The organism is Labrys neptuniae, from assembly GCF_040797145.1.
Classification (GTDB): Bacteria; Pseudomonadota; Alphaproteobacteria; order Rhizobiales; family Labraceae; genus Labrys; species Labrys neptuniae.
Map to the genome: position 1 here is coordinate 377,404 of NZ_JBFNQD010000001.1, position 229,437 is coordinate 606,840.

The following is a 229,437-nucleotide window of genomic DNA, read 5'->3' on the forward strand; positions in this document are numbered from 1 at the left end:
AGGCCCTCAAGAATGTCTCGATCACCGTCAAGCCCGGCGAGGTCGTCGGCCTGGTCGGCGAGAACGGGGCCGGCAAGTCGACGCTGATGAAGGTGCTCAACGGCATCAATCAACCCGATGCGGGCGAGATCCGCATTCACGGCAAGGCGGCCTCGATCTCCGGCCCGAAGGATGCGGCGGCGCGCGGCATCGGCATGGTGTTCCAGGAGCAGTCCCTGATCACCAATCTGTCGGTGGCGGAGAACATTTTCCTGGGCCACGAAAGCCCGTTCATCCGCCTCGGTCGCATCGATTGGCGGCGCATGGCCACCGCCGCCAGGCATCAGCTCGCCAAGGTTGGCCTCGACATCGATCCCCTGGCCGCCACCTCAGAGCTCAGCTTCGCGCAACGCCAGATGGTCGAGCTCGCCAAGGTGCTGACCCTGGAGGAGGCGGTGGAAGGAAGCCTGTGCATCCTGCTCGACGAGCCGACTTCCGTGCTGGAGCAGGCGGAGATCGATATTCTCTTCGACGTGATCCGTAAGCTGAAGCAGCGGGCCGGCATCATCTTCGTCTCGCATCGGCTCGACGAGGTCATCGACATTTCCGACCGGATCTATGTCCTCAAGGATGGTGTCGTCGTCAGCCGGATGGCCAAGCAGGAGGCGAGCCCAGAGCGCATCCATCACCTGATGGTCGGGCGCGCCGCCACGGGTTCCTACTACAAGGAGGAAGGACGGGCGCCGTTCGGGGCGGACATAGCCCTGCAGGCCAGGGGGCTGGCGCGGGCACGGGCCTATGCCGATATCGATCTCGATCTTCACGTCGGCGAAGTCCTCGCCCTCGTCGGCACCGAGGGGGCCGGCAGCGAGGCCCTGATCCGCAGCCTGTTCGGCCTGGAGAAGATTCACCTCGGCAGCGCCCACTATCGCGGCCGCAATCTGCGTTTCGTCTCCCCGAGCCAGGCCGTCTCCCTGGGCCTCGGCTATGTCCCGCGCGAGCGCAAATTCGAGGGTATCGTCGAGGAAATGTCGGTCGAGGAGAATATCAGCCTCGCTCATCTCAGGGGCATGAGCCGCTTCGGCATCCTGAAATTCGGCGAGATCGGCCGCGCGACGCGCAACCTCATCGACCGCATGCGGATCAAGACGCCCAGCGCCGACACGCTTTGCGCCAACCTGTCGGGCGGTAACCAGCAAAAGGTGGTGCTGGCGAAATGGTACAATGCCGGAGCCCGCATCTTCCTGCTCGATCATCCCACCCGTGGCCTCGATGTCGGCGCCAAGGAGGATGTCTACGGCCTGATCCGCGAGCTTTGTGCCAATGGCTGTTCCGTCATCCTGATCGGCGACACTTTGGAAGAGGCGCTCGGATTGGCTCACACGATCATCGTGATGAAGGACGGGCGCCAGACGGCGCGCTTCGACACGATGGCGGTGCCGCCGCCTGAGCCGCTCGACCTCATCCGGCACATGGTGTGAGCATGGTTCGCCTGCGTTTCCTCAATCCCTATCTGCCCTGGATCGCACTGGTCCTCGCCATCCTCGTCGTGGGCCTGTTCGACGCCCGCTTTCTCGATCCCATGACGCTGATCGGCCTCATGGCCGACAATGCCACGCTGTTCGTGATGGCACTCGGCATGACCTTCGTGATCTATGTCGGCTCGGTCGATCTGTCGATGCAATCGGTAGCGGCCGTCGCCTCCATCGTGCTCGCCCTTCTGCTGCCGGGATACGGCCTGGCCGCCATTCCGGCCGCCATCGTCATCGGCGGACTGCTCGGCCTGCTTTCGGGCTTCGTGCATGGCAAGCTGCGCATCCCCAGCTTCGTCGCCACCCTTGCCACGGGCGGCATTGCGGCGACGGCAGCGCTGTGGATTTCGGGCCAGAGAGCTATCGGCATCGCCGGCGACGTCCGCAACGACACCCTGGGCTGGATCATCGGCTCCACGCTCGGCCTCCCCAACGAAATCTGGGTCAGTCTCGTCGTCTTCATCCTGGCCTTCGTGCTGGAGCAGGCAACGCCCTTCGGCAAGATGATGAAGGCCGTGGGCTGCAGCGAACCGGCCGCGACCGTGTCCGGCATCCGCGTTACCAGGATCAAGCTTGCCGTCTTCGCCCTGGCCAGCGCCTTTGCCGCCCTGTCCGGGATCATGCTGGCAGGGCGTCTGTCGAGCGGAACGCCAACCATCGCCAATGAATTCCTGCTCCCGGCCATTGCCGCGGTGGTGCTGGGCGGCACCTCGCTCACCGGCGGCAATGGCGGCGTCCTGCGGACCCTTGCCGGCACCATGCTGATTGCCGTGTTTCGTACCGGCATGACCTTCGTCGGGGTCAATGCCCTGGCACAACAGATCGTCTTCGGCACGATCTTGATCCTGGCCGTCTGCCTGAACAGCGGCCATGCGCCCAAGGGCGTGATGAAATAACCACCGCCACATAGGAAAAACGAATGCTCGAGAAATTTCGTCTGGACGGCAAGACCGCCCTCATCACCGGGGGCAATCGTGGCATTGGGCTCGCCGTCGCGCACGCCCTCGGCGAGGCCGGAGCCAAGCTCCTGATCTCAGGCCGGAGCAAAGTCGAGGAGGCCAAAAAGAGCCTGGCCGATGCCGGCTATGACGTTGCTTTCGTCCAGGCCGACATTCGCGATCCGGCCGCGCCGCAGCAGCTGGTCGATGCCGCCCTCGCACGCTGGGGGCGGCTCGACATTCTCGTCAACAATGCCGGCATTGCCAGCCATGGCGACACCCCCGATTTCGACGAGGAACGCTGGCGCCAGGTGATGGACACCAATGTCGATGCCGTCTTCCGTGGCTGCCGCGCCGCGCTCGTGCCGATGCGCAAGCAAGGCAGCGGCGCGATCGTGAATGTCGGCTCGATTTCCGGCTTCATTTCCAACGTACCGCAGAACCAGGTCGCCTATAACGCTTCCAAGGCCGCGGTTCACATGATGACCAAGAGCCTGGCCAGCGAATTCGCGGCCGAGAACATCCGCGTCAATGCGGTGGCGCCTGGCTATATCGACACCAACATGTCGCGCGGCGGCATCGAGAACCCCGAATGGTTTCCGATCTGGCGCGACATGACACCGATGGCCAGGGTTGGAACGCCCGACGAAGTCGCCGCCTGCGTGCTGTTCCTGTGCGCTCCGGCTTCGAGCTATGTCACCGGCGAGGTCCTGGTCGTGGATGGCGGCTATCTGACCCGCTGACACCACTCGTCCCGCCTCTGGTCGAGACCAGGCCACCGAGGTCGTCGCAGCTGGAGCAAAATGCGCATGAACACCAACGCCTTTTTGCTCCAGCCCGTTATTTCCAGGCCGATTCAAAGGATCGGCGAGAGGAACTTTGCGATTCTTGGTGATTCCGCCTAATCGCAAAGCGCTTTAGGGTGTGAACAATCTGTGTTTCTCAAGGCAGGGCCGAAAGCCCTGCTGGTTTTGGTCGCGTCATGAATGAGTCCAACCGGGAAAGACCGGTCCCATCGTCCGCCGGACGGCGCAGGCAGCGAGGCTATAATGCCTCGCGGGTCGGTGACCTCAATCGTGGCCTGGTCATCGAGGGCATCCGGCAATCGCCCGGGATCGGACGTACGCATCTCGCCGCCGAGACGGGCCTGACCCCTTCCGCCATAACCCAGATCGTCGCCGCCCTGATGGAAGAGGGGCTGGTGGCGGAAGTCGCAGCCGCGCCTGAGGCGGATCGCACCGGGCGCCCCCGCCTGGGACAGCCCATCCGTGGTTTACGCCTCATCTCCGGCTACGCCGCGACGATCGGCCTGCATTTCGATCACGAATTTGCCCGGGCGGTGCTCGTCGACGTCGCCGGCAACATCATTGCACATGAAAAGGAGCAGTTGCGGATCGAGGAGCCCGAACCGTCCACGCATCTGCTCGCCACCTTGTTCTCCCGTCTCGATGCCCACCCACTGCGGCCGAAACGGCTGCTGGGCGTCGGCGTCTCGGTCATGGGGCCGGTCGATCACGACAGGGGGGCCGTCGGGCAATCGAGCCAATACCCGGCCTGGCGCAACTATCCCTTCGAAAAGGCCTTGTCAGACCTGATCGGCCACGATGTCTTCATCGCGATCAACGGGGCGGCAGCCGGCCTGGGCGAATACTGGTTCGGCGGCGGCCATCATTTGCCGAGCTACATCTACGCCTTTGTCGGCTATGGCCTCGGCGGCGCCCTGATCTTCAACCGCCGCGCCGTACGCGGCTCCTATGGCAATGCCGGGGAGATCGGCCATATCCATACCTATCCCGACGGCGAGATCTGCTATTGCGGCGCTCGCGGCTGCCTGGAAACGGTGGTCTCGCTGCGCGGGCTGGCGCGTTTCCTCGGCAAGCCCACTGTCGAGGCCCTCGATTTCACCGCGCCTGGCTTTTGCGATGATCCCGATCTCGGCCGCTGGGTCGAGCAGGCGGGTACCGATCTCGGCCGCGCCCTGACCAGCGTCTCCAATATCGTCGACATCTCCAGCATCCTGATGAGCGGCCTGCTGCCCGAACCCGTGCTCGGACGCCTCGTCGAGCGCACCCGACGGACCGTTGCCGCCTATCAGATGAATGCACGGCCCAAGCCGATCGTGCTGGAGCGGGCGCAGGCACCGAGCGACCTCGTCGCAGCCCTCGGTGCCGCAGCCATGCCGCTCTACGGCAATCTGTTCTGATCGGATTTTCGGGAGCCACTCGGCCATGTTTCAAGCCGAATGCCAGTGAACAACGCTTCCCGGCATTCGGGCATCGTCCCCCAGAGCAAACGCGTTCAAGTGTGAACGCTTATTTTCTCTAACTCTTTGTTTAGACGCGTCTTTGCGATTCTTGGCGATTCCAAGAAATCGCAAACCGCTATGGGATCCATGCGTCAATAGACGAATCGAATTGGCTCGACCTTTGTCATTGCCGGGCTTGACCCCAATCCAGCCCCTCCTTCCAGACGTCGAAGGCGCCCCCTGGATGCCCGGGTCAAGCCCGAACATGACAAAAGTGGCGCCCAGCTATTTGCAGACGGTACCTCAGTTCTGCATGGCCTCCTGCTGGGCCTGGATCACGGTCGTCTTGGCCAGGGTTCGCTCTTCGGTACGGGCCAGGGCCTCCTCGCTGAAGATGCGGAAGCCGAGATCGGGGCGATAGCCGTGGATCTCGTGCACGTCGAGCGCCGACATGAACTGCAGGATCTCCATGCTGATGACCTGGCCGGGCACCAGGATGGGGAAACCCGGCGGGTAGGGGATCACGAACAGGGCGGAGACCAGCTCGCGCCCGGCCTGGATCGCCCGTGACGCCTCCATCATGTTCACATACTCGCAATTGCTGTCGTCATAGGACAGGAAGAAGGCACTGCGGATGTCGCCATTGCGGGTCTGGGTGTTGCTGGTGAGATTGTCGCCCCTGAAGGCGCGATGGAAGCTGGAGAAGTCGGGCAGGGGCGGATGCTCCAGCGTCAGCGACCGCACCTTCTTGGCATGGATGCGGCGCTCGATGCTGCTCATGTCGGCGGCACGGCGGTCGAGGTCCCGGGCGATCTTAACCAGCACCTCGATCAGATAGGCCACCGCCGAGCGCGTCGAGCCGATATTGGTCATGAACAGGACGGTGTTGCGCGAGGTCTTGTTGATCTGGATGCCGTATTTGTCCATCAGCTCCTTGTTCTTGAAGGTGTCGCCGTCGAGCCCGGTGGCCCCGATCGCCAGCGTCGCCCGGGTTGGGTCCAGCGCGAACTCGTCGGTGCGCCAGGCGAGCTCGAAATTGTTCCAGCCCGTCTCCTCGTTGAAATAGCTTTCGACGCCGGATTCCCGGTGCTGCAGCGGCACGAGGTCCCCGACCGCCAGGAAGCGGAAATAGCGCTTGAGCAGGGGATGCGCCTGCACCTGGTCGCGCAAATTCATCGCCAGTTCGAGCTGGCGCTGTACCAGTTCGTAACCCTCGAGCTCCACCTGCCGCCGCCCGACATCGAGCGAGGCGAGGATCTGGTAGTTCGGCGAGGTCGACGTATGGGTCATATAGGCTTCGTGGAAGGCTTCCTCCGCCTTGTCCCTGAAATCCTGGTCCCAGACATGGATCATCGAGCCCTGGCGCAAGGCCGTCAGGGTCTTGTGCGTGGAGTGCGTGGCATAGGCACGTATGCGTACCTTGTCGGGATCAGGGATCAGCTGCCGTTCGAGCAAAGCCTCTTCGTCGTCCCAATCGACGCTGGCCGCGAACTCCTCATAGCGCTTGGCGTAGCCGGGATCCTTGAACATCTCGGCAAGGCGCGCCGCCGTGGCCATGGCCGTGCGCGGCCGATAGACGGGGTGGCAGCGCGCGAAGGCGAACCAGGCCTCGTCCCACAGGAAGACCAGATCCGGCTTGATCGCCAGGCATTCCAGCATCACGCGCTCGACATCATAGACGATGCCGTCGAAGGTACAGTTGGTCAGCAGCACCATGCGGACGCGATCGAGCGTGCCGGCGCGCTTGAAGGTCAGCAACTGCTCCTTGATGTGGCGGATCGGCACCGCGCCATACATCGAATATTGGTCGAGCGGATAGGAATCGAGATAGGCGACCTGCGCGCCCGCCAGCACCAGGCCGTAATGATGCGATTTGTGGCAGTTGCGGTCGACCAGCACGATGTCGTCGGGCCGCACCAGGGCCTGCACCACGATCTTGTTGCAGGTCGAGGTGCCGTTGGTGGCGAAATAGGTACGGCGGGCGCCGAAGGCGCGGGCAGCATGTTCCTGGGCGATCTTCAAGGGCCCGACCGGATCGAGCAGAGAGTCCAGGCCGCCCGACGTTGCCGACGTCTCGGCCATGAACAGGTTCATGCCGTAGAATTGCGAGAGATCCCCGATCCAGCTCGAATTGAGGATGGCCTTGCCGCGGGCGAGAGGCAAAGCGTGAAACACCCCTGTCGGCTGCTTGGCATAGTCGCGCAGCGCGTCGAAGAACGGCGTGTGGTAGCGCTCGCCGACGCCCTGCATGATGGCGCCGTAGAGCTCGACGTGGTCCTCTTCGCCGAAGAAGATGCGCTTGAATACCTCCCCGGCAGTCGCCGCGATGTCCTCCACCTTCATGTCGGTGACCAGATAGAGATCGAGTTCCGGACGCAAGCGGGCGATCTGGCGGCCGAGCAGGGGGCCGCGCTCGAATTCGGGGATGGTCTCGATGCCGTCCTGAACACCGTCGAGAAAGCGGCGCAGCATGTCGTCGCTGTAGATCGAGCGGAACGGAAAGCCGTGGCGGATCACCACCGCCTGCAGATTGAAGTTCACCAAAGTGGCGATCAGGGCGTCTTCGAAGCTGGGCACGATGACGATGTCGAAGACGAACTCATCCTCGGCATGGCGCTTGCGCTGGACGCGCCGGCGTAGCGCCGCCTCTTCGCTCGCCGACATCTCGTCGACGATGAGCACCTCGAAATAGGGACGCGACAATTGCGCCTGGCGTTCGCTTTCGGTCTCGATCTGCGAGGGCAGTTCGCCCTCTCCTTCGAGCGAGCTTGCCTCGTGCCGATAGGTCCGGGCCACCAGCACACGATGGATGCGGCGCGCGGTCTGGTGGGCGCGCGCCAGTTCTCCCCGTTCGATCCAGCTGCAGAGATCCGCGAAAACCCTGCCGCCCGGAAAGGCCCAGTAGCTCTCGATCGGCACCAAAGCGGCAATCAGCTCGTTGATATGGGCAAGCCGGGACTGGCGTTCGGGATGGTCGGGCGGGAGGGCTACCAATCGGCTCAGATCGTCGACAAGGCCGATCCAGCTTTCGGAGCGCATTTCCCATACGCTGCGATGACGGCTCAGCGAGTTCTTGCTTTTGTCGAACGAGACCCCGGCACTCATATGTTCCTCCAACGCATTATCGTTATACTTTGTGATTTCTTCCGTGAGAGGTGGTAGCGGACATCATAGGTTGAGCTCTCAGGACTGTGCTTTCGCTTTCGGCCCAGGCACATTCCCTCATGCAACCATCACGCCCGTCACGCATCGTCGAAGATACTGATCGGCTCAATGTCGAATCTGTCGGCCAATCCTCCCTGCATCTCTTGATATTGGCAGTCAGATTACAGTCACCGGGATGTCGCACAAGCGGATTTCAGCGCCCATCCGAGCTATTTCAAAAGGGGTGGCCGGTTATTCATTCATCTTCCGAATAGGCAGGTACCATAGGACGACGAGGGGCTAGTCGGCACTCGGACACACCAGAACAGGGCAGACGGGTAACGCCATGGCATCGACGATCGCGCGAACCGCTGGCAGGGTGCTCTTCGGGGAGAATGCCCGCGCCTATGCCGCGTTCCGCCCTGGCTATCCCGAGCGTGTCTTCGATATCCTCAGGGCCCGCTGCGGGGCGGGCGAGGGCAGGACCGTTTTCGAGGTCGGCGCCGGGACCGGCCTGGCGACCGCTCCCTTGCTTGCCATGGGCTGCCGGGTGACGGCTGTCGAACCGGACGCGAAGCTGGCAGCCCTTCTCGTCGACAGCCAGGCCGCCTATGCGGAGCGGCTGGCCGTGCAGGTCGGTCCGTTCGAAGAAGCGGCCCTGTCGCCCGGCTCCTTCGATCTTGGCATTGCCGCGACATCCCTGCACTGGGTCGACCCCGACCTCGCCCTGACCAAGGCATTTCATCTCCTCCACCCTGGCGGCCATTGGGCGATGTGGTGGAACATCTTCGGAGACCCTGACGAGCCCGACGCATTCCAGCAACGCACGCATGCGCTGTTCGAGCGATTGTCGAAAAGCCCTTCGCATGGCGATGGACCGAAGGGGCATTTCGGCCTCGATAGGAAGCGCCGCATCGCCGAGCTTGAGCAGGCGGGTTTTCGATCCATCGTCGCCGAGGAACTGCGCTGGCGCCCTGTTTTGAACAGGCAACAAATCCTGGGGCTGACGGCGACCTTTTCCCCCGTCGCCCGCCTGCCGGAAATTGAGCGCCAGGCGTTCCTCGGTCGTCTCGGAGCCATTGTCGACGAGGAATTCGGGGGCAGGGTTCAGCGGCATTTCATGACGGCGATCTATGTGGCAAGGCGGCCTTGAGAGGCACTCCACATATTGTCGCCATCTGGCGATCTTCGCACCACTTCTGGCAATCAGCTTGCCGCGACGCCGACCAGATGCTTGAAAGGCTTCTGGAAACAGTCCGGCGGAAGGCATCATCGGCAGTCCGCCCCATCGTTCACCCATTGTCATGACAGATTGCTGCAGGGTTCATCGATGAGTATGTCTGTTCCTTTTTCGGCCGTTTTGTTCGATGCTTACGGCACATTGCTCGACCTTGGCTTCATCACAGAAAAGGCGGAGCAGGCTTTTCCGGGGCACGGCGCCCAGCTCGCCACGCTCTGGCGCGACAAGCAGCTCAACTATACCTGGCTGCGTACGATCAGCGAAAACTACGCCGATTTCGCCTCGGTCACGGCCGATGCCCTGGATTATTCGATCGAGCGGCTCGGCCTCACAGCTTCTCGGCAAAAGCGGGAGGAGTTGCTGGCCGCCTACTGGTTCTTGCCGAGCTTTCCTGAAGCGCCTGCAACCCTGGTACATCTCAGGCAGAAGGGGGTGCGGCTCGGCATCCTCTCGAACGGCACGCCAGCCATGCTGGAAGCAGCCTTGCGGTCGTCCGGCCTCGATGGCCTCTTCGACGATATCCTCAGTGTCGATGCGGCCGGCTGCTACAAGACGGCGAGGGCTGCCTATCAGTTGGGAACCACTCGATTGGCCCTGCCGCCCGAGCGTATCCTTTTCGTCTCCTCCAATGGCTGGGATATCTGCGGCGCAACCTGGTTCGGCTATCGCACCTATTGGGTAAACCGCGCCGAGCAACCAGCGGAAAGATTAGGCGTTTCTGCCTATGCCACCGGCGAAAGCCTGAAGGACCTCGCGGCCCTGTTCGCTTAGGGCCACGGTTGCAGTTTTCATGCGAAGGAATTTGGAGTGTCAGTCTCCTGGCTGACATCCTGAAAACGAAGCGCTTTCCGGCGAGTCGGATGTCGGCCAGGAGACTGACACTCCGCATAGAACGCCTTCATGCAGGCGTAGGTGTCGTGCTAACCGGAATTTGATGCCTGCACCGTCGTTCCTGGCGGTTTCTGAGGCTTGACGCTCCAGCGCCGGTGGAGGCGCGACAGCATGAGATAGATCACCGGGGTGGTATAGAGCGTGAGGATCTGGCTGACGATCAGCCCCCCGACGATGGTGACGCCGAGCGGACGGCGCAGTTCCGTACCGGGACCGGTCGCCAGGATCAGGGGCAGGGCGCCCAGAATGGCGGCAAGCGTGGTCATCAGGATCGGACGGAATCGCACCAGGCAGGCCTCGAAGATTGCGTCCCTGGCGCTGAGATTGCGCTCGCGTTCGGCCTCCAGCGCGAAATCTACCAGCATGATGCCATTCTTCTTGACGATGCCGATCAGCAGGATGATGCCGATGAAGGCAACGATGGTCAGTTCCATATTGGCGAAATGCAGGGCGAGCAACCCACCCAATCCAGCCGATGGCAGGGTCGAAAGAATGGTGAGCGGATGCGCCAGGCTCTCATAGAGAACACCGAGGACGATGTAGACCGCCAGCAGGGCCGCCAGGATCAGCAGGGGCTGGCTTGATCCGGATTGGGCCGCCTGTTTGGCATCGCCGGCAAATTCCCCCCGGATATCGGCAGGCAGGTGCATGCCGGCGACTGCCGCCTCGATGGCCTCCGATGCATCCTGGATCTTGGTACCCGGCGTCAGATTGTAGGAGAGGGTGATAGCCGGATATTGGCCCTGATGATTGACCTGCTGCGGCGCGAGCCCGCGCTCCACCGAGGCAACCGCCGAAAGCGGCACCAGGCCCGACCGGCCGGGGACGTAGAGGCCCGTCATGTCGCCGGGATCGCGGCTTTGCTCGGGGGAGGCGGCGAGCACCACGCGATATTGGTTGCGCTGGGTATAGATCGTCGAGATCTGCCGTTGCGAAAACGCGTTGTTGAGGGCGCTGTCGATGGAGGTAATAGCCACACCGAGGCGTGCGGCAGCCTCGCGATCGATGACAAGCTTTGCTTGCAACCCGTTGCGTTGCCTGTCGGAATTGACATCGGTCAGGCCCGGCACGCTTTTCAGCCTCTCCATCACCTTCGGCGCCCATTCGACCAGCAGGTCGGCATCACCCGACCACAGCGTATACTGGTATTGCGACTGGGATTGGCGCCCTCCCGCGGATACGTCCTGCGGCGAGAACATGAAGACGTTGAGCCCGGCGACGGCCCGCACGCCCTTGCGCAATTGAGCAATGACCTCCTCGGTGGGCGGGCGCTGGTCCGGCGGCAGCAGCGAAATGCTGAGCTGGCCGGAATTGGTGCCGCCGAAGGGGCTCGAACCGATGGAGGAACCGACCCCGGTGACATAGGGGTTGCGTTGAATGATGGCCGCGACCTCGCGCTGCCAGACCACCACCGCGTCGTAGGACGCATCCGAGGAAGCTTGAGAAAAACCTTGAATGAAGCCGCCATCATCCTGAGGGACCAACGATTTCGGCAAGGCATAATAGAGCCAACCGGTGCCGAAGACCGTGGCGAAGATGACAAGCAGCGTCAGAAATCCGTGATTGAGCACGCCGCGCAGGCTGGCGCCATAGAAGCTCACGACCCGCTGCAATATCCCCTCGACCAGGCGATCGAACATCCCCCGCCCGGCGCCGATGCTGTCATGGCCGCGATGGGCCAGGATCATCGGCGTCAGAGTGAGCGAGATCACGGTCGAGGCGATCACCGCAAAAGCCAGTGTCATCGCGAATTCGAACAAGAACTTGCCGGTAATTCCTCCGGCAAAGAGCAAGGGAATGAAGACGGCCAGGAGCGAGAGGCTGATCGACACCACGGTGAAGCCGATCTGCCGGGCGCCCTCGATCGCAGCCTGCAGCGGCGGCAGGCCGGCTTCGCGCTTGGCATGCACGTTCTCAACCATGACGATGGCATCGTCGACCACGAAACCGACCGAGACGACCAGCGCCATCAAGGAGAGATTGTCGATGGAAAAGTCGGACAGCCACATCGCCCCGAAGGTGGCGGCAAGCGAGAGGGGCACGGTGACACCGGCTGCCAGGACCGGCGTGGAGCGGCGGAGAAAGACGAAGACCACCAGCACGACCAGGAGGACGGAGGCCATCAGCGTCCATTGCATGTCGTCGACACTGGCGCGGATCGTCGTGGTGCGATCGGTCAGGATGTCGATGTCGATGCCGGCCGGAATTCTTGCCTTCAGAACAGGCAGTAACGCCTTGATGGCGTTCACGGTATCGATGACGTTGCCATTGGCCTCCTTGGTGATGTTGAGGAGGATGGCCGGCTTGCCATTATAGCTCGCGCTGGAATTGAGGTTGCGCACGCCGCGCTCCACGGTGGCGATATCGCCAAGCCGCACGGCGGTGCCATTCCCGGCGCGGATGATGATGGAGGCATAGTCTTCGGGCGCCGACATCTGGCCGCCGGCATCGAGCGCCATGACGATGTCGGGGCCATCCAGGGAACCGAGAGGGCTGATGGCATTGGCGGCCACGATCGCCTGGCGCACCGATTCCATCGACAGGCCCATGGCCGAGATGCGGTCTGGGTTGAGCGTAACCCGGATCGCCGGTTGATCGGCACCGCTGACGGCGACTTCGCCGACCCCCTCGACCTGGGAGATACGCTGCACGATCACGCTGTCGGCGGCATCGAACATGTCGCTGGCACCGACCGTGTCCGAGGTCATCGCCAGGATCAGGATCGGACGGGCGTTCGGGTTGAACTTGCGGAAGGAAGGCGCCGTGGACAGGTCCGATGGCAGGTCGGAAGCTGCGGCATTGATGGCCGCCTGCACGTCCTGGGCCGCACTGTCGACATTCCGCGAAATATCGAACTGGATGATGATGAGGGTGGAGCCGAGCGACGAGCGCGAGGTGATCTCGGTCACGCCGGCGATCGAGCCGAGCTTGCGCTCCAGCGGCGCCGCGACGCTGGCAGCCATGGTCGACGGATCGGCGCCGGGCCGGCTCGCCGTCACCACGATGGTCGGCAGGTCGATGGCAGGCAGGCTCGAGACCGGCAATTGGCGATAGGCGGCGAGCCCCACCAGCAACAGGCCCATCGCCAGCAGGATGGTGCCGATCGGCCTGCGGATGAAGGGCTCGGAGATGCTCATGCCTGCGGCACCGCCTGTGGCTTGCGGGCAAGGCGTTCACGCAGCCGTTCGAAGCCGAGATAGATCACCGGCGTGGTGTAGAGCGTCAGCAACTGGCTGAGCAGCAAGCCGCCGATGATGGTGATGCCGAGCGGTATGCGCAGTTCCGATCCCATGCCGTGGCCCAGCGCCAGGGGCAGGGCACCGAACAGGGCGGCCAGGGTGGTCATCATGATGGGACGGAAGCGCAGGGCGGACGCGGTGACGATCGCCTCATGCGGATCCATGCCCTGCTCGCGCTGCGCCTCGATGGCGAAGTCGATCATCATGATGGCGTTCTTCTTGACGATGCCCATCAAGAGCACGATGCCGATCAGCGCGATGAGCGAAAGCTCGTGTCCGGTATATTCCAGCGCGAGCAGGGCGCCGACGCCGGCCGACGGCAGCGTCGAGAGGATCGTCACCGGATGGATGGCGCTCTCATAGAGGACGCCCAGCACGATATAGATGGTGATCACCGCCGCCAGGATCAGCCAGGGCTGGTTGGCGAGCGAGGAGGAAAACTCAGCCGCATCGCCGGTGAAACGGGTGGAGATCGACGCCGGCATGCCGATCGCGGCCTGTGCCTTGCGGATCGCGGCAACGGCATCGCTGAGCGAGGCGCCGTGGGCGACGTCGAAACTGATGGTCGCCGAGGGGAATTGATCGTCGTGCTCGACCACCAATGGCGCCGTCTCGTGGCGAATGCTGGTGAAGGCGCTGAGGGGGACCTGATTGTCGGCAGCGCCCGATGCCGTCGGTATGTTGGTTGCCGTGCCACTGGCGCCGACCGTTCCCGCCGTAGGATTGGTGGTGGTGGCAAGCCCGGAGGAGCTGGCGGAACTGGCGACATAGATGCGGCTGAGCACGCTCGGTCCCACCTGGTCGTCCGGCTCGGCCTCCAGGATGACGCGATACTGGTTGGCCTGCGCATAGATCGTGGCGATCTGGCGCTGGCCGAAAGCGTTGTTCAGGGCGTTGGAGATGTCCTGCATGGAGACGCCGAGGCGGGAGGCGGTGTCGCGGTCGACATCCACGAAGAGCCTGGCGCCGCCATTCTGCACCTCCGAGGTGACGTCTCGCATCACACCGGAGCGCTCGAGCTCGGCGGCCAGCTGATCGGCCCAACGGTCGACGTCACCGGCATCGGTTCCGGTCAGCGTATACTGGTAGGGCGCGCGTCCGGCTCGGGCCGTGATGCGGATATCCTGCACGCTCTGATAGGTCACGCGCAGGCCCGGCAGCCGGCTGGTCTCGGCCTGCAGGCGCTGGATGATATCGGTGGCGTCCGCCCTGCGCTCGTTGCGCGGCTTGAGCACCAGGGAGAGCGAGCCGGTATTGGAGGTCAGATTGCTTCCCGAAACGCCGATGCTGGCAATGGCGGAAAGGACATCGGGATCCTTGCGGGCGATGTCGGCAATGGTCGCCTGAGCCTTCTTCATGGCATCGAAGGAGGCCGTCGGCTCCGCCTGGATCACGGCCGTGATCAGCCCGGTATCCTGCTGGGGCAGGAAGCCCTTGGGCATGGCGATATAGAGCCAGACCGTGGTCGCCAGGGTGCCCAATGTCAGGAGCAGCATCAGAAAGCCATGGCGCAATGTCCACACCAGGCTGGCCCGATAGCCGCGGATGACGGTGTCGAAGCCACGGTCGATCCAATCCAGCACCCCCTTGCGCTCGCCATGGCCCGACTTGAGCAGGCGTGCGCACATCATCGGCGTCAGGGTCAGCGAGATCACGGCCGAGACCACCACGGCGATGGTCAGGGTCAGGGCGAATTCGCGGAACATGCGCCCGACGATGCCGGTCATGAACAGGAGGGGAATGAAGACGGCGATCAGCGACACCGTCAGCGAAATGATGGTGAAGCCGATCTCCTTGGCGCCCTTGAGCGCGGCATCAAAGGGATTCTCTCCTTCCTCGATGTGCCGCACGATGTTCTCGATCATCACGATGGCATCGTCGACCACGAAGCCGGCGCCGATGGTGAGCGCCATCAGCGAGAGATTGTCGAGGCTGAAGCCGCAGAACCACATGACGCCGAAGGAAGCGATCAGCGACAGCGGCAGGGCCACGCCCGCGATGATGGTCGCGCGCAGGGTTCTGAGAAAGACGAAGACGACGAGAATCACCAGGCCGACGCTGAGGGCCAGGGTCATTTCCACCTCGTCGATCGAGGCCTGGATGGTTTGCGTGCGGTCGTTGACGACTTCGAGCGAGATGTCGGCAGGCAGGCTGCGGCGCAGTTCCGGCAGTGCCGCCAGCACGCTCTTGACCGTGGCGATAACATTGGCGCCCGGCTGGCGCATGATGTCGATCACCACGGCCGGCTGGCCGTTGTAATAGGCACCCACGCGCGCGTTCTCCAGGCCCTCGACCACATTGGCGATGTCCTTGAGACGCACGGGAGCGCTGTTGCGGTAGGCGATCACCACGTCGGCGAAAGCATCGGCCGCGCTGATCTGGTCATTGGCCGCGATCGTGTAGGACTGGGCCGCGCCATTGAGGGAGCCCTTGGCGCCAGCGACCGTCGAGGTGGTGATCGCGAGCCTGATATCCTCCAGGCCCAGACCATAGGCCGCGGCCCGGGCAAGATTGACCTGCACCCGCAGGGCCGGGCGCACGCCGCCCTGGACGTCGACATGCCCGACGCCGCTGACCTCCGCGAAACGCTGGGCCAGCAGGGTATCGGCCATGTCGGACAGGTTCCGGATGGTCTGCGTCTTCGAGCGCAGCGCCAGGGTCAGGATCGGCGTGTCGGCCGGGTTCACCTTGGCATAGCTCGGCGGATAGGGCAGCCCCGAGGGCAGGGTGGACGCCGAGGCATTGATGGCCGCCTGCACGTCCTGGGCCGCCCCATCGATGTCGCGGTCCAGATTGAACTGCAGCGTGATCTGGCTGATGCCGAAGGCCGACGACGACACCATGGTCGCGATCGACGGGATCTGGCCGAGATTGCGCTCCAAGGGGGCGGTCACCAGCTTGGCCATGGTTTCCGGTTCGGCTCCCGGCAACTGAGTGGTGATCTGGATGGTCGGGAAATCGACCTGGGGCAGGGGAGCGATCGGCAGCGCAAAGTAGCCGAGCAAGCCTCCCAGCAGCACGGCGATACCGAGCAGCGAGGTGGCGATCGGCCGAAGGATGAAGGGGGCGGAGACCCCGTTCATGGCGCCGGCGCAGCGCCGCCGCCCTGCTGGCGACGATGCCCTTTGCGTTGAGGCTGGCCTTCCCCTCCCTCCGTCTTGCTACCGGTTTCCGGCTGGGCAGCCGGCGCGCCCAGCCCTTCTTCATCTTCCTCGGCCGGTACGGCGCCCGATTTGGAAACCTCGACCTTGGCGCCGTCGCTCAACCTGGCGAAGCCGGTGGTGATGATCTTTTCGCCATTTTTCAGGCCGCTATCGACGACAACCTGCTGATCGCCCTGTTGGCTGACGGTGACCGGACGCATCTTGGCGGTGCCGTCATCGCCGAGCACATAGACGAAGGTGCCGTTGGGGCCACGCTGAATCGCTGCCGTCGGCGCAACCACGACCCCCGCCAGCGTTCTCACCTTGAGCTTGGCATTCACGAAGGCCCCCGGCCACAGGCCCAGGGCCTCGTTGGGAAAGATCGCCTTGAGCTGAATCGTGCCGGTGCTGGCATCGACCTCGTTGTTGACGACTTCGAGCTTGCCGGTATCGATCAGCACCTTGTTGTCGCCGCGGAGGGCCTCGACCTGCAAAGGCTCCTTGCCGCCGGCCGGCGCGATCTCGGCCAGGGCCTGCTGCGGCACCGAGAACAGCACGGCGATGGGCTTGAGCTGGGTCAGTGTCACCAGTCCCGTGCTGCCCGACGCCTGGACGACATTGCCCACATCGACGCTGCGGATGCCGGCGCGGCCGTCGATCGGTGCGGTAATGGTGGTATAGGCCAGGGTCGCCTGCGCGCTGGCGATGGCCGCATCGTCCGATTTGAGCTGGGCCTCGTACTGCGCCACGGTGGAGCGCTGCGTATCGGCCGTCTGCCGGGTCACCGAATTGCTGGCGGCCAGACCGATATAGCGCTGGAGGTCGCGCTTGGCATTGTCGAGCAGGGCCTGGTCCTGAGCTCTTTTGGCAATCGCCTGGTCCAGTGCTGCCTTGTAGGTCGAATCGTCGATGCGAGCGATCACCTCGCCCTTCTTGACGTCCTGCCCCTCCCGAAACGGCATGTCGACGATCTGTCCGCTGACCTGGGGCGTGATGGTCACGGTATTGTACGCCTTCACGGTGCCGACACCGTAGAGGTAGACCGGCACATCGGCTGTCTTGGCCTCAGCGATCAGCACTGGCAGGGGCCCGCCATCGAAGCTGCCGCGTCGGCCGCGCCGTCCGCCGCCAGCCCTTGGTGCGGCGGGCTTGCCCTGGTCCGCGCTCTCGGCCGGCGGCAGATAGGCCTGCAGCCATGGTGGGGCCGAGGCGCGCCAGCGATCACGCGTCAGATAGGCCGCCCCGGCTGCGGCAGCCAGCAGAATGGCCAATGTCGCGAGGCTGCGCGAAAGTTTGGGCATTTCAACTCACTCGAAACGAGAACGGGCGCGAGCAGGATTTCGCATCACTACGACACGCCCTAATTTTGCGGCGTTTGCGCGGCGGACATGGTCCAGCCGCCGCCCAAGGCCTGATGCAGGTTGATCAGCGCCTGCAGACGCAGCAGCTTCACCTGCACCAGCGTGTCCTGGGCGTTGAAGAGAGTTTGCTCGGTCTGCAGCACCGTCACCAGATCGACGGTGCCTTCGCGCAACTGCTGCTCCGAGATGGCATAGGCCTTGCGCGAACTCACCACCACGGCCTGCTGCAGCGCTTCCTGGCGGGCATATAGGCGCACGGCCGCCAAGGCGTTCTCGACATCGACGAAGGCCTGCACCACCGTCTTGCGGTAGGCGGCAACCTGGGCGCTCTGCACGCCATTGGCGCGCTCGACATTGCCGCGCAGGGTTCCGCCATCGAAGATGGGTTGGGTCAGGCCTGCCGCGATCGAATAGAAACCCGATGCCGGATCGAACAGGCTCTTGAGCGCAGCGCTCTGGACGCCGCCTTGCCCGGTCAGCGAGATCGAGGGGAATTGGGCGGCTCTTGCCGACAACGCATCCTGATGGGACGCCATCAGGCTGGCTTCCGCCGCAGCGATGTCGGGCCGGCGCGTCAGCAATTGCGAGGGCAGCCCTGCCGCGACGACCGGCACGCGCAAACGGCCGAGACCGCCACCCTTGATGTCGACCAGGGCCGGGGGCTTGCCGACCAGCAAGGCGACAGCCGCCTTGTTCTGCGCTACCGACAATTCGAGCGGCGGGATGCTGGCGCGCTGCTGGTCGAGCAGGCTCTGCTGCTGGGCGACCTGCAGCGACGTCGCCGTTCCCGCTTTGAGCTGGTTGTTGATCAGCGTCATGATCCGGCTGGCACTGGCGACGTTCTCGCGCGCAATGCGCAGCCTGTCCTGGGCGCCGAGGATGGCAAAATAGGCATCCGCCACATTGGCGATCGCCGTCAGTTCCACCGTGTCGCGATCGAAGCGGCTTGCAGCCTCGCTCGACCTGGCACTGGCCAGGGCCTGGCTGTTCTTGCCCCAGAAATCGATCTCGTAGCTGGCGCTCGCCGACAGGCCATAGGTGGCGCGCCCGCGTCCGACTCGCCCTGTCGACGAGGCTGCGCGGGCCCGCTGGGCCGAGACGTCGCCATCGATCTGGGGAAACAAGGGGGCCCTTGCAATGGTAATGCCGGCCTGGGCCTGCTCGATATTGGCGATGGCGGTGGCGATGTCGAGATTGCCCATCTGCGCCTGCGCGACCAGCGCCGTCAGTTCGGGAGAACCGAAACTGCGCCACCAATCCGTACGCAGCGGCTCGGTCGGCTTGGCTTTCGCAGCCTGGTCATAGGCGCTCGGCACGGCAATTGCGAGGTTGAGCGGGCGAACATCGGCGCAACCGGCCAGGATCGCCGCAAGCCCGGGCAACATACCGACTGCCGTTGCTGAAGTACGCATCTGACGAAGAGAAAACTTCACGATGGGGCCTTCGAAAAGGAGCGTTCCAGTGACCCTAGGGCAGGAATCACCAACATGCCAAGCACATAGCCAAGTCGACGGCATCGCGCGAGCGTTGCGGGAGCACCTGTTTGCTGGCAAGCGCCATGCCTCGATTCCTTTCCGTCATGCCGTGTGCCTCAACCTGGCCCGGCGACTATGGCAGGACCGTGTTTGCGGGGGTCGTTCTGCTCTGTAAAGTTGTGTGAAGTGAACTTTTTTGCCGGCAATCGAACAATGCTCGACTGCACTGGTTAACCGCCCTTTTCCTACTGATTTTGTTCAGAAAATATTGACCCCACCATGGCCGCCACGACGAGTGGGCCGGTGTCCTGGTGCCGCATGGGCCCATTCGGGGGCTTTCAATTTGTCGGATCTTGCGCTATCGGCTGTTTACGGTTTGGAAACCTTGCCGCAATTCAGACGCAATGTCAGGGCGTCTTTATGGCGGAAATCGGGGAAATCCACCACCGGACACGAAGTGCAGAACGGCTTCGTGCTTCGAAATGAAACAGCAGGATGCGCTCGTACTGCGCCCCGCCATGTCGTGTTCGACACGCCATGGCCGCACGCAGACCACGACGCCTCTTCGCTCCATAAGAAGGATTCTGAGATGGCGGAAAACCTCTCGGCTGTTCCAAATCGCGTCGAGTTGCGTATTTCCGACACTTCATCTCCTTCCCGGGTATCCGGAGCGGTCGTCAAGACGACCGTCGCTCTCATGGGCTGTGCCGCATTGGCCAGTTGTGCTGCACCCAACCAGGCCTATGCCCCCAAGCCTGCCACCACGCAGGTCGCGGCCGCCACCAGCACCGCCATCGTGCCTCCGCCGTCAGGCACGCGCGTGGCCATGCCGCCCGTCCGCAGCAAGAACGGCACGGACAAGCCCTATGCCATCGGCGGCAAGCGCTATGTGCCGGCAAGCCATGATTCCAAATACACCGCCGTCGGTCTGGCGTCCTGGTACGGCCCGGGCTTCAACGGTCGCAAGACGGCTGTTGGCGAACGCTTCGACATGACGGGGCTTTCAGCCGCGCACAAGACCATGCCGCTGCCGAGCTATGCCCGCGTCACCAATCTGACCAACGGCACCTCGATTGTCGTTCGCGTGAACGATCGCGGCCCCTATGTACATGGCCGCCTGATCGACCTGTCGAGCCGGGCCGCTGACCTGCTGCAATTCAAGGGTTCCGGTGTCGGGCGGGTAAAGGTCGAGTATGTCGGTCGCGCTCCAGAATCCGGCTCCGACAACAAGATGCTGTTGGCGACCTTGCGGACCGACGGTACGCCGGCTCCCTTGCCGGCCGGCCTCCCGAACACCATGGTCGCCGATGCGGCTCCGCCGACGCGTCCGACTGCGACACCGATCCTGCCTGTCAAGGCCGTGACGCAGGTCGCTTCGGCAACCGAAGCCAAGCCCTCCAGGCTTGCAGCCCCCGAGATCAAGCCGGTGATGGTGCCGCCGGTCATTGCCCAGGCCGATCCGATGGATCCGCCCGTCGCCACGACCGAAGTGGCCGGCCTGACCAATATGGCGTTCACGCCGCTGCCGCCCTCGCGCCCGCGCAGTTCGGATGGTGTCCTGGGCAAGGTGCCGACCGGCTCGGTCGGCCAGGTCAATCTGGCGAAGGCCAAGGCGCCCGACGCTTCGATGGAACCGTCTATGGCCGTACAGCCAACGGCTCAGGCCTTTGCTGCGACACCGGCTCACGGGCCTGCGGTTCTGGTGCCGACTCCGCCCGTCACCGCTTCGATGGCTGGACAATAGGCCGGATCGCCAATCAACCAAAGAATCAAAAAGCTCGCACATCCCTTTGTGCGAGCTTTATTTTTGCGCGGATGAGGTTGTTTCCGCTCGCGTTTAACCGCCCGTTGCCAAAGGCAGATCCGGCCGGGCACCCCATTCGGCCCAGGATCCGTCATAGATACCTTCGACAGGCTTGCCGACCGTATCGAAGGCCAGAGCCAGAATGGCAGCCGACACGCCTGAGCCGCAACTCGTCACCAGCGGTTTTTGGGTATCGATGCCAGCCGCCGCCATCGCCTCCTTGATTGTCTCTGGAGAGGCCAGGCGGCCGTTTTCGACAAGAGCGGCATAGGGAAGGTTGCGGGCGCCCGGCATGTGACCCGGGCGCACGCCCGGCCGCGGTTCAGCTGCCTCGCCGCGGAAGCGCTCTGCCGGCCGGGCATCGACGATTTCCGCGCTGCCTTCCGCCAAGGCGGCCTGGACCTCGCCGACGCTCTTGACCTGGCTGCCGTCGAAACGCGCAGTGAAGCGAACCGACACCGGATGCGGCTCACCGCTCTCGACCGGACGGTTCTCGGCCTGCCAAAGCGGAAAGCCGCCGTCGAGGATGGAAACCCTGGAGGCGCCGAAGATCCGGAAGGTCCACCACACTCGCGGCGCCGAGAACAGACCGGCACCATCATAAATGACGATATGCTTGCTCTCGGTGATGCCGAGCGCACCGACGGCTGCAGAGAAAACCTCGGGACTGGGCAGCATATGGGGCAGACCGCTGCTCGCATCGACCACCTTGTCGATATCGAAGAACACGGCACCGGGAATATGAGCGGCCAGAAATTCGGCCTGACCGTTGCGATTGGCGGCCGGCAGGTGCCAAGAGGCGTCGACCACAGCCAAGTTCTCGTCGCGGAGATGTGCAGCCAGCCAGGTCGTGGAAACCAGATGGGGAGAGGAGGTCATGGTGTATCCCTATGCCTTCTTGCGGGTTTTCTTGCCGGTGAGCCGGTCGAGAGCCAACCTGGCTTTCTCATGTCCCTGGGCAGCTGCCTTGCGATACCAGGCTATGGCGTCCTTCTTGCTGGCACGGATCCCGCGTCCGTCCTCATAGAAAACACCGAGATTAAACTGGGCGACCGGCTCGTCCTGCTCCGCCGCCAGCTTGAACCACTTCAACGCTTCGACTTCGTCCTTTGGTGCACCGGTACCATCGGCAAGTTGCACGGCAAGATTGGTCTGGGAAGGACTGTAACCATCCTCGGCTGCTTGCCGATACAGTGAAACTGCCTTGGCTGGATCCTTCGGCACGCCTTTGCCTTCGGCATAGAACAACGCCAGATTGTGCCGGGCTGCGTTATATCCCTTGTCCGCGGCCTTGGCATACCATTTGGCCGCCTCGGCCGGCTCGGGGGACAGGCCCAGCCCCTCGTCATAGGCATAGCCGAGATCCATCTGCGCCGAGCCCAGGCCCTGTTGCGCTGCCTTGGTGTACCAGACCACGGCAAGAGCCGCGCTCTTCTCGACTCCATCCCCCTTGGCATGACGTTGGGCGAGTTCATATTGAGCATTGGCGCTGCCGGCGGCAGCTGCCTTGCGATAGTAGTCTACGGCAGTGGCAGGATCGGCTGCGACGCCATTCGCCTGTTCGTACATGCCCCCTAGATTATAGGCGGCTTCGCCGTCGCCATGCTCGAAGGCTTGGCGATAAAGAGCCAGGGCCTGCTCGACGCTCTGTTCGACGCCGTCGCCTCTGAGATAGAGGCCGGCAAGATTGTTCTGGCAACCGCTTTCGCCCGCATCGGCCCCCTTCTTGTACCACGCCACAGCCGCTGCGAAATCCGCTTCCACGCCACGGCCTTCCTCGGAAAGGATGCCCAGATTGAGGAAAGCCCGTTTCTCGCCGAGGTCGACGGCCTGAAGGTAGGATTGGCGCGCCTTCTCATACTGCCCGGCCGCGTCCAGGGACCGCCCGAGCATATAGGCAAACCGCCCTTCCTTCGGCCGCTCGGCCAGAGCCTGCTCACAAGCCGAGATCGCCTTGGCATGATCGATATCCGCCATGGCGAACCCCGGGGCGAGGGAAAGCGGGTCGCTTCCGTTGCGCGAAGCCAGGCGATCACAATCGGTGACCGGCATGCCAGTGCCGGGGCGGGACCGATCGGCGATCTCACGCTGTGTACAAGCCAGATGCCTGGCGTAGGAGCCAGCTCCCGTTTCGACCTTGGTCCGGCCTTCCGCATAGCAGGCACCCTGGATGTCATCCGGTACCTTGGCCCAGATGTCGTTCAATTCGACATAGGCCGTCGATTCCCGGTTGAAACAGGCGACCATTTCCGGGCTGTCCAGCATCACCTTCGGCGGCCGGCCGACCGTGTCCAGGCAATAATCGTCCGACCGATAAATCGGAAACATCTCCGCTGAGGCCTGCCCGGCGAGCACCGTCACCAGCGTCGCTGCCAGCGCGGCCCCGCCTATTCTTCCTGCCATCACGCCCCCAAAAGCCAAGCCGTCTACCGCGCTAGCCAAATCGCCAGGCGGTTATCCCGGTACAGCCGCCTTGTCCAGGAACCAGTGGATCGGACCGGCAGCCTCCACATGGGCCGATGGCAGATCGGCACCGGCAAAGACCTTTGAGAGCGTCTCGCGCTTGTCGGCCCCGGCCGCGAGAAAGGCGACGGCCCGGCTCGAGGCGATGGCCGGGAAGGTCAGGGTTACCCGCGGCACGAAGGGGTCCAGGCCGGGATCGGAATGAACGACCCAGCGATCTCGCACCGCCAGAGCCGGCTTGCCTGGAAAGAGGGAGGCCGTATGCCCGTCCGACCCGACACCGAGCAGCATGATATCGAAGAGTGGCCGATCCGGATCGAGCGTCTGGGCGCCATAGTAAGCCTTGAGCGCCTGCTCATAAGCTTGCGCCGCAGCCTCGGGCGAGGTCGGCGCGGCCGCAATCTCGTGAATGTTCTGCGCGGGCACCGGGACATGGTCGAGCAGAGCCGCCTTGGCCATCAGCGTGTTGCGCCTGGCATCGTCGGCCGGAACGATGCGTTCATCGCCCCAGAACCAATGAATGCGCTCGAAGGGCAGGGCGGAACGCCAGGGATCGCGCGCCAGGCGCTCATAGAGGCGCTTGGGCGTCGAACCACCGGACAGAGCCACGGCAATGGGCCCCGGCCGTCCCTTGAGTTCGGCGACGAACCAGTCGGCCGCACGGTCGGCCAAGGCGTCGGCGTTCTCGGAGACATCGATGATGCGTTCGCTGCTCATGCGATTGGCCGCCAGCTGCGCCCGTCGCGGGCAAGCATGACCTCGGCTGCCGCCGGGCCTTCGGAACCGGCAGCATAGGTGGCAAGCCCCCGATCGCCGGCATTGGCCCAGGCATCGAGGAAGGGCTGCACCGCGGCCCAGCCGGCCTCGACCCCGTCGGCGCGCTGGAACAGCATGGCATCGCCGATCATGCAGTCATAGATCAGCGTTTCGTAACCCGTGCTCGCGGCCGCTTCGAAATAATCCTTGTACTTGAAGTCCATGCCGACACCGGCCAGGTCGATCTTGGGACCCGGCACCTTGGCGTTGAAATGCAGCGTAATGCCTTCTTCCGGCTGGATGTCGAGCACCAGCGTGTTGGGACCCATGCCGGACAGGGCGGTGTCGCGGAACATGGCGATCGGCGCGTCCTTGAAGCGGATCGCCACTTCCGTCTTGCGCTTGGCGAGGGCCTTGCCGGTGCGCAGATAGAAGGGCACCCCTGCCCAGCGCCAATTGTCGATGGCGAATTTGATCGCGGTAAAGGTTGGCGTCACGCTCTTGGGATTGACGTCCTGCGAGGCACGATAGGCCGTGATCGGCGTGTCCTTGATGATGCCGGGACCATATTGGGCCCGCACCGAGTTCAGGATCGCCTGTTCGGGCGTGTATTGGGTGATTGCCGCTAGGGCCTCCGCCTTCTCCGAACGCACCGAATTGGCCGAGTAGCGGGCCGGCGGCTCCATGGCGACCAGCGACAGCAGCTGGCACAGATGGTTGGGCACCATGTCGCGCAGGGCGCCGGTGGCATCGTAGAAGGCGCCGCGACGCTCGACCGTGACGGTCTCGGCCACACTGATCTGGACGTGGTCGATATGATCGCGGTTCCAGATCGGCTCGAACAGGCCGTTGGCAAAGCGCAGGATCATGATGTTCTGGACCGTCTCCTTGCCCAGATAGTGATCCATCCGATAGATCTGGTCTTCGCTCAGCACGCTCAAGAGCTGCCGGTTGAGGGCCTGGGCCGAGGCAAGGTCGGTGCCGAACGGCTTTTCGACGATGACGCGTCGCCAGGGGCCGCCTTCCACTTCCTGGCTGAGGCCGACCTCCTGGAGGAGCCGGGTGATCGGAGCGAAGCCCGAGGGCGGCGTCGCCAGGTAGAAGAGGCGGTTGCCGCCGGTGTTGCGTGCGCTCTCGACCTTTTCCAGATGCCGGGCGAGATCCCGGAAACTATCGGGGTTCTCGACTTCGGCAACCACGCTGGTGACGCAGGCGAACAATTTGTCGGCGACGGCCTGGTCGACCGGACGGGTAGCAAACTGCTTGAGGCCGTCCACCAGGGACTGGCGGAAGACATCGTCCGCCATGGGGCGGCGCACCACGCCGACGATGGCGAAGTTTTCCGGCAGCAGGCCGGTGGCCGCAAGATTATAGAGGGCGGGGACGAGCAGGCGCTTGGTCAGGTCGCCATTGGCGCCGAAGACGACGAAGCAGCAAGGGCCGGCAGCGCCGCCCTTGTTGATGTGGTGGGCATTCATAACTCAAGCCTTGGGCGTGGAATTCTTCGGTTCGACGTGACCGCCAAACCCCTTACGCATGGCGGAGAGGATCTTCTCCGCATAGGTGTGCTCCTGGCGGGAGCGGAAGCGGGTGTAGAGAGCGGCGGTGAGGACTTCGGCCGGTACGGCCTGGTCGATGGCCGCCTCGATCGTCCAGCGTCCTTCGCCGGAATCCTCCACGAAGCCGGAATATTCGCTCAGTTCCTCGTCGGCGGCGAGAGCGCTCGCCGTCAGGTCCAGCAGCCAGGACGTGACGACACTGCCGCGACGCCAGACTTCGGCGATATCGGCCATGTTGAAATCGAATTTCTCGCCTTCGGCCCGGCCTTCATTGGCAGCCGAGCGCAGGATGTCGAAACCTTCCGCATAGGCCTGCATCAGGCCGTATTCGATGCCGTTGTGAATCATCTTGACGAAATGTCCGGCGCCGCACGGGCCGGCATGGATATAGCCTTGCTCGGCGCGCGGATCGTGCTTGTCACGCCCCGGCGTGCGCGGAACATTGCCGATGCCCGGCGCCAGCGTGGCGAAGATCGGATCGAGGCGGGTGACCGTTTCGGTCTTGCCGCCGATCATCATGCAATAGCCACGGTCCAGGCCCCAGACACCGCCGGAGGTGCCGACATCGATATAATCGAGCCCCTTGGCGGCCAGTTCCTTGCCGCGGCGAACGTCGTCCTTCCAATTGGTGTTGCCGCCATCGATGATCACATCGCCCGGAGACATCAGGCGCGAAAGCTGGTCAATGGTGCCCTGGGTGACGGCTCCCGCCGGCAGCATGACCCAGACGGCACGCGGCGGCGTCAGCTTCGAGACGAGATCGGCAAGATCGCTTGCACCAACCGAGCCTTCGGCCACCAGAGCCTGAACCGCCTGAGGAGCGCGGTCATAGACGACGGTGGTGTGGCCGTTCTTCATCAGGCGGCGAGCAATGTTGCCGCCCATGCGGCCCAGGCCGATGATTCCCAATTGCATTGGCTGATCTCCTTTTGCCGCCCCCGGCAGCTTATCGTCCGTTACGTGCTTAGCACCGTTTTCAGCTGTCGCAAGCGCATGTATTCATCACTTCATGAGCATGACGAGGGGATGACGCGCCATTTTTGCATGGCACGCCGCAATGGCAGCTTGACCCATCCGCTCATGACGCTTAGAGACACCGCAATTGCAGGGCAAGGTCCTGCCTGGTGAGAGCTCGTAGCTCAGTCGGTAGAGCACGTGACTTTTAATCATGGGGTCGTGGGTTCGAATCCCACCGAGCTCACCACTGATTTTCCTAACATTGTCGATGAAACGGCTGGTTGTCCCGATCCGGGATCCCGCTCGCACTATCTGCACAAAGAATGTTAGATTTTGCAACGGGATCAGAGCAGGTAGGGACATCATGGCCAGCGAGAAAGCCGCGCTGGAGCAGGCACGTCGCGATTTTGCCAGGTCGATGTTGAAGGAAAGCGGATCGGGTGATCCGCGCATCGAGAGGGCATTCGAACTCGTGCCGCGCGAAGCCTTCCTGCCGCCCGGCCCCTGGCTGACCACTCATCATGGCGGTTATGTCGAAACGCCGAATGCCGACCCGATCCACCTCTACAGGAACCGTCTGATTGCCATAAAGGCGGACAAGCAGATCAACACGGGCGAACCCGCCCTGCATGCGGCATGGCTTGGGGCGGTGGCTCCCAGGGCAGGGGAGAGGGTCAGCCATATCGGGGCCGGCCTGGGATATTATACTGCGATGTTATCCGTGCTGACATTGCCCGGCGGGCACGTAACGGCATTCGAGATCGAAGAGGATCTCGCCGAGCAGGCCCGGCACAACCTCAAGCCGTTCGATGGCGTCAACGTGATTCGAGCCGATGCAACGCGCACCGCCTTGCCGCCCTCGGATCTCATCTATGTCAATGCAGGCGTGGTTGCCCCGCCGCTGGCCTGGCTTGCCGCGCTGCAGCCTGGGGGGCGCCTGATCTTTCCCTGGCGGCCGCGTGAGGAAATCGGCCTCGCCCTGCGGGTGGAGGCCACGGCCGCTGGTTTCGCCGTCAAGGCACTGATGCCATCCTGGTTCATTCCGTGCACGGGCGCGTCGCGGGAGATCCGCACGATTCGCCAGCCGCGCTCCTCGCGTGAGGCCTCGGCCGTCCGCTCGCTTTGGCCCCTTGCGCAGAAGGCGCCGGATGAGAGCGCGATCGCCATCTATCCCGATCTTTGGTTCTCCTCGGCTGCATTGAACGCCTGATCGCCTAGACCAATGATAGCGTCCAAAAAGGCGCTTGACCTTACAATGATGGGAAGCCCTACAAGGTCTTCATCGATTGGAGACCTCGCATGATCACGTTGAAAGTACCGGAAATGAGCTGCGGCCACTGCGTCAAGACGATCACGGGGGCGTTGCAGGCGATCGACCCCGGCGCAGCGGTCGAAATCGACCTCGGCACGCAAACCGTCAAGGTGGCAAGTGCCGCCGACGAGGCGAAATTGCGCGCTGCAATCGCCGAGGCCGGTTACGAGAGCGAGAAGTTGCCGGCCTGATTGCCCGGCCGACGGAGAAGGGGCCGGCCATCGCCGGCCGGCCCCTTGGCTCGTCTGGGCACATTGCCATGCAACGGCGCCGCGATCCGTTTCGGCCTAGCCGTGCGCGCCGAACTCGAGGGCAATGGCGGCGCCGATGGCGAGAATCGTCCGATAGGTTCTTTCGATCGGATCGATGAGATTGCGCGTCAATGCCGCATAGTTTGACGGTGCATCGCCCGGATAGGTGAAAGGCTCGGCGAGACTGTAGCCTTCCATGGTCAGTCCATTCACCGGATAGGCATCGCGCAGCAGCGCGACGGCTTCGGGAATGCGCAGGCTGAAGATCAACTCCATGATGTCCTCGCGCGAGACATCGTTGCGCGTGGAGAATTTCGGCACCCGGGCGGCCATCAGCAATATGTGCTGCAGCAAGGCAAGTCGAACCGCCTGCAGCATGTCGAGCCTTTCGCGGTTTTCGGAGATCGACTTGCCCAGATCCTGCCCGGCAAGGTCGAGCAGGCGATGCAGCGAGATGGCATCGAGCCTGAGCCTTACCGCCAATTCGTTGATCGAGACGGCCCGGTCGTCATCCTCCAGCAATTGGGTGATGAACAAGCAGGGCTCCGCCAGATGCGGTTCAGCGCCGGCATAGGGACGCGTCGACCAGAAGGAACGATCGAACAGAGTCGAGAAGGCGGCCAGCGCCTTGATGCTGGAGCGCCGTTTCATGTGCACGACGTGCGAGGTCAGGCGACGCAGCCGGTCCGATTTGGCGAAGGTGTCGATGAACCGATCCTCGTCGCCCCACAGCGCCGTGCCGAAACCGGCGATCACCGTGGCGGGATGGCCGAGCTGCTGCAGAATGGCATTGTGCGGAATGGCCCTGATACGCCGGACCTGATGCACCTCGCCGCCGGACACGTCGAACTGCCGGCGCGACTTGCGCGAGCCGGTTTCGTTCAGGAGGCCCTGGGCAAAGGAGCCGAGCGCCCGATGATAAGCATGATCATCGAGCAGTTTGCTATGAAAAGAGGCAAGCCTGCGGAAGAAATCGAAGGAGAAGGTGGTGTTGGAATAGAAGGGATCGTCGCTGGCCGGCATTTCCCGCCAAGCCACTTCGGCTTCCAGCATGCGTGTCAGCGAGGCGAGGGCGAGTTCGGGCGTTTCGAAATAGATGAAGCCATCGCCCCCCTGAAAGCTGACCTCATGCTTGAGGGCAATGCCCCGGCTTTCGAATTCACGGCGGGCCCAGGGGCTCATCACATAGAAGGCTCGGTCCTCGAAATTGCCCTGGTGAGCGCCGCGCCCCGCCGATTCACCATGGGTGTCGAAGATCAGGACTTCGACATCCGTCAGCCGATGCCGCTCGCAGGCCCTGGCCAATTGGCCGTGCAGACGCTCGATTGCCAGCGCCGCGGTAATCTGGCCCATGAATCGGCCCGAATCGGAAAACCCGGTCTGGATCGCCAGCCGGCCACGCCGGCGCACCGCCTGGCGGTATTCCTCGATACCGAACAGCACATCGAAGAACCGCGAGGCGCCTTCCAGCGCCGTCGGCGTCTCGAACAGGGGCGAAACATCGAGCTTGTCCTCGACACCGAACAGGCGGGCAAAATAGACCGCGGCCATCACGGTCGCCGGCGCCTCGCATTCGGCAATGAGCAGACGGATGCTCGAATCCCGGTCGACATGTTTGAGGATCTGCGCCGCCAGCACGAATTGGCGCAGCGCCGTCTTCTGCTCGATGTCGAGCGAACCGAAATTGACGGAGACCGGCTGGGCCTCGCGAATGAATGTCGCCAGCCGTTCCAGCATCGAGCGGGAGGTGATGTTTTCCTCCGAATCGATATCGAGATGCTGGCGCATTGCATTGTGCAATTGCGTGGCATTGATGCGCATATGCACTTCGCCGACCCCGAAGCCGAGGGTCAGCATTTCGCTGCGCAGGGCAACGAGGTCGAGCGCGATCTCGGGCGGCGCATCAGCGATCGCGATGTCGATCAGGGCAATATAGGGCCGCACGCTGGTGGCCGCATCCGGATGGCGGGCCGTGAGAAGATCGGCCGCCTGCCGAAGCGCGGGACGATCGAGCGGCGACTGGCTGAAGGCCGCCAGAATGCCGCCATTCCAGGCACGCGTGCGCTCGATGCGAGCGCTCAGCTCTTCGAGACGCTGGGCGGTCTGGGAGTCTGGCCCGACCTGAGCGGCGATGCGCAGAACCTCGCCGAGATAGCGATCTATCTGGTGCTGCTTTTCAGCGAGGCGGAAACGGAAGGAATCGATCCAACGAATATCGGTGCGGCCATCGAGATCATAGCCGATCCACGTACCCAAGCCGGCATAGCCGACTGTAACGGCCCGCCATTCCGCCGATCGCCGTTCACGCAGGACTTCGGCGACGATACGAGCGAATTCACCGATTGCCGTCTTGGCGGCATCGAGGGCGACCATGGCGGCCGCATGCTCGACCTGCAGGGTAATGGGATTGTCCGGTGCCATCAACGCATCCGGCAGCGTGGCCTCGCTACCGCAGGCCATCCGTGCCAGGCATGCCCGATTGGCGCTGGAAAGCAGGAAGGTCGGATGTCCGGTGAAGACGATGCCAAGCTGGGTGCGCGCCAGCGGGGAAGCGCTCGAAACGCCGCGGCGACCGGTTGCGAGCAAATGTTCGGCCACACGGCGCAGGCTCTTGCGGTTGCTTGCCATGTCGAGCGGGCCGACATAGTCCCGCAGGGCCTCCGCGCGCGCCGCGAAGGTCTCCTGGCTGAGCCGCAGGGCAAGGGCCTCGAAATCCTCCCGCGTCAGGCGCCCGGCTTCAAGCTCGCGCGACAATTCGAAGGCCAGTTGGGCCACTGGATTGTAGCGCGGCTCGTCAACCAGCTTGGCGCGGGCGCTATCGAGCTTGTCGCGGCAGAAACGTTCGAGCTCGACGATACGGTCGTCAGGTCCAGGATCCGGCAAAGGTGCATCCATCTGGGTTCTCGGTCGACAGGTTCTTTTCAGGCGGTCCCATAAACCACCTCGGCATCGGAAACGAGCAAAAATCGTGCCGGAGACACAGCCAAAACGAAAGAATCGATCAACGCGGCCGGCCAGTTCGTTTCGATTGCGCTGAGTCTCCTTCATGCAGGACAGGGCTCAAGCGCGCGCGGGCTGGCAGTTCCCGCTTGGGTGTGCCCTATGGCGAGCGGCATTCGGCACCGATCCACACGCGCTAGCCGACACCACTTGTGCCGGCTGAAATCGCCGAGGAACGGAAGTTCCACCCGGGTAAAATATGGGTGTCGGCTGACGACCGTCCCTAGCCCTTGGCTTTGACGAAACGCGAAAAGGCGTCGAGGGTGGCCTTGCTGACATGGTGTTCGATACCCTCGGCATCCCGCCGGGCGGTATCGGCGTCGATTCCCAGGGCCAGCAGGAAAGCCTCGACGATATGATGGCGCTCACGGCTGGCCTCGGCGAGCGCCTGGCCCGCTTCGGTGAGGAAGACGCCGCGATAGGGGCGTTGGGCCACGAAACCCTCGTCCGCCAATCGTTTCAGCATTTTAGCAACGGTCGGCTGGGCCACGCCGAGACGGGCAGCGATATCGACCTGCCTGGCTTCGCCGCCGTCGCTGATCAGGTCGGCGATCAACTCGACATAGTCCTCGATCAGTTCGAGGCGGCGGGCTTCGCGCGCTTGGCGGAAACTCTCGACGTGGACGACGGCGTCGACCAGGCCCGGTTCGGGGGGTGAAAGCGCAGCGGAACGTTTCATGCCGGCTCTCCTAAGCTGATTCCGGTGTGCATCCCAAGGCGGCGAGCAATCGCTGGCAGCCGGGTTTGCGGCATTGCAATTGCGGGTATGCCCGATCCGCGTAGCCTTATCAATGGCGGCGATGAAATACAGCCTTGGCGTTTATCCATTGACCAATCTTTAGAGTATAGCATATGCTATATTCATCGACATGGAATGATGCGGATCGTTGTGGTGGAGAAGGGTATGAGTGCGGATGGTGCGGGAGCGGCCTCGGCCGAGCAGGGGGGCTGGCGTGCGGCTCCCGAAGAGGAACGGCGGCCAAGTCTGGGGACGATGAATGCCAGCATTCCCGTGCCGAAGACGGGTTTGTGGGTGCGCCGATTCCTGGCCTTTCTCGGCCCGGGTTACATGGTGTCCGTCGGCTATATGGATCCCGGCAATTGGGCGACCGACATCGCCGGAGGCTCGAAATTCGGCTACACGCTGTTGAGCGTGATCCTGCTGTCGAACCTGATGGCCATCGTGCTGCAGGCCCTGGCGGCGCGGCTAGGCATCGTAACGGGGCGCGACCTCGCCCAGGCCTGCCGCGACCATTATTCCCGCCCGGTGAACCTCATGCTCTGGTTCGCCTGCGAATTGGCGATCATCGCCTGCGACCTCGCCGAGGTCATCGGCACGGCCATCGCCCTCAATCTCCTGTTCGGCATCCCCCTGGTCTACGGCGCCATCATCACGGCGGTCGATGTCTTCCTGGTGCTGATGCTGATGCAGCGCGGCTTCAGGACGCTGGAAGCCTTCGTGATCGCGCTTTTGATCGTGATCTTCGGCTGCTTCATCATCCAGATCGTTCTGGCTGCGCCCGCAATCCACGATATCGTCGGCGGGTTCCTGCCGCAGGCCAAGATCGTCACCAATCCCGAGGCTCTCTACATCGCCATCGGCATCATCGGCGCCACCGTGATGCCGCATAACCTCTATCTGCATTCCTCGATCGTGCAGACCCGCGCCTATGAGCGCACGGAGGAGGGCAAGCGCTCGGCCATCCGCTGGGCCGTGACCGACAGCACCATAGCGCTGATGCTGGCCCTGTTCGTGAACGCGGCCATCCTGATCACGGCAGCAACCGTGTTCCATCAGAATGGCCGAACCGATGTCGAGGAGATCGAGCAGGCCTATCAATTGCTGTCGCCGATGCTCGGTGTGGGCATCGCCTCCACGCTGCTGGCGGTTGCCCTGCTGGCCTCGGGCGTCAACTCGACGGTAACGGCCACGCTCGCCGGCCAGATCGTGATGGAGGGCTTCCTCCACCTGCGCATCCCGGACTGGGCCCGCCGCCTGATCACGCGCGGTATCGCCATCGTGCCGGTGGTCGCCGTCACCGCCCTCTACGGCGATCAGGGCACCAACAAGCTGCTGGTGCTCAGCCAGGTGATCCTGTCGATGCAACTGCCCTTCGCGATCATCCCGCTGGTCCGCTTCGTCTCGGACAAGCGCAAGATGGGAGCCTTCGTCACGCCGGCCTGGCTGACGATCCTGTCCTGGATGATCGCCGGCGTCATCCTGGTTCTGGATATCAAGCTGCTGGTGGACACCTTCACGGGGGCCTGAACCCAGCGAAAGGCATGATGAGTGCCGCAGCCGTTGTGACAGCGTCGGGTCCGATCTCGAAATCGGGTCCGGCGCTCTAGTCATACCAGGGCGCGTAAGGGCCGACCCGTCATTGCGAGCGAAGCAATAACGGAGTTGGGTGAGCCAAACTTTATGCAGGCTCGTCCTATATGCGCCAAAGCGGATTGTGCTGTTGGCAGCGTCAGGTCAGTTCGCGTGAACCAGAGCGAGGCGGGCCAGGCGCTCGGCCGTATCCTGGGAGCCTGCCTTGGCAGCAGCTTCGTAGAAAGCCTTTGCCTGTGCCGCATTCGCCTGGGAGGCGTCCTTGACGATGGCAGGATCATAGGTCTCGGCCAAAGCGAACAAGGCGCGAGGATCGGTACCGCTTCGATAAGATTCGAGAGCCTCCCTCGCGCCGACCACGTCACCGCCGGCCAACAATTCACGCGACGACTGCACGGCCTGGTCGATCTCGTCCAGGGTAATGGCAATGGTGCTGACATTGCGCGTCGCGCTCTGCGGAGCAGGCACCGAAGCCGGTGCGGGAGACGTGACGTTCGGGGCCGGCGTGGCAGCCGGGGGCGGTGCGGCGGCAACCTTCGTCTCCTGTGGAGCCGAGGCAGGCGGCGCGACCATACTGCCCAAAGATTGCAGCTTCTCCGGATTGGCCCAGAAATAGGCTCCGACTGCGGCGATGCCGGCCGCGAGCAATACGGAGGCGATCAGGGCCGGTGGAATTTTGATCTTTGCCCAATTGCGCCTGGAAACATGCGTATCATTGGCATTGGCCGCCGGATTGACACCGAAGCGCGTGGTTTTCCGCGCCGGTGCTGGCTGAGGCATGACCGGTTTTTCTTCCTTGACCGCAGGAGCAACGGGCGTCGCTCCAGCATCAGCATATGCTGCCAATGAACTGCCGCCATTTCTCAGGTCCAGATCCTGCGGCGGTTCGGCCGTCGCGCTTACCGTCGACATGCGCGGCCGTTCGCGCGAAGGCGGGCCACGGAATTCGAAGGCTTGCCCGGCCTCGGGGCCTGGCTGCTCGGGAGCGGGAGCAGGCGTATCCAGCGACGCCGCACGCGGCATCTTCGGCGGTTCGACCTGCGCCTTCTTCTCCGTCTCTGGCGCGATCTCGATGAAGAGTGCTTCGCCGAAATCGAAGCCGTTGTCGTCCGCACTGTCCTCGACTGCCGGCGCCGGATCTGCCCGCACGGCGGCAGGTGGAGACGGAGGCTCGGGTGTCGGTACGGGCTTCGATTCGGCTTCCGGGACTGGCGCCTCGGTGGGGCGGGTCCCAAGTTCCTTCGGCGGCGACGCCAGAGCCACCAGATGATCGAGGGAGGGGGAAGAAGGTTTGACCTCAACCGGCCCCGATTCGTTCGACTTTGCTTGCGTCGACTCGGCTTGCGCCGGCTTGGCTTCCTTGGCTTCGGCCGTCTCGACGACCGCCCTTGTCTCGGCAGCGCCGGCCTCATTGGCCGGCTTGGGCACGATCAGGCGCGGATCACGAGCGGACGGGGAAACAGCACGCTGCGCCGTGGCCGCGGCCTGCTTTTCCTTCAAAGCCTCCGCAGCCAAGCGCGCATTTTCCATATGGCGCTGAAATGCTTCGCGAACAGCCGCCGCGAGAGCCTCGTCTTTCTTCAGGGGTTCAGCCATATCGTTCCCACCCAAACGCTACACGGGCACCCACTGTGACGTGAAAAAAGGCCATCCAGCCGCGAGAGCGGAAAAGATAGCGTCCGGAGGAGTGCCTGCGCAAACAAATTCTTTAACCATTTGTTAACGAAGATGCAGCCTGGGTCGACGCACTGCCCTGAAAAGTTCACGAATATGGTTAAGGCGCTCCACTAGAGCCGAGCAAAGCCCGTTTGGGGATGCTACGATGCTGCAGTGCGACAACAAGATACGGTAGGGGCAGGGAATATTCGGGCTTGATGCTTTACGCCACGACGCTTTTCGAGGATTGCTGTGTCGCCTTCCGGCTAGGCGGCGTCGGGCCAAGGCTTTTTCACGTGACCGCCTGCGTTCTTGCGTGTTTCCTGGAGCCGAACGCGTTCATGCGTGAGCGCGTTTTGCTCTAACTCTTTGGTTCGATGCGTCTTTGCGATTCCAGGCGATGCCGCCAAATCGCAAAACGCTCTAGGAAGGATTCGTCACATCCTTCCGACCCGTGATTGGGGCATCGCAGCCGGGCTGTAACACCAGCATCGGCGCCTGACGCCCAGGAGGAATTCGTGTCCGTTCAAAATCAGTCCCAGCGAGTCACCGCGCCGCAGATCCGCCTGCGCAAGGGAGGAGAGCCGATCGTGGTTCTCACCTCCTATCACACCCACACCACGCGCATCATCGATCCCTTCGTCGACTGCATCCTGGTCGGCGACAGCCTGGGTATGGTCATGCACGGCATGGAAACCACGCTGCCGGTGACGCTGGAGATGATGATCCTGCAGGGCAGGGCAGTGATGCGCGGCTCCTCACATGCCTTGGTCGTCGTCGACATGCCGTTCGGTTCCTATGAGGAATCGCCGCAGCAGGCCTTCCGCAACGCGGCACGGATCCTGAAGGAAACCCGCTGCGGGGCGGTCAAGCTCGAAGGCGGCGAACGCATGGCCGAGACCATCCGCTTCCTCACCGAACGCGGTGTGCCGGTGATGGCCCATGTCGGGCTCACACCACAATCGATCATGGCGCTCGGTTCCTTCCGGGCCCAGGGACGTGAAGAAGTCGATTGGGCCCCGATCGAGCGCGATGCCCAGCTGGTTGCCGAAGCCGGTGCCTTTGCCGTGGTGCTCGAAGCGATCGCCGAGCCGCTCGCCGCCAAGATTTCCGCCAATATCCCGATCCCGACCATCGGCATCGGCGCCTCGCCGACCTGTGACGGACAGGTGCTGGTGCTGGAGGACATGCTGGGGCTGTCCGACCGGGTACCGAAATTCGTCAAGCGCTTCGGTTCGCTCGGCGACCAGATCCGCGAAGCTGTGCAGGGCTATGCCGAGGCGGTGCGCGACCGCAGCTTCCCGGCGGCCGAGCATACCTATGGCATGAAGAAGAAATAACCCCGGCAGGACACTCGTCTGCGCCCTCCCGTCGGAAGGGCGCAGACGCAAGCCATCATTGGAAGGCGACCTCATTGAAGCTGCGCAGCTTGCGGGAGTGCAGCTGACGCTTGTCCGTCTCGCGCAGCAGCGCCATGGTCTCCAGGCCGACGGCGAGATGTTGGGAGACCCGTTCGCGATAGAAGGAATCCGCCATGCCCGGCAATTTCAGCTGGCCGTGCAGCGGCTTGTCGGAAACGCACAGAAGCGTGCCATAGGGCACGCGGAAGCGGAAGCCATTGGCCGCGATGGTGCTCGATTCCATGTCGAGGGCGATAGCACGGCTCTGGATGAAGGGCAGGTTCTGCACCGTCGAGGGGCGCAGTTCCCAGTTGCGGTCGTCCACGGTGGCGACCGTTCCCGTCCGCATCACCCGCTTGAGGTCATAACCGGTCAATCCGGTGACCCTTCCGACAGCGCGTTCGATCGCGATCTGGATCTCGGCGAGAGCAGGCACAGGCACCTCGCGCGGCAGATCGGCATCCAGCACCTGGTCCTGGCGCAGATAGGCATGGGCGAGCACATAGTCACCCAGCATCTGCGAATTGCGCAGGCCCGCGCAATGGCCGAGCATCAGCCAGGCATGCGGCCTGAGCACCGCGACATGGTCGGAGATATTCTTGGCGTTGGACGGACCGACCCCGATATTGATCATGGTGATGCCGGAATCATCGGCGCGCTTGAGATGATAGGCCGGCATTTGCGGCAGGCGTGGTGGATGGTGGCCGGTCACGTCGAGCTGCTGGGTTTCCCCCCCAAGCTCTGTGACGACGTTGCCCGGCTCGACAAAGGCCGTGTAGCCGGACCCTAGCGAGCCCCCTTCACCCTTGGCCAGGATGGTCTGTGCCAGCCGCACGAATTCATCGATGTAGAACTGGTAGTTGGTGAAGATCACGAAATTCTGGAAATGCCGCGCCGAGGTACCCGTATAGTGCTTCAGGCGCATCAGCGAGAGATCGATACGCGGCGCGGTGAACAGCGCCAGCGGCTTGGCGCCGTCGGCTGAGCGCACATCGATGCCATTGGCGATGCGATCGTCCATGATGGTGAGATCGGGCACGTCGAAGATCTGCGGCAGCAGGGCGAGACGCCCATAATCAAGGCCGCTTTCGGCATGGAAGTCTTCGCCGAGCGCGAAATGGATCGGAATCGGCGTGGAGCTCTCGCCCACTTCGACATCCACACCAGTATTGCGCAGCAGCAGCGCGATCTGCTCCTCCAGATAGCGGCTGAAGATGTCCGGCCGCGTCAGCGTCGTCGCATAGGTGCCGGTATCGGCTACGAATCCGAACGGCGTACGCGCATCGAGCGTGGGCAGGCTGTCGGTGTTGACACTGACATAGGGGTAATAGGCGCGAATGCGGTGATCGAAATCCTTGCCACGGGTGAACGCCGTGAAGGCCTCCCGCAGGCGCGCGGTGTTCGCGTCATAGAGCTGCGTGATCGCCGCTACGGCCGCTCTCGCATTGTCGAAGCGGCGGGGCTTAGTAGTCATTCCAATTTCGAAGCCGCGCTGCGGCTCTCCCTTTTCAATCTTCTAGTTCAGCCCAGGTGACATCGCAACGACATCCCATCGCGGCGCCGATGAAATTTCCAACCGTGACATGGACTGCAAAGGATTTGGCGGTATAGGGCGTCATCATCGAATGGAGACCGCTCATGTTCGCCAGGTATCTGCTTGCCATCGCGGCTATGGCCTTCCTGCTGCTGCCCAGCCACGGGCTGGCGCAGGAAGCCGAAGGCATCCGCAAGGCACAGGTCCTGCAACAGGCCGTCGAGGCGATGCAGAAGGTGCTGCTGTCAGGCCCTTCCGTGGTGACCCTGGACAATCGGGCAACGCTGAAGCTCCCGCAAGGCACTGGTTTCGTGCGCCAGCCGGAAGCAGGCGCTTGGGCTTCCGCCTCGGACTATCCGAGCGACCCCGGTGTTCTCGGCATGCTGGTGCCGACCAGCGAGCAGAACTGGGTGGTCTTCATCCATTATCGCTCCGGTGTGCGCATCGACGATGCCGAAGCCACCGGCTGGAATGCAGACGATCTGCTGGCGCGCCTCAAGGCGAACACGGAGGAAGGCAATGCCGCGCGTGAAAAACGCGGCGAGCCTCAGCTCGAGGTTCGCGATTGGCTGGTCAGGCCCCATTACGACGAGGCGCAGAATACGCTGATCTGGGGCGCGATCAGCCCCGAAAAGGGTGGGGAAGCCGATGAGGGCACGGCCAATATCCACGGCTATGCGCTGGGCAATGAGGGCTATTTCGAGCTTACCCTGGTCTCGCCGGCCGCCGAGGCGCCGTCCTATGTGCCGATCGCCCGGTCCTTCCTCGCAGGCCTGCAATTCACTGCCGGCAATCGCTACCAGGATGCGGCGAAGGAAAAGCTGGAAGTACGACCGGTCACGAGCCTGATAGCCCCCACCTCGCCCGACCTTCGCGCTACGGCGCTGGCCTATCTCAAGGCGAACTGGCTTTGGCTAGTGGCAGTGCTGCTGGTACTGGCCATTCTCGCCGTCAGCGCGCTGCGTGCCCTGCGGCGGTGAAAACCGCTGGAATACCGAGATTTAATCTCGGTTTGGGCGGCTAGGAGCGCTGTTCGCTTGACGGCAAGGGGCCGCTCCTCTACGCCGAAAACACATCTCGCGCCAGCGCGAACCAAGGCGTCCTGCGATTGGGTGGAAAAACCTCGAATCGCAAGGACGCATCCAACCAAAGAGTCAGGGCAAAGGGCGTTCTTGCTACAGCGCGCCATGCTCTAGAGGATACGAGCCGGGTCTATGACCGATATCTTCCAGGAAGTCAGCGAGGACATGCGCCGTGAAAAGGCGCAGAAGCTCTGGGCGAAATATGGCAATTACGTTCTCGGCGCCGCTCTCGCCGTGGTCATCGGCGTGTCGGGTTACGTCGCCTACCAGCATTACCTGAAGCAGCAGGCCGAAGCCACCGGCGCGCGTTTCCAGGAAGCGATTTCCCTGGCCCAGAGCGGCAAGACCAAGGAGGCTGCGGCTGCCCTCGGCGCGCTGATGAAGGACGGCAGCGCCGGCTATCAGACCCTTGCCCGTTTCCGCCTGGCGGCGGAGACCGCCAACGACAAGGTCGAGGATGGCATCAAGGCCTATGAGGCGCTGGCCGCCGATTCCTCGCTCGGTCCGGTGCTGCAGAGCCTCGCCAAGGTGCGCGGCGGCTATCTCATGGTCGACACCGCCTCCTATGCGGATCTCGCCGGCAAGATCGAGCCCCTGACCGCAGCGGGCGAGCCCTGGCGGCATTCGGCGCGCGAGGTCCTCGGCCTTGCGGCGTGGAAAGCCAAGGATCTCGCCAATGCCTCCAAATGGTACCAGGCCGTGATCACCGACAAGGACGTGCCGCCGGCACTGCGTCAGCGGGCCGAACTGATGCTGCAGCTCATCGCCTCCGACCAGCCTGCCAAGGCCTGACCATGGCTGTCTCCATCGCCATCGTCGGCCGGCCCAATGTCGGCAAGTCGACCTTGTTCAACCGTCTGGTCGGCCGCAAGCTTGCCATCGTCGACGACCGTCCGGGCGTGACGCGCGACCGGCGTGAGGGCGACGCCAGGCTCGGCAGCCTCCATTTCAAGGTGATCGACACGGCAGGCCTCGAAGTTGCCGATGACGCCTCGCTCGCCGGGCGCATGCGCGCCCAGACGGAAGCGGCCATCGCCGAATGCGACCTGATCCTGTTCATGTTCGATGCGCGCGTCGGCGTGACCCCGGCAGACGAACATTTCGCGGAAGTCGCGCGACGCTCCGGCAAGCCCGTCATAGCGGTCGCCAACAAGACCGAGAGCCGCACCGGCTTCCAGGGCGCCTATGAAGCCTATGCGCTCGGGCTCGGCGATCCCGTGCCGATCTCGGCCGAGCATGGCGAGGGCATGGCGGATCTTGCCGAGGCGATCGTCGCGGTCGCGCCGGCCACCGGCTATGAGCCCGAGGAAGAAGTCGCGGAAACCGACGCGGTCGTCAGTGGCGAGGAAGGCGAGGAAGAGGCGATCGATCTCGGTGCCGGCGTGGTCCGGCCGCTGCGTATCGCCATCATCGGTCGGCCGAACGCCGGCAAGTCGACCCTGGTCAATGCCCTGATCGGCCAGGATCGCATGCTGACCGGCCCCGAGGCCGGCATCACCCGCGACACCATCTCGGTGGACTGGACCTGGCGCGACAAGCGTATCAAGCTGTTCGACACCGCCGGCATGCGCAAGAAGGCCCGCATCGAGGACAAGCTCGAAAAGCTCTCCGTTTCGGATGGGCTGCGGGCGGTCCGTTTCGCGGAAGTGGTCGTGCTGCTGCTCGATAGCGCCACGCCCTTCGAAAAACAGGACCTGCAGATCGCCGACCTCGTGGAACGCGAGGGCAGGGCAATCGTCATCGGCCTCAACAAATGGGATCTGGTCGAGGATCGCCACAAGGCGCTGGCCAGCGCCCGGGAAATGTTCGAGCGCCTGCTGCCGCAATTGCGCGGTGCGCCCGTGGTGACCTTGTCCGGTCTGTCGGAGCAGGGCCTCGACCGCTTGATGGAGGCCGCTTTCCGTGCCTTCACGACCTGGAACCGCCGCGTGCCGACGGCTCGCCTCAACCGCTGGCTCGGGGGCGTGCTCGAACATCATCCGCCGCCGGCCGTGTCGGGTCGCCGCATCAAGATCCGCTATATGACGCAGGTGAAGACCCGCCCGCCGCACTTCGCCATCTTCGGCAACCAGCTCGACGCACTGCCCGACAGCTTCCAGCGCTATCTGGTCAATGGCCTGCGCGAGACTTTCGACATGCCCGGCGTGCCGATCCGGCTCAGCCTGCGCTCGCCGAAGAATCCCTTCGATCGGAAAAAATAGGCAGGATGATTCACTGCAGGCGAACGGGATGGTCCGAATAGAGCAATTGATGTCTTTCGCTCGCCTCGGCCCAGCTTTGGGGCATCGACCCTCGTCCGCCCATAACGTCATCATAGGCGGCCCGCATCTGCCGCGCGCAGATTTCGGCAGGTATTCGGCCGACACCGGTCCCCATGCCAGGAAAAGCAATCGTTTTGAGGTGCGCTGACAGCGGCGTACCCATGGCTGGACCACTTGGAAACTGGCCATATCTGGCCAGCAGGAGAACGGCGCGAGTCGCCAAGTACGGGTTGATGGAATTCTCGTCGAGAGCCATAGGCACTCGCATGGTCGGAGCAGCAATCAGAAAGGCAGGTGCTGGAACGCCCGTCTCGACAATCTCTGCCTGTCCAACGAGCAACTCCCCGTGATGTCGTTGGAAAATCGCTCTTCGTAGATGTTCCTGCACCTGCCACCCGAAATGGCGGGAGTAAAGCAGATCGATACCACCATCCATGAAGCCGAAGCTATTGGCGGGACTGACCATGGCCTCGCATTCAACGTCGAAGATCGATCCTCGATAGATCTCCGTATCGCTCAAACCCGCAAATGCAGCAGACCAAGCCTTGGCAAGTTCATCTTCTCGGGCGACCAAGGCAATGCGCATGTAGATCTAACCTGCCTTATTCCGGCGCCTTGAAGCTCAGGAAGCGCTCCTGCCGCATCTCGTAGACCTGCCCGGTCTCGATAAGATCCGGGCTCGCGAGCTTGAGGATCGAGGGCGCGATGCTGGAGGGATGCGGCAGGGTATCGGCGTCTTCGCCCGGCATGGCGGCCGCGCGCATATGGGTGCGGACGGGGCCGGGCGAAAAGAGGTTGGCACGGATCGGCGAATTCACCGTCTCGGCAGCATAGGTCGCCACCACGGAGTTGAGGGCCGCCTTGGTGGACGCATAGAGCCCCCAATAGGCCGTCGACTTCCAGGCCGCGCCCGAAGTGATGAAGATGGCGCGTCCGGCATCGGATTTACGCAGCAGGGGATCGAAGGAGCGGATCAGGCGCCAATTGGCCGTGACGTTCACCGCAAACACATTGTCCCAATCCTTGGGCTCGATATGGCCAAGGGGGGAGATCGCGCCGAGCGCCCCGGCATTGCCGATCAGGATGTCGAGCTTGCCATAGCGCTCGAACAGGGTGTAGCCGAGCCGATCGATGCCGTCCCCGTCCTTGATGTCGAGGGGAACCAGGGTCGCGGCGCCGCCCTTCTGGCGGATTTCATCGTCGAGATCCTCGAGCGCTCCAACGGTGCGGGCCACGGCGATGACATGCGCACCGGCCTCGGCCAGGGCCACGGCCGTGGCACGACCGATGCCGCGCGATGCGCCGGTGACGAGCGCCAGGCGGCCTTTGAGAAGATCGGACATCGGAAAACTCACAGGATGGAAAAGTCTGCCATGTCCCACCCCCGAACCGGGGTGGGGACGCGTCAGCTTGCTTCGGCGAGCAGGGAGAACTGCTGCTTGGCACCTTCTCCCACCACATCGGTCAGGAAGGTCGGATAGTCGCCGGTGAAGCAATGATCGGTGAACTGCGGGCGGACAGAGTCGCGCTGGTCGTAGCCGCATGCCTTGTAGACGCCATCGACCGACAGGAAGGCCAGTGAGTCCGCGCCCATATAGGCACGCATGGCTTCCAGATCCATCCGCGCCGCCAGCAGGTTTTCCCTGTCGGGCGTATCGATGCCGTAATAGTCGGGATGGGTGATGGGCGGGCTGGAAATGCGGAAATGCACTTCCTTGGCGCCGGCATCGCGCATCATGCGCACGATCTTCACCGAAGTGGTGCCACGCACGATGGAATCGTCGATCAGCACGACACGCTTGCCTTCGATGACCGAACGGTTGGCGCTGTGCTTCATACGCACGCCCATTTCACGAATGGCCTGGGTCGGCTGGATGAAAGTGCGCCCGACATAATGGTTGCGAATGATGCCGAGTTCATAGGGCAGGCCCGCCGCCTGGGCATAGCCGATCGCCGCGGGCACGCCGGAATCCGGCACCGGTACCACCACATCGGCTTCGACGCTGGCTTCGGCGGCAAGCTGTGCACCGAAACTCTTGCGCACGGCATAGACACTACGGCCGTGAACGATGGAGTCCGGACGGGCGAAATAGATATACTCGAAAATGCAGGGGCGGGCAGGCACGCGCGGGAAGGGCTTCAACGATTCCACGCCGTCCTTGGTGATGACGACGACCTCGCCATTCTCGATGTCGCGCACGAAGCGGGCACCGATGATGTCAAGGGCGCAGGTCTCGGAGGCAAGGATGTAGCAGCCATCGAGTTCGCCCAGCACCAGGGGGCGAATGCCGAGCGGATCGCGGGCGCCAACCAGCATATGGTTGGTCAGTCCGACAAAGGCATAGGCTCCCTCGATCTGGAACAGGGCGTCGATGAAGCGATCGATGAACTTTTCACGCGTCGAGCGTGCGACCAGATGCAGGATCACCTCGCTGTCCGAGGTGGCCTGGAAGATCGAACCGCGGGCGATCAGTTCGCGCCGCAGCGTCAGCCCATTGGTGAGATTGCCGTTATGGGCCACGGCGAAGCCACCACCCTCGAGTTCCGCAAACAGGGGCTGCACGTTGCGCAGGATAGTGCCGCCCGTCGTCGAATAGCGGGTGTGGCCGATGGCCTGGGAGCCGGGCAGGCGCTCGATGACCTCCCGTTTGGAGAATGTGTCGCCGACCAGCCCGAGCCGCCGTTCCGAATTGTAGCGCGCACCGTCGAAGGTGACGATACCGCAGGCTTCCTGGCCGCGATGCTGCAGGGCATGGAGGCCGAGGGTCGTGATCGCCGCGGCCTCGCTGTGTCCGAAGATGCCGAACACACCGCATTCCTCACGCAGGCGGTCGGCGTCGAGATCCAGATCGTCGTTGTCACGGGCCATGGCGCTCACTTGGATTTCTTCTCCAAAAAGGGGTGAGCGGCCCGAAACCAGGTTTCGCCGCTCCGTTCGACATTGAGATAGTACCACCGATCGACTTTTCCAGCATGCCTGCTGGGAAGTTTGCTGTGGCAATGCAATCGCATCATTGCGCTGGCGCCGCCGGAGCCGGGGTTGCCGGCTGGGTCTGCGGAGCGGCGGGAGCGCCGGCGGCGTCCGGATCCGGCTCCTGCGTGTTGGTGTTGGTATCGGCACCAGGCCCGATCACTTCGTTGGCCCGCAACTGCTTGAGGATCACGTTTTCGGGATCGCTCGGCAGCAGGGTGAGGATCCAGTCACGCCCGGACACCAAAAGCTGACGGGATTTGGCATCCTGCACCCAGGTCGGTTCCGACTTGGGCGGTACCAGATAGCTGAAGAAGATGAAGGCGACGATGGCGAGCAGGAGGCCACGAGCCGCGCCGAACAGGAAGCCGAACGTACGATCGATCGCTCCGATCCGGCTGTCGAGGATCATGTCGGAGATGCGGATGGTAATGAAGGAGGCGATCAGGAGAACGAGCAGGAAGATGCCGGCGCCTGTCGCGATACGGGCCAACGTATCGTTCTTGATATAGGGCGTGACCAGCGGCAGCACCCGCGAGAACAGCAACAAGGTGGCTATTGCGGCAGCGGCCCAGGCGGCAATGGCCAGAACTTCGCGGGTGAAGCCTCGTACCATTGCGAGAAGGGCCGAAATCAGCATGACGCCGATGACGATCAGATCCAGCAGCGTTACGGGCATTGGCGGTCTATCCTGATTTGGAAGCAGTGTTTCCCGGTAAAGCCCACGAATGGGTTTTACCGGGAAACACTGCAAATACCTGCATAGGCGACGCGACAGACAGGGCCGCGCGCCTTTCTATAACGACGGTTCGACACGGCGTCACCCATTTGCTGCAGCGCAATCGGCGGAAATGCCCGCTTCATGGCGAAACTTTAGTGGATTTCCGCCTTTGGCTTTCACCAGAGGCGGCAATATCCGCAACAAGTGTCGCAAGTGAGGCAACGCCATTCACGCGTATGCCGCTATCCGAGCCCGACTCGTTTCCCGGCACAGGACAGACGGCGCGATGGAAACCAAGCTTGGCCGCTTCCTTCAAACGGGGGCCGGTGTGAGCCACCGGCCGCACCGATCCGGACAGTGAGACTTCGCCGAAATACACGGCATCCGCCGGCAGGGGGGCGCCTGTGAGGGAGGAGATCAAAGCAGCCGCCACGGCGAGATCGGCCGCAGGCTCCTGGATGCGCAAGCCGCCGGCCACGTTGAGATAGACGTCGTGCCCCCCGAGCTTGACGCCGCAATGGGCTTCGAGCACGGCGAGCACCATGGACAGGCGGCTGGTATCCCACCCCACCACGGCGCGCCGCGGCGTGCCCAGGCTCGTCGGCGCCACCAAAGCCTGCATCTCGACGAGAAGCGGCCTCGTGCCCTCCATACCGCCGAATACGGCCGTGCCCGGTGACCCGAGATCGCGCTCCGACAGGAACAAGGCGGAGGGATTGGTCACTTCACGCAGGCCGAGCCCGGTCATCTCGAACACGCCGATCTCGTCGGTGGGGCCGAAACGGTTCTTCACGCCGCGCAGGATGCGAAAATCACGCCCGCCATCGCCCTCGAACGACAGCACGGCATCGACCATATGCTCGACGACACGCGGGCCTGCGATCTGCCCGTCCTTGGTGACATGGCCCACGAGGATGACGGTACTGCCCGAACGCTTGGCGTAGCGGATCAGCGCCTGCGCCGAGCCGCGCACCTGCGTAACCGTGCCGGGAGCCGATTCGACCGTATCCGTCCACATGGTCTGGATCGAATCGATAACCACCAGGCGGGGCGGCGGGCCGTGCTCGAAGGTCGCCAGGATGTCCTCGACCGAAGTCTCGGAAGCCAGCTCCACCGGAGCGCTGGCAAGCCCCAGCCGCTCGGCTCGCAGGCGCACCTGTGCCGCGGCCTCTTCGCCCGATATATAGATGACCCGGGCGTTGCGGTTGGCAAGCGCGGCGCAGGCCTGGATCAGAAGGGTGGATTTGCCGATGCCTGGGTCGCCTCCCAGCAGGAGGACGGAGCCCCGCACGAAGCCTCCGCCGGTGACCCTGTCGAGTTCCCCGATACCAGAGACCAGGCGCGGTGCTTCGTCGGTCGATCCCGTCAGGCTTTCGAGTGCAAAGACGCGCCCCCGGCCTCTTGGACGCTGCGAGGCGGGAACGGCCGCGATGGCGCTGGTTTCCTCGGCGATCGAGTTCCACTCGCCGCAGGCATCGCATTTGCCTTGCCAGCGATTATAGGCGGCACCGCAATTCTGACAGACATAGGAGGGGCTTCGTTTGGCCATGACGCCCTTCTAGCGGGCGGGTCGAGTCTGATCAAATCCGACAGACCGGCCCGGGCCACAATCACGAGGCTTGACGCGTGCCACGAAATTCTCGGCGATGAATTGCCCGCCGAGCGAGCGAGTTCAACCCACAGACCAGGAACCACCGCCCCTTGCAGGCACGCCGAGCCACAACCTATATCTGGGCAATCATGCCCCCCTGGAACAGTCCATGTCGCGCCCGCTGACCGTCACCATTCCCCACAGCCTTGGCCGTGCCGCCGCCCGCAAGCGCATCGAGGATGGCATTGCGCAATTGCGCGACAGCTATGCCGGGCAATTCACGGCGCTCGAGGAGAATTGGAACGGCGATAGGTTCGAATGCCGCCTGAGCGTGTTCAAGCAGACCATTTCGGGTAGCGTCGACGTCGGCGACGACACGGTGACGGTGAGCATCCTGCTGCCGATCTTCCTGACCATGCTGGCTGACAAGGTCACTACGCTGATACAACAGCGCGGCCAGGTGTTGCTGGATCACAAGACTTAACCCGCAGAGCGATGCCCGAACGCATTCCGGGGCGGCGGCATCATTCGCCGCCGGCTCGCTCCGGATGCAGAATCATACGCTTCGTGCGTGCGACGGTGCGCCGTAGGGCGACAGTGCATTTCACGATCGGGCCGAGGAAACACCACCAGATCCTCTGATAGTCGCCGCGCTCGTCCTCCACCGTGCCGATGCCGTATTTGTGCACTTCATCCCGCGTCGCCAGATAGGCCGTGCCGGCGATCCAGTCCCAGATCGACAATCTCGAACCCATATTCTTGTCCCAGTGCTTGCGGGCCACGCTGTGATGGACCTGATGCATGCGGGGACTGATGAAGATGCGGTCCAGGATCCCGAAGCTGATGGAAAAATGCGTGTGCTGGAGCGTGCCCAATGTCAGCAGCGAGAAGACCAGCGATGCGCTCGCCTGCATCGCCAGGAGCTCGACGATGGAAAAACCGTAGAAGAATACGATCAAGGTGACCGGGATGACACGGCATACGCCGATGAATACGGCATCGAGAAGTACGCCTACCGGATGCACCCGCGAGGCGGTAAGTGGCGTCAGGAAGGTCGCCGAATGATGAACCTTATGGAATTCCCAAAGATAACGATTCTTGTGCTGGGTATAATGACTTATGAACTCTCCAAGATCGGAAAACATGAACATAATTATACATAATATGACAATCGTCACCGGCCCAGCTTGCAACTTCTGATCGAACTGGAACCAGGCACTCAACGCCACCCCGGCTTTTTCCGCCAGGAACGTGGTCAGGATCGCTGCGAAAAGAGCCACCCATCGAAAAGAGAATTTGATAACGAAGTAGAGGAGAACGTCGATTTTCGTCGAGTGGCTAAGCCATCCCGAAGCAGGCATAAAAAAGCGAAGAAACCCTCGAATATTTCGACTGGCGCTCGCATCTGTCAGCAAGAACAAGAAAGCAAACACACCACCCGATACGAATGTTGCCATCATCAACAATATATTGATGCGTGCCATCGCAAAATCAGTAACAGCAGCGATGACATCCGAAACGATCGGCATGAGATTACTTTCCGTAAGCTCTCAAATGAGAAATCAAGAGCAGCAAACCGCAAAATCTCGATTGTCAAAGACGGCGATGAAAGTCAACATCGTCGGCGAAATCGAGCCCCCCGGGAACAATCTCGTAGAGAAATAAGCTCAGTCAACACGATGCATGGGTGAAACGAAGGTCAAGGGCAGCGACCTTCCCCGGACCGCCGAGGAAGAGCTCCCGTCAGCCCGGCAGGTGGCAGACCGCCTCGATATTATGGCCATCCGGATCGAGCACGAAGGCTGCATAGTAGTTGGGATGGTAGTGGGCCCGAATTCCTGGTGCGCCGTTGTCGCGCGCACCGGCGGCCAATGCGGCGGCATAAAAGGCATCCACCGCCTTCCTGTCTTTCGCAGCGAAGGCAATGTGGAAGCTGCCTTCCCGGGTGTCGCCATCCCCAATCCAGAACTGGGGCCGCCCATCCGCACCATAGCCGCAATGGGCGCTGCTGCCGGTCATCTCCCGCGTGACTTCCTTTTGCACCGAATAGCCGAGCGGTGCGAGAACCCGGTCGTAGAAGGCACGGGAATGTCGATAATCACGAACCGGAAAGCCGAAATGGTCGATCATTGCATTCTTCCCGAGCAGCGCCTGTGGTGACCAGCGGCAAGGGCAGGCGCTATCGCCTAGACCGCCAAGTGCCGATCATAACGCGTACCCAGGCTGGTGAGTATCTCATAGCCGATGGTACCGGCACGGCGCGCTACCTCGTCGACCGGCAGATGCGGCCCGATCAGTTCGACCCAATCGCCCCGTTTCACAGTGCCCGCCGGCAGATCCGTCACGTCGATCGCCGTCATGTCCATCGAGATGCGTCCGGCGATCAGGCAGTATTTGCCGGCGACATAAGCCAGCGCCGAGTCGAAATCGTCGGAGGAGGAGCCCGAACGCATGTAGCCGTCGGCATAGCCGATGGCCACCATGGCGATGCGGGCGGGCTGCCGGCTCGTCCAGGTCGCACCATAGCCGACATATTCGCCCGGCAGCACGCTGCGAACCTGCAGGACCTGGGCTGAAAGGGTGATGACCGACTGCATCGGATTGGGTTGACCCGGCAGGGGGTTGGAACCGTACAACGCCACGCCTGGGCGCAGCAGATCGTAGCCGATCTCTGCCGGCAGGAAGGTGCCGTAGGAATTGCAGAGGGAGGCGGGCACATCCGGATAGAGCGACCTGACGCTGGTAAAAGCCTCGAACTGCCGGGCATTGAGTGGGTGTTCGGGCGTGTCGGCGCAAGCGAGGTGGCTCATCAGCAAGGAAGGCTTGAAGAGCTCTCCCTCTGCGACCAAGGCACGGGCTTCATCCACGCGCAGCCCGAGCCGGGACATGCCGGTATCCACATGCAAGGCAGCGCCTCCCTGCCAGCCGGTGGCGGCAACGAAGGCGGACCATTCTTGCAGCTCCTCGCGTGAGCCCAGGGCCGGCCGCAGGGCATTCGCGGCAAACCTGTCGCCATGGCCGGGCGCGAGGCCGCTGAGGACATAGATCGTCGCATCCGGGGCAAGCTTGCGCACGCGAATGCCCTCGTCGATCTGGGCGACGAAGAAGGTACGGCATCCGGCCTGGCTGAGGGCGGGTACGACATTGTCGATGCCCAGCCCATAGCCATCGGCCTTCACCACGGCCGCGCATTCGGCCTTGGGCCGCTGCTGCCCGCAGCGCCGCCAATTTGCGGCGAGGGCGTCGGTGTCGATGGTCAGGCGGGCATAAACGGGGGGCAGGGAATCGGTCATGCGCAGACCATAGAGCGGGTTGGAATCGGGCGGAAGGCGAGACCGCAAAGATCGCGCCATCAAGATGGTCGGCGCCTACTCGCCGGTCTGGATCGGCAAGTGATCGGTGCGGGCAAGATTGCCGAAACGGGTGACGTCGGCATCGAACTGAACCTTCACTGTGCCGGTTGGACCGTGGCGCTGCTTGCCGATGATCACTTCGGCGACACCGGCCAGGCTTTCCATCTCGGCCTGCCACTTGAAGAACTCCTCGGTGCCTTCCTTGGGCATCTTGTTCTTCACGTAATATTCCTCGCGGAAGACGAACATCACCACGTCGGCGTCCTGCTCGATCGAGCCGGATTCACGCAGGTCCGACAGTTGCGGGCGCTTGTCGTCACGCGATTCCACCTGGCGCGAAAGCTGGGACAGGCCGATGAGCGGCACGTTCAGCTCCTTGGCCAGTGCCTTGAGGCCCGTGGTGATCTCGGTGATTTCCTGCACGCGGTTCTCGCTGCCCTTCTTGCCCGAGCCGGTGAGGAGCTGGATGTAGTCGACGATCAGGAGATCGAGGCCGCGCTGGCGCTTCAGGCGACGCGAACGCGCCACGAGCTGGGCGATGGAGATGCCGCCGCTGTCATCGATATAGAGCGGCGTCGTCTGCATGTCCTGGCTGGCGGTGACGAGACGGCTGAACTCGTCCTCGGATAGGTCGCCGCGTCGGATCTTGTAGGAGGGTACGTTGGCCTGCTCGGCCACCACGCGGGTTGCAAGCTGCTCTGCCGACATTTCCAGCGAGAAGAAGCCGACCGCACCACCATCGATGGTCTTGCGAGAACCGTCGGGCTGGATCTCGAACTTGTAGTTCTTGGCGATGTTGTAGGCGATATTGGTGGCGAGCGACGTCTTGCCCATGCCCGGGCGCCCGGCGAGGACGATAAGGTCGGACGGCTGCAGGCCGCCCATCATGCGGTCCAGATCGTCGAGACCGGTGGCAAGGCCCGACAACTGCCCATCGCGCTGATAGGCGGCGGAAGCCATGTCGATGGCATCCTTCAGCGCGTCCGAGAAGGTCGCGAACCCGCCTTCGTTACGCCCGGTTTCGGCCAGTGCGAACAGCCGGCGCTCGGCCTCCTCGATCTGATCGCCGGGCGTCATGTCGACGGGAGCGTCATAGGCGACGTTGACAAGTTCTTCCCCGACCTGGATCAGGGAGCGCCGGAGCGCGAGATCATAGATGATCTGGCCATAGTCGGCCGCGTTGATCACCGTGGTGGCCTCGGTGGCGAGGCGAATGAGATATTGCTGGGTGGTGAGCCCGCCAATGTCCTGGTCCGGCCCGAGAAAGGTCTTCAGCGTGATGGGCGTCGCCATCTTGCCGGCCCGCACCAGGCTCGAGGCGATTTCGTAGATCCTGCGATGGAAGGGATCGAAGAAATGCTCGGGCAGCAGGAAGTCGGAAACCCGGTAGAATGCCTCGTTGTTGACGAGAATAGCGCCGAGCAGGGCCTGCTCGGCCTCGACATTGCTGGGGGCCTGCCGAAAGGTCACGGCTTGGCCGGTCTCGAGCTTGTGTACGGTGGCTTCGACAGGTGTGGACATCAGGCTCTTGGCATCGTGATTCGTCGGGCGGCAAGCTTAGCACGCTCGCGGGGGCCCTTGGCCTTCGATCGGCAATTCACAGTGATTCACAACCGGGCAAAATAAAAGCCGGGCGACAAGCGCCCGGCTCTTGATCGTGTCAAAGGACCGAGAATCAGACCTCGGGCTGCTCGCCGGTGCCGGGAACGCCGGGGATCTCGATGTCCTCGGGGTTCTCGAAGGTGTCCTCGTCGTCCTGCGGGGCCAGCACGTCCTCGCCACGGATCTGGCGCTCGGCTTCTTCGGGCGAGCGGGCGATGTTGGCGGTGACGGTGACTTCCACTTCCGGATGCAGGTGGACGAGCACCTTGTGCAGGCCGATGGTCTTGATCGGGGTGTTCAGCACGAACTGCGAACGAGCCACGGTGAAGCCGCCGGTGGTCGAGGTCTCGGCAAGATCGCGGGCCGTGACCGAACCATAGAGCTGGCCGGTCTCGCCGGCCTGGCGGATCAGCGTGAAGGTCTGGCCTTCCAGCTTGGCGGCGACGGCTTCGGCTTCCTTCTTGAGCTCGAGGTTGCGGGCTTCGAGCTGCACGCGCTCCTTCTCGAAGCGCTCCTTGTTGGCCTTGGTGGCGCGCAGGGCCTTGTTGTTGGGCAGCAGGAAGTTACGGGCATAGCCGTCCTTCACCTTCACCGTCTCGCCCATCTGGCCAAGCTTGGAAACGCGCTCCAGCAGAATGACTTCCATGTTTGTCTCCTTCGTTCGTCTATCGGGGGGTACTGGGGGTATTGGAACGGTCGCCAAAGCGGCCGCGCAGATTGAAGAAAGTCTCGACCAGGCCGAACACGATCATCAGCGGCATCGCGATCCAGGACAGGAACACGCACAGCAGATAGGTCACGGCCAGGATCAGAGGACGCATGGCGCCGCCACGCGTAAGGACATGCACCGCCGCAAATCCCTGGATCAGGAAGGCACCGAGCAGCGCTGCCAGCAGCAACTGCCCGGCAAAGCCGACCGTGCCGGGAAGCAGCGAGACGGCACAGGCAATCGCCAACAGGCCCAGCGACCAGGTCGGCAGGCGGAGTTCCGCCGCGACGTCGGGCCAGGGGCGGGGCAGGCGGCCCGAGATCAGGGCAATGCGCGCCGACAGCCACAGGCCGCCGAGATTGGACACCGTGGTGAACAAGGCGGCGAGCGGCAGCAGGATCACGCTGAAGACCTGCAGGAACGCCTCCGGATCAACGCCGTCCTTGGCGGGAATCGGTTGATCCTTCGATCCGCCCATCATGATGCGATAGGCCTGCATGAGTTCGGTGCGCAGATTGGCCAGCGCCTGTTCAGGCGTCGAGCCGAGTGCGAGAATGCCGAAAAGGGTCCCTGCCATTCCCAGCACCGCAGCGACGACCGCCAAGGTGCCAAGCGAGAGGGGCGCACGATCGATCGCACTGTCGCCATAGCCGGCAACGGCGAGATAAGCCAGCCCCCAGGCCGGCAAGGCTCGGGAAACACCGAACTGCAGGGCGAGGCGGAGTGGGGAGGAATCGGGGGATTGGGCGGCAACGCCCGATGCGACCAGAGCCAGCACTGCCATGGCAGAGACGGCGGCGGCAAGGCCGGCGCGGTATCCCCAGCACAGCGTGGCCAGGGTAATCGGCAACGCGGACAGGACCGAGAGCAAGATGCCAAAACCCGAGCCGCTCAGGGGAGCGAGCGCCAGGATGGCTGCAGCAAGGCCGGCACCAAGGCCGATGGGAATATCGCGTTGCATCGTCGAGCTGTCCCGCTGTCGCGGTTAGAGGCCTTGCGGTGAAGACCCCAGCCATGGCCGGATTGTCCGGCTGACTGTCGTTGGAGATAGGCGACGAGGCACGAAAGCGCCTCGCCGCAAAATCATCAGCCGATCACGTAGGGCAGCAGGCCCAGGAAGCGGGCGCGCTTGATGGCCTGAGCCAGCTCGCGCTGCTTCTTGGCCGAAACCGCAGTGATACGGGAAGGAACGATCTTGCCGCGCTCGGAAATGTAGCGCTGCAGGAGCTTGACGTCCTTGTAGTCGATCTTCGGCGCATTCGGGCCCGAGAACGGGCAGGTCTTGCGGCGACGGAAGAAGGGGCGGCGTCCAGGTGCGGTAGCCATGATTACTCTTCTCCCTGCTGCTCTTCAGAAGCGCCTTCGAAGCGCTCACGGCGCGGGGGGCGATCATTGCCGCCGGAGCGGGGGCCGCCACGGCCGCCACCGAAGCCGAAGCCACGGTCGTCATCGCGACGCTCGTCGCGGTCGGACTTGCGCAGCATCGCCGACTGGCCTTCCTCGAGCTCGTCGACGGAAAGGGTGAGGAAGCGCAGGATGTCTTCGGAGATCGACATCTGGCGCTCGACTTCAGCCACGGCCGCATGCGGCGCGGTGATGTTCAGCAGCGTGAAGTGAGCCTTGCGGTTCTTCTTGATGCGATACTGCAGGGACTTTACGCCCCAATATTCGGTCTTGCCGACGGTGCCGCCATGCGCTTCGATGACGCCCTTGAACTGGGCGGTCAGCGCTTCGACCTGCTGGGAGGTCACGTCTTGGCGAGCCAGGAAGACATGCTCGTAATTCGGCATGAGATGGCCTGTCCTTTGGTTACAACGCGTCGTGGTTGTCACGTTCGCCTGGCGCGAAGCCCCTCGTGACCCGGCAGGCCGTCGAGGAATGTCTTAAGAGGGCGAAGACACGGGATGCCGGAACCCTGGGGTTCCACTGCGCAAGCGCAGCCATCCGTTCAGCCTCCGGCCAAAGCGAAGCCGGGTCCATACAGAGTTTGCCGCATCAGCGCAAGGACTAAGTTGTCTATACTAGATGCAGGCCGCCGTCGCATGCGATCACGGTGCCGGTGACATAGCCGTTCTCGACCAGGAATTGAACGGCATGGGCGACCTCGTCGGCGTGTCCGACCCGGCCGACCGGCAGGATCTCCCGCTGTTCGCGGAAGAGATCGTCCCTGAAGCTCGCGGGAAACCGATCCCACCAGGGGGTATCGACCACGCCGGGGGAGACGGCGTTGACACGACTCGGCTTCAACTCACGCGCGAGGCTGCCGATCATGGCTTCTATGGCCCCATTGATGGCGCCGAGGCCGGCGGTCCCCGGTCGGGCGATGCGGGCAGAGATCGCCGTGATGAAGGTGATGCTGCCTCCCGCCCGTAGATGGGCAGCTCCTGCCTGCGCCGCCTGGATCTGCGGCCAGAACTTCTCCTCGAAACCGGCTCTCAGGCTTTGAAGGTCGAGCTCGGCCAGGAGACCGGCCCCCTGGCCACCACTCAGAGCCAGGATCAGGTGGTCGATGGGTCCCATCCGATCGAAAAACTGCTCAAGTGCGCTGCGCTCTCGAGCATCGAAGGCCGCAATCTCGATGGCATGACCGGCCGTGGCCGCCCGCAACTTGGCAAGGTCGCGCCCGGTGGCGACAACCTCGGCCCCGGCAAGGCTCAGGCGAAGTGCGGTGGCGAGCCCGATGCCCGACGAACCACCGATGACGATGACCTTTTGCCTGCTGCGTTCCATGGCTTGCTCTCCAGTGCTGCGAGGCCCGGTTCGCCTTGCCTCGTTTCGTGCACAAGCCTAGGAATTGCTCGATTATCATTCAAATCGTTTGGATTTATGATGTCTATCATCGACAGTGATTTGAGGAGGCTGGATCTCAATCTTCTCCTGGCCTTCCATGCTCTTATGGCGGAGCGCAACGTCACCCGCGCCGCCGAACGGCTGTTCATCGGCCAGCCGGCGCTCAGCGGCGCACTCAAAAGATTGCGGTCGGCCTTCGGCGATGAATTGTTCGTTCGCACGCGACAGGGCATGGCGCCCACGCCGCGCGCCGTCGAACTCGCCGGCGCGATCGATCCCTTGCTGCTCTCCCTCCAGCAGGCTCTTCGCCGCAAACCCAGTTTCGATCCGGGCACGGCCGAACGGGTCTTTCACATCGGGCTCAGCGACGCCCTCGAAGTGGCCTTGATGCCCAAGCTGGTCCAGCAATTCGCGCGCACGGCGCCCGGCATCAGACTGATATCCTCCTTCACGGATCGAACGCGCGCTTCGTCCATGCTGGACGCGGGCGAAATCGATCTCGCGATCGGCGTCTTCGACGAGGCGTCCACCTGGCATCGAGGCCAGGCCTTGTTCGACTGGACCTTCGTCTGCGTCTTCGATCCCCGCCACATCGCCTTGCCCGGCGGTTGTCTCACATTGGAGGACTATCTGGCCTATCCGCACCTGCTGACTTCCTTCAGCGGCGAATTGCATGGCTTCATCGACGAAAAGCTCGAAGGGCTGGGGCATAGACGCAACGTGCTGTTCGCCAGCCGGAACTTTGCGACCAATCCTCTGATCGTCCGGCAGATGGCCGCTTTCGCCACTGTGCCGTCCTTTGTCGCCGATGCCTGGGCAGAAACCTTGCAGCTTTCAACCGCCAGCCTGCCCTTCGAAAGCCTGACCACGCAAGTCAGCCTGCTATGGACGGCCATCAGCGATGCCGACGCCGGCCTTGCCTGGCTGATTGCGCAATTCGAGCACCTCTACGGACGCGGCACCGCCCGATCCTATTGATGCGATCAGGTTTTCGCGGATGTCAGGATCGAGGCGAGGATGGCGATCGCCAGCGTTGCGAAAGTGATCGCCATGGTCAGCACATTGTCGAACTCGCCGATGAGGCGCTCGTAAAAAATCACGACGCCGATAAAAACCAGCAGCACCGCCAACGCGACCTTCAGATACCGAAATTTGGCGATGAGCGCGTCGATGACGAAATACAGGGCCCGCAGACCAAGAATGGCGAAGATGTTCGAGGTGTAGACGATGAAGGGATCCTGCGTCTGGGACAGTACCGCCGGCACGCTGTCTACGGCGAAGACGATGTCAGCCACGTTGATCACCGAAAAGGCGGCGAACAGGGGCGTCGCGTACAGGACGGGCTTGCCGTCGCCGCCCGGCAGACGAACAAAGAAGTGCTCGCCCTCGATCCTCGTCGTCATGCGCAAATGGCGCATGAACCAGGCAACCGCCCTGTTCTGGTCGAGGTCCAGCCGATCGTCGACGCCGCGCAGCATGCGCAGTCCGGTCACGATCAGGAAGAAGCCGAACAGATAGAGCACCCAGGCAAATCGCGCCACGATCGCCGCGCCCAGGCCGACGAAGACGCCCCTGAGGACGATGGCGACGACGATCCCCCAGAACAGCACGCGATGCTGATATCGTCGAGGCACACCAAAAAAGGCGAAGATCACCGACATCACGAAGACATTGTCGATCGAAAGCGACTGCTCGAGCGCATAGGCGGTGAAGAACAGCGATCCTTTCTCCGGCCCGAAATAGAGCCATGCGCCGCAACCGAACATGGCGGCCAGCACGGCATAGGCCGCTGTCAAACCAATCGATTGGCCGAGCGACAGCACCGGAATGCGGCGATTGAGATAGCCCAGATCGAAGATGAGAATGGCGGTGATGGACGATGCGAAGATCGCCCAGAACCACGGCGGCGCTCCGAGCATGTCGACGGATGCCAGAGATAGTCCGGACCATTCCATGGATCGCGCGCTCGTTTTTCGGCTTCCGGCTCGGCGATGTGGGTGGTTCGTGCAGTGATGGTGCCGGGGAGGGGATGTGTCAACCGCCCCGCGCATCCTTCGAGATTGCGCGGCGGACAGCCGTGGCAACGCGGACGTTCTTGTGGGCACCCGGGCTTGGAGGCGAAAATATTCTAGCGCCGGGGTTATGTGGCGATATGATGACGCTCCTTCAGTAGAGAATCCGAGCAGCGTTGGCTTCATCACCTCCTATACCTTCCGGCAATCCGATAACCCCGCAGCAGAAGCGGCTGGCTTTCGGTGTGCATTTGTTTACGGCCAGCGGTGTGCTGTGGGGTTTTCTTGCCCTGATAGCGGCTGTCCAGCACGATTGGCGCACGATGTTCGCCTGGCTGGCGCTTGCCTTGTTCGTTGATGGCATCGACGGGACGATCGCCCGCAAGATCAATATCACCGAAGCCTCGCCCCGCTGGTCGGGCGTCGCCCTCGATCTGATCATCGACTATCTGACCTATGTCATCGTCCCGGCCTATGCCCTCTACAGTTCGGGCATGCTCGGCGGTTCGAGCAATGTGCTCAACCTCATCGCCATGGCGGTGATCCTTCTCACCAGCGCGATGTATTTCGCCGACAACGAGATGAAGACGGAAGACGCCTGGTTCAAAGGCTTCCCGGCGGTGTGGAACCTGATCGTGTTCTATTTCTTCCTGCTCAGCCCGGCCGAACCGACGATCCTCTCCATGACGGCCATCTTCCTGGTGGTTCTGGCACTCGGCCTGATGACCTTCGCATCCTTCGTTTTCGTGCACCCGCTGCGCGTGGCCAAACTGCGCATGCCCACCCTGATCCTGCTGGTGGTATGGTCGGTGCTGGCGATCAAGGCGATCTGGGAGAATGTCGATCCGGCCCCCTGGGTCACCTGGGCGCTTTGCATCATCGGCGTCTATTTCCTGATTCTCGGATATTTCCGCACGGCACCGCCCCAAGGCCGCATTGCCGAGTGAGCCCTGGGCGCTCTAATATCGAGCGTTTTCCATCTGAGCCGAATTCTGCATTCCGACACGACTTGATTTCAACGACAGGTATTTGCCATGCCCGCAGCCATTCGCGTTCACCAGACCGGCGGCCCCGAGGTTTTGACTTATGAGGAAGTCGCGACGCCGCTGCCGGCACCCGGCGAGGTCCTGATCCGTCAGCATGCCTGCGGCGTGAACTATATCGATACCTATTACCGCTCCGGCCTCTACAAGGCGCCATCCCTGCCTTTCACACTCGGCGCGGAGGGGGCGGGAGAAGTGGTCGCTGTCGGCGAGGGCGTGACCGAGTTCAAGCCCGGTGACCGTGTGGCCTATGCCGGTGCGATCGGCAGCTATGCCGCGGAGCGCACCTATCCCGCCAACCGGCTCGTGCCGCTGCCGGACGCGATTTCCTACGAGCAGGCCGCCGGCATGATGCTCAAGGGCATGACGGCACAATATCTGATCCGGCGCACTTTCAAGGTCACGACCGGCCAGACCGTCCTGGTGCATGCGGCTGCGGGCGGTGTCGGGCTGATCCTGTGCCAATGGGCCAAGGCGCTGGGGGCAACGGTGATCGGCACGGTGGGTTCGGAAGAAAAGGCGGCCCTGGCGCGCGCCAACGGCGCCGACCATACCATTCTCTATCGCAGCGAGGACTGGGTGAGGCGTGTCGCCGAGATCACCGATGGCCGCAAATGCGAGGTGGTCTATGACGGCGTCGGCAAGGATACCTTCCCCGGTTCGCTCGACTGCCTGAGGCCGCTCGGCATGTGGGTCTCCTTCGGCAATGCCTCCGGCCCCGTCGAGCCTGTTCCGATGCTGCTTCTGTCCCAGAAGGGCTCGCTCTTCGCCACCCGCCCGACGCTGGGGACCTATGTCGCTGAGCGCGCCGACCTTCTGGCGACGGCCAGCGACCTGTTCGAGACGGTCGCCTCCGGCAAGGTCAAGATCCCCGTCAACCAGCGCTATCCGCTCAAGGATGCCCGCAAGGCGCATGAGAACCTTGAAGGGCGGGGTACGACGGGATCCTCGATCCTGCTGCCCTAAACGCGTCACGAGACTTCCGTTACGGTGGCGCATGGCCGAAGACATCTACGACCCTCAATTCGTGAAAGGCGTCTTCGATCGCTGTTCCGATAGATATATCGCGTTCAGCACCTGGTGCTCGCTCGGCTTCACCGAGCGCTGGCGCCGGCAATGCGTCGAGGCGCTGCCGGCACCAGAGGCCCCGGCTGCCACGGGTTATGATCTCATGGCTGGCACCGGCGAGGTCTGGCCCCATCTCTTGAAACGCTATCCGGCGATTGCCGGCATCGTCGCCGTCGACATTTCAACGGGCATGCATCAGCGCGCCATGACCCGCCTTCATGCACATCGAGCCCACAAGATCGCCTTCATCGAGGACGACGTGCTCTCCAGCACTCTGCCCGACGGCGGCGCGGATTTCGTGATTTCGACCTTCGGCCTGAAGACGTTCAACCAGACCCAGCATCGCAAGCTCGCGGCCCTTATCGCCCGCTGCCTCAAGCCGGGCGGCAGTTTCTCGCTGATCGAAGCCTCCGATCCCAAGGGATGGTGGCTCCGTCCGCTCTATCTGTTCCATCTCAAGATGGTGCTGCCCATGATCGAGCGCTTCCTGCTGAAGGGAGCACAGGACTTCGCCATGATCGGCACCTACAGCACCAATTTCGGCGACGCTTCCGCCTTCGCCCGAATGCTGGAGGCGGAAGGCCTGCAGGTGAGCTACCGGAAGTTCTTTTACGGATGCGCAACCGGCGTATGTGGGCGCAAGCCAACCGGGCGGATGCTTCCACCTTCATAGCCGCTCGCCTCATGCGTGCCATGTTTTTCAGCTCCAGAGCATTCGGTAAGAGTCACGAATAACCCTTTGAAAGACAAATCGAAGAATGCTGTTGGCACAGGGAGCGCCAGGGTGGCACCGGGGGGCGGAATGGGCTAAAGCGTTTGGCGATTTAATGGAATCACTGAGAGTCGCCAAAGCGTTTTGCGATTTGAACGGACGACTTCAAATCGCAAAGATGCGTCGAAACAAGGAGCTAGAGCAAATTGGCGTTCACGCTCGAACGCGCTTTGCTTCAGGACGCGTCGAGAACGAAGAGCGTGAGCAAGGAGCGTTTCCCAAACGCGTCTTGCCCATGAGGACGCCGCAGAATCGGTTTGAGGCCGTGCATTGACTGACGAAAACGACAAGAGGCCGGATGACGGGGAGCCGTCCGACATCCGCTCGACTTCCATCACCGACGAGATGAGGCGCAGCTATCTCGATTACGCCATGAGCGTGATCGTGAGCCGCGCCCTGCCGGACGTGCGTGACGGCCTGAAGCCGGTCCATCGGCGCATCGTGCATTCCATGTACGAGAACAACCACACGCCCGACCGCAAATACGTCAAATCGGCCAATATCGTCGGCGCCGTGATGGGTCAGTACCATCCCCATGGCGACCAGTCGATCTACGACGCCCTGGTCCGCATGGCTCAGCCTTTTTCGATGCGGCTGATGCTGGTGGACGGGCAGGGCAATTTCGGCTCGGTCGACGGCGACCCGCCGGCGGCCATGCGCTACACCGAGTCGCGCATGTCGAAAGCCGCCGTGGCGATGATCGATGATATCGACAAGGATACGGTCGACTTCCAGGAAAACTATGACGGCACCAAGTCGGAGCCGACGGTTCTGCCGGCGCGCTTTCCCAATCTCCTGGTCAACGGTGCCGGTGGCATCGCCGTCGGCATGGCCACCAACATTCCGCCCCACAATCTCGGCGAGGTGATCGACGGCTGTCTGGCCTATATCGACAATCCGGCCATCACCATCGACGATCTGATGGAACTGATCCCGGGGCCGGATTTCCCCACCGCGGCCAATATCGTCGGCCGTTCCGGCATTCGCTCGGCCTATAATACCGGGCGCGGCTCGATCATCATGCGCGCCACCGCCACGATCGAGGAAATCCGAAAGGATCGTGACGCCATCATCGTCACCGCCATTCCCTACCAGGTCAACAAGGCGACGCTGCAGGAACGCATTGCCGAGCTGGTGCGCGAGAAGCGGATCGAAGGCATCGCCGAAGTGCGCGACGAGTCCGACCGCCAGGGCATGCGCCTCGTCATCGAGCTCAAGCGCGATGCGGTCGGCGAAGTGGTGCTGAACCAGCTCTACCGCTTCACCTCGTTGCAGACCAGCTTCGGGGCGAACATGGTGGCGCTGAATGGCGGCCGGCCCGAACTGCTCAATCTCAAGGACATGATCTCCGCCTTCGTCGATTTCCGCGAAGAGGTGATCAGCCGTCGCACCAAATATCTGCTCAACAAGGCGCGCGACCGCGCCCATATCCTGTGCGGCCTCGCCACGGCCGTCGCCAATATCGACGAAGTCATCCGTATCATCCGCACAAGCCCCGACCCGAACACGGCCCGTGAGGCCCTGATGGGCCGCGACTGGCCGACGGGTGATATCGCGCCGCTGATCCTTTTGGTCGACGATCCCAAGCATCCGATGAACGAGGACGGAACCTACCGTCTTTCGGATGCCCAGGCCCGCGCCATCCTGGAACTGCGCCTGGCCCGCCTGACCGCTCTCGGCCGCGACGAAATCGGCGACGAGTTGCAGACACTGGCAGACCAGATCCGCGATTATCTGGATATCCTGCGCTCCCGCGCGCGCATCATGGCGATCGCTCGCACGGAGCTCGAGGAGATGAAGGCGCTGCACGCCACGCCGCGTCTCACCGAAATCCTCGATTCGGATGCCGATTTCGAAGACGAGGATCTGATCCAGAAAGAGGACATGGTGGTCACCGTGTCCCATGCCGGCTATGTCAAGCGCGTGCCTCTCTCTACCTACCGGGCGCAGCATCGCGGCGGCAAGGGCCGCTCCGGCATGCAGACCAAGGAAGAGGATTTCGTCACCTACCTGTTCGTGGCGAACACCCACACGCCGGTGCTGTTCTTCTCCTCCAAGGGCCGTGTCTACAAGGAAAAGGTCTGGCGCCTGCCCCTGGCGGCGCCCCAGGCACGCGGCAAGGCCTTCATCAATCTGCTGCCGATCGAAGCGGACGAGCGCATCACTTCGATCATGCCGCTGCCCGAGGACGAGAACCAGTGGGCGACGCTGCACATCATGTTCGCCACCTCGTCCGGCACGGTGCGGCGCAACGACCTTTCGGATTTCGTCCAGGTCAACCGCGCCGGCAAGATCGCGATGAAGCTGGAGGAAGGCGAGCAGATCCGGGACGTCTCGATCTGCACCGAGGCGGACGACGTGCTGCTCACCACCGCCCTTGGCCAATGCATCCGCTTCCCCGTGCCCGATGTACGCGTGTTCAAGGGGCGTGACTCCATGGGCGTACGCGGCATCAGGCTGGAGGGCGAAGACACCGTCATCGCCATGGACATCATCGCCCATCGCGAGATTTCCCCCGAGGAGCGGTCCGCCTATTTCAAGATGCGTCGCGCCGTGGCCGGCGAAACCGAAAACGGTGACAATGGCGTCGAGGAAGTCGAGGAAACGAGCGAAGCCGCGGTGGAGATCACCACCGAGCGTTACGCTCAACTCTCGGCCGAAGAGCAGTTCATCCTTACCATTTCCGAAAATGGCTATGGCAAGCGCTCTTCGTCCTACGAATATCGCATCACCGGCCGTGGCGGCAAAGGCATCGTCGCCATGGCCGTCAATCAGCGTAATGGCAAGCTGGTCTCCTCCTATGCCGTCGAGCACAGCGATCAGATCATGCTGGTGACCGATGGCGGCCAGCTCATCCGCTGTCCGGTCGAGGGCATCCGTATCGTCGGACGCGGCTCGCAGGGTGTCATCGTCTTCAACACCGCCGAGGGTGAGAAAGTCGTCTCCGTCGAGCGCGTCAGCGATGAGGGTGACGAGGACGAAGAAGGCGGCGAGGAATAGCCCCAACAAAAAAAGCGGCACCCACGAAGGGTGCCGTTTGCAGGTTCCGGAAGGGCTTTTCGATCAGCCGAACCGGCGGTCTTGGAGGGCGGAAACCATCGCATCGCCGCGGGTTGCGGACGATGCGAGGCAAAACGGGGGGATCATTGCGCCAGCTTGATCTTGACCAGCGTGGTCTTGCCGGTGTCCTGGTAGACTTGGACCAGCGTCACCGGCGGCATCGCCTGCTTGGCAGCGACGTCGCCTGCACAGGCGGCAATGATTGAATTCTTGCTGCAATCGGCAGCGAGGGATGCAACGTTCAGCCTGTCACCGCGGCTTGCGGCAACCTGCTGAGGCTGCATGCGGGCCACGTCGAGGAGAGAGGCGGCGGCGAGGGCGAAGAGGCTTGCACCGATTGCCAGGGCGGGGCGAAGGGTTGTCATAGCCATGCATCCTATCAGTTCAGGTGTGTCTCAACCTTGTTTGATCACTTATGACCCATTAACCATGATGCGACCGTGACTCGCCGTGCGCTTTCGCACACGCCGTCCTCGCGGAGGCAGCGTTTGCGCGACAGGGACGGTGGAGACGAGAACAGCGAGGGCCATGTGCATCAACCGATTTGGGGGCAGGATTTGCCCGTAGGACCGCAAATTCCGAGGCATTTCGCTTGAACTGTATCGTGCCCCGGATAATGCGATGGCCGGCCAGAAAGTTCCCTGAGCGGTCGATCATCGGAACGATTTTCGTTGCCTTCGGCAGACGGGCCTCGCCTCAATGGTCGGCGCAGAGTGTACCAAAATGAAACATTCCTGATGCCTGGACCTTCGGCTTAAGCCTTAGGGCGTGCCATCGGTTATGGTCTGGAGTTTGACGAGGTCAAAATGGTGGGACGGGAGGGGCAAGCGCTGCCAGGATTTCGCGTCAGGGCAAGCGAAGCGACCAAGCCGCAAGGCTTGCGTCATCGAATGCCTTCCTCTCGGCAAACATCGCTCCCGTCAAAACGAAACCACAACCCGCCCCAACGATGAGAGTGCTATGACCTCAGCCCATGCGACGCCCAGGACGGCCTTCTATGCGGGCTCCTTCGATCCCCTGACCAACGGCCATGTCGACGTCATACGGCATGCTGCGGCCGTGGCCGATCGACTGGTGGTTGCCATTGGCGTGCATCCCGGCAAGGCTCCTTTGTTCACGGCCGAAGAGCGCATGGACATGATCCGCGAGGATTGCGGCCCGTTGCTTGGCCCTGACCGATTGGAAGTCGTCACCTTTGCGGATCTCGCCGTCGATGCGGCCCGGCGCGTGGGAGCGACCTTGCTGATCCGCGGTCTCAGGGACGGCACCGATCTCGACTATGAAATGCAGATGGCCGGCATGAATGCCGCCTTGGCACCCGGTGTCCAGACCGTTTTCCTGCCATCCTCGCCGATCGTGCGCCCTATCACCGCCACGCTTGTGCGCCAGATCGCGGCCATGGGCGGCGATGTCTCCGGATTCGTACCGGCAGGCGTGCTGCGCCGCCTGAAGGCGCGGTTCGCCAAATCGACGCCCTAGGGCAAAACCCTGCAATCCATTCCGTCTTCGAGGGAGACAATCCTTGCTTCGTATTCTTTCTGCTTTGGCCGTCGTGATCGGCCTCTTCGCCGTGGCTCCCGCCCAGGCTGCCCAGGCCGATGCCAACACCGTCTATCTCGACACCCAGTACGGCCGCGCCACCATCAAGCTGCGTCCCGACCTCGCGCCCAAGCATGTCGAGCAGATCAAGACGCTGGTGAAGCGCGGTTTCTACAACGGCATCGTCTTCCACCGCGTGATCGAGGGCTTCATGGCCCAGACCGGCGATCCGACCGGCACTGGCACCGGCGGTTCGGACCTGCCCGACCTCAAGGCCGAGTTCACCAACAAGGCCAAGTTCGTGCGCGGTGTCGTCGGCATGGCCCGTTCCTCCGATCCAAATTCGGCCAATTCCCAGTTCTTCATCATGTATGCCCCGCAGGCCAGCCTCGATGGCCAGTACACCATCGTCGGCGAGGTGGTGTCGGGCATGGACGCCATCGACAAGATCAAGAAGGGCGATGCCAGCGACAACGGCATGGTCAGCAATCCCGACAAGATCATCAAGATGCAGTTGGCCAAGTAAGGTTTGCACCGGCTGCATTCGCCAATTGCAAGACGGGCGGCCAGGCACTATCTAGCCGTCATTCCACTTTGCTTTCCGACAGAAAGGAGCGTGCCGATGGCCGCTGATCCCGAAAACACGATCGTCATGGAAACCACGCAAGGCCGTGTCGTCATCGAATTGCGTCCGGACCTCGCCCCCCAGCATGTCGAGCGCATCAAGCTGCTCGCCCGCGAGAAATTCTATGACGGCATCGTCTTCCATCGCGTGATCGATGGCTTCATGGCGCAGGCCGGCTGCCCCGACGGTCGCGGCACCGGCGGCTCCAAGCACCCGAACCTGCCGGCCGAGTTCAACGACGAGTCGCATGTGCGCGGCATCTGCTCGATGGCCCGTTCCTCGATGCCGAACTCCGCCAACTCGCAGTTCTTCATCGTGTTCGACAACGCCAAGTTCCTCGATCGCCAGTACACGGTCTGGGGCAAGGTCGTGGAAGGCATGGAGAACGTCGACAAGATCAAGCGCGGCGAGCCGGTGGTGAACCCCGACAAGATCGTCTCCATGCGCGTCCAGGCCGACATCGCCTGAGCACACCCTGAGACAAGCAATCGGGCATCACCGGAGAGATCCGGTGGTGCCCATCCTATTTTTGGCGTCATTGCGAGTGCAGCCAAGCAATCCAATTCTCATGAAGCGTAGACTTGGATTGCTTGGCCCCACTCGCAATGACGTTCCAATGACAAAGCAAGACCAGATTTGGCTGCGCGGACGTTGAGCATGCGCGTTTCCGATTTCGATTTTCATCTGCCTGCCGAAAACATCGCGCTTCGCCCCGCCGAGCCGCGCGACCACGCACGCCTGCTCGAAGTCGGCCCGGTTCACGGCAGCCTGGCCGATCGCATCGTATCCGACCTGCCCAAGCTGCTGCGGGCAGGCGACATGCTGGTTTTCAACGACACCAAGGTCATCCCCGCCAGGCTCGACGGCCTGCGCCGCCGCCCGGGCGGGGCAGGGGCCGCCATCGAGGCGATGCTGCACCAGCGCCTCGGACCGGCCCAGTGGAAAGCTTTCGCTCGCCCCGGCAAGCGCCTGGCGGTGGGAGACATCATCGAATTCAGCGAGAATTTGAGTGCCGCTGTCGAGGAGAAGGGCGAAGGCGGCGAGGTCACGCTGCGCTTTTCGCTGGAAAGCGCAGCGCTGGACGTGGCGATCGCGACGGTCGGCCATATTCCGCTGCCGCCCTATATCGCCTCCAAACGCGCCGACGATGCCAGGGACCGCGAGGACTACCAGACCATCTATGCCAAGGCCGATGGCGCGGTTGCCGCCCCCACGGCCGGCCTGCATTTCACGCCCGACCTCTTCGCCAGGCTGGACGCGGCCGGAATTGCCCGCCATTTCGTCACGCTGCATGTCGGCGCCGGTACGTTCCTTCCCGTGAAGGGCGAGGATCTCTCGCAGCACAGGATGCACGCTGAATTCGGGGTCGTGACCGCGGAGACGGCTCAAGCGCTCAATGCCGGCAAGGCCAGGGGAGGGCGCATCATTGCCGTCGGCACCACCTCGCTACGCCTGCTCGAAAGCGCCGCCGCTGAGGACGGCACCCTCGAGCCCTTCGCCGACGAGACCTCGATCTTCATCACCCCGGGCTACCGCTTCCGTACCGCCGATGCCCTGATGACCAATTTCCACCTTCCCCGATCGACCTTGATGATGCTGGTCTCGGCCTTCGCCGGCTACGACACCATGAAGACCGCCTATGCCCATGCCATCGCCGCGGGCTACCGCTTCTATTCCTATGGCGATGCCAGTCTGCTATGGCGGGCACCATGCTGAAAACTTCGACATCGACCGTCGGCGAGGTCTCCTTCGCCATCCATGCCACCGAGGGTACGGCTCGCACCGGCGCCCTGCATCTGGGGCGCGGCAGCGTGCGCACGCCAGCCTTCATGCCGGTCGGCACCGCCGGCACGGTCAAGGCAATGTATATCGACCAGGTCAAGGACCTCGGCGCCGACATCATCCTGGGCAATACCTATCACCTGATGCTCCGCCCGGGAGCCGAGCGGGTGGCCGCACTCGGCGGGCTGCATGAATTTTCGCGCTGGCAGGGCCCGATCCTCACCGACTCCGGCGGCTTCCAGGTGATGTCGCTGGCGGGACTGCGCAAGCTCGACAAGAACGGCGTCACCTTCCGCAGCCATATCGACGGCTCCTCCCATCGCCTCACGCCCGAGCGCTCGGTCGAAATCCAGACCCTGCTCGACTCCGACATCATCATGCAGCTCGACGAATGCGTGCGCCTGCCCTCGACCCGCAAGGATATAGAGCGCGCCATGCGGCTGTCGCTCGATTGGGCCGAGCGCTCGAAGCGCGCCTTCGGAACCCAGCCCGGCAAGGCGATCTTCGGCATCGTGCAGGGCGGCGACATTCCCGATCTGCGCATTACCTCTGCGCAGGCACTGGCCGGCATGGACTTTCCCGGCTATGCCGTGGGAGGCCTCGCCGTCGGCGAACCGCAGGCCGTGATGCTGGAGATGATCGAAACGGTCGAGCCGCATCTGCCGCGCGAGAAACCACGCTATCTGATGGGCGTCGGCACACCGGACGACCTGATCGAAAGCGTATCGCGCGGCATCGACATGTTCGATTGCGTGATGCCGACCCGTGCCGGGCGCCATGGCCTGGCCTATTCTCGTTTCGGCAAGGTCAATCTCAAGAATGCCCGCCATGCCGAGGATCCGCGCCCGCTGGACGAGGCTTCGTCCTGTCCCGCCGCCCGCGACTATAGCCGCGCCTATCTGCACCATCTCACCAAGGCCAATGAGATTCTCGGCATGATGCTGCTGACCTGGATCAACCTGGCCTACTATCAGGAGCTGATGGCCGGCATGCGCGCCGCCATCGCCGCAGGGCGCTTTGCCGATTTCAAGGCCGAGACCAAGGAAAACTGGGCTCGGGGCGATATCGCCAGGCTGTAATCTATCGGTGTGCCGATCTCGCCGCAGATGCAGCCCAAAAGCATGCGGCTGCCTGAGGTAACGCGCCGATCACGATCGCGCACATCGATTTTACCACCGGTCTTACGTGATCGTGAGAAACATCGGTCCCGGCACAGGCGTATAAGAGGAGTAAGTCAACGCCCATCGACCAGGGAAGATCATGCTGATCCGCCACGCACCCGACCTCACAGAGGCCCATGTCACGCCGAAGCAGGCCTATGTCGACCGCAGGCATTTTCTTGCCGGCCTCGGAGCCGTTGCCGGCGCAGCGCTGCTGCCTGTCTCCGCCGATGCAGCCAAGCTGTCGGGAGCCAAGAGCGCCTATTCCACCGATGAGAAGCAGACCAGCTTCGAAGACGTCACCAGCTACAACAATTTCTACGAATTCGGCACCGACAAGTCCGATCCGGCCGCCTATGCCGGCAAGCTGACCACCACGCCCTGGAGCATCAAGGTCGATGGGCTCGTCAACAAGCCGGCAACCTATGCGCTGGAGGAGTTCATCAAGCCCTATCGCCTCGAGGAGCGCATCTACCGCCATCGCTGCGTCGAGGCCTGGTCGATGGTGGTTCCCTGGCTCGGTTTCGCGCTCGCCGACGTGATCAAGAAGGCCGAGCCCCAGGGAAGCGCCAAATACGTGGCCTTCGAGACGCTGGTGCGGCCCTCGGAGATGCCGGGCCAGTCGGCCTTCTTCCCGGCCCTGAAATGGCCCTATGTCGAGGGTTTGCGCCTCGACGAGGCGCTCAACCCGCTCACCATGCTGGCTGTCGGGCTCTATGGCGAAACGCTGCCAAACCAGAACGGCGCGCCGCTGCGCCTGGTCGTGCCCTGGAAATATGGCTTCAAGGGCATCAAGTCGATCGTGCGCATCAGCCTGGTCGAAAAGCAACCGCGCACTTCGTGGAACCTGGAGAATGCCAGCGAGTACGGCTTCTATTCGAACGTCAACCCGGAAGTCGATCATCCGCGCTGGAGCCAGGCGAGCGAACGTCGGATCGGGGCAGGCCTGCTGGCCGGCCGGCAGCCGACTTTGATGTTCAACGGCTATGGCGACCAGGTGGCCGCGATGTATGCCGGCATGGATCTGAAGGCCAACTACTGATGCAACCCTCGCGCGCCGGCCTGCAGGCCATGCTCAAATGGCTCGTCTATATCGTCGGCATGCTGCCGGCCGTGTGGCTGTTCTATCTTGCCTTCAGCGGGCGCATCGGCGCCGATCCCGTCGCCCAGCTCGAATGGGGGCTGGGGCTGTGGGCCCTGCGCTTCCTGATCGCCTGCCTCTGCATCACGCCTTTGCGCCAACTCCTGCGCGTCAACCTCCTGCGCTATCGGCGCGCGCTTGGCCTGGTGGCCTTCTACTACGTGCTGCTGCATCTGAGCGTGTGGCTCTGGCTCGACCGCGGCCTCGATCTCCATGCGGCTGTCCAGGATATCCTGCGCCGTCCTTACATCACCATCGGCATGGCCGCCTTCGCCCTGCTCGTGCCCCTGGCATTGACGTCGACGAACTGGTCGATCCGCAAGCTCGGCGGCAAGGCCTGGTCGAAATTGCACAAGCTCGTCTATCCCGCCATCGCGCTCGGGGCGCTGCATTTCATCATGATCAAGAAGGTCTGGCTGATCGAGCCGCTGGTCTATGCGGGGATCGTGCTCGTACTGCTGGCCTGGCGCCTGCTGTGGCCGCTGATCGGCAAGCGTCGGGCAAGCGCAAGGCGGGTTGCATCAACGTAATGCAAGCAACGCGCTGCCACCCCTCATCCCCCTGCCGGGACCTTCTCCCGCAAGGGGAGAAGGAACAGGATTGGGATACGGCGCGTCAGCGGAACAGCTTTCAAATGGCTCACCACCTGCCAGATGAGATGCCTTCTCCCCTTGCGGGAGAAGGTCCCGGCAGGGGGATGAGGGGTAGCAGCACATCGGATCGGCCGAAAAAAATCGGTTGCCTCGGTGCGAATCTCCACCTATCTTGCCGCTCCCGGTTCACACTCAGCATGAGGGAGAATTGCATGACCACATTTCTGATTCTCGCTCACGTGTCGAACGCTCGGCCATATGAGATCCTGACGCGTTAGGTCGCGTCCTTTTCTCCCGAACACCCTCCGGGTCTTTTTCCTGAACATATTTTGCGTGGCACTCGCGTGCGCGCTTTGAATTTTGGAGACGGCGCGGGGCTGCGCCGGTTACCCCGATGACTCTTTCTCGCAAAGAGCCCGGCCGCAATCCCATGGCGGCCGTGCTTGGATTCACCTTTGATCACTGGCGAACCCAGGCCGATCTCGTCGCCCTGATCGTGGTCGCCGTCGGCGTAGCGACGGTCGCCGAGGTGGTCGTGCCGATCTATGCCGGCCAGATGGTCGACGCCGTCACCGCCGGCCTCGGCAATGCAGGCGAGGCCTGGTGGGCGCTCGGTGCCATGCTGGTCCTCGGCGCGGTCGCCGTCGGCTGCCGGCAACTGTTCTTCTATGGCATCACCATCCTGACCACACGGATGATGAGTACAGTCGCCCGCGAGGCTTTCGCGCGCGTGCAGCGTTTCTCTACCGATTGGCATGCCAACAATTTCGCGGGCTCGACGGTGCGGCGCGTCACCCGCGGCATGTGGGCACTCGACATGCTCAACGACACGCTGCTGGTGGCCATCCTGCCCTCGATCCTCGTCCTGCTCGGCTCGACGGTGGTGCTGGCGACGGTCTGGCCGATGCTGGGCCTGGTGGTTCTCATCGGCTCCATTGCCTTCGTGGCGATGACGGTGGTGCTGTCGGTGAATTATGTCGCGCCGGCGGCGCGCTTGGCCAATAGCTGGGATACGCGGGTGGGCGGTGCCCTTGCCGACGCCGTAACCTGCAACGCAGTGGTGAAGGCCTTCGGCGGCGAAACGCGCGAGGATGCTCGGCTGACGGCCGTGCTGGCCAAATGGCGCTCGCGCACCAATCGCACCTGGATGCGCGGCACCAATGCCGGTACGGCCCAGAACGTGTTCCTGCTGGGGCTGAGGGCCGCGGTACTGGGCGTGGTGCTGTGGTTATGGGCGCGCGGACAGGCCGGCGTCGGTGACGTCGCGCTGGTCCTGACCAGCTATGCCGTGGTCCATGGTTATCTGCGCGATATCGGCATGCATATCCACAATCTCCAGCGTTCGGTGAACGACATGGAGGAACTGGTGGCGTTCTACGACCAGCCGATGGGCGTGAAGGACAGGCATGATGCCATGCCGGCCATGATCACGGATGGACGCATCGCCTTCGAGCATGTCACCTTCCATTATGGTGGCCATGCCGATGCTCTCTATCGCGACTTCTCCGTCGAGATCGGGGCAGGGGAGAAGATCGGCCTGGTGGGTCGGTCGGGCTCGGGCAAGACCACCTTCGTCAAGCTGATCCAGCGTCTCTACGATGTGAATGCCGGCCGCATCACCATAGACGGCCAGGACATCGCCGACATGACGCAGGCCAGCCTGCGCAGCCAGATCGCCATCGTGCAGCAGGAGCCTATCCTGTTTCACCGCTCGCTTGCCGAAAACATCGCCTATGCCCGGCCCGGCGCCAGCATGGCCGAGATCGAGCACGCGGCAAGGCTTGCCAATGCGCACGCCTTCATCTCGGCCTTGCCCAAGGGCTATGGCACGATGGTGGGCGAACGCGGCGTGAAGCTGTCCGGCGGCGAGCGCCAGCGCGTGGCACTCGCCCGGGCCTTCCTGGCGGATGCGCCGGTGCTGATCCTGGACGAGGCGACTTCCAGCCTCGATTCGGAATCGGAGCATCTGATCCAGGAGGCGATGGAAAGGCTGATGGCGGGGCGAACCACCATCGTCATCGCCCACCGGCTCTCGACCGTGCAGGCGATGGACCGCATCCTTGTCTTCGACAAGGGCAAGATCGTCGAGGAGGGGGATCACGCCAGCCTGATCCGCCACCCCGACGGCATCTATCGCGGTCTGTTCGAACGCCAGGCCCTGGAACTCGCCAAGGGCTGGGCGGCATAGGATTAGGAGACGATAAGGGATGGGGCGCAAGGCGTGCCCCGTCCCGCCAGCCAATCCTTGGCGAGGCAACCGGACATTGCTGCCGGCGGAGGCCCTCACTTCGATGAACGAAACACTGCGCGCCGTCGTTGCCGAGGCCTATGAACTGTTTCCGCCCCACCGTTTCGGAGCGCAGCTGCAGAATGTCTGCACGGGCTGTTGCGTCACCGCCGACGAGCAGGCGCTGCTGATCCGCACGCCGCGCCAGGCCATTCCCGCCCCGCTGATGCAAGCCTATTATGGTGCGGCATTCAACGGGTGCCTGAATGCAGAGGAAACCGAGCATTTCCTGCCGCGCTTGCTCGAGCTCTCCGCCGAGGGGCATCAACTCGGCACGGGTGGGTTCGAGTGCAATTTCAATCATCTCGGCACGCGTGGTGCTGACTATCGGCACAATTGGAGCAGGGAGAAGATCGCTCTGATCGATCGCTATTTCCTGGCCCTGGCCGAATTATCCTGGCAGGCTGGGCTCCCAAATCCGCAATGGCAATGCCACGCAATCGAAGATGTGTTGTGCGCCATTGCGCGAGGAAGTGCTTACCTGCCTCCCATCCTGTCGGCGTGGCAGGCCGACCAGTCTCGGCAAGCGACCATCCGGCTGGCGAACACGCTTTCCAATTTGCATTGGTCAAAGCGGAAAGTCGGCTTCGCCAAACTCACCAACGCCTTCTGGGCCGACGTTCCGGATCAGGAATGTCTCTGTGTCGCCTGGCTGTGCAGCCCTGACCATTATACCCGTTTCGACACGGCCATGAACCAGGAGGAAGACGACGACGTTTTCGCGCTCTTTTCTCAGGCCAGAGACGTCGTGGGTGCGGCACCATGATCTGACCGAACGGCATCCGCTGGTCGGCTATGAGCGAACCGTCAAGCCAGGGCGATACGCACCCGCCGGTTCTGCTTGCCCTTCTTTTCGATCTGCGTCACCGCAATGCGGCCGATCTCCTCGGTGTTGCGCACATGGGTGCCGCCGCAAGGCTGCAGGTCGAGGCCCTCGATCTCGACCAGCCTGATCACCCCGGAGCCGCGCGGCGGCTTGACCGACATGGTCTTCACCAAACCAGGATTGGCGTCGAGCTCGGCATCCGTGATCCAGCGTTCGCTGACCTCGGCGCCCTGGCCGATCATGGTATTGACCTTGTGGGCGATCTCATCCTTGTCGAGCCCGGCATCCTGGATGTCGAAATCGAGCCGCCCCTCGCCATCGCCGATCGAGCCGCCGGTGACGGGGTAGGGCAGGGCGACCGAAAGCAGATGCAGGGCGGTATGCACTTTCATGCGGGCATAACGCCGCGACCAGTCCAGCGCCAGTTCGACCGTGTCGCCGACAGCCGGCAACAATCCTTCCGGCGGCACCACGTGGGCGATCTCGGTCTTGGTCTCGTCGTTCCAGACCGTATTGGTGATGGCGATGGTACGCCCATCCGACAATGTCATGGTGCCGACATCGCCGGGCTGCCCCCCACCCATGGCATAAAAGACCGTGCGATCCAGGATGATGCCATGTTGCGACAGCCCGATCACCGTAGCGCTGGCGCCGGGGCTGTAGGGATCGTCTCTGAACAGCAGGTCTGTCGCCATGTCGTCACCTATTCCAATGGAGCCTTGATGGTGGAACGCTTTTCAAGCCATTCCGGCACGGGCAGGTTCTTGGAACGCATGAACGCAGGATTGAACAGCTTGGACCGATAGCGCGAGCCATGGTCGCACAGGATGGTCACGATGGTGTGGCCGGGCCCGAGTTCCCGAGCCATGCGGATGGCACCGGCAATGTTGATGCCGGTCGACAAGCCCACGCACAGCCCTTCTTCCTGCAACAGATCATAAACCAACGGCACCGCTTCTTCATCAGGGATCTGATAGGCAAGGTCGACCGGCGCGCCCTCGATATTCTTGGTGACCCGGTTCTGGCCGATGCCCTCCGACATCGACGAACCGGAGAATTTCAGCTCGCCATCGGTAAACCAGGAATACATGGCGGCCCCCATCGGATCAGCCACGCCGATCTTGATGGCAGGATTGGCCGCCTTCAGGGCGATGCCGACGCCGGCCAGCGTGCCACCCGAACCGATCGAACAGATGAAGCCGTCGAGCTTGCCGTCGGTCTGCTCCAGGATTTCCGGCGCCGTGGTCTCGATATGGGCCTGGCGGTTGGCGACATTGTCGAACTGGTTGGCCCAGACCGCGCCGCCCGGTTCGGTTTTCGCCAGTTCGGCTGCCAGCCGGCCCGAGACCTTCACGTAATTGTTGGGATTGGCATAGGGAACCGCCGGTACTTCCACCAGTTCGGCTCCCGCCAGGCGCAGCATGTCCTTCTTTTCCTGGCTCTGGGTCTCGGGAATCACGATCACCGTGCGAAAGCCCATGGCATCGGCGACCAGCGCCAGGCCGATACCCGTATTGCCGGCCGTGCCTTCGACGATGGTGCCGCCGGGCTTCAGCGCGCCGCGCGCCACCGCATCCTTGATGATGAAGAGCGCCGCCCGATCCTTTACCGACTGGCCCGGATTCATGAACTCGGCCTTGCCCAGAATGGTGCAGCCCGTCAGCTCGGACGCGCGATTGAGGCGAATGAGGGGGGTATTGCCGATGGCATCGACGAGACCGGTACGGAAAGCCATGTGTGATCGTCTGCTGATTGGAGGGGATGCGACCCTAACCCGACTTTTCTGATCGGCATAGGGGAGAGGCATGCCGACGACGGGTTTTCCAAGCCGCGGTGCCATGATAGCTCTCGCCCCGGCAGGCGGGCCCGTCATCACCGACCCGCCTCATCGATCATCGCCAGAGCAAAGCGCGTTTAGACGGAAACGCTATTTTGCTCTAACTCTTTGGTTCGACGCGTCTTTGCAATTCTTGGCGATTCCGCCAAGTCACAACACGCTATAGGAAGCCGCCATGTCGAAGGTGACCCGCGCCACCCAGATGCTCACCAAGACAGGCGTCGCCTTTTCCGTCCACAGCTACGACTATGATCCCGATGCCGACAGCATCGGCCTGCAGGCTGCCGACGCCCTTGGCGAACCGCCCAGCCGGGTGCTCAAGACCTTGATGGCGCTGGTTGACGGCAAGCCCGTCTGCGTCATCGTGCCGTCCGACCACGAGGTCTCCATGAAGAAGCTGGCGGCGGCCTTCAATGGCAAGTCGGCGCAGATGATGAAGCCGGCCGATGCAGAGCGCAGCAGCGGATACAAGGTCGGCGGCATCAGCCCCTTCGGCCAGATGCGCAAAGTGCGAACCGCCATCGAGGAAACCGCGCTCGGTGCCGACTATGTCTATGTCAATGGGGGCCAGCGGGGGCTGCAGATCCGGCTCGCTCCGCATGACGCCAAGACTGTCCTCGAAGCGACCGCTGCCGCCTTGGTCGCAGCCTGATCCTCTCGCGCGAGATGGAGGGCCTCTCATGTCGATAGCTCGCTCCAGCGAAGGCAGCTCGGCCGATCGTCAGGGCTGTCGCCGAGCCGCATGAGATTTAATCGTCAACCGAGCCCTTCGACGGGATCAGCCGCCCTCGACTTCGGCTTTGGCGGTTCGGACGTCCCATCCAGCCATGGCGACGTCCGCCACCGCCTCCAGCTCTGCGCAGCTCACCCCATCGCGGGCCAGGATCGACATGCCGTTCTGAACGGTCTGCACGAAGCGGGCGAGCGCGTGAAGATCGGTTGATACCGGGATTTCACCATCCGCCACCGCCCGGCTGAAGCGGGTCAATAGCCGTTCGAGCGTGACGGCCCGCGCGGACCTGACCAGCTCCCCGAGTTCCGCATGACCTTCGCTGCCGACCGAGGACAGAGTCACCATGCAACCGCGAGGGATATCCGCGACGCAACCGGTCAGTGCCGCGGCCGAGTCCGCGAGGATGGACCGGACAGCATCGCGGGCGGTCGCAGCCGACTGAAACCCCGCCCAAACATAACTCTCGTTGGTCTCGGCATAGTGACGCAGCGCTTCGGCATAAAGCGCTTCCTTGGACTGGAAAGCGGCGTAGAGGCTGGGAGCGCCGATACCCATCGCCTGCGTCAGATCGGCGATGGAGGTCGCTTCGAACCCCTTGCACCAGAACAGCCGGGTCGCTTGCTCCAGCGCTGCGGTCCGATCGAACGCACGCGGTCGCCCGCGCACAGGCCCCGTTGCAACGCCGGTCTCGGGCTTCGGTTCAGAATTTTGCATCGATCGCTATATAATCATATTGACCCGCAGCGACAACACTTTTAGCCTTTCTGTATCGATCACTAGAAAAAGGCTGAGGCCATGACGGAACTGTCTGGAAAGCGCTCGCTCGTAACGGGTGGGTCGCGCGGCATCGGTGCTGCGATTGCAATCGCTCTCGCGGAGAAGGGGGCGGATGTCGCCATCACCTACGAAAAGGCCGCCGATCGGGCCGCCGAGGTCGTTCGGGAAATCGAAGGGAAGGGGCGCAAGGCCGTTGCGATTCAGGCAGACAGCGCCGATCCGAGGGCGGTCAAGCGCTCCGTCGATGAAGCGGCAAGGGTGTTGGGCGGCCTCGACATCCTCGTCAACAACGCCGCGATTGCCCTTTATGCATCCACGGCCGAGATCAGCGTCGAGTCGATCGATGCGATGCTCAAGGTCAATGTGCGTGGACCTGTGCTCGCGGCGCAAGCCGCCATTCCGCATCTCGGAGCGGGCGGACGCATCGTTACGATCGGGTCCGCCGGTGCCGAACGCATCGTCGGGCATCCCGGCACCTTCTACTACATGACCAAGTCTGCTTTACACTCGTTCACGCGCGGCCTTGCCCAAGAGCTCGGGCCGCGCGATGTCACGGTCAATCTGGTCCAGCCAGGCTCGACCGATACCGACATGAACCCATCCAATGGTGAATCGTCCGATTTCCAGCGTAGCCTGAGCCCGCTTGGACGCTACGGTGCGCCGCAGGACGTCGCCGCTGCCGTCGCCTTTCTGGCAAGCCCTTCGGCGCGACACGTCACAGGCGCCATTCTGACAGTGGACGGAGGACAAACGACCTGAAGCGGGCTTGATCCTCTCCGCCGGAGACCGGCCGGTGGCCGGTTTCCGCCACTCCGCGACCGGATGGGAGGTCATGCGGGGATTTCCCGCCAAACATCCATATCGCACGCGCTGCGCGATTGGGGTGTTCAGCCGTTACATGGTGTAGGAGAAGGAGAATGGCTCCGCGAGCAGGACTCGAACCTGCGACCCAGCGATTAACAGTCGCTTGCTCTACCGGCTGAGCTATCGCGGAACAGAGGGTGTCCCCCGGTGGAGCGGGTGTATAGCTCCAAGAAACTCACTTGCCAAGGCCTATCCTGCCCTGATTGCATCTTCTTTTCGGATTAATATCTAAGGGTAAGGGAACACAACCGGATCAAAGGTCCGGTTTTGACCGTCTGGAGGGCTTTTTGGCACCCAACGAACAGATCAATCGTCCAAAGGTGAAACTCGCCGGACGACATTTTCATCTGCCGGCCTCGCGAAGCCTGCGAGTGATTCTGGGTGTTCTGCTGGTGATCGGCGGTTTTCTGGGCTTCCTGCCGATTCTGGGCTTCTGGATGATTCCGCTCGGCCTGCTGATTCTGTCGATCGATATTGCGCTGGTACGGCGTCACCGCCGCAAGCTCGCGGTCTGGTGGGGGCGCCGGCGTCAGCCACGCCCGGTGGAGGATCGCTGATTCCGTCAGCGCTTCAGGCGTGGCCGGCTACCACGCGCGTTTCCTCGACAACAACCAGGTGATTGACGACCCGTTGAAGTTCCTTGAGCGCAACCAGCCGATCTCGGCGGGAAATCTGCTCGAGGTCTTCATTCCCTTCGACGGCACAAGCGCGGGCAAGGAAATCGGCCAGCTTGATCTGACCGAGGAAGAGTTCGAAGGCAAACACTTCCAGATAGAGAGCATAGGGCTGATCCGGCGCCGCATGGCAAGGGCAGATCTTGATCTCCAGCTCGCTCGCCTCGAGCACATCGAGATCGCTCCGTGTCGGCACACCCGGCTTGTCGCGGTTGCGCGTCAGCCATTCCCGCTGACGGTCGACTTCGTTGGGAGCTCGATCCCGACCGAGCGGATAGTAGCTGTCATTGGCATCCGTCATGCACCGTGTTCCCTTGGCTGGCCGCGCCGGTCGAATCAAACGGCGGCCGGCCGGAAGGCCGACGGTCGCGATCAATGGACCGGCTTGCGTTAACAGACTCTCATCCAAGGTCCCCGAACGGCATGCCGTCCATGGAATCATGGCGCGCCAGCTGGTGTTTGGCATGACGCAGAGCCGAAATGGCGGTATCATGCTGCATCAGGCTTGCGAGAGCTCTTACCTGCCACCACAGAAGCAGGCTGCCGCCGTTTCGTCTCTCTCGCTTGAGGGGCCTGGCTATCACGCGCCGATCACGAGCGTGGTCGCCTAATGATAAAAAAGGGGGAGGTATCCGATGGTGGATGACTTCAGCACGCTGCAACAAAAGGCGCAGGCGCTACAGGTCGAAATCGAGAGCCTGTATGCTTTGCTGGGGGCGATGGCCCGGGCTCTCGAAGAAACCGACCAGGATTTCAAGCAGCGTGTGGCCCAGTCGGCGGGGGCGGCCATTCGGGCCCAGATGGTCGACGACGATACGCAGGTGATGCGCAACCATTGCCTCCATTTCATCGCGAGCACACTGAAAGTACCGCTGTACTGCGTCATTCGCTGAAGACCGGAAGCTCTCCCTCTTCGGGCTCGGCAATTCTGTCGATTGAATGTGGCAACGGAAATCCCCCTCGTAGCGCAGGCGCCAGGAGAATCACGATAGGCTACGCCGAGATCGGCCCGTGTCCTTGCCTGGCAGCCATCGCTTGCAAGCCCCGGCAGGCGACGTTTGCCTTCCGCTCGCAAGAATTGTTTCGTCAGCTTCCGGCAAGACGCGACAGGGCAAGGGACGCAGCTATGGCCCTTGATATTCGCAGTCGTTTCAGGCTGCCTGAACTGCGCCAAGCCGCGAGGGAGAATTCGTCGCCATGGCTCCTCCGGCCGATCATTCAGGCGGCATTCAGTCTACTCCCACTACTTTTGCGCGAAGAGTAGCAGGGAGATACCCTATGTCCCGATCGGTCCTCGTCGGCGTCTTGGCAGGTGCTGGTATTGCCTTTTCATCGGCAGCCAGTGCTTCAGTATCGGCGCCTTTGGCCACCCCGAATGTCTCGTCGGCCCTGCAGGTCCAATATTATCCACCTTGCCCGCCCGGCTATAAGGTCACCGGCCATGGCGTCTGCAAGCCGAGCCACTACCTCAAGAGACACCCGGGTCAGGATCCCTATAGCGAGAACTATCAGCGCACGCGCCGGTATTACCGTTATGACGATGATCAGCCGGGCTACGACCGCCGCTATCAGCGCCCCTATTACTACAACAATGGCGATGACGAAGGCGACGGTGACGACTGATCACCGTTCCTTGCGATCTGCCTTGGGCATCACGCTCCCAGCTAGGCCGTCTTGAGAGCCGCCCAAATCGCCACATGATGGCGCGATGGCCTGGGAATGGCACGGCCAAGCCTGCGTGAATTCTCGATCCAGGCCTGGATTGCGTCCTGCGCCTTGGCGACCGCGCCTTCAGGGGTCTCGCCATTGCTCATGCAGCCGGGAAGATCAGGGACTATTGCGGCAAAGCCGCCTCCATCCGCAACGGACCGCGGCTCGACCAGAATTGGGTATTCCAGATCGCCCATGTCGCCCCCACCAGTGCACCATATCGCGCGTAGGCGTCATTTGGATGTCAGCAGGTGCAGCATTGCTCGCCACCGCGTCCCTGCGACGAGGGTGGATCGCGAATCGATCCGGCTCTTGCCGCCCCGGGCGCCGAAAACAGTCGCCCTCGCACAGACTGCGTCGCACTGTCATTGAGGGGTAAGCCCCATAGCCAAATTGCCGGGCGTCTGGGTGCGTCTTAGGCTTCAGACGCTCTCAGCCGGGGCCCCGGCTGATCGAGCAGGGAGGCTCGGAAGGCGATCCTGCAAATCTGCCCTCCGGGCCTCCTGTTTTCTTCCACGACGAAGGAGCCAGCCCATCTCGGGAAAATCTCGCGCCGCAAGGAAGAAAGGGAAGCGGGCGAGAATCGCCCGAACCACGAACATCGTGCCGAACTGGTGCAAGGCGCAATCGAACAACGGACACATCCATTCCGCCGTCATTATTGCCAGCGGCCCGGACAGGGCGTTCCGATGTATCAGGAAAAGTGGAGGCCACGCCCGGAATCGAACCGGGGTGCAAGGATTTGCAGTCCTCTGCGTAACCACTCCGCCACGTGGCCATCCATTGTCGCGCTGTGCAGGACAAAGCGGAGGCAGGCGCTATAACAAGCAAGCCTCACGCGTTCAACCGGTTTTCTCGACCGAAGCAATATTTCCGTGAATGCGGATTGCAGGCTGTAAAACTGAAGCCTCCCATCTCGCTGCAAGGCCAGCCTTCTTGCCTTTTGCGAGGCCATGCCGCAAACAACGCTGTGACAAACAGAGATATCGAGCGATGACCGACTTCATCCAAGCGCGCCGCACCATGGTGGATTGCCAGATTCGCACCAATGACGTGACCGAGGCGCGCGTCGTGGATGCCTTCCTTACCGTTCCCCGCGAGACTTTCGTGCCGGCCTCCAAGCAGCCCTTGGCTTATCTCGATGCCGATCTGGCAGTGGGCGGCGAGGCCGGCCAGCGCTATCTCATTCAGCCGATGTATCTGGCCAAGCTCATCCAGGCCGCCGGCATCAAATCCACCGACACCGTGCTCGATATCGGCACGGCGACGGGCTATTCGTCCGCGATTCTCGCAGAACTCGCCGAGAAAGTGGTGGCACTGGAGAGTGATGAGGGGCTTGCCGCTTCGGCGAAGACTGCGCTGGCATCCTACCCCAATGTGACGGTAGTGGCCGGCCCGCTCGAGCAGGGAGTGGCCGGTTCCGGACCTTATGACGTGATCCTGATCGAAGGCGCCGCCGAAGACATTCCGCCCGCCTTGTTCGCCTCGCTCAAGGAGGGCGGTCGCCTCATCGCCGTGGTCGGCCATGGCCGTCCCGGACGCGCCACCGTCTTCGTCAAGGTCGGATCGGATCATACCGGACGCATCGCCTTCGACGCCTCCGTGCCGGCCCTGGCAGCCTTCGCCAAGGCGCCCGCCTTTTCATTCTGACTATCAAAACAGCATCTTAGGAGAAAATTAACCAGCAATTAACCGAACCCGGGGTTCACTGTCTCTTTTTTGCTTCAACCTCGGATTTATCTCTGGGCAGCCGAAATCAGTTGTTGGTGAAAGCTGCCCGACAGGCTATTTTTTTAAAAAATATGGCGGTTTGTCTGCCTCTTTTGATTTGGGTCGGGTCGAGTCATGAAAACTGTAAGCGTATTTTCGTTATTGGCTGCAAGTGCTTCGCTTGTTTTCTTCATGGGCGGAGCACAAGCTCAATCGCTGCAATCAGCCCTTGCGCAAGCCTATGCGGCCAACCCCACCTTGAATGCCCAACGTGCCGGCACCCGGGCCAATGACGAAACGGTCTCGCAGGCGCTCAGTGGTTACAGGCCGAGCGTTTCGGCTTCGGCGAGCATCAGCGCCGAACGGGATTTCACCAAGTCTCTGCAGGGGAGACGGTCCAACGACACCCGATTTCCGCGCGGCGCCGACATCACGATACAGCAGAATCTGTTCAACGGTTTCCAGACCGCGAATTCGGTGCGTGCCGCCGAATCGGGCGTGCTCAGCCAGCGCGAGACGTTGCGTGACACCGAGCAGTCGGTACTCCTTCAAGGGGTGACGGCCTATATGAATGTGTTGCGCGACGCGGCCCTGCTCAATCTGCAGAAGAACAATGTCGAAGTGCTCGAGGAGCAGCTCAAACAGACCAAGGATCGTTTCAATGTCGGCGAAGTGACGCGTACCGACGTCGAGCAGGCAAATTCCAGTTTGGCGAGCGCGCAGTCCCAGCGGGTCGCCGCCGATGCACAGCTCAAATCGTCGGTCGCCGTCTACCGGCAGATCATCGGCTCCCAGCCCAAGAAGCTGCAGCCGGTCAAGGTGCCGCGCTCGCTGCCGAGGAACCAGAACGCCGCAATCCAGGCAGGGCTTGCCAACCATCCTGGCATCACGGCCGCGCTTCATGCTGTCGACCAGGCCGCCATGCAGGTGAAGGTCGCCGAGGGTGCACTCTATCCCAGCTTGAACGCCCAGGGCACGATCTCACATAATTATGAGCCCTCCGGCGCGAAGATGGCCACTTCGGCCGCGATCGGCGCCTTCCTCACCGTGCCGATCTATTCGGGCGGCGGTGACTATTCCAAGATCCGCCAGGCCAAGGAGCTGCTCGGCCAGGCGCGCATCCAGGTCGACGTCAATCGTGAATTGGTACGCTCCAACGTCATCCAGGCCTGGGGCTCCCTGGACGGCGCCCGCGGTGAAATCCAAGCCTTCCAGGCCGCCGTCAATGCGCAGGGCGTGGCCCTCGCCGGCGTGCGCGAGGAAGCCAAAGTCGGCCAGCGCACCACCTTCGACGTGCTGCAGCAGCAGCAATTGCTCTTGCAGGCGCGGGCCAGCCTGATCCAGGCGCAGCGCGATCAGATCGTGGCGGCCTATACCGTGCTGTCGACCGTCGGCAAGCTCAACGCCTCGGCGCTCGGCCTCAAGGTTGCCCGTTACAACCCCACCACGCATTACGATCAGGTGCGTGACAAGTGGATCGGCACCGACATTCCGGATGGGCGCTAAGCGGCGCCTGCCCACAGGAAGATGACAGCAGCGCCCTCCGCATCCTTGCGATCGGAGGGCGTTCTTGCTTGAAGTGCCGCCAAAGCGTTTCGCGCTTGGATGGAATCGTCGAGAATCGCCAAGACAGCTCGAAACGATGAGCCGGCGCCAAGCGCGCTTCGAAGACATTGCATTTTGCTCCAGCGCGCCATGGGGGCAGGGCGCGCTCGATGTGGAAGGAGTCGCCCGATGTCGTCACCTACGCGGGCAGATCCGCCTCGTACCCTCAAGGAACCCTCGATGGACGAGATTCTCACTTCCATTCGGCGCATCATCTCCGACGATCCACCGGCAAAGCCTGGACGCCGTTCCACCCCGGAGGCTTCTTCGCTGGCTGACCTGCCAGGTCCGGCCGCTCTCCCCCGGGAAGAACCGGCTTCACCCTCCAGCCCGGCCAGTCCGGAGCGGGGCGCCGGCGGCCTGCTCTCGGCGGAGCCTCAATCCGAGGCGGCTTCCGCCTTCGCCTCCCTCAATCACACGGTATTTTCCAAGAACGCGCGAACGATCGAAGATGTCGTGCAGGAGATGCTGAGACCCATGCTGCAGACCTGGCTCGATGCCCATCTGCCGTCTCTGGTCGAGCGCCTGGTCCGCCAGGAGATCGAGCGCATTTCCGGACGGTCGTGACGGGCTGAGGCTCTCTGTCACAAACCGTCAGGCATTTTGATTTCTCAGCGCATTCACGAAGCCCTAAATCCCTCCCGTCTAGAGTTCGTCTCGAATCGGTGAAGGGTAGGGCGTATGTGTGGCATTGTCGGTATTCTGGGTAGGGAAGCGGTTGCGCTACCCTTGGTGGACGCCCTGCGGCGCTTGGAATATCGCGGCTACGACTCTGCCGGTATCGCCACGCTGGAAGACGGAGCCATTACGCGCCGTCGCGCCGAAGGCAAGCTGCGCAATCTCGAAGGCAAGCTTGATCGCGATCCGCTCGCCGGCATGATCGGTATCGGGCATACGCGGTGGGCAACCCATGGCAGGCCGACCGAAGAGAACGCGCACCCGCACGCCACGGCCCGAGTCGCGGTGGTCCACAACGGCATCATCGAGAATTTCCGTGAGCTGCGCGAGGAACTGAGCGCCGAGGGCGCCCGCTTCCGGAGCGAGACCGATACGGAGGTGGTGGCCCATCTCGTCAATCGCGAGCTCGATCGTGGCCTGCCGCCGATCGAGGCAGTGCATGCCAGCCTCAGGCGCCTGCGCGGCGCGTTCTCGCTGGGCTTTCTCTTTGCCGGCCAGGACGACCTCCTCATCGGCGCGCGCCTGGGCTCTCCGCTGGCGATCGGTTATGGCGAGGGCGAGATGTTCCTCGGCTCGGATGCCATTGCGCTGGCTCCCTTCACCAACACCATCGCCTATCTCGAAGACGGCGACAGCGTTGCCTTGACGCGTGGCTCGGCGACCATCTTCGATGCCTCCTTCAAGCGCGTTCACCGCCCGATCCAGAAATCGCAGGCCTCGGCCACTATCGTCGACAAGGGCAACCACCGGCATTTCATGGCCAAGGAAATCCATGAACAGCCGGAAGTGGTTTCCCATACGCTGGCCTCCTTCATCGACATGGTCGGCGAGACGATCCGACTGCCTGAGAATCTGCCTTTCGATTGGGCGGCGCTCAGCCGCGTCACCATATCGGCCTGCGGTACGGCATCTTTCGCCGGCATGATCGCCAAATACTGGTTCGAGCGTTACGCCCGTCTGCCGGTCGAAGTCGATATAGCCTCCGAGTTCCGCTACCGCGAAGCGCCCCTCGACAAGGGCGGCCTATCGATCTTCGTGTCTCAATCTGGCGAGACGGCCGATACGCTCGCGGCCTTGCGCTACTGCAAAGAACAGGGCCAGCACACGCTCGCCATCGTCAACGTGCCAACCTCGACCATCGCGCGCGAGGCCTCGGTGATGGTGCGCACTTTGGCCGGCCCGGAGATCGGGGTCGCTTCGACCAAGGCCTTCACCTGCCAGCTCGCAGCCCTGGCGGGACTCGCGATCGGTGCCGGTAAGGCACGCGGTGTGCTGTCGGCAGAGGAAGAAAGCGAACTCGTGCACGCTTTGATCGAGGCGCCGCGCCTGATGGCCGAGGCGCTCCGGCTCGAGCACGAGATCGAGACGTTTTCCAGGGACCTCGCCAAGGCCAAGGACGTCCTCTATCTCGGCCGCGGCACCAGCTTTCCTCTCTCCCTGGAAGGCGCGCTGAAGCTCAAGGAAATCAGCTACATACACGCGGAAGGTTATGCAGCGGGCGAACTCAAGCATGGCCCGATTGCCCTGATCGACGAGACCATGCCGGTAGTGGTGATCGCGCCCTTCGACACGATCTTCGAAAAGACCGTCTCGAATATGCAGGAAGTCGCCGCGCGCGGCGGCCGCATCATTCTGATGACCGATGAGGCGGGGGCGGCGGCGGCCGCGATGACGACGCTGAAGACGATCATCCTGCCATCGATGCCCACGATCCTGACGCCGCTGGTCTACTCCATTCCGATTCAACTTCTCGCCTATCACACTGCTGTGATCATCGGCACCGACGTCGACCAGCCGCGTAATCTGGCCAAGAGCGTCACCGTCGAGTAGGAATACTCGTGGGCGCCGCCCGATTGGACCGGTTGCACAAATTTGCATCGACAGGCGGTGACAAGGGCGTGCTAGAAGCGTGACATGGTACGAGATACGCCTCCCCACACGGTGACACCTTCCGGTCCGCCTCAACGGGTCAGCAGGTTTGGCGGTTTGCACAGCTACTTTCTCACCGGCCTGGTGGTCACCGGGCCGGTCGCGATCACGCTATACCTGATCTGGACCTTCATTCAGTGGGTCGACGGCTGGGTCAAGCCGTTCATTCCCGTGCGTTACCTGCCTGAGACCTACCTCCCTTTTCAGATCCCGGGCTTCGGCCTGGTCGTGGCGATCATCGGCCTTACCCTGATCGGCTTCTTCACCGCCAATCTGGTGGGCCGTACCCTGGTGCGCCTCGGCGAGAAGCTGCTCGACCGCACGCCGGTGGTGCGTGGCATCTACAAGGCTCTCAAGCAAGTGTTCTCGACGATCTTCTCGCAATCCGGAACCTCGTTCCGGAAAGTGGGGCTGGTCGAGTTCCCCCAGGGGGCTTGGTCGATCGTCTTCATTTCCGCCGAACCGAGCCCGGTGGTGGAGGAGAGGCTACCCGGCGGCAATGGCGAAGCCTGGGTTTCGGTGTTCATGCCCTGCGCGCCCAACCCGACGACAGGATTCTTCTTCCTGCTGCCGAAGGCCAAGGTGATCGAATTGCCCATCAGCGTCGAGCAGGCCACCAAGCTGGTGATCTCAGCCGGCCTGATCCAGCCCGAGACATTGACCGTCTCAGAAGAATTACGGCCAAGCTGAGCTTGCTGCCACCCTTGCTTCAGGGCTCGATCAGGGCATTGTTCCAGGCCGTGTCGAGCATGGCCGTAAGGTGTTCCTGGGCGCAGGCTGCGATATCGGCCTCATCGCGGACACGCTGGCCGTTGCGTTGGAAATGGAGAGTATCCTCGGCCGCCTTTGCCTTGAGGTGATCGAGCAACTGCCTGCGGGTCAGAGAGCCGTCCATCACCGGCACGACATGCTGCGCCACCACGCCGAGATCGAAATTCTCGTGGCGCCGGTTCACCGTGCGCGTACGGCCGCTGGCGGCATCCCTGCGCGCGAGCATGGTCGCCCTGGGACGATCGACTTCAGCCGCACCGACTGCCACTGCCTCGGTCGAAGCAATCGTCAGCCCTGAAAGAACCCCCTGGAGAAGGGCGCCGCGAATCTCGCTTTTTTCCTGCGGCGTGAGCTTTTTCTGGTCGGACGCCTCGATATCGGCAACCAGCTGCCGATAGTTCGAGGTTGCCGGACGTCGCGCGGCAATCAACTGATAGGCTTTGCGCACGACCTCCGCCCGCGTGCGGATCTGCCGGCCCATGCGGTTTTCGAAGCAGTAGGGCATGTCAGGCTCGCTTGAGGGAACCTGCGCGATATCGGCAATGAGATGCAGATCCTCGATCCGCTCCGCATCGATATTGCGTTTTGTCGCCGCGGCCCGGGCCGGCGGGATCAATAGCGTCTGGCGGAAGGTGCGCCCGGTCAGGACGTCGATGTAGTTCTCGGTCTCGAGCAGGGTGTTGCCACCCTGCATTCTCAAGGCCTTCGCCGCTTCGGCGCCGAAGTTTTCCGGGACCATCATGTGAACATCGCTCTCGCCGAGATAAGCAAGCTGATGCCGTCCGGCCGCATACATGAAGTCGTGGAACGAGCACGGCGCATTCTCGAGTTCCAGGAACTCATGGGCCAGATAGTCGTCAGAAACCTTTTGCAACTGGGCAACGCCTTCCTTGACCGCAGCCCCATAGGGTCCGGGCGGGGCATGTTCGGCCAGGAACCCCATGAACTCTCGCGCCTTGGAAATGCGCTCGCGCTGATTGCTGGCCTTGCCGACATGCGCCATCAGGGCATCGCGCAGGATCTGCTTGGGTCGCCAGCCCGGCAATACGTTGAAGCTGACATAGGCGATGCCCTGGAATTCGAGATATTTAGAACAGATGTCGAGGATGGCATGACGCACGGGTTCGGGCACCCAGGAATAGACGCCATGACAGAGGATGAAATCGAAGCGGTGGCCGGGATTGTCGAAAAAGGTGATGTCCTGCTGGCGCAATTCGATGTTGGTCAGGCCGATCGCCTCGATCCGCTTGCGGCCGTCGGCGATCTGGATGCCGGAGAGGTCGAGCCCGAGAAAACGCCCCTCGGGATAGGCGGCGGCCAGGGGAATGAGATTGCCGCCGCTGGCGCAGCCGATCTCGAGCACGCGCATCTTGCCGAGCGGCGGCATTTCGAGACCGAACAGCCTGGCCGTGGCGGCGAGCCTTGCCGGATGGGTCTGCGGGAAGGCATGGGAAACATAGGGTATCTCGTCATAGCTCGCCCGGGTCCTGGCCTGGGCTTCGGCGAAGTTGGCCGGATGGGCATCTGATGTCATTGCGATATTCCCCGGGCAGAGGCTGGCATGACCCGTAGAATACACGCCAGTTTCCCTTACGCTATCCTGATCGCAGCAGGCGCACGGCTTCATCGCGCTCGAACAGATAGAGCAGGGTCCGCAGAGCAACGCCGCGAGGGGAGACGAGTTCCGGATCGCGGGCCAGCACCAGCCTGGCATCGTCATTGGCGGGGGCAAGCAGATGGCGATGGCTGTCGAGATCGGCCACCCGGAAGCCCGGCATGCCGGACTGGCGCGTGCCGAGCACGTCGCCTTCGCCGCGCAATTTCAGATCCTCCTCGGCAATGCGGAAGCCATCCTCTGTCTCGCGCATGATCTCAAGCCGTTTGCGGGAAATTTCCCCAAGCGGGCCCTTGTAGAGCAGGAGGCAGGTCGACTTGTCCGAACCGCGCCCGATGCGCCCGCGGAGCTGATGGAGCTGGGCGAGGCCGAAGCGCTCGGCATGCTCCACCACCATCACCGTCGCCTCCGGCACATTGACACCAACTTCGATCACGGTGGTCGAAACCAGGACACGCAGATCGCCCGCCACGAACCGGGCCATCACCTCGTCCTTGGCCGCACCTTTCATCTGGCCATGCAGCAGGCCGACCTTGTCGCCGAAGAGGGAGACGAGGTGGGCATAGCGATCCTCGGCGGCTGCGACATCGAGGGTCTCAGATTCAGCGATGAGGGGACAGACCCAATAGGCCCGTGCGCCGGTCTGCAGCAGGCGCCCCAACCCGTTCACCACCTCGTCGAGCCGTTCCAGCGAGATCAGGCGCGTGTCGACCGGCTTGCGCCCGGCCGGCTTTTCGCGGAGCTGGGAGGAGTCCATGTCGCCGAAATAGGTCAGCACCAGGCTGCGCGGAATTGGCGTGGCCGTCATCACCAGAACGTCGATGCCGGCATTCTTGCGGCTCAAAGCCAGGCGCTGATGCACGCCGAAGCGATGCTGCTCGTCGACGATGGCAAGCCCGAGATCGCGAAACTCGACATCTTCCTGGAACAGGGCATGGGTGCCGACCACGATGTCGATGCTGCCATCCTTCAGCGCGGCCTGCATGCGCGTACGTTCGCGGGCCTTGTCACGCCCGGTGATCAGGCCGACTCGCAAGCCGGCGGCTTCGGCCAGCGGCTGGATGGTAGCCAGGTGCTGGCGGGCTAGGATTTCCGTCGGTGCCATCAACGCCGCCTGCCGGCCGCCTTCCACCATGGTCGCCATGGCAAGCAGGGCTACCACCGTCTTGCCCGAGCCGACATCGCCCTGCAGCAACCGCAGCATCCGGATCGGCGCCGCCATGTCGGCCCGGATGTCGGCCAATGCCGTAACCTGGCTCGCCGTGAGCTTGAAGGGCAGGGCGGCCTCGATCCGGGCCGAGATCACCCCCGTTCCAGTGACGGCAAGGCCGGGCAGGGCCTTGTTGTGGGCGCGCACCATGGCGAGGGCGAGCTGCGAAGCCAGGAGCTCGTCGTAAGCGAGCCTCAGTCGGGGCGCCGAGTCCGGCGCAACGACCTGCGGTGTCTCCGGCGAATGCAGAGCGGCCAGGGCCTCGCGGAAGCCTGGCCAGCGCTGAGCCTTGAGCCAGGCAGGATCCTGCCACTCGGCGAGCTCGGCGGTGCGGGCGAGCGCTTCCTGCGCCGCCTTCTGGATCTGGCGCGGATAGAGCCCTTCCGTCAGCGGATAGACCGGCTCGACCAAAGGCAGTGATTTAAGCCCTTCCTCATCGACGATCCGATCGGGATGCACCATCTGGCGCATACCGTCGAACAGCTCGATCTTGCCGCTCAGCCATCGCCGCTCGCCGACGGGCAGGGCATGCTCGATCCAGCTCGTCTGTGCTGCAAAGAAGACGAGGGTCAGGTCCCCCGTATCGTCATGGACATAAACGCGATAGGGGCCTTTGCCGCCGCTGGCCCGGTGGCGTTCCACCACGACTTCGACCATTACCAATTCGCCGATCGGCGCATCCGCCAATTTGGGGCGGCGGCGGCGATCGAGCACATTGGCCGGCAGGTGGAACAGGGCATCGACGACCCGCGCTCCAACCGGCTCCGCGCCTCCGAGGAGGCGGGTGAGCAGCTTCACCAGCTTCGGCCCGATCCCTGGCAGGGATGAGACGGAAGCGAACAGGGGGGTCAGAATCGCCGGACGCATGAAAGCCTCACCGGCTCTTTTGACCGGGCAGGCGGCAAGAGGCAAGTTTCAGAGGAAGGAAACCGGTCGCATTGCCTCGAAAGAGAACAGGTGGCGGCACCGTGCAATCTTGTGTTTTGGTTTGCTTGGGCGCTCTGCATTTTCCCCTCATCCCCCTGCCGGGACCTTCTCCCGCAAGGGGGATGAGGGGGTATTGCGAGGCAAGGCAAGAAAAACAAAGCGGATTGTCGTACTTAGACCCGCATGCGCTCCAGTATTCCTCTGATTACCAGCGCATGGGTGTGTTCGGCATCCCTGGCGGCATAGATCAGGGTGGCGACCTTGTCACCGATCAGGCGGCGGAGCGCGACGACAGCCTCGTTGTTGTGCGCGAGTTCACTTTCGTAGCGGGCCTGAAATTCCTGCCATTTCGCCGGGTCGTGGCCGAACCATTGCCGCAGGGCAGGGCTGGGGGCGACATCCTTGGCCCAGATGTCGATATGCGCCTCCGGCTTGGACAGGCCCCGAGGCCATAGGCGATCGACCAGGATGCGCAGGCCATCAGAGGAAGCGGGTGGATCATAAGCGCGTTTCAATCCGATCGGCATCACGGCCCCCCGTCACCCCGCGGCCCGCGCCCAGGGAATTTGACCGCACGGATGATATTTCGATCTTCCATGGTTTCCACAAGGCCTCTTACTCTCTATACAGCGAGCCAACAGGATCGAGAACATGTCCGGAACGATACGCACTTCTGAGGAACTTGACCCGCGTCGCAGACGGATCGTCTACCGGGCCTGGCATCGCGGTTTTCGCGAGATGGACCTCATCATGGGCAGTTTCTGCGATGCCGTCATCGTCGAGCTGTCCGAGGAAGAAGTCGCCGACTTCGAGTCGCTCATCGATGCCCCCGATCATGAACTCTACGCCTGGATCAGGAACGAAGAGCCGGTACCGGGCGAATTCGATACGCCCGTGTTCCGGCGACTGCGCGATTACCATTTCACCATGAAGCCGATGTTTGCATGAAAGCCGCCGATCGACTCGCCGAAGTCCTGAATCGCCCCGGCGGACAACTCGTTTTCTCCAATTGCGCCGATGGCCAGGATGGCCTCGTGCTCGCCGATTTGGCGCGCAAGCTGGTGGCGCAGGCCCGAGAGCGGCCGGCGGCCCTTCTACACGTCGCGCGCGACGGCACGCGCTCCGCCACACTGGAAGCGGCCCTCCAGTTCTACGCGCCCGATATCGACGTCATCAACTTTCCCGCCTGGGACTGCCAGCCCTATGACAGGGTTTCCCCGAATGCCACCGTCGTGGCGCGGCGCATGACGGCACTGTCGCGGCTGGCGACCACCAGGGGCGGGGACAAGCCCCGTATCGTGCTTACCACCGTCAATGCCGTGCTGCAGCGCGTGCCGTCCCGCGACCTCATCGCCGCCCAATCGCTCTCGGCGGCGCCCGGCAATGCCGTCAACATGGACCGGCTGTCGGCCTGGCTGGAACATAATGGCTATCTGCGCTCCTCCACGGTGCGCGAGACCGGCGAATATGCCGTGCGCGGCGGCATCCTCGATCTCTATCCGCCGGGCCTTGCCATTCCGGTGCGTCTCGACTTCTTCGGCGACACGCTCGAATCCATCCGCAGCTTCGACGTCGAGACCCAGCGCTCTCAGACCCAGTTGCGCATGCTCGACCTCGTGCCGATGAGCGAAGTCCAGCTCACCACCGAGACGATCAAGCGCTTCCGCCAGGCCTATCTCGCCGAATTCGGCGCCCAGACCCGTGGCGACCCGCTTTATGAAGCCATCTCGGAAGGCCGACGCTATGTCGGCCTCGAACACTGGCTGCCGCTGTTCCACAACAAGCTCGACACGCTGTTCGACTACCTGCCCGAAGTTCCCGTCGCGCTCGATGCGCTGGCCGAGGATGCCGCCGGCGAAAGGCTGGCGCAGATCAAGGACTATTACGACGCCCGCCGCGACGTGCTGGGCAAACCCGGCGAGAGCGTGCCCTACAAGCCGCTGCCGCCGGATCGCCTCTACATCGCGCCCGAGGAATGGCGCCGCCGGCTCGACGAGGCGTCCCTGGCACGTCTGACGCCCTTCGCATCGCCTCCTGCGCCCGGTCGCGAAATCGTCGACTGCGGCGGCCGGCAGGGCCATAACTTCGCGGCGGAACGCGCAGCGGAAGACGCCAACGTCTTCGACGCCGTCGTCCGCCACATCCGCACCCTGCAGGCCGATGGCCAGCGGGTCATCGTGGCGGGCTGGACCGACGGCTCGCGCGAAAGGCTCGGTGCCGTGCTCGCCGATCACGGCCTCACCCAGGCCAAGCCGGTTCCCGATTTCGCCCGTGCCCTGGCCTTGCCGAAAAGCGAGATCGCCCTCGGCGTGCTGCCGCTCGAGACGGGCTTCGAGACATCAGACCTCGCCATCATCTCCGAGCAGGACGTTCTCGGAGATCGCCTGGTGCGCCGCACGGCCAAGCGCAAGCGCGCCCAGAACTTCCTGACCGAGATCGGCACGCTCTCGCCCGGCGACATCGTCGTGCATGTCGAGCACGGCATCGGGCGCTTCGTCGGCCTGCAGACGGTAACCGCCGTGGGCGCCCCGCACGACTGCCTCGAAATCCACTATGCGGGCGGCGACAAGCTGTTCCTACCGGTGGAAAATCTGGAGTTGCTGTCGCGCTACGGCTCGGAAGACGCCGAAGCGCAGCTCGACAAGCTCGGCGGCCGTGGTTGGCAGGAACGCAAGGCGCGCATGAAGAAGCGCATCCGCGAAATGGCGGGTGAGCTGATCAAGATCGCTGCGGCACGTGCACTGCGGGAGGCGCCGAAGCTGATCCCCGCCCAGGGCCTCTACGACGAATTCGCCGCGCGCTTCCCCTATAGCGAGACCGAAGACCAGCAATTCGCCATCGACTCGGTGCTCGAGGATCTCGCCTCCGGCCGGCCCATGGATCGCCTGGTCTGCGGCGATGTCGGCTTCGGCAAGACGGAAGTGGCCCTGCGCGCCGCCTTTGCCTGTGCGCTGACGGGCAGGCAGGTCGCCGTGGTGGTGCCCACCACGCTGCTCGCTCGCCAGCACGCCAAGACCTTTGCCGACCGCTTCAAGGGGCTGCCCGTCAAGGTCGCCCAGCTCTCGCGCTTCGTACCGGCCGACGAGGCCCGCAAGACCAGAGCGGGCCTGGCGTCGGGCGATGTCGACATCGTGGTGGGCACCCATGCCCTGCTGGCCAAGACCATCGCCTTCCGCGATCTCGGCCTGCTCATCATCGACGAAGAGCAGCATTTCGGCGTGGGCCACAAGGAGCGCCTCAAGCAGTTGCGCGCCGAGGTGCATGTGCTGACCTTGTCAGCGACACCGATCCCGCGCACCCTGCAGCTCGCCCTCACCGGCGTGCGCGAATTGTCGATCATTGCCACCCCGCCCGTCGATCGCCTGGCTGTGCGCACCTTCGTGACGCCCTTCGATCCGGTGGTGCTGCGCGAGGCGCTGATGCGCGAACGCTATCGCGGCGGCCAGAGTTTCTTCGTCGTGCCGCGCATCGAGGACATTGCCGATGCCAAGGCCTTCCTCGATGAATACGCCCCCGAGGCCAAGGTCGCCATCGGCCATGGCCAGATGGCGGCCGGCCAGCTCGAAGACGTGATGACAGCGTTCTACGAGGGCAAATACGATATCCTGCTCTCGACCACGATCGTCGAATCCGGCCTCGACATTCCCACGGCCAACACGCTGATCGTCTGGCGCGCCGACATGTTCGGCCTCGCCCAACTCTACCAGCTGCGCGGCCGTGTCGGGCGTTCCAAGACCCGGGCCTATGCCCTGTTCACCCTGCCGGCCAACCGCACTATCACCCCTGGGGCCGAGCGCCGGCTCAAGGTGCTGCAGTCCCTGGATACCCTCGGCGCCGGCTTCCAGCTCGCCTCGCACGATCTCGACATCCGCGGCGCCGGCAACCTGCTCGGCGACGAGCAGTCCGGCCATATCAAGGAAGTCGGCTACGAGCTCTACCAGCAGATGCTGGAAGAGGCCGTCGCGGCCCTCAAGGAAGGCGGCGTCGAGACCGAGGTCGAGGAGCAGTGGTCGCCGCAGATCACCATCGGCACGCCGGTGATGATCCCCGAGGATTACGTGCCGGACCTGACATTGCGCCTCAGCCTCTATCGCCGCCTGTCATCGCTGGATACCGATGCCGAGATCGACGCTTTCGGCGCCGAGCTCACCGATCGCTTCGGCGAGCGGCCTGCCGAGGTCGACCAGCTCCTCAAGCTGATGTCGATCAAGGCCCTGTGCCGGCGCGCCAATGTCGAGAAGGTCGATGCCGGGCCGAAGGGCGTCGTGGTCTCCTTTCGCGACAATGCCTTCGCCAATCCGGACGGGCTGGTGCGCTACATCGCCGAGCAGGGCTCCTTCGCCAAGGTCCGCCCCGACATGCGCATCCTGTTCCAGCGCGATTTCGACAAGCCCGACGACCGGCTCAAGGGCACGGCCGTCATTCTCAAGAATCTCGCTCGCATCGCCGAGACGAAGAAAGCCGCCTGATCGGATACAACGATGGCAATTGCCTCCCTCTCTTCCGTCGAAACCCCCTTCGTCCAGGTCGACCTCGACATTGCCGAACGCAATGTCGTACGGCTCCAGGCCTATTGCGACGAACACGGCCTCAAGCTGCGGCCGCATATCAAGACGCATAAGCTGCCGCGCCTGGCTCGCTTCCAGGTCGAGCAAGGGGCGGTCGGCATCACCTGCCAGAAGCTGTCGGAGGCCGACGCCATGACCGATGGCACCGGGCTCGACGATGTCCTGATCACCTATAACCTAGTGGGCGAGGCCAAGCGTGAACGCCTGCGGGCGCTTTCCGAACGCATTCGTCTCAGTGTCGTCGCCGACAGCGCCGCGGTCGTCGACGAATTGGCGGCGGCCATGAAGGGAACGGGGCGCAAGCTGACCGTGCTGGTCGAGTGCGATACCGGCGCCCGGCGCTGCGGCGTTCCCACGCCCGAGGCGGCTGCGGAACTGGCAAACCGCATCGCGGCATCATCCGAACTCGCCTTCGGCGGACTGATGACCTACCCGCCGGTCGGTGGAACCGAAGCGGTGCAGGATTTCATGCAAAGAGCGAAATCCCTGATCGAAGTCTTTGGAATTCCTGTCGAAACGATCACGAGTGGCGGATCGCCGGATATGTGGCGGGCGCATGAAGCGTCCATCGTCACCGAATACCGGCCCGGCACCTATGTCTATAATGACCGTTCCCTCGTCACCCGCGGCGTCTGCGGTTTCGATGACTGCGCCCTCAACGTCGTTGCCACCGTCGTATCGGTACCCGATACACACAGGGCCATCATCGATGCCGGCTCGAAGGTTCTGACCTCAGACCTGCTCGGCCTCACGGGTCATGGCCATGTCCTCGGTCGTCCGGATATCGCCATCGACCAGCTCTCGGAAGAGCACGGCAGGCTGGTCACCGAACAGCCGATCAACCTGTCCGTGGGCGACCGCGTGCGTATCGTGCCCAATCACGCCTGCGTCGTCGCCAATATGCTGGACTTCGTGGTCCTCTGCCGCGGCGAGACCCTTGTCGGTCCCGAGCCTGTCGCAGCGCGCGGGCGGGTTTGGTAGGAAAGGGCGCTCTCTCCAACTCCATCGAGAAGTGGAGTGAGATCGCCCTCCGTTTTTGCCCCGACGTCAGGCCGCGCCCGCAAGCGGCTGGTTGGCCTTCGAAGTATCGACGCTCTGGCTAGGCTCATGGAGCAGCGATGCTTCCTGTGCGCTCATGGGCCTGCCATAGCGTGCGCCCGTAATCTCCAGGAGGCCGCCGCTTCGCTCCGCGGTTCCTGAAGCGGGGTAGGAGGTCGATACCCAGCCCTCCGCCCCGACGGGATAGGAAACCTCCCGCTCGCTGACGTCGAAACCGATCCCCGGCACCTGCTGGCCACGCAGGGCGAGATAGCCGCCTTCCTCAATGCCAGCCTCGACCAGCGGCAGCGCAGCGTCTTCCGGGGACGGGACCAGGGCTTCGAGCCCGAACCCACCATCCTCCAGCGGGCGCATCGGCACGATGCCGATCTCACCGAGCACGGCGAAATGAGGAATGGGGCAGGGAGCATCTGCCGGCACGACGGCTGTATAGGGCGCGCGCGCAAGGCCTGCGACCTTCTCGAGCTTGCGGCTGTCGAACAAGCCGTCGACGAGGCCGGCGCGCAACACCGCATCGGGCAGCAAGGCATGGGTGACGCCATGCATCGTGATCTGGACGGCAAATACCGTCGCATCGAAAGCCTGGTGCAAGACGAGCTGGCATCCCGTGCTGAGCCATGACACCAGGCCGCCGGCAAGCCCGGCAAGTCCTGATGGCGCCATCGGACACAGCAGGCGCGAGGTTCGCGACAGGCCGAGTTCGGCGACCAGGACCGCTGCGGCTGCATGCCATTCGCGGTGATTGCGGGCGACGGCGAAATCCCCCTCCGGACCTCGATCGATCGTCATGATCGCCAGGCTTTCCTCGGGACGTTCGCGCCGCGACAGGCGGGTGATCACGCCGCTACGCGGGTAGCCGATGCAATCCTCGAACGAGACCGTTCCCCCGGGCAGATCCGCGCCGAAGGCCCCGATGAAGCGAATATCGGCAATGGACTCGTCGACGAGGTGACGAAGGGAGCGCAGGGGCTGGACATCGCCCATGCGCCGCGCCGCCAGGATTGCCTTGGCATTCAGGCGCTCCGCGACGCCAACGATCTCGGCCGGCGAGAAGTCGATCGGAACGATCACCGCCACCAAACCGGCCCGGATGCAGCCGAGCAGCGCGATCAACGTATCCGTGACGTTGAGCCCCTGCACGCAGACCAGCGCTTCGCTCGGCAATCCCATTTCGAAAAAGCGGCCGGCAACCGCGGAAACCGCAGCATCGACCTGGTTCCAGGTCAACCGGCGAGGCGCGCCGTCGGCCCAGAGCGGGCGATCCGGGGCATCGACCAGGGCCAGCGTATCGCCGCCGCGCTGGGCGCTGAGGCGCAGCAACTGGTCGAGGGTCGGGGGAGCGGGGGCAATCCTGGGCGTGATGTCTGACGTCATGGGGCCTCAGGTATTCACGGGGCACGAATCAGATCCAGGTGAGTCTAACGCTGGATGACGGCAAAGCCATAGCCGGTTTGTCGGTCGGGGTCGTCCCACCCGCGGGCACCATCCACACCTTGAGCAGCTGCCGTCCTACATGCCCATGCCGGCAAGAGGTCTTGCACATCAAAGCATTTGGCCTGCCCGGCCGGGCGATCCATAATCGCGGACATGATTCCCGGTCAGAAATTCCTCACGCTCCTGCGCGACATCGCCGCCGACAAGCGCCTCGCTTTCATGCTGTTGCTCGGCTTCAGTTCGGGCTTGCCCTTCCTGCTGGTGTTCTCGACGCAATCAGCGAGGCTGCGCGAGGTTGGGATCACACGCACCGACATCGGCCTGATGTTCTATGCGACGCTGTTCTACAGCATCAAATTCCTCTGGGCGCCGCTGCTGGAGCGTTTCGACCCGCCGGTGCTGGGACGGATGATGGGGCGATGGCGCGGTTGGCTGCTGATCACGCAGATGGGCGTCATCCTGGGCCTGTTCGGCCTCGCCGGTAGCAATCCTGCAAGCTCGCTGGGAATGACGATATTCTGGACCACGGTCACGGCATTCTTCGCCGCCAGCCAGGACGTGGTGATCGACGGCTGGCGCATCAATGTCATCCCCCGCGATCGTCAGGGCATCATGCTGGCGGTCTCCCAGCTCGGCTATCGCGTCGGCATCTTGTGCGCCGGGGCGGGCGCCCTTTATCTGGCCGAGTATTTCGACTGGCAGGCGGCCTATGGCGCGATGGCTGCATTGATGCTCGTCGGCATCCTGGCCGCCTTGCTCGCGCCGGACCCACCACCTGCTGCTGAAAAGGAAACACTCGAGGGCAAGCTCGTCTCCGTATTCGACGATGGCAAGCCTGCCAGTCCGCAAAGAGCATCCAATTGGCCCGATTGGCTGATCGCCTACAAGGAAGCGTTGAGCGATCTCTTCCTGCGCCGAGGCTGGATCCTCCTGCCGATCATGCTGCTCATCGCACTCTATCGCCTGCCGGACTTCCTGGCTGGCGTGATGTCCAATCCCCTCTATATCGATCTTGGCTTCTCCAAGGCCGAGATCGCCAATATTTCGAAGATTTACGGTTTCGCCATCGGCCTGACGGCTCCGTTCGTCGGCGGTTTTTGCATCTGGCGCTTCGGCCTGATGCCGTCGCTGCTCTTCGGCGGCATCGCTGCGGCCACTTCACATTTGAGCATGGCCCTGTTGGCGGCCAAGGGAGCGGATTCGACCTATCTGGCCTTGGCGGTGAGCGTCGAAAGCTTCGCAGGTGGCTTCGCTGGCACCGCCTTGATGGCCTACATGTCCTCTCTGACATCTCCGGCCTTTGCCGCCAGCCAGTACGCCCTGCTGAGTTCGCTCTATGCGCTGCCAGGTAAGTTGCTGGCCGGCATGTCGGGCAAGATGGTCGATCTTTTCGGCTACCCTGTCTTTTTCTCGGCAACCTCGACCATCGGCCTGCCGGTCGCGATCCTTTGTCTGATCGTCTGGCGCTCGGCCGACAAGGAAGCCCCTGCGCGGCCGGAGGAAGAGCGGGAAGAGGCTTCTCTGGCGGGGGAAGGTGGGCGCCGCTGAGGTCCAGGGCAAGCGAATCGCCTTCCGATGAAGGCGGGACGGTTTGCTCTCCCGCAATTTTCGCAACTCGAATGCCGGATATGGCAGGCTGGTCACGTTTTCTTCAATTTGTCATGCACAAGCTGCGACACCGACGCCATAGGTCGTTTTCGAGGCTGGAAACCCGTGCCCGCTTCGTTTAAGGACCTTTCCCGAAATCGTCATCTTGGCGCCTTCGTCGGCGATGAGAGACATTCAGCCCCATCGGTGCGTTGCCAACCCGCGCTTGCCCAGCGCGTTGCGGCGGCGGACTTAGGATCCAAGGATTTTGCATGATGTCGTTCCGCCTCCTTGCGACTGCAGCTCTTGCGGCGCTCAGCCTTGCGGTGACACCCGCATTGGCACAGGATACGCCCGCCAAGCCGGCCGCACCCGCCGCGAAGCCGAAGGCACCTGCAGCCAAGCCGGCGCAGAAGCCTGCAGCGGCCGCTCCCGCGGCAGCAGCAGCCCCCGCTGAGCCGGTTCCCGGCCTGGAAGGCGCAACCACTCCCGCCATCTCCAGCTCCCAGCCCGATTGGGTGAAGCTGTGCCAGACCGATCAGGCCAAGAAGGAAATCTGCCTGACCCGTCGCGACCTGCGGTCCGATACGGGGCAGACGATGATGACGGCCATCCTGATGCAGAACGTCACCGACAAGAAGCAGATCCTGCGGCTCGTCCTGCCGGTCGGCGCCCTGATCCAGCCTGGTGTCGGCCTCTATCTCGACAATGCCGCCTTCTCCACCGGCAAATATGCCGTCTGCTCTCCCGAAGGCTGCCTGGTCGAACTTCCGATCGATGAGGCACAGCTCAAGGCTCTCCGCGCCTCCAAGACCCTGGCGATCGCCTTCAAGACCCCCAACCAGGGCGTCCAACTGCCCCTGGGCACCGAGGGCTTCGCCAAGGCACTCGACAACAAGCCCCTCGATCCCCAGTCGATCGTCGACGAGCAGAAGAAGCTGCAGCAGCAGTTGCAGGACGCCGCCGAGAAGGCGCGCCAGCAGCTCAACGCCAATCCGGCGCCTGCTCAATAAGACCGCCCAGGAACAGGAATCCAGATTATGCGAAACTCTCTGATCGCTGGCGCCGCGGCAGCCTTGATCCTGTCGGCCGGTACGGCGCTGGCCCAGCAACAGCCCCAGCCTGCTGGCCAGCAGCCCGAACTGCCCAAATTCGACCAGCCGGACTGGACCAAGATCTGCGCCAAGACCCCCGACGGCAAGGACACCTGCCAGACCGTGCGCGACCTTCTGGCGCCGACGGCCGCTTGGATGATGACCGCACAGGTCGGTCAGGAGAAGGGCGGCAAACCCAAGCTCACCGTGATCATTCCGGCTGGTGTGGTGCTGCCGCTGGGAGCCCGCGTCCTCGTCGATGACCAGACCATCGACACGGCCAAGTATCGCATCTGCACGGGGCCGAGCTGCATCGCCGACATGCCCTTGACCGATGCCAATCTGGCAAACCTCAAGAAAGGCAAGAAGCTGAAGGTGCAGGCGATCACCTTCCAGGGGCAGCCCATTTCTCTGGAGATCGGCCTGGACGGCCTCGGCAAGGCTCTCGATGCCCAGGGCATCGACCAGGCTGGCTATGCTGCCAAGCAGAAGGCTTATGGCGAGAAGCTGCAGGCGATTTTCCAGCCCCTGATCGATGCCCAGCGCAAGCAGCAGCAACAGCAGGGCGGTGCCGCTCCTGCGACACCGGCTGCGCCGGCAGCTCCCGCGGCGCCGGCAGCCCCCGCGCAATGAAATGACAGAGGCCGGCCTTCGGGCCGGCCTTTTCATATCGGAAGGTGGCTGCCTCGCACCGATCGCAGAAGTCGCCGAAACGCTCAACGGGCCACGTTGTCAGTGCCGCGTCCCGGGCTTCAGCCGATAGCCGCCATCGTCATCGCGATCGAAGAGTTCCTCGATCTGCGTATTCCGGACCGGCCTGCCACTGTCGTCGATCACCAGATTCTGCTCGGAGACATAGGCGACATATTCGGTCTCCTCATTCTCCGCGAACAGATGATAGAAGGGCTGATCCTTCGAAGGGCGCACATCTTCCGGAATGGACTGCCACCATTCTTCCGTATTGGCAAACTCCGGATCGACATCGAAGATGACGCCGCGGAATGGATAGATGCGGTGGCGCACCACTTGACCGATAAAGAACTTTGCTTCCCGCGCTTTATTCATACGCCGTTCAATCGTCATCTGTGCTCGGCAAGTCTGCAATAGTGATGCCTGCAAGCCGGGCGATACCGAGTCCGCCACAACTGCGCGGACCTGCTATCCCGTTATCAGGATAGCAGTATTCTCGTCAAAGTCGTCCAATATTTCATTAAGAGAGGGACGACATGGCCGGCCATCATCCCCAGCGTCGGTGTGCCCACATCCATTGTTCGGGGTGTTCGCGGATCCACCGCTCGAACAGGACATGAATTCTGCGCGTCGCTTCGGCGATGTCGGCATCGCGGTCGGCGGTATGCGGCACCTCGATCCTCTCCGTCTCGATATAGAAATGCACGCCGCGGGTGCGTACGCAACGCGCAGCAAGCAATACGGCATCGTTGCTGCGTGCCAGCAAGGCCGGAAATGGCGTGGTCGGGGCCGGACGGCCGAAGAATGGGACCACGACGCCCCGGCGGTCGCGCAGATCCGCCAGCAATGCGACCGAACCGCCTTCGCGTACGATGCGCATCAGCTTGCGCGCAATGTCGTTGCCCTTGGCGAACAGGCCGCGCGCATAGCGGTCCCGCCGGGCCAGCATGATATAGTCGTCGACCTTGGGGTTTTTCATGCGTTGATAGACACCGGCGGCCTTGATACCGCGGACCAGGGTTGGATAGATCACCAATTCCCAATTGCCGGTATGCATCGAGACAAAGACGCTGCCCTTGCCGGAAATCTTCAGCGTATCCAATTGCGTGCCGGTGCGGTCGTCGATGCGGCCGGCGCGCATGATGCGCTCGCTGATCAGCGCTTCTGCAAAAGTCCGGCCGAGTTGCATCCACATGGCCCGTGCGATGGTTTCGATCTCGGCACGCGATTTTTCGGGGTAGGCCGCGGCAAGATGACGAAGGGCACGTTCATGGCGGCGCAGATGCGGCGCGACGAGGCGCCAAATCGCCCCCATCACCCATGAGCTGAAGTCGATGGGCAATATATGCAACAAGCCGGCAAGGGCACGCAGTGCGCTATATTCGAAGGCGTATTTGATCCGCCGCGTGCGGCGTCTTCCCCCCTTTTCGTCTGCGCCGCCTGCCACGATGCCTTCCGCTGTTTCCACGACGTGCTCGTCCCGCTGGCCATTGAAACCAGAAGCGGGAAGAATTCAATGCTCGGCTGCGCGAGCGAGCCCCTGCCGCATCATCACCCGCCTCAGGGGACCGACCCGCTCAAGGGCGTAGAGCCCCAGACCACGCAGGCCCTGCAGAGGGAAATGCCCTGAGAGCAAGGACCGGTTCAGGAGATCGACCGCCGAGTGGCGCGTCCCGATGTCGAGCCGCCTTGCCTTGGCATAGGCCTCGGTCACGCCGGCATCGCCGGGATCGCGGGCGACCTCCAAGGCCTTGGCCAGGGCCGCGATATCGCGCAGTGTCAGATTGAAGCCTTGCGCCCCGATCGGCGGCAGCACATGGGCGGCCTCGCCGATCAGCGCGACCCGCTCGGCCGCCTGGGTCACCGCCACCACAGCACTCATCGGCCAGAAGGAGCGCCGGCCGTCGACCTCGACATGGCCGAGCAGGGCATGGCTCTGGATTTCGATGGCCCGGGAGAGGGCCGCATCATCCATTGCCCGCAACTCATCCGCCTTTTCAGGGGAGACCACCCAGACGAGGCTGGCCCGCTGCCCCGGCAGGGGCACCAGTGTGAACGGACCGGACTCGGTGTGGAACTCCGTGGAGACATCGCGATGCGGGCGGCCAATCTTCAGATTGAGGGCCAGTGCCATCTGCGGATAGTCATGGCTCCGCGTCTCGATCCCGGCCGCCTGCCTGACGAGGGAGGCGCGCCCGTCGGCGGCAATGGCGAGATCGGTGGTCAGATCAGGCTGTCCATCCAGCTTGAGAACGAGGCCGCTCGAGCCGCGTTCGGCGGCAAGCACCCGCACCGGCAGATGTTCGACACCGGCCTCCTGCAGGCGGGCCTGAAGGATCTGGGTCAGAGAGCCATTGGGGATATTCCAGCCAAAGGCCTCCAAGCCGATCTCCTCCGCCTTGAAGGCGATAGGGCGTGCACGCAGGAGCCGTTGTGTCGCATCGACGATGGACATCACCCGCAGCGGCGCTGCCTCCGGATGGCCCGCAATCGGAATGCCCGCCTTCGCCAGAGCCTGGATGCTGCCGTCGAGCAGAGCGGTGGTACGGGTGTCGCCCACATTGCCGGGCGGGCCCACCAGGGTGGTCCTGAAGCCTTTTGCAGCAAGGACCGCGGCACAGGCCAAGCCTGCGAGCCCAGCGCCCACGATGACGATCGAACGATGATTTGATTCACGATTGGCTGGCATGATGTTCAATGGAATTAACGCTCTCTGAAGCGGACGTCACCTGTTTTCGGATGCTGCGGACCAGGCGCAATTGCGCCGGAGCGCGCGAATTTGGTACTATCGGGCAGAACGGACATCGGCGATGAAAAGCGTTGTCATCGGGCTATTTCTGGCGGCCGTCGTGCTGGTGCCACCGTTGCGTGCGGAGCCGTTCACCACCACCGCGCCGATTGCCCTGGTGATCGAAACAGGTTCGGGCACGGTCCTGCTCGACAAGAACGCCGACAAGCCGGTCGAGCCAGCCGCCATGGCCAAGATCATGACCATCGCCGTCGTCGCCGAAGCCCTGCGCAAGGGCCAGGCTTCGAGAGAGACCGAGTATCCGATTTCGGAGGACATCTGGCGCAAGGGTGGGGCCCCCTCGGGCAGCGCCACCATGTTCGCCGCCGTGAGGAGCCGGGTGCGTGTCGATGATCTCCTGCGCGGGGTGATGGTCCAGGCCGCCAATGATGCCTGCCTCGCGCTGTCGGCGGGACTCACGGGCCAGCTCGAGGGCCTGGTGCCGCGGATGAACACGCTGGCCGCCGAAATCGGTTTGCAGCACACGCAGTTCCGCAATGTCACCGGTTTTGCCGATCCGGCCCAATTGACCACGGCGCGGGACCTCGCCCGGCTGCTCGGCTGGCTCCGCCGGAACGAGCCGGACATCTATGCCATCTACCAGGAGCGGGATTTCACCTGGAACAAGATCCGGCAGACCAACCGCAATCCCCTGCTCACCCAGGGCCTGGGGGTCGATGGCGGCGTCACCGGAGCATCCGACACGGCGGGCTATGGCGTGGTCGTTTCGGCCCTTCACGGCGACCAGCACTTCATCATGGTGCTGCACGGCCTGCAATCGAATGCCGAACGGGCGACGGAAGCCAAACGGGTCCTTGAATGGGCCGAAAATTCATTCCGCCCGCGTCTCGTCTTCGCCAAGGGGGAGATCGTCGGCGAGGCTTCCGTCTATGGCGGCACGGCCAATTCCGTGCCCGTCGTGGCCGATCGCGACGTCTCCATGCTGGTGGACAGCAGCGGCACGGAAAAACTCAGCGCCAAATTGCTTTATGATGGGCCCCTGGAGGCTCCGGTACAGAAAAACAGCGCCGTCGGCCGGCTCCAGATCCTGCGCGAGGGACAGGTGTCTCTTGAAATTCGCCTGTATGCAGCCGCCGATGTGCCAGTCGGCAGTCTTCCCCAACGCGCATTCGGTGCTATCTACGAGCTTGGCATCGGATTGATACAGGGTGGGCACGACAAGCGATGAAGGGCCGGTTCATAACGTTCGAAGGCGGCGAGGGTGTGGGTAAGTCTACCCAGATCCGCCGGCTGGCGGCATCCTTGAACGCGCTCGGCGTCGAGACCCTGCTGACCCGCGAGCCCGGCGGCTCGCCGCATGCCGAGGAATTGCGTGAAGTGCTGCTTTCCGGCGGCGCCAAGCATTTCGGCCCCTTTGCCGAAACGATTCTGTTCTATGCGGCGCGCGACGATCATCTCAACGCGACGATCAGGCCGGCCTTGGCAAGGGGGACGTGGGTGCTATGCGATCGCTTCATGGATTCGACTCGCGCCTATCAGGGCGTGCTGGGCGAGGTCGAGCCAGCATTGATCCGCTCGATCGAACGCGTGGTGGTTGGTTCCACCGTGCCCGACCTCACGCTCATTCTCGACATGCCGGCCCGTGATGGGCTCGCCAGGGTCCGCTCCCGCGGCGCGGCCATCGATCGCTTCGAGGGAGAGAGCCTGATTTTCCATGAAAAGCTGCGCGAGGCCTTCCTGGCCATCGCCGAATTCGAGCCTCGCCGCTGCGCCGTCGTCGATGCCTCCGCCTCGCAGGACGAGGTTGCCGCGGCGATTCTCGGCGTCGTGCGAAGAAGGCTCGACCTCGATGCGGCCCGGGTGCCGGCATGAGCGAACGCCTCGAAAGCGACATGCTGGCCGACAGCCCGCATCCGCGCGAAACCATGCAATTGATCGGCCAGGACCGGGCAGAGCAGGCTTTGCTGAGCGCCTATCGTTCAGGCCGCATCCATCACGCCTGGCTGTTGGGTGGCCCCGAGGGCGTCGGCAAGGCAACGCTGGCCTATCGCATGGCCAAATTCGTGCTGACCCATCCCGATCCTCACCAACTCGGCGAGGCGACCAGCCTCTCGGTCGCCGCCGGCGCCACGGCTGCTCGCCAGATCGTGTCGCAATCCCATGTCGATCTTGCGGTGCTGCGTCGCCTTCCCAACGACAAGACCAAGGGGTTCTATTCCAACATTCGTGTCGACGACGTCCGCAGCGTGGTGCGTTTCCTCGGCTCGACCGCCGGGGCAGGGGGGTGGCGCATCGCCATCATCGACTCTGCCGAAGACCTGGCACGTGAGGGCGCCAACGCCCTGCTCAAAGTCCTGGAAGAGCCGCCGCCGCGGGTGCTTTTCCTGATAATATCGCATCAGCCGGCCCGCCTCCTGCCGACCATCCGCTCGCGCTGCCGGCTGCTCACGCTCGATCCCCTCGGCGACGCCGATGTCCTCAAGGCAGCGGCACAGGCGCGTCCAGACCTGCCCGAAGAGACGCTGGCTGCAGGAGCTGCCCTGGCGCAGGGCAGCGTCAGGCGCGCCTTGGCCCTGGCGGACGGGGAGGGGGTATCCCTGCACCGCTCCCTCACGGACCTGCTGGCCAAGCTGCCGCGGATCGACGTGGCTGCAGCCCATGCTCTCGCCGACCGCTGCGCCAACAAGGCAGGCGACGAGAATTTCGCGCTCCTGCTCGACTTCCTCGACGAATGGCTGCATCAGCGCCTGCTGGCGGCACGTGGCGAACCCGTGGCCCGCCTTGCGCGCTGGGCTGAGGTATGGGAGAAGGCCCGCCATGCTGCGCGTGATGTCGAGGCCTATAATCTCGACCGCAAACCTTTCGTGCTCGCGACCCTCGGCTTGCTCGCCGAAGCTTCCGCAGCCTGAAGGGTTTTGCGTTTAGACGAAATTGCGTCGACTCGCGAAACGCCCCAGGCATTTTCCGGCGAAAAGTCTCTCAACTTTCTCCGAAAATGCTCTACATCAGGAATCCCTGATGCGCGGCCTGACTGGCGGTGTCGCGCATCGTTGTCAGGAAAAGCGTCATCGATGGCCGAGAAAGACACCTATTACATCACCACGGCGATCTCCTATCCCAATGGCAAACCCCATATCGGGCATGCCTATGAGCTGATCGCGACCGATGCCATCGCCCGCTTCAAGCGGCTCGACGGGAATGATGTGTTCTTCCTCACAGGCACCGACGAGCACGGCCAGAAGATGCTGCAGACGGCGGCCAAGCAGGGCACCACGGCCCAGGCCCTGGCCGATCAGAACTCGGAATATTTCCGCGAGATGGCCCGGGTGCTCAATGCGTCGAACGACGATTTCATCCGCACCAGCGAAGAGCGCCATCATCGCGCCTGCCAGGAAATCTGGCGCCGGATGGAGGCGGCCGGCGACATCTATCTGTCGAAATATTCGGGCTGGTATTCGGTGCGCGACGAAGCCTTCTTCGACGAGAAGGACCTGGCTCTCAATTCCGATGGCTCCCGTTCGGTGATCGAGACCGGTGCCAAGGTGGAATGGGTGGAGGAGGAAAGCTATTTCTTTCGCCTTTCCGCCTATCAGGATCGCCTGCTGAAGCACTATGAGAGCCATCCTGGCTTCATCGGCCCGGAGGAACGCCGCAACGAGATCCTGAGTTTCGTGCGCTCGGGCCTGCGTGACCTTTCCATCAGCCGCACCACCTTCGATTGGGGCGTGCCGGTTCCCGGCAACCCCAAGCACGTGATGTATGTCTGGGTCGATGCCCTCACCAATTACCTGACGGCGACAGGCTTTCCGGATACCGATACCGAACGCTCCAAATTCTGGCCGGCCAGCGTGCATATCATCGGCAAGGACATCGTGCGCTTCCACACGGTCTATTGGCCTGCTTTCCTGATGTCGGCCGGTATCGAGTTGCCGCATCGCGTCTTCGGCCATGGCTTCCTGTTCAACCGCGGCGAGAAGATGTCGAAATCGGTCGGCAACGTGATCGATCCCTTCACCCTTGCCGAGCATTACGGCGTCGACCAGTTGCGCTATTTCTTCCTGCGCGAGGTTCCCTTCGGCCAGGACGGCAATTATTCGCATGAAGCGATCGTCAACCGCATCAATGCCGACCTCGCCAATGATTTCGGCAATCTGGCCAATCGCTGTCTGAAGATGATCGCGGCCAATTGCGGTGGCAAGGTACCCAGCCCCGGCGATCTCCTGCCGTCCGACGAACAATTGCTGAAGGCGGCGGACAACCTGATCTGGCAGGCTCGGGACGCCATCTTCAATTTCGCCCTGCACACCATCCTGGCCGATCTGTGGAGCGTCGTGGGCGAAGCCAACCGCTATTTTGCGGCCGAAGAGCCCTGGAAGCTGAAGACCAGCAACCCGGCGCGCATGGAGACGGTGCTTTACGTCACGGCCGAGGTGGTCCGCCAGGTTGCCATCCTGGCCCAGCCGGTGATCCCGGCAGGGGCAGCGCGACTGCTCGACCAGTTGGCTGTGCCGGAAGACGCGCGCGACTTCGACCATCTCGGCATTGACGGCCGCCTATCACCGGACGCCGAACTGCCGGCACCGACAGCCGTGTTCCCCCGCTATGTCGAGGCGGTCGACGGGGCAGGCAAGGCCTGAGACGGACAAGCTGAACCATGCTGATCGATAGCCACTGCCATCTCGATTTTCCCGACCTGCAAGCCGAGATCGACGACGTCGTCGCACGTGCCCGCCAGGCCGGGATCGGGCGCATGATCACCATCTCGACCCGTATCCGCCAGTTCGAGAAGATCAGGGCGCTGATCGAGCGCTATGACGACGTCTTCGGCTCGATCGGCACGCATTGCCTGCACGCCCATGAGGAGGACGACATCCCGCTCGACACCATCCTGGAACTCGCCGCCCATCCCAAGGTGGTGGCGATCGGCGAGGCCGGGCTGGACTATCACTATGACTACGCACCGCGCGACGTGCAGGCGCGCGGGTTTCGCAAGCATATCGCCGCGGCACGGCTCACGGGACTGCCGCTGGTGATCCATGCCCGCCAGGCCGACAAGGACATCGGCGACATTCTCGAGGAAGAAATGGAGAAGGGGGCCTTCAGCGCCGTCCTCCATTGCTATTCGTCCGGCCCCGAACTGGCCCGGCGGGGGCTCGCGCTCGGTTTCTACGTCTCCTTCTCCGGCATCCTCACCTTCAAGTCGGCCGAGGAGATCCGGGATATCGCCCGCTTCGTCCCACATGACCGGCTGCTGGTTGAAACGGATGCGCCCTATCTCGCGCCCATGCCATTCCGCGGCAAGCGCAACGAGCCAGCCTTTGTGGCCAATACCGCGCGGATCCTGGCTGAGACCATCGGCTTGAACGAAAGCGAGGTGGCGAGGCAAACCAGCGAGAACGCCTTCCGCCTCTTCACCAAGATGCCGCGTCCCGACGGTATCAAGGCAGCAGCCTGACGCCATGAAGTTGACTGCGACATTGCTGGGCTGCGGTTCCTCCGGCGGCATCCCCCGGGTCGGATTTGGCTGGGGCAGTTGCGATCCCCACGAGCCACGCAACCGGCGCCGGCGCTGCGCCCTCCTGCTCGAACGGGACGGAGCGGAAGGCGGCCGTACCACGGTGCTGATCGATACCGGCGCCGACATGCGCCAGCAATTGCTGGACGCCGAGGTCAAGGCGGTCGACGGCGTGCTCTACACTCATGATCACGCCGATCATACCCATGGTATCGACGATCTGCGCGTGCTGGCGCTTTATCAGCGCAGCCTTGTCGACGTCTACGCCGACCGACGCACCGCTGCCCTGCTGCGAAATCGTTTCGACTATTGCTTCGAGACGCCACCGGGCTCGTCCTATCCTCCCATCCTGACGCTCAACACGATCACGGTCGGGCAGGCGGTCAGTGTCGACGGTGCCGGCGGCTCGATCACGGCTCTGCCGTTCGAGCAGGACCACGGCGACATCCAATCCCTCGGATTCAGGATTGGGGACTTTGCATATTCCAGCGATATCAATGGATTGTCTGGAGAAAGCGAAGCATTGCTTCAGGGCCTCGACATCTGGATCGTCGACGCGCTTCGCCCCACGCCGCATCCCAGCCATTGGTCACTGCCGGAGACACTGGCCTGGATCGAGAAATTGAAACCGCGCCGCGCCATCCTGACCAACATGCACACGGACATGGATTATCAGACCTTGCGACGCAGCCTGCCGGCGGGCGTGGAACCGGGCTATGACGGCATGCGCATCGAACTGGCACCACCGGGAGCAGGCCGCGCCTAGACGGCAGCGCTCCACCGCTCTCACTCCTTGGTTCGACACGTTTTTTCGATCCGTGGCGTGATCGCCAGATCGCAAAACGTTTCGGAACAAATTGACCGCAAGCGTCGAAATATGACGTTAATGTTCATGCTGTTTCAATTGCTTATGTGATAGATTCCTCTCTCTTGTCATGAAAAGGATTCGTCCTAAGGAATTGTTCGGTTGGCTGGTCAGCACGTTTTTCTCAATCTTCTCGCAGGTGTCGCACTCCTGATCTGGTCCACCCGCCTGGTCAAGACGGGGATCATGCGGGCCTTCGGCGAACGATTGCGCGGCGTGATTTCGCGGGCCACTTCCAATCGGTTTTCCGCCTGCCTGGCGGGGGCAGGGGTGGCGGCAGCCCTGCAGAGTTCGACCGGCTCGACCCTTCTGGTGATGTCCTTCGTCGAGCGGGGCTTCCTCACACTCGCCATGGCCTTGGCCGTCTTGCTCGGCAGCAATGTCGGCACCACGCTCGTGGTTCAGGCATTGTCCTTCGATCTGTCGGCCCTGATGCCCATCCTGATCATCGCGGGCGTGGCTTCGTTCATGCTCGGGCGCTCATCCGTCTCGCAGAATGTCGGCCGCGCCATGATCGGCCTCGGACTGATGATCCTGTCGCTGCACCTGGTCGTCGGGATCGCCGATCCGATCCGCCAGAGCGAGATCATGACGTTGATCTTCGAACGCCTCAATGGCCAGCCCTGGGCTGCGCTGCTGATCGGGGCTGGACTTGCTTGGCTGGTGCATTCGAGCGTGGCGATCCTGCTGCTGGTGATGTCGCTCTCGGGGGCAGGGGTGGTGGGCATTCCACTCGGCCTTGCCCTGGTGCTGGGGGCCAATATCGGCTCGGGACTGGCTCCTCTCGGTCTGTCTCTGGCTGCCCCGATCGAAGTCCGACGCGCTTTGCTCGGCAATCTCGGCACCCGCCTGGTCGGGGCCGTGGTGCTCTTGCCCCTGATCGGCCTCATTCAGCCCTGGCTGGCGCAATTGGAAGCCTCCGGGGCCCGCCAGATCGCCAATTTCCATGTCGGCTTCAACTTAGCTCTTCTGATCGTCTTCCTGCCTTTCATCGACCAGACCGCCCGCCTGCTCGAAAGGCTGGTGAGGGCGCCGAAGGCGCCGATTGGCGAGCGCCCCTCGCCTGTACTCGACGAAGGGGATTTCGACAGCCCCTCGGTCGCTCTGGTGGCTGCCTCGCGCGAGGTGATCCGGCTGGCCGAACTGGTTGAGATCATGCTGCGGGAATCGATCATAACCTTCGAGGAACAGGACGATTCCAGGCGCAAGCAAATCAGCCAGCTCGACTATCAAGTCGACCGGTTGCAGGAGAACATCAAACTCTATCTGACCCGGCTGACCCGCACGCCGCTCGACAAGGACATGAGCCGGAAGGCGTTCGAGCTCATCCTGTTCACCACCAATCTCGAACATGTCGGCGACATCCTCGATAAGACCCTGCTTGAACTGGCCGCCAAGAAGCAGCGGCTCAATCTGAGCTTCTCAAGCGAGGGCTGGGCTGAAATCAAGGCCATGCATCGCGAAGTGGTGGCGCAGATGCGCCTCGCCATCACGGTGTTCATGACCCAGGATCCCGTCATGGCCCGCCAATTGGTGGTGGCCAAGGATCATATCCGCAATTTCGAACGCTCGGCGGCGGAGAGCCACCTCAATCGCCTGCGGGCCGGTACGCTGGCCTCGATCGAGACCAGTTCGCTGCATATGGACGTCATCCGCGACCTCAAGCGCATCGTCGCTCATCTGACGGCCGTGGCCTATCCGATCCTCGAGGCAGCGGGAGAACTTTCGACCTCACGCCTCAAGGATGCTGGATAATCATCTGATATCAATTAGATAAATAGAATTTTTCAGACGATTGATCGGCTGCAGTGGATCGGAATCATCCTGCCGCCGTGAGACTTCGCACCACATCAAGGAGCACGTTCGCACCGGCAAGAAGATCGGCATCCGGCGTGAACTCCTTGGGATTATGACTGATTCCGGCAATGCTGGGCACGAAGATCATGGCCGAGGGCGCGATCCGCGCCATCATCTGGGCATCATGGCCCGCACCGGAGGTCATCCGGCGGCAGGGTAGGCCCCGGCGGCCGGCCGCCTGTTCGATCCGATCCACCACCCCCCTGTCGAAGACAACCGGCTCGAACCGGGCGAGGCGCTCGACGGATACCGCGACGCCCTCCGACCGGGCGAGCTCATCAAGGAAAGAGGCGAGGGCGCTTTCCGCCTCGCGAAGGCGCATCTCATCGGGATCGCGCAGGTCCACCGTAAGGCTCGCCCGTGCCGGGATGACGTTGATGGCATTCGGCTCGAACCGAAGACTGCCGACGGTCGCCACCGACGGCGTGTCGGCGGCAACGGCCTGCTCGCGCAGAAAGGTAATCACGCGCGCCGCGGCATGGCCGGCATCATGGCGCAGCGACATCGGGGTGGTGCCGGCGTGATTGGCGACGCCCTCGATGGTGACGCGTTGCCAGGAGATGCCTTGCAGCGTCTCGACAGCACCAATGGCCAGACCTTCGCGTTCGAGTACCGGGCCTTGCTCGATATGAAGCTCCAGATAGGCATGTGGCTTGAGGAAACCGGGCTCCCGTTCGCCCGCATAGCCGATCCGCCGCAGTTCCTCGCCAAGCCTGGTGCCATCGATGCCGATGGAGGCCAGCGCCTCCTCGACCGACAATCCGCCGGCATGGACCAGGGAACCCATCATGTCCGGCGCATAGCGTACGCCTTCCTCATTGGTGAAGGCGGCTATGGCGATCGGGCGGCTTGGGCGCCAGCCGGAGGATTTCAGCGTCTCGATCACTTCGAGGCCCGACAGAACACCATAGCAACCGTCATAGATTCCGGCGTCGATGACGGTGTCGATATGCGAGCCGAGGAGGACCGGGGCATCGTCCCTTACGCTCTCCGGACGCCAGATACCGAAGATATTGCCGATCCTGTCGATCGCGACCTCGAGGCCTGCATCCTCGAGCCATCGAACCAGGCTGTCGCGCCCCGCTCTGTCGGCGTCGGATGCGGCCAATCGGGTCAGCCGGCCGTCGTCCCCACGCCCGATCGCCCCGAGACTGCTCAGCCGCCCCAGCAAGCGCTCGGCCTGGATGGATACCTCGCTCATGCCTGAATCTCCCCATTTGCCACCCGCACATCCGCCGGGTCGAGGCCGACAAGATCCCGGTATCGTGCGGGATCGGTGGCGCCTTCGCTGTTGATCACCAGGACGCGGGCATTGGCATCCAGGCCGAGTGCCTGGCGCATGGCATCGCCCCGAGCCGCCCGGAGCAAGCCGGCCAGGCCGGCCGCGCCGCTCTCGCCCGCGACGATAGCTGGATCGCCCGGCAAGGGACGCGCCAGGGCCTTCATCGCCGCGATCGCTTCCTCGTCCTCCACCGTCATGAAACCGTCCGCCACGCGCATCAGGATCCGCCATGCGACTTGGGACGGCTCGTAGCATTCCAGCATCGCCATCACCGTGGGAGCACCATGGTCGACCTTCACGGGCTGGCCGGCCTGCGCGCTGGCGAAGATACAGGCCGAGAGCGCCGGCTCGACCACCACCAGCTTCGGCCGCTGCGCTTCGAGGACGAGTGCAGCATGGCCGCCAAGCGCTGCCGCAATGCCGCCGACACCGGCCTGGACGAACAAATGGGTCGGCGGTTCGCGCATCTGCTGCAAGGCTTCTCGCAGAATGGTGGTGTAGCCCTGCATCACCAGGCTCGGGATCCGCTCATAGCCTGCCCAGGACGTGTCGGAGACGACAGTCCAGCCCCTGGCTTGGCTGACACGCGCGGCCTCGGCCACGGAGTCGTCATAGGTGCCACCCACCCGCACGATCTCAGCCCCGAACGCCGCGATCGCCTGCACGCGCCCCGGGCTCACACCGCCATGCACGAAGATCACGGCCTTCGCCCCGACAAACCGGGCCCCCTGGGCCACGGAGCGACCGTGATTGCCGTCTGTCGCACAGGCGAAAACCATTTCGGCGGCGACCGATCTGACCTCATCCTGCCCGAGTTGCGTATAATCGACTGTCCGCCCCAGCTGCCGGCTGGCCTTCTCGATCACCAGCCGCACCACGGCATAGGCTCCGCCAAGAGCCTTGAAACTACAAAGACCTAGACGGTGAGCCTCATCTTTTACGAGGAGTTCGCCGATACCGAGCCGCGTCGCGAGAGCGGGCAGAGAGAGCAGGGGGGTCGGATGGTGGTCGGCCCGAACGGCCAGGAAGCGCTCGACTTCGTCCGCACCGGCGCGTCCCAGCGTGGAACGGTCGTCGGCGAGGAGTGGGAAGCGATAGTACGCATCGGAATTGAGCAGAAGCATCGGGGATCTCCATTTCTCAAGCGCAATCCTATTGCGTAAGAGCCGATGAATGCGCTCTGATTGGAGATCGTTGGTGCAATTTTGTATCGTCGGGTCGCGATGCCACGCATTTCCGGTTCATCCCTCGAACTTGACGGCTTCGATGTCGCCATCCTGGCTATCCTGCAACGCGACAATCACACGCCGCAGCGCAAGATCGCCGAGGCCATCCATCTGTCGGCGCCGGCCGTACAACGCCGCATCCGGCGCTTGGAGGAGAGTGGCGTCATAACCGCCAATGTTGCCACGCTCGATCCGGCAAAGATTGGCCAGCCGTTGACCATCGTGGTCAATGTCGATCTCGAGCGCGAGCGAAGCGTCTTGATCGACGAGGCCAAGAAGGCATTCCTCGCCGAAGCCAGCGTGCAGCAATGCTATTATGTCGCCGGAGAAACGGACTTCGTGCTGATCTTGAACGTGCCGTCGATGGCTGATTATGAAGCACTGACGCGCCGGCTGTTCTTCGCCAACAACAACGTCAAGCGCTTCCGGACTTTCGTGGTGATGGACCGGGTCAAAACCGGCACCACCTTGTCCCTGGACAAGGTTCCGGGCATCTCGACGCCGCAATGACGCCTCAAGACATTAGATTCGATTAAAACTTCAATATATTGAAATATAACAATAAATATGTAATTTAATATCAAATTCGCATTGCCTTCATGACCAAGATTTCATATTGGCGGCCTTGAAGCCGCCGGGTTCTTGGCACCACATCCGGCCGTGCTGATCGATCCGGTCGAATCCCAAGATGGAGACGTCCGAAAGTTCGTGGCGAGCTCGGGCTGGGCGATCGTAGAGGAGCAAGAACGGATAATGGATCTGAACAATCTGCTTGGAAAAGTGCTGGGTGCCGGCGGTCAAGTTCTCAACACGCCAGGCAAGAAGCTGGCGGCGGGTGGCGCTGCGGCAGGCATCCTGTTCACCGAAACCGGCCGAGACCTGGCCGGCGCCGCCGTCAAATATGGCGGCATTGCCGCTATCGGCGCGCTCGCGCTGCATGCCTGGCAGCGCAGCCAGGCTGGGCAGGCCGGCGCTCCGGCAACAGCCAACAACGGCGCCACAGCGGCCAATAGCGCGCCGGGCGGCTTCCTGCCGCCGCAAGTGTCGAGCCCACAACCGCTGCCGCCCGTCATCGAGGCACGCGCAGTGGAGGCGCTGCCCGTGGAAACGCCCGCCGCGGCTGAAAGCCACGCCAAGCTTTTGCTGGGTGCGATGATCAACGCAGCCAAGGCCGACGGCAATGTCGACGCCGAGGAGCAGAGCCTGATCCTCGGACATGCCGACAAGCTCAGTCTCTCCGACGACGAACGCAACTTCCTTTTCCAGGAGTTGAGCAAGCCCTTCGACATGGAGCCGATCGTGCGTGGCGCGACCACGCCGGAACTGGCGGCGGAGGTCTACGCCGTTTCGCGCATCGCTGTCGGTGCCGCATCGCCGGCCGAGAATTCCTATCTGCATGTACTGGCCGGGCGCCTGAAGCTGCCGCAGGCGGTGACGGGCCAGATCGACAGCGGCCTTGCTGCCACCGTCGCCCGATAGAGCGATCAAGCCTCGGATCGCATCGATCCTCAGTGCGAACGAAGACCGGGCTTTTTGAGAAAAGCCCGGTTCATCAGGCTTTTGGCCAGGCTGGGGAATGGATTTATGTTCCATAATATATCTTATGCGAATTAAGGACGTGGCCCACCGCCCCACTCCTGGCCCGGTTTCAGCCGGTATTTGCTGCCGCCCCTGATCGCTTCCCGCAACCGAAATTGCCGGCTTGTCGCTCAAGGTTTTTCAGCGCCGACCATCGACGACCGTTCACAGGCATGCCAATTTTAGCCGCTAGGACCGCCGTTTCCCTGGAGGTCGTCCAATGCGCTGCATGCTCCTTGTCTGCCTGCTCCTGCTTGCGCCGCCGGCCCGAGCCGCTACGGACTTTACGGATGGCATCTGGCTGACGACGGGATACGGCCATGCCTATGCCATTGGCGGCGGGCATTTGCAGCGTTTCGAAATCACGGCGATCAGTTGCCAGAAGTCGGTTTCTGCCGAACGGGTCGCGTCTTCGGAAAACGCCGCACGCTTTGCCGGCTCCAGCATCAACAACGATACCGGGGTCACCGATGCCTTCGCGTTCCGGCCAGGACGTCAGCCGAACCAGCTCGTGCTGACTGTCGACGGGGTCGCCACACAAACCCAACTCACGCGCACCGATGCATTGCCCGCGGCCTGTTCGCAGGCCGCCACCGCAGATCCCATCGTCAATTTCGATATTTTCGCGCGGACTTTCGCCGAACAATATCCATTCTTCAAGCAGCATCACGTGGATTGGGACGCCACGACAGCCGCACATCGAGAGGCTATCGGACCAACGACGGACGATCAGACGCTCTTCAGGCATTTTCGTGAAATGCTGACGCCCCTCGAAGATGCCCATGTCTGGATCGAAGCGCCGGCTCTCGGGCAGGAATTCAGCGGCTGGCGTCCACCCGCAACCACGAGCGAGGCAGTCCATCAGCGGGCACTCGCCATCGTCGAAAAGCGTTACCTGACAGGGCCCCTCGCCTGGTACTGCAACCGCCAGCTTGCATTCGGCATGCTGCCCGACGGTATCGGCTATTTGCTGATCGTCAGTTTCGAGAACTATGACAAGAATGCCGAAACCGCCGCCCAGACGGCTGCGCTCGATGCAGCGCTGGACGATATTTTCGGCAAGGCATCCGGATTGCGTGGGCTCGTTGTCGACATACGCCTCAATGGCGGCGGCACCGAAATGCTGGGCTTGCAGATCGCGGGGCGCCTGACCGCGACATCCTATCCCGCTTCCAGCAAGATTTTCCGCATCGACCCGGCGGATCCGACGAAATTCAGCGAGCCGCAGCCGATCATGGTGGCTCCTTCTCCGCGCCCGAGCTTCTACGGACCGATGGCGCTGTTGATGGGGCACGAAAGCGTCAGCGCGGCCGAGGCTTTCGCCATGTCGCTCCAGGGGCGCAGGCATAAACCCGTTTTCATCGGAGAGAACACACAGGGCGTCTTCTCCGATGTGCTGATCCGTCATTTGCCGAATGGCTGGCGCTTCGGTGTTCCCAATGAAATCTACTTGAACGAGAATGGACAAGCCTATGATATAAAAGGTGTTCCACCCGATATTCCGATAACTTTGTTCACCGCGGCCGATCTCGAAGCCGAGCGTGATCCAGCGCTTCAAGCTGCGATGCATGCCGTTGACGAAGCGGGTCGATCGGGGCGCTTCCCGGGCCTTCCAAATCGATAAGTTTTTGCATTAGATATATAATGGTACATTATTGAAAATAATGATTTTTAGCTCGAAATTTGCTTGATTTCGACAATCATTTCATCCGTGCTGCGCGTACGGCAATAGTGCCCCTTCATGCTCTCGATCGAAGCCAGATGGTTCTCCGGCGTCTCGGCCGCGCAGCAATCCTCGACCTGGGTCACCAGGAAACCGCGGTCGGCGGCGTCACGTATGGCGGATTCGACGCATTGATCGGTCACCACGCCATAGACGATCAGGAACTCCACACCGAGATTGCGCAGCACATATTCGATATTGGTGGCGTTGAAGATGCCGGATGCCGTCTTGGGTATGATGATCTCATCCCCCCTGGGACCAACGGTCTCGATCACTTTCGCCTCCCAGCAGCCCTTCGGAAAATTCAGGCCCGAGATCTTGTGGTCGAGGCTGCGGTCGCGCCCATCCTGGGTCAGGCTTTCCAGCACGGTGAAAATCACCTCGATGCCAGCGGCCCTCGCCGCTTCCTGCAGGCGGACCTGGTTGGGGATCACCACGCTGTCGATGCGTTCATAGAAGGCCCGCTTTGCCGCTTCCGGCGTACCCGGCGTACGAGCCCGCGCCAGGATCTGCGCATTGAATTCGCCATTCTGCATGTCGACATTGAGCAGCGCCGTTCGAGCCGGGACGATCCCGCGCTCTCGGTAGGCGCCGCCCGGCGCATCGATGGCTGGAAGGCCTGCCATGCTGTCCTCGTGGGATGGGAAACTTGTTGTAATTCAAATTACGGTTTTTCCCGTAGTTGACCTATCCTGTACCGAGACATCGTGAAAGACAATGGCACCCGTGCGGACGTCAGAACATCCGCGCGGACATCGAGAAAAGGTATCGCCATGGAGCCCCCGAGAGTCGCCCTGCCCCAGACCGGCACGACGCTAGCCGATCGCGTCGCGGCGACCATGCCGTCCCTGAGCGATGCGGAAAAGCGTGCAGCGCGCGCCCTCCTCGCCCGCTACCCAACCACCGGCATGGAGACGGTGGCGCTGTTCGCCGAGAGAGCCAAGGTCAGCGCCCCCACCATTCTGCGCTTCGTGGCCAAGCTCGGCTTTCCGGGCTATGCCGATTTCCGGCGGGCATTGCGCGAGGAAATGGAGGCTCAGGCTGAATTCCCCCTGACGCGCCCCCATGCGGATGCCTCGACATCGGCGCTTCTCGAGTTCGGGCGCGCCCTCGCCGAGACGGTGCAAGGTTCGATCGCCATGATCAACGAGGCGGAGCTCGCGCGTCTCGTCGACATTCTCGTCGATGAAAGACGCCAGGTCTTTCTGCTCGGCGGCGACTTCACCGAGCCGGCTGCCCGGCATCTCGAATTCCACCTGCGCAAGCTTCGCGGCAGGGTCAGGCTGTTCTCCGCAGGATTGATGCGACGCGCCGATGAACTCGCCGAGCTTCGGCGCAAGGACGTCGTGATCCTGTTCGACATCCGCCGCTATCAGGCCGACACGGTGCGTACGGCCGAGGTCGCCAAGAGCCGCGAGGCCGTGGTCGCCCTCTTTACCGACCAGTGGATGTCGGATGCCGCCCAGGTTGCCGATATCGTGCTGAGGGCCCGCGTCGACGTCCCCTCGCCCTGGGACAGCCTGATCGGTGTCATCGCCCTGGTGGAAGCGGTCGCACTCGCGATCGACGCCCGGCAATGGCCGATTGCCAGGGCCCGGTTCGAAACCATCGAAGGTGTTCGGCAGAAATTGCTTCCGTGACGTTTTATTTGTTTTGCCAAAAATTACGGCATAGCCGCTCTTAACATCATCTTGTAAGAAATAATTCTCGCGTGCTAGCGTTCGTCCCAATAAAAACAGGGGAACGGCACGCCAATGGCAACAAGGCCTGAAAGCGTCATCACGGTCTGCTGCAGCGACATTGCCGGCCAGGTCCGCGGCAAGGGATTTCCAGCGGCCGACCTGGAGAACCGTCGCCGCTTCGGTGTCGGCTGGACCCCGACCAACATCATGATCAATTGCTTCGGCCGCATCCCCGCCACGCCTTTCGGCGCGGAGGGCGACCTCATGCTGGTGCCCCAACCCGGCGGCGATATCCGCCTGCCCTATGACGACGGCACGCCCGCCGAGCACATCATCCTCGGCGACATCATGACCATGGCAGGCACGCCCTGGGATTGCTGCCTGCGCGGCCTGCTCAAGCGGGCCATTGCCGCTCTCGAGGCTGAAGCGGGCCTGCGGCTCATCGCCAGCTTCGAGCATGAATTCTGGTACGCGGGCGGTGAAGAACGCCCGGGGGACTCCTATGCCGCCAGCAGCCTCCGAGGCATGGAGGGCTTCATCGGCTCCTTCCTGGCGGCCTTGCGTGCCAACGACATCGCCCCCGACACCTTCCTGCCCGAATACGGCCCGCGACAGTATGAAATAACCATCGATCCCGCGGAAGGCCGGAAAGCAGCCGATCAGGCAGTGAAACTCCGCGAGATCTGCCGCTCGCTGGCCCGCCGCCATGGCAGTCACGCCAGTTTCTCGCCTGTGGTGACCCCGGGCATCGTCGGCAATGGCGTGCACATCCATTTCAGCCTGATCGATCTTGCCGGCAAGCCTGTCTGTTATGAGCCTGGACGACCAGGAGGCATGAGCGAGATCTGCGCTTCCTTCTGCGCCGGCATCCTCAGGCATGCCCGAGCGCTGTGTGCCGTCACCGCACCGAGCGTGATCTCCTATGAGCGGCTGAAACCACATTCCTGGTCGGCCTATTATGCCAATCTCGCCGATCGGGACCGCGAGGCGCTTTTGCGCATCTGCCCCTATCCCGAGATCGAAGGCGTCGACGTCGCCAAGCGATACAACATCGAATATCGCGGCGCCGATGCCACTGCGAGCCCCTATCTGCAATTGGCCATGCTGGTCTTTGCCGGTCTTTCGGGCATACGCGAAGCCCTGCCCGAGCCCTTCATCTCCAGCGGCGATCCCGGGCGCTGGAATGCAACGGAGCGGGCCGAACGCGGCATTGGCGACCTGCCTCACAGCCTCGACGAAGCGCTAGACGCTCTGGAAGCCGACATTGCGGCTACCACTTGGCTCGGCCCAGTCCTGACCAAAGCCTATCTTATGCATAAGCGCGGCGAGATCGAGATGGCCGGGGACACGGGCCTGGAAGACCTCTGCGCCCTCTATGCGAGGGCCTATTGATGGGCTCATTCCCACGCCCCGTTCCGACCGGCCTGCTCGGTGCCGACGATCCGCCGCCGGTAGGCTTGCACAATGACGAGGCTTCCTCTCCCTTCCTGATCATCTGCGACCATGCCGGCAATGCGGTGCCCGCCGTGCTCGCCGGGCTGGGCCTGCCGCAATCGGAACTCGACCGCCACATTGGCATCGACATCGGCATCCTGGGCGTCAGCATGGCCCTGTCCGATCGCCTGCAGGCGCCCCTTATATTCCAACGCTATTCGCGTCTGGTGGCCGAATGCAATCGACGGCTCGACTCGCCCAGCTTCATGACACCCATTTCCGACGGGACACCGGTACCGGCCAACCAGGATCCGACGGCTGATGACCGCCAGGCGCGCATCCGCGAAATCGTCGAACCGTATCACACCGCGATATCCACCCACATCGACCACAAGCTGGCCGCCGGCCAGCCGCTGATCCTGGTGTCGATGCACAGCTTCACGCCCTCGCTTCGGGCCGCTCCGGCACCGCGCCCCTGGCATGTCGGCCTTTGCTATCATGACAACCGCCAATTCTCGGACCTGGTCCTCACCGAATTGGCGCATCAGCGCGATCTCGTGATCGGGCGCAACGAGCCCTATGGGGTCAACATGGCCGAAGATTATTCCGTGCCCGTCCATGGCGAGGAACGGCGGCTACCCTATGTCGAGTTCGAGATCCGCCAGGATCTGATTGCCGATGCCTCCGGCCAAGTAACCTGGGCGGAGCGCCTCGCTCCCGTCCTGAAGGCCGCCTGTGCGCATTTCGGCGTGGAGGCCGGCCGATGATCCCCGATCGCAAGGAGCCCCTCGATCCCGTCAGGACCGCTATCGTGGTGATCGACACCCAGGACGGCATCTTCAATGCACAGGCGGAGGCAACACGGCCCTATTTCTACCGCTCGGCCCGTGATGTCGCGATTCCGAACATCGTGCGCCTGCTGGCTGCCGGCCGGGCAGCGGGTGCCGAGATCGTCTATACCGTCATCGCCAGCCTGACCCGGGACGGGCGCGACCGCAGCCTCGACTACAAGCAGACCGGCTTTCATTTCGCCCCCGGCAGCCCGGAAACCCACGTCATCGCCGAGCTCGCGCCCGGCCCGGACGACATGGTGCTGCCGAAAACCTCATCCAGTCTCTTCAACTCCACCAATTTCGAATATCTCGTCCGCAATATCGGGCTCGACACCATCGTGGTGACGGGCTTCCTGACCGATCAATGCATCGACCACACGGTGCGCGACGGCGCCGATCGCGGCTTTCGCATGATCTGCCCTGTCGACGCCTGCACGACCGATACGCCCGAGCGCCACGCGCATGCCCTCAGCGCCTTCAAAGGCTATTGCCGGCAGGCCAGTACCGACGAGTTGCTGAGAGAACTGGCGGCCCCGCGGAGGCGCAGTGATGGCTGAAGCGACCTCCCCGCAAACCACCCCCTTGCTGCGCACGGCCGATCTCACCAAGGCCTTCCGCGGTCTGGTCGCCCTGCGCAATCAGGCCATCAGCGTACAGGCCGGCGAGATTGTCGGCATCATCGGCCCGAACGGATCGGGCAAAAGCACCTTCTTCAATCTGGTGACCGGCTTCTCGCGGCCCAATGCCGGTACGATCGAATTCCAGGGCCAGTCGATCGCCGGCCTGTCGACGGCAGCCATCGTCGAGCGGGGCATCGCCCGCACCTTCCAGGGCTCGCGTCTGTTCGGTTCGCTGAGCGTGCGCGATAATGTTCTGGCTGCGGCCCAGCTTCGTCATCCCATCGGCCCTTTTGCCGCAATCTTGCGAGGAGCACGCTATCGGGAGCGCCTGGCAGCTGCCCAACACTCGGCCGATGAACTGCTCGACTTGATGGCACTCAAGCCGAAGGCTCGGCTGCCGGCATCCGCCCTGCCCTATGGCGACCAGCGACGCCTCGAAATCGCCCGCGCTCTGGCGACGCAGCCACGGCTCCTGCTGCTCGACGAACCCGCCGCCGGGCTCGATTCCAACGAGACCCGGGTGCTCGCAGGGCTGATCCGGGCCATCCGGGACCGCTATGGCATCGCCGTCGTCGTGGTCGAGCACGACATGGACCTGATCATGACTCTGTGCGAGCGCATCCAAGTCCTGGCCACCGGCGAAGTCATCTGCACCGGTACGCCGGCGGAGGTGCGCAGCAACAGCAGGGTCCGGGAGGCCTATCTCGGCCATGCCTGACGCCCGTTCCTCCTCACCTTTGCTCCGGATCGATGGGCTCGAAGTCAATTTCGGCGCGGTCCGCGCGCTGAAGGGTGTCTCCCTCGATATCGGCCAGGGCGAAGTCGTTGCCCTGGTCGGCGCCAACGGGGCCGGCAAGAGCACGACCTTGCGCACCGTCTCCGGCCTGAATCGTCCGAAAGCCGGAGCCATCACCTTCGCGGGCCAGGCCATCGCAACCCTTCCGCCCGCCGAGATCGTGCGGATCGGCATTTCGCATAGTCCGGAGGGCCGGCGCCTGTTCGGGGGCCTGACGGTGGCCGACAATCTGCGTCTCGGCGCCTGCACGCGGCGGGACCGTGACGGCATTGGCCGCGACCAGGAACGCATGTTCGCCCTGTTCCCGATCCTCAAGCAGCGCCTGACACAATTGGCCGGCACGCTCTCGGGCGGCGAGCAGCAGCAGCTTGCCCTCGCCCGCGCCATGATGGCGTCCCCTCGCCTCCTGCTGCTCGACGAACCCTCGCTCGGGGTCGCTCCGCTGCTGGTCCGCCACATCTTCGAGGCCCTGGCCGAACTCAAGCGCCAGGGCATGACCATGCTGCTGGTCGAGCAGAATATCGCGATCGCCCTCGAATTGGCCGACCGGGCCTATGTGCTGCGCACCGGCCGCGTGGTGCTCTCCGGCAGTTCCGCCGAGTTGACGGCCAATGACCGCGTGGCGCAGGCCTATCTGGGGGCTGACGAATGAACGGCTTCGAATATGTCCTCCAGCAGATCATCAACGCCGTCAGCCTTGGCAGCCTCTACGCCCTCGTGGCGGTCGGTCTCTCCATCGTCTTCGGCGTGCTCAAGCTGACCAACTTCGCCCATGGCGACGTGATGATGGTGGGTGCCTTCACCACCGTGATCCTCGGCGTGGCCGGCATGCCTTTCGCCCTCGCCATGCTCTGCGGCATCGTCGCTGCCGCCCTGGCCGGCTTCGTGATCGAGCGCATCGCCTATCGTCCGATCCGCAACGCACCGGACGTGACCCGGCTGCTGACCAGCCTCGCCGTTACCTACATCCTGGAAAATCTCGGCATCCTGGCCTTCACCTCCTCGCCGCGCAATTTTCCCCTGCCCGATTTGCTCAACGGTTCGTGGCAACTGGCGGATGGGGCGATCACCTTCACCAACATCAACATCCTGACCATCGCCCTCTCCTTCCTGTCACTGCTGGGCCTCGGCTGGTTCATCACCCGCACCACCATCGGGCTCGGCATGCGGGCAGCAGCCGAAGACATGTCCGCTGCCCATCTCGTCGGCCTCGACGTCAACCGCGTCATCGTCATCGCCTTCGTGGTGGCCTCCGCCTATGCCGGCCTCGCCGGCGTGCTCTGGGCCGCCCAGGCCGGCGTGGTCCAGCCGCAAATGGGCTTCACCCCGCTGCTCAAAGCCTTCGTCGCCGCGATCATCGGCGGATTCGGCTCGATCTCGGGCGCCCTCGTCGGCGGCTACATGCTCGGCGCCCTCGAGATCTTCATCGTCGCCTTCCTGCCCGATGCGGTGACGCCCTATCGCGATGCCATCGTCTTCAGCCTGCTGATCGCCTTCCTGCTGTTCCGTCCCGGTGGCCTGCTGCAGCCCAATCGAGAGATCAAGCTATGAGAGCCGGCCTGCGCCTTCCCCTCACCGTCGCCATCGGCATCGTTCTCGCCGCCCTGGTCGCCATCGGCGCGCCCCTTGTCCTGAGCGACTATCTCACGCGCATCCTCATCCTGATTGCCCTCAACTCGATCCTGGTGCTCTGCCTCTCGCTCAGCAACGGCTTCACCGGCGTGTTTTCGCTGGGCCATGTCGGCTTCGTCGGCGCCGGTGCCTATGCCTCGGGCATCCTGTCGCTGACGGTGCAGCAGAAGGCTGCCCTGCTGCCGCATCTGCCTGGCCTTTTGTCGAGCTTAAGCCTGCCCTTCCTGCCGGCCACGCTGGCCGCCGGCCTGTTCACGGCCCTGCTGGCGGTGATCGTCGGCTATCCCCTGATGCGGCTATCCGGCTATTTCGTCTCGGTGGCGACGATGGGCTTTCTCATCATCGTCAATGTCGTGCTGATCAATGCCGTCGACTTCACCCGCGGCTCGCGCACCTTCACCGGCGTGCCGCTGCAGACCAACCTGCCCTGGGTGATGGCCTGGCTGGTGGTAACGCTGCTCCTATTGGCACGCCTGGTCTATTCGCCCTTCGGCCGCTCGATGATGGCTGTCAGGGACGACACCATCGCCGCCGGCGCCGTCGGCATCGACGTGCTGCGCACGCGGCTGATCGCCTTCGTGATCGGGGCCTTCTTCGCGGGCGTCGGCGGTTCGCTCTATGCCCACTATCTCGGCTCCTTCTCGCCGATCACCTTCTATTTCGCCATGACGCTGAACCTGATCGCCATGCTCGTCCTGGGTGGCATGGGATCGCTTTCGGGTGCCCTGATCGGCGTCGTCTGCGTCTCCTTGCTGTCCGAGGTGCTGCGCTCCGCCGAGCGCGGCTTCAGTCTGCTCGGCGTGACCGTGCCGCCTCTGTTCGGGGCGAGCCAGATCGTGCTCGGCATCGTCTTCATCCTGATCATGATCTTCCGGCCGAAGGGGATCATGGGCGACCGCGAACTGACATTCGGGGCGACCAAAACATCGGCGAGCAGTCCATCAATTGAGAGGTGACCAGATGTTGACGTTGAGCAGACGCAGAACCCTCGCCCTCGGCCTGTCGGCCGCCGCCTTGCTGCTACATGCAGGACCCGCGCTCGCGGCCGATCCGATCAAGATCGGCTATTCGGCCAATCTTACCGGTGTGCAAGCCTCGCTGGACGGGCCGATGCTGAACGGCGCCAAGCTGGCGGCGCAGGAGATCAATGCCGCCGGCGGCGTGCTGGGCCGGCCAATCGAGCTGGTGACCTATGATTCCAAATCGGACGCCACCGTGATCTCCACCGTCGCCAGCCAGATGATCGACAGCGACAAGGTCGTCGGCATCGTCGGCTTTGCGGATTCGGATTCGGTGCTCGCTATCGGCCCCCAGGTCCAGAAGGCGGAAATCCCCTTCGTCACCCCCGGCGCCACGTCGCCCAAGCTGCCGGCCCAGCTCGGCAACGAGGTGTTCCTTGCCGCCTTCGGCGACAATGTCCAGGCGGCCGTGGGCGCGGAATTCGCGCTCAAGACGCTGAACGCCAAGACCTGCTACCTGCTGACGGATATCGGCACCGAATACACCACCCTGCTCTCCGATTATTTCGTCAAGGCCTATGAGCATGGCGGCGGCAAGATCGTCGGCAAGGAAAGCTACAAGATCGGCGACAAGACCTTCACCGCACAGATCGCCAAGATCAAGGCCCTGCCCGAAAAGCCAGCCTTCATCTATGCGGCCGCCAATGCCGAGGAGATCGGGCTGATCCTCAAGCAGTTGCGTCAAGCCGGCATCACCCTGCCTGTGGTGGGTGGCGACGGCTACGATACGCCTTTGCTGCTGCAGGTCGGTGGCGAGGCCGCCAACGACACCTATTTCACCACCCACGCCTTCATCGGTGACGGTGCCAGCGCCAAGGTGAAGGCCTTCATGGACGCCTATCAGAAGGCCTATAACACCGTGCCTGAAAATGCCTTTGCCGCACTCGGCTATGACGCGGTGAAACTGATGGCCGACGCCATCAAGCGGGCTGGTGCGCCTGAGCCCGCCAAGATCCGTGACGCGCTCGCGGCGACCTCCGGTCTCGACGGCGTGACGGGTACGATCACCTACCGCCCGAATGTCTCGGTGCCGGACAAGTCCGTCTCGGTGATCGGCGTCAAGGGCGGCAAGCTCACGCTCGCCGGCGAGGCTGCACCCTCCTTCGTGGCGGAACCCTGACATGGCCGCGCCGCTGTCCTTGTGGGAGGTCTATCGCGCCGCATTCGCCGGCGCGATCTTCACCGACCTGAGCCACGCCTTCCACCCCGGGCAGCCTCGCTTCTCGGCCTTCCCGGACGAGGAGCGCCAGCTCGTGTTCGACTATCCCAAGGGCGATGCCTTCCAGGTGCATCGCTACGCCTTCGTCGGGCAATGGGGCACGCATGTCGATCCACCCGTGCATTTCGTCGAGGGCGGACGCGCCGTGGACGATTTGCCGGTCAGCGACATGCTGCTGCCCCTGGTGGTGCTGGACATCCGGGAGAAAGTCGCCGCCAGCCCCGACGCCACCCCCGAACTGAGCGACATCGTAGCCTGGGAAGAACGCAACGGGCCCATTCCAGCAGGATGCTTCGTTGCTCTGCGCACCGGCTGGTCAAGCCGCTGGCCGGATAATGAGCGTTTCTACAACCGCTCGGCGGACGGCGTTTCCCATTGTCCCGGCTGGTCACGGGCCGTGCTCGAAGAACTGTTCGAGAAGCGGGGCATCGTCGCAATCGGCCACGAGCAGATCGACACCGATCCCGGCATGGCGACCTCGAAGGGCGATTTCAGCCTCGAACACTACGTCCTCTCGCGCGATCGCTGGCAGGTCGAGCTGCTCGCCAACCTCGACGGTCTGCCGGAAGCCGGTGCCTTGATCATGGCAAGCTGGCCGAAGGCGAAGGGAGGCTCCGGCTTTCCGGCTCGCGCCGTCGCCATCCATCGTTGATTTCGAACTTTTTCGACATCGCCTCGGTATTGTCGTGACCATGCCGAAACTCATTTCTCAATGCATGTCGAACCAGTATTCGCATGCGAGAATCGTCTGCATGGGGTCGCTTCACCACAAAGACAGGCGTTCTTTAGCCTTTTTGACTACGCTGGCAATCTCTTCGACAGGGGCTGCACTTGCTACCGCCGTCACACTCGAATCTATGTGACCGCACAACCGTTCCATGCTAGCCTCCCTTTAGGTAATTTTGCCTGACACGCCTGGAGTGAACATGGGACTGTTCAATTTCATCAAGGACGCCGGCCATAAGATGTTCGGTTCGAGCAAGGCCGAGGCGGCGCCAGCAGCGCCGGCGGCAGCGGCTCCCACTGACATTGCCGCGCTGGTGAAAAAGCAGATCGAGGATGCTGGCCTCAAGGCCGAAGGCTTGAATGTGTCGGTGGACGGCGACAAGGTCGTCCTGGGTGGCATGGCTCCTTCCCAGGAAATCGCCGAGAAGATCATCCTCACGGCCGGCAACAACAATGGTGTGGCACAGGTCGACAGCCAGCTCGGCGTCAACACCCCCGGAACCCCCTCGACCATGTATACGGTGGTGAAGGGCGACACGCTCTGGGCCATCGCCGAGAAGCATTACGGCAAGGGCAAGGGCAATCTCTACAAGGAGATCGTCAAGGCCAACACCCCGCCGGTCAAGGACCCCGACCACATCCTCCCCGGCTGGGTGCTGCGCATTCCGCCGGTTGGGCAGGCCTGAGACCGTCCGACTTTACGGTTGAAAATTCGAACCCGGCGAGCTCCCTCGCCGGGTTTTTCTTTGGCGTCGCCCTATAAAAGCTGCGGGCCAATAGAACCCCACAACGGAATACCTTCGATGCTAATCATGCAGGTCGCCAATGGCGTCCGTGAAAAGAATTCGACGCAAAAAATTGGTAGTTGATTGATTGCAAAAGAAGGCATAAATAATAGATTCAGATACAATTTCTATAGATACTTTATTTTTCTAGGCAGAAAATATTTTAATTTAAACCCCAGATGCAATCCCATCTCCCCTGCCAATTATGGCCTAATACGGAGTCGGAAGAGGATGAGCGTTCCAGGGAATATTACCGTACCTGCATTTCTATTGTACCCAAATGGCGACGTGAACGATCCATACCCCGTCAAGATTAAAGTGGAGTATGTAGAGGAAGATCCATTTGATCCGGGACCAAAGGTTATAATAGACGGCGCATCAATCGGAAGTCTTGGCGGCGGAACCACTATCGAAGAATACGACTCTCCGGTTAATGGTGAGAATTTCGAAGGATATAAGCTTGTTGGCAGCGTTTACAACTCCAAAGGAAGCGAAAAAACTGTTACAATCTTTATTGACAAATTTGGTAACGTCGTTTCGGCGTCGGGCGAGAACATTTATTGGACCGGCACGCAGCTCGAGACAGTCCCGCTTACAACTGACGCCCCACTACCCACGGCAATATTCGGCGATGCCCCCTGCTTCGTAGCCGGGACGATGATTCATACGACCCGGGGCAATATTGCGGTTGAGCATTTGAGAATTGGCGACGTCGTCATCACTGCGAATGGCAGTCGTCGCAACATTGTATGGCTGGGGTGTAATGAGGTGGAACCAACCCGCCATTCCCAACCGGAGGCGACCTATCCCTTTAGAATCCGCGCACATGCTTTCGGCGATCATCGTCCCTCTCGCGATCTGTGGCTATCGCCGGATCACGCGGTGGCGGTACCCTGCCTGTCAAATGTGCTCATTCCGATCAAGCATCTCGACAACGGAGCGACCATTTCGCAAGTACCGGTCGACAGGGTGGTCTATTGGCATGTCGAATTGGAGCAGCATGACGTGCTTCTGGCCGAGAATCTTCCGACAGAGAGCTTCCTCGACACCAGGGGCAAGAGTTTCTTCAGGGTAGATGAACTCGAAGAGGGAAAGGTGAGTTTTCCCGCACGCAGTGGGCAGCCCCAGGCTCAGTTACCGCGTCGCAGAACCTGGAATTCGGATGCTTGCCTACCACTGGTGACCGAAGGCCCGATCGTGGCGGCTATACGCGTTCAGTTGCTGGATCAGGCCAAGCAACTCGGTTGGACACTATCCGACCTGGCAGCTTTGCGCTTTGAGGCTGAAGGGGGAGAAGAGGATCTGAGCGTCTACGCCTTGTCCGACACATTCTATCGCTTGATTTTCCCAGCTCATGTCAAAGCGATCGCATTATTTTCCTCCACTTTCGTGCCTCGTCATACGGATGTGGAGACCTATGATGATCGCCGTTTAGGTGTGCCTTTGCGCCGATTGGACGTGCATGATTCGAGCGGATTTCGTAAGATTGCTCTCGATGATGCAGGTCTTTCGGAAGGGTTCCACGCCATCCAGCAATGGCAGGGCGATCGCTGGCGCTGGACGAATGGGCGGGGCACCATCGCTTCCAGCTTGTGGGCAGACGCCGTCGGTTTGGTCACCCTCGAGATCGAACTGGCACGCGATCGAGGCCGAATGCGTGCCTGGCTTGAGCCAACCGATTACAGCCTCCCTCACGACGATGCATACGCCTCAGAAAACGCTGCGTAATTCCTGACTGGCATGGGGTGATGGTGGAGGCTGTCACCAAGCACGGTTCTGCCACGTCCCTTACTTCACCGCCCCCGCCGTCAAGCCCGCCACGATCTGGCGTTGGGCGAACAGGGTCAGCAACAGCACCGGCAGCGTCACCACCAGGGCCGCGGCGGCGAGCGGGCCCCAGCTCACCTGTTCGAAGGACAGCATGTTGTAGACGGCAACCGGCAGGGTGCGCGTCTCGCGGCTGGCCAGCACGATGCCGAAGACGAAATTGTTCCAGGAGAAAATCACGGCCAGGATCAGGGAGACCACGATACCGGGCTTGGCGATCGGCAGCGCCACTTTGTAGAAGATCTGCCAGCGCGAGGCGCCGTCGATCATCGCCGCCTCTTCCAGTTCCAAAGGCGTCGTCTCGAAATAGCCGATCATGATCCAGATCACGATCGGGATCGTCACCACTAGGTGGATGATGATCTGCGGCCAGAGCGTGCCGAGCAAGCCGAGCGACTGGAACAGAAGGAACATCGGGATCAAGAAGGACAGACCCGGCGTCATGCGCGCGATCATGATCACCATCGCTGCCTTGTCGGCCTTGATGCGGGCGATGCCATAGCCTGCCGGCACGCCAACGATCAGCGCCAGCGCCGTGGCCGCGCCGGTGACGATCACGCTGTTCCAGAAATAGCGCAGGAAATCGTTGGTGGCGAAGATCTCGGTGTAGTTCGACCAGGCGAACTGCTCGGGAATCAGGATCGGCGGATAGGCGCCATTGTCGATCTCGTATTTCAGCGAGAGCGACAGCATCCAGATGAAGAACAGCAGTGCCGGCGACACCACGACAAAGCCGAGAAAGAGCGTGCCGGCGAGACGCAGGAGACGTCGAGGTGTCATCGACCGAAGCTTCATCATCCAAATACTCATCATCGCGGCCTCACGTGTTCCATTTCGCGCGCTGGCGCAGATGCAGCAGCACCAGCGACATCACGATGATGATGATGAAGAACACCACGGCGATCGCCGAGCCGTAGCCGATGTCGTAATAGGAGAAGGCCACGTTGTAGAGGTAGAGATTGATGGTCTCCGAGGCCGTGCCCGGGCCCCCCTGCGTCATGGCATAGATGATGTCGAAGCTCTTGAGCGCATCGATCGAGCGGATGATCACCGCGATCATCATGAACGGCAGGATCATCGGCAGCGTGATATAGCGGAATTTCTGCCAGGCATTGGCCCCGTCGATCTCCGCGCCCTCGAAGGGCTCGCGCGGCATCGAGGCCAGTCCGCCAAGCACGATGAGCATGATCAGCGGCGTCCATTGCCAGGTCTCGACCAGCACCAGGGAGGGGATCACCGTGCCCTGCTCGAAGATCCAGGCCTGGGCCGGAATGCCGACCAGGGACAACAGATAGTTCAGCACGCCGAGCTGGGGGTGGAACATCATGGTCCAGACCAAAGCCACGGCGACAGGCGTCGCCATCATCGGCATCACGAAAATGCCGCGCAGCAATCCACGCAACGGCATCTTCGAATCGAACACCAGGGCCGCCAGCGTACCCAGGATCAGCGGCGCCACCACCGAGAGCACGGTGTAGGTGAGCGTGTGCCACATCGACTCCCAGAACCGCATATCGCCGGCAAGGCGGATATAGTTCTCCAGCCCCACGAAGCGCGGCGCGGAGCCGACCTGCCAGGCGTTCGCGCTCATGCCGACGGTGAACAGCCAGGGAAAGACGATCACCGCCGCTACGAGTAGGAGTGCCGGCAGGATGAAGGGCCAATAGCCCGGCCTGAGCGGGCCGGACGCACCATTGTTCGTCTGGACGGACACCACGGCCGGGCTTTCGACGCTCATTGCGCCTCGCTGCGGGCGAGCACAGGCTTGAAGGCTTCCGTCGCCTTCTTCATCTCGGTCGCCGGATCGGCGCCACCGAGCAGATTGGTCAGGCCCACACCGATGATGTCGCGGAACTCGGTGACCGGGATGATCACGGGAAGCCCGAGCTGGCTGATCGGGGCCGATTGCGCCACGCAGTCCACCCAGGCACCCGGCATGGTCACGCCTTCGCGTACCTTGGCGTCGTTCAGGATCGAATTGCGGAACGGCACGCCCGCTCCGGCCTGCAGCAGCCGTGCCCCCATTTCCTTGGAAATCGCCCACTGGCAATAGAGATAGGCCGCTTCCTTCTTGGCCGAGGCCTCGGTGACGCCGATGCCGTCGCCGAAGGTGGCGGAGGCCTGCGCCGCCGGCCCCTTGGGCATCACGCCATAGCCGACCTTGCCGACCACGCGGGACTTCTGCGGATTTTCGAGCGGCGGGGCGAAACCGACACCGTCGAGCCACATGCCGACCTTGCCCTGCAGGAAGGCGGACTGGCATTCGGCCCAATTGAAACCGGTAACGCCGCGCGGCGCCGACTTGGTCATCAGGCGCTGGTAGAGCGCGGCAGCCTCGATCGCCTCGGCGGAATCGGTCTGCAGCGAACCGTCGGCGCCGACGGGGTTCTTGCCATGGCCGAGCAGGAAGCTGGTCCACACCGGCACATTGGCATTCTTGGCACCGCGCGCCACGAAGCCCGCAATATTGTTGCCGGCATCCGTGATGGTTTCGGCCGCCTTGACCATCTCCTCGAAGGTCTTGGGATATTCAAGCCCCTTGGCGGCGAACAGGTCCTTGTTCCAATAGACGATCCAATAGTCCACCGAGAAGGGCAGCGCGCCGAAGCGCCCGTTCTTGTCCTTGGCGAAGGCAAGGCCCGCAGCGGCGAAATCGCTTTCGACCAGGGAAGGATCGGTCAGTTCCGGATTCTTGAGGAAGGGGCCGAGATCGGCCAGCCAGCCGGCCTTCTCGAACTGGCGCTTCTGCACGTGATAGCTGACATGGATGACGTCGAAACTCGGCTTGCCAGAAGTCAGCTCGATCACCGCCTTCTGGCGCTGCTGCTGCTCGGGCGTCTGCTCGGCATTGACCTTGATGCCGGTCAGTTCCTCGAATTCCTTCTGATATTTCTGCAGCGTATCGCCACGCGGGCTCTTGATCAGATTCACCTCGAGCGTGGTGCCGGCATATTTCTTCCAGTCTACCGCCGCAAAGGCCGGCCGGATACCGGTGAGACCGGCAGCACCGAGTGCGGCGGAACCGGCCAGGAATTGCCGGCGCGACGGCTTCAACAAATCAAAACTCATAGGTTCCTCCTCCCAAAGCTTCTTCTGGATCGTCTGTCTCGTGGGTCGTCCCGGCGCTAGACCTTCAGCGCCAGGGCACGGGCGTTGTTGATGTGTTCGGCAATGGCGTCCACTGCCCTTTGCGGCTCTCTGCTCTCGATGGCATCGAGAATGGCAAGGTGCTCGCGCATCACCGGCACCACGCGACCGTCGATACGGAAACGCTCCTGGTTGATCAGGCGCATCTTGATCGAGTTGACGCGGTAGGCTTTGGCGATGATCTCGTTGCCGATGGAGTCGATAATGGTGTCGTGCAGGTTCCAGTCGGTCGCCTGCGCCTGTTCCACCATCTCCGGTGCCAGATCCTCCGACAGTCCCCGGGCCAGCATGTCCTCGTGCTCGCGGCGCAGCTTCGCCAGCAGGCCATCGGACGCCGACACTGTGAAAAGCGCCACGGCCTCTTTTTCGAGGAAGAGACGGAACTGAAAGGCGTCTTTGATGAGGTTGAGGTCAATATGGGCGATCTGGATGCCCCGCTGGGGGATGGTGGAGAGCAAGCCCTCCGCTTCCAGGCGCGGCACGAGTTCGCGGATGGCGCCGAGCGGCAGGCCGGTCAGGGCCACCAGCTCGCGCTGGGATACGAATTGGCCGGGACGGACATCACGCGCCAGCAGGTGGCGGGTGAAACTGGCATAGGCCTTTTCCCGCAACCGCAGCGGTTCGCCGCCTTCCTCCATTCGCCCCCCCTCCCTGGTCCGGAGCAATGCGATTTTTGCCGAATCGCACCTTTCTCCAGCCTCGATTGTGACGCCTTTAGGCTACCTTCGTCTGTCCGATGCGATCAAACAGGCCCGCCAGCTTCTTGGCATCATTCTCGGGCAACGTCACCAGCGGCGCCCTTGTGGCCGACCATGCCGCATCGCCGGTACGATAGGCAACCATCGCCTTGACGGCCGGGATGACCGGATAGTGGACGAGTTCGTCGACGAAGGCGACCAGCCCCGCATCGTCCCGCCCCTCGTGAACCATGGGGAGCAGGCGCTCGGGACAGATATTCGCCATGCCGGAGATCGCCCCCTGCCCGCCCAGACGCACGCCGGCCGCCAGGCCTCGCTCATCGCCGATCAGGATGGCGAGGTCGCCATGGGTTTCCAGGAGGGACTGGGTAAACGGCCAATTGCCCGAGGAATCCTTGACGCCGGCCACCACTGACGGGAATGCCTGCTTCAGCCGCCCGATCAGGTCCACCGAAAGCTCCACGGCGGTAACCGAGGGAATGTTATAGAGATAGACGCCCCTCGCCTTCGGCCCGATCGCCTCGAACACGGTGGCAAACCAGGCGAACAGGCCGTCATCCCGCAATCCCTTGAAATAGGAAGGCGGTGCCAGAAGCACGCCACGACAACCGGCATCGAGCGCCTGCCGCGCCTGAGCGGCGGCATCGGCAATGGCATTTGCCATCACGCCGACCACGATCTGCCGCGCCTCGACGCCGTCAGCCAGGAAGCCCGACAGCAGGATGTCGCGTTCAGCGGAAGCGATCGAGGCTCCCTCCCCGGTGGTGCCGAACAACGTGACGCTGCCGCAACCATTGGCAAGGCACCAGCGCGCATGGGCGACAGCACGGGTGACGTCAACTTGCCCCTGGCCATCGAAGGGTGTGGTCAATGCCGCCGAAAGGCCGAACCGTTGATGCGTCATCCCAGTCTTCCATCGAATTTTCAATATGCAATTATCGATAACAGACTGACATGTCAGTCGCAAGTCGGACGGGAAATTTTGTCCGATCATTTTCCGCTGCCAGGCTTGACCGATTGCCGTCAGGCGACGACATTCGCGACGTCATCCAGCGGCTCTCGCTTCGGCGAGCCGGTCGCACGGCTCCATCCCTTCAACCGCCATCCGATCATGACATTCCCCCTTGGGCTCGCCGCGACCTGGCCGGACCTTGCCGGCAATGCGGATTTTGCTGCCCTGCTCGACCGCAGCCTCTGTCGCCTGATGGGGCACGGGCTTTTTCAAACCCTGCCAGGCAGCCGGCCAGACGCAGCATGGCTCTATGCCGAGGCGCCCTTCTGCCTCCTGGCCCACGACACCCAGCCCGATCCCATTTTCATCTATGGAAACAAGGCTGTACAGGCTTGTTTTGAATATGATTGGGAGGATTTAACGCAATTGCCATCCCGTCTATCGGCGGAATTTCCGGATCGAGACGAACGCCAGCGCCTGCTCGATACGGTCAGGAGCCAGGGATTCATCGCCGATTATCGCGGCGTGCGCATCGCCAAATCGGGCCGGCGCTTCTTCATAGAGAATGCCACCGTCTGGGAGGTCATCGACGAGGCCGGCATCCGCCATGGCCAGGCCGCCATGTTCGCCTCCTGGCGCGACCTGCCCTGATCCGTCAGCGGATGATCAGGGCCGTTCCCCACAGGCCGATCGCGAATACCGTGTGCGCAACCAGATTGAGCAGGCGCACCTTGGTGGGACTGGGCGTTTTCGACGCAGCCCAGCCAATGCCGAGCCCGGGTTGCAGCAAGAACCAGCCAGCCCCCACCGTGACGATGCCGAGGATCCAGGCCGGCAGGAATGTCGGATTCGCCAGCCAGGCCCCTCCGGCGAAGACCACCAGGATCACGCCGTAGAGAATGCCGACCACGTAATGGCCAATCCAGCCCAACGCCAATTCATGGGCATAGGGTGCGGCCTTGCCGATATCGTCATGGAAGACGCGGCCCTCTTTCAGATGCCAGAACCAACGGCCGACAGGCGCCCAGTTCGGCAGGTTCTCACCGAAGAATTTGTGCAGCAGGATCGCCCATAGATCCATCAGGATCGTTGCACCAACGCCGATCGCAACGCCGCGCCAGAAAAGTTCGAACATGCCGATTCCGCCAAGAGGACTGTATTCATCATACAAAACACGCTGCGCTCGGCAGACGCAAGATTTCAAATTTCGAGAAGAGCGCGGATTTCGTCGGGATCCGCGATGATGATGCGGCGTGCCAGCGAAACGGCAAAGCCACCGCGTGCCAATATAGCGATTTCCCGTTCGATCTCGGCTTCCTTGTCCGTCCGGCGCCAGGGACCGATGCGCCGGCGCTGTGCCAGCCGTGCAGCAGCCCTTTCTTCGGCTGCGTCACTTTCCTCTCCCGCAAGAGCCTCAGCCACCAAAGTGCGATCGACGCCCTTGGCAGCCAGGGCAGCGCCGATCCGGCGCGCCGAAAGGCCCCGGCTGCGTCCGGCGTGAAGGCGTGCCTCCACAAAACTGGCGTCGTCGATGAAACCGAGCTGCCGGCAATAGCCGATCGTGCGCTCGATCAGGTCGGCGACGTCAGCTTCCGGACCCAATTTGCGGCGTGCCCTTCGCTGCAGGACCTGACGGAGGTTGGCGACGCTGGTCGATCGCTGGCCGAGATAATGGAGCGCGGACTTGCGCATCCAGCTTTCTTCGCGGCTCAGCGACGGGATGATGGACATGGCAGCCTCGAATCGTTGGAAAGAACTTGCCGGAACTCGTGGCCACGCGCCATCATCCCCCCGCTCGGACCTGGCTTGACAAGAATCGCGGCACGCCGGCCTCTGCACGTCTTCTTGGATCAGGCGGTTCCCATGTCCTTCTCTCTGGTGATTTTCGATTGCGATGGTGTTCTCGTCGACAGCGAGATCCTGTCGGCCGAAGTCGAGGCCGAGGCCTTGTCGGCCCTCGGCGTAAAAGTCACCGCGCATGACGTGATGCAGCGTTTCCTCGGCCTGACCCAGGAGGCCTTGGAGGAGCGCTTCGAGCACGATTTCGGACTCAAGCTGCCGCCGAACCATGCCGAAACCACGCGCAGTATGCTGCGAGCGGCCTATGTAGAGCGTCTGGAACCCATTCCAGGCGTGCGCGACGTGCTCCAAAGCCTGCCTATGCCCTTTTGCGTCGCCTCCAACAGCCCACCTGCCAAGCTTGGTCTCGGCCTCAGCATCACCAACCTGTTCGAACTGGTCTATCCCAACATCTTCAGCGCGAAGCTGGTGGCGCGGGGGAAACCGGCGCCGGATCTGTTTCTCCATGCGGCAAAGGCGCTCGGCGCGGATCCCGCCGACACCGTCGTGGTCGAAGACAGCGTGGTCGGCGTCAAGGCAGCAAAGGCCGCGGGCATGACGGCGATCGGCTTCGTCGGCGGCCTGCACCATATGCCCCCCAGCGAGGAAACCCTGGTAGCGGCCGGCGCCGATCACATCGCCGAGACGATGGACGAGGTGAAGGCGCTGATCCTGGCATGAGCCAGGATGATGGCGGTCGGTAGCGGCGCGCTTCCAGATCTCAATCCATCGAAATCTTGCTGCCGCGTAGCGATTTGACGTTCGAGCGACGCGATTTCGACTCAAGCCGCCGCGCCTTGGCGGCTTTGGAGGGCTTGGTCGCCTTGCGGGGTGGCGGTGGCGGCGTCGCCGCCTCGCGCAGAAGCGCAACCAGCCTCTCGCGGGCATCTTCGCGATTACGCTCCTGGGTGCGGAAACGCTGGGCAAGAATGACGACAACCCCATCCTGCGTCAGCTTGCGCCCGGCGAGCCTCTGAGCCCGGATCGCAACCTCATTGGGGAGTGAAGGCGAAGTGCGGATGTCGAAACGCAATTGCACCGCCGTCGACAGCTTGTTGACGTTCTGTCCGCCAGGGCCGGAGGAGCGTACGAAATCCTCGACGATCTCGCGCTCATCGATGGACAGAGTTGGTGTGATCTCGATCATCCGGCCTGCATAGCGTATGGCTTGGCGCGCCGCCGCTAATTTCTGCGGATAAGTTCACGAATTGTTCTTGTCTTTTCGTACACCCTCCTTCAATTTGCGAGCCAAAGCGCCTATCTCAGGCTGAAAGCCCACAGGATCGTCCGTATGTCTGGCCGCCCCACCTCCGGCAGCGCTGTTCCATCGCCTGCCGATCGCCGCTTCATTACCGTGCGCGGCGCTCGCGAGCACAATCTCAAGAATGTCGATCTCGAAATCCCGCGCGACAAGCTGGTAGTCTTTACCGGCCTTTCCGGCTCGGGCAAGTCGTCGCTTGCCTTCGATACCATCTATGCCGAAGGGCAGCGCCGCTATGTCGAGAGCCTGTCGGCCTATGCGCGCCAGTTCCTCGAGATGATGCAGAAGCCGGACGTCGACCAGATCGACGGCCTGTCGCCCGCCATCTCGATCGAGCAGAAGACCACATCGCGCAATCCGCGCTCGACGGTGGCGACGGTCACCGAAATCTATGACTATATGCGCCTGCTCTGGGCCCGCATCGGCATTCCCTATTCGCCGGCGACCGGCCTGCCCATCGAAAGCCAGACGGTCAGCCAAATGGTGGACCGGGTCATGGCTATGCCGGAAGGCACCCGCCTGTTCCTGCTCGCCCCCGTCGTGCGTGGGCGCAAGGGCGAATACCGCAAGGAGCTCGCCGATTTCCTCAAGCGCGGCTTCCAGCGCGTCAAGATCGACGGCACCTTCTACGAGATCGCCGACGCCCCTGCCCTCGACAAGAAGCTCAAGCATGACCTCGACGTGGTGGTGGACCGCATCGTGGTGCGCGCCGACATCGCCAGCCGTCTGGCCGACTCCTTCGAAACGGCGCTCGAACTCGCCGACGGCATTGCCGTGGTCGAGCTCGCCGACCAGAAGGAGGCCGACGGCTCGCCCAAGCGCGTGATGTTCAGCCAGAAATTTGCCTGCCCCGTCTCCGGCTTCACCATTCCGGAGATCGAGCCGCGGCTGTTCTCCTTCAACAATCCCTTCGGTGCCTGCCCGTCCTGCGACGGGATCGGCACCGAGATGACGGTCGATCCCGTGCTGGTGGTGCCTGACGAGACATTGTCGCTGCGCAAGGGCGCGCTGGCGCCCTGGGCGAAGTCGACCAGCCCCTATTACAGCCAGACGGTCGACGCGCTCGCCAAACATTACAAATTCGGCGTGACCACGCCCTGGAAGGACCTGCCGGAAAAGGTGCAGCAGGTGTTCCTCTACGGTTCGGGCGAGGAACAGATCGTCTTTTCCTTTGATGACGGCCTGCGCTCCTATGAGACCCGCAAGGCTTTCGAAGGCGTGGTGACCAATCTGGAGCGGCGCTGGAAGGAGACAGATTCCGAACAGGCCCGCGAGGACATTTCGCGCTTCATGGCGAACACGCCATGCAAGGCCTGCGCCGGCTTTCGCCTCAAGCCCGAATCCCTGGCGGTAAAGGTCACGCACAAGCATATCGGCGAGATCTCGGCGATGTCGGTGCGCCAGGCCCAGCACTGGTTCGAAGCGCTGCCGGCCGAGCTCAACACCAAGCAGAACGAGATCGCTGTTCGCATCCTCAAGGAGATTCGCGAGCGCCTGCGCTTCCTGGTCGATGTCGGCCTGGATTACCTGACGCTTGCCCGCAATTCCGGTACGCTCTCGGGCGGTGAGAGCCAGCGCATCCGCCTCGCCTCGCAGATCGGATCCGGCCTCAGCGGCGTGCTCTATGTGCTGGACGAGCCTTCCATCGGCCTGCACCAGCGCGACAACGAGCGCCTGCTCGAAACGCTGCGGCGCCTGCGCGAACTCGGCAACACCGTCATCGTGGTGGAGCATGACGAGGATGCCATCCTGCAGGCCGATCATGTCGTCGATGTAGGTCCGGGCGCGGGCGTGCATGGCGGGCGAGTCGTAGCCCAGGGCACGCCGGCCGAGGTGATGGCCAATCCGGCTTCCCTCACCGGCAAATATCTGACCGGCCAGCTCTCGGTCCCCATGCCGACCGAACGGCGCCGGCGCCAGAAGGGCAAGGCGCTGAAGCTCACCGGCGCCCGCGGCAACAATCTCAAGGATGTCTCGGTCGAGGTGCCGCTCGGCCTGTTCACCTGCGTCACCGGCGTTTCCGGCGGTGGCAAGTCGACCCTGCTGATCGATACCATCTACAAGGCCGTCGCCCGCAAGCTAAACGGCGCGCTGGAGCACCCTGCCCCCTATGACAAGCTCGACGGCCTGGAACTGATCGACAAGGTCATCGACATCGACCAGTCGCCGATCGGCCGCACCCCGCGCTCCAATCCCGCAACTTATACCGGTGCCTTCACGCCCATCCGCGAATGGTTTGCGGGCTTGCCCGAGGCGAAGGCGCGCGGCTATCTGCCGGGGCGCTTCTCCTTCAACGTCAAGGGCGGACGCTGCGAGGCCTGCCAGGGCGACGGCGTCATCAAGATCGAGATGCACTTCCTGCCCGACGTCTACGTCACATGCGACGTCTGCAAGGGCAAGCGGTACGATCGCGAGACATTGGACGTGCGCTTCAAGAACAAGTCGATCGCCGACGTGCTCGACATGACGGTCGACGAAGGAGCCGAGTTCTTCAAGGCCGTGCCGACCATCCGCAACACCATGGAAACACTGGCGCGGGTCGGCCTGGGCTATGTCAAGGTCGGCCAGCAGGCGACCACCCTGTCGGGTGGCGAGGCTCAGCGCGTGAAGCTTTCCAAGGAATTGTCGCGTCGCTCGACCGGGCGCACGCTCTACATCCTCGACGAGCCGACCACGGGCCTGCATTTCCACGACGTCGCCAAGCTGCTGGAAGTGCTGCATGAACTGGTCGACCAGGGCAATACCGTGGTGGTGATCGAGCACAATCTCGAAGTCATCAAGACGGCCGACTGGGTCATTGACATGGGGCCGGAGGGCGGCGATGGCGGCGGCGAGGTGGTTGCCGAAGGCACGCCGGAAGCGATAATCCGGGAGCCACGTTCCCACACCGGGCGTTTCCTACGCGAGGTGATGGAGCGTCGCCCCCAGGGGCGCCGAGGCGAAGCAGCCGAATAACCCCTGGGCAGGCGCCCTCGCCTGCATTCCAGCTTCCCGCGGACATGCGCAGCCAAGAGCCGGGGAGATTCCGCGCCCCGGGTTGCGCTTCCCAGGCGCGGCCCGATCTCCCATTGCCAAACAAGTGTTTCGCCGGTTAACGCTATAGCCATTCATATATAGCGAGTCGGCGCGACCGCTCCGTTTCCGGGAGAAGCAAATGTTCAGGATCCTGCTCGCCGCTAGTCTGGTCCTCGGCAGTGCCGCTGCCCGGGCCGACGAGGTGGTGCTCTATGGCGCCGGCAGCCTGCGTGCGGTGCTGACCGACATCGCCCAGGATTTCAGCAAGAAGAGCGGCATCAAGGTGCATACGGACTTCGGTCCTTCGGGCCTGATGCGGGAAAAGATCGAGCAGGGCGACAAGGTCGACATCCTGGCCTCGGCGGACATGGCCAGCCCTCTCAAATTGCAGAAGGATGGCCGGGCGAGCGCCGTCGTCATGTTCACCCGCAACCGGCTTTGCGCTTTCGCCCTGCCGGAAGCCAAGCTCGCCGGCTCCAACTTTGCAGAGCGCCTGCTCGATCCTGCCGTGAAGCTCGGCACTTCCACGCCCAAGGCCGATCCCGGCGGTGACTACACCTGGGCCATGTTCCAGTTGATCGACAAGCGAAACCCGGGAGCCTTCGCCAAGCTGGATGCCAAAGCCCAGAAGATCGTTGGTGGCTCGACCGCTCCTGTTCCCGCCGGACAGGATCCGATTGCCGACGGCTTCAAGAGCGGCCAGATCAACGTGATGATGGGCTATTGCAGCGGCGCGGCGCAACGCAAGGCGGCTACGCCGAACCTGGAAGTGATCCAGGTGCCCGAAGCCTATGAGACCGGCCCCGAATATGGCTTGGCCTTGGGGCATGCCGACAATGCCGCTGCCGTGGCGCTGATGCTAGCGATCCTCTCGCCGGAAGGTCAGGCCACTTTCGGCAGATATGGTTTCGCGCCGGTCGGCCTGCCGTCTCAACCCTGAACGAAGCGAAGGAACCGGCAGTGCTCCCGGCATTGGCATGTGCCGCCCTGTCATTTCCATCGGCCTTCGGGTGGTGCGTGCACCGGCGCCAGCCGATCTCCCGGCAATGCCAGCGGGAAATTTTGTAGAGATATTGCCGGCGGCTCCCAGCCACAAATGGCGCCAATGAACCAGAATAGCGCGCAGGCGCCCTGCCACCGGTCTGCGCAGCGGCGCTGCTGCAAGCAGGATCAGGGCCCATAGCAGCAGGCTTGTTCGGCCCTTCGTCTCACGTCCTGACCGGCCAACGGCCGAGAATGGCGTGGCCCGCAGCCAGGGCAGGCGAAATAGCCCAAGAATGGCGTGGATATCATCCTCATAGAGGCGCCCGTCGGCAAAACCGTTGGCACTCTTATTGCCGCCGACCGGTTCGGTATGCCGGACCGGGAATTCGTCGATCACGGCAAAGTCGCGGGAGCCCTCGGCGACGAGATTGCACCAGATCAGGTCAATGCCGCTTTCATAACCCAGGGCATATAGCGGCGCGATCCGCTCGAGAACGTCATGCCGGAAGACCGGGCACATCATCTCCACGAAATTGAGATATCGCAGGACATACCGCCCCTGCCGAAGCAGGCAGGCATAGGTGAAATAGCTATCCCATGTCAGCGCCGGTTGAGCGATCTTGAGATCATACTGGTCGCAACGAGAAAAAATTCCATTTATAGAAGTCGGGGACGCATCAATGTCCTCGTCGAGAAAGAATATATACTTATATCGACCAATAAACTCCGCGTGCTCGCGCAAAAAGCCGTCATATCCCGCGACTTTTTTGCCAGATCGGTATTCGAAATAAACGCCATCTCCGCGAACAACGGGCAAGCCCGTATCGTAGCTGCTGAGGAAAACGTCATAAAGTCTATCCACACCAGGGGCCAGCCACTTTGCGTGAAGACTCTTCGGCCCGATCCGTGCAACCAGCAGATATTTTCGGGCTCGTATCCCCGAGCCATCTCCTGAACCGTTCGTCGTCATTGCTCCAGTTTCCCGCTAACCTTCCAAGGGTTTGGCGCGCTTCGGCGTCACGTAAGCTCAGGACCCAATAAAAACAAGAAAATCACTCCAATTTAAAAATATTATGTATCGATCTTCTAATTTATTGAAATTTTATATTGAAAAACAATCTCGGAAATTCGCAATCCAATACGATGCAGGCTATTTCTTATTCTTATTTTTCGAGCCCCCTATAGCACGCCTGCTCCTTGGGAAGCCAAGTCCAACTTTGGTGTATGGCGGTACTACTGGTGGGGTAACGCCGATTAAGCCTCGGCCGGCATTCTTGGGCGCGAAATTAGTTCTGACCCCTGCTGAGTGCACCGAGCGGTATGATCGGCTGCGTCAGGTGGTACTCGAACGGATACCGCCTCTTCGTCTCTGATATGCAGCCCTGAAGGGTTATAGGCGCCAAAACGCCACAAGATATGCACATCACGCATCACAACGAGGCAGCTCTGGCCATTCTTGACAGTTTTCTAACAATGGCGGCATTACGGTATGCACAAATTGCATGATTGTTGTGCAGCGCAGCATCTACCTCATTCGAGGGAAAAACGGCATATAGGGAATGTGAGCGGCGTTGAGGAATTCGCTTCAACGCAAGCTCGCAGAAGAGGAACCTTATCATGTTGTTCGCAGCTTTGATCGAACGTGTCCGCATCTGGCGCCGTGAGCGCGAGACGCTGGCCGAGCTCAGGCGCTTGAACGGACGCGATCTGGCCGACATCGGTATCAACCCTGCCGACGTTCGCGCAATCGCGCGTCAGGCCGCCCGCGCCTAACCTTGCAGGTAATGACCAATGGGCTGCACGGCTCATTGGTACAGTTTCGACGATCCACCCGCGCGTCCGCCTTTTGCAGTGGAAAGTCGTATCGCTTTTGCCAGTTGGTGGTATGCCGACAGGCGATCGGGCAGCGACAATGTCGAGCCTAAGCGAAAAGTCGTAGGCACCGCCTTGCAGGACCAGGGCCGAGTGCCACATAGCCGCCCTTTCAGGGCGGCTTTTTGTTGGGTCAACGCTTCAATAGCTGGCCCTGATGGTCTAAAAGCCGGGCATGACCATCGATCCCATTCATATCATCGGCGGCGGCCTCGCCGGTTCCGAAGCCGCCTGGCAGATTGCCCGGGCAGGCGTTCCCGTCATCCTGCACGAAATGCGGCCAGTTCAGCCGACCGAGGTCCACAAGACCACGGACTTTGCCGAGCTTGTCTGCTCCAACTCCTTCCGCTCCGATGACGCCGAGACCAACGCGGTCGGCTTGCTCCACGAGGAAATGCGGCGGCTGGATTCGGTGATCATGGCCTGTGCCGACAGCCACAAGGTTCCGGCGGGCGGAGCCCTCGCGGTGGATCGGGACGGTTTCTCGGCTGCTGTGACGAAACGACTGACATCGCATCCGTTGATCGAGATCCGCCGCGAACATGTCGACGGCCTGCCGCCTGCGGATTGGGACAATGTCATCGTGGCCACAGGTCCCCTCACCTCCAAGCCTCTTGCTGATGCGATCGCGACCTTGACCGGTGAGACGTCGCTCGCCTTCTTCGATGCGATTGCGCCGATCGTGCATCGCGAATCCATCAACATGGACATCGCCTGGTATCAGTCGCGCTACGACAAGCCGGGCCCGGGTGGCACCGGTGCCGACTATATCAACTGCCCCCTCAGCAAGGAGGAGTATGAAGCCTTTCTCGACGCCGTTCTTGCCGGCGACAAGACAGGCTTCAAGGAATTCGAGGGTACGCCCTATTTCGATGGCTGCCTGCCCATCGAGATCATGGCCGAACGCGGTCGCGAAACCCTGCGCTTCGGGCCGCTGAAGCCGGTCGGCCTGACCAATCCGCGCAATCCCGAGGTCAAGCCACATGCCATCGTGCAGTTGCGGCAAGACAATGCACTCGGCACGCTCTACAATATGGTCGGCTTCCAGACGAAGCTGAAATATGCCGAGCAGGTTCGGGTCTTCCGCATGATTCCGGGGCTCGAGAATGCTGAATTTGCCCGTCTGGGCGGGCTGCATCGCAACACCTATCTGAACTCGCCGGTATTGCTGGACTCGACGCTGCGTTTGAAGACGCAGCCACGCCTGCGGTTTGCCGGCCAGATCACCGGATGCGAAGGCTACATCGAGAGCGCGAGCGTCGGCCTGATGACGGGCCGCTTCGCCGCCGCCGAACGCCTGGGCCAGCCGGTAACGGCACCGCCGCCCACCACGGCGCTCGGCGCCCTGCTCAACCACATCACCGGTGGTCACCTCGTCAGCGAAGAAGCGGGACCGCGCTCCTTCCAGCCGATGAACGTCAATTTCGGCTTGTTCCCTCCTTTGGAGATCTCTCCCAAGGGGGAAGGTGGAAAACGCCTGCGCGGCAGCGAAAAGGCCCTTGCCAAGAAGAGAGCGGTGAGCGCCAGGGCATTGGAAGCCCTGGAGAGCTGGAAGAACGCGACGGCCGGCGAACAACTCCCGGCCTAGCGGCCATTTGCTTCAGGCGATTCCCGTCCCGGGACAAGAAGCGGGATGGGCACGGGTTCGATAACGATGTAGCCTGCTCTCGGTTCCCGCCCTGTCCGCATCATGGCGGGACTAAAGGTCCGATCGACGACGTTCGTAATCCCGCTTCGCCATCAGCAAACAGGATCCTGCAATGCTCCGCCTCCATGGCCTCGCATCCGTCCTGACCCTGCTCCTCGTTGCAGGCCCGGCCCTGGCTGCCGACACTTCGTCCGACACCCCCGCCGCCGCGACGCCCGATCTCGCCTCTATCCGAACCCAGATCAAGGCCGAGGACTACAAGGCCGCCATAGCGGCTCTCCAACCCTTGGCCGATAGCGGATCGAAAGACCCCGACGTCTACAATCTGCTCGGCTACAGCCTGCGCAAGAGCGGTGACCGCAAGACCGCCCAAACCTTCTACGAGAAGGCGCTCGCCATCGATCCCACTCACAAGGGGACTCTGGAATATCAGGGCGAACTCTTTATCGAGAATGGCGACCTTCCCAAGGCGCAGCAAAATCTCGCAGCCCTGGTCAAGCTCTGCCCCGGTGGCTGCGAGGAGCGTGAAGACCTGGAGAAGGCGCTGGCCCAGGCTGCCAAACCGAAATAGTCCGAGGCAGCCCTATTCCGAGCTAACGCAGCCTGCGTGAAAAACGCCATAGATGCCACTGACTGCGCCATTGCGGCAAGCCGGCCTCATGGCGAAACCAGTCAAACCCCGGCCGTGTCATGCGCCTGAGCAAGGGGCCGACCAGCGCAAGACCGACATAGGCGGGCGCAATCGCACTGGGGGCGGCAGACAGCAATTGCTCCGACGTGCCCAGATGTTGCAGCGCTACCCCGGCAAGCTCGGCAAACATGGCCCGCATCTCGCCGGTGTTGCGGCCGTTCAGCAGGTCCTCGCGAGCCGTTCCATGCTTCAGCACGAGATCGGCCGGCACGAAGATCTGCCCCCTGGCCGCATGCCGGGCGGCCTGCTTCATCAGGCAGGCTATGCCATAGGCCACGCCGGCATGCCCGGCAAGATCGGCACTGCCGGGGTCACCGCCATCGGCAAGAATGAGGCTGGCCATACGGAAAAGGCTGGAATAGGTCTCGCCGCAATAGCCTTCCAGATCGGTGATGCTCTGCAGCAGATCGTCATAGAGGTCGTGCGTGTGGGCGTCGATCAGGGTTACGAGCGCCGAGGCTGGCAGATGGTAGCGATCGATCGCGGCCAGAAGTTCGGAGGCAACCGGGTGTCCGGATATCTGCCCCCTCGCCTGCCCCTCCAGCAGGTCCCGCCACCATTGCAGCCGGACCTCGCCCGGCAGAGGCTCCGACACCATGTCCCTCACGCGCTCGATTTCGCTGTTGAAGGCGTAAAGCGCATTGAGGGCGCGCCTGTGCTCGGCCGGCGCGAACAGATTGGCAAGCCAGCGATTGCGGTCATGTTCGCGCAGCAGGCTCGCGCAATAGGCTTCGTTGCTCATGCTGATATTGGAATTGGCCAGGGCATTGGCCGGGCGATCGGCGCTCATGGCACGGCGATCAGGGCGGCGGCGACGCGACGATCCTCGGCGAGCAGGACGTTCCAGGTGCGGGTCGCCGCGCCGGTCGGCATCGCATCGACGACGATCTTGAGATCGCGGAAACGCCAGCGCAGTGCCTCGGGGAAAAAAACGACGTCGGGGCCGGTGCCGACGAGCAGGATCTCGATGGCATCGGCTTCGGCGAAGACTGGTTCGAACGCCTTTGCCGACAACTCCGCTGCACTCGTCACTGGCCAGGCATGCATGCCGGAGGGCAGGCACAGAAGCGAACCGCGATGCGACATCTCCGCAAAGCGGAAGCCGCCGGTGCCATAGGCATCGATCGGCGCCACGCGCGGCAGGAAGCGGCGTTCGCCTCCGGTCATGACAGCTTACTCCGGCTTGTCGCCGCCTGCCGTCTCATGGCTGCCAGGACGCAGGCCCAGATAGATCAGGACGGGCGAGGCAATGAAGATCGAGGTGTAGGTACCGACCAGCACGACACCGAACAGCATGGTGGCGGTGAAGCTGTGAATGGCGTGCCCCCCGAATAGAAGCAGGGCCAGCAAGGCCAGTGCCACGGTGACGTGGGTAATCACAGAGCGCGACAACGTGGCGTTGATCGACTCGTCCAGGAGCTCATCCATCGGCTTCTTCTTGTATTTGCGCAGGAGCTCGCGAATACGGTCATAGATCACCACGGTATCGTTGAGCGAATAGCCGAGGATGGTCAGCAGCGCGGCGACGCTGGTGAGGTCGAAATCGATCTGCGTCACCGACATGAAGCCGATGGTCAGCACGATATCATGGACGTTGGCGATCATGGCACCGACGGCGAACTGCCAGTCGAAGCGGAACCACAAATAGATCAGAATACCCAGAATGGCGACGAAAATGCCGACGGTACCGACCGTCACCAGTTCCTGCGAAACGCTCGGACCGATGATCTGGATCTGGTCGTCCTTGCCGGAGATATAGTCGGGTGCCAGCGTCTGCTTGACCTTCTCGGCAACCGCATTCTGCTCGGCATCACCGCCCGGCTGGAGGGCGATGCGCATGAGCACCTGTCCCTTGTCGCCAAAACTCTGGATCTGGATCTCGCCCAGCCCAAGCGGCGCCAGCTTGTCGCGAATGGCCTGCACATCGGCCTGCCCCGATTGGGCCGTGACGCCAAGGGCGATGCCGCCCTTGAAATCGATGCCGTAGTTCAGGCCGTGGGTAAAGAAAAGCACCAGAGCCAGAATCGACAACACGGCCGAAATCGGAAAGCTGATACGCCGGAACCGGATGAAGCCGAAACTGGTATTGTCGGGAACAATGCGAAGATGGCGCACCGCGCTCACTCCATCAATCTATCAAATCGGGATGGAACGAGGCTTGACCCCGCGATACCACCAGGAAACCAACAGGCGCGTGACCGTGAAGGCGGTGAACACCGTCGTGATGATGCCGATTCCCAGCGTCACCGCGAATCCCTTCACGGCGCCGGTACCGACGAAATACAGCACGGCGGCGGCAATGAAGGTGGTGATGTTGGAATCGAGGATGGTCGCCAGCGCTCGGGCAAAGCCGGCATCGAGTGACATCAGCACCGTTCTTCCGGCACGCACCTCCTCGCGTATGCGCTCATAGATCAGCACGTTGGAGTCGACGGCGATGCCGACCGTCAGCACGATGCCGGCGATACCCGGCAAGGTCAGCGTCGCGCCGAGCAGGGACAGGATGCCGAAGATCATGCCGACATTGAGCGCCACGGCGACGGAGGCGATGATGCCGAACAGGCCATAGCTGGCGATCATGAAGCCGATGACCAGGATCGAGCCGACCAGGGCGGCCATCTCACCGGCGCGAATGGCGGCTTGGCCGAGGCCCGGGCCGACCGTCTGTTCCTGGATCACCGTCATGGGCGCGGGCAAGGCACCCGAGCGCAGCAGCAGCGCCAGATCCTGCGCCTGCTGTGTGGTGAAATTACCCGAGATCTGGCCCGAGCCGCCGGTGATCGGCTCACGAATAACCGGCGCCGACAGGACCTTGCCGTCGAGCACGATGGCGAAGGGCTTGTTGACATTCTCGGTGGTGACGCGGCCGAACTGGCGCGCGCCATTGGTGTTGAAGCGGAAGGAGACGACCGGCTCACGCGTGTTCTGGTCGAAGCTCGCCTGGGCGTCAGTCAGTTCGTCGCCGGCAACCATCACCTGGTCTTCGATCAGATAGTTCTGGCCGCCATCCGACGATGGCAGGACCGTGGAACCGACGGGCGGGCGGGTCCGCATGGCCTGATCGACGGGCATGCTCAGATCGACCAGGCGGAATTCGAGCTTGGCCGTCTGGCCCAGCAGATTCTTGAAACGATCCGGATCATCCAGACCCGGCAGCTGCACCACGATGCGATCCTCGCCCTGGCGCTGGATGATCGGCTCGACCACGCCGGTCTGGTTGACGCGATTGCCGACGATCTCCACCGAACGCTGGACGATGCGGGTCATGCGGTCGCGCAGGCCTTCATCAGTCAATGCCACGCTGACCTGCCCCGGCGTCGAGGAGGTGATGGTCGCGGTGCGGTTGCCGGTGCCGAAGAGATTGCCGTCGGCCGGATTGCCCAGCACCTGCAGCAGCTGGACGGCCTTTTCGGTGTCGGCCGGATTGGGCAGCGTCACCAGGATGCCGCGCCCCTGCAGAGCGGCCTGGCTGCGGATCTTGTTGTCGTTCAGGATCTGGCGCGCCTGCGAACGCAGGCTGGCGACCTGTTCCTTGATCACCGCATTCTTGTCGATCTCGAGCAGGAAGTAGGAACCGCCCTGGAGATCGAGCCCGAGTGTCAGCGTCTTGTGCGGCAGCCAGGACGGCATGGCCTTGACCCAATTGGCCGGCATTAGATTGGGTGCGGCCAGCCATAGGCCGATCAGCAAGGTAAGAAGGACCGAAGCCGTCTTGGCGGGAGAAAAGTGCAGCATAGCGGAGCAATTCCGAGCCTTGACAGGCTATTCTCAGGACAGTCGGGAGATAAAGAACCGCGCCGACCCTATCCTGAGTCTCTTATCGTGTCTTGTGATCGAAGCCAAAGAGGGGAATTACCCCAAAAGGCCTCAGGCCGCCTCGGACTTCTTCACCGGCTCGGTCTTGGAGCGGACGCTGGCCACCATCTCGCGGATGACTTTCACGCGAACGCCTTCGGCAATCTCGGCCTCGATCTCGGACTCGCCTTCGACCGCCTTGGTGACTTTGCCGATCATGCCACCCGACATCACGATGGTGTCGCCACGACGGATCCCCTTGAGCAGAGCCGCCTGTTCCTTCGCCTTGCGCTGCTGCGGACGGATCAGCAGGAAGTAGAAGATCACGAACATCGCGATCGGCAGCAGCAGCGTACCGCCGAGACTGGAGAACAGGTCGCCGCCGCCCTGGGCTGCCTGGGCAAAGGCTGGTGTCGTGAACATGGGATCGCCTCTCAAGAGAAGCGGCCGGGACAGCCCGGCCGCGAATTCGCGCGGAATATAGTGAACCAGCCACCGAAAGCAAACAGAACGCCACTTTCGCCCAGCACATGACGAAAAATTCATGGCCAACGGTGTGGGAAACCGTCCATTCCGGCATCACCGATTTGACCAGGCGCTGCTGGGTGGCGGCCAGGAAATCGCATCCCCTATCCTCAATCGCATCCCCGTCCTAAAAGTGGCAGCGAACAGGCACCGGCCTTGCCACGGCATCGTTCTGCCGAGATCCGCCCGGGGTTTCGCACAAGGCATTGCCGCGCACTTGGAGGCAGGCGCGGCATGCCGCCGCTTTTCAGCGCCTCGCCGGCGCGTTAGAGACGAAGGGCTTACTCACGTTCATCTCATCTGGTTGCCATGACTGACTTTTCATCCCGAGAATTGCCGCACTTGCTCGCCCGTATCGCCGACGCCCTGGAGCGGTTGGCGCCCCCCGCCGCCATCAAGGCCGACTTCGACGCTGCCGAGGCTTTCATCTGGCAGGCCGGTGAGAAATATCTGCAGCCCGTGCCCAAGGTGAACAGGGTCGCCATGCCTTTGCTCAAGGGCATCGACCTGGTGCGCGATCTCCTGGTCGACAACACCGAGCGCTTCGCACGCGGCTTGCCTGCCAACAACGCCCTGCTCTGGGGCGCCCGCGGCATGGGCAAGTCGTCGCTGGTGAAGGCCTCCCATGCCGATATCAACGCCAAGGTCGGTGGCATCCTGAAGCTGATCGAGATTCACCGCGAGGACATCGACAGCCTTCCCGAATTGATGAATCTCACCCGCAAGGCCCCCTATCGCTTCATCGTGTTCTGCGACGATCTTTCTTTCGACAGCGACGACACCTCCTACAAGTCGCTCAAGGCAGCGCTGGAAGGCGGCGTCGAGGGACGCCCGGACAATCTCATCTTCTACGCGACCTCGAACCGGCGTCACCTGATGCCTCGGGACATGATCGACAATGAGCGATCGACCGCGATCAATCCCGGCGAGGCCGTGGAAGAAAAGGTGTCGCTCTCCGATCGTTTCGGCCTGTGGCTCGGCTTCCATCGCTGCAGCCAGGACGATTACCTCGACATGGTCTATGGCTATGCCGATCATTTCGGCCTCGACCTCGATCGTGACACCATGCGGGCCGAGGCGCTGGAGTGGGCGACGACCCGCGGCGCCCGCTCGGGCCGCACGGCCTGGCAATATGTGCAGGATCTTGCCGGCCGCCTGGGCAAGGCGTTGAGCTGACCTGTTCCGTCGGCTCAATGAAAAGTGGCCCGGACATCGCTGCCGGGCCACTCGAGCTGCTTCGGGGTCTCGCGGAGAAGCAGATTTCGGTATCAGGTGCCTGAGAGATAGCGGGTCGGATCGACCGGCGCGGCACCCTTGCGTACTTCGAACAGCACCTGCGGCGAGGTCACGTTGCCTGTCTGGCCTGCGGTCGCGATGGTCTGACCGCGCCGGACGGTTTCGCCTTTCTTGACGTCGAGATCCTTGGCATGGCCGTAAGCCGTGACATAGCCATTGGCGTGGCGGATCAGGATCAGGTTGCCATAGCCCTTCAATTCGTTGCCGGCATAGGCGACGACACCATCCTCGGCGGCCTTCACCTCGGTGCCTTCCGGCACCGAGATATTGATGCCGTCGCTGTTGCGCCCGAAGTTCTGGATGATGCGCCCCTTCACCGGCCAGCGGAACTCAGGGTTACCCGACGCAGCGGCATTGGCATCCTTCGGCAGTTCCGCGGCGGGAGCAGCCTGCTGGGGCAGGCTCGCGGAGGGCGAGATCGTCCCGGTTGCAACCGGCGCAGGCTGGCTGACTTCGGCAGGCTTGACCGGCTTGGCAGCCGCCACCTGCGCAGGCTTGCTGGCCGGCACCTTCTGCTTGGCAGCAGCCAGCTTCTCAGCCTTGAGCTTGTTCGCCTTGGTCGGATCGATCGGCTTGGCGGCCGCGACCTGAGCGGGCTTGGCCTTGGCGTCGACCGGAGCGACCTTCGCCGTCTGAACCGGCTTGACCGTCACCGGCTTGACGGTGGCAGTCTTGACGGCCTGCCCATGCGGGGCTGCAACCTGCATCGCCTCGGCGGCAATCGACTTCTGCGTCTTGGCGGTCTTCACCGGCACCGGAGTTGCGGCACGCGCCGCCTGCACCGGCTTGGGAGCAGCCACAGGCCTCGGCTGAACGGCGGCAGCGACCGGCACGTCACGCGGCGGGCGGTTGTCGACTGCCTCGGCAGCCGGTGCCGGCACCGCCGCCGCGGCATGGGCCGTACCCCGCACGACCAGCTTCTGGCCGATCTTGACGCTCATCCATTCATCGATGCCGTTTTCCTTGGCAAGGCGGGGGCGCGTCGTGCCATAGGCCTTGGCGATCGAGGTCAACGTCTCGCCTGGCTTGACGACATGAATGCCGGAAGCAGCAGCGACGGCGGCCGGCCTCGGCTTCGCACCGGCGGCCGGCGTGGTCGCAACAGGGCGAACCTTGACCTCGCCGACGCTGCCGCGTGACGTCTCGGGCACATCGCCCGGATAAGGCTGGTCGGCGGTAGCAGCAACTGTCGTCACTGCGCCATTGCCATTCTGGGCCGCATTGTAGACAGGGATGATGACTTGCTGCCCGGGCGTCAGCGAACGGGAGGTCAGCCCGTTGACCTTCATGATCGCGTCGGAAGGCACACCGTAGCGGTTGGAGAGCGTGTTGATGGTCTCTCCGGCAGCGGCCGTAACCGGCGTTCCGCCCGTGGCGGTCCACCCCCCCGCTTTGAAGCCGCCGATCTGCGGTGCAGGCGTGGAGATCGCGCCGGTTACGATCGGCTGCTCGCCGCGCGCCAGACGATATTGCGTGGAAGGCGCGCTGCGCTGTGCCACGGCACCGACCGGAGGCAGCGGCTGCGAGGCGACCACACCCGCCGCCGGCACGGTGTTGACGGCATAGCCGGAGTTGTCGTAGCGCGGCCTCGCCTTGGAAGGCTGCGGCTGGGCATAGGCCAACTGGTTGTCACTCGAGGTGAACGGATTGGAAAAGGGGTTCTGGGCGAACCTCGATGTGTCGCTGCAGCTTGCTGCGAGGCCAGCCACCAGGGCGATCACGGCGACGCGCGACAAGTGGCGCGAACGGATCAATTCGATCGGAAAACGCATAGGACGCTCACACCCACGCTTGAGAAGAAGATGGGGTGATTAAGCCTCTATTGGGGTAAACAACGCCTTAAGAGCTGGACTCAATTTGGACAAAATCCGGGAACGGCGCCGATTGCAGGCGAGCGGACACCTCGGAGCCTGTTCCGCCCACGCCATTGAGATTGCAGTGCTTTTCAAGCAACCGCATCATATTGCTACGGGTTCTCCGACAGGCGATCACAATCAGGGGACAGGGTTGGCCTTGCCCCATGCGTTAAAGAGTTGCCGCGCCGGCGCCCACAGGGAATCAGCTTCACCGGCGCGACTCACAAATGGCTCAACGCGACCATTCCAGGCGCAGGTCCTCGGCACTGCGAATGCCGCCATGACCTTCGACTTTCAGCTTGCCGACGAGCCTGGCTTGAGGAATACGGCTGACGAGCGCTGCCAACCCTTCTTCCAGCTCCGCCTTTGCCAGGGCTTCACCCAGACAGCGATGGGCGCCGCCGCCGAAGACATAGTGCCAGCGTGTATGATCCGTCCGCCTGATGTCGAATCGATCCGGCTCGCCGAACACATCGGGATCGCGCAAGGCCGACATGGTGGAGAGCATCAGCAGCGATCCCGGCGCCAATGTGTGACCACCGATCTCGATCTCCTCCAGCACCAGCCGCGGCAGCGACGCGACCGAGGGTTCGAATCGCAGGGCCTCGGAAACCGCTCCGGGAATGAGGCTGGGATCGTCGCACACGGCTTGCCACTGGTCGCGATGCTTGAGCAGAAGGGCAATCTGGATCGCCATCGAGGCCCGCGTGGTATCGCTGCCGCCCAGCACCACGATGATGATCTGCATGATCGCCTCGAGCGGCGTCATCTCCGGATTCTCGTCGATGGCGGCGATATAGTCGGACAGGAAATCGCCGCGCGGGTTCTGGCGGCGTTCCGCGACCAGCTCATACATGTAATCCGTCATCTGCCGGCAGGCATCCTCGAGCTCGGGAATGTCCTTTTCCGTCCAGGACGTGCCCAGGCTGCGCGCGATGACATAGATCCAATCCGCGAATTTCGGAATGTCGGCCTCCGGCATCCCCAGAATGGCGGCGACGGTATGGGCCGGAATGATCGCCGAATAGTCCTCGAACAGGTCCATCCCGCCAGCCTCGTAATGCTGGTCGATCAGTTTTTCTGCCATCGCCCGCACCTTGGGGCGGACCTCGGCAACCATCTTGAAGGCGAAGGTTCGCGCCATCGGGCCGCGCCGCCGCCTATGGGCAGCCCCATTCGAAAGCAGCATGCATTTGTCGTAGAAGTCGAACAGAGGTCCGGATGTGACCCCCCTCAATTGCAGGAGTTCGGTTTCGATCTGGCGGGTGCGCTCGTCGGTGGTGAGGCTGACGACGTCCTTGGCGCGCAGGACGAAGAGCGGCCCGTCGTCCCGTCGGATGAAGGGGGTTTCCGGTCGAAATTTGCGGAACAGGGCGTGCGTGTCCTGATCCAGTTCGGCAATGCTAAATGTTGGAATATCTGAATTGAATTGTTGTGCTGTCTGTTCGGTCATCTCAAATCCCCCAACCGAGTTGCGGTTCTGACTGAGCGACCAGAGGCGATCTTGAAATCAGACCTGGGCTGCCAGTCCCGCACCGTCGGAAACCGCCGCATACTGCACGGGATGGAGGTATCCCGCCATCCCTCCGCGACCTGAATTTGTCTGCATCCGCGCGTCGGGGCTTCGCCCCTGCCCTGCAGTCGAGCAATTGAAAGTCCGGCTCAACGGGAAAGACGCAATTGTACCGTGATACCAGCGATGACTGCGCCGAATCTCGCTTCCGCTTCAAACTCGACGGCGGCTTAAAGCCGGTCGGCAACGCCCAGAATCATCGATGCGGCGCGGATATCCATCAGCGGCGTATGATGGAAACCGTCGGCGTCGCGCACGATCATGGTCAATTGCTGCTCTTCGCCCGGCGGGCCGATCGGCGCGATCATCCGTCCCCCCAGGGCCAGCTGATCCAGCAGATCCTCGGGCACCTCGCTCATTGCGGCCGTCGTGACGATACGATCGAAGGGTGCCTGCTGGCGCCAACCGGAACTGCCGTCTGCCACCATCATCGTGACATTGAGGATGGTGACGGCCCGCAGCCTTTCCTCAGCCTCGGTGACCAAGGTGCGCCAGCGGTCGAGCGTGAGGACTCGCTTGGCGAGGCGTCCTAGCACCGCGGTCAGATAGCCGGAACCCGTACCGATCTCCAGCACGCGATGCAGCGGCTCGACATCCAGGCGCTCGGCAATGGTGGCCGCAAGCACGGGCGGCGTGATGGTCTGGCCACACTGGATGGGAAGGCTGAGGTCGCGCCAGGCGAACTCGGCGAATTCCGGCAGCACGAAGACGGGGCGCGGCAAAGTGGAAACGGCATTCAGCACCTTCTGATCCGTCAGCCCGTGGCGGCGCAGGCGCAGGATGAAAGCCATCATCTCCTGCGCATGTTCGTCATCGGGATTCACAAAGGGCTCGTAATCCGTCATGTTGTCCGTCATCGCACCGTTTCAAAGCTATCCGAAAGCCGTTGCAGGGCTGGCACGTCGGTCAGGTTGAGATGGAGGGGGGTCACGGAAATCTGTTTGTTGAAAAGGGCGGCCAGATCGGTGCCCTCGAGCCGGGGCGGCGTTTCCCGCCGCGGAGCCAGCCAGTAGTAGGGACCACCACGAAAATCCTGCCGCTCGACTACGTCGACGAGGGCCGCATCGCGCTGCCCCTGCGTGGTGACCGCAATCCCGGCGACCTCCTCGGGCTCGCAATCGGGAAAATTGACGTTGAACAAGGTTCCCTTGGCGAAACCGTGGGCCAGCAGCTTGCGGATCACACCGGGTGCATGCTGTTCGGCGCAATGCCAACGCATGCCGTCCCTGCCCCCGATGCCATAAGCCTGGCTGAGAGCGATGGATGGAATCCCCAGGACGGTCCCCTCCATCGCGGCCGCCACCGTACCGGAATAGGTAACGTCCTCAGCGATGTTCTGGCCGCGATTGACGCCGGACAGCACCACGTCGGGCTGCCTGCCCTTGAGCAGGTGCTGAACGCCCATCAGCACGCAATCGGTCGGCGTCCCGCTGACGGCGTAGCGCTTTTCATCGATCTGCCGCAGGCGCAGCGGCGTGCTGAGCGAGAGGGAGTGGGAAACGCCGGACTGATCCGTCTCCGGTGCGACCACGATCACGTCGTCGCTAAGGCTGCGGGCGATCTTCTCCAGCGAAACCAGGCCTGGCGCATGGATGCCGTCATCGTTGGTAATCAAAACTCGCATCCGCCGTCCGTCCCTGTTCGCTGAGTCCATAGCTAGTGTGCCACAGGAAAAGGAGCTCCGGCGAGAGTTTGTCGTACGCAATCCCCTACCGTTGCAGAAATCCCTGCAGAAACAAATGATTGCCTCACCCTTCCTGATTCTGGAATCAAGGACGGTGCGGCAAGATGCGCGGGAGCGGGATTACTGTCTTTCGATCCGGCGCAGGCCGCCCATATAGGGAACCAGAACGTCCGGAACGGTGATGGAGCCATCCTCGTTCTGATAATTCTCCATCACGGCCACAAGTGCGCGGCCGACCGCCACGCCCGAACCGTTCAGCGTATGCACGAAACGCGGGCTGCCGCCGGATTTCGGACGGGTCCGGGCGTTCATGCGGCGTGCCTGGAAGTCACCGCAGACCGAGCAGGAGGAGATTTCCCGGAACAGCCCCTGCCCCGGCAGCCAGACTTCGATGTCATAGGTCTTCTGGGAGGCGAAACCCATATCGCCGGTGCACAGGGTCATCACCCGGTAATGCAGGTCGAGGCCCTTCAACACGGCCTCGGCACAGGCGAGCATGCGCTCATGCTCGTCCCGGCTCTGTTCGGGCGTGGTGACCGAGACGAGTTCGACCTTCTGGAACTGATGCTGACGGATCATGCCGCGCGTATCGCGCCCCGCCGCGCCCGCCTCGGCCCGGAAGCAGTGGGTCAGCGCGGTATAGCGCAGCGGCAGCTCCTCCTCGGCGGTGATGGCGTCGCGCACCAGGTTGGTCAGCGAAACCTCGGCCGTCGGAATCAACCAGAAATCGCCCGGCTGAACACGGAACTGATCCTCGGCGAATTTCGGCAACTGGGCCGTACCGATCATGGCATCGTCGCGTACCAGCAAGGGCGCCGCGACCTCGGTGTAACCATGCTCGCCGGTATGCTTGTCGATGAAATACTGGCCGAGCGCGCGCTCGAGCCGGGCCAGGCCCCTCTGCAGCACCACGAAGCGGGAGCCGGAGAGCTTGGCGGCAATCTCGAAATCCATCAGGCCGAGAGCTTCGCCCAGCTCGAAATGCTCCTTGGGGGCGAATGTATACGCCCGCGCCACGCCATGGCGATGGTGTTCGACATTGCCGTGTTCGTCAGCACCGGTAGGAACCTCGTCGAGCGGCAGGTTCGGAATCGAGATGAGCTGATCGTAAAGGGCCTTGTCGGCGAGGCGGAGCGCCTCCTCGTCAGCCGGCATCGAAGCCTTGAGCGCATTGACTTCGGCCATCAGGGCCTGCGCCTTGGCCTCATCCTTGGCCTGCTTGGCCGCACCGATCTCCTTGGAGGCGGCGTTGCGACGTTCCTGGGAGGCCTGCAGCCGGGCAACGAGCGCACGGCGGCTCTCATCGAGCTCGAGTATGGTGGCGGACAGCGGCTCGAGCCCTCTGCGAACCCGGCCTTGGTCGAAGAGACCCGAGTTCTCGCGGATCCACTTCACATCATACATGAGATCAACTCCAGAACGGTCGTCGGGACACCGACGGGCTATTCCGAAGCCTGCGTATCGCCTTCCGCGCGCTTCTTCTCAACCCACCGGACCGAATAGATCGAGAGTTCGTAAAGGAGCACGCCCGGCACGGCAAGCGCGATCATGCTCCACGGATCGGGTGGCGCCAGCACGGCAGCGATCGCGAACACGATGACGATGGCATAGCGGCGCTTTTCCGTCAGGAAGGTCGAGTCGACCACGCCAATCCGGCCCAAAAGGGTCAACACCACCGGAAGCTGAAACACCAAGCCGAAGGCAAAGATGAGGTTCATCAGCAAGGACAGATAGCCATCGACAGTCGCCAGCAATTCGATTGTGGCGATTCCGCTGCCGCCGAGTTGCTGCATGCCCAACGCGAAATGCATCACCGCTGGCATCGCCAGGAAATACACCAGCAACCCGCCCAGGAAGAAGAAGAGTGGAGTGGCGATGAGATAGGGCAGGAAGATATTGCGTTCGTGCTTGTAGAGGCCGGGAGCGACGAAACGATAGATCTGGATGGCGAAGAAGGGAAAGCCGACGAAAGCAGCGGCGAAGAAAGCAACCCGAATCTGCGTGAACAGGAAATCGAGCGGGTGATTGTAGATCAGCTTGACCGGATTGCCGGCTGCCGCCCATTCATAGGGCCACAGCAAGATGAGATAGATCGATTTGGAAATCGCGAAGGCGCCGATGAACAGCACGATGAACGCAATGCCGGATTTCATCAGGCGTGAGCGTAGCTCGATCAGGTGATCGAGAAGCGGCGCCTTGGAGGCGTCGATGTCGTCTTCGGTCATCTTAGGACTTGAACGCTGCAAGGGGGGCGAAGGCGGAGGGGATTTCGACCCCGACGAGTTTGGCAGCCAAGGATGAAGGGTTTGGCCCGGCGATGGAAGGCTCGCCTGGCGTGGCAGCCACCGCCCCGTTCTCCAGAATCGGCGCGATTGCCGCCGGACTAAGCGGCGGTTCCGAATCGAACACCGAGGATTTCAGGGCGTTGCGCGCCAGGCCTGCGGGGCTGCTGATGCTACTCAAGGTTGCCGCGGATTGTCGCAGCGTGTCGAATTCCTTTTTGACATCCTCGAGATTGGCTTCCTTGAGCGCTTCGTTGAACTGGCCTTGGAATTCGCCCGCCATACGGCGCAGCTTGTTCACGCCCCGCCCGAGGGAGCGCATCGTGCTGGGCAGTTCCTTGGGGCCAATGACGACGACAGCCACTGCCCCCACGATCAGGATATGGCTCCAGCTGATATCAAACATGCAACGCTCGGTCTGGCGAAACGAAATGCTCCGCGCATTAACGCGGAGCCTAGAAAGACCCAGTCTTCAGGCTGACGCCGCCGGCACAAACCGCGCCAGCTCAGCCCGCCTTGGTTTGCTCGGTCGGATTGACAGTCGTGCCGGCCTGCGCATCGATCGTCTTCACAGGCTGCTGGGCAGTCGTCGGTTCGTCATCGGCCATGCCCTTCTTGAAGGATTTGATGCCCTTGGCAACGTCACCCATCAAGTCGGAAATCTTACCGCGTCCACCAAACAGGACGAGTACGACGACAGCCAGAATGATCCAGTGCGTGATACCCCATGTACCCATGATACCCTCCAACGCGGCAAAGCCGATTGTAACAACACAACAACGGCGCCGCACGCGACCCGATGATCCCAGCAGAATCTAGGCGGGCTTGACGGCAAAAACAAGAAGGTTTGCCGTTCTTACTCAACCTTCATGTTCGGGTTCCGGTTCCGGAAATGCGAACGAAAGGTCGGCGGCTTCCAGCGGCTCCTCATCCGGCGCCAGCGCGCTGTCATCATTGGGCATGGGCACGCTGAAGCCAGGCGGCAGGCGGCCATCGAGCAGGCCCGCTCCCTTGAGCTCATCGAGCCCAGGCAGGTCGCCGACGCCATCCAGGCCGAAATGCTCCAGAAATGCGGGCGTGGTGCCGTAAGTCACCGGTCGTCCCGGTGCGCGCCGCCGCCCGCGCAGGCGCACCCAACCGGTTTCCAGAAGCACATCCAGTGTGCCCTTGGAGATCGACACTGAGCGGATGTCCTCGATCTCGGCGCGGGTCACCGGCTGGTGATAGGCGATGATTGCCAGGGTTTCCATCGCCGCCCGCGACAATTTGCGCGTCTCATAGGCATCGCGCGATAGGATCCAGGCGAGGTCGTCGGCGGTGCGGAAAGCCCAGCGCCCCCCCAGCCTGACCAGATTGACGCCACGGGTCGCATAGTCGGCCTGCAAGGCGCCGATGGCGGCACCGATATCCGCACCCTCGGGCAGCCGCGATGCCAGCGTCGCCTCGTCCAGCGGTTCCGTTGCCGCGAACAGCAAGGCTTCGATCAAACGCATATGCTGCTGCAGATCGGTCTGTGCCGTGCCTTCCGGTTGGAACGATGCAATTTCGCCCAAAGCCTAACCCTTCCCTATGCGGGCTGCGCCACAAGAATGAAGCGCGGGCCGCATGGTTTACCAAAACCTGCCTAGTCCTCGAACCGACAGCTGGCCCTCGGCGGCGTGCCGCACAGGAGGGTTGAGATGCTGCCGATCCTTCCTGATCGAGCCATGGCTCGATCAGGAAGGATCGGTCTGGCCGGCTTCACCACGCGACCGCAGATAGATCGGCGAGAAGGGCGTAGCCTGACGCAAATCGAGCTTGCCTTCCTTCACGAGTTCGAGGCTCGCGGAGAAGCTAGAGGCCCGAACGGTGGCCCGTGTCGAGGGCTCGGCCAGATAGTCCACCAGAAATTCGTCGAGACTGAGCCAGTCCGCCGCCGGCCCGATCAGCGCTTCCAGCAATTCGCGCGCTTCGGCCAGCGTCCAGACATTGCGCTCGGGCAGCTTGACATAACCAACCATGGCGCGCTGACGCTGCTGGGCATAGGCAGAGAGCAGATCATGCAGCGTTGCCTCGAATCGCCCATGATTGTTAAGTCGGATGCCTTCGGGCATGCCGCGCTTGAACACGTCGCGGCCCAGAACGGCCCGCTCCTGCAGCTGGGCGGCGGCATTGCGCATCGCTTCCAGGCGCTGCAGGCGGAAGGCAAGGGCGGCGGCCAATTCGGCCGCGGGCGGTTCCTCGCCCTTCGGCGATTCCGGCAGCAGCAGGCGCGACTTGAGATAAGCGAGCCAAGCCGCCATCACCAGATAGTCGGCCGCCAGTTCGAGCCTGAGACGGCGGGCCTCCTCGACAAAGGAGAGATATTGCTCGGCAAGGGCGAGGATAGAAATGCGCGTAAGATCGACCTTCTGGCGCCGCGCCAATTCGAGCAGCAGGTCGAGCGGTCCTTCGAAGCCGTCGACATCCACGACGAGCGTGGGATCGCTGACCGCCGTGTCCGCCCTCACCTCTTCCTCGAACTCATCGCTCATTCAAACCGTGCCTCCGCTGGCAAGCGCCGCCGCCAGCCGTTCCCGCGCTTCGTCGATGTCGAGCGGCTCCGGCAGGTGGCGGATGCGGGCCAAGGCGGCATCGGCCCGGCGGCGTGCCTTGCCTGACAGGCTTGGAGCGGCCCGCGCCACCTCGATCATCTCATCCATCTTGCCGTTGCAATGCAGCCCGAGATCGCAGCCAGCCGCGAAGGCCGCTGCCGCGCGTTGCTCCAATGTTCCCTCGAGGGCCTGCATGGAAAGATCGTCACTCATCAGGAGACCATCATAGCCGATTGCCTTCCTGATCACATTGCGGATCACTTTTTTGGACGTCGTAGCTGGGGATGACGGATCCAAAGCCTCGTATACCACATGGGCGGTCATCGCGGCGGGCATGTCGGCGAGCATGCGGAAGGGCAGGAAATCGAGTGATTCGAGCTCGGCCCGGCCCGCCGCCACAATCGGCAGCGAAAGATGGCTGTCCACGCCGGCGCGGCCATGGCCGGGCATATGCTTCATTACGGGCAGCACGCCGCCGGCGATCATGCCCTCGGCCGCGGCCCGACCGAGCGTGCCGACCGTGGTCGCGTCGAGACCGTAGGCCCTGTCGCCGATCACGTCATGGGCTCCTGGCACGGGAATATCGAGCACCGGCAGGCAATCGACGTTGATGCCGACCTCGAGGAGATCGTGCGCGATCAGTCTCGCAGCCAGCCGGGTGATCTCGCGGCGTGTCACCGGATCATTGGCATGGAGCTGGCTATAGCGCCGCGCGGCCGGATATTTCGACCAATGAGGAGCCGTCAGCCGCTGGACCCGCCCGCCCTCCTGATCCACCAGAACGGGCGCATCGCGTCCCACCGTCTCGCGCAAGGAAGCCGTCAGGGCTCGCACTTCCGCCGGTGTGCCGACATTCCGCCGGAACAGGATGAAGCCCCAGGGATTCGCATCACGGTAGAAAGCGCGCTCGTCAGGGGTGAGCGACAGGCCGGAACAACCCAGGATCAGCGCTGATTGGGGCATGACAGTCTCTTCGGCTTTCGGGAAATATATGAAGAACAGGCAAGCCGAACTGGATCGGGGCGATCGGAACCCGGCCCCCGACCGCCCCGATCCAGTTCGGCTTGCCCGAAATCTCTCAGACGTCAGATTCAGGCGCGGCGCGCATGAACGGCAGCGGGCTCGAATCAGCCGGCAATCAGTTGCGGGCGATCACACAGTCCCCACCGGCAGCCTTCAGCTTGCCGCAGAAGGCCGTGGCCTCGGCCGGCGTGGACCATCCTCCGACCCGCACCCGGTAATAAGTGCCGCGATCGGGTAGATCGACCTTGCGGATCGACGGCTTCATACCGCCCAGCACACCTGCGAAACGGCGCTGCAGCGACTGGAAGGCGCTCTGCGCATCAGCCGGCGAGCGTTGCGACGAAACCTGGACGACATAGCTACCATTGGCGACCGGGGCCGCGGTCGGAGCCGATGCGGCGGCCGGGGCTGCCCCTGCGGTCGGTTCGGCCGACGCAACCTGCGCCGGTTTCGGCGCCGGCGGCATATGGCGAGGACGGACAGGCGGTACCGCCGGCGGCGGTGCCTGCGCCTGGGTCGGCTCGACGACCGTGGTCGCACCGCCATCTTCCTCGCCCGGCAGCGCTTGTGGCGTCTGGTCGTCCGGCAGGGCGGCAGCCGAGCCGGCGGGCACGGTTGCAACCGGGGCAGCGGGGGCCGGCGACGTGGCCTGGCCAGCATCGCCCTGGACGACCGGAGCGGCTTGCGGAGCAACAGCAGGAGCCGTTGGAGCCGCCTCAGACGAAGGCTGGTCGGCAGGAGGCGTCGGCGCCAGGGCCGAGACGTCCACGGAACGGGTCTGCGGAGCGCTCGGCTCGGCATTGGTGATGGGGGCTTCACCCGTCACCACCGAACTGTCCGGCATGATCTTGATGGTCTTCACCCGCCGCGGCTCGTCGGGTGCCTGCGTAACCTGGGTTTCCGTGGCATTGCTGGCCGTCTGGTCGGGCGCGCCAGCGCCTTCGGGATTGGGCAGCACGATGTTGCTGGTCGTCACCGGACGCGTCGCATTGGCGTCGGGCACCGCGGGGGCCGGGGCTGCCGTCCCTTCGGGTCGGGTCGGCACCACCGCAACCGGCTGCTCCTCGTGACGCACCAGTCGCTCATTGGCGACGGAAGCGGTCTGGTTGCTGCGATTGAAGATCTCGTGAGTCGGCTGGCTGGCAGCCGCAGCGTTCTCGGCCGGCTTGATCTTGACCGGGTCCGTGCTCGCCTTGATCACCGGCGGTGCGCTGCCGATACCCGGAATGTCGCTACCGACAAAGCCGCCCTTCTTCCAGACATAGGCGAGGCCGCCACCGATGCTGGCGACGAGGACGAGAGCGGCAAGACTGACGGCACTGCCACGAGACTTGCGCCGCGGCATCCGGGTCTCGGCGCGCGGCGCCAGATATTCATCATCGGCGGCCGGCGCATAGCGATCTTCCTCGCCTTCGGGATAGGCTTCCACATAGGGATTGCCGTCACGATCGACCCAGACTCCGCGCTGTTCGTCATAGACCCATTCGGGCCCTTCCTCCTCGCGTTCGTCGTCGAAGACATAGGCCTTCGATTGGCGCGTGGCGACGTCCTGGTCGTCGCCGTAATAGTCGTCCTGATAGGCTTGCGCCTGCTCGGCCTGCGCATGTTTGGACACGGTCTCGGGATGGCCGTCGCGAATCTCGTGCCCATTGCGATCATAGCGATCCGTCATGCCCGCCTCCCGCGAACGCAAAACGCCGGCCGAAGCATAGGCCTTTGTGTCACGCCTTTCAGCATAAACATCGCGATCGCCACCTGCAGTTGCCAGATCGGACAGCCATTGATCGCTGTTGCTGGCTGCGACACGGCGATGTTCGGTTTCAATCATGACTCGTTCCTGACCAGGCTGGTCGATCACCGGGGGGCGATCTGCGGCCAAAAGGGCCGATCTCGTTTCAGCGCATCTCGTCCGGCGCAGAACTGCCGAGCAAGCCGAGTCCAGACTTAAGAACCGCCTCGACCCCGCGCACCAACGCCAAGCGGGCGCCTGTTAACAATCGATCATCATCCCTAATGAAGCGTAAATACGGAGCCCCGAGACTGCGATAATATTGCCGGTGCAGCCCGCCAGCCAGGCTGCACAGATAGTGGAGCAGCCGGCAGGGCTCGCGCTGCCTCACGGCGAGATCGATCTGGCTTGGATATAGGGCGAGCAAGCGCAGAATCAACTGCGCGCCCCCATCCTCGAAAGCTCGAACATCCCAGCGATCTTCATCGGAATCGCCATGTCCCCTGATCTCCGCCTGTTGGCGCAGGGCCCGGCAGCGGGCATGGGCATAGTGCAGGTCAAAGACGGGGTTGGCATGGCTCTGATCGAGCAGGAGATCGAGATCGAGCACGAGCGGAGCATCGGCAGGCTCGATCAGCATGCCCAGACGAGCGGCGTCGTCGCCGACGATGCCCGCGATCATCGAAAGATCGAGATCGTCGGCAAGATGCCCCGTCACGGCCGTAGGGTCTCGCCCCTTCACGCCGACAAGCGGTCCGAGCCGGACAACGACATCGGCGCGCTGCGAAGGTGCCCGAAACTGCCTGTCCGCGCGAAAACCGAGATGGTCCAGCATATTGGCCAGGGCTGTTCCGACTGCCTCGCAGCGGGCCGGTGACAGGGGCCGGGTGCTCTGCGGATCGGTGGCGTCGAAGCCGATCGTAGGGTGCCCTGCCCCGCCGCGCTCACCGGCGCCATAACGGCTGCCCGCCTCCAGCACGCCGGCAAGCATCCGTGCCCATGCCGCCGGCGCCAGCGTCAGGTTCAGGAAGCCGGGGCCGGCAATTTCAACGCTGGCAATGCCATCCATGCTCTCCAGCGCTTCGGCAAGGAGAGCAGCCAGGATCGGGGATGGCATCCCTGCCGGCCGGCTCAGCACGAGGGCGGCATTGCAGGTAAAATCACCACGCCCCGTTCGATCCGGCACCTCGATGCCGATCGAGGTCAGATCGAGACCGGCGGGCAGACGTCCCCCAGTTTGAAGCGAGGCAACGGCGTCCTGTATGCCGCGCCTGAGCCATTCGATCAGATCCATGGCGATGTCAGCGCAGATCCGGCGCCGTTCCGAACAGGCGCCGATGCTCGTTGATGGCAAAAGTATCGGTCATGCCGGCAATATAGTCAGCGACACGGCGCGCGCGCTTGTCCTCACGAGCGCCCTCCAGCCCCTCGCACCATTCGGCCGGCATCTGGCTGATGTCGGCAAACAGGTGGTCGAACAGCCGGGTGACCACCTGTGCGGCATGCATGCGGACGCGCATCACCCGTTCATGGCGATACATGTTGGGATAGAGGAACCCCTTGATGCCCTTGTCGGCCAGCGCGAAGGGCGGCGAAAAGGCAATGAGCATCTTGCCGGCAGCCCGCACGTTCTCGCTCGATCGGTAGAGACCGGAGGTAAAGGCGGCCTTGCCCATGCCGATCACATCCTCCACCAGCCGGGTGATCACGCGGCGCATCAATTCGTGGGTGGTGCGGCTGCGATCGAGCTCCGGGTGGCGATCGGCGATCTCGGCAAGCAACTCGCCGGCGAGGGGCACCTGCCCGAGATCGGCGAGTTCGAACAGGCCCGCGCGCAGCCCGTCATCGATGTCATGCGCATTGTAGGCGATGTCGTCGGCGATGGCAGCGGCCTGCGCCTCGGCACTGGCGAAACTCTCGAGTTCGAGATTCTGCTGGGCCTGATATTCCAGGATGGCGACGGGAATGCCCCGCTCGCGATAGCGCGCCACCGGGCTGCCACCCGGCTGCAGCAGAGGCCCGTTATGTTTGACCAACCCTTCCAGCGTTTCCCAGGCAAGGTTGAGCCCGTCGAACTCGGCATAACGCCGCTCGAGGCGAGTGACGATGCGCAGCGACTGCGCATTGTGGTCGAAGCCGCCATAGGCGCGCATCGCCTCGTCCAACGCATCCTCGCCGGTATGGCCGAACGGCGTGTGGCCGAGATCATGCGCCAGGGCCAGCGCCTCGGCCAGATCCTCGTCGAGCGCCAGGGAACGCGCGATCGAACGGGCGATCTGGGCGACCTCGATCGTATGGGTCAGCCGGGTGCGATAATGGTCGCCCTCATGCGCGACGAAAACCTGGGTCTTGTGCTTGAGGCGGCGGAAAGCCGTGGAGTGGATGATGCGGTCGCGGTCGCGCTGGAAATCGGTCCGAGTCGGCGACTGCGGCTCGGCGAACAGCCGCCCGCGCGATTGGGGCGCCACCGCCCACGGACCGCGAGGCCGGATCACGCAATCGGGTATCTCGAGTTCGGCCATCGCGCCTCACGCCTTGCTTGCGCCTCAATAGAGGTTGCCACGTGCCAAGGCAAAGCTTCTTTACAGCGCGATCCGGCATTGAACCTTTGGCCCATCGCACATATTTTCGGGACAAGATGCAGCCAGATTTGCAGGATGCCATGACCAGTCCCGTTTCCGTGAGCGACCGTGCCGCGCGTCGGATCGCCAAGATTCTCGAAAGTGAACCGTCCGGCTCGATGCTGCGCATCAGCGTGGAGGGCGGCGGCTGCTCCGGCTTCCAGTATAAATTCGTCTTCGACACCGAACGCCACGAGGATGACCTGGCGATCGCCAAGGAAGGCGCCACGGTGCTGATCGACGAGATGTCGCAGCAATATATGGAAGGTGCCGAACTCGATTATGTCGAGGACCTGATCGGCTCCGCCTTCAAGATCAACAATCCGCAGGCCACCGCCGCTTGCGGCTGCGGCACCAGCTTCTCGGTGTGACATGGTGCGTATTGCCAGCTGGAACGTGAACTCGATCCGCCAAAGGCTTCCCCATCTGTTGGGTTGGTTGAAGGACGCCCAACCGGACGTGGTCTGCCTGCAGGAGATCAAATGCGTGGACGAGGCCTTTCCCGCCGCCGACATCGAGGCGCTGGGCTACAATGTCGCCGTCCATGGCCAGAAGACCTTCAATGGCGTGGCAATCCTCTCCAAGCACCCGTTCGACGAGGTGAAAACGCGGCTGCCGGGCGACGATGGCGACGAACAGGCCCGCTATATCGAGGCGGTGATCTCGACTTCGTCGGGCGCGTTGCGGGTCGCGTCGATCTATCTGCCGAATGGCAATCCGGTCGGCACCGAGAAATACCCCTACAAGCTCGGTTGGATGGAGCGCCTCAGGCTGCATATCAGCGGTCTGCTCGCGCTCGAAGAACCCTTCGTGATGGCGGGCGACTACAACATCATCCCGCAGGCCGCCGACGCAAAGAATCCGGCGGAATGGGTGAACGACGCTCTCTTCCTGCTGCAGAGCCGCTCCAAGTTCCGCGAATTGCTGGCGCTCGGCCTGACGGATGCGTTCCGGTCGTGCGAGGACGCACCCGGACATTATACCTTCTGGGACTATCAGGGCGGTGGCTGGCAGAAGGATAACGGCATTCGCATCGATCATCTGCTGCTGTCGCCGCAGGCGGCCTCGCGCCTGCAGGGCTGTGCCATCGACAAGGCGATGCGTGGGCAGGAAAAGGCTTCCGACCACGTGCCGATTCGCTGCGATCTTGCCCTCTGACGACCAAAGATCGCGTCGTCAGCCTCGCTGCCGCGGCGGGTTGAAGGTTGGGAAGTTGAAGCCGGGCCGCCTCTGGCCACGATTCTTGCCTCCCTCACCACCATAGCGCCCGCAGAGTTGGGCCCCCGCGCCGGCTTCGGCACAGTGAGGCGAAAACACCACCGGCGGCCCGCCCCTTCGCGACCTGCTGCCGGGGAAGATGGTAATCGTCTCTCCCCGCCGTTTTAGAAGCGGGCAACGCCGCCGGCGCTCCTGATCGACAGAAAGCCCCCGCTGGCGCGGGCATACCTCGATGGCACCTTCCCAAATGGTGAAGCGCTCATAATTGTCGCCGACTTCGGCCGTGAAATTGGTCCCTCTCACGCCGATCCCGGCAAGCGGCGTCTGGATCCAATAGGCTTTCTTGGCGGAGACACCGCTGGCAAAGCGAAACACTCCCTTCGACAGGCCGATCACCACGTCCCTGGCCTGACCGCCCGAATAGACGAAGCGATCGAGCTTGGCCGATGCCGAAGAACCGAGCGCCAGACGCGTCTGGTCGAGGAATTTGATTTCGAGCGCCCCCGAAGGACCGGTCCGCACGGTCTCGTCGCGATAGACCGCGATATCGACCCCGAGTTCTCCCGCAACCGTGCCGATGGCGGCCGGGGTCACGCCGACCGTGTTGCCCACGGTCTCGGCCGCATAGGCGGGCGAAAAGGCCAAGCCGCAGGCTGCCGCCAGCCCAACGAAGCGGAGAGTCAGGAAGCGCGATCGTGGCATGCCGATAATCCGCCCTATGTCCGGTCACTATATTGGTGTTGGCGAAAACCGGCCTCCGACCGCCGGTGCCCGGATTGAGCGAGCCGAAGGGGTGGCAGCGATGCCAAGGCCATCATGACGCATTCCCTCCCGTGATCAAGAGGCGAGACTTTTGTGACCTACAACCCAGCCACGCCGGCTGCCGCAAGGGAAAAGCTGATAATTCACTGGCCGAGCGGGGCGAATTCCTCCAGTAGTACCTGCTGTGCCGGAGTATGAGCGTGACATCGACATGCGGCTGAAGCGCTTCCTTGGATATCCGCTGGTGGTGGCTCTGCCGCTGCTGATCTTCAGCCTGTTGACTTTGCTCGGTCCCGCCCCCCTACCCCGGCTGCAGGACATCGTCTTCGACACCTATCAACGCTGGCACGCCAAGGGGCGCGATCCCGATTCGCCCGTGCGTATCGTGGCGATCGACGAGAAATCGTTGTCCGAAATCGGCCAATTTCCCTGGCCGCGCAGCGTGATCGCCACACTCACTCAAAAGCTGGCCGATGCCGGTGCGGTCGTGGTTGCCTTCGACGTCCTGTTCAGCGAGGCCGACCAGACCTCGCCTGGACTGTTGGTGAAGAAGCTGCCCACCAGTGCCGAACGGGAAGCGCTGGAAAAAGCCATGAGCGCCTCCACCGCATCCTACGACGTCATGTTTGCCCAGACCATGGCGAACATACCCGTGGTGCTCGGCCTTCTGGGAACCGATGCCGGCGAGCCGGTCAAGATCAAGAGCGGATACGGGCAGGTCGGGGATGATCCCGTCAATTTCCTGCCCTCCTTCCCGGCCGCCAAAATGCCGCTTCCCGTCCTTTATGACGCGGCCCGGGGAGCGGGTGCCATCAACTGGTTTCCCGACGGTGACAGCGTCATCCGCAAGGTACCGACCTTCGTCGCCATCGGCGGCAAGGTGGCGCCGTCCCTCTCGCTTGAAACCATTCGCGTCGCCATGGGCGCCGACACCCTCATGGTGCGCGCTTCCAATGCCAGCGGCCAGCCCGCCTTTGGCGTCCAAAGCGGCATCAACACCATCCGAATCGGCGATGGCGACAGAAGCATCTTCATCGACACGGACAGCAACGGCGAGGTCCGCCTGGTTGCGCGCAGATCGGAGCCGTCGTCCTGGATCTCGGCTGCCTCGATCCTCGACGGCAGCTTCAATCCGCAGGATATCAAGGATCACATCGTCTTCGTCGGCGCGGTCGCCATCGGCCTGCGCGATCAGCGAAGCACCTCGGTGGAAGAGGCCATCCCCGGCGTCGAGGTGCATGCCCAGATCGTCGAACAAGTGCTCGCCGGCGCCAGCCTGGTGCGCCCCGACTGGATGCGCGGCCTGGAGGCATTTCTGATCCTCGCCCTGGGCAGCCTGCTGGCCTGGATCCTGAGGCGCACCCGCAACATGCCACTGGTTTCGACCGTGGCCGGCCTCTCCATCCCGATCATGATCGCGTGCTGGAGCTGGATTCTCTATGTGCGGCAGGGCGTGCTGTTCGATGCGGTGATGCCGAGCGTGGGTACCCTCTCCGTCTTTCTTGCCGCCACGGTCTATCACTACCAGGAGGCCGAGCACCGGCGGGCCGAGGTGCGCTCGATGTTCGGCCGCTTCGTGACCCCGGCGGTGGTGGAGCGTCTCGTCGAAGCGCCGGATCGCATCGTGCTCGGCGGCGAGATCCGCGAACTCACCATCATGTTCTCGGACGTGCGCAACTTCACCGGCATTGCCGAGACCCAGTCGCCGGAGGGGGTGGTGTCGCTGATCCGCCGCATCCATACGCCGGCGACGGAGGCCGTTCTTCGCCATAGCGGCACCATCGACAAATTCATCGGCGACGGCATGATGGCCTTCTGGAATGCGCCGCTCGACATGCCGAACCATGCGACGCTCGCCTGCAAGGCTGCGCTGGACATCGCCGGCATGGCACGCGAGTTCCGCGATCCGCCGATCCAGATGGGCATCGGGCTGCATACGGGCGAGGCCTGCGTCGGCAATCTCGGCTCGGAGCAGCGGCTCGAATATTCGGCCCTCGGCGATGCGGTCAACCTCGCTTCGCGCCTGGAGGCCCTGACGAAGCTCTATGGCGTGGAGGTTCTCGTCACCGAGGCCACCAGCCGGGCCGCGGCCGGCATGCCCTTCCTGGAGCTCGACCGTGCCATGGTACGCGGTCGACAAGGGGCTATCGGACTGTTCGCCCTTCACACCGGCGAGGCGGATGCCGACTTCTTCCGGCTGCAGGTCGCCCAGGCAGAAATCCTGGGCCCCTACCGGGCCGGCGATTTCGTGCAAGCCCTGGCACTCTTGGACAAGAACGCAGCGGCCTATCAACGGGGCTACCAGCGCTTGTTCGATTATTATTCAAAGCATTTCAATAGATTGATAGGAAACCCTAAACTCGATTGGCAGGGCGTGACGCAGCTCTGACGAATGCCGACCCATGTTGGGGAGGCGCTTGCCGCGCCAGGAAACAGCCCCGGTGCTTCCCGACAAAACCCCTGGCCCGCCACTCATTTGCCTAAGGACATGCGGGATTGGGAGTGTCAGTCTCCGGCTGACATCTTATCGGCAAGCAGAGTGCCAGCCGGAGGCTGACACTCCGAATTCCACACAAAGGGAAACCGCAACCGCCGGACTATGAATGGTCCTTGAGGAACTGCGCCAGATAGGTCAGGCACATCTCGCGTTCGTCCGGCGTGGCCTTGGCGAAGGCATCGTCATAGAGATCGATGATCCACTGGTCGCGCTCGCCATTGGCACCGTCGCGCGCCAAAGTCAGATACATCAGGCCACGTGCGCCCTGGCGCGGCATGTCGTTGCCCGAAAGCAGGAGATGGCCGAGCACGGCCTGCGCCTGGCGATGGCCCTTGTCGGCGGCCAGACGCAGCCAGCGGCCCGCCGTGATGGCATCGCGCTTTTGCACGGCATTGCCGTCGAGATAGATGCGACCGAGATTGTACTGCGCATCGCTGTCGCCGAAATAGGTGGCGGCATACTGGAACAGTTCGGTCGCATGCCTGGGATTGGGCTTCACCTCATTGGGGATGCCGGAAACATAATAGGAACCGAGCGCGACGATCGCGCTGGAGACGAAGCGGGCCTGGGCGGTATCCGGGCTGTCTTCGCCATGGGCGTCGACAATGGCCTGATAATAGTCGAACGCCTTCTTGTCGTCGCGGGGAACGCCGTCCCCTTCCGAATACATGCGAGCGAGCTTCCATTGGGCCAAAGCGTGTCCCTTGCTCGCGGCGAATTCCAGCGCCTGGGATGCCCCGGCAAGGTCGCCGGCCTTGTAGGCCTTGGTGCCATTGCGGAAGGCCTGCATCGGAGAAGGATCGTCCGCCGGCGTCTTGGTGCCATCGAAAGCCTGTGCCGTCACGCAGCCCAGGGATAGCAAGAGGCCCAGGCCGCTCGCACGCAGAAGACAGCGCATCCTGGCAAGCGATTTGCCATGGCGCGCCGGGACCCGACCAAGGGGTCCGCCTGCGGTTTGCCGGTCGGCCAAGAGAGAAATCTGGTTCATAGTGAAGGACATAGCCGACACTTCTGCCGATTCTTTGACCGATTCACGGCGGCTCTTCTGCCAAAGCCGCAAAGTTGATGGCTTTTTCGCGACGGCACTGGCCGGCCGGCGGAATCTTCCGGGCACGTGGACACGACCACTGGCAAGTCCGGCGCTGTCCATTGCGTGTTCGCGAAAAGCTCTATCCAAGTTCGACCGCCACTCAAGCAACTCAACTACGTTCAGCACGCTGGAGATCTTGATGCTCCAAGGTGCGGGCTGAATTCAGCGGTCACTTTGTGGCAGGAACGCGGCCAAGTCGACGGCCGGAGGCCGTCAACGCAAGACTTCGAATCCGTGTTGCTCTATTGCCACACCGGACAGTGAAGAATTAACCATAACATTTACGGGCGCACACGAGGATAACGTGCCATCGCCTCCAGATCATCGAGGTCTATGGTGTTGCGCATATACTGCTTGGAAGCGTCCCTGAAAGGTTGAAAGTCCCAGGAAGTCGCTTTTCCCGAGTTCAAGGCATCGTCGACCACCCGACGACGACGCTGGCTGGCACGCACATCGGCATCAATAGCGGCAAGGTTCCAGCGCGTTTCTATTTCCTTACGAAAAGCCGCGACGATTTCGGCATGGGCCGGCTCGGCCGCAAGGTTCGTCAATTCGGCGGGGTCGGCGGCCAGATCGTAGAGCTGATCAGGGTCGGCGGGTGAATAAACGAATTTGAAGTCGCCGCGACGGAGCATCAGCAAAGGCGCCACGGCCCCCTCGGCAAGATATTCACCGCGGACTTCATCATGCCCGCCTTCTTCGCGGCAATGCGGCACCAGGCTGGCGCCGTCGATGCCGGCGAGTTCCGCAGCCGCGCCAGGCTCGGCCATATCGACCAGGGTCGGCAGGATATCGACCAGCGACACGCTCGCCGCGACCCGATGCGGACGATAGAGCTGAGGCGCGCTGATGATCAGCGGCACCCGGGCTGAGCCCTCGAACCAGCTCATCTTGTACCAGAGGCCGCGCTCGCCCAGCATTTCGCCGTGGTCGCCGGTAAACAGAATGATCGTCTCCTTATCGAGTCCCGTCGCTTCCAGGGCCTTGAGCAGCTTGCCGACATTGGCATCGACATAGGAAATCGCTCCGAAATAAGCATGCCGGGCATTGCGGATATGCTGGTCGGTGATCTCGGCCTTGTCCATGTCGCAGACATGGCGCAGGCGCTGGGAGTGCGGGTCGAGTTCCTCGACCGGAACCACGTGGCGGGGCAAAGGAATTTCCTCGTCCCGATAGAGATCCCAATAGTCCTGCGTGATCGCATAGGGATCATGCGGATGGGTCAGCGACGCCACCATGCAGAAGGGGCGCTTGTCGGGGCTGCGCACATGTTCATAGAGGGCGCGCTCGGCCGCGAACACCACCTCATCGTCGAAATCGAGCTGGTTGGTGCGCACGCAAAGGCCGGCATCGGTGACCGAGGACATGTTGTGGTACCAGCTCGGGCGTTCCTGCGGATGATCCCAGTCCGGCGTCCAGCCATAATCCGCCGGATAGATGTCGGTTGTCAGCCGCTCCTCGAAACCGTGCAGCTGGTCGGGTCCGCAGAAATGCATCTTGCCGGACAGCACGGTACGATAGCCTGCACGCCGGAGATAGTGCGCCCAGGTCGGGATGTCGGCGCGGAATTCGGCGGCATTGTCGTAGACACCCGAGCGTGACGGCAATTGCCCGCTCATGAACACGGCGCGGGAGGGCGAGCACAAGGGCGAATTGCAATAGGCGCTGTCGAACACCACGCCGCGCTCGGCCAGCCCCATGATGTTCGGCGCCTTGACGAGATCGAAGCCGTGTACCGGCAGGAAGGCTGGTGCGAGCTGATCCACCATGATGATGAGGATGTTGGGCTTGGACTGGGACATGACGGACCTGACGCGCTGGGCTGGATTCGCAAGGGGGGATAGCAATTGTCGGAACACATCGCGAGATGGCCTTGCTTGCATCCGACACGGGCTGGCCTCGGCGGCGCATTTGGGCTTATAGGGACGGGCCTAGTTCGAGAGATCGTGATGTCCCCTGCCCACCTCACCACCCTTGCCTTCGATGCCGACGATACGCTCTGGCAGAACGAGCAATATTTCAGGACGGCCGAGGAAGAACTGGTCAGCCTGCTTGCCGACTATGCCGACAAGGACACGCTGCTGGCGCATCTACTCGAAGTCGGCAAGCGCAATGTCGTCAGCCACGGCTTCGGCATGAAGACCTTCACCTTCTCGATGATCGATACCGCCATCGACGTCAGTGGCGGCCAAGTGCCGGCGCCGGTGATCGGGCGCATCCTGGCGCTCGGCAAGGAAATCCTCAACCATCCGGTCGAGCTGCTCCCAGGCGTCGCCGACACGCTGGAAAGCCTGGCAGGCCAATACCGGCTCATCCTGATCACCAAGGGCGATCTGTTCCATCAGGAGAACAAGATCGCGCAATCGGGGCTGCGTGACCTGTTCGAAGCCGTGGAGATCGTTAGCGAGAAGAGTGCCGAGACCTATGCGCAGGCCTTCGCCCGGCATGGCGATGGTCCCCAGGCCTCGATGATGATCGGCAACTCGCTGAAGTCCGACGTGATTCCGGCGCTCCGGGTCGGCAGCTGGGGTGTCTATGTCCCCCATCCCCTGACCTGGGCCTTCGAACATGCGGAAGCGCCGCTGCATGAGCCGCGTTTTCGCGAGATCGAAACGCTGACGCAGACCGTGGACGTGATCCAGGCACTCAAGGATTAGGGATTGCGCGTAAGACGTGGTCACGCAGACCGATAGACCTGCGCAACCGAGCCTCCGGGAAAGGCCGTCGAGCTGATCGGCATGAGACGCCTGGGCGGGACGACTTCGGAGAAGATCGGCATGCCCTTGCCGAGAGCGATCGGATGCACCACCAAGGCGTATCGGTCGACCAACGCCCGGGCGATGAGGCTGCGCGCAAAGGCAGCGCCGCCATGGGCAATGATCGGCTTGCCGTCGCCGGCCTTCATCCTGGCGATCTCGTCGACCAGATCGCCGCTGGCCACATAGGCCTGCCTCCAACTTTCCGCACCGGGTTGCTGTTGTCCTGATTGGGGGATGCCCGCCTCAGCCGCCGTCAGGATTGCCGATCCCTGCCTTGAAAAGACGGCCTTGGGAATCTGGTTCATCGCTGGCGCGAACACGCTGGTGGAGGTTGGCCAATAGGCGGCCATGGCCTGGAAGGTGCGGCTGCCCATGATGTGCAGGCCCGCATTCGACACAATCTCCAGCTTCCAGGTGATCGCCTCCTGATCGCCATCGAAGATCCAGTCGAGTTCCCCCTCCGGGCCGCAGACGAAACCATCGAGCGACATGGTCATCGTCAGGATCACCTCTCTCATTGCCATCTCCTCACGCCTATTCGCTCCAAGGACGCGCGAGATCGATCGGTTCCGACAACGGGGGTGAATTCGGCCTCAATAGCCGATGGCAAGCCCATCCTTTCTCGGATCGGAACCACCCGTCAGCGTTCCCCTGTCCCAATCGATGAGAACCATCTGCCCGCCACCGAGCGGCTCCCCGGCCGGGCCGACCTTGTGGCCACGAGCCTCGAGGGCACGCAGCGTGGCCGCCGGCACGCCGCGTTCGGCAAGAAGTTCGCCCTTCTCGTAGAAAACCCGAGGCAGATCGATCGCAGTCTGCGGATCCATCCCGTAGTCGAGCAGGTTGCTCAGCACATGGACATTGCCGAAGGGCTGATAGTCGCCTCCCATGACACCGAAGGGCGCGACGACACGGCCGTTGCGGGTTGCCATGCCGGGCATGATGGTGTGGAGGGGACGCTTGCGCGGCGCGATGCAGTTCGGGTGGCGGCGGTCGACGCGAAATCCCCTGCCCCGGTTCTGCAGGACGATGCCCGATCTCGGGCCGACCAGGCCGCTGCCGAAGGAATGATAGGTCGAGTTGATGAAACTGACCGCATTCCGATCGCGATCCACCACCGAGAGATAGACCGTGTCCGACGGCTCCATTGCCGCTTCTGGCAATTCACGGTTGGCCATATCGGGATTGATCCTGCGCCTCAGTCCGTCGGCATAGGATGAGGCCAGCAAGGCCTCGACGGGAACGTCGGCATGGTCGGGGTCGGCGATCAGCTCATCCCGGATCCGGTAGGCAAGGCGCCCGGCCTCGACCTCCAGATGCAGCCGCTCCGCCCCCAGCGGGTCGAGCCCGGCCAGATCGAAGCCAGCCAGCAGGTTGAGCATCAGCAGGGCGGTCAGCCCCTGATTGCTTGGTGGCATCTGCCAGACATCAATGCCGCGATAGCTGGTCCTGACAGGCTCCGCGTAATCACCACCGGCGGCTGCAAAGTCGTCGAGCGTGTGCAGTCCGCCCCTGCTGCGCAGATGGGCAACCAGATCCTCGGCGAGTTCCCCCTGGTAGAAAACCGCCCGTCCCTTGGCGGCGATGAGGCGCAGGCTCCGGGCCAGCTCCGGCTGGCGATGGACATCGCCAGCCCTCGGCACGGCGCCCCCGGGCAGAAAGATGCGGGCGGCCGTGGCGTCCTGTGCCAGCAGGTCCCTCGCTTCGTGCCAATCGGCCTCGACGCGGTCATGAATCACATATCCGGCCTCGGCGTAGTGGATGGCGGGGGCGAGCACGCGCTCGAGCGGGGTGCAACCATGATCGGCCGAAAGGCGGCACCAGGCGTCGATCGCACCGGGAATGGTGACGGCGTGGGGGCTGTCGACCGGTATCTCCGTAAAGCCCCGCTCCTCATACCAGTCGATGGTTGCCGCTTCCGGCGCCCGGCCCGCCCCATTATAGGCGAGTACCGGCCCCTCCCCACCGCGCACATAGAGGCAGAAACAATCGCCGCCGATCCCCGTCGACTGCGGTTCGACCACTGCCAGGACGGCAGAGGCACAGATTGCCGCGTCGATGGCATTGCCCCCCTCGCGCAACAGGGTCAGGGCGGCCGCGCTGGCCAGGGGATGGGATGTCGCGACCATTGCGTCCATGGCGCGGACGGGCGAACGGCCCGGAAGCTGAAAATCCCTCATTGTGCCTTTTCCTGAAATGCGTTGCGCAGAAGATCGATCGGCGTATCGTCCCCATCCTCGGTCTCTCCGTCGGCATCCTCCAGCAGCAAGGCATGCTGGACCGAGCGCAGATGCCGCCGCATGGCGGCTTCTGCGGCTGATGGATCATGCCGGGCAATGGCATCGACGATCTGGCGATGGTGGAGCGTGAGTTCCTCGAAACGCTCGGCCGTGGTGGGATCGTTGCGCAGGCGCCGCCAGGCTCCCTCCTCCCGCACGGCGTTCAGGCTGTCGAACACGGCCAGCGCAAGGGCATTATGCGTGGCCTCGGCAATGGCCCGGTGCAGGCGGACATCCCAGATGTCCCAGGTCGCCGCATCGCGGGCGGCGGCACTCTTGTCAAGAAGATAGCGCAGATTGTCGATGTCCATGCGGCTCGCCCGCGTGGCGGCAACCCGGGCATAGGTCGGCTCCGTCCACAGGCACAGATCCATGAGCTCGGCCGGGCTGGTACTGGCGGTGATCAGCGACATGCCCAGTTCCCGCTCGGGCGGGCGGGTGCCGACGAAAGTGCCCTTGCCGACATGTCGCCACAGGCGCCCCTCGGCCTCCAGTTGTTCCAGCCCCAGCCGGAGCGCGCGGCGGCTCAGCCCGAGCCGGAGCATGAGGTCACGTTCCGGCGGCAGGCGACTGCCGGGCGGATAGCCCCCCCCGTTCAACAGGCTGCGGAGACTCTGGCTGGCTTGCTGTTTGCTGTTCATTATGAAACCAATTCAAATATTGGTTCCATAGAGTAGTATCGATTTTCTTGCGTTGTCCATACGATTCTTCTTGCTGGCATGCCAATGTTGTGCCCCAATATCGGTATCAATAATAATATTGGTTCCATACTGGGACCAGGAACGAGCCATCCGGAGCACCACCATGCGCGCATTCCGTGCCGTACTGCCTCGTCTTCGCCCAGGGCCTGCTTTCCTATCGATCGCCCTTGTGGCAGTGAGCATCGCCACCACAACCCGGGCACAATCCGTCCAGCCGCCGGCCGCCATTGCCGACGCCAGGAAGATGGTGATCTGCGCCGATATCGGCTCGCCGCCACTGTCCTTCTACAAGGATGACGGCTCGTTGACCGGAGCCGAGATCGAGCTCGGCAATGCCATTGCCAAGCAGCTGGGCGTCAGCGCGGAATGGAAGCAGGTGCAGTTCGACGGCATCATTCCCGCCCTGATCGCCAGGCAGTGCGACGTGATCATGTCCGAGCTCTATGACAAGCCCAAGCGCCGCGAGGTCGTCGATTTCGTCGACTATCTCGCCTCCAGCCAGTCACTTGTCGTCCTGAAAGGCAATGCGAGCCATATCACCGGGCTTGCCGATCTCTCCGGCAAGAAGGTTGCCGTCGAGAACGGCACGACCATCCAGTCCCTTGTCGATGAGGAAAACAAGAAGCTCGCGGGCGAGGGCAAGGCACAGGCCCAGGTCGTGGTGTTTCCCAAGGATACCGATGCCTTCCAGGCCCTGCGCATCGGACAGGTCGATGCCTATGGCACCACGATCAAGACGGCCGGTTACTATTTCAAGCAAGCCCCGGACCTCTTCGAACTGGGAGGCCCGCCTTTCGCCCAGGCCGTCATCGGCGCCGCTTTCCGCAAGGAAGACATCGACCTGCAGAAGGCCTTCGCCGCGGCGCTCGAGGCCATCCGCAAGGATGGCACCTACCGGAAGATCCTGGAAAGCTGGGGTATCGAACGCGACGCCTTGTGAGGTCTTGCTATGAACTTCAACTGGGCCTTCTTCTTCCACTACCTGCTCGAACCCTCCAGCATCTATCTGCACGGCCTCTGGCTGACGCTCAGCATCAGCATCGTCGCTCAGATCATCGGCACCACCCTCGGCCTGTTCGTGGCCCTGGGCCGGCTATCGTCCTGGCGGGTCCTGCGGGCTCTCTCCTCCTTCTATGTCTGGGTGATGCGCGGCACGCCGCTGCTGGTGCAGATCGTGTTCATCTACACCGCGCTCGCCGCTGCCGGCATCCTGCGCTTCCATGACATCGATCTCGGCTTCATGATCCTGCCGGGCAATGTCCAGGCCGGCATCATCGCCCTCAGCCTGAATGAGGCGGCCTATATGGGCGAGATCATCCGCGCCGGCATCACCTCGATCGACCGGGGGCAGACGGAGGCAGCCAAGTCGCTCGGGATGACACCCGTCAAGCTCCTGCGGCGCATCATCCTGCCCCAGGCCGCGAGGGTCATCATTCCGCCCCTCGGCAACAACTTCAACGGCATGCTGAAGAGCACGACGCTGCTGAGCGTCATCGGCGTACCCGAACTCCTGCTGGCCACCCAGATGGTGACGTCGGCAACCTTCCGTGTCTTCGAGCTCTATTCGGTGGTCGCGCTCTATTATCTCTCGCTTACCACCCTGTGGGGCTTCCTCCAGCGCACCATCGAGGCCCGCTTCAGCACGCCCTTTGCCGAGACCCGCAGCAAGGCGCCGCGCGGCCGGCTTCTGACCAGCCTGTTCGGAGCCAGCCCATGAGCACCGCAGACATGCAATGGACCGTCGAGGCCGAGGGCGTCGAGAAATGGTTCGGCTCGATGCAGGTGCTCAAGGGCGTCTCGCTCAACGTCCGGCGCGGCGAAGTCGTCGTCATCGTCGGCGCTTCCGGGTCGGGCAAGACCACCTTCGTGCGCTGCATCAACCATCTGGAGAAGATCCAGAACGGCCGCATCCGCGTGAACGGCCATCTCATCGGCTATCGCGAGAGGAAGGGTCGCCTCGTCGAGGACAGCGAGCGCAACATTGCCCGCCAGAGGCGGGACATCGGCATGGTCTTCCAGCGCTTCAACCTGTTCCCGCATCTGAGTGCGCTCGGCAACATCATCGAAGCCCCGACGCAGGTGCTGGGCATCGACCCGGCGACAGCCCGTCGCGAGGCGATGGCGCTGCTGGCGCGCGTCGGCCTCAAGGACAAGGCGGATGCCTATCCCGCCCAGCTCTCGGGCGGCCAGCAGCAGCGCGTGGCCATCGCCCGGGCCCTGGCGATGAAGCCGACATTGATGCTGTTCGACGAACCGACCAGCGCACTCGATCCCGAAATGGTCGGCGAGGTGCTGGAAGTCATGAAGGAACTCGCCCGCGACGGCATGACCATGGTTGTCGTCACCCATGAAATGGGCTTTGCCCGCGAGGTCGCAGATCGAGTGGTGATGATGGATGACGGCCTCGTGGTCGAGGAGGCGCCGCCCGAGACCTTCTTCACGGCACCGCGCTCGGAACGCTCGAAGGCCTTCCTCGCCCGTGTCTCGGGGGCAAACGGCCGATAGGCGTCGTGATGCTTGGCGTGCCGATCTCAGATCGGCACGCCGGAGCGCGGCTACAGCCCTGCCAGCGCGTCCTGCAGCTTGGCGCGACGGGCGGTGGCTTCCTCCAGGCGCTCGCGGTTTTCCTCGATCACCTCTTCCTTGGCCCGGGCGATGAAGTCGGGATTGCCGAGCTTGGCATTGATCTTGGCAATCTCGCCGTCGATCTTGTCGGTCTCCTTCTTCAGGCGCGCCTTCTCGGCCTCGATGTCGACAATGCCTTCCAGAGCCAGGGCCGCCACCGCGCCGCGGGCAATGATCTGCACCGAGCCCTTCGGGGCCGATGGCGCGAAGCTGATTTCGCTGATGCGGGCCAGGCGCTTGAGCGTCTCGCCATGGGTGGCCACCCGCGCTTCGATGGCCGGGGAGGCGTTCACCATGACCAGCGGCACCTGGGCGCCACCGGGCACGCCGACCTCGGTGCGGATCGAGCGGATCTCGGTGACCAGATCGACCAACCAGCCGATTTCCTCATCCGCCGCGGCATCGAGCAGGCCGCCGAGATCCGGCCAGGCCGTCAGGGCCGCCATCTGGTTGCGTGGAACCGGTCCTGCCGTCACCGACCAGAGCTCCTCGGTCATGAAGGGCATGAAGGGATGCAGCAAGAGCGTCGACTGGTCGAGGATGAAGGCGACCATGGCCCGCGTCTCGGCCCGTGCGGCCTCGTCCTCGCCCTCGATGATCGGCTTGGCGAGCTCGACATACCAGTCACACACCACGTTCCAGATGAAGCGGTAGACCGCGCTGGCGGCATCGTTGAAGCGATAGGCCTCGATGGCGCGCTGGATTTCGCCGACAGCCTTCTCCGCTTCGCCGGCAATCCAACGGTTGAGGGCGATCTTCGCCGATTTCGGGTCGAAGCCGGGATCGCGCACGCAGCCCTTCATCTCGGCAAAGCGCGTGGCGTTCCACAGCTTGGTACCGAAATTGCGATAGCCCTTGACGCGGTCGATCGACAGCTTGATGTCGCGGCCGGGTGCGGCCATCGCGGCCAGGAAGAAGCGCAAGGCGTCGGCACCATAGCGCTCGATGCCGTTCGGATAGGCTTTCCGCGTCTCCGAGGTGACATGGGCGACATCGGCCTTGTTGGCCAGGGCCGCGGTGCGCTTGGCGATGAGGGTATCGAGTTCGACGCCGTCGATGATATCCAGGGGGTCCATGACGTTGCCCTTGGATTTCGACATCTTGGCACCCTTCTCGTCGCGGACGAGGGCGTGAAGATAAACGTCCTTGAAGGGCACGTCGTTCTGGGTGAACAGGCCCGTCATCATCATGCGTGCAACCCAGAAGAAGATGATGTCGAAGCCCGTCACCACCACGGAAGTCGGGTAGTATCTGGCGAGTTCCGCCGTCTTGTCCGGCCAGCCGAAGGTCGAATAGGGCCACAACGCCGAGGAGAACCAGGTGTCGAGTACGTCCTCGTCACGCGTGATAGCCGTGCCGGCACCCCACTTCTCATCGGCCTTGGCGCGCGCTTCCTTTTCGTTGCGGGCGATGACGTAACCGCCATCCGGCCCGTACCAGGCCGGGATCTGGTGGCCCCACCACAGCTGACGCGACACGCACCAGGGCTGGATGTTCTCGAGCCAGTCGAAGAAGGTCTTCTCCCAGTTCTGCGGCACGAAGCGAGTCTGGCCGCGGCGCACAGCGGCCAGGGCCTCCTCGGCGAGCGGCCGCACGTTCAGATACCACTGGTCGGTGAGCCAGGGCTCGATCGGCACGCCCGAGCGGTCGCCATGCGGCACCTGATGCTTGTGCTTCTCGATCTCGACCAGGCGGCCGGCAGCCTCCATGTCGGCAACGATGCGCTTGCGCGCCTCGAAGCGGTCCAGGCCGCGATAGGCTTCGGGCGCGGCGTCGTTGATACGCGCTTCGGCCGTGAGGATGTTGATCACCTCGAGATTATGCCGCCTGCCGACCTCGAAATCGTTGAAATCGTGCGCCGGCGTGATCTTTACCGCGCCCGTGCCCTTCTCGGGATCGGAATATTCGTCGGCGACGATCGGAATCAGGCGCCCGACCAGTGGCAGCCGCACCCTCTTGCCGACCAGATGGGTATAGCGTTCGTCCGAGGGATGCACCGCCACGGCGGTGTCGCCGAGCATGGTTTCCGGGCGTGTGGTGGCGACGGTAATGGTCTCTCCCGTCTCCTGCCCCGCCTCGTCCACCACCGGATAGGCGAAGTGCCACAGGCTGCCATTGATCTCGATCTGCTCGACTTCGATGTCGGAGATCGCGGTCAGCAGCTTGGGATCCCAACTGACCAGGCGCTTGTCCTTATAGATCAGACCAGCTTCGTTCATGCGCACGAAGATCTCGATCACCGCCTTGGACAGGCCTTCATCCATGGTAAAGCGTTCGCGCGACCAGTCGCAGGACGCGCCCAGGCGCTTGAGCTGCTTGACGATGGTACCGCCCGATTCTTCCTTCCAGGCCCAGACATGCTCGAGGAATTTCTCACGCCCGATCTCGCGGCGATGGATCTGGCGCTCCTGGAGCTGGCGCTCCACCACCATCTGGGTGGCGATGCCGGCATGGTCGGTGCCGGGCTGCCAGAGCACGTCCTTGCCGCGCATGCGCTCGAAGCGGCAGAGGATGTCCTGCAGCGTATTGTTGAGCGCATGGCCCATATGCAGCGAGCCGGTGACGTTCGGCGGCGGAATCACGATCGAATAGGGAGCAGCGCCGGCCCGATCGGGGCGACCTGCGCGAAAAGCCTGTGCCTCTTCCCAGGCCGCGGACACGCGCGGCTCGACGCTGGCGGGGTCAAAGGTGGTTTCGATCATGATCTTCTTTCAAGGCAGGTCAGGTGGCGTGGGCGGCGGTTACAGGCACCGGCGGCTCCGTGATTCGGCCTGCCGGCATGCCCATGAGCGAGCAGTCCACGCAATTCACGGCCGGTAGTGGCAGAAACGCCCCCTCAAAGTCAACGAAACAAGCGCTGAGACCGTTGCACCCGGCGGCTTTCCGGCATTTCCGGGCGCGATGCGCCCTGCGATCTTCCCACCTCTTCCTGCCCCAATGCCGACCTTTACCGCCCGGCACAGAGTCGGCTTGTGACAAGAAAATGGAAAGCCTCTCCCTCTACATCATGAAGTCGTCACGATTCTTCGGTTGAAGGCCGTCGGTCCGGGTGTGGGATGGTCGGGGAACGATGTCGCGAGTACACCCGCCAGTTGTTGCCGGCGATCGTATCACCTATGGTGCCCCGATGATGACCCGACGCTTCCTCCCGAGGGACGTGGTGCCGTTCCTTGCCCAGCCACACCTATTGCGCCTGCCAAAAGCGCGTTAAGAAGACCATGAACAGACGCGACTTCTTGAAATTTGCCTCGATTGCCGCCGGTGTGTTGACCGCCCCCCAGGGGGCCCGGGCAGCGATCGACGCCCCCGGCCTGAAGGAAGGCGAGGTCTTCTCCCGCGACAAGCTCCTGGACTATGCCAGGAACCTGGCCAAGGCCCCCTATCAGGCACCGGACGCCACGCTGCCCTCTTCCCTGCAGAATCTGGACTACGAGCAATATGTCTCGATCCGATTCCGGCCCGACCGGGGCATTTGGAGCCAGGATCACCGCGGCTTCGTGATCGAGCCCCTGCATCGCGGCTTCATCTATGCGACCCCGGTCGACCTGTTCACCGTCGAGGACGGCCGTGTCCTCATCGTGCCCTATGAGCCGGCGATGTTCGACTTCGGCAAGATCGCTGCGCCGCCGCCCGATTCCAAGCTGGGCTTTTCCGGTTTTCGCCTGAAGGCGCCGATCGACATGCCCAATCGGCTCGACGATTTCGCCATCTTCCAGGGTGCCAGCTATTTCCGCGCCATCGCCAAGAATCAGGTCTATGGCGCGGCGGCGCGCGGTCTGGCGATCAATACCGGCGAATCCAGCGGCGAGGAGTTTCCCGCCTTCCGCGCTTTCTGGATCGAGCGTCCGCCCCAGAATGCCGAGAATCTGGTGGTGCACGCCTTGCTCGATTCGGAAGCGGCGACGGGCGCGTTCCACCTGACGCTGCACCCGGGCGAGATCACGACCATCGACGTCGAAACCACGATTTTCCCGCGCGCCAAGATCGAACATGTCGGCATCGCGCCGCTGAATTCGATGTATCTGTTCGGCTCCAACGACCGCAAGGGCGTCGACGACGTACGCGTGGCCGTCCACGGTTCTTCCGGCCTGCAGATGCTGTCTGGCGGCGGCGAATGGATCTGGCGCCCGCTGCAGAATCCGGAGACGCTGCAGATTTCGGCCTTTGTCGACAAGACCCCGCGCGGCTTCGGCCTGCTTCAGCGCAATCGCGATCCGGCCGATTATGAAGACAGCCGGCATCGCTACGAAATGCAGCCCAGCGTGTGGATCACGCCCAAGGGCGACTGGGGCGAAGGCTCGATCCAGCTCGTGGAGATCCCGACCGACCAGGAAATCCACGACAACATCATCACCTATTGGCGCCCCAAGGATGCCCTCGAGGCGGGCAAGGACTATTCCTTCGCCTATCGCACCAATTGGTGCTGGACGCCGGCGGAGCGTCCGCCAATGGTATTGGTGCGCGAAACGCGCATCGGAGCCCTCGGCTCCAAGCGGCGCCTGTTCGTGATCGACTTCCAGGGCGATCTGTTCGCCAATGCCGACAATCTCAACGGCGTCACGCCGGAGATCACCGTCAATCCCGGCAAGCTGAGCGACGTCAGTTTGACTCTGGAAACGGAGCGGCGCATCGGTCGCCTGAGTTTCGGCCTCGACCCGAGCAGCGAAACCTATTCGGAAATGCGTGCCGTGCTGGTCAAGGACGGCAAGCCTGTAAGTGAGACATGGCTGTATCGATGGACACCGTAGAGGAACACACCGGCGGCACCAATCCCAACCCGTCGCAGGAATGGGTCTATCAGCGCCCCGCCATGCCGGACGAGAACCGGCTGGAGATGCCGGTGCAGTCGCTGACCAAATGGTCGCGTTCGGAACGCCGCTCCTGGATCCATCCGGCGCTGCATCACGGTTCCTGGCTCATCCGGCTGTTCGTCTTCGGCGGCATGCTGGTGCTCACCGCTTTCGGCGCCTGGGAAATGTACAAGGTCGTGGAAGTCGGCGGCGTCACCTTCCTCGAATGGGCCCTTGTCTGCCTGTTCGTGCTCAACTTCTCCTGGATCGCCCTCGCCTTTACCGCGGGCGTCGCCGGCTTCGTCTATCTGCTGTTCCACCGGCGCACCACGCAGCCCTTGCCCCAGCAATTGAGCACGCGCACAGCGGTGCTCATGCCGATCTACAATGAGGCGCCAAGCCGGGTTTTCGGCGCGATGCAAGCCATCATCGAATCGGTGGAGCAGACCGGGCTCGGCCGCGCCTTCGACTATTTCTTCGTCTCCGACACCACCGACCCGAATGTATGGATCGCCGAGGAACGGGCGTTCCTGGCGATGCGCAAGCGCCTGGGACCCGACATCCAGCTCTGGTACCACCATCGCCAGCGCAACACGAACCGCAAGGCGGGCAACATCGCCAACTGGGTCACGCGGTGGGGCGGTTCCTACGACCATATGCTGGTGCTCGACGCCGACAGCCTGATGACGGGCTCCTCCGTCGTGCAGCTGGCTGCTGCAATGGAGCGCGACCCGGATGCCGGCATCATCCAGACGCTGCCGTTGATCATCAACCGCAACACCCTGTTCGCGCGCATTCAGCAATTCGCCGCGCGCGTCTATGGTCCGGTGATCGCCGAAGGCCTGTCGCTGTGGATGGGCCATGATGGCAATTACTGGGGCCATAACGCCATTATCCGCACCAAGGCCTTCGCAGCGCATTGCGGCATGCCGGATCTGTCGGGCCGCCCGCCCTTCGGCGGCCATATCCTCAGCCATGACTTCGTCGAGGCGGCCCTGATCCGCCGCGCCGGCTATGCCGTCTACATGCTCAACGACATCACCGGCTCCTATGAAGAGAGCCCGCCCTCGCTGATCGACCTGTCGGCGCGCGACCGCCGCTGGTGCCAGGGCAATCTGCAGCACTCCCGCGTGATCGGTTCCAAGGGTTTCCACCCCTGCACGCGCCAGCATTTCGCCAATGGCATCTTCTCCTATCTGGCCAGCCCGCTCTGGCTGCTGCAGCTGCTCGTCGGCCTGACCATCGCCCTGCAGGCCCATTTCATCCGGCGCGAATATTTCACCGACGAATTCTCGCTGTTCCCGACCTGGCCGGTGTTCAACGCCGAACTCGCCCTGGCGCTGTTCGGGGGCACCATGGGCATCCTGCTGGCGCCGAAGATCTTCGGGCTGATCATCATGCTGCTCGACGGTCCCAACCGCCGGGCAAGCGGCGGCGGCATCCGGCTGACCCTATCGGTGCTGCTCGAGATCATCCTCTCGGCCCTGCTCGCTCCGGTGATGATGCTGATCCAGTCGGGCGCCGTGTTCGAAATCCTGGTCGGGCGCGACTCGGGCTGGAAGCCGCAGCGGCGCGACGACGGTTCGATCCCCTTCCGCGACATCGTCAAGCGCCATCGCTCGCACACTGTCCTCGGCCTCTTCGCCGGCGTGGCCGCCTATGTGATCTCGCCCTATCTGTTTACCTGGATGTCGCCGACCATCCTCGGCCTCCTCCTTGCCATTCCGCTCTCCTGGGCATCCGGCCAGCTCGCGCTCGGCCTGTGGCTGCGCCGCCATGGCATTCTGGCGACCCCCGAGGAGACCCATCCGCCGGAAGTGGCGACCCGGGCCAACGCCCTCAGCACCGAGCTCGCGGCCGTCGGCGAGGATGACAGCGATGCCATCGAGGTCGTCTACAAGGATGCCGGCTTCCGAGCCCTGCACGAGACCATGCTGCCGACCTCGGCTTCCCGCGAGCGCGGGCGTTTCGAGCAGGATCGCGTCATGGCGCAAGCCAAGATCGCGGAGGCCGCCTCGATCGAGGAGGCTGCCAAATGGCTGAATTCGAAGGAACGCTTCGTGGCGCTGCATGACCGCAGCCTGATCGCCAGTCTGTCCCGACTGCACGAGCCGGCCAAGGTCGAACCAGCCTAAAGCGTCTTGCAACTTGGCGGAATCGCCTGGAATCGCAAGACGCGTCGTTCACTCAAGGCCCATCATCGGCGTGCCTTCGCAACGGAGGCAGCGCTAGGGGCCGACGGTTTCACCGCTCAGGCCGAGTTCGGGCTGCAAGCCGTCCTGGAGGCGCGACTTCAGCCGATTCTCCTGGCGCTTCTTGGCATAGGGCGTGCTGCGATCGGCCGTTTCCTGGACCAGCGGGTCCAAGCGTTCATCGACGGCGGCAATGGCCTCGTCGGCATAGGGAAACTCATCCTGCCGTCCCCAGGCCCGCCAGGCCCTGGCCACGCTCAGGCGCAGCCGGCCATAGGTATAGGCATAGGCGCCCATCGTGCGCGCAAAGCGCCAAGCATAACGGGCATAGAAGCGCAGCGGGTTTTCGATCGGCAGCCCGTAGCGCCGCTCCCGGCGGTCGATGACGCGCCCGAGGCCGAACTCCGCGAAGGCGACGCCTTCCCGCCGTGGCCCTTCGCGATAGGCAATCAGATTGTAGAGCGTGGTCAGCCGCATGCCGTTCTTGAGCTGCACCCGGCGCTTGAACACCCGCTCCATATGCTCGAAATCGTAATAGCGGCGGCTGGCTTCGTGGAAGACGGCATCAAGCTCGGCATCGCTCATCTTGGGATGATGGGTGACGCGATGGTTCAGGTCATATTTGTTGAAGTCCGGGTCCATCCACACCCCGGCTTCCTTCATGCGCTTATGGTCCTCACTGCCGGGCAGAGGCGTCAGAATGTTGAAGTAGAGCACATCGATGGCCAGTTCCCGCTTGATCAGATCGACGTCACGCAGGATCGATTCCCTTGTATCGGCCGGAAAGCCGATGATGTAGCCGCAGCTGATCACCACAGGATGGCGCTTCCACGCCAGCACCATCTCGCGATATTCCTCAATGCGGTTCTGGCGTTTCTTGGCCGCCTCCAGATTGTCTGGATTGATGTTTTCGAGCCCGATGAAGATCAGCCGCACACCGGCCCGCACCACCTTGTCGATGAAGCCGGGAATGCGATGGGCCATGGTGTCGACCTGGATCAGCAGCCGGGCTTCAAGTCCCTCGCGCTCGCGCAACTCGATCAGCCGGTCGCAATAGGCCTCCCAATTGCGGTTGCGGGCGAAATTATCGTCGGTCACGAAGAACTTGCTGACGCCTTCCGCAGCGTTCAGCCGGAGGATGGCCTCCAGCTCGTCCGCCGTGCGGAAGCGGCTCTTGCGCCCCTGCACATTGATGATGGTGCAGAAGGAGCATTCGAACGGGCAGCCCCGGCCGAGATCGAAGCTCGACCAATGGGTGAAGGAGCGCCGCACGATCGGCCCGGGCAGCAGCGGCACCGGCACATTCTGCAGGCCGGGCTGGTCCTTCAAATGATTGTACAGCGGCTTCAGGGTGCCGGCCAAGGCATCGCTCAGCACGACGTCGAGGCGGTCGGGCTCGGCCTCGCCGGCGAACTGGCTGACACCGAGCTCCCGGGCCAGGGTGAGTTCCTCGGCATCCTCACCGAGCATGGCGACACAGCCGGATACATGAAAGCCGCCGATGCAGACCGGCACGCCGGCGGCTCGCAGCGGACGCGCGATATCCATCGCCCGCGGATATTGGTTGGTCTGCACACCGACCAGCATGACGATGGCCCGCGCGCCCTCGCCCCGATGGCTTGCCAGAATGGCGGGAATGTCGACCCGGGTATTGGTCTCGTCGATGGCGTGCACCCGCGCTTCGACGTCGGGACCGAAGACTTGGCGGGAAATGGCGTCTTCCACCAGGGCCCAGACGCAGGCAAGCGAGTTCGACGGAATGGCCGACCTTATCCAGCGGATGGGATAGCCGTCATCATCATATCGCGTGGCTTTGATCAGCCAGATATCGACATGGCGCGTCTGCCCCCCCGGCTGGACGCCTGGTCTACCTGGCCCTGCAACTGCCTGCCCCTGCATGCCTTGGCCCCAAGGATATTTATACTTTTTGTAGAGACTTCTATTTCGGGAGCAAGATGATTTTTGCTTAATGCCGAGCTAAGCGTCGCATTGCCGGACGCTTTACAGCTATGCTGCTTCCCCGAGATCGCCAACACCCGGCACCAAGCACGGATGAATAAGTAGTAAGTCGGCAAATCTCAGCATTCCTGCGAGAATGATTTCCCCCTGACACAGGCAGCTCCCATATCGCGATGTCGGCTCAGGTTGGCGCCATCGCCCGTCGGAGCAGAACAGCCGCGTTTCACCGGAACGGTTTATAAACATATAATTTCTATAAATTTTATAGAAAAATATTGACATCCATGAGTTGAGCACAAACGATCGGCCTCAGCCCATTGCCATTGGAGCCTCCATGGCCGCGATGAACCATCACGACGAGTTTGGCGCCGCAAGCCGAGCGCGTGAGCGCTGTCGCTAGAAGGACGAGCGTTCCGGCCTGCATTCTTGACCATTCCAACCGTTTGAGCCCACCATGTCCACTTCCGATATTCCACCCATTGCACTCAGCAGACGACATCGTTTGATACGAATTGCTTTCATTGTCGTCCCACCCCTGGTTGCCGCGGCTATCGCAGCAGGGCTTTGGTACGCCCCCATCGACTGGAACGCCGCACCTGCCGAAATCGGTTCTGGATTGATTTCACGCGGCTTCTGGACGGCCGTTGCCGTCGGGCTGCTGGCCCAGATCGTCGATGGCGCTCTCGGCATGGCCTATGGCGTGACCTCCACGACCTTCCTGCTCTCCACGGGCGTGCCGCCGGCCGCGGCTTCGGCCTCGGTTCACATCGCCGAGATCTTCACCACCGGCTTTTCCGGCCTCTCGCATTGGAAACTGGGCAATGTGAACGGCAAGCTGTTTGCGCGCCTGCTCATTCCCGGCATCATCGGCGCGGTAATCGGAGCCTATCTCGTCACCGCCATCGATGGCGATCTGCTGAAACCGTGGATATCGGCCTATCTGCTGCTGTTGGGCCTCTACATCGTCAGCAAGGCCTTCCGGGCCATCCATGTCCGCACCGAACCGCCGACTTTCGTCGCCCCACTTGCCGTCACCGGCGGTTTCGTCGATGCCGTCGGCGGTGGTGGCTGGGGACCGGTGGTCACCACCTCGCTGCTGGGCACCGGTCACGACCCGCGCACCACGATCGGTTCCGTCAACGCCGCCGAGTTCTTCCTCGCCATCGCCAGCGGCTTCTCCTTCGCACTGCTTGGCGGCTTCACACACTGGACGACGATCGCCGGCCTGATCTTCGGCGGATTGTTTGCCGCGCCCTTCGCAGCCCTGCTGGTCAAGAAACTGCCGACGCGCGTTTTGCTCATCATCGTCGGCGTGTTGATCACCTCGCTCAGCGCCTGGAATCTCTGGAAGGCCCTGGCATAGGCCGAGGCTGCCGTCGTCCCCCGGCCGTCGAATTCATCGGCAGCCGCGTGACGTGAACCGGCGATCCATGCCCGTCTACGCCCCCACGCCAAGCGATTTGAGCTTGCGATGCAAGGCCGAACGTTCCATGCCGACGAACTCGGCAGTGCGGGAAATGTTGCCGCCGAAACGATTGATCTGTGCGATCAGATATTCGCGCTCGAACAATTCGCGGGCATCGCGCAATTGCAGGCCCATCAACTGCTCGCCCCCCTGCCCGTTCGGGCGCGTCGGCATCAGCGCACCGATCTCCGGCGGCAGCATTTCGGCGGTGATGGTCGCATCGGCATCGCCCCCCACCAGGATCATCAGCCGCTCGATATTGTTGCGCAGCTGGCGGACATTGCCGGGCCATTCATGCGACTGCAGCACCGCCATGGCATCGGGGCCGACCACGCGGCGCGGCAAACCAGTCGCCTGCGCGATCTGGCCCTGGAAATAGTCGACGAGTTCCGGGATATCCTCGCGGCGCTCGGACAGGCCGGGCACGCGGATCGGCACTACGGAGAGGCGGTGCAGCAGATCCTCGCGGAAGCGGCCGTCGGCCACTTCCTCGGTCAGGTCACGCGAGGTCGAGGTGATGATGCGCACGTCGACATGTACCTTGGTGGCACCACCGACGCGGGAGAAATTCTGGTCGATCAGCACCCGCAGGATCTTGCCCTGCGTTTCGCGCGGCAAATCCGCGACCTCGTCGAAAAACAGCGTGCCGCCATGGGCCTCCTCGAAAGCACCGACCTTGCGGGCGCGGCCATCGCCGCCTTCGACGCCGAACAATTCGGTTTCCATGGTTTCCGGCAGGATCGAGGCCGAATTGAGCACCACGAAAGGTCCTTCGGCCCGCTGCGAGGCCTGGTGGATGGTGCGCGCAGCCAATTCCTTGCCCGATCCGGGCGGCCCCGCAATCAGGATGCGGCTGTTGGTCGGCGCCGTCTTCTCGATCACCTGCCGGAGCTGGTTCATGGCCGAGGAACGCCCGATCATCTTGGAGGCGCTGCCCGAGATCTGACGCAACTGGTTGACCTCGCGGCGCAGGCGCGACGTTTCCAAAGCGCGCTCTGCGACCAGTACCAGCCTGTCCGCCTTGAACGGCTTTTCGATGAAGTCATAGGCGCCGATCTTGATCGCCGCCACGGCGGTTTCGATATTGCCATGGCCCGAGATCATCACCACCGGAACGTCGGGGTGCTCGGCCTTCAGGACCTCCAGAAGCTGGAGGCCATCGAGGCGTGAGCCCTGCATCCAGATGTCCAGGAAGATCAGATGCGGCCGGCGCTGGGCAACTGTAGCCAGGGCATCGTCGGCGTCCTTGGCGGTACGGGTGCCATGGCCTTCATCCTCGAGGATGCCGGCAACGAGCTCGCGGATATCGGCCTCATCGTCAACGATCAGAATGTCGGTCGCCATCGTCTAGGTCCTGCTTGCTCGAGGTGAATCCAACGCTCCCGCCTTGCACCAGGCCGGGTGTGCCGCTCGCAAGGGCCTTGCAATCGTGCGCTGGAAGAATGGGCCTTGGCCCTGATGAAAATCGAATATCGCCGTCATTGCACGGCCTCATTGCTGGTCGTCGCCTCCGCCGGGAACCACAGGCGCATCATCGCGCCGTGACCGCCCTCCGCCACGGCGGGCGCATCGAGGAGCTCGATACCGCCGCCATGCTCCTCCATGATCTTGCCGACGATGGCCAGGCCCAGGCCCGTGCCCTTCTCACGCGTGGTGACATAGGGTTCGAGCAGCTTCTGGCGGTTTTCCTTGGGCAGACCAATGCCGTTGTCGACAACCTCGACGGCGATGTCGCCTCCCCTGCGCAGCGCGCGCACCTCGACGGCCCCCGGCCCCTGCCGATCCTCGGGACGGCCGGCGATCGCCTCGGTGGCGTTCTTCACGATGTTGGTGACGGCTTGCGAGAGCAGGCGCCGGTCGAACCGGGCTATGATGGGTTCGGGTGGCGGCTGATAGGTGAAGGTAATGTCGGGATAGCCGATGCGCATCATGAACACGACCTGCTTCACCATCTCGCCGAAATCCTCGCTCTCGATCGAGGGCTTGGGCATGCGGGCGAAGGAGGAGAACTCGTCGACCATGCGCTTGATGTCGTCGACCTGGCGCACGATGGTATCGGTGCACTGGTCGAAGACCTCGCGGTCCTCGACGATGACCTTGCCATATTTGCGCCGAATGCGTTCGGCCGAAAGCTGGATCGGCGTCAGCGGATTCTTGATCTCATGGGCGATGCGGCGGGCCACGTCCGCCCAGGCGGAACTGCGCTGCGCCACCACGAGTTCGGTGATGTCGTCCAGCGTCACCACATAGCCATGCTCGCGCATGGTGGACTGCTCGGAAGTGACGCGCACGGTGAGATTGCGCTCGCGCCCGTCGCGATTGATGGTGATCTGGCCCTGCACCAACCGCGAACGCGTGCCGAGCGCATCGGCGAGATAGGTCGACAATTCCGGCATCACCTCCGCAAGGGGGCGCCCCACGGGTGACTGCCGCGACTTGATCCAGGTGCTGGCGAGCGGGTTGACCACCGTGATCTTGCCTTCGTCGTCGATGCCGATCACGCCGGTCGAAACGCCGGAGAGCACCGCCTCGATGAAGCGCCGGCGGCTGTCGAGCAGGTCGTTGGCTCCAAGCAGATCGTTGCGCTGGGTGCGCAGCGTGTCCGTCATGTTGTTGAAGGTGTCGCCGAGCTTACCAAGGTCGCCCGAGCGCCGCTCCACCGGTACATGCACGTTGAGATTGCCGCTGCCGACCTGGTCGGCCGCACTGATCAGGCGCCGGATCGGCTCGACCAGGCGATTGGCGAAGGACAGGCCGATCCAGATCGCCGCCAGCAGCATGTTAAGGGCGATGATGGCATAGAGCAGCGCGAAATTGACCTGGGTCGGGAAGCGCGATGCCTTCAGATTCTCGAAGCGCGCCGAATCTTCGCCGGTCTGGCGGATATATTCGGCGATCTTCGGGTCGAAGGGCCGGACGATGAAGAGATAGCGATCGGTATAGGCGGCCAGCTTGATGATCTGGCCCGTGACGTTCTGCGTACCGGGGTCGATGCGCACGGCCGGTTGCTGGTCCGCGGCGGCAAGGGCCGGAAAAAGCTTGGCCGGCAGGAAGAAGGGCAGGCTCCCGGGCACGTAGGACTGGTCGGTCACCTGGCCGTCCCGCGTCAGGATCATGGCGCTGGACAGGCCGTAATTCACGGCGAGCATGTCGAACAGGCGCTGATATTGCGACCTGTCGGCAGCATAGAGCGGTGAATATTTGTTGAGGTCGGCAGCCATCGACAGGCCGGCAAACCGCAATTGCAGGGCCTGCTCGTCCTGATAGGAATTGGCGACGGCAACCGACGTATTGACGATGTTGCTGACGCGCGTCGAAAACAGATTGTCGAGGCCGCGGTCGAGCGAGATGATCGCCACCGTGGCCAGCAGCAATACCGGCACGGCGGAGACGACGGAGAACAACCCGATCACCCGCATATGCAACGCGGCGCCGGCCTGCCCGCGACGCCTTGCGACGATCAGATTGCCGGCCTCGACCGCCAGCAGCACCAGCAATGCCACAATGAAGGAGGCGTTGACGATGAACAGCGCATCGATGGCGTTGCTGTAGGCGATATCGGTGTTGGGCGCCTGGGCGACGCTATCGATGCCCAGATAGAAGCGCAAATCGGAGACCGTGCTCTTGAGCAGCAGTGAAACCGGTTCGACGTCGACAAGCACGAAGAAGGTGCCGATGGCCGAGGCGACCGAAAGAATGACCAGCCCGAAACCGAGCAGGCCGAGGCGCCGTGCCGGCATGCTGGCGACATCTGGCACCGTCTGCTGGGCGTTGTCTGCAACTGCCATTCGAACGCCGTCCTCGCCCCGTTGTCGACCGGTCAGCCCGGACGATTCCCGGCTGAGTGATTCATGCAACACTGTTGCCGAATTGTAACAGAATCAAGGCGAAATTGACGAAGCCGGCCAATCAACGCGTCAGGCGAATGCCTCCTGCTCGCCGATCATGGCCGCGGCCGCCGCCCTCGCGGCGTTGCAGAGCCAGTCTTTCCTGCGCTTGCGCAAATCCTGCTGCAGCAGCGACAGCCGATCCGGATCATTGGCATGGCAGTTGGCGATTTCCTGCCCCATCAGTGCGAGCATCCGAGGCGACAGGAACGCGTCGATCGCCGTTTTCACTTCCAGCTTGCGGCTGTTGGGAGACAAGCGCCGCACGAGGATGGCATCCTTCACCCCGTAATGTGGGTCCGCTGCCCGGCAGCGCCCGGTCGCGATCGTCTCGGCCAGGATCGCTTTGGCCCCGGGATCGAAGCGCAGGGACCAGGCCGAGATGGTCAACCTCTTGGCCTCGCGCAGCACCGGCCCGCCCCGCCATTCGCCGCAGGCCATGAAGCGCGCCCGGCCGAGACTGCCGGTGCCCGCCCGTCTGGGGAAAAAATGATATGCGCCCTGCGGATCGGGCATCGCGGCCCGCAGCCTCTCCTCGTAGACGGGCTTGATGGGCTTTCCCGTCTTGATGTCGAACTTGCTCCAGAACGCCTTGCGCTCCGATTCCGGCAACAGCACTGCCTTGCGCAGCCACTTATGATCACGCTCGAGCACCACCGGAGCGGGAGTGGCCAGCCCGGCGGCATAGCCGGCCGCAACCGCCCGGCAGATCTCCGCTGCCGGTGGGTCGCCACTGGCCCGCGCCAGCAACGCACTGGTGGCAAGCCGCACGAGGTCGAGCACATAGGGCATGAAAGCGGCATCGTCGAAATCGTTGGCGCCCCAGATCAGGCGCCCTTCGCTATCGCGCCAGGTGCCGAAATTCTCCAGATGGGTGTCGCCGATTGCCAGAACTTCCGGCGCGTCGGCGAGCTCCGGGCAGATCTCCAGGATCGTCTCGGCCCAACGCCAATAGGTCGCACGCAGAAAGGCGAAGGCGCTGCCACGCATCTTGCGGTGTTTTTCTTCCAGGTCCGCCTCGACGAAATCGGCTCCGATCTCATCCCTCAGCCAGTTTTCATAGGCTCGCACCGAGGCCCTGATTGCGTTCATGCCTGCATCCCATATCCGGGTAGCCGAATGTAGGGAGCAGCGGAGCCGAACGATAGCGGATTTGTCGCGTTCCCGATGTCACGCAACGGTCGAACGCCCATGCTCTATTTTATCCGCACGGGTTCCACGATCGACGCATGAAGCGGGAGAAGCAGGCATGCGAGCGGAAACAACGAATGGTGATTTTGCGCTTCGGGCCATCGCAGGCAGCCATGTGGTACTGCTGGCGCTCGACGCCACTGCCGAGGCCCGCCGGGGGCTGCTCGGCTTTGCCATCAAGCGCACCGATGTCACCGAAGATCAGTCCTATTGGCTGAGCGGCACCAAGCTGTTCCGAGATGTGGTTCCCGAACCGCGTCCGGGGCAGAAATATTCCACGCTCGAACATCCGATCCAGAGCTTCTTGTGGAGCGACTACACCGCCAAGCCCGGTCGTCCCTATGGCTTCCTGATCCGGCCCGTCTACGGCACGCCCAAGAACCTACGCTATGGCAACGATGTCGAGATCAAGGTCACGACCGAGAGCGAGGATAGCGGCAAGCATGCCGTCTACTTCAATCGTGGTGCCATCGCGAGCCAGGCCTTCGCCGAGAAATTCGGCAACCAGGGTCCGGCCGATCCCGATGACAGCCATGATCGTACCACTCAATGGCTCTCGCGCGGTCTGCTCGAGGCCATTCTCGATTTCATCGCCGATGCCCGTCCGGGAGAAAGCCTGCGCATCGCAGCCTATGAATTCAGCTATCCGCCAGTGCTGAAAGCCCTGGCTGCGGCGCATGAGCGCAAGGTCGATGTCGCCATCGTCTATGAGGCCGGCCAGGAAACCGTGAAGGGCGAACGCCGGGATACTGAGGCCACCAAGGCCAACGCCGCAGCCATCAAGGCTGCCGGCTTGCCCAAGACGATCCTGCTGCCGCGCACCCGCCGTAACGACATTCCGCACAACAAGTTCATCCTGCGCCTGTCGGACGATCCGGCCCGCGTCGCCCTATGGACCGGTTCGACCAACTTCACAGCCTCCGGTTTTCTAGGGCAGAGCAATGTCGGCCATCTCGTGCGGGATGAGGCGCTTGCCGCCCATTATCTCTCCTATTGGGAAAAGCTTGCTGACGACACCGAATGGAAACCGCTGCGTCAATGGGTTGGCGCCGAAAACGCCGCGCCCCAAGGCGAGGTTCCGCCAGGCACGATCACCCCGCTGTTCAGCCCGCGCCCGGATGACAGCCTGCTCGCCTGGTATGCCGACCGCATCCGCGCAGCGCGGCAAACCGTGATGTTCACGGCCGCCTTCGGCGTCAATGCCACCCTGGCCAAGGCCTTTACCGAGGACGTCGACTTCCTGCGCTACATCCTGCTCGAGAAGCCGCTCGACACCAAGGCGGAGAAATTGTTGGGCAGCGACCCGGACCTGCAGATCGCCAATGGTGCCGCCCTCGGCAAGATGACGCTACGCGCCAAGGTTCCCGGCTGGAAACTCGACAGGTGGTTCCTGGAGGAAGGCCATTACCGCTATGAAGGTAATGTCTTCTACATCCACACCAAGATCCTGCTGGTCGACCCGCTGTCGGACGATCCTCTGGTCATCAGCGGTTCGGCGAACTTTTCCAGGAACTCCCTCGTCAACAATGACGAGAACATGCTGCTCATCCGCGGGGAGACGCGCGTCGCCGACATCTACATGACGGAGTTCGACCGCATCTTCCGGCACTTCTACTTCCGCAATGTCGCCAACCAGCTCGCACTCAAGGGGAGCGAGGGAACACAGGCCATCTTCCTCGACCCGACCGACGGATGGGTCGGCGAGAATTTCGATCCCGATCGCATGAAGTCCAAGCGACGCAAGCTTTTCTTCCCGCAATCGCCGAATTGATCCCCGCACCGCGCCTCAGCGGATGGCGCGGATGACCTGGATATCGAGGTCGCGGATCTTCTTGCGCAATGTGTTTCTGTTGACGCCGAGAAGTTCGGCCGCCTTGATCTGGTTGCCGCGCGTCGCCGCGAGCGCCGCGCCGATCAGCGGTTCCTCGATGTCGCGCAGAACCCGGTGATAGAGACCGGGAGGCGGCAGGTCGTCGCCGAACTTGCTGAAATAACGCGTCATATGGCGCTCGACCGAGGCCGACAGGGTTTCGTCGACCGAGCTCTCCGCCTCCAGCGGCATGGTCTCGGAGGTCGCCAATTCCTGCTCGATGATCGCGGCCGTCAGTGTCTCCTGCGGGTAGAGAGCACAAAGCCGGCGCACCAGATTTTCGAGCTCGCGCACATTGCCCGGCCAGCGATGGCGCTTGAGGCGCTCGACGGCTGAAGAATCCAGATGCTTGGCCGGCAAGCCCTCCCGCTCGACCATCTTGAAGAAATGGCGGGCGAGATCCGGCACGTCCTCCGCCCGCTCTCGCAGCGGCGGCAGGCGCAGCGGCACGACATTGAGACGGAAGAACAGATCTTCGCGGAACAGGCCCTGCTGGATCAGGATGCGCAGATCCTTGTTGGTGGCGGCGACGATGCGCACATCGGTCTTGATCGGCGTGCGCCCCCCCACCGTGGTGTATTCGCCCTGCTGCAGGACGCGCAGCAGGCGCGTCTGTGCCTCCATCGGCATGTCGCCGATCTCGTCGAGGAACAGCGTACCGCCCTCGGCCTGCTCAAAGCGCCCGACGGAACGGGCATTGGCGCCGGTGAACGCCCCCTTCTCATGGCCGAACAATTCGGATTCGATCAGGTCGCGCGGGATCGCCGCCATGTTGATGGCAACGAAGGCGCCGCTGCGGCGCTTGCCATAGTCATGCAGGGCCCGGGCTACCAGCTCCTTGCCTGTGCCGGACTCACCGGAGATCATCACGGTCAGGTCCGTCTGCATCAGGCGAGCGAGGACGCGATAGATCTCCTGCATCGCGGCCGAACGGCCGACCAGCGGCATGCTCTCGGCTTCCTCACCCGAGCGCGGCGCCGGCTTGCCGCGAGGCTCGCTGAGAGCACGGCCGACGATGGCGATCAGCTCCTTCAGGTCGAAAGGCTTGGGCAGGTAGTCATAGGCCCCCTTCTCGGAGGCCCGGATCGCCGTCATCAGCGTGTTCTGGGCGCTCATCACCACGACGGGCAGTTCCGGCCGCACCTTCTTGATGCGCGGCAGCATGTCGAAGGCGTTCTCGTCCGGCATCACCACGTCGGTGATGACCAGGTCCCCCTCGCCCTGGCTGACCCAGCGCCACAGCGTGGTGGCGTTCCCGGTCGAGCGCACCTCATAGCCGGCGCGGGACAGGGCCTGGTTGAGCACCGTCCGGATGGCGGCGTCGTCATCGGCGACCAGAATACTGCCTGCCTGCATACTCGGTTTTCCTATGCGCTAAAGCGTTTTGCGATTTGAGCGTTTCAGTTCAAATCGCAAAGACGCGTCGAACCAAAGAGAAAGAACAACAAGCGTTCACGGCTGAAGGCGCTTTGCTTCGGAGTCGGAACGATACATGGGGAGAAGGATGCGAAAGACCGTGCGCTTGTTCTGGCTTTCGCATTCGACGATGCCCCCGTGATCGCCGACGATCTTGGCGACGAGGGCCAGTCCCAGCCCGGTACCGCTGGTCTTAGTGGTGACGAAGGGATCGAACAGATAGGGCAGGAGATCGGGCGCCACGCCCGGCCCGCTATCCTTGATGCACACTTCGATGGGCAGGCTGACCCGCGAGGACGATCCCGGCACCGAAAGGCGCACGCCCGGCTTGAAGCCGGTGGTCATGGTAATCTCGCCATCCGCCTCGCCATCGATGGCCTCGGCGGCGTTCTTGACGAGGTTGAGCACGACCTGGACGAGCTGGTCTTTGTTGGCATGAACCGGCGGCAGCGAGGGATCGTAGTCCTCGATGAACTTGATCTTGCGGGCAAAGCCGGACTGGGCCAGCTTCTTCACATGCTCGAGCACGACATGGATGTTGACCGGGCTGCGCGCCACCGGCCGCTCATCCGAGAACACCTCCATGCGGTCGACCAGTTTGACGATGCGGTCGGCCTCTTCGCAGATCAGCTGCGTCAGCTCGCGGTCGGCGTCCTCGACCGACTGCTCCAGAAGCTGGGCCGCACCGCGGATGCCGGAGAGCGGGTTCTTGATCTCATGAGCCAGCATGGCCGCCAGCGCCGTCACCGAACGGGCAGCGCCCCGATGGGTGAGCTGGCGGTCCATCTTGTCGGCGATGGTGCGTTCCTGCAGCATGATCACCACGCCGCCGGACTGGTCCTGCATCGGCGCGACCTGGATGTCGACATGCCGCTCCCCTCCGAGCCGGGGCGAGCCGAGATCGACGCGATATTCGTTCACGGGCGCGTTGCGCTCGCGGACCTGGTCGATCAGGGCCAGCAGCGGCGAGCCGAAAGGCAGCAGGTCCTTGATCAGATTGCGCCGCATCATCGGCGCGCTGACATCGAAGAAGGCCTCGGCAGCCATATTGGCGTCGAGCACCCTGCCCTGTGCATCCACCGAAAGAATGGCGTGCGGCAAGGCATTCAGGACAGCTTCATGGTTGGGCATATGGCGCGGCAAGGCTGTCATGCGGCCACCCGGTCGAGGCTGGCGAAATAGGCGGTGAAGGCGGCTGCCACCTGCCCAGGCCTGTCGCCTGTCAGCACCGACTGGCGCAGCCCGGCATCACCGCCACCGAAATAATCCTGCGCGGCCTCCATGGCAGAGGCCAGATGCTTGCGGGCATGGCGGATACCATGCGCGGGCCCGTAGAGATCGAGCAGGCCGTGATAGTGCTCCAGCGTGAGGTCGCGCTGCACCGGCGCCTCGGGCACGGGCAGAGCCTCGCCGGCTGCAAGCTCGCGGGCTATATGCCCCGGCAGCCATGGCCGTCCCTGCGCAGCCCGCCCAACCATCACGGCATCGCAGCCCGATTGCTGCAGCATGGCCAGGGCATCGCTGAGGCCCCGGCAATCGCCGTTGGCGACAACGGGAATGCCAACGGCCTGCTTGACGGCCCGGATGGCCCGCCAATCAGCCGTGCCCTTGTAGAATTGCATGCGGGTGCGCCCATGCACGGTGATCATGCCGGCACCCGCCTGCTCGGCCCGGCGGGCGAGTTCCGGTGCATTGAGGCTGGCCTGGTCCCAGCCCAGACGCATCTTCACCGTCACCGGGACCTTCACAGCCGATACCGTCGCTTCGATCAAGGTGAGCGCATGATCGAGATCGCGCATCAGGGCCGAACCGGACCAACCGCCAGTAACGCGCTTGGCTGGGCACCCCATATTGATGTCGATGACATCGGCGCCGGCATCGACTGCCACGCGCGCCGCTTCGCCCATCCAGCGCGCCTCGCAGCCGGCAAGCTGCACGACATGCGGCCCACCGCCGGGCGCCTCGGCCCGCAAACGCGCCTCTTCGTCACCGGTGGCGAGACGATCGCTCGCCACCATCTCGGAAATCACCAGACCTGCGCCCTGGCGCTGCGCAATACCGCGCAGCACGGCGTCGGTCACGCCGGACATCGGCGCCAGGACCACCGGATTTGCCAACTCGACCGTCCCGATCCGCAGCCGTCTTGGCGGCGCAGATTCGATCGTGGCCGTGATTTCCTTGCCTACCATGAATGCAGGGCTCCTCTATGCTCACAATCTAGCCAGTCGCAGAGACGGCAGCAAGCGGAATTCGCCTCCTAAACAAGCATGCCTGCAAAACGGGCAGCGCAGGGCAGATTCATCGCCCCGCCATCTCGATACTCCGATTTGCACATTACCCGCGTTTGGCAAATGATGCGGTTGCGCAAGGGCACCTCATGCTGCCCCCCACAGTCGCGCCCGGGAGTGAGATCGATGAAGATTAAGCTATCACAATTCGTTATAGCCACTATCTCAACCATTTTATTGGCAGGCGCCGCCCAGGCCGGCGATGCATCCGGGACCTGGCTGAGGGAGAATGGCGAATCGAAGGTGAAGATCGCTCCGTGTGGCGAAGCGCTGTGCGGTTCCGTCGTCTGGGTCAAGGATCCCAAGCATCAGGACAATGTCGGCAAGCGCGTGTTCTACGACATGGCGCCGTCGGGCGACGACAAATGGAAAGGCAAGGCCTTCAATCCCGAGGACGGCAAGACCTATACCGGCACCATGACCCTTTCGGGCAACCGGCTCACCACGGCCGGCTGCGTTCTCGGCGGCCTGATCTGCCGGTCGGTCAGCTGGAACCGCCAATAGAGACATGGCGGGCGTGCCGTTCCGATGCACGGTGCGCCCTTCCGGCCGAAACGAGGCCGAGGACTGTTTGGCGAAAGGATTTGGAGCGATGACGGCGGAGAGCAAGCCGGCGGCGCGGCCGATTTCGTCGGATGACGTGCCCTGGACGGAATGGGCCGAGGTGCCGCGCTTCGGCGTGCGATACCGGCATCTCACCCGGGCGGCGATCGGCGATTCCTATCATGTCGGGGTCGCCATCGAGGAGTTGGAGCCAGGGAAACAGAGCTCGCCTGCGCATTTTCACATCTTCGAGGAAGAACATGTCTTCGTCCTCGATGGCGAGCTTGCCGCACGGGTCGGCAGCGAAACGCACAGGCTGAAGGCCGGCGACTACATCTGCTTTCCTGCCGGGCAGAGGGCTGGCCATTGCCTGCTCAACCAGGGCAGCGCGCCGGCCCGCTACGTGATCATCGGCGAGCGCAACGAGAATGAGGTGGTGGTCTACACCGACTCCAACAAGGTACTGGTGCGGGCCCTCGGAAGGGATGCCCTCCTCGACCTCGAAGCGGCACGCAATTACTGGGATGGCGAGGCCACAGGCCTCGACGCCCAGGTCTTCCCCCGCCCCGACATCGTCGGCAGTCTTGCGGCCAAGCCTGTCAAGCCGCTTGCACCGGTCTCGCAGGACCACGTGCCCTGGGACGAGAATGGCGCCGGTCCGCAATTCGGCGGCTCGTCCAAGCACCTGACCTATGCCGCCGCGGGCAAGGTTTATCATGTCGGCGTGCTGATCGAATCCCCGGCTCCTGGCCTGCGCCTGTGCCCGACCCACTATCACATGCTCGAAGAGGAGCATGCGCTGGTCCTCGAAGGAGAGCTGACGCTCATCCTGGGCGAAGAGCGCCTCAGGATGAAACCAGGCGACTATGTCTGCTTTCCGGCTGGCCAGAAGATCGGCCACTCCTTCGTCAACAGCGGCACGGGGCCCTGCCGCTATCTGATGATAGGCGAGCGCAACCTGAACGAGGTCTGCGTCTATCCCGACTCCAACAAGATGGCCGTCGATGCGCTCCAGCGCGTTGACGGCGTCTTCGATATGTCGGCGACAAGAGATTATTGGGACGGCGAAAAGACTGCGTAGTCAGATCCAGGCCATCCCGGGATCGCAGGCTCACGGCATGCAATCCCGGGATGGCGTACCGCTTCTCAAAGGCCGAGCTTGGCCTTCAGGATATCGTTCACGGCCTGCGGATTGGCCTTGCCGCCGCTCTGCTTCATCACCTGGCCGACGAACCAGCCAAGCATGGTCGGCTTGGCCTTGACCTGCTCGACCTTGTCGGGATTGGCCGCGATCACCGCGTCGATGGCCGCCTCGATGGCCCCGGTATCGGTGACCTGCTTCATGCCGCGAGCCTCGACGACGGCACGCGGGTCGCCGCCTTCGGTCCAGACGATCTCGAACAGATCCTTGGCGAGCTTGCCCGAAATGACGTTCTCGCCGATGAGATCGACGATCGAGCCGAGCTGCGCGGCGGAAACGGGCGAAGCGGTGATGTCGAGCCCTTCCTTGTTGAGGCGGCCGAACAATTCGTTGATCACCCAGTTCGCCGCGATCTTGCCGTCGCGCCCCGTCGCGACCGCCTCGAAGAAATCGGCGGATTCACGCTCGGCCGTCAGCACGCCAGCATCGTAGGCCGACAGGCCGTACTGGCTGATGAAGCGTGCCTTCTTGGGATCGGGCAGTTCCGGCAGATGGCCGGCGAGATCATCGACATAGGCCTGGTCGAATTCGAGCGGCAGGAGGTCCGGATCGGGGAAATAGCGATAGTCATGCGCTTCTTCCTTCGACCGCATCGACCGCGTCTCGCCCTTGTTGGGATCGTAGAGGCGGGTCTCCTGGTCGATGGAACCGCCGTCCTCCAGGATGCCGATCTGGCGACGGGCCTCGACATCGACGGCCTGGCCGATGAAGCGGATCGAGTTGACGTTCTTGATCTCGCAACGCGTGCCGAAGGGCTCGCCCGGACGGCGCACGGAGACGTTGACGTCGGCGCGCAGATTGCCCTTGTCCATGTCGCCGTCGCAGGTGCCGAGATAGCGCAGGATCGTGCGCAGCTTGGTGACATAGGCGCGTGCCTCGTCGGCCGAGCGCAGGTCCGGCTTGGAGACGATCTCCATCAGAGCCACGCCCGACCGGTTGAGGTCGACCAGCGAGACGTCGCCGACATGCATGGACTTGCCGGCGTCCTGCTCCAGATGCAGGCGCTCGATGCCAACGCTCAGCGTCTCGCCGGTCTCCGGCACCTCGACGATGACCGTGCCCTCGCCGATGATCGGCTGCTTGTACTGCGAGATCTGGTAGCCCTGCGGCAGGTCCGGATAGAAATAGTTCTTGCGGTCGAACACCGACTTCAGATTGACCTGCGCCTTGAGGCCGAGGCCGGTGCGGATGGCCTGGCGTACGCATTCCTCGTTGATCACGGGCAGCATGCCGGGCATGGCGGCATCGACCAGCGAGACATGGGAGTTGGGCTCCCCGCCAAACTTGGTGGAGGCTCCCGAAAAGAGCTTGGCCTCGGAGGTGACCTGGGCATGGATCTCCATACCGACGACCACTTCCCAATCGCCCGTGGCGCCCTTGATCAGCTTCTTGGGATCAACCGTGGCGTTCATGTCTAGGCTCCGGTTCGAAGTAGAATTCAATGTTTGAACGGGCTGATGTCAGCCTCGTTTGTCCGTGGTCAGGTGCTGGTTCTCGTAGTCGATGATCCAGGCCACCATGTCGCGCCAGATGAGTTCGGCAAGTTCGGGCGGCAATCCTTCGATTTCAGCCCGCCTGCAGGCCGATGCCACCACCTCCTCGACGCGCTCGGGGATGTTGGCAGGCAGGCCGTCGCGGTTCTTCACCTTGACCACCCGTTGCACGACCTCGAGGCGGCTGGCCAGGAGGTGCACCAGCTTTTCGTCGATGGCATCGATCTCGCGGCGCAGATCCGCCAATGTCTCGGTCGTGCCCGACGTCTTGCTGGTGTCCTGGCCGCCGCTCATGCTCAGGCCCACCAACGCTCGGGCCGGCCGAGCGAGCCGGCCGCCTGCTCGACGGCATGGCCGAGGGTGAACAATGTCTCCTCGTCGAAGGGGCGCCCGATGAGCTGAAGGCCGAGCGGCAGGCCGCCCGAGGACAGCCCGGCCGGAACGGACAGGCCCGGCAGGCCGGCCAGGTTCACCGTCACCGTGAAGACGTCGTAGAGATACATCTCCACCGGATCGGCACCGCCCTTTTCGCCGATGCCGAAGGCAGGCGACGGGGTAGCCGGCGTGAGGATGGCGTCGACGCCGCTGGCATAGGCCTGCTCGAAATCGCGCTTGATCAGCGTGCGGATCTTCTGGGCCCGGACGTAGTACGCATCGTAGTAGCCGGCCGAAAGCACATAGGTGCCGATCAGGATGCGGCGCTTCACCTCGGCGCCGAAACCGGCAGCGCGGGTGTTCTCGTAGAGCTCGGTGATCTCGCGGCCGGCAACCCGCTCGCCATAGCGCACGCCGTCATAGCGGGCCAGATTCGAGGAGCACTCGGCCGGCGCCACGATGTAATAGGCCGGCAAGGCATATTTGGTGTGCGGCAGGCTGATCTCGCGAATTTCGGCGCCGGCATCGCGCAGCCAGTCAATGCCCTTCTGCCAGAGTGCGTCGATCTCCGCCGACATGCCTTCCACCCGGTATTCCTTGGGAATGCCGATGACCTTGCCCTTGACGCTGCCGCCGATCGCCGCCTCGTAGTCGGGCACGGCGATATCCATGGAGGTGGTGTCCTTGGGATCGTGCCCGGCCATCGAATTGAGCATGATGGCACAGTCGCGCACGGTATGACCGAAGGCACCGGCCTGGTCGAGCGAGGAGGCGTAGGCGATGATCCCCCAGCGCGAGCAACGACCATAGGTCGGCTTGATACCGGTGATGCCGGTGATGGCGGCCGGCTGGCGGATGGAGCCGCCGGTGTCGGTGCCGGCCGCACCAGGGCACAGGCGCGCGGCCACGGCGGCGGCGGAGCCGCCGGAGGAGCCGCCCGGAACCAGGAAGCCGTTCGGCGTCTCGCCGGCAGCACGTGCTTCTTCAAGCTTGCTCTTGCCGTCCTCGGCGCTCCAGCCCGGCGGCAGCCAGGGCGAGACGGCCGCCCCGAAGGCGGAGGTCTCGTTCGACGAGCCCATGGCGAATTCGTCGTTGTTGGTCTTGCCGAGCATGACGGCACCGTCGCGCCAGAGCTGGCTCGTCACGGTCGATTCATAGGGCGGCACGAAATTGTCGAGGATACGCGAGCAGGCGGTGGTGCGCACCCCCTCGGTGGCGAAGAGATCCTTGACGCCGAGCGGCACGCCTTCGAGCGGGCCGCCCTCGCCCTTGGCGAGCTTGTCATCGGCCCGGGCCGCCATGGCGAGCGCCTGCTCCGGCGTCTCCAGCACATAGGCGTTGAGGCCGCGTGCCTTTTCCATCGCATCGAGATAGGCCTTGGCCGCTTCGGTTGCGGTGAAGGTCTTGGCCTTCAGGCCGTCGCGGATTTCAGCAAGGGTGAGATCGGTGATGTGGCTCACGGAAAGATGTCCTGAACGGATGCGGCCCGGGTTCGAAGCGACGCGGAGTGCCGCGGCTTGAGCGCGCTGGGCCTGGAAACGGCGTAATTCAGTCGACGACCTTGGGAACGAGGAAATAATTGTCCTCGGAGGCCGGCGCGTTGGCGACGATCTTCGCGGCGATATTGCCGTCCGTCACCACGTCCTGGCGCTTCTTCATCAGCATCGGCGTCACCGAGGTCATCGGTTCCACGCCATCGACATCGACTTCGTCGAGTTGGGCCACGAAATCGAGGATGGCATTCAGCTCGCCCTGCAAATGCGGAACGTCTTCTTCGGTGACGGCAATGCGCGCAAGACGCGCGATACGCTTCACCGTGGCGGCATCGACAGACATGAAACCCTCGATTGTGCGCGAAATCACGGAACGGCGCGGTCTATCACGCGTAGCTTTGCAGGCGCAACCGATCTTGTCCCCCATGATGTCGTAAAGCGGGGGAACGAGTCACGTTCGTTTGACGCCATTTGCGCGAAGTCCTTCGCATGAGGCCCTTGCGTAAGATATTCTTCTTCGGTGACCGGGGAACCGCCATGAGTGCACGCCTCGCCCTTGTTCTCCTTGCCATGCTGGCCTTCGGGGGCGGCGTCATGCCGGCTTCGGCCAAGCTCCTGGCTCTGGTCGTCGGCAACAATGCCTATCAGGAAGTCGCGCCGCTGCAGACTGCCGTGAACGATGCCCAGGCCATGCGGGACGCCCTGCAGCGGGCGGGCTTCACGGTCACGCTGGTGGAGAACGGCACCAAGCGCCAGATCAGCCGGGCCATGGCCGCGGTGGAGGGGGCGATCAGCCCCGGTGACACCGTCCTCTTCCACTATTCCGGCCATGGCGTCGAGATCGAGGGCCAGAACTGGCTCCTGCCCGTCGACGTTCCCACCGCCAGGGAGGGCGAATCCGGGCTCGTCAAGGATGAATCCTTCAATGCCGCCGACATCATCGACCGCTTCCGGGCGAAGGGCGCAAGACAGGTGGTGGCCATTCTCGATGCCTGCCGCAACAATCCCTTCGCCCAGGGCGGCACGCGCGCCCTGCCGACCACACGCGGCCTCGCGCGCATGGAAGCCGACGGTGGCGTCTTCATCATGTTTTCGGCGGGGACCAAGCAGGAGGCGCTGGACCGCCTGTCGCCGGCCGACTCGGAAAAGACCTCCGTCTTCGTACGTTCCTTCCTGCCCCTGCTGGGCCGCCAGGACCTGACATTGATCGACATGGCCAAGGAAACGCAGGAGAAGGTGCGGACCCTCGCCCGCAGCGCCGGGCGGGAGCAGATCCCCGCTTATTATGACGGCATCGTCGGCCGCGTCACTCTGACGGGCGAGTTGCCGGCCGCCCGCGTGAGTGCTCCGCCGCCACCGGTCACGCCCGATTCCAATGCCGCCGGCACCAGCCAGTCGGAAAACCTGTTCTGGCAATCGATCCAGAACAGCTCCGATCCCGCCATGTTCCAGGCCTATCTCGACCAGGTGGGCACCGGCACGTTCACGGGAACCTATAAGGTGCTCGCCCAGATCAAGCTTGCCGCGCTGCAGCCCAAAGCCGCGCAGCAACCGGCAGCGAAACCTGCTCCTTCCTCGCCGCCACCTGCCGAGCAAGCCACCCTGTCGCCGCAGCCCACGCCCGGTAACGCGGTCGCCGACGCCGCTGTGACGGCCTGCGACCAGGCAGCCGCGGATGCGCGCGACCCCGACAAGCCGGCCGCGATTGCCGGAGCAAGATTGTCCGGCGACGGTGCCTCGGCGGCCATAGCCGCGTGCAGCAAGGCCATTGCGGTGCCCGCAGCGCCGCGCCGCGTCTTTTATCAGCTCTCCCTCGCCTACGCACAGGCCGGACAGGATTCGCTCGCGCTGGCCCAACTCCAGAAGGCGGCCTCGCTCGGCCACGGCCTCGCTCTCTACGAGCTCGCCGGGCGCTATCTGGCTGGCCGCGGTGTTCCCAAGGATGCCATCAAGGCCCTCAGCCTCTACTACAAGGCGATCGATGGAAACTATGCGCCGGCCGTCAGTCGAATCGCCTGGATGTATGCCAACGGCCTTGGCGCCAGCCGCGATTATCGCAAGGCGGCGGCGATCTACGAACTCGGAGTCAAGAGCAAGGAACCGACGGCCTATTCAGGCCTCGGCCTGCTCTATCTCAGAGGTCAGGGCGTGACCAAGGATGTCGGCAAGGCCTGCGATCTCTTCAGGCAGGGTGCAGCCGCCGGGGATGCCGACGCAGCCGGCAATCTCAATGCCAAATGCCCGCCGGGCTGAGCGACAGGCGCAGGCAGATTCAGTCGGACGGTTGGAAATGAGCGGAGAGCGCAGATGTCGATGAAACTGCTGGCAGGGTCCCTGATCGCCACGGCGCTGGCGCTGTCCTGGAGCGCGCCGGGGCTGGCGGATCCTGCCCGCCCGCTGCTGCTCGCCCAGGCGAGCCAGTCGGCCGAGGACATCTTCTGGCAATCGGTGCAAAACAGCACCGATCCCGCCATGTTCCAAGCCTATCTCGACCAGGTGGCCAACGGCACCTTCAAGGGCATCTACAAGCCGCTGGCCGAGATCAAGTTGAAAGCCCTGGGCAAGGCTGCGGCACCGTCCGCGCCGGCGCCGGAGACAACGGCCCAAGACCGCGCCACGCCGCCGCCGGCAACGGAACCGACAACCTCGTCCCCTCCCGCCCAGACTGCTCAGGATGGGGCATTGTCACCCGATATCGAGGCCTGCGATCGCGCGGCCGCTCATGCGATGGACGAGCAGAAGCCGGCCAACCTGCCCGGCGTCACCTTCGACAAGCTCGACACCTCGGCGGCCATCACAGCCTGTCTCAGGGCAACGCAGCTTGCTGATGCGCCGGCCAGGGAGTTCTTCCAGCTCGGACGCAGCTATGACAAGGCCGGGAACTACAAGGAAGCCATGGTGGCTTACAAGGCTGCCATGGAAAAGGGACACAAACGGGCAATCTACAACGTGGCGACCGGCCTGATGAAGAACCAGCGCGGCGTCAAGAAAGACCCTGCCGCGGCTTTGGCACTGATGGAGAGGGCCGCGGACGAGAAAGTGATGTTCGCCCTTTCAGGCCTTGGCGACTATTACCGCCTTGGTGTCGGGGGGCGCCGCAACTACCCGAAGGCGATCGACTATTATAACCAGGCCATCGCAGCCGGCGATTCACAAGGCTATGTCGGCCTCGCCATCATGACCTATGACGGCACGGGCATGCCGAGAAACCGCAACAAAGCCTGCGATCTCTGGCAGAAGGGCTCCAGCCTCGGGGATGTCAACGCCGCCGACTACAGCAAGCGCTACTGCCGGTATCGCTGAGGCCGAGTTACAAATAGCCACCACTTTGGACGGCGAGTCGCAGGCAGGCTACCCGCGACTCGGCCATGCATCCTCACCCGACTTCCACGCTCTCACCGGATTTGGGGGCAAGCACCCGCGTCTTGGTGCCGGCGAGCCCCGCGGCGAAGGTATCGGCATTGCTCACCAAGCCGGGGAAGGTGGCGTAGTGGCAGGGAATGGCGACATCGAGGCCGAGATAGCGCTTCACCGCCAGTGCCGCGGTCTGCGGGCCCATGGTGTAGCGGTCTCCGATCGGCACCAGGCCGATCTTGGGCTGATGCAGTTCGGCGATCAGGGCCATGTCGGAGAAGATGTCGGTATCGCCTAGATGATAGAGCGTCGGCTGGCCCGGCGCCTTGAGAATGAGGCCATTGGCATTGCCAACGGCAATGCTGACGCCATTGTCGATCAGGCTGGCCGAATGATCGGCTCTCACCATCGTGACGCTGAATCCGCTGAGATCGACTGTACCGCCGGTGTTCATCGGCTCGACCTTTTCGACGCCCTTACCCGCCAGGAAAGTCACCAGATCGGCGTTGGAGACCACCGTCGCACCGGTTTCCCGCGCCAGCTCGATGGTGTCGCCAACATGGTCGGCATGGCCATGGGTGAGCAATATGTGGCTGATGCCGGCGCTGACGGCGGCACGGTCTCCCTTGAAAGAGGGATTCCCGCTCAGGAAGGGGTCGAACAACACGGCCTTGCCGTCGAATTCGACCCGGAAAGCGGCGTGGCCGAGCCAGGTAATACGCATTTGGACAATTCCTTGAACAATGAGGTTGGTGTCAGGAGTACAGCAACGAACCCGATCTCAAAATCGGGTCCGATGCGGAAGCCCGTTGCTCTCGCATCTTTTTGCCGAAAACCGGCCTCCACTTTTCGGCGCGATGCCCTAGAAAACCATAACGCCCGCAGCCCCCAAAATGCTATCGGCATTGCAGCCGGGCGCCAATCCCGGGACGCTCGCCCCCAGAGATATTTCCTTGATTGTTGATCTCTTCGACCTCGCCGAAAATTTACCCGCCAACCAGCGCCTGCTCGGCCTCGATCTCGGCACCAAGACGATCGGCCTGGCACTATCCGACGTGATGCTCACCATCGCCTCGCCCCTGGAAACGATCCGCCGCACCAAATTCACCGCCGATGCCGAGCAGTTGCTCGCTCTCTGCGCCCGACATGAGGTCGGTGGCCTGGTACTCGGCTATCCCCTCAACATGGATGGCAGCAAAGGTCCGCGCGCTCAGGCCTCGGAGAGTTTCGCCCGCAACCTGCAGCGCCTGAGCGACCTGCCGGTTGCCCTGTGGGATGAACGCCTGTCCACGGCGGCCGTGACCCGAACCTTGCTCGAAGCCGACGCTTCGCGTCGCAGGCGGGCAGAAGTCGTCGACAAAATGGCGGCATCCTTCATTCTGCAAGGCGCGTTGGATCGCCTGGGCTATGGGCGATAGCATCATGAGAACGATCACTGAACCGGCGCGCCGGATCGACGTCATCCTGGAAACGGACGTGCTGGTGGTCGGCAGCGGCCCGGCGGGGCTGGCAGCCGCCCTCGCCGCCGCCCGGGCCGGTGCCGAAACCACGTTGCTGGAGCGCCATGGCTGCTTCGGTGGCAACATCACGCAGGTCGGCGTCGAAGGCTTTGCCTGGTATCGGCATGAAAACACGGTCGACAGCGAGGGCATCGGCATCGAGTTCGAACAGCGCGCCAAGGCCATGGGTGCGGCCCAACCCGAGCCGCAATCCGACAGCCAGGCGCTCGACGCCGAATTGTTCAAATATGTCGCCGATGTCCTGGTGCAGGAAGCCGGAATTCGTCCCCTGCTCCACAGGCTGGTGGTGGGCACCATCGTCGAGGACGGCGCGATCAGGGGTGTGATCACCGAAAGCAAGGCTGGCCGCGAAGCCATCCTGGCCAGGCGTGTGGTGGATGCGACCGGTGATGCCGATATCGCCTTCCGGGCGGGTGCTCCTACCTACAAGACGCCGCGTGAAGAGATGCAGGCCGCCTCGGTGATGTTCTCGATGTGCGGCGTCGACAAACGCCGCTTCCTCGAGGCGGTGAAGACCGATCCGCAGACCTACAAGGACTGGGGTGGTGGCGAATGGACGGTCGAAACCACCGGCAAGGAGGACGCGATGTTCTCGCCCTTCCTGCGCAAGCCGTTCAGGAAGGCAATCGAAGCGGGAGAAATTCCCGCCAATCTGTCGACGATCTGCGGCACCTGGGGCGCGGTTTCCGACCAGGGCGACCTGACTTATCTCAATCTGGTGCATCTGTCCGAGCTGGACGGGACGGATCCCAACGACCTCACCAAGGGCGAGATCGAGGGGCGGCGCCAGGCCGTGATGGCGGTAGAGGCCTTGCGCCGCTACATGCCGGGCTGCGAAACCGCCAAGCTCCGCAATTTCGGCATGACGATCGGCATCCGCGATACCCGCAAGATCGACGCCCTCTACAATATGGTCGGGTCCGATGTGCGCGAGCAGGCCCGTTTTGATGATTCGATCGGCATCTTCCCCGAATTCATCGACGGCTACGGCATCCTGATCCTGCCGACGACCGGACGCTATTTCCATGTGCCCTATCGCGCCATGCTGCCTCAGAAGATCGAAAACCTGATCGTTGCCGGCCGCAGCATTGGCGGCGACAAGGTTTCACATGCCGCCGTGCGCAACATGATGTGCTGCGCCGTCGCCGGCCAGGGCGCAGGCGCGGCTGCCGCAGTTTCCCTGAAGAGTGGGCGCTCCTTCCGCGATCTGGAGATCGCGCAGGTCCAGCAGGAACTGCGCCGCCAGGGCGCGCGGATCCATTGAAAATATACCGAGTCTGGAAGATACCGACGCATCCGAGCCTTGGACACTTGACGATTTTCGAAACCGAATCAAAGATTTGGCGAAAATCGTCAGACGGAGCCGCAACGGCGAGACCGCTCAGCGTCCGTGCCGCTCCAGCGCCTCGATCACAGCCTTGGGAATTTCGATAGTGTCCTCGGCACGCTTGCGGCCGGGGATATGCACGCCTTTGCCGGACAGCCTTTCCAACTGCTTTTTCAGGCGATCGGCAAAGTCCGGCTCCAGGAGATCAGGCTTCAGAGCGAGGACGAACAGGCCCGTGCCCGGGCTCTTCTCGCCGGTCATGAAACGAGGGGCGTCGAGCGACCAGTTCGCCCCGCTGATGCCGGCTGCCAGCACCTCCACCATCAGCGCGATATTGCCGCCTCGTGCGCCCCCAAAAGCCAGGAGTGCTCCCTTGACGGCCTCGCTCGCATCGGTCGTCGGCTGCCCGTGTGCATCGACCGCCCAGCCCTCGGGAATGGCCTCGCCCTTCTCGGCAGCCTTCCGGACAGTGACGAAGGCCGTGGCGCTGGAGGCCTGGTCGATCACCAAAGGCGGCCCGCCTGCGACAGGTGCCGCGAACGCCAGCGGATTGGTGCAGTACACCGCCTCGCTGCCCAATGCGGCCGCCATCAGGGCCGGGCCATTCGACGCGGCGATGGCCACCAATCCCTGTTCGGCCAGGCGGCGCACATAATAGCCGAGCTCGCCAGTGGTATAGCTGTTGCGCTGGGCGAAGACCGCCAGGCCATAGCGGCCGGCCCGGCTGCATAACTCCCGGTAGGCCCTGTCGAAGCCGAGCTGGGCGATGCCGCCCTTCGCATCCGAGCGGATGACGGCCAAGGCCGGATCGTCGAACTCCGGCTCCACATTGGTGGCGATCCGCCCCGAGGTAAAGCCGGCCAGATAATCGCGCAGATGCGCAAGGCCCACCGAGGGGCGCGCGGCCCATTCGGCAGCGACGATGGCATCGGCGAGCGACCTTGCAATCACCTCACTGGCACCCGCCCCCCGGCAGGCGCCATGGGCGAGTGTCCAGGCGGCCTCTCGCCCCAATCTCACGACATCCGACATTTGCGACAATCATCCCCCGAAGCGTTCCGCGATCTGCCGGAATACACAGGGCCTTATCCAACAAAAGGTTGGAGAAAACCAGCTTTCAGGCATGAAGGCCCGGTTGTTCTAGAACGCCGAAGCCGGATCCGGCCGGCTGCTCGCCAGCTTCGTGCGATAGATGAGCAGCGCCGCGATCAATCCGCAAGCAGCCGCCACCGAGAGCCACAGCCCCGGAGCCGCCTTGTTCTGCAGCAGGGAGATCAGCCAGGTGGAGATCGCCAGCGAAAAACCGCCGAGCGCCGTGGCGAGGCTGTAGGCCAGGGAGAAACCGGTGGTGCGGACATGGGCCGGCACGATCTCGGTCAAGGCCACCACCATGGCGCCGTTATAGCTGCCATAGAGGAAGGAAAACCACAGCTCGACCTCCAGCATGCGCGCAAAGCTCGGCGCGCTGACCAGCCAGGAAAGCGCGGGATAGGCGGTCACCAGCATCAGGAAGGAAAAGATCGCCAGGATGGGAAAGCGCCCGACCCGATCCGACAACGCGCCCATCACCGGCAGCCAGATAAAATTGGAGATGCCGACGCACAGAGTGACCACGAGGGCATCGGATTCGGAGAGCTTGAGCACGCTCTTGCCGAAAGTCGGCGTGTAGACGGTGATGAGATAGAAGGAGACGGTGGTCATCAGCACCAGCATGACGCCGAGCAGCACGACCTGCCAGTTCTGCAGGAGCGAGGACACGGCCTGCTGCAGGGTCGGGCGGGTCTGGCGCGCCTCGAACTCGGCCGTCTCTTCCAGGCTCCGGCGCAGGAAGAACAGCAGCGGCACGATCATGCAGCCGATGAAGAAGGGTATACGCCAGGCCCAATCGCTGATGGTCTCCGCCACGAACAGGTGATTGAGCGCATAGCCGATCAGGGCCGAGACGACGATGGCGACCTGCTGGCTACCCGATTGCCAGGAGACATAGAAGCCCTTGTTGCCCGGAGTCGCCATCTCCGCGAGGTAGACGGAGACGCCGCCCAGTTCAACGCCCGCCGAAAACCCCTGCAGCAACCGTCCGACCAGCACCAGGATCGGGGCCATCATGCCGATGGCCTGATAGCCCGGCACGAAGGCGATCAGCACGGTGCCCATTGCCATGATGCCGAGCGTGACGATCAGCCCCTGCCGCCGGCCGATGCGATCGATATAGGCGCCCAGGAACAGTGCGCCGAGCGGTCGCATCAGGAAACCGGCCCCGAAGGTCATGAAAGCTTGCAGAAGAGACGTCGTTTCGTTCTGGGAGGGAAAGAAGGCCTGGGAAATCTGGGTGGCGTAGAACCCGAACAGAAAGAAATCGAACATTTCGAGGAAGTTGCCGCTGGTGACCCTGAGTACGGTTCCCGCTTTCGACTGACCTGCCGCCGCGCCTGCCATGAGCGTTCTCCCCCGCTGTTCTTGTTCGGCGCCCCCCGGCACGGGCATTAAGAGCCAGCCGCCGTGCCCGGACAAGGGAAATATTCCAACCTCCGGAGGGGAAAGGCCCTTTCGAAACATGGGAAAGGGCCCATCCAAAAAACACGGCAATGCCGGGGTATCCTGCCCGTTCTCCCGATCGTGCGCATGGCCAGACAAGAGAGCCGACCTGAAGAATCAGCCTCCCATTTGGCTGGCAGAGGCGAAGAATGCCTCCGGTCCGTCCACCTCGATGAGTTTCCGGCCCTCGATCAGCCAGAAGCGGCTGCCGACGGCCCGCACGAAGCTCCTGTCATGCGAGACCAGCAGGCAGCTGACATTGGGGCGCAGCAATTCCCCTTCCAGCGCCTCCTGGCCCTCGATGTCGAGATGATTGGTCGGCTCGTCGAGGAGATAGAAGTTCGGTTCGGCCAGGCGCAGCATCAACAGGCCCAAGCGCGCCTTCTGGCCGCCGGAAAGCTGGCCGATCGGGCGGGCCTGCTTTTCGATGGCGATGCCGGCCCCGGCCAGCAGCGAGCGCGCCCGCTGGTCACCGACATCGAAGCGATGGGTCAGGGCGTGGTGTGGCGTCTGCCCGTCATCGAGATCGGCCAAAGCCTGATCGCCATAGCCCAGGACTAGCGCAGGCGTTGCCTTGACGCCCTCCACGCTGGCATCAGGCTGTGCAATGGCACGGCGCAGCATGGCGATGAGGCGGCTCTTGCCCGCGCCGTTCCGGCCGAGCAGGACGATACGATCGCCCTGGCAGATGAAGCGCTGGCCGGTCCGGAACAGCAGCGTGCCATCCGGGATCGTCACGGCGGCATCCTCCAGCGTGACCAGCACCTTGGCATGCGTGCCCTGGCTGGCGAGGCGAACCGCACCTGCCGAGCGCTCCTGATGGGCCGGCTTTGCCGCTTCCTCCAGGCGCTCGGCCCGCTCCTTCAGCTGCTTGGTCTTGACCACCAGGAGGTCGCTGCCGGAATTGATGCCGATATTGTTCAGCTTCGCCGCCTGCTTGCGCAATTGCTGGGCCGTCTTGATGTCGCGCTGATAGCGTCGTTCCTCGGCAGCGTCGGCGTCCTCCAGCGCAGCCCGCGCCCTGGAATAGGCCAGGGGGAAGAGCTGCGAGCGTTCCGGACGCAGGAACAGCGTGCGATTGGTGGTCGCATCGAGGAAGGCGCGGTCATGGCTCGCCACCAGCACCGGCACGTCGCGTGGCAGGGCATTGAGCCAGTCTTCCAGCAGGGCGATCTTGGCAAGGTCGAGATGGTTGGTCGGCTCGTCGAGCAGCAGCAGATCGGGCTCCCTGACCCAGACCCTGGCCAGCATGGCGAGCCTCAACCAGCCGCCGCTCAACTGCCCGAGTGCCCGCTGGCGCAGGTCGTCCGGCACCTGCAGCGAATCGAGGGTGACGTCGACCCGCCAGGCTTCGCTGGCCTGCGTTTCTTCGGGTAACGCCGCGAGGACGGCGTCGTAGAAGGGGATTTCGAGGAGCGCAGGCGGCACCTGCTGTTCGACGTGGCCGACCGTCAGGCCGCGCGACCTCGTGATGTCGCCCTCCCCGGCCTCCATCGTGCCGGCGGTGCAGCGCAGCAAAGTGGACTTGCCGCGGCCATTGGCGGCCACCAGGCCGATACGGTCGCCGGCATTGATGCTGAGGTTGAGTTGCGAAAACAGCGGTGCGCTCAGCGTCACGCCGAGATTGCGCAGGGTGATCAGGCTCATGGGTCTATTCTCTGGTCCGGACCGGCGAACGCGGCATCCCGGGCACGCAGCCATCGGGAAATGCAGGCGAAGGCACGGCGTTTGACGATGTGCGGGTGCGCATGCGAGCGCATCCTGCACGGCCACGAAGGGCGGACCAGCAAGGGGAGATACGACCTCTGGTCAGCCCTGCAAACGCGTCTGCAGGGCCTGAACTGGGCCACGCTGGCGATGATGATCGCAGCGAATAATCATGCGCAGCCCTCCTTTCCGGGTTCGAGTATCGCTTCGCCGATAGCATTGGTCCGAGGGATAGGCAAGGGATCCGGCCCAACGCCCGCGGTGGAAAAACGGGCAAGGCGCATCTCCTGCCTTGCTGCCGTCACCTGTGAGGCCTATGAAGTCGGCTTTGATGACCAAGCCAGCTTCAGCGACATATCCGCACCGCCACCTCCTCGGCATAGAAGGCCTGACGGAGAGCGACATCATCAGCCTGCTCGACGAGGCCGACGAGCACATCGCCTTCAACAGGCAGGTGGAGAAGAAGTCGTCCGCCCTGCGCGGGCGAACCCAGATCAACCTCTTCTTCGAGCCCTCGACACGCACCCAGTCCTCCTTCGAACTGGCGGGCAAGCGCCTCGGCGCCGACGTGATGAACATGTCGGTCGGCTCGTCCTCGGTGAAGAAGGGCGAGACGCTGATCGACACGGCCATCACCCTCAACGCCATGCGGCCCGACGTGATCGTGGTCCGGCACAACCAGGCCGGCGCCGTGCATCTCCTCGCCCGAAAGGTCGATTGCGCCGTGGTCAATGCCGGTGACGGTGCCCACGAGCATCCGACCCAGGCCCTGCTCGATGCTCTGACCATCCGCCGCAACAAGGGACGAATCGCCGGGCTGACGGTGGCGATCTGCGGCGACATCCTGCATTCGCGCGTCGCCCGCTCCAACATCCTGCTGCTCGCCACGCTCGGGGCCCGGGTCCGGCTGATTGCTCCTTCCACCTTGCTGCCGGCCGGCATCGACCGCTTTGGCGTCGAGATCCACAGGGACATGAAGGAAGGCCTGCGCGATGCCGATATCGTGATGATGCTGCGTCTCCAACGCGAGCGCATGGCTGGCGCCTTCATTCCTTCGATCAAAGAATATTTCCGCTATTTCGGCCTGGACGAAGAAAAACTCAGCCATGCCAAGCCGGATGCGCTGGTGATGCATCCCGGGCCGATGAATCGCGGGGTGGAGATCGACACCGCCGTCGCAGACGGTGCTCAGTCGCTCATCCGCGAGCAGGTGGAAGCGGGCGTCGCCGTCCGCATGGCCGTGCTCGAAGCGCTCGCCCGCAACCTGCCGAATGTCTGAGGGGAATGAAAAGTTGACGAACGCTCGCCCCCTGCTTCTGGCCAATGCCCTGCTGACCGATCCCGCTGCCCGGACCCAGCAGCATGGCAGTCTGCTGATTCGAGACGGCGTCATCGCCGATACCGGGCCTCATCTCACCGCCGGCGCTGTCGGGCCGGACACGGCCGTCCTCGATTGCGAGGGCCAGGTCGTCGCCCCCGGCCTGATCGACATGCGCGCCGTGACGGGCGAACCCGGCGCCGAACATCGCGAGACGCTCGCCACTGCCTCGCAGGCCGCGGCGGCCGGCGGCGTCACCACCATCGTGTGCACGCCGGAAACCCATCCGCCGATCGACGATCCGGCCGTGGTCGATTTCGTGCTGCGCCGCGCCCGCGACACCGCCATTGTGCATGTCCATGCCATGGCGGCGCTGACCAAGGGCCTCGCCGGCCAGGAGATGACCGAAATCGGCCTGCTCGGCGAAGCCGGCGCCCTCGCCTTCACCGATGGCGCGCGCAGCGTGATGAATGCGCGGGTGATGCGACGGACGCTGACCTATGCGCGTGACTTCGATGCCCTCATCATCCATCACACCCAGGACAGGGATTTGGCCGGCGATGGCGTGATGAACGAGGGCGAGTTCGCCAGCCGCCTCGGCCTGCCCGGCATTCCCGCCGAGGCCGAGGCGATGCTGCTGGAACGCGACATGCGCCTGGTCGCCCTGACCGGCGGGCGCTATCACGCCGCCACTGTCACCTGCCGCGCCTCGATCGAGGTGCTGCGCCGAGCCAGGCAGGACGGACTCGACGTCACCGCCTCCACCTCGATCAACCACGTCACCCTCAACGAGAACGACATCGACGGCTTCCGCACCTTCTGCAAGGTGTCACCGCCGTTGCGTCACGAGGATGACCGCATGGCCCTGGTGCAGGCCATCAAGGACGGGCTGGTCGATGCGGTCGTCTCCGATCACAATCCGCAGGACGTCGAGACCAAGCGCCAGCCCTTCGCGGAAGCGGCTGACGGCGCCATCGGCCTGGAGACCATGCTCTCGGCCGGCCTGCGCCTGGTGCATGACGGCTCGCTCGACCTGATCGGCCTGCTGCGCGCCCTCTCGACCCGCCCCGCCGAGATCCTGCGCCTGCCCGGCGGCACCCTCGCCAAGGGCGCCAGCGCCGACGTCATCGTCTTCGATCCCGACGTGCCCTTCGTGCTCGACGCCGCCAGGCTGCGTTCGCGCTGCAAGAACTCGCCCTTCGACGGCGCTCGCCTCAGCGGCCTGGTCTCGCGGACCTTCGTCGCCGGCAAGCAGGTGTTCGAGCGGGGCTGAGGGCTCGCGTCCGAAATGGGTAGCTCGTCCTTCCCGGCCGTATCCTCGCAAGCTCTGCTTGTGAGCGGCTCAACCGGGGATGACGACCGACTTCTCGCCTCACTCGTCGAAGGCCTGGTCCAGGGCCTGTTTCTGCGCCGTGCTGGGCCCGCCCAGATAGACCGGCTTGTCGCCGTCGCGGACCTCCGCCCAGGCCTGGCGGCCATCGGCCGTAAACAGGAAGACGCTGCCATATTCGGCACAGGTCACGTTGGTCGGGCAGACCATGGCAACGCGGTGAGGCGAACCATCGACGCTCACCTGCTTGGAGCCGAAGGTCATGTAGTCGCCCTTGCGCCTGAGCACATCGGATAGATAGTCGGGAACGGGCGACAATTCCTTCAAAAGGGCACCATAGGCCCCCTTGTAGGGCTGGGTCTTCACCAGCCGGTCCAAGGCAGGAAACTCCTTTTCGACCTGCTCGTTGTAGGTCGGCTGCTGCGCGAGAGCAACGCCGGCGAGACCGAAAAACAAGGCCGAAGCCACGATAAGACGCATCCAAATCTCCTTCAGCCGGCCGATTCCTACAAATGCGGCATGCCCTTGTGTCATACAGCATTGAACCAGCTCGGCTCACCAGGAAAGCCTTAGCGTGCTCCCGGGTCATCGCAATCCGTCGACCCGACAAAGGCTGAGGAAAACTCCTGCCTTGATCTCCCGCTCCCCATAGGGACAAAAATTTTCGTGGCCGGGCCTTGGCGAGTGGCGATAGTGTGCCGCACGAGCCTTTTCCTCCCGAAGCGAGCTGCCGATGTTTGCCGACCTGACCCTGACGACGACGCTGGCGGCGCTGCTGCTCGGCTATCTGCTCGGGTCGATCCCCTTTGGCCTGATCCTCACCCGCCTGGCAGGATTGGGCGACATCCGCGCCATCGGCTCGGGCAATATCGGCACCACCAATGTCCTGCGCACCGGACGCAAGGACCTGGCAGCCGCCACCCTGATTCTCGACGCCCTCAAGGGCACGGCCGCCGTGCTGCTTGCCCGCCATTTCTGGGGGGATGGGGCTGCGGTCTTTGCAGGGCTAGCCGCTTTCGTCGGCCATCTCTTCCCGATCTGGCTGAAATTCAAGGGCGGCAAGGGAGTGGCGACCTATCTCGGCCTCCTCGCCGCCTTTGCCTGGCCTATCGCCATCTTCTTCGCATTGGTCTGGGTCCTGGTGGCCTTCACCACCCGCTATTCTTCCGCCTCCGCCCTGACCGCCAGCCTGCTGAGCCCGATCGGGCTGCTGCTGATGGGCTATCAGCGTGAAGCTTTGCTCTTTACAGTCCTCTCGGTGGCCCTCTGGGTCATGCACCGCGCCAATATCGGCCGTCTTCTCAACGGCACGGAGAGCCGCATCGGAAAGAAGGCGTGACCTCGCCGGGACCTACCCTCTCGGACGAAGAAAAGCTGGATTGGCTGCGCCTGATCCGCTGTGACGGCATTGGCCCCATCAGCTTCAAGGGTCTCCTGGAAAGCCACGGTTCCGCCCGGGCGGTGATCGAGGCTTTGCCCGACATTGCCAGACGCAGCGGTCGAGCCCTCAAGCTGCCGTCCGATGCCAGCCTCCAGCGTGAATTGCAGGCGATGGCCACCCTTGGTGCCCGCTTCGTGGCGCTGGGCGAAGCCGACTACCCGCTCTCCCTGGCTGCCATCGATTCGGCCCCGCCCCTCCTCGCCGCCTGGGGCTCGCTCACCCCCCTGTCCCGGCCGATGGTCGCCATCGTCGGGGCCCGCAATGCCTCCGCGCTGGGGCGTCGATTCGCGGCTGTCATGGCGACCGAACTCGCCAATGCCGGTTTCACCGTGGTCTCAGGCCTGGCGCGAGGGATCGACGAAGCGGCCCATAGCGCCACGATAGCAAACGGCACCGTCGCCGTGGTCGGTGGCGGCCTGGGCAACATCTATCCTCCCCAGCACGCACAGCTCGCAAGAGACATCAGCGCAACCGGCTGCGTCATGTCCGAGATGCCGTTCGGCTGGGTGGCGACGGCACGCGATTTTCCCAAACGCAACCGCATCGTCTCGGGCCTTTCGCTCGGCGTGGTCATCATCGAGGCCGCTGCACGCTCCGGCTCCCTCATCACCGCCCGCCTGGCTTTGGAGCAAGGCCGGGAACTGATGGCAGCCCCGGGTTCCCCGCTCGACCCGCGCAACGAAGGCAGCAACAAATTGCTGCGCGAGGGAGCCATCCTGGTCCGGCATGCCGGCGATGTGCTGGAAGCCCTGACACCGTTGGTCGAACGTCCCGCGCCGCCGCCGCGCCGACCCGTTCAACCTCGCTTCAGTTTCGACGACACCTCACCCGCCTCCCCTTCCACTCCACCAGCCGTCTCGACAGGCGACCCCGACCAGGATCGGCTGATCGCCGCCCTCGGCCCCTCTCCCGTGGCCATGGATGAGTTGGTGCGAGCCTGTGGACTCGATGCCCGACGGGTTCAGCTCGCCTTGCTCGAGCTCGATATGTCGGGACGAATCGAACGGCACGGCAATGGTATGGTGTCGCTGTTGTAAGCCGGTCGGTCGAATTGACTTGAGCCCGGCTTTTGCCCATCTTGCCGCCGCCTTGGTGGTTGCAACACCACCTAATCTGACAAATGCGCCAGTTTGCAATTTTCGGATTTACCCTTATTTGGCAGTTAGCCGACGGCTCCAGGACGCCTATTCGCGCCGAAAAGCCGGACGGCCTGCTCGTTTCCATGCCCTGTTTGGCCGGCCACCGAGGTGAGCTCCTGGCAGGGGAGATTTCGTTTTCCGCGTATTGAACGGCCCGCCCATGCCTGTCGTCATCGTTGAGTCGCCTGCCAAAGCACAGACGATCAACAAATATCTCGGTTCCAACTACCAGGTGATCGCCTCCTATGGTCACGTGCGCGACCTGCCGGCCAAGGATGGTTCGGTGGAGCCCGACGCCGATTTCGCCATGGTGTGGGAGAACGACGCCAAGGCCGGCAAGCGCCTCAGCGACATCGCCAAGGCGGTGAAGGAGAGCGACAAGCTCATTCTGGCAACCGACCCTGATCGCGAGGGCGAGGCGATCTCCTGGCATGTGCTGGAGATCCTGCGCCAGAAGCGCGCCATCAAGGATATCCCGGTCGAACGCGTGACCTTCAACGCCATCACCAAGGACGCTGTCCTGAAGGCGATGAAGGCGCCGCGCGAGATCGACGAAGGCCTGGTCGACGCCTATCTCGCCCGCCGTGCCCTCGACTATCTCGTCGGTTTCCGTCTGTCGCCGGTGCTGTGGCGCAAGCTGCCGGGCGCCCGCTCGGCCGGCCGTGTCCAATCGGTGGCCCTGCGCCTGGTCTGCGACCGGGAACTCGAGATCGAGCGCTTCGTCGCCCGCGAATACTGGTCCCTCGTCGCCACCCTGGCCACGCCGCGCGGCGATCTGTTCGAAGCGCGCCTCGTCGGCGCGGACGGGCAGAAGATCCAACGCCTCGACGTCGGTACCGAAAAGGAAGCTCTCGCCTTCCGTGACGCCCTCGACCGGGGCCGTTACGTCGTCGCCAGCGTCGAGGCCAAGCCTGCCAGGCGCAATCCCTTCCCGCCCTTCACCACGTCGACGCTGCAGCAGGAAGCCAGCCGCAAGCTCGGCCTGTCACCCAACCGCACCATGCAGATCGCCCAGCGTCTCTATGAGGGTGTGAATCTCAATGGTGAGCAGGTCGGCCTGATCACTTATATGCGTACCGACGGTGTCGACATGGCACCGGAAGCCGTCACCGCCGTGCGCAGCATGATCGGCAAGAGCTATGCGCCGGGTTACCTGCCCGAAACGCCGCGCCGTTACATCACCAAGGCCAAGAACGCCCAGGAAGCCCATGAGGCGATCCGGCCGACCGATCCTTTCCGTACGCCCAAGGACGTCACCCGTTTCCTCGACAACGAGCAGGCCCGGCTCTATGAACTGATCTGGAAGCGTACGGTCGCCAGCCAGATGGCGTCGGCGGAACTCGAGCGCACCACGGTCGACATCCTGGTCGAAGCAGGCGGACGCAAGCTCGATCTGCGCGCGACCGGCCAGGTCGTGAAGTTCGACGGCTTCCTGACCCTCTATAATGAAGACCGCGACGACGATGGCGACGAGGAGGACGGCAAGCGCCTGCCCGCCATGGCGTCCGGGGAAACGCTGGAAAAGAAGGCGATCGCCGCCACCCAGCACTTCACCGAGCCGCCGCCGCGCTACAGCGAGGCCACGCTGATCAAGCGCATGGAAGAGCTCGGCATCGGGCGTCCCTCGACCTATGCGGCCACGCTCGCCACTTTGCGCGACCGCGACTACGTCTCGGTCGACAAGAAGCGCCTGAAGGCCGAGGACAAGGGCCGCATCGTCACCGCTTTCCTCGAAAGCTTCTTTGCCCGCTATGTCGAATATGACTTCACCGCGGCCCTGGAGGAGAAGCTCGACCGCATCTCCAACCACGAGCTCGATTGGAAGGAAGTGCTGCGCGACTTCTGGCGCGATTTCTCGTCGGCCATCGACGGCACCAAGGAATTGCGCACAACGCAGGTCATCGACGCCCTCAACGACCTGCTTGCGCCGCATATTTTCCCCGACCGGGGCGACGGTTCTAATCCCCGCCAATGCACGGTGTGCGGCACCGGCACGCTCTCGCTCAAGTTGACCAGGCAAGGGCGGGCGTTCATCGGCTGCTCCAATTATCCGGAATGCCGCTACACCCGCAATTTCTCCGCCGGCGCCGGTCAGAATGGCGAAGCGGATGGCGGTGGCGAAGCCGGAACGCGCAAGCTTGGCACGGATCCCGAGAGCGGCCTCGACGTCACCCTCCGCGATGGGCGTTTCGGTCCCTATGTCCAGCTCGGCGAAGGCGAGAAGCCCAAGCGTTCAAGCCTGCCCCGCGGCATGAGCGCGGCCAATGTCGATCTCGAACGGGCCCTGGCTTTGCTCTCCTTGCCGAAGGAAGTCGCGGTGCATCCCGACAGCGGCAAGCCGATCCTGGTCGGCATCGGCCGCTACGGCCCCTATGTCCAGCATGAGAAGACCTACGCCAATCTCGACAAGGATGACGACGTACTGGCCGTCGGCGCCAACCGGGCCATCGCCCTGATCCTCACCAAGGAAAGCGGAGGTTCAGGCCGCCGTTTCGGCGCCGGTGCGCCGGCGGGCCGTCCCCTCGGCGACTATCCCGGTGGCGGCAGCGTCGAGGTCAAGCCCGGCCGCTATGGCGCCTATGTGACCAATGGCAAGGTCAACGCCACCCTGCCCAAGGGCATGGAAGCCGACGCGGTGACCCTGGAACAGGCCATCGAGCTCATTGCGGCCAAGGGCGGCAAGGCGCCGGCGACCAAGAAGGCAGCGACCGCCAAAAAGGCGCCGGCCAAGAAAGCCACGGCCACCAAGAAAACCGCTGCCAAGAAGGCAACCAAGGCAATCGTCGATTCCGACGAGGTGCCGTTCGATACCGATTGATCACTGGGCCCAGCTGGAACCCTGTTCCCGCCGGGACTTCCTCAGGGCGCTCCAGGCCTCTAGCCTGCTCTTCTCATGCAGGCTGGAGGCAAGTGTTATGGTTCGTCGCGTTGCAGGGCTGATCGGCGCAGCCCTTCTGAACGGCCTGGCCCTTGCAGCCGCCCTCGCCGGTGATGCCGCCACGCCCGACATCATTGGCTTTTCCAAGGACGGTCGCTATTTCGCCTTCGAGGAATACGGCACGCACGATGCCTCGATCCATCCCTACAGCACGATCTCCGTCATCGATCTCGACACGGGCAAATCCGTGCCCGACGCGCCCTTCACCATCGAGCATGACAAGGAAGGCCCCGAAGACGCCGCCCGCACCGAGGCGCGCAAAAAGGTGGAGCCGCTGCTGACCAGGCTCGGAATCGGCGAGAAACCGACCCGACAGGCCGTGTATGAGGGCGCACGGCTCTTCGATCCACCACTCCCCGACCAGGCCTACGCCACCATGGCCGCCGAAGCGACGAATCTCAGCATCGGCGATGCTGTTCCCGGAGGGGACGTCACGGTGGACGTCCTGCCCCGCACGATCACCGATGCGGCTTGCTCGGCTCTCGGACGCGACAAGCTCAAGAGCTTTTCACTGGTGCGCACCTTGCCTGAGAACAACAGGGACAATGAAATCGTCTATGTCGACGAGGCTTCCGGGCAAGAGCGCGGCTGTTCCCAGTCCAATGGACTGAATGCGCTTTTCGTCTACAAGCCGGCCAATGCCAAGCCGCGGCTCGTGGCATTGGTGAGCTATTGGCCTCATAGCTGGGAGGAACCTGACCGACGCCATCTCGCCATCCCCGTTCCCTTGCCGTGATGGAAGCCAGGTCCGCTACCACCGCCCGTGGCGCTTGTTCCAGGCAAACAGCAAGTCCGCGAAGCGGTCATAGGCGAAGCAGGTCAGCGTGTGGATCCCCGGTGCACCGAGCAGGCCGGCGATCCAGGCCTGTCCCGGCGTGCGCCGCCAGATGGCCAGAGCGACGTCGGCGCCGACCAGCAGACGGCCCTCCTCGTCCGTCGCATGCAGGCGTCGCCTGATATCGTCGAGGCTGGCGCCGAAACGCACGAGGGCATCCGGTTCGAGATTGATGTCCAGAAACTCGATGCGTCCGGCCTTGACCGCTTCCACGAGCCGGTTGCGTTGATGCCGGATGCCGGCATCGCAGACCGGGCATCTGGTGTTGTACCAGACCGTGAGGGGACGGGCGCCGCCGGCTTTTACAATCTCACTGGCCATCCCAGCTCTTCAGCGCCTCGATCTTGAGCTTGCGCTGCTCGTCAGCCGAAAGCTCGTAATTGCTCTTGTAGGGCGCGGATTCGAACGAGCCATAGGTCGGATTGGCGATCACGATCCAGTCATGTCCCCAATGGGACGCATTGTCTGCAAAGACCTTGTCGCGCTCTTCCGGCGTTCCCTTATAGGCATCGGTGAAGTCCCCGAGATTATCGCCGACCAGCAGCAGGATGCGATAATCCTTGGCAATCACGGCACGCCTTGTGCCCTTGGCCGACTTCCAGTCCGGCTGCTCCTTGGCGCTGAGGAAGGTGTCGACATTGCCGCCATCGGGGAAGCCGAGCTTGGTCATCAACTGCACTGTCGGTTCTTCCTCCTCCTTTGTGCGGTTGGTGACGTAGAAGACTTTCACCCCCTTCGAGGCCGCATATTGGGTGAATTCAACCGCGCCAGGGATGACGGTATCGACTTGCGCCTTGACATATTTCGTCCAGGTTTCCGGCGTGAACCGTGTCCCCGCCTTGACGTTCCAGGCCTGGTAGTTGGAGGTGTTCAGCAAAGTGTCGTCGACATCGAGGACGATCGCCGGCGGATGATCCTTGAAATCGCCGGTCTGCTCGACGGGCGCGGCCGTCCAGGCGGGGTCGGCCAGGGCCTGGTCGAGCCTGATCTTCGCCAGGGCGAACATGGCCGTCGCATTGGCCTTGGCTTCCACGGCGGTCTGATCCCACAGCACGGCATTGAGATTGTCGTCGGGCTTGGCGCTGTCCTGCGCCTGGGCCGGAGCAGGTATGCCCGAAGCCGCGACAAGCGTCGATGAGAGGTAAAGTCCGATCAGTGCACCACGCATACCGTACTCCCGGTTTGGACCCGCAAAACAGAAACGATATCATCGCTCCCCGGTGGGTCAACGCGGCATGTTCTCGAGGACACGCGGCTAGAATGCTGCAACGCAGCATTTTCGTTGACAAACCAAGCATGGGGACTTATATGGCTCCATGTCCGGTTCGATCGAACCGTCCCTCCGTCCGCCAGTGCCTGTGGATCGCTCGAGGGTTTTGGACAGTCTGTCCCGGCACGTTGAGTTTCCTGCCGTTCCGCGTTTTGCCAAACATGGCTCTGCCGCGCTGTGGGATCCATCCGGATCGCCGCGCAGAGCGCTTCGACAATCTCTTCCTTCGACAGACAGAGCTGCCAATCGCGCAGGACGTTGCGGAAATGCGCGATGTCCACGATTGGCTTCGACAAATACCCCATGCGTTGGTCTATGATGACACCGGATCCACTGCCCGCTTTCCCTGGGCATGCCGGGCCGCCAACGCCAATTCGGAATAATTTCTGTGGTTCGTAAAAACAAACAAGCCGAGGCATTGGAACCCGCCCTGCCCAGCCGCGAAGACATCCTCGCTTTCATCGCCCGGTCGCATGGCCGCGCCGGCAAACGGGAGATCGCCCGTGAATTCGGCCTGGGCGGGGCCGAGAAGATCGCCCTCAAACATCTGCTCAACGAATTTGCCGACGAAGGTGTGGTGCAGCGCAGCCGCAAGGGCTTCAATGCGCCCGGCGCCCTGCCCTCGTCCGTCGTCGCCGACATCACCGGCCGCGATCGCGACGGCGAGCTCGTCGCCACCCCTTCGGACTGGAACGAGGACAATGGCAAGCCGCCACGCATCGTGGTGACCGTTCCCAAGCGCTTCGGCGGGGCTGCCCCCGGTGTTGGCTCCCGGGTTCTGCTGCGCATGGCCGACGGCAGCTCGGATCATCAGCCGACCGGGCGGGTGATCAAGGTGCTGGAGCGGCTGCGCCAGCGTATTCTCGGCGTCTTCCGCCGCCTTCCAAACGGCGAAGGCCAGATCGTTCCGATCGAGAAGCGCAATGCCGGGCGCGAAATGCTCGTGCGTCCTGACGATGCCGCAAAGGCGGAAGATGGCGAACTCGTCGCCATCGAGCCCCTGCGTGGCGCCCGCCATGGCCCGCCCATGGCGCGCATCGTCGAGCGCGTCGGCAAGGTTGGTAGCGAGAAAGCGATCAGCCTGATTGCCATCCATGCCCATGATATTCCCTATGTCTTCCGCAAGGACACGCTGGAGGAGGCGGAGGCGGCCAAGCCGGCGACGATGTCCGGTCGCGAAGACTGGCGGCGCCTGCCGCTGATCACCATCGACCCGGCCGATGCCAAGGATCATGACGACGCCGTCCATGCCGAGCCGGATCCCGATCCGGCCAATCCAGGCGGTCATATCCTGACCGTGGCGATCGCCGATGTCGCCGCCTATGTCAGGCCGGATTCGCCCCTCGATCGTGAAGCCTTGATCCGGGGGAATTCGGTGTATTTCCCCGACCGCGTCGTACCGATGCTGCCGGAACGCATCTCCAACGACCTGTGCTCGCTGCGGGCCAACGAGGACAGGCCGGCGCTGGCCGTGCGCATGATCATCGCCGCTGATGGGCGCAAGCTGCGCCACAGCTTCCATCGCG

198 protein-coding genes and 3 tRNA genes (2 of these 201 cut by a window edge) are annotated in these 229,437 nt (G+C 63.1%); 100 read left to right on the forward strand and 101 right to left on the reverse strand.

All coding sequences use genetic code 11. The features are described from left to right. The 4 genes from ABXS05_RS01770 to ABXS05_RS01785 form a co-directional block, all read left to right on the forward strand. Positions 1 to 1,460: the 3' portion of a sugar ABC transporter ATP-binding protein gene (locus tag ABXS05_RS01770; RefSeq protein WP_367622703.1), read on the forward strand. It extends 43 nt beyond the left edge of the window; the window shows 1,460 of its 1,503 coding nt (coding positions 44-1,503); its start codon lies beyond the left edge, outside the window; its stop codon occupies positions 1,458 to 1,460. A 2-nt stretch (positions 1,461 to 1,462) separates the two neighbouring features. After that, entirely contained in the window at positions 1,463 to 2,407 is a 945-nt protein-coding gene (locus ABXS05_RS01775) for an ABC transporter permease (protein ID WP_367622704.1), read from the forward strand. A 23-nt stretch (positions 2,408 to 2,430) separates the two neighbouring features. Beyond that, positions 2,431 to 3,192 (forward strand): SDR family NAD(P)-dependent oxidoreductase, encoded by a 762-nt coding sequence (locus ABXS05_RS01780; protein ID WP_367622705.1) that lies wholly within the window; start codon positions 2,431 to 2,433, stop codon positions 3,190 to 3,192. Positions 3,193 to 3,431: 239 nt separating this feature from the next. Continuing rightward, the gene (locus ABXS05_RS01785) at positions 3,432 to 4,652 is read left to right on the forward strand and encodes an ROK family protein (RefSeq protein WP_367622706.1); all 1,221 of its coding nucleotides are present in this window, start codon (positions 3,432 to 3,434) and stop codon (positions 4,650 to 4,652) included. A gap of 345 nt (positions 4,653 to 4,997) precedes the next feature. On the opposite strand, the gene ABXS05_RS01790 is transcribed toward ABXS05_RS01785, so the two are convergent. Beyond that, on the reverse strand, positions 4,998 to 7,799 hold the full coding sequence (locus ABXS05_RS01790; protein WP_311938379.1) for an aminotransferase class I/II-fold pyridoxal phosphate-dependent enzyme: 2,802 nt from the start codon (positions 7,797 to 7,799) through the stop codon (positions 4,998 to 5,000). Between the two features lie 385 nt (positions 7,800 to 8,184). Between ABXS05_RS01790 and ABXS05_RS01795 the strand changes: the two genes are divergently transcribed. Together ABXS05_RS01795 and ABXS05_RS01800 are read left to right on the forward strand one after the other, a co-directional pair. Beyond that, positions 8,185 to 8,991, forward strand: coding sequence for a class I SAM-dependent methyltransferase (locus ABXS05_RS01795; protein ID WP_367622707.1), 807 nt, complete (start codon positions 8,185 to 8,187; stop codon positions 8,989 to 8,991). Positions 8,992 to 9,168: 177 nt separating this feature from the next. Then, positions 9,169 to 9,849, forward strand: coding sequence for a haloacid dehalogenase type II (locus ABXS05_RS01800; protein WP_367622708.1), 681 nt, complete (start codon positions 9,169 to 9,171; stop codon positions 9,847 to 9,849). Positions 9,850 to 9,998: 149 nt separating this feature from the next. Here the strand turns inward: ABXS05_RS01800 and ABXS05_RS01805 are convergent, their stop codons facing one another. The 4 genes from ABXS05_RS01805 to ABXS05_RS01820 are packed head-to-tail and all read right to left on the reverse strand — an operon-like array spanning position 9,999 to position 19,097. Beyond that, entirely contained in the window at positions 9,999 to 13,106 is a 3,108-nt protein-coding gene (locus ABXS05_RS01805; protein ID WP_367622709.1) for an efflux RND transporter permease subunit, read from the reverse strand. After that, a complete protein-coding gene (locus tag ABXS05_RS01810) occupies positions 13,103 to 16,291 on the reverse strand; it encodes an efflux RND transporter permease subunit (protein ID WP_367622710.1) in 3,189 nt (1,062 codons plus the stop codon). The genes ABXS05_RS01805 and ABXS05_RS01810 overlap by 4 nt, the downstream gene beginning before the upstream one ends. Beyond that, positions 16,288 to 17,652, reverse strand: coding sequence for an efflux RND transporter periplasmic adaptor subunit (locus ABXS05_RS01815; protein WP_367622711.1), 1,365 nt, complete (start codon positions 17,650 to 17,652; stop codon positions 16,288 to 16,290). Before ABXS05_RS01815 ends, ABXS05_RS01810 begins: the two co-directional genes overlap by 4 nt. A 59-nt stretch (positions 17,653 to 17,711) precedes the next feature. Continuing rightward, positions 17,712 to 19,097, reverse strand: a complete 1,386-nt coding sequence (locus ABXS05_RS01820; protein ID WP_367622712.1) for an efflux transporter outer membrane subunit — start codon at positions 19,095 to 19,097, stop codon at positions 17,712 to 17,714. Between the two features lie 679 nt (positions 19,098 to 19,776). On the opposite strand from ABXS05_RS01820, the gene ABXS05_RS01825 reads away from it, so the two are divergent. Continuing rightward, positions 19,777 to 20,931 (forward strand): septal ring lytic transglycosylase RlpA family protein, encoded by a 1,155-nt coding sequence (locus ABXS05_RS01825; RefSeq protein ID WP_367622713.1) that lies wholly within the window; start codon positions 19,777 to 19,779, stop codon positions 20,929 to 20,931. A 93-nt stretch (positions 20,932 to 21,024) separates the two neighbouring features. Here the strand turns inward: ABXS05_RS01825 and sseA are convergent, their stop codons facing one another. The 5 genes from sseA to gnd are packed head-to-tail and all read right to left on the reverse strand — an operon-like array spanning position 21,025 to position 26,684. Next, positions 21,025 to 21,870: a 3-mercaptopyruvate sulfurtransferase gene (gene sseA / locus ABXS05_RS01830; protein WP_367622714.1), complete on the reverse strand. Its 846-nt coding sequence runs from the start codon at positions 21,868 to 21,870 to the stop codon at positions 21,025 to 21,027. A 9-nt stretch (positions 21,871 to 21,879) separates the two neighbouring features. Further along, positions 21,880 to 23,394, reverse strand: a complete 1,515-nt coding sequence (locus ABXS05_RS01835) for a tetratricopeptide repeat protein (protein WP_367622715.1) — start codon at positions 23,392 to 23,394, stop codon at positions 21,880 to 21,882. Between the two features lie 51 nt (positions 23,395 to 23,445). Further along, positions 23,446 to 24,171: a 6-phosphogluconolactonase gene (pgl, locus tag ABXS05_RS01840; protein WP_367622716.1), complete on the reverse strand. Its 726-nt coding sequence runs from the start codon at positions 24,169 to 24,171 to the stop codon at positions 23,446 to 23,448. Further along, on the reverse strand, positions 24,168 to 25,688 hold the full coding sequence (zwf, locus tag ABXS05_RS01845; RefSeq protein ID WP_311938399.1) for a glucose-6-phosphate dehydrogenase: 1,521 nt from the start codon (positions 25,686 to 25,688) through the stop codon (positions 24,168 to 24,170). The genes pgl and zwf overlap by 4 nt, the downstream gene beginning before the upstream one ends. A gap of 3 nt (positions 25,689 to 25,691) precedes the next feature. Next, positions 25,692 to 26,684 (reverse strand): phosphogluconate dehydrogenase (NAD(+)-dependent, decarboxylating), encoded by a 993-nt coding sequence (gene gnd, locus ABXS05_RS01850; protein ID WP_367622717.1) that lies wholly within the window; start codon positions 26,682 to 26,684, stop codon positions 25,692 to 25,694. Positions 26,685 to 26,897: 213 nt separating this feature from the next. Here gnd and ABXS05_RS01855 point away from each other — a divergent pair. From ABXS05_RS01855 to ABXS05_RS01865, 3 genes are all read left to right on the forward strand, one after another. Beyond that, positions 26,898 to 26,973, forward strand: a tRNA-Lys gene (locus ABXS05_RS01855). A gap of 117 nt (positions 26,974 to 27,090) precedes the next feature. Next, on the forward strand, positions 27,091 to 27,936 hold the full coding sequence (locus tag ABXS05_RS01860) for a protein-L-isoaspartate O-methyltransferase family protein (RefSeq protein WP_311938403.1): 846 nt from the start codon (positions 27,091 to 27,093) through the stop codon (positions 27,934 to 27,936). A gap of 89 nt (positions 27,937 to 28,025) precedes the next feature. Continuing rightward, the gene (locus ABXS05_RS01865) at positions 28,026 to 28,229 is read left to right on the forward strand and encodes a heavy-metal-associated domain-containing protein (protein WP_367622718.1); all 204 of its coding nucleotides are present in this window, start codon (positions 28,026 to 28,028) and stop codon (positions 28,227 to 28,229) included. Between the two features lie 96 nt (positions 28,230 to 28,325). Here the strand turns inward: ABXS05_RS01865 and ABXS05_RS01870 are convergent, their stop codons facing one another. Both ABXS05_RS01870 and mntR read right to left on the reverse strand, forming a co-directional pair. After that, complete coding sequence (locus ABXS05_RS01870; RefSeq protein WP_367622719.1) at positions 28,326 to 31,184, reverse strand: phosphoenolpyruvate carboxylase; 2,859 nt, start codon at positions 31,182 to 31,184, stop codon at positions 28,326 to 28,328. A gap of 328 nt (positions 31,185 to 31,512) precedes the next feature. After that, a complete protein-coding gene (gene mntR, locus ABXS05_RS01875; RefSeq protein ID WP_149255206.1) occupies positions 31,513 to 31,968 on the reverse strand; it encodes a manganese-binding transcriptional regulator MntR in 456 nt (151 codons plus the stop codon). A 225-nt stretch (positions 31,969 to 32,193) separates the two neighbouring features. On the opposite strand from mntR, the gene ABXS05_RS01880 reads away from it, so the two are divergent. Then, entirely contained in the window at positions 32,194 to 33,558 is a 1,365-nt protein-coding gene (locus ABXS05_RS01880; RefSeq protein WP_311938513.1) for an Nramp family divalent metal transporter, read from the forward strand. 207 nt (positions 33,559 to 33,765) lie between these two features. Here the strand turns inward: ABXS05_RS01880 and ABXS05_RS01885 are convergent, their stop codons facing one another. Continuing rightward, positions 33,766 to 35,217 carry a hypothetical protein gene (locus ABXS05_RS01885; RefSeq protein ID WP_367622720.1) on the reverse strand — a complete coding sequence of 484 codons (1,452 nt, stop codon included), beginning with the start codon at positions 35,215 to 35,217 and terminating at the stop codon, positions 33,766 to 33,768. Between the two features lie 578 nt (positions 35,218 to 35,795). Between ABXS05_RS01885 and panB the strand changes: the two genes are divergently transcribed. Next, positions 35,796 to 36,617, forward strand: coding sequence for a 3-methyl-2-oxobutanoate hydroxymethyltransferase (panB, locus tag ABXS05_RS01890; RefSeq protein ID WP_311938412.1), 822 nt, complete (start codon positions 35,796 to 35,798; stop codon positions 36,615 to 36,617). A 55-nt stretch (positions 36,618 to 36,672) separates the two neighbouring features. Here panB and ABXS05_RS01895 read toward each other — a convergent pair whose 3' ends face one another. Next, positions 36,673 to 38,151: an AMP nucleosidase gene (locus ABXS05_RS01895; protein WP_068295109.1), complete on the reverse strand. Its 1,479-nt coding sequence runs from the start codon at positions 38,149 to 38,151 to the stop codon at positions 36,673 to 36,675. A gap of 164 nt (positions 38,152 to 38,315) precedes the next feature. On the opposite strand from ABXS05_RS01895, the gene ABXS05_RS01900 reads away from it, so the two are divergent. The 3 genes from ABXS05_RS01900 (at position 38,316) to der (ending at position 41,494) form a co-directional block, all read left to right on the forward strand. Continuing rightward, positions 38,316 to 39,191 (forward strand): DUF2167 domain-containing protein, encoded by an 876-nt coding sequence (locus ABXS05_RS01900; protein WP_367622721.1) that lies wholly within the window; start codon positions 38,316 to 38,318, stop codon positions 39,189 to 39,191. Between the two features lie 234 nt (positions 39,192 to 39,425). Continuing rightward, a complete protein-coding gene (locus ABXS05_RS01905) occupies positions 39,426 to 40,085 on the forward strand; it encodes a tetratricopeptide repeat protein (RefSeq protein WP_068295105.1) in 660 nt (219 codons plus the stop codon). A 2-nt stretch (positions 40,086 to 40,087) separates the two neighbouring features. Further along, complete coding sequence (der, locus tag ABXS05_RS01910; protein WP_367622722.1) at positions 40,088 to 41,494, forward strand: ribosome biogenesis GTPase Der; 1,407 nt, start codon at positions 40,088 to 40,090, stop codon at positions 41,492 to 41,494. Between the two features lie 10 nt (positions 41,495 to 41,504). Here the strand turns inward: der and ABXS05_RS01915 are convergent, their stop codons facing one another. From ABXS05_RS01915 to radA, 5 genes are all read right to left on the reverse strand, one after another. Beyond that, on the reverse strand, positions 41,505 to 42,140 hold the full coding sequence (locus tag ABXS05_RS01915; RefSeq protein WP_367622723.1) for a macro domain-containing protein: 636 nt from the start codon (positions 42,138 to 42,140) through the stop codon (positions 41,505 to 41,507). A gap of 16 nt (positions 42,141 to 42,156) precedes the next feature. Continuing rightward, positions 42,157 to 42,897 (reverse strand): SDR family NAD(P)-dependent oxidoreductase, encoded by a 741-nt coding sequence (locus ABXS05_RS01920; RefSeq protein WP_367622724.1) that lies wholly within the window; start codon positions 42,895 to 42,897, stop codon positions 42,157 to 42,159. Between the two features lie 62 nt (positions 42,898 to 42,959). After that, complete coding sequence (gene purF / locus ABXS05_RS01925; RefSeq protein ID WP_311938426.1) at positions 42,960 to 44,423, reverse strand: amidophosphoribosyltransferase; 1,464 nt, start codon at positions 44,421 to 44,423, stop codon at positions 42,960 to 42,962. Positions 44,424 to 44,565: 142 nt separating this feature from the next. Next, the gene (locus ABXS05_RS01930; RefSeq protein WP_311938427.1) at positions 44,566 to 45,204 is read right to left on the reverse strand and encodes a CvpA family protein; all 639 of its coding nucleotides are present in this window, start codon (positions 45,202 to 45,204) and stop codon (positions 44,566 to 44,568) included. Between the two features lie 181 nt (positions 45,205 to 45,385). After that, positions 45,386 to 46,795 (reverse strand): DNA repair protein RadA, encoded by a 1,410-nt coding sequence (gene radA, locus ABXS05_RS01935; protein WP_311938429.1) that lies wholly within the window; start codon positions 46,793 to 46,795, stop codon positions 45,386 to 45,388. 211 nt (positions 46,796 to 47,006) lie between these two features. Between radA and ABXS05_RS01940 the strand changes: the two genes are divergently transcribed. Then, positions 47,007 to 47,321, forward strand: coding sequence for a polyhydroxyalkanoic acid system family protein (locus ABXS05_RS01940; protein WP_311938431.1), 315 nt, complete (start codon positions 47,007 to 47,009; stop codon positions 47,319 to 47,321). 40 nt (positions 47,322 to 47,361) lie between these two features. Here the strand turns inward: ABXS05_RS01940 and ABXS05_RS01945 are convergent, their stop codons facing one another. The 9 genes from ABXS05_RS01945 to ABXS05_RS01985 form a co-directional block, all read right to left on the reverse strand. Further along, positions 47,362 to 48,366 carry a sterol desaturase family protein gene (locus ABXS05_RS01945; protein WP_367622725.1) on the reverse strand — a complete coding sequence of 335 codons (1,005 nt, stop codon included), beginning with the start codon at positions 48,364 to 48,366 and terminating at the stop codon, positions 47,362 to 47,364. Between the two features lie 214 nt (positions 48,367 to 48,580). After that, positions 48,581 to 48,967 (reverse strand): VOC family protein, encoded by a 387-nt coding sequence (locus tag ABXS05_RS01950; protein ID WP_311938435.1) that lies wholly within the window; start codon positions 48,965 to 48,967, stop codon positions 48,581 to 48,583. Positions 48,968 to 49,023: 56 nt separating this feature from the next. Beyond that, complete coding sequence (gene alr / locus ABXS05_RS01955) at positions 49,024 to 50,130, reverse strand: alanine racemase (RefSeq protein WP_311938437.1); 1,107 nt, start codon at positions 50,128 to 50,130, stop codon at positions 49,024 to 49,026. Between the two features lie 75 nt (positions 50,131 to 50,205). After that, a complete protein-coding gene (locus ABXS05_RS01960) occupies positions 50,206 to 51,711 on the reverse strand; it encodes a replicative DNA helicase (RefSeq protein WP_311938439.1) in 1,506 nt (501 codons plus the stop codon). A gap of 154 nt (positions 51,712 to 51,865) precedes the next feature. After that, positions 51,866 to 52,438, reverse strand: a complete 573-nt coding sequence (rplI, locus tag ABXS05_RS01965; RefSeq protein ID WP_311938441.1) for a 50S ribosomal protein L9 — start codon at positions 52,436 to 52,438, stop codon at positions 51,866 to 51,868. A gap of 19 nt (positions 52,439 to 52,457) precedes the next feature. After that, on the reverse strand, positions 52,458 to 53,462 hold the full coding sequence (locus tag ABXS05_RS01970; RefSeq protein ID WP_367622726.1) for a YybS family protein: 1,005 nt from the start codon (positions 53,460 to 53,462) through the stop codon (positions 52,458 to 52,460). Between the two features lie 125 nt (positions 53,463 to 53,587). Continuing rightward, positions 53,588 to 53,827 (reverse strand): 30S ribosomal protein S18, encoded by a 240-nt coding sequence (rpsR, locus tag ABXS05_RS01975; RefSeq protein ID WP_068295067.1) that lies wholly within the window; start codon positions 53,825 to 53,827, stop codon positions 53,588 to 53,590. Between the two features lie 2 nt (positions 53,828 to 53,829). Continuing rightward, on the reverse strand, positions 53,830 to 54,291 hold the full coding sequence (rpsF, locus tag ABXS05_RS01980) for a 30S ribosomal protein S6 (protein WP_311938446.1): 462 nt from the start codon (positions 54,289 to 54,291) through the stop codon (positions 53,830 to 53,832). 226 nt (positions 54,292 to 54,517) lie between these two features. After that, positions 54,518 to 55,231, reverse strand: a complete 714-nt coding sequence (locus tag ABXS05_RS01985) for an SDR family oxidoreductase (RefSeq protein WP_311938448.1) — start codon at positions 55,229 to 55,231, stop codon at positions 54,518 to 54,520. Between the two features lie 99 nt (positions 55,232 to 55,330). On the opposite strand from ABXS05_RS01985, the gene ABXS05_RS01990 reads away from it, so the two are divergent. Next, positions 55,331 to 56,269 (forward strand): LysR family transcriptional regulator, encoded by a 939-nt coding sequence (locus tag ABXS05_RS01990; RefSeq protein WP_367622727.1) that lies wholly within the window; start codon positions 55,331 to 55,333, stop codon positions 56,267 to 56,269. 5 nt (positions 56,270 to 56,274) lie between these two features. Here ABXS05_RS01990 and ABXS05_RS01995 read toward each other — a convergent pair whose 3' ends face one another. Then, positions 56,275 to 57,489 carry a TerC family protein gene (locus ABXS05_RS01995; RefSeq protein WP_367622728.1) on the reverse strand — a complete coding sequence of 405 codons (1,215 nt, stop codon included), beginning with the start codon at positions 57,487 to 57,489 and terminating at the stop codon, positions 56,275 to 56,277. Positions 57,490 to 57,548: 59 nt separating this feature from the next. Here ABXS05_RS01995 and ABXS05_RS02000 point away from each other — a divergent pair, with 59 nt between their 5' ends. From ABXS05_RS02000 to gyrA, 4 genes are all read left to right on the forward strand, one after another. Then, complete coding sequence (locus ABXS05_RS02000; protein ID WP_367622729.1) at positions 57,549 to 58,250, forward strand: CDP-alcohol phosphatidyltransferase family protein; 702 nt, start codon at positions 57,549 to 57,551, stop codon at positions 58,248 to 58,250. Positions 58,251 to 58,337: 87 nt separating this feature from the next. Then, complete coding sequence (locus ABXS05_RS02005) at positions 58,338 to 59,312, forward strand: quinone oxidoreductase family protein (protein ID WP_367622730.1); 975 nt, start codon at positions 58,338 to 58,340, stop codon at positions 59,310 to 59,312. Between the two features lie 31 nt (positions 59,313 to 59,343). Further along, positions 59,344 to 60,087, forward strand: coding sequence for a class I SAM-dependent methyltransferase (locus tag ABXS05_RS02010; protein WP_367622731.1), 744 nt, complete (start codon positions 59,344 to 59,346; stop codon positions 60,085 to 60,087). 369 nt (positions 60,088 to 60,456) lie between these two features. Beyond that, complete coding sequence (gyrA, locus tag ABXS05_RS02015) at positions 60,457 to 63,186, forward strand: DNA gyrase subunit A (protein WP_311938460.1); 2,730 nt, start codon at positions 60,457 to 60,459, stop codon at positions 63,184 to 63,186. 143 nt (positions 63,187 to 63,329) lie between these two features. Here gyrA and ABXS05_RS02020 read toward each other — a convergent pair whose 3' ends face one another. Then, on the reverse strand, positions 63,330 to 63,611 hold the full coding sequence (locus tag ABXS05_RS02020) for a hypothetical protein (RefSeq protein WP_311938462.1): 282 nt from the start codon (positions 63,609 to 63,611) through the stop codon (positions 63,330 to 63,332). A gap of 595 nt (positions 63,612 to 64,206) precedes the next feature. On the opposite strand from ABXS05_RS02020, the gene coaD reads away from it, so the two are divergent. From coaD to ABXS05_RS02065, 9 genes are all read left to right on the forward strand, one after another. Further along, positions 64,207 to 64,725 carry a pantetheine-phosphate adenylyltransferase gene (coaD, locus tag ABXS05_RS02025; RefSeq protein WP_311938464.1) on the forward strand — a complete coding sequence of 173 codons (519 nt, stop codon included), beginning with the start codon at positions 64,207 to 64,209 and terminating at the stop codon, positions 64,723 to 64,725. 43 nt (positions 64,726 to 64,768) lie between these two features. After that, a complete protein-coding gene (locus ABXS05_RS02030; RefSeq protein ID WP_376717694.1) occupies positions 64,769 to 65,311 on the forward strand; it encodes a peptidylprolyl isomerase in 543 nt (180 codons plus the stop codon). A gap of 96 nt (positions 65,312 to 65,407) precedes the next feature. Further along, a complete protein-coding gene (locus ABXS05_RS02035) occupies positions 65,408 to 65,878 on the forward strand; it encodes a peptidylprolyl isomerase (RefSeq protein WP_068295034.1) in 471 nt (156 codons plus the stop codon). A gap of 189 nt (positions 65,879 to 66,067) precedes the next feature. Further along, positions 66,068 to 67,126 (forward strand): tRNA preQ1(34) S-adenosylmethionine ribosyltransferase-isomerase QueA, encoded by a 1,059-nt coding sequence (queA, locus tag ABXS05_RS02040; RefSeq protein ID WP_367622732.1) that lies wholly within the window; start codon positions 66,068 to 66,070, stop codon positions 67,124 to 67,126. Next, positions 67,120 to 68,271, forward strand: a complete 1,152-nt coding sequence (gene tgt / locus ABXS05_RS02045; RefSeq protein WP_367622733.1) for a tRNA guanosine(34) transglycosylase Tgt — start codon at positions 67,120 to 67,122, stop codon at positions 68,269 to 68,271. Before queA ends, tgt begins: the two co-directional genes overlap by 7 nt. Positions 68,272 to 68,452: 181 nt before the next feature. After that, the gene (msrP, locus tag ABXS05_RS02050; protein WP_367622734.1) at positions 68,453 to 69,394 is read left to right on the forward strand and encodes a protein-methionine-sulfoxide reductase catalytic subunit MsrP; all 942 of its coding nucleotides are present in this window, start codon (positions 68,453 to 68,455) and stop codon (positions 69,392 to 69,394) included. Further along, positions 69,394 to 70,023, forward strand: a complete 630-nt coding sequence (gene msrQ / locus ABXS05_RS02055; RefSeq protein ID WP_367622735.1) for a protein-methionine-sulfoxide reductase heme-binding subunit MsrQ — start codon at positions 69,394 to 69,396, stop codon at positions 70,021 to 70,023. Before msrP ends, msrQ begins: the two co-directional genes overlap by 1 nt. A gap of 457 nt (positions 70,024 to 70,480) precedes the next feature. After that, positions 70,481 to 72,274: an ABC transporter ATP-binding protein gene (locus tag ABXS05_RS02060; protein WP_367622736.1), complete on the forward strand. Its 1,794-nt coding sequence runs from the start codon at positions 70,481 to 70,483 to the stop codon at positions 72,272 to 72,274. Positions 72,275 to 72,377: 103 nt separating this feature from the next. After that, positions 72,378 to 73,139, forward strand: coding sequence for a hypothetical protein (locus ABXS05_RS02065; protein WP_311938477.1), 762 nt, complete (start codon positions 72,378 to 72,380; stop codon positions 73,137 to 73,139). A 41-nt stretch (positions 73,140 to 73,180) separates the two neighbouring features. Here ABXS05_RS02065 and ABXS05_RS02070 read toward each other — a convergent pair whose 3' ends face one another. Then, complete coding sequence (locus tag ABXS05_RS02070; protein ID WP_311938482.1) at positions 73,181 to 73,894, reverse strand: alanyl-tRNA editing protein; 714 nt, start codon at positions 73,892 to 73,894, stop codon at positions 73,181 to 73,183. Positions 73,895 to 73,902: 8 nt separating this feature from the next. Beyond that, complete coding sequence (locus ABXS05_RS02075; RefSeq protein ID WP_367622737.1) at positions 73,903 to 74,934, reverse strand: cysteine synthase A; 1,032 nt, start codon at positions 74,932 to 74,934, stop codon at positions 73,903 to 73,905. Between the two features lie 277 nt (positions 74,935 to 75,211). Here ABXS05_RS02075 and ybaK point away from each other — a divergent pair, with 277 nt between their 5' ends. Next, complete coding sequence (gene ybaK, locus ABXS05_RS02080; RefSeq protein ID WP_367622738.1) at positions 75,212 to 75,688, forward strand: Cys-tRNA(Pro) deacylase; 477 nt, start codon at positions 75,212 to 75,214, stop codon at positions 75,686 to 75,688. A gap of 126 nt (positions 75,689 to 75,814) precedes the next feature. On the opposite strand, the gene ABXS05_RS02085 is transcribed toward ybaK, so the two are convergent. Beyond that, on the reverse strand, positions 75,815 to 76,483 hold the full coding sequence (locus ABXS05_RS02085) for a TetR/AcrR family transcriptional regulator (protein WP_367622739.1): 669 nt from the start codon (positions 76,481 to 76,483) through the stop codon (positions 75,815 to 75,817). An 81-nt stretch (positions 76,484 to 76,564) separates the two neighbouring features. On the opposite strand from ABXS05_RS02085, the gene ABXS05_RS02090 reads away from it, so the two are divergent. Beyond that, a complete protein-coding gene (locus ABXS05_RS02090) occupies positions 76,565 to 77,305 on the forward strand; it encodes an SDR family NAD(P)-dependent oxidoreductase (RefSeq protein WP_367622740.1) in 741 nt (246 codons plus the stop codon). 159 nt (positions 77,306 to 77,464) lie between these two features. Here ABXS05_RS02090 and ABXS05_RS02095 read toward each other — a convergent pair. Then, a tRNA-Asn gene (locus ABXS05_RS02095) sits at positions 77,465 to 77,540 on the reverse strand. A gap of 157 nt (positions 77,541 to 77,697) precedes the next feature. Between ABXS05_RS02095 and ABXS05_RS02100 the strand changes: the two genes are divergently transcribed. Further along, positions 77,698 to 77,967 carry a hypothetical protein gene (locus tag ABXS05_RS02100; protein ID WP_311936171.1) on the forward strand — a complete coding sequence of 90 codons (270 nt, stop codon included), beginning with the start codon at positions 77,698 to 77,700 and terminating at the stop codon, positions 77,965 to 77,967. Positions 77,968 to 77,980: 13 nt separating this feature from the next. Here the strand turns inward: ABXS05_RS02100 and ABXS05_RS02105 are convergent, their stop codons facing one another. Next, positions 77,981 to 78,460, reverse strand: coding sequence for a hypothetical protein (locus ABXS05_RS02105; protein WP_367622741.1), 480 nt, complete (start codon positions 78,458 to 78,460; stop codon positions 77,981 to 77,983). A 259-nt stretch (positions 78,461 to 78,719) separates the two neighbouring features. On the opposite strand from ABXS05_RS02105, the gene ABXS05_RS02110 reads away from it, so the two are divergent. Together ABXS05_RS02110 and ABXS05_RS02115 are read left to right on the forward strand one after the other, a co-directional pair. After that, complete coding sequence (locus ABXS05_RS02110) at positions 78,720 to 78,977, forward strand: hypothetical protein (protein WP_311936165.1); 258 nt, start codon at positions 78,720 to 78,722, stop codon at positions 78,975 to 78,977. 385 nt (positions 78,978 to 79,362) lie between these two features. Then, entirely contained in the window at positions 79,363 to 79,707 is a 345-nt protein-coding gene (locus ABXS05_RS02115) for a hypothetical protein (protein ID WP_311936163.1), read from the forward strand. A 41-nt stretch (positions 79,708 to 79,748) separates the two neighbouring features. On the opposite strand, the gene ABXS05_RS02120 is transcribed toward ABXS05_RS02115, so the two are convergent. Further along, positions 79,749 to 79,991 (reverse strand): type II toxin-antitoxin system HicB family antitoxin, encoded by a 243-nt coding sequence (locus ABXS05_RS02120; protein ID WP_311936160.1) that lies wholly within the window; start codon positions 79,989 to 79,991, stop codon positions 79,749 to 79,751. A 507-nt stretch (positions 79,992 to 80,498) separates the two neighbouring features. Then, a tRNA-Cys gene (locus ABXS05_RS02125) sits at positions 80,499 to 80,572 on the reverse strand. A gap of 215 nt (positions 80,573 to 80,787) precedes the next feature. On the opposite strand from ABXS05_RS02125, the gene ABXS05_RS02130 reads away from it, so the two are divergent. The 5 genes from ABXS05_RS02130 to ABXS05_RS02150 all read left to right on the forward strand — a co-directional run bounded on the left by ABXS05_RS02130 (position 80,788) and on the right by ABXS05_RS02150 (position 86,406). Beyond that, positions 80,788 to 81,444 carry a protein-L-isoaspartate O-methyltransferase family protein gene (locus ABXS05_RS02130; protein ID WP_311936158.1) on the forward strand — a complete coding sequence of 219 codons (657 nt, stop codon included), beginning with the start codon at positions 80,788 to 80,790 and terminating at the stop codon, positions 81,442 to 81,444. A 252-nt stretch (positions 81,445 to 81,696) separates the two neighbouring features. Beyond that, on the forward strand, positions 81,697 to 83,010 hold the full coding sequence (locus ABXS05_RS02135) for a TolC family outer membrane protein (RefSeq protein WP_367622742.1): 1,314 nt from the start codon (positions 81,697 to 81,699) through the stop codon (positions 83,008 to 83,010). A gap of 228 nt (positions 83,011 to 83,238) precedes the next feature. Then, positions 83,239 to 83,676 (forward strand): PopZ family protein, encoded by a 438-nt coding sequence (locus ABXS05_RS02140; protein WP_311936153.1) that lies wholly within the window; start codon positions 83,239 to 83,241, stop codon positions 83,674 to 83,676. Between the two features lie 114 nt (positions 83,677 to 83,790). Further along, entirely contained in the window at positions 83,791 to 85,617 is a 1,827-nt protein-coding gene (gene glmS / locus ABXS05_RS02145) for a glutamine--fructose-6-phosphate transaminase (isomerizing) (protein WP_311936151.1), read from the forward strand. A 156-nt stretch (positions 85,618 to 85,773) separates the two neighbouring features. Beyond that, positions 85,774 to 86,406 carry a DUF502 domain-containing protein gene (locus ABXS05_RS02150; RefSeq protein ID WP_367622743.1) on the forward strand — a complete coding sequence of 211 codons (633 nt, stop codon included), beginning with the start codon at positions 85,774 to 85,776 and terminating at the stop codon, positions 86,404 to 86,406. 19 nt (positions 86,407 to 86,425) lie between these two features. On the opposite strand, the gene ABXS05_RS02155 is transcribed toward ABXS05_RS02150, so the two are convergent. From ABXS05_RS02155 to ABXS05_RS02165, 3 genes are all read right to left on the reverse strand, one after another. Then, entirely contained in the window at positions 86,426 to 88,021 is a 1,596-nt protein-coding gene (locus tag ABXS05_RS02155) for a class I SAM-dependent methyltransferase (protein ID WP_367622744.1), read from the reverse strand. Positions 88,022 to 88,082: 61 nt separating this feature from the next. Then, the gene (gene recG / locus ABXS05_RS02160) at positions 88,083 to 90,179 is read right to left on the reverse strand and encodes an ATP-dependent DNA helicase RecG (protein ID WP_367622745.1); all 2,097 of its coding nucleotides are present in this window, start codon (positions 90,177 to 90,179) and stop codon (positions 88,083 to 88,085) included. 233 nt (positions 90,180 to 90,412) lie between these two features. Further along, complete coding sequence (locus tag ABXS05_RS02165; protein ID WP_311936144.1) at positions 90,413 to 90,766, reverse strand: DUF488 domain-containing protein; 354 nt, start codon at positions 90,764 to 90,766, stop codon at positions 90,413 to 90,415. Between the two features lie 124 nt (positions 90,767 to 90,890). On the opposite strand from ABXS05_RS02165, the gene ABXS05_RS02170 reads away from it, so the two are divergent. From ABXS05_RS02170 to ABXS05_RS02180, 3 genes are read left to right on the forward strand one after another with little or no spacing between them, the layout of a single operon-like run. Further along, entirely contained in the window at positions 90,891 to 91,187 is a 297-nt protein-coding gene (locus ABXS05_RS02170; RefSeq protein ID WP_311936142.1) for an FAD assembly factor SdhE, read from the forward strand. Beyond that, positions 91,184 to 94,708 (forward strand): transcription-repair coupling factor, encoded by a 3,525-nt coding sequence (gene mfd / locus ABXS05_RS02175; RefSeq protein ID WP_311936140.1) that lies wholly within the window; start codon positions 91,184 to 91,186, stop codon positions 94,706 to 94,708. Before ABXS05_RS02170 ends, mfd begins: the two co-directional genes overlap by 4 nt. 12 nt (positions 94,709 to 94,720) lie before the next feature. Next, positions 94,721 to 95,788 (forward strand): D-TA family PLP-dependent enzyme, encoded by a 1,068-nt coding sequence (locus ABXS05_RS02180; RefSeq protein ID WP_367622746.1) that lies wholly within the window; start codon positions 94,721 to 94,723, stop codon positions 95,786 to 95,788. 66 nt (positions 95,789 to 95,854) lie between these two features. Here ABXS05_RS02180 and ABXS05_RS02185 read toward each other — a convergent pair whose 3' ends face one another. Continuing rightward, positions 95,855 to 97,240, reverse strand: a complete 1,386-nt coding sequence (locus ABXS05_RS02185) for an AMP-binding protein (protein ID WP_367622747.1) — start codon at positions 97,238 to 97,240, stop codon at positions 95,855 to 95,857. A gap of 213 nt (positions 97,241 to 97,453) precedes the next feature. On the opposite strand from ABXS05_RS02185, the gene ABXS05_RS02190 reads away from it, so the two are divergent. The 3 genes from ABXS05_RS02190 (at position 97,454) to ABXS05_RS02200 (ending at position 100,614) form a co-directional block, all read left to right on the forward strand. Further along, positions 97,454 to 98,848 (forward strand): AmpG family muropeptide MFS transporter, encoded by a 1,395-nt coding sequence (locus tag ABXS05_RS02190; RefSeq protein WP_367622748.1) that lies wholly within the window; start codon positions 97,454 to 97,456, stop codon positions 98,846 to 98,848. A gap of 311 nt (positions 98,849 to 99,159) precedes the next feature. Further along, entirely contained in the window at positions 99,160 to 99,900 is a 741-nt protein-coding gene (locus tag ABXS05_RS02195) for an invasion associated locus B family protein (protein WP_311936131.1), read from the forward strand. 27 nt (positions 99,901 to 99,927) lie between these two features. After that, complete coding sequence (locus ABXS05_RS02200) at positions 99,928 to 100,614, forward strand: invasion associated locus B family protein (protein ID WP_311936128.1); 687 nt, start codon at positions 99,928 to 99,930, stop codon at positions 100,612 to 100,614. A 99-nt stretch (positions 100,615 to 100,713) separates the two neighbouring features. Here ABXS05_RS02200 and hspQ read toward each other — a convergent pair whose 3' ends face one another. From hspQ to ABXS05_RS02215, 3 genes are all read right to left on the reverse strand, one after another. Further along, positions 100,714 to 101,046: a heat shock protein HspQ gene (hspQ, locus tag ABXS05_RS02205; RefSeq protein ID WP_068284888.1), complete on the reverse strand. Its 333-nt coding sequence runs from the start codon at positions 101,044 to 101,046 to the stop codon at positions 100,714 to 100,716. 172 nt (positions 101,047 to 101,218) lie between these two features. Beyond that, positions 101,219 to 102,139 carry a lysophospholipid acyltransferase family protein gene (locus ABXS05_RS02210; RefSeq protein ID WP_367622749.1) on the reverse strand — a complete coding sequence of 307 codons (921 nt, stop codon included), beginning with the start codon at positions 102,137 to 102,139 and terminating at the stop codon, positions 101,219 to 101,221. 45 nt (positions 102,140 to 102,184) lie between these two features. Beyond that, on the reverse strand, positions 102,185 to 103,360 hold the full coding sequence (locus tag ABXS05_RS02215) for a UbiH/UbiF family hydroxylase (RefSeq protein ID WP_367622750.1): 1,176 nt from the start codon (positions 103,358 to 103,360) through the stop codon (positions 102,185 to 102,187). 121 nt (positions 103,361 to 103,481) lie between these two features. Between ABXS05_RS02215 and ABXS05_RS02220 the strand changes: the two genes are divergently transcribed. From ABXS05_RS02220 to ABXS05_RS02250, 7 genes are all read left to right on the forward strand, one after another. After that, entirely contained in the window at positions 103,482 to 104,648 is a 1,167-nt protein-coding gene (locus tag ABXS05_RS02220) for a D-alanyl-D-alanine carboxypeptidase family protein (RefSeq protein ID WP_367622751.1), read from the forward strand. Then, entirely contained in the window at positions 104,645 to 105,292 is a 648-nt protein-coding gene (gene tmk / locus ABXS05_RS02225) for a dTMP kinase (RefSeq protein ID WP_367622752.1), read from the forward strand. The genes ABXS05_RS02220 and tmk overlap by 4 nt, the downstream gene beginning before the upstream one ends. Further along, on the forward strand, positions 105,289 to 106,329 hold the full coding sequence (locus tag ABXS05_RS02230; protein WP_367622753.1) for a DNA polymerase III subunit delta': 1,041 nt from the start codon (positions 105,289 to 105,291) through the stop codon (positions 106,327 to 106,329). Before tmk ends, ABXS05_RS02230 begins: the two co-directional genes overlap by 4 nt. A gap of 162 nt (positions 106,330 to 106,491) precedes the next feature. Further along, positions 106,492 to 108,057: a methionine--tRNA ligase gene (metG, locus tag ABXS05_RS02235; RefSeq protein ID WP_367622754.1), complete on the forward strand. Its 1,566-nt coding sequence runs from the start codon at positions 106,492 to 106,494 to the stop codon at positions 108,055 to 108,057. A gap of 17 nt (positions 108,058 to 108,074) precedes the next feature. Beyond that, complete coding sequence (locus ABXS05_RS02240; RefSeq protein WP_367622755.1) at positions 108,075 to 108,875, forward strand: TatD family hydrolase; 801 nt, start codon at positions 108,075 to 108,077, stop codon at positions 108,873 to 108,875. A gap of 4 nt (positions 108,876 to 108,879) precedes the next feature. Beyond that, on the forward strand, positions 108,880 to 109,701 hold the full coding sequence (locus ABXS05_RS02245; RefSeq protein WP_367622756.1) for an MBL fold metallo-hydrolase: 822 nt from the start codon (positions 108,880 to 108,882) through the stop codon (positions 109,699 to 109,701). A 201-nt stretch (positions 109,702 to 109,902) separates the two neighbouring features. After that, positions 109,903 to 111,555, forward strand: a complete 1,653-nt coding sequence (locus ABXS05_RS02250; protein ID WP_367622757.1) for a Na/Pi cotransporter family protein — start codon at positions 109,903 to 109,905, stop codon at positions 111,553 to 111,555. A gap of 64 nt (positions 111,556 to 111,619) precedes the next feature. Here ABXS05_RS02250 and ABXS05_RS02255 read toward each other — a convergent pair whose 3' ends face one another. After that, complete coding sequence (locus tag ABXS05_RS02255; RefSeq protein WP_367622758.1) at positions 111,620 to 112,858, reverse strand: Zn-dependent hydrolase; 1,239 nt, start codon at positions 112,856 to 112,858, stop codon at positions 111,620 to 111,622. Then, entirely contained in the window at positions 112,855 to 114,063 is a 1,209-nt protein-coding gene (locus ABXS05_RS02260; RefSeq protein ID WP_367622759.1) for a diaminopropionate ammonia-lyase, read from the reverse strand. Before ABXS05_RS02260 ends, ABXS05_RS02255 begins: the two co-directional genes overlap by 4 nt. 99 nt (positions 114,064 to 114,162) lie before the next feature. On the opposite strand from ABXS05_RS02260, the gene ABXS05_RS02265 reads away from it, so the two are divergent. Together ABXS05_RS02265 and ABXS05_RS02270 are read left to right on the forward strand one after the other, a co-directional pair. Further along, positions 114,163 to 114,675 carry an Lrp/AsnC family transcriptional regulator gene (locus ABXS05_RS02265; RefSeq protein ID WP_311936081.1) on the forward strand — a complete coding sequence of 171 codons (513 nt, stop codon included), beginning with the start codon at positions 114,163 to 114,165 and terminating at the stop codon, positions 114,673 to 114,675. Positions 114,676 to 114,918: 243 nt separating this feature from the next. Further along, positions 114,919 to 115,644: a tellurite resistance TerB family protein gene (locus tag ABXS05_RS02270; RefSeq protein WP_367622760.1), complete on the forward strand. Its 726-nt coding sequence runs from the start codon at positions 114,919 to 114,921 to the stop codon at positions 115,642 to 115,644. Between the two features lie 169 nt (positions 115,645 to 115,813). Here ABXS05_RS02270 and ABXS05_RS02275 read toward each other — a convergent pair whose 3' ends face one another. Next, complete coding sequence (locus ABXS05_RS02275) at positions 115,814 to 116,527, reverse strand: hypothetical protein (protein ID WP_367622761.1); 714 nt, start codon at positions 116,525 to 116,527, stop codon at positions 115,814 to 115,816. On the opposite strand from ABXS05_RS02275, the gene ABXS05_RS02280 reads away from it, so the two are divergent. Further along, positions 116,501 to 117,367: a S41 family peptidase gene (locus ABXS05_RS02280; RefSeq protein WP_367622762.1), complete on the forward strand. Its 867-nt coding sequence runs from the start codon at positions 116,501 to 116,503 to the stop codon at positions 117,365 to 117,367. The genes ABXS05_RS02275 and ABXS05_RS02280 overlap by 27 nt on opposite strands. A gap of 47 nt (positions 117,368 to 117,414) precedes the next feature. Here ABXS05_RS02280 and ABXS05_RS02285 read toward each other — a convergent pair whose 3' ends face one another. After that, on the reverse strand, positions 117,415 to 118,092 hold the full coding sequence (locus ABXS05_RS02285; RefSeq protein WP_311936074.1) for a cysteine hydrolase family protein: 678 nt from the start codon (positions 118,090 to 118,092) through the stop codon (positions 117,415 to 117,417). 147 nt (positions 118,093 to 118,239) lie between these two features. Between ABXS05_RS02285 and ABXS05_RS02290 the strand changes: the two genes are divergently transcribed. The 12 genes from ABXS05_RS02290 (at position 118,240) to ABXS05_RS02345 (ending at position 129,940) form a co-directional block, all read left to right on the forward strand. After that, positions 118,240 to 119,106: a MurR/RpiR family transcriptional regulator gene (locus ABXS05_RS02290; RefSeq protein WP_311936071.1), complete on the forward strand. Its 867-nt coding sequence runs from the start codon at positions 118,240 to 118,242 to the stop codon at positions 119,104 to 119,106. A gap of 114 nt (positions 119,107 to 119,220) precedes the next feature. Continuing rightward, positions 119,221 to 120,540 carry a type I glutamate--ammonia ligase gene (locus tag ABXS05_RS02295; RefSeq protein WP_367622763.1) on the forward strand — a complete coding sequence of 440 codons (1,320 nt, stop codon included), beginning with the start codon at positions 119,221 to 119,223 and terminating at the stop codon, positions 120,538 to 120,540. Then, complete coding sequence (locus tag ABXS05_RS02300; RefSeq protein WP_367622764.1) at positions 120,540 to 121,349, forward strand: N-formylglutamate amidohydrolase; 810 nt, start codon at positions 120,540 to 120,542, stop codon at positions 121,347 to 121,349. The genes ABXS05_RS02295 and ABXS05_RS02300 overlap by 1 nt, the downstream gene beginning before the upstream one ends. Then, a complete protein-coding gene (locus ABXS05_RS02305; RefSeq protein WP_367622765.1) occupies positions 121,346 to 121,972 on the forward strand; it encodes a cysteine hydrolase family protein in 627 nt (208 codons plus the stop codon). The genes ABXS05_RS02300 and ABXS05_RS02305 overlap by 4 nt, the downstream gene beginning before the upstream one ends. After that, on the forward strand, positions 121,965 to 122,753 hold the full coding sequence (locus tag ABXS05_RS02310) for an ABC transporter ATP-binding protein (protein ID WP_367622766.1): 789 nt from the start codon (positions 121,965 to 121,967) through the stop codon (positions 122,751 to 122,753). The genes ABXS05_RS02305 and ABXS05_RS02310 overlap by 8 nt, the downstream gene beginning before the upstream one ends. Beyond that, on the forward strand, positions 122,746 to 123,483 hold the full coding sequence (locus ABXS05_RS02315; RefSeq protein ID WP_367622767.1) for an ABC transporter ATP-binding protein: 738 nt from the start codon (positions 122,746 to 122,748) through the stop codon (positions 123,481 to 123,483). Before ABXS05_RS02310 ends, ABXS05_RS02315 begins: the two co-directional genes overlap by 8 nt. Next, the gene (locus ABXS05_RS02320; protein ID WP_311936053.1) at positions 123,480 to 124,382 is read left to right on the forward strand and encodes a branched-chain amino acid ABC transporter permease; all 903 of its coding nucleotides are present in this window, start codon (positions 123,480 to 123,482) and stop codon (positions 124,380 to 124,382) included. Before ABXS05_RS02315 ends, ABXS05_RS02320 begins: the two co-directional genes overlap by 4 nt. After that, positions 124,379 to 125,419: a branched-chain amino acid ABC transporter permease gene (locus ABXS05_RS02325; RefSeq protein WP_311936051.1), complete on the forward strand. Its 1,041-nt coding sequence runs from the start codon at positions 124,379 to 124,381 to the stop codon at positions 125,417 to 125,419. The genes ABXS05_RS02320 and ABXS05_RS02325 overlap by 4 nt, the downstream gene beginning before the upstream one ends. A 4-nt stretch (positions 125,420 to 125,423) precedes the next feature. Continuing rightward, a complete protein-coding gene (locus tag ABXS05_RS02330; RefSeq protein ID WP_367622768.1) occupies positions 125,424 to 126,602 on the forward strand; it encodes an ABC transporter substrate-binding protein in 1,179 nt (392 codons plus the stop codon). A gap of 1 nt (position 126,603) precedes the next feature. Beyond that, on the forward strand, positions 126,604 to 127,353 hold the full coding sequence (locus ABXS05_RS02335) for a cyclase family protein (protein WP_311936046.1): 750 nt from the start codon (positions 126,604 to 126,606) through the stop codon (positions 127,351 to 127,353). A 274-nt stretch (positions 127,354 to 127,627) separates the two neighbouring features. Next, entirely contained in the window at positions 127,628 to 128,113 is a 486-nt protein-coding gene (gene lysM / locus ABXS05_RS02340) for a peptidoglycan-binding protein LysM (RefSeq protein WP_311936043.1), read from the forward strand. Between the two features lie 330 nt (positions 128,114 to 128,443). Continuing rightward, the gene (locus ABXS05_RS02345) at positions 128,444 to 129,940 is read left to right on the forward strand and encodes a Hint domain-containing protein (protein ID WP_367622769.1); all 1,497 of its coding nucleotides are present in this window, start codon (positions 128,444 to 128,446) and stop codon (positions 129,938 to 129,940) included. 60 nt (positions 129,941 to 130,000) lie between these two features. Here the strand turns inward: ABXS05_RS02345 and ABXS05_RS02350 are convergent, their stop codons facing one another. The 5 genes from ABXS05_RS02350 to ABXS05_RS02370 form a co-directional block, all read right to left on the reverse strand. Next, on the reverse strand, positions 130,001 to 130,819 hold the full coding sequence (locus tag ABXS05_RS02350; RefSeq protein WP_149250883.1) for a carbohydrate ABC transporter permease: 819 nt from the start codon (positions 130,817 to 130,819) through the stop codon (positions 130,001 to 130,003). Positions 130,820 to 130,859: 40 nt separating this feature from the next. Beyond that, on the reverse strand, positions 130,860 to 131,777 hold the full coding sequence (locus ABXS05_RS02355) for a carbohydrate ABC transporter permease (RefSeq protein ID WP_367622770.1): 918 nt from the start codon (positions 131,775 to 131,777) through the stop codon (positions 130,860 to 130,862). Beyond that, positions 131,774 to 133,108 carry an ABC transporter substrate-binding protein gene (locus ABXS05_RS02360; protein ID WP_311936034.1) on the reverse strand — a complete coding sequence of 445 codons (1,335 nt, stop codon included), beginning with the start codon at positions 133,106 to 133,108 and terminating at the stop codon, positions 131,774 to 131,776. Before ABXS05_RS02360 ends, ABXS05_RS02355 begins: the two co-directional genes overlap by 4 nt. A gap of 56 nt (positions 133,109 to 133,164) precedes the next feature. Next, entirely contained in the window at positions 133,165 to 133,824 is a 660-nt protein-coding gene (locus ABXS05_RS02365; RefSeq protein ID WP_311936031.1) for a GntR family transcriptional regulator, read from the reverse strand. Positions 133,825 to 133,900: 76 nt separating this feature from the next. Continuing rightward, on the reverse strand, positions 133,901 to 134,788 hold the full coding sequence (locus ABXS05_RS02370; protein ID WP_367622771.1) for a dihydrodipicolinate synthase family protein: 888 nt from the start codon (positions 134,786 to 134,788) through the stop codon (positions 133,901 to 133,903). Between the two features lie 207 nt (positions 134,789 to 134,995). Here ABXS05_RS02370 and ABXS05_RS02375 point away from each other — a divergent pair, with 207 nt between their 5' ends. Next, entirely contained in the window at positions 134,996 to 135,487 is a 492-nt protein-coding gene (locus tag ABXS05_RS02375) for an MEKHLA domain-containing protein (RefSeq protein WP_367623422.1), read from the forward strand. A 4-nt stretch (positions 135,488 to 135,491) separates the two neighbouring features. On the opposite strand, the gene ABXS05_RS02380 is transcribed toward ABXS05_RS02375, so the two are convergent. After that, a complete protein-coding gene (locus tag ABXS05_RS02380; RefSeq protein ID WP_367622772.1) occupies positions 135,492 to 135,971 on the reverse strand; it encodes a DUF2938 domain-containing protein in 480 nt (159 codons plus the stop codon). Between the two features lie 65 nt (positions 135,972 to 136,036). Further along, a complete protein-coding gene (locus ABXS05_RS02385; RefSeq protein ID WP_367622773.1) occupies positions 136,037 to 136,567 on the reverse strand; it encodes a regulatory protein RecX in 531 nt (176 codons plus the stop codon). Positions 136,568 to 136,699: 132 nt separating this feature from the next. Here ABXS05_RS02385 and ABXS05_RS02390 point away from each other — a divergent pair, with 132 nt between their 5' ends. Continuing rightward, positions 136,700 to 137,356 carry an HAD-IA family hydrolase gene (locus tag ABXS05_RS02390; protein ID WP_367622774.1) on the forward strand — a complete coding sequence of 219 codons (657 nt, stop codon included), beginning with the start codon at positions 136,700 to 136,702 and terminating at the stop codon, positions 137,354 to 137,356. Between the two features lie 40 nt (positions 137,357 to 137,396). On the opposite strand, the gene arfB is transcribed toward ABXS05_RS02390, so the two are convergent. Next, positions 137,397 to 137,822: an alternative ribosome rescue aminoacyl-tRNA hydrolase ArfB gene (gene arfB / locus ABXS05_RS02395; RefSeq protein WP_367622775.1), complete on the reverse strand. Its 426-nt coding sequence runs from the start codon at positions 137,820 to 137,822 to the stop codon at positions 137,397 to 137,399. A 144-nt stretch (positions 137,823 to 137,966) separates the two neighbouring features. Here arfB and uvrA point away from each other — a divergent pair, with 144 nt between their 5' ends. Continuing rightward, positions 137,967 to 140,891 carry an excinuclease ABC subunit UvrA gene (gene uvrA / locus ABXS05_RS02400; RefSeq protein ID WP_367622776.1) on the forward strand — a complete coding sequence of 975 codons (2,925 nt, stop codon included), beginning with the start codon at positions 137,967 to 137,969 and terminating at the stop codon, positions 140,889 to 140,891. Positions 140,892 to 141,090: 199 nt separating this feature from the next. Beyond that, the gene (locus ABXS05_RS02405) at positions 141,091 to 141,891 is read left to right on the forward strand and encodes an extracellular solute-binding protein (protein WP_367622777.1); all 801 of its coding nucleotides are present in this window, start codon (positions 141,091 to 141,093) and stop codon (positions 141,889 to 141,891) included. On the opposite strand, the gene ABXS05_RS02410 is transcribed toward ABXS05_RS02405, so the two are convergent. Continuing rightward, complete coding sequence (locus ABXS05_RS02410; RefSeq protein ID WP_367622778.1) at positions 141,811 to 142,905, reverse strand: hypothetical protein; 1,095 nt, start codon at positions 142,903 to 142,905, stop codon at positions 141,811 to 141,813. The two genes, ABXS05_RS02405 and ABXS05_RS02410, sit on opposite strands and share 81 nt — an antisense overlap. Before the next feature lie 647 nt (positions 142,906 to 143,552). On the opposite strand from ABXS05_RS02410, the gene ABXS05_RS02415 reads away from it, so the two are divergent. The 3 genes from ABXS05_RS02415 (at position 143,553) to ABXS05_RS02425 (ending at position 146,026) form a co-directional block, all read left to right on the forward strand. Then, positions 143,553 to 143,708 (forward strand): DUF1127 domain-containing protein, encoded by a 156-nt coding sequence (locus ABXS05_RS02415; protein WP_082979542.1) that lies wholly within the window; start codon positions 143,553 to 143,555, stop codon positions 143,706 to 143,708. Between the two features lie 274 nt (positions 143,709 to 143,982). Further along, positions 143,983 to 145,395: a methylenetetrahydrofolate--tRNA-(uracil(54)-C(5))-methyltransferase (FADH(2)-oxidizing) TrmFO gene (trmFO, locus tag ABXS05_RS02420; RefSeq protein WP_367622779.1), complete on the forward strand. Its 1,413-nt coding sequence runs from the start codon at positions 143,983 to 143,985 to the stop codon at positions 145,393 to 145,395. A 172-nt stretch (positions 145,396 to 145,567) separates the two neighbouring features. Next, a complete protein-coding gene (locus ABXS05_RS02425) occupies positions 145,568 to 146,026 on the forward strand; it encodes a tetratricopeptide repeat protein (protein WP_367622780.1) in 459 nt (152 codons plus the stop codon). Between the two features lie 22 nt (positions 146,027 to 146,048). On the opposite strand, the gene ABXS05_RS02430 is transcribed toward ABXS05_RS02425, so the two are convergent. The 5 genes from ABXS05_RS02430 to yajC all read right to left on the reverse strand — a co-directional run bounded on the left by ABXS05_RS02430 (position 146,049) and on the right by yajC (position 150,364). After that, positions 146,049 to 146,936 carry a phytoene/squalene synthase family protein gene (locus tag ABXS05_RS02430; protein WP_367622781.1) on the reverse strand — a complete coding sequence of 296 codons (888 nt, stop codon included), beginning with the start codon at positions 146,934 to 146,936 and terminating at the stop codon, positions 146,049 to 146,051. Further along, positions 146,933 to 147,313: an Mth938-like domain-containing protein gene (locus ABXS05_RS02435; protein ID WP_311935989.1), complete on the reverse strand. Its 381-nt coding sequence runs from the start codon at positions 147,311 to 147,313 to the stop codon at positions 146,933 to 146,935. The genes ABXS05_RS02430 and ABXS05_RS02435 overlap by 4 nt, the downstream gene beginning before the upstream one ends. A gap of 6 nt (positions 147,314 to 147,319) precedes the next feature. Next, positions 147,320 to 148,261 carry a protein translocase subunit SecF gene (gene secF / locus ABXS05_RS02440; RefSeq protein ID WP_311935986.1) on the reverse strand — a complete coding sequence of 314 codons (942 nt, stop codon included), beginning with the start codon at positions 148,259 to 148,261 and terminating at the stop codon, positions 147,320 to 147,322. A gap of 21 nt (positions 148,262 to 148,282) precedes the next feature. Next, positions 148,283 to 149,881 (reverse strand): protein translocase subunit SecD, encoded by a 1,599-nt coding sequence (gene secD / locus ABXS05_RS02445; RefSeq protein WP_367622782.1) that lies wholly within the window; start codon positions 149,879 to 149,881, stop codon positions 148,283 to 148,285. 132 nt (positions 149,882 to 150,013) lie between these two features. Further along, on the reverse strand, positions 150,014 to 150,364 hold the full coding sequence (gene yajC / locus ABXS05_RS02450; RefSeq protein ID WP_311935980.1) for a preprotein translocase subunit YajC: 351 nt from the start codon (positions 150,362 to 150,364) through the stop codon (positions 150,014 to 150,016). A gap of 411 nt (positions 150,365 to 150,775) precedes the next feature. Between yajC and ABXS05_RS02455 the strand changes: the two genes are divergently transcribed. Beyond that, on the forward strand, positions 150,776 to 151,642 hold the full coding sequence (locus ABXS05_RS02455; RefSeq protein WP_311935977.1) for an ATP-binding protein: 867 nt from the start codon (positions 150,776 to 150,778) through the stop codon (positions 151,640 to 151,642). A 92-nt stretch (positions 151,643 to 151,734) separates the two neighbouring features. On the opposite strand, the gene ABXS05_RS02460 is transcribed toward ABXS05_RS02455, so the two are convergent. The 14 genes from ABXS05_RS02460 to ABXS05_RS02525 all read right to left on the reverse strand — a co-directional run bounded on the left by ABXS05_RS02460 (position 151,735) and on the right by ABXS05_RS02525 (position 167,004). Beyond that, the gene (locus tag ABXS05_RS02460) at positions 151,735 to 153,534 is read right to left on the reverse strand and encodes a peptidoglycan DD-metalloendopeptidase family protein (protein WP_367622783.1); all 1,800 of its coding nucleotides are present in this window, start codon (positions 153,532 to 153,534) and stop codon (positions 151,735 to 151,737) included. A 316-nt stretch (positions 153,535 to 153,850) separates the two neighbouring features. Then, positions 153,851 to 155,071, reverse strand: coding sequence for a cytochrome P450 (locus ABXS05_RS02465; protein ID WP_367622784.1), 1,221 nt, complete (start codon positions 155,069 to 155,071; stop codon positions 153,851 to 153,853). 290 nt (positions 155,072 to 155,361) lie between these two features. Beyond that, complete coding sequence (locus ABXS05_RS02470) at positions 155,362 to 156,048, reverse strand: protein-L-isoaspartate(D-aspartate) O-methyltransferase (protein ID WP_367622785.1); 687 nt, start codon at positions 156,046 to 156,048, stop codon at positions 155,362 to 155,364. Next, positions 156,045 to 156,815 carry a 5'/3'-nucleotidase SurE gene (surE, locus tag ABXS05_RS02475; RefSeq protein ID WP_367622786.1) on the reverse strand — a complete coding sequence of 257 codons (771 nt, stop codon included), beginning with the start codon at positions 156,813 to 156,815 and terminating at the stop codon, positions 156,045 to 156,047. Before surE ends, ABXS05_RS02470 begins: the two co-directional genes overlap by 4 nt. 180 nt (positions 156,816 to 156,995) lie before the next feature. Further along, positions 156,996 to 158,279, reverse strand: a complete 1,284-nt coding sequence (serS, locus tag ABXS05_RS02480; RefSeq protein WP_367622787.1) for a serine--tRNA ligase — start codon at positions 158,277 to 158,279, stop codon at positions 156,996 to 156,998. A gap of 38 nt (positions 158,280 to 158,317) precedes the next feature. Further along, on the reverse strand, positions 158,318 to 159,100 hold the full coding sequence (gene tatC, locus ABXS05_RS02485) for a twin-arginine translocase subunit TatC (protein ID WP_367622788.1): 783 nt from the start codon (positions 159,098 to 159,100) through the stop codon (positions 158,318 to 158,320). Between the two features lies 1 nt (position 159,101). Continuing rightward, complete coding sequence (tatB, locus tag ABXS05_RS02490; RefSeq protein ID WP_367622789.1) at positions 159,102 to 159,563, reverse strand: Sec-independent protein translocase protein TatB; 462 nt, start codon at positions 159,561 to 159,563, stop codon at positions 159,102 to 159,104. Positions 159,564 to 159,663: 100 nt separating this feature from the next. Beyond that, positions 159,664 to 159,894 (reverse strand): twin-arginine translocase TatA/TatE family subunit, encoded by a 231-nt coding sequence (locus tag ABXS05_RS02495; protein ID WP_311935957.1) that lies wholly within the window; start codon positions 159,892 to 159,894, stop codon positions 159,664 to 159,666. A 123-nt stretch (positions 159,895 to 160,017) separates the two neighbouring features. Then, entirely contained in the window at positions 160,018 to 160,650 is a 633-nt protein-coding gene (gene scpB, locus ABXS05_RS02500) for an SMC-Scp complex subunit ScpB (protein WP_376717664.1), read from the reverse strand. A gap of 222 nt (positions 160,651 to 160,872) precedes the next feature. Further along, positions 160,873 to 161,670: a segregation and condensation protein A gene (locus ABXS05_RS02505; RefSeq protein ID WP_367622790.1), complete on the reverse strand. Its 798-nt coding sequence runs from the start codon at positions 161,668 to 161,670 to the stop codon at positions 160,873 to 160,875. Beyond that, positions 161,671 to 162,693: a beta-N-acetylhexosaminidase gene (nagZ, locus tag ABXS05_RS02510; protein ID WP_367622791.1), complete on the reverse strand. Its 1,023-nt coding sequence runs from the start codon at positions 162,691 to 162,693 to the stop codon at positions 161,671 to 161,673. A gap of 175 nt (positions 162,694 to 162,868) precedes the next feature. Continuing rightward, entirely contained in the window at positions 162,869 to 164,581 is a 1,713-nt protein-coding gene (locus ABXS05_RS02515) for an SPOR domain-containing protein (protein WP_367622792.1), read from the reverse strand. Positions 164,582 to 164,648: 67 nt separating this feature from the next. Beyond that, positions 164,649 to 165,776 carry a DALR anticodon-binding domain-containing protein gene (locus ABXS05_RS02520; RefSeq protein ID WP_367622793.1) on the reverse strand — a complete coding sequence of 376 codons (1,128 nt, stop codon included), beginning with the start codon at positions 165,774 to 165,776 and terminating at the stop codon, positions 164,649 to 164,651. A 7-nt stretch (positions 165,777 to 165,783) separates the two neighbouring features. Beyond that, positions 165,784 to 167,004, reverse strand: a complete 1,221-nt coding sequence (locus tag ABXS05_RS02525; RefSeq protein ID WP_367622794.1) for a deoxyguanosinetriphosphate triphosphohydrolase — start codon at positions 167,002 to 167,004, stop codon at positions 165,784 to 165,786. A 140-nt stretch (positions 167,005 to 167,144) separates the two neighbouring features. On the opposite strand from ABXS05_RS02525, the gene erpA reads away from it, so the two are divergent. After that, positions 167,145 to 167,474, forward strand: coding sequence for an iron-sulfur cluster insertion protein ErpA (gene erpA, locus ABXS05_RS02530; RefSeq protein WP_068297179.1), 330 nt, complete (start codon positions 167,145 to 167,147; stop codon positions 167,472 to 167,474). 4 nt (positions 167,475 to 167,478) lie between these two features. Further along, positions 167,479 to 168,261, forward strand: coding sequence for an exodeoxyribonuclease III (gene xth, locus ABXS05_RS02535; RefSeq protein WP_367623423.1), 783 nt, complete (start codon positions 167,479 to 167,481; stop codon positions 168,259 to 168,261). 18 nt (positions 168,262 to 168,279) lie between these two features. Here the strand turns inward: xth and ABXS05_RS02540 are convergent, their stop codons facing one another. Beyond that, positions 168,280 to 169,023: a FecR family protein gene (locus tag ABXS05_RS02540; RefSeq protein ID WP_311934783.1), complete on the reverse strand. Its 744-nt coding sequence runs from the start codon at positions 169,021 to 169,023 to the stop codon at positions 168,280 to 168,282. A 271-nt stretch (positions 169,024 to 169,294) separates the two neighbouring features. On the opposite strand from ABXS05_RS02540, the gene ABXS05_RS02545 reads away from it, so the two are divergent. Continuing rightward, positions 169,295 to 171,472, forward strand: a complete 2,178-nt coding sequence (locus ABXS05_RS02545) for a CHASE2 domain-containing protein (protein ID WP_367622795.1) — start codon at positions 169,295 to 169,297, stop codon at positions 171,470 to 171,472. A gap of 208 nt (positions 171,473 to 171,680) precedes the next feature. On the opposite strand, the gene ABXS05_RS02550 is transcribed toward ABXS05_RS02545, so the two are convergent. Both ABXS05_RS02550 and betC read right to left on the reverse strand, forming a co-directional pair. Next, positions 171,681 to 172,478: a tetratricopeptide repeat protein gene (locus ABXS05_RS02550; RefSeq protein ID WP_311934785.1), complete on the reverse strand. Its 798-nt coding sequence runs from the start codon at positions 172,476 to 172,478 to the stop codon at positions 171,681 to 171,683. Positions 172,479 to 172,951: 473 nt separating this feature from the next. Next, entirely contained in the window at positions 172,952 to 174,472 is a 1,521-nt protein-coding gene (gene betC, locus ABXS05_RS02555) for a choline-sulfatase (RefSeq protein ID WP_367622796.1), read from the reverse strand. Positions 174,473 to 174,616: 144 nt separating this feature from the next. On the opposite strand from betC, the gene ABXS05_RS02560 reads away from it, so the two are divergent. After that, entirely contained in the window at positions 174,617 to 175,327 is a 711-nt protein-coding gene (locus tag ABXS05_RS02560) for an HAD family hydrolase (protein WP_437178622.1), read from the forward strand. Between the two features lie 20 nt (positions 175,328 to 175,347). Here ABXS05_RS02560 and ABXS05_RS02565 read toward each other — a convergent pair whose 3' ends face one another. The 3 genes from ABXS05_RS02565 to ABXS05_RS02575 form a co-directional block, all read right to left on the reverse strand. Beyond that, positions 175,348 to 175,947, reverse strand: a complete 600-nt coding sequence (locus tag ABXS05_RS02565; RefSeq protein WP_367622798.1) for a dihydrofolate reductase family protein — start codon at positions 175,945 to 175,947, stop codon at positions 175,348 to 175,350. A 75-nt stretch (positions 175,948 to 176,022) separates the two neighbouring features. Next, positions 176,023 to 177,609: a gamma-glutamyltransferase gene (gene ggt, locus ABXS05_RS02570; RefSeq protein WP_311934789.1), complete on the reverse strand. Its 1,587-nt coding sequence runs from the start codon at positions 177,607 to 177,609 to the stop codon at positions 176,023 to 176,025. Beyond that, positions 177,606 to 178,349: a FadR/GntR family transcriptional regulator gene (locus ABXS05_RS02575; protein WP_367622799.1), complete on the reverse strand. Its 744-nt coding sequence runs from the start codon at positions 178,347 to 178,349 to the stop codon at positions 177,606 to 177,608. The genes ggt and ABXS05_RS02575 overlap by 4 nt, the downstream gene beginning before the upstream one ends. A 163-nt stretch (positions 178,350 to 178,512) precedes the next feature. Between ABXS05_RS02575 and ABXS05_RS02580 the strand changes: the two genes are divergently transcribed. Genes ABXS05_RS02580 through ABXS05_RS02590 form a run of 3 tightly spaced genes read left to right on the forward strand, consistent with a single transcriptional unit; the run spans position 178,513 to position 180,914 of the window. After that, positions 178,513 to 179,349: an ABC transporter substrate-binding protein gene (locus ABXS05_RS02580; RefSeq protein WP_367622800.1), complete on the forward strand. Its 837-nt coding sequence runs from the start codon at positions 178,513 to 178,515 to the stop codon at positions 179,347 to 179,349. 9 nt (positions 179,350 to 179,358) lie between these two features. Next, positions 179,359 to 180,126 carry an amino acid ABC transporter permease gene (locus ABXS05_RS02585; RefSeq protein ID WP_367622801.1) on the forward strand — a complete coding sequence of 256 codons (768 nt, stop codon included), beginning with the start codon at positions 179,359 to 179,361 and terminating at the stop codon, positions 180,124 to 180,126. Further along, a complete protein-coding gene (locus ABXS05_RS02590) occupies positions 180,123 to 180,914 on the forward strand; it encodes an amino acid ABC transporter ATP-binding protein (RefSeq protein WP_437178623.1) in 792 nt (263 codons plus the stop codon). The genes ABXS05_RS02585 and ABXS05_RS02590 overlap by 4 nt, the downstream gene beginning before the upstream one ends. A gap of 50 nt (positions 180,915 to 180,964) precedes the next feature. On the opposite strand, the gene ABXS05_RS02595 is transcribed toward ABXS05_RS02590, so the two are convergent. Then, on the reverse strand, positions 180,965 to 183,736 hold the full coding sequence (locus tag ABXS05_RS02595; RefSeq protein WP_367622802.1) for a valine--tRNA ligase: 2,772 nt from the start codon (positions 183,734 to 183,736) through the stop codon (positions 180,965 to 180,967). Between the two features lie 516 nt (positions 183,737 to 184,252). On the opposite strand from ABXS05_RS02595, the gene ABXS05_RS02600 reads away from it, so the two are divergent. Next, positions 184,253 to 185,782 carry an OpgD/OpgG family glucan biosynthesis protein gene (locus ABXS05_RS02600; RefSeq protein ID WP_367622803.1) on the forward strand — a complete coding sequence of 510 codons (1,530 nt, stop codon included), beginning with the start codon at positions 184,253 to 184,255 and terminating at the stop codon, positions 185,780 to 185,782. Continuing rightward, positions 185,758 to 187,959, forward strand: coding sequence for a glucans biosynthesis glucosyltransferase MdoH (gene mdoH, locus ABXS05_RS02605; protein WP_367622804.1), 2,202 nt, complete (start codon positions 185,758 to 185,760; stop codon positions 187,957 to 187,959). The genes ABXS05_RS02600 and mdoH overlap by 25 nt, the downstream gene beginning before the upstream one ends. A 93-nt stretch (positions 187,960 to 188,052) precedes the next feature. Here the strand turns inward: mdoH and ABXS05_RS02610 are convergent, their stop codons facing one another. Then, complete coding sequence (locus tag ABXS05_RS02610; protein ID WP_367622805.1) at positions 188,053 to 189,915, reverse strand: B12-binding domain-containing radical SAM protein; 1,863 nt, start codon at positions 189,913 to 189,915, stop codon at positions 188,053 to 188,055. 562 nt (positions 189,916 to 190,477) lie between these two features. Between ABXS05_RS02610 and ABXS05_RS02615 the strand changes: the two genes are divergently transcribed. Then, positions 190,478 to 191,338: a sulfite exporter TauE/SafE family protein gene (locus tag ABXS05_RS02615; protein ID WP_367622806.1), complete on the forward strand. Its 861-nt coding sequence runs from the start codon at positions 190,478 to 190,480 to the stop codon at positions 191,336 to 191,338. Positions 191,339 to 191,413: 75 nt separating this feature from the next. On the opposite strand, the gene ntrX is transcribed toward ABXS05_RS02615, so the two are convergent. From ntrX to ABXS05_RS02630, 3 genes are all read right to left on the reverse strand, one after another. After that, a complete protein-coding gene (gene ntrX, locus ABXS05_RS02620) occupies positions 191,414 to 192,784 on the reverse strand; it encodes a nitrogen assimilation response regulator NtrX (RefSeq protein ID WP_311934798.1) in 1,371 nt (456 codons plus the stop codon). 134 nt (positions 192,785 to 192,918) lie between these two features. Beyond that, entirely contained in the window at positions 192,919 to 195,228 is a 2,310-nt protein-coding gene (locus ABXS05_RS02625) for a sensor histidine kinase NtrY-like (protein ID WP_367622807.1), read from the reverse strand. Between the two features lie 129 nt (positions 195,229 to 195,357). Beyond that, positions 195,358 to 196,419: a DUF2252 family protein gene (locus ABXS05_RS02630; protein ID WP_367622808.1), complete on the reverse strand. Its 1,062-nt coding sequence runs from the start codon at positions 196,417 to 196,419 to the stop codon at positions 195,358 to 195,360. 157 nt (positions 196,420 to 196,576) lie between these two features. Between ABXS05_RS02630 and ABXS05_RS02635 the strand changes: the two genes are divergently transcribed. Next, positions 196,577 to 198,289, forward strand: a complete 1,713-nt coding sequence (locus tag ABXS05_RS02635) for a phospholipase D-like domain-containing protein (protein WP_367622809.1) — start codon at positions 196,577 to 196,579, stop codon at positions 198,287 to 198,289. A 15-nt stretch (positions 198,290 to 198,304) separates the two neighbouring features. On the opposite strand, the gene ntrC is transcribed toward ABXS05_RS02635, so the two are convergent. From ntrC to dusB, 3 genes are all read right to left on the reverse strand, one after another. Next, entirely contained in the window at positions 198,305 to 199,744 is a 1,440-nt protein-coding gene (gene ntrC, locus ABXS05_RS02640) for a nitrogen regulation protein NR(I) (protein ID WP_311934802.1), read from the reverse strand. A gap of 96 nt (positions 199,745 to 199,840) precedes the next feature. Further along, positions 199,841 to 200,956 (reverse strand): two-component system sensor histidine kinase NtrB, encoded by a 1,116-nt coding sequence (locus tag ABXS05_RS02645; protein WP_068297124.1) that lies wholly within the window; start codon positions 200,954 to 200,956, stop codon positions 199,841 to 199,843. After that, the gene (gene dusB / locus ABXS05_RS02650; protein WP_367622810.1) at positions 200,953 to 201,993 is read right to left on the reverse strand and encodes a tRNA dihydrouridine synthase DusB; all 1,041 of its coding nucleotides are present in this window, start codon (positions 201,991 to 201,993) and stop codon (positions 200,953 to 200,955) included. The genes ABXS05_RS02645 and dusB overlap by 4 nt, the downstream gene beginning before the upstream one ends. A 225-nt stretch (positions 201,994 to 202,218) precedes the next feature. Here dusB and ABXS05_RS02655 point away from each other — a divergent pair, with 225 nt between their 5' ends. Further along, positions 202,219 to 202,596, forward strand: a complete 378-nt coding sequence (locus ABXS05_RS02655; RefSeq protein WP_311934804.1) for a DUF2147 domain-containing protein — start codon at positions 202,219 to 202,221, stop codon at positions 202,594 to 202,596. An 88-nt stretch (positions 202,597 to 202,684) separates the two neighbouring features. Further along, on the forward strand, positions 202,685 to 203,716 hold the full coding sequence (locus ABXS05_RS02660; protein WP_367622811.1) for a cupin domain-containing protein: 1,032 nt from the start codon (positions 202,685 to 202,687) through the stop codon (positions 203,714 to 203,716). Between the two features lie 65 nt (positions 203,717 to 203,781). On the opposite strand, the gene gatB is transcribed toward ABXS05_RS02660, so the two are convergent. The 4 genes from gatB to gatC form a co-directional block, all read right to left on the reverse strand. After that, positions 203,782 to 205,248, reverse strand: coding sequence for an Asp-tRNA(Asn)/Glu-tRNA(Gln) amidotransferase subunit GatB (gatB, locus tag ABXS05_RS02665; RefSeq protein ID WP_367622812.1), 1,467 nt, complete (start codon positions 205,246 to 205,248; stop codon positions 203,782 to 203,784). Between the two features lie 48 nt (positions 205,249 to 205,296). Continuing rightward, on the reverse strand, positions 205,297 to 205,623 hold the full coding sequence (locus ABXS05_RS02670) for a chorismate mutase (RefSeq protein ID WP_367622813.1): 327 nt from the start codon (positions 205,621 to 205,623) through the stop codon (positions 205,297 to 205,299). Positions 205,624 to 205,625: 2 nt separating this feature from the next. Further along, positions 205,626 to 207,164, reverse strand: coding sequence for an Asp-tRNA(Asn)/Glu-tRNA(Gln) amidotransferase subunit GatA (gene gatA / locus ABXS05_RS02675; protein WP_367622814.1), 1,539 nt, complete (start codon positions 207,162 to 207,164; stop codon positions 205,626 to 205,628). A gap of 88 nt (positions 207,165 to 207,252) precedes the next feature. Then, a complete protein-coding gene (gatC, locus tag ABXS05_RS02680; RefSeq protein WP_311934809.1) occupies positions 207,253 to 207,540 on the reverse strand; it encodes an Asp-tRNA(Asn)/Glu-tRNA(Gln) amidotransferase subunit GatC in 288 nt (95 codons plus the stop codon). Between the two features lie 194 nt (positions 207,541 to 207,734). On the opposite strand from gatC, the gene ABXS05_RS02685 reads away from it, so the two are divergent. Both ABXS05_RS02685 and ABXS05_RS02690 read left to right on the forward strand, forming a co-directional pair. Then, positions 207,735 to 209,450 (forward strand): caspase family protein, encoded by a 1,716-nt coding sequence (locus ABXS05_RS02685; RefSeq protein WP_311934810.1) that lies wholly within the window; start codon positions 207,735 to 207,737, stop codon positions 209,448 to 209,450. Positions 209,451 to 209,504: 54 nt separating this feature from the next. Further along, positions 209,505 to 210,500, forward strand: coding sequence for a tetratricopeptide repeat protein (locus tag ABXS05_RS02690; RefSeq protein ID WP_367622815.1), 996 nt, complete (start codon positions 209,505 to 209,507; stop codon positions 210,498 to 210,500). A 73-nt stretch (positions 210,501 to 210,573) separates the two neighbouring features. Here the strand turns inward: ABXS05_RS02690 and ABXS05_RS02695 are convergent, their stop codons facing one another. Further along, positions 210,574 to 211,275, reverse strand: a complete 702-nt coding sequence (locus ABXS05_RS02695) for a metal-dependent hydrolase (protein WP_367622816.1) — start codon at positions 211,273 to 211,275, stop codon at positions 210,574 to 210,576. 229 nt (positions 211,276 to 211,504) lie between these two features. On the opposite strand from ABXS05_RS02695, the gene ruvX reads away from it, so the two are divergent. Beyond that, the gene (gene ruvX, locus ABXS05_RS02700; RefSeq protein WP_245443533.1) at positions 211,505 to 211,969 is read left to right on the forward strand and encodes a Holliday junction resolvase RuvX; all 465 of its coding nucleotides are present in this window, start codon (positions 211,505 to 211,507) and stop codon (positions 211,967 to 211,969) included. A gap of 4 nt (positions 211,970 to 211,973) precedes the next feature. Further along, entirely contained in the window at positions 211,974 to 213,335 is a 1,362-nt protein-coding gene (locus ABXS05_RS02705) for an FAD-dependent oxidoreductase (RefSeq protein ID WP_367622817.1), read from the forward strand. Positions 213,336 to 213,452: 117 nt separating this feature from the next. On the opposite strand, the gene ABXS05_RS02710 is transcribed toward ABXS05_RS02705, so the two are convergent. The 3 genes from ABXS05_RS02710 to ABXS05_RS02720 form a co-directional block, all read right to left on the reverse strand. Continuing rightward, positions 213,453 to 214,430 (reverse strand): Ldh family oxidoreductase, encoded by a 978-nt coding sequence (locus ABXS05_RS02710; RefSeq protein ID WP_367622818.1) that lies wholly within the window; start codon positions 214,428 to 214,430, stop codon positions 213,453 to 213,455. A gap of 108 nt (positions 214,431 to 214,538) precedes the next feature. Then, complete coding sequence (locus tag ABXS05_RS02715; protein WP_367622819.1) at positions 214,539 to 215,834, reverse strand: MFS transporter; 1,296 nt, start codon at positions 215,832 to 215,834, stop codon at positions 214,539 to 214,541. A gap of 216 nt (positions 215,835 to 216,050) precedes the next feature. Continuing rightward, positions 216,051 to 217,580, reverse strand: a complete 1,530-nt coding sequence (locus ABXS05_RS02720) for an ABC-F family ATP-binding cassette domain-containing protein (protein WP_367622820.1) — start codon at positions 217,578 to 217,580, stop codon at positions 216,051 to 216,053. 391 nt (positions 217,581 to 217,971) lie between these two features. Between ABXS05_RS02720 and ABXS05_RS02725 the strand changes: the two genes are divergently transcribed. Together ABXS05_RS02725 and ABXS05_RS02730 are read left to right on the forward strand one after the other, a co-directional pair. Continuing rightward, positions 217,972 to 218,919 carry an aspartate carbamoyltransferase catalytic subunit gene (locus tag ABXS05_RS02725; RefSeq protein WP_311934817.1) on the forward strand — a complete coding sequence of 316 codons (948 nt, stop codon included), beginning with the start codon at positions 217,972 to 217,974 and terminating at the stop codon, positions 218,917 to 218,919. Between the two features lie 13 nt (positions 218,920 to 218,932). Next, a complete protein-coding gene (locus ABXS05_RS02730; RefSeq protein ID WP_367622821.1) occupies positions 218,933 to 220,231 on the forward strand; it encodes a dihydroorotase in 1,299 nt (432 codons plus the stop codon). 99 nt (positions 220,232 to 220,330) lie between these two features. Here the strand turns inward: ABXS05_RS02730 and ABXS05_RS02735 are convergent, their stop codons facing one another. Continuing rightward, complete coding sequence (locus tag ABXS05_RS02735) at positions 220,331 to 220,768, reverse strand: hypothetical protein (protein ID WP_367622822.1); 438 nt, start codon at positions 220,766 to 220,768, stop codon at positions 220,331 to 220,333. A gap of 253 nt (positions 220,769 to 221,021) precedes the next feature. Here ABXS05_RS02735 and plsY point away from each other — a divergent pair, with 253 nt between their 5' ends. The 4 genes from plsY (at position 221,022) to ABXS05_RS02755 (ending at position 226,542) form a co-directional block, all read left to right on the forward strand. Beyond that, a complete protein-coding gene (plsY, locus tag ABXS05_RS02740; protein WP_311934820.1) occupies positions 221,022 to 221,627 on the forward strand; it encodes a glycerol-3-phosphate 1-O-acyltransferase PlsY in 606 nt (201 codons plus the stop codon). Next, entirely contained in the window at positions 221,624 to 222,766 is a 1,143-nt protein-coding gene (gene dprA / locus ABXS05_RS02745) for a DNA-processing protein DprA (RefSeq protein ID WP_311934821.1), read from the forward strand. The genes plsY and dprA overlap by 4 nt, the downstream gene beginning before the upstream one ends. A 262-nt stretch (positions 222,767 to 223,028) precedes the next feature. After that, positions 223,029 to 225,686 carry a type I DNA topoisomerase gene (topA, locus tag ABXS05_RS02750; RefSeq protein WP_367622823.1) on the forward strand — a complete coding sequence of 886 codons (2,658 nt, stop codon included), beginning with the start codon at positions 223,029 to 223,031 and terminating at the stop codon, positions 225,684 to 225,686. Positions 225,687 to 225,783: 97 nt separating this feature from the next. Continuing rightward, a complete protein-coding gene (locus ABXS05_RS02755; protein ID WP_311934823.1) occupies positions 225,784 to 226,542 on the forward strand; it encodes a DUF2259 domain-containing protein in 759 nt (252 codons plus the stop codon). 15 nt (positions 226,543 to 226,557) lie between these two features. On the opposite strand, the gene ABXS05_RS02760 is transcribed toward ABXS05_RS02755, so the two are convergent. Together ABXS05_RS02760 and ABXS05_RS02765 are read right to left on the reverse strand one after the other, a co-directional pair. Then, positions 226,558 to 226,962 carry a thiol-disulfide oxidoreductase DCC family protein gene (locus ABXS05_RS02760; RefSeq protein WP_311934824.1) on the reverse strand — a complete coding sequence of 135 codons (405 nt, stop codon included), beginning with the start codon at positions 226,960 to 226,962 and terminating at the stop codon, positions 226,558 to 226,560. Then, positions 226,952 to 227,809: a 5'-nucleotidase, lipoprotein e(P4) family gene (locus ABXS05_RS02765; protein ID WP_311934825.1), complete on the reverse strand. Its 858-nt coding sequence runs from the start codon at positions 227,807 to 227,809 to the stop codon at positions 226,952 to 226,954. The genes ABXS05_RS02760 and ABXS05_RS02765 overlap by 11 nt, the downstream gene beginning before the upstream one ends. A gap of 490 nt (positions 227,810 to 228,299) precedes the next feature. On the opposite strand from ABXS05_RS02765, the gene rnr reads away from it, so the two are divergent. Continuing rightward, positions 228,300 to 229,437: the start of a ribonuclease R gene (rnr, locus tag ABXS05_RS02770; protein ID WP_311934826.1), read on the forward strand. It continues 1,178 nt past the right edge of the window; the window shows 1,138 of its 2,316 coding nt (coding positions 1-1,138); the start codon lies at positions 228,300 to 228,302; its stop codon lies beyond the right edge, outside the window.

Bases quoted from the DNA above. Each gene is read 5' to 3' on its own strand.
- ABXS05_RS01775 (WP_367622704.1), top strand. From the start codon at position 1,463: ATGGTTCGCCTGCGTTTCCTCAATCCCTATCTGCCCTGGATCGCACTG.
- ABXS05_RS01780 (WP_367622705.1), top strand. From the start codon at position 2,431: ATGCTCGAGAAATTTCGTCTGGACGGCAAGACCGCCCTCATCACCGGG.
- ABXS05_RS01785 (WP_367622706.1), top strand. From the start codon at position 3,432: ATGAATGAGTCCAACCGGGAAAGACCGGTCCCATCGTCCGCCGGACGG.
- ABXS05_RS01790 (WP_311938379.1), bottom strand. From the start codon at position 7,799: ATGAGTGCCGGGGTCTCGTTCGACAAAAGCAAGAACTCGCTGAGCCGT.
- ABXS05_RS01795 (WP_367622707.1), top strand. From the start codon at position 8,185: ATGGCATCGACGATCGCGCGAACCGCTGGCAGGGTGCTCTTCGGGGAG.
- ABXS05_RS01800 (WP_367622708.1), top strand. From the start codon at position 9,169: ATGAGTATGTCTGTTCCTTTTTCGGCCGTTTTGTTCGATGCTTACGGC.
- ABXS05_RS01805 (WP_367622709.1), bottom strand. From the start codon at position 13,106: ATGAGCATCTCCGAGCCCTTCATCCGCAGGCCGATCGGCACCATCCTG.
- ABXS05_RS01810 (WP_367622710.1), bottom strand. From the start codon at position 16,291: ATGAACGGGGTCTCCGCCCCCTTCATCCTTCGGCCGATCGCCACCTCG.
- ABXS05_RS01815 (WP_367622711.1), bottom strand. From the start codon at position 17,652: ATGCCCAAACTTTCGCGCAGCCTCGCGACATTGGCCATTCTGCTGGCT.
- ABXS05_RS01820 (WP_367622712.1), bottom strand. From the start codon at position 19,097: ATGTTGCCCGGGCTTGCGGCGATCCTGGCCGGTTGCGCCGATGTTCGC.
- ABXS05_RS01825 (WP_367622713.1), top strand. From the start codon at position 19,777: ATGGCGGAAAACCTCTCGGCTGTTCCAAATCGCGTCGAGTTGCGTATT.
- sseA (WP_367622714.1), bottom strand. From the start codon at position 21,870: ATGACCTCCTCTCCCCATCTGGTTTCCACGACCTGGCTGGCTGCACAT.
- ABXS05_RS01835 (WP_367622715.1), bottom strand. From the start codon at position 23,394: ATGGCAGGAAGAATAGGCGGGGCCGCGCTGGCAGCGACGCTGGTGACG.
- pgl (WP_367622716.1), bottom strand. From the start codon at position 24,171: ATGAGCAGCGAACGCATCATCGATGTCTCCGAGAACGCCGACGCCTTG.
- zwf (WP_311938399.1), bottom strand. From the start codon at position 25,688: ATGAATGCCCACCACATCAACAAGGGCGGCGCTGCCGGCCCTTGCTGC.
- gnd (WP_367622717.1), bottom strand. From the start codon at position 26,684: ATGCAATTGGGAATCATCGGCCTGGGCCGCATGGGCGGCAACATTGCT.
- ABXS05_RS01860 (WP_311938403.1), top strand. From the start codon at position 27,091: ATGGCCAGCGAGAAAGCCGCGCTGGAGCAGGCACGTCGCGATTTTGCC.
- ABXS05_RS01865 (WP_367622718.1), top strand. From the start codon at position 28,026: ATGATCACGTTGAAAGTACCGGAAATGAGCTGCGGCCACTGCGTCAAG.
- ABXS05_RS01870 (WP_367622719.1), bottom strand. From the start codon at position 31,184: ATGGATGCACCTTTGCCGGATCCTGGACCTGACGACCGTATCGTCGAG.
- mntR (WP_149255206.1), bottom strand. From the start codon at position 31,968: ATGAAACGTTCCGCTGCGCTTTCACCCCCCGAACCGGGCCTGGTCGAC.
- ABXS05_RS01880 (WP_311938513.1), top strand. From the start codon at position 32,194: ATGAGTGCGGATGGTGCGGGAGCGGCCTCGGCCGAGCAGGGGGGCTGG.
- ABXS05_RS01885 (WP_367622720.1), bottom strand. From the start codon at position 35,217: ATGGCTGAACCCCTGAAGAAAGACGAGGCTCTCGCGGCGGCTGTTCGC.
- ABXS05_RS01895 (WP_068295109.1), bottom strand. From the start codon at position 38,151: ATGACTACTAAGCCCCGCCGCTTCGACAATGCGAGAGCGGCCGTAGCG.
- ABXS05_RS01900 (WP_367622721.1), top strand. From the start codon at position 38,316: ATGTTCGCCAGGTATCTGCTTGCCATCGCGGCTATGGCCTTCCTGCTG.
- ABXS05_RS01905 (WP_068295105.1), top strand. From the start codon at position 39,426: ATGACCGATATCTTCCAGGAAGTCAGCGAGGACATGCGCCGTGAAAAG.
- der (WP_367622722.1), top strand. From the start codon at position 40,088: ATGGCTGTCTCCATCGCCATCGTCGGCCGGCCCAATGTCGGCAAGTCG.
- ABXS05_RS01915 (WP_367622723.1), bottom strand. From the start codon at position 42,140: ATGCGCATTGCCTTGGTCGCCCGAGAAGATGAACTTGCCAAGGCTTGG.
- ABXS05_RS01920 (WP_367622724.1), bottom strand. From the start codon at position 42,897: ATGTCCGATCTTCTCAAAGGCCGCCTGGCGCTCGTCACCGGCGCATCG.
- purF (WP_311938426.1), bottom strand. From the start codon at position 44,423: ATGGCCCGTGACAACGACGATCTGGATCTCGACGCCGACCGCCTGCGT.
- ABXS05_RS01930 (WP_311938427.1), bottom strand. From the start codon at position 45,204: ATGCCCGTAACGCTGCTGGATCTGATCGTCATCGGCGTCATGCTGATT.
- radA (WP_311938429.1), bottom strand. From the start codon at position 46,795: ATGGCCAAACGAAGCCCCTCCTATGTCTGTCAGAATTGCGGTGCCGCC.
- ABXS05_RS01940 (WP_311938431.1), top strand. From the start codon at position 47,007: ATGTCGCGCCCGCTGACCGTCACCATTCCCCACAGCCTTGGCCGTGCC.
- ABXS05_RS01945 (WP_367622725.1), bottom strand. From the start codon at position 48,366: ATGCCGATCGTTTCGGATGTCATCGCTGCTGTTACTGATTTTGCGATG.
- ABXS05_RS01950 (WP_311938435.1), bottom strand. From the start codon at position 48,967: ATGATCGACCATTTCGGCTTTCCGGTTCGTGATTATCGACATTCCCGT.
- alr (WP_311938437.1), bottom strand. From the start codon at position 50,130: ATGACCGATTCCCTGCCCCCCGTTTATGCCCGCCTGACCATCGACACC.
- ABXS05_RS01960 (WP_311938439.1), bottom strand. From the start codon at position 51,711: ATGTCCACACCTGTCGAAGCCACCGTACACAAGCTCGAGACCGGCCAA.
- rplI (WP_311938441.1), bottom strand. From the start codon at position 52,438: ATGGAAGTCATTCTGCTGGAGCGCGTTTCCAAGCTTGGCCAGATGGGC.
- ABXS05_RS01970 (WP_367622726.1), bottom strand. From the start codon at position 53,462: ATGCAACGCGATATTCCCATCGGCCTTGGTGCCGGCCTTGCTGCAGCC.
- rpsR (WP_068295067.1), bottom strand. From the start codon at position 53,827: ATGGCTACCGCACCTGGACGCCGCCCCTTCTTCCGTCGCCGCAAGACC.
- rpsF (WP_311938446.1), bottom strand. From the start codon at position 54,291: ATGCCGAATTACGAGCATGTCTTCCTGGCTCGCCAAGACGTGACCTCC.
- ABXS05_RS01985 (WP_311938448.1), bottom strand. From the start codon at position 55,231: ATGGAACGCAGCAGGCAAAAGGTCATCGTCATCGGTGGTTCGTCGGGC.
- ABXS05_RS01990 (WP_367622727.1), top strand. From the start codon at position 55,331: ATGTCTATCATCGACAGTGATTTGAGGAGGCTGGATCTCAATCTTCTC.
- ABXS05_RS01995 (WP_367622728.1), bottom strand. From the start codon at position 57,489: ATGAAGCCAACGCTGCTCGGATTCTCTACTGAAGGAGCGTCATCATAT.
- ABXS05_RS02005 (WP_367622730.1), top strand. From the start codon at position 58,338: ATGCCCGCAGCCATTCGCGTTCACCAGACCGGCGGCCCCGAGGTTTTG.
- ABXS05_RS02010 (WP_367622731.1), top strand. From the start codon at position 59,344: ATGGCCGAAGACATCTACGACCCTCAATTCGTGAAAGGCGTCTTCGAT.
- ABXS05_RS02020 (WP_311938462.1), bottom strand. From the start codon at position 63,611: ATGACAACCCTTCGCCCCGCCCTGGCAATCGGTGCAAGCCTCTTCGCC.
- coaD (WP_311938464.1), top strand. From the start codon at position 64,207: ATGACCTCAGCCCATGCGACGCCCAGGACGGCCTTCTATGCGGGCTCC.
- ABXS05_RS02035 (WP_068295034.1), top strand. From the start codon at position 65,408: ATGGCCGCTGATCCCGAAAACACGATCGTCATGGAAACCACGCAAGGC.
- queA (WP_367622732.1), top strand. From the start codon at position 66,068: ATGCGCGTTTCCGATTTCGATTTTCATCTGCCTGCCGAAAACATCGCG.
- tgt (WP_367622733.1), top strand. From the start codon at position 67,120: ATGCTGAAAACTTCGACATCGACCGTCGGCGAGGTCTCCTTCGCCATC.
- msrP (WP_367622734.1), top strand. From the start codon at position 68,453: ATGCTGATCCGCCACGCACCCGACCTCACAGAGGCCCATGTCACGCCG.
- msrQ (WP_367622735.1), top strand. From the start codon at position 69,394: ATGCAACCCTCGCGCGCCGGCCTGCAGGCCATGCTCAAATGGCTCGTC.
- ABXS05_RS02060 (WP_367622736.1), top strand. From the start codon at position 70,481: ATGACTCTTTCTCGCAAAGAGCCCGGCCGCAATCCCATGGCGGCCGTG.
- ABXS05_RS02065 (WP_311938477.1), top strand. From the start codon at position 72,378: ATGAACGAAACACTGCGCGCCGTCGTTGCCGAGGCCTATGAACTGTTT.
- ABXS05_RS02070 (WP_311938482.1), bottom strand. From the start codon at position 73,894: ATGGCGACAGACCTGCTGTTCAGAGACGATCCCTACAGCCCCGGCGCC.
- ABXS05_RS02075 (WP_367622737.1), bottom strand. From the start codon at position 74,934: ATGGCTTTCCGTACCGGTCTCGTCGATGCCATCGGCAATACCCCCCTC.
- ybaK (WP_367622738.1), top strand. From the start codon at position 75,212: ATGTCGAAGGTGACCCGCGCCACCCAGATGCTCACCAAGACAGGCGTC.
- ABXS05_RS02085 (WP_367622739.1), bottom strand. From the start codon at position 76,483: ATGCAAAATTCTGAACCGAAGCCCGAGACCGGCGTTGCAACGGGGCCT.
- ABXS05_RS02090 (WP_367622740.1), top strand. From the start codon at position 76,565: ATGACGGAACTGTCTGGAAAGCGCTCGCTCGTAACGGGTGGGTCGCGC.
- ABXS05_RS02110 (WP_311936165.1), top strand. From the start codon at position 78,720: ATGGTGGATGACTTCAGCACGCTGCAACAAAAGGCGCAGGCGCTACAG.
- ABXS05_RS02115 (WP_311936163.1), top strand. From the start codon at position 79,363: ATGTCCCGATCGGTCCTCGTCGGCGTCTTGGCAGGTGCTGGTATTGCC.
- ABXS05_RS02120 (WP_311936160.1), bottom strand. From the start codon at position 79,991: ATGGGCGATCTGGAATACCCAATTCTGGTCGAGCCGCGGTCCGTTGCG.
- ABXS05_RS02130 (WP_311936158.1), top strand. From the start codon at position 80,788: ATGACCGACTTCATCCAAGCGCGCCGCACCATGGTGGATTGCCAGATT.
- ABXS05_RS02135 (WP_367622742.1), top strand. From the start codon at position 81,697: ATGGGCGGAGCACAAGCTCAATCGCTGCAATCAGCCCTTGCGCAAGCC.
- ABXS05_RS02140 (WP_311936153.1), top strand. From the start codon at position 83,239: ATGTCGTCACCTACGCGGGCAGATCCGCCTCGTACCCTCAAGGAACCC.
- glmS (WP_311936151.1), top strand. From the start codon at position 83,791: ATGTGTGGCATTGTCGGTATTCTGGGTAGGGAAGCGGTTGCGCTACCC.
- ABXS05_RS02155 (WP_367622744.1), bottom strand. From the start codon at position 88,021: ATGACATCAGATGCCCATCCGGCCAACTTCGCCGAAGCCCAGGCCAGG.
- recG (WP_367622745.1), bottom strand. From the start codon at position 90,179: ATGCGTCCGGCGATTCTGACCCCCCTGTTCGCTTCCGTCTCATCCCTG.
- ABXS05_RS02165 (WP_311936144.1), bottom strand. From the start codon at position 90,766: ATGCCGATCGGATTGAAACGCGCTTATGATCCACCCGCTTCCTCTGAT.
- ABXS05_RS02170 (WP_311936142.1), top strand. From the start codon at position 90,891: ATGTCCGGAACGATACGCACTTCTGAGGAACTTGACCCGCGTCGCAGA.
- mfd (WP_311936140.1), top strand. From the start codon at position 91,184: ATGAAAGCCGCCGATCGACTCGCCGAAGTCCTGAATCGCCCCGGCGGA.
- ABXS05_RS02180 (WP_367622746.1), top strand. From the start codon at position 94,721: ATGGCAATTGCCTCCCTCTCTTCCGTCGAAACCCCCTTCGTCCAGGTC.
- ABXS05_RS02185 (WP_367622747.1), bottom strand. From the start codon at position 97,240: ATGACGTCAGACATCACGCCCAGGATTGCCCCCGCTCCCCCGACCCTC.
- ABXS05_RS02190 (WP_367622748.1), top strand. From the start codon at position 97,454: ATGATTCCCGGTCAGAAATTCCTCACGCTCCTGCGCGACATCGCCGCC.
- ABXS05_RS02195 (WP_311936131.1), top strand. From the start codon at position 99,160: ATGATGTCGTTCCGCCTCCTTGCGACTGCAGCTCTTGCGGCGCTCAGC.
- ABXS05_RS02200 (WP_311936128.1), top strand. From the start codon at position 99,928: ATGCGAAACTCTCTGATCGCTGGCGCCGCGGCAGCCTTGATCCTGTCG.
- hspQ (WP_068284888.1), bottom strand. From the start codon at position 101,046: ATGAATAAAGCGCGGGAAGCAAAGTTCTTTATCGGTCAAGTGGTGCGC.
- ABXS05_RS02215 (WP_367622750.1), bottom strand. From the start codon at position 103,360: ATGCCAGCCAATCGTGAATCAAATCATCGTTCGATCGTCATCGTGGGC.
- ABXS05_RS02220 (WP_367622751.1), top strand. From the start codon at position 103,482: ATGAAAAGCGTTGTCATCGGGCTATTTCTGGCGGCCGTCGTGCTGGTG.
- tmk (WP_367622752.1), top strand. From the start codon at position 104,645: ATGAAGGGCCGGTTCATAACGTTCGAAGGCGGCGAGGGTGTGGGTAAG.
- ABXS05_RS02230 (WP_367622753.1), top strand. From the start codon at position 105,289: ATGAGCGAACGCCTCGAAAGCGACATGCTGGCCGACAGCCCGCATCCG.
- metG (WP_367622754.1), top strand. From the start codon at position 106,492: ATGGCCGAGAAAGACACCTATTACATCACCACGGCGATCTCCTATCCC.
- ABXS05_RS02240 (WP_367622755.1), top strand. From the start codon at position 108,075: ATGCTGATCGATAGCCACTGCCATCTCGATTTTCCCGACCTGCAAGCC.
- ABXS05_RS02245 (WP_367622756.1), top strand. From the start codon at position 108,880: ATGAAGTTGACTGCGACATTGCTGGGCTGCGGTTCCTCCGGCGGCATC.
- ABXS05_RS02255 (WP_367622758.1), bottom strand. From the start codon at position 112,858: ATGAGCGAGGTATCCATCCAGGCCGAGCGCTTGCTGGGGCGGCTGAGC.
- ABXS05_RS02260 (WP_367622759.1), bottom strand. From the start codon at position 114,063: ATGCTTCTGCTCAATTCCGATGCGTACTATCGCTTCCCACTCCTCGCC.
- ABXS05_RS02265 (WP_311936081.1), top strand. From the start codon at position 114,163: ATGCCACGCATTTCCGGTTCATCCCTCGAACTTGACGGCTTCGATGTC.
- ABXS05_RS02270 (WP_367622760.1), top strand. From the start codon at position 114,919: ATGGATCTGAACAATCTGCTTGGAAAAGTGCTGGGTGCCGGCGGTCAA.
- ABXS05_RS02280 (WP_367622762.1), top strand. From the start codon at position 116,501: ATGCTGACGCCCCTCGAAGATGCCCATGTCTGGATCGAAGCGCCGGCT.
- ABXS05_RS02275 (WP_367622761.1), bottom strand. From the start codon at position 116,527: ATGGGCATCTTCGAGGGGCGTCAGCATTTCACGAAAATGCCTGAAGAG.
- ABXS05_RS02285 (WP_311936074.1), bottom strand. From the start codon at position 118,092: ATGGCAGGCCTTCCAGCCATCGATGCGCCGGGCGGCGCCTACCGAGAG.
- ABXS05_RS02290 (WP_311936071.1), top strand. From the start codon at position 118,240: ATGGAGCCCCCGAGAGTCGCCCTGCCCCAGACCGGCACGACGCTAGCC.
- ABXS05_RS02295 (WP_367622763.1), top strand. From the start codon at position 119,221: ATGGCAACAAGGCCTGAAAGCGTCATCACGGTCTGCTGCAGCGACATT.
- ABXS05_RS02300 (WP_367622764.1), top strand. From the start codon at position 120,540: ATGGGCTCATTCCCACGCCCCGTTCCGACCGGCCTGCTCGGTGCCGAC.
- ABXS05_RS02305 (WP_367622765.1), top strand. From the start codon at position 121,346: ATGATCCCCGATCGCAAGGAGCCCCTCGATCCCGTCAGGACCGCTATC.
- ABXS05_RS02310 (WP_367622766.1), top strand. From the start codon at position 121,965: ATGGCTGAAGCGACCTCCCCGCAAACCACCCCCTTGCTGCGCACGGCC.
- ABXS05_RS02315 (WP_367622767.1), top strand. From the start codon at position 122,746: ATGCCTGACGCCCGTTCCTCCTCACCTTTGCTCCGGATCGATGGGCTC.
- ABXS05_RS02320 (WP_311936053.1), top strand. From the start codon at position 123,480: ATGAACGGCTTCGAATATGTCCTCCAGCAGATCATCAACGCCGTCAGC.
- ABXS05_RS02325 (WP_311936051.1), top strand. From the start codon at position 124,379: ATGAGAGCCGGCCTGCGCCTTCCCCTCACCGTCGCCATCGGCATCGTT.
- ABXS05_RS02330 (WP_367622768.1), top strand. From the start codon at position 125,424: ATGTTGACGTTGAGCAGACGCAGAACCCTCGCCCTCGGCCTGTCGGCC.
- ABXS05_RS02335 (WP_311936046.1), top strand. From the start codon at position 126,604: ATGGCCGCGCCGCTGTCCTTGTGGGAGGTCTATCGCGCCGCATTCGCC.
- lysM (WP_311936043.1), top strand. From the start codon at position 127,628: ATGGGACTGTTCAATTTCATCAAGGACGCCGGCCATAAGATGTTCGGT.
- ABXS05_RS02345 (WP_367622769.1), top strand. From the start codon at position 128,444: ATGAGCGTTCCAGGGAATATTACCGTACCTGCATTTCTATTGTACCCA.
- ABXS05_RS02350 (WP_149250883.1), bottom strand. From the start codon at position 130,819: ATGACACCTCGACGTCTCCTGCGTCTCGCCGGCACGCTCTTTCTCGGC.
- ABXS05_RS02355 (WP_367622770.1), bottom strand. From the start codon at position 131,777: ATGAGCGTCGAAAGCCCGGCCGTGGTGTCCGTCCAGACGAACAATGGT.
- ABXS05_RS02360 (WP_311936034.1), bottom strand. From the start codon at position 133,108: ATGAGTTTTGATTTGTTGAAGCCGTCGCGCCGGCAATTCCTGGCCGGT.
- ABXS05_RS02365 (WP_311936031.1), bottom strand. From the start codon at position 133,824: ATGGAGGAAGGCGGCGAACCGCTGCGGTTGCGGGAAAAGGCCTATGCC.
- ABXS05_RS02370 (WP_367622771.1), bottom strand. From the start codon at position 134,788: ATGACGCATCAACGGTTCGGCCTTTCGGCGGCATTGACCACACCCTTC.
- ABXS05_RS02375 (WP_367623422.1), top strand. From the start codon at position 134,996: ATGACATTCCCCCTTGGGCTCGCCGCGACCTGGCCGGACCTTGCCGGC.
- ABXS05_RS02380 (WP_367622772.1), bottom strand. From the start codon at position 135,971: ATGTTCGAACTTTTCTGGCGCGGCGTTGCGATCGGCGTTGGTGCAACG.
- ABXS05_RS02385 (WP_367622773.1), bottom strand. From the start codon at position 136,567: ATGTCCATCATCCCGTCGCTGAGCCGCGAAGAAAGCTGGATGCGCAAG.
- ABXS05_RS02390 (WP_367622774.1), top strand. From the start codon at position 136,700: ATGTCCTTCTCTCTGGTGATTTTCGATTGCGATGGTGTTCTCGTCGAC.
- arfB (WP_367622775.1), bottom strand. From the start codon at position 137,822: ATGATCGAGATCACACCAACTCTGTCCATCGATGAGCGCGAGATCGTC.
- uvrA (WP_367622776.1), top strand. From the start codon at position 137,967: ATGTCTGGCCGCCCCACCTCCGGCAGCGCTGTTCCATCGCCTGCCGAT.
- ABXS05_RS02405 (WP_367622777.1), top strand. From the start codon at position 141,091: ATGTTCAGGATCCTGCTCGCCGCTAGTCTGGTCCTCGGCAGTGCCGCT.
- ABXS05_RS02410 (WP_367622778.1), bottom strand. From the start codon at position 142,905: ATGACGACGAACGGTTCAGGAGATGGCTCGGGGATACGAGCCCGAAAA.
- ABXS05_RS02415 (WP_082979542.1), top strand. From the start codon at position 143,553: ATGTTGTTCGCAGCTTTGATCGAACGTGTCCGCATCTGGCGCCGTGAG.
- trmFO (WP_367622779.1), top strand. From the start codon at position 143,983: ATGACCATCGATCCCATTCATATCATCGGCGGCGGCCTCGCCGGTTCC.
- ABXS05_RS02425 (WP_367622780.1), top strand. From the start codon at position 145,568: ATGCTCCGCCTCCATGGCCTCGCATCCGTCCTGACCCTGCTCCTCGTT.
- ABXS05_RS02430 (WP_367622781.1), bottom strand. From the start codon at position 146,936: ATGAGCGCCGATCGCCCGGCCAATGCCCTGGCCAATTCCAATATCAGC.
- ABXS05_RS02435 (WP_311935989.1), bottom strand. From the start codon at position 147,313: ATGACCGGAGGCGAACGCCGCTTCCTGCCGCGCGTGGCGCCGATCGAT.
- secD (WP_367622782.1), bottom strand. From the start codon at position 149,881: ATGCTGCACTTTTCTCCCGCCAAGACGGCTTCGGTCCTTCTTACCTTG.
- yajC (WP_311935980.1), bottom strand. From the start codon at position 150,364: ATGTTCACGACACCAGCCTTTGCCCAGGCAGCCCAGGGCGGCGGCGAC.
- ABXS05_RS02455 (WP_311935977.1), top strand. From the start codon at position 150,776: ATGACTGACTTTTCATCCCGAGAATTGCCGCACTTGCTCGCCCGTATC.
- ABXS05_RS02460 (WP_367622783.1), bottom strand. From the start codon at position 153,534: ATGCGTTTTCCGATCGAATTGATCCGTTCGCGCCACTTGTCGCGCGTC.
- ABXS05_RS02465 (WP_367622784.1), bottom strand. From the start codon at position 155,071: ATGACCGAACAGACAGCACAACAATTCAATTCAGATATTCCAACATTT.
- ABXS05_RS02470 (WP_367622785.1), bottom strand. From the start codon at position 156,048: ATGACGGACAACATGACGGATTACGAGCCCTTTGTGAATCCCGATGAC.
- surE (WP_367622786.1), bottom strand. From the start codon at position 156,815: ATGCGAGTTTTGATTACCAACGATGACGGCATCCATGCGCCAGGCCTG.
- serS (WP_367622787.1), bottom strand. From the start codon at position 158,279: ATGTATGATGTGAAGTGGATCCGCGAGAACTCGGGTCTCTTCGACCAA.
- tatC (WP_367622788.1), bottom strand. From the start codon at position 159,100: ATGACCGAAGACGACATCGACGCCTCCAAGGCGCCGCTTCTCGATCAC.
- tatB (WP_367622789.1), bottom strand. From the start codon at position 159,563: ATGTTTGATATCAGCTGGAGCCATATCCTGATCGTGGGGGCAGTGGCT.
- ABXS05_RS02495 (WP_311935957.1), bottom strand. From the start codon at position 159,894: ATGGGTACATGGGGTATCACGCACTGGATCATTCTGGCTGTCGTCGTA.
- scpB (WP_376717664.1), bottom strand. From the start codon at position 160,650: ATGCGTTTGATCGAAGCCTTGCTGTTCGCGGCAACGGAACCGCTGGAC.
- ABXS05_RS02505 (WP_367622790.1), bottom strand. From the start codon at position 161,670: ATGAGCGATGAGTTCGAGGAAGAGGTGAGGGCGGACACGGCGGTCAGC.
- nagZ (WP_367622791.1), bottom strand. From the start codon at position 162,693: ATGCCCCAATCAGCGCTGATCCTGGGTTGTTCCGGCCTGTCGCTCACC.
- ABXS05_RS02515 (WP_367622792.1), bottom strand. From the start codon at position 164,581: ATGATTGAAACCGAACATCGCCGTGTCGCAGCCAGCAACAGCGATCAA.
- ABXS05_RS02520 (WP_367622793.1), bottom strand. From the start codon at position 165,776: ATGGATCTGATCGAATGGCTCAGGCGCGGCATACAGGACGCCGTTGCC.
- ABXS05_RS02525 (WP_367622794.1), bottom strand. From the start codon at position 167,004: ATGGCCGAACTCGAGATACCCGATTGCGTGATCCGGCCTCGCGGTCCG.
- erpA (WP_068297179.1), top strand. From the start codon at position 167,145: ATGACCAGTCCCGTTTCCGTGAGCGACCGTGCCGCGCGTCGGATCGCC.
- ABXS05_RS02540 (WP_311934783.1), bottom strand. From the start codon at position 169,023: ATGCCACGATCGCGCTTCCTGACTCTCCGCTTCGTTGGGCTGGCGGCA.
- ABXS05_RS02545 (WP_367622795.1), top strand. From the start codon at position 169,295: ATGCGGCTGAAGCGCTTCCTTGGATATCCGCTGGTGGTGGCTCTGCCG.
- ABXS05_RS02550 (WP_311934785.1), bottom strand. From the start codon at position 172,478: ATGCGCTGTCTTCTGCGTGCGAGCGGCCTGGGCCTCTTGCTATCCCTG.
- betC (WP_367622796.1), bottom strand. From the start codon at position 174,472: ATGTCCCAGTCCAAGCCCAACATCCTCATCATCATGGTGGATCAGCTC.
- ABXS05_RS02565 (WP_367622798.1), bottom strand. From the start codon at position 175,947: ATGAGAGAGGTGATCCTGACGATGACCATGTCGCTCGATGGTTTCGTC.
- ggt (WP_311934789.1), bottom strand. From the start codon at position 177,609: ATGAGGGATTTTCAGCTTCCGGGCCGTTCGCCCGTCCGCGCCATGGAC.
- ABXS05_RS02575 (WP_367622799.1), bottom strand. From the start codon at position 178,349: ATGAACAGCAAACAGCAAGCCAGCCAGAGTCTCCGCAGCCTGTTGAAC.
- ABXS05_RS02580 (WP_367622800.1), top strand. From the start codon at position 178,513: ATGCGCGCATTCCGTGCCGTACTGCCTCGTCTTCGCCCAGGGCCTGCT.
- ABXS05_RS02585 (WP_367622801.1), top strand. From the start codon at position 179,359: ATGAACTTCAACTGGGCCTTCTTCTTCCACTACCTGCTCGAACCCTCC.
- ABXS05_RS02590 (WP_437178623.1), top strand. From the start codon at position 180,123: ATGAGCACCGCAGACATGCAATGGACCGTCGAGGCCGAGGGCGTCGAG.
- ABXS05_RS02595 (WP_367622802.1), bottom strand. From the start codon at position 183,736: ATGATCGAAACCACCTTTGACCCCGCCAGCGTCGAGCCGCGCGTGTCC.
- ABXS05_RS02600 (WP_367622803.1), top strand. From the start codon at position 184,253: ATGAACAGACGCGACTTCTTGAAATTTGCCTCGATTGCCGCCGGTGTG.
- mdoH (WP_367622804.1), top strand. From the start codon at position 185,758: ATGGCTGTATCGATGGACACCGTAGAGGAACACACCGGCGGCACCAAT.
- ABXS05_RS02610 (WP_367622805.1), bottom strand. From the start codon at position 189,915: ATGCAGGGGCAGGCAGTTGCAGGGCCAGGTAGACCAGGCGTCCAGCCG.
- ntrX (WP_311934798.1), bottom strand. From the start codon at position 192,784: ATGGCGACCGACATTCTGATCGTTGACGATGAGGCCGATATCCGCGAG.
- ABXS05_RS02625 (WP_367622807.1), bottom strand. From the start codon at position 195,228: ATGGCAGTTGCAGACAACGCCCAGCAGACGGTGCCAGATGTCGCCAGC.
- ABXS05_RS02630 (WP_367622808.1), bottom strand. From the start codon at position 196,419: ATGAACGCAATCAGGGCCTCGGTGCGAGCCTATGAAAACTGGCTGAGG.
- ABXS05_RS02635 (WP_367622809.1), top strand. From the start codon at position 196,577: ATGCGAGCGGAAACAACGAATGGTGATTTTGCGCTTCGGGCCATCGCA.
- ntrC (WP_311934802.1), bottom strand. From the start codon at position 199,744: ATGCAGGCAGGCAGTATTCTGGTCGCCGATGACGACGCCGCCATCCGG.
- ABXS05_RS02645 (WP_068297124.1), bottom strand. From the start codon at position 200,956: ATGACAGCCTTGCCGCGCCATATGCCCAACCATGAAGCTGTCCTGAAT.
- dusB (WP_367622810.1), bottom strand. From the start codon at position 201,993: ATGGTAGGCAAGGAAATCACGGCCACGATCGAATCTGCGCCGCCAAGA.
- ABXS05_RS02655 (WP_311934804.1), top strand. From the start codon at position 202,219: ATGAAGATTAAGCTATCACAATTCGTTATAGCCACTATCTCAACCATT.
- ABXS05_RS02660 (WP_367622811.1), top strand. From the start codon at position 202,685: ATGACGGCGGAGAGCAAGCCGGCGGCGCGGCCGATTTCGTCGGATGAC.
- gatB (WP_367622812.1), bottom strand. From the start codon at position 205,248: ATGAACGCCACGGTTGATCCCAAGAAGCTGATCAAGGGCGCCACGGGC.
- ABXS05_RS02670 (WP_367622813.1), bottom strand. From the start codon at position 205,623: ATGAGCGGCGGCCAGGACACCAGCAAGACGTCGGGCACGACCGAGACA.
- gatC (WP_311934809.1), bottom strand. From the start codon at position 207,540: ATGTCTGTCGATGCCGCCACGGTGAAGCGTATCGCGCGTCTTGCGCGC.
- ABXS05_RS02685 (WP_311934810.1), top strand. From the start codon at position 207,735: ATGAGTGCACGCCTCGCCCTTGTTCTCCTTGCCATGCTGGCCTTCGGG.
- ABXS05_RS02690 (WP_367622815.1), top strand. From the start codon at position 209,505: ATGTCGATGAAACTGCTGGCAGGGTCCCTGATCGCCACGGCGCTGGCG.
- ABXS05_RS02695 (WP_367622816.1), bottom strand. From the start codon at position 211,275: ATGCGTATTACCTGGCTCGGCCACGCCGCTTTCCGGGTCGAATTCGAC.
- ABXS05_RS02705 (WP_367622817.1), top strand. From the start codon at position 211,974: ATGAGAACGATCACTGAACCGGCGCGCCGGATCGACGTCATCCTGGAA.
- ABXS05_RS02710 (WP_367622818.1), bottom strand. From the start codon at position 214,430: ATGTCGGATGTCGTGAGATTGGGGCGAGAGGCCGCCTGGACACTCGCC.
- ABXS05_RS02715 (WP_367622819.1), bottom strand. From the start codon at position 215,834: ATGGCAGGCGCGGCGGCAGGTCAGTCGAAAGCGGGAACCGTACTCAGG.
- ABXS05_RS02720 (WP_367622820.1), bottom strand. From the start codon at position 217,580: ATGAGCCTGATCACCCTGCGCAATCTCGGCGTGACGCTGAGCGCACCG.
- ABXS05_RS02725 (WP_311934817.1), top strand. From the start codon at position 217,972: ATGACCAAGCCAGCTTCAGCGACATATCCGCACCGCCACCTCCTCGGC.
- ABXS05_RS02735 (WP_367622822.1), bottom strand. From the start codon at position 220,768: ATGCGTCTTATCGTGGCTTCGGCCTTGTTTTTCGGTCTCGCCGGCGTT.
- plsY (WP_311934820.1), top strand. From the start codon at position 221,022: ATGTTTGCCGACCTGACCCTGACGACGACGCTGGCGGCGCTGCTGCTC.
- topA (WP_367622823.1), top strand. From the start codon at position 223,029: ATGCCTGTCGTCATCGTTGAGTCGCCTGCCAAAGCACAGACGATCAAC.
- ABXS05_RS02755 (WP_311934823.1), top strand. From the start codon at position 225,784: ATGGTTCGTCGCGTTGCAGGGCTGATCGGCGCAGCCCTTCTGAACGGC.
- ABXS05_RS02760 (WP_311934824.1), bottom strand. From the start codon at position 226,962: ATGGCCAGTGAGATTGTAAAAGCCGGCGGCGCCCGTCCCCTCACGGTC.
- ABXS05_RS02765 (WP_311934825.1), bottom strand. From the start codon at position 227,809: ATGCGTGGTGCACTGATCGGACTTTACCTCTCATCGACGCTTGTCGCG.